Source organism: Marilutibacter maris (assembly GCF_003233695.1).
Taxonomy (GTDB): Bacteria; Pseudomonadota; Gammaproteobacteria; order Xanthomonadales; family Xanthomonadaceae; genus Marilutibacter; species Marilutibacter maris.
In genome coordinates this window covers 2,160,208-2,388,368 of the sequence record NZ_CP029843.1, presented here as the reverse complement: position 1 = coordinate 2,388,368, position 228,161 = coordinate 2,160,208, and the positions used below count along the sequence as shown (strand labels likewise).

Here is a 228,161-nt window from a genome sequence, read left to right as displayed (position 1 = left end):
CCGGCAGCTCGTAGCCCAGCACCGGCAGCCACGCGAACACCTCCACTCCGGCACGGGTGCGCAATTGCCAGGCGACCCGGTTGAACAGATCGGCGCGCATCGGCAGGTGCCGGTTCGGGAAGTACAGCGCATCGGCGGAACCGTTGCCGTCGGGGTCGGCGAAGGCCTGCAGGTACACGTGGCTGGGACCGATCCGCTTGACCCGCTCGATCAGCCGGTCGAGGTTGCGCGCCGACTGCGCGGGGTCGGTGTCGTAGACGTAGTCCAGGTCGATCTGCAGGGCGCGCATGCCCTCCAGCGTCTGGTCGTGGCGCAGCTCGTAGGCGAGGTCGTCGACGCCGGGATTGTCGAACAGCAGCAACCGCGCGAGGCCGTGCAGGCCGTCGCCGTTCATGCCGGCGACGATCGGCTGGTTGCGGCCTTCCAGGTCGAAGGTGACCGTCATCCCGAGCGTGTCGGCGATGCGGTTGACCTGGCTGTTGTAGGCCGCGTAGGGCCACACCATCGCCCGCGGCGCGCGGCCGAGCTCGCGCTCGATCAGCGACACGCTGGTGGCGAGATCGCCGCGCACCCGCGCCAGGTACTCGCGCTCGCTTTCGTAGCGCCCGCTGGCCGGGTCGTGGATGCGGGTGACCGCGGCCGGGGTCGAGTTGCCCTGCGGGTTGGAATTGACGCCGTGATGCAGGTCGTGGCTGTGCGAGGCGATCTCGACCAGGCCGCTGGCCTGCATCTCGCGCAACTGCTCCCAGGTCAGGAAGTCGTCGCGGGAGAACATCCGCGGGCCATAGTCGATCCGGCGCTCCGGCGGCATGTCGATCCAGTCGGTGACCACCGCGACCAGGGCCGGGTAGCCGTAGGCGCGCAGCAACGGGAAGGCATGCGTGTAGACGCTGCGCAGACCGTCGTCGAAGGTCAGCAGGACCGCCTTTTCCGGCAACGGCCGGGTGCCGTCGGCGGCGGCGATGACGTCGCCGAGGCTGACCGGGCGATAGCCGTGGCCGGCGAGCCAGTCCAGGTGCGCGGCGAAGTTCTGGGTGCCGACCGCGTACAGGTCCGGATCGCCCTTGCGGGCGACGTCGTCGCGGATGTCGTGGTAGCTGATGACCAGCAGTTCGTTGGCCGCCGCCGGGCGCAGGCCCAGCAGCAGGAGCAGTGCGGCGGAGACAATCAGGATGAAGACCGGGGCGATACCGCGGGCGAGGGTGTGCGGACGATCCATGTTCATTCTCCCCACCTGAATTCGAGGTCGAAGCCCAGGTGCTCTTCGCGGGTGCCGTCGTAGACCGGTCGCGACCAGTTCACCCCGTACTCCAGCAGGCGGCCGGTGCCGAAACGCCACTCGTGGGCGTAGCGCAGTTGCGGTACCCAGTGGCTGCCGTAGCCTTCCTGCCAGTACGGCCCGATGCCGGCGGTGAGGCGCTGGCGGAAGTGGCGGTCGTAGTCGCGCCAGGTGATGTGATCCAGGCGCGCGCCCAGTTGCAGTGAAGCGTCGCGCGAAGGGTTGAAGTAGGGCGCGTCGTCGCGGCTGCCGCGGCTGGTGTAGCCGCCGAGCAGGCCGTCGATCCACAGGTGAGGCCGCGACAACAAGTGACGCTGGGTGTCAATCGTGAGCGCTTCGCGGCGGTTGCCGTCGTCGTAGCGCAGCTGCTGCAGGCGCGCGTCGATGCGGCCGTGGTCGGACGGTATCCAGCTCACGCCCAGGCTCAGTTCATCGGCGCCGATACCGCTGCGGCGGGCCTGCAGCGAAGCGTTGGGACTGTTGTGGTACCAGCCGCCGCCGATGCGCCAGGCGTCGTCCAGGCGCCAGTCGGCGCTGACGTGGTAGCCGCTGTCGGCATCGGTCCAGTCGTCGAGGATGCGATCGACGCCGGCCGCCGCGCGCAGTCGATCGTGGGCGAAGCGGACGCCGACCCCGGCGCGGCGGTCGTGCACGCGCACGCCCTGGAAGTCGGCCCAGGTGTCGCCGGCCTCGGCGGCGATGCGCCAGCGGTCGCCGAGCAGCGGGCCCTGGACCGCGAACGAGTGGCCGCCGTCGCGGCTGCCCAGCGGCGAGACGCCCGGGGCGCCGTCGCGGCTGTCGCTGCGGCCCGCGGAGGCATTGATCTGCCACTGCCAGCCCAGGCGCTTGTCCCAGTCGCGGGCCATCTGCTTCACCTGCACGTTGCGCGGGTGGCCGGCGAGCAACCGGTCGTGCAGCGGACGGGCCAGGTCGACCCGGTCGAGGTCGAGCAGGGCGCCGACCTGGCCGATGCGGGCACCGATGTGCTCCGGGTCCTGGGTGCCGGCCATGCGGAAGCGCTCCAGCGCCCGCTCGCTCCAGCCGCGCTGGCGGTAGACCTCGCCGACCGCGGTCTGCAGGCTGGCATTGTTGGGACCGATCGCGGCCAGCGACTCCAGCCGCTGTTGCGCACCGGCGGTGTCCTGCCCGTACAGGTGCATCAGGGCGAGGTTGCGATCGGCGTCGTAGTGGCGCGGATTGGAATGCGGCCGGCGCGCGCCCGGGGCGTACAGCCAGGCCGGCTCGGCGGCCTTGAGCTGCTCCAGGTGGGCGTAGGCGGCGTCGAAATCCTCGCTTTCCGAATAGGCGTAACCCAATTGCAGGCGCGGGTCCCAGGCGTCGGGCATCGCGCGTTCGACCTGCCGGTAGAGCGGGATCGCCTCGGCCGGATGGCGTTCGGCCAGCAGCGAACCGGCGATCGAGACCAGCACGTAGGGCGGCGGCTCCACGCCCTCGTCCTGCAGGGCGCGGTAGCGCTCGATCACCTCGGTGTGCCGCTCCAGCAGGTTGAGCAGGGCGATCTCGTCGAAACGGGTGCGCAGGTCGGCCGAGCCCGGTTCCTGCCCCGATTCCTGCAGGGTCCGCAGCGCCTGTCCGGCCAGCGCCAGCTCCTCGTCGCGGGCCTGCTCGGACTCCGCGTACAGGCGTCCCCAGTTGATCAGTCGCGCGGTGCCGGCGCCGCGCAGCCGCCGCGCCTCGTCGGCGTCGAACACTTCCGGCCGCGCCCGGTACAGGCGCCAGGCCCGGTAGCTGCTGCCCAGGTCCAGCAGGGTCAGGGTCTGCAGCCGGTACAGCGCGGGGTCGTCGGGGCGATCGTCCTGGGCGCGACCGATAGCGGACAGGGCGTCCAGCCAGCGGCCCTGATCGCGCAGCTGCTGGATCTCGGTCAGCGGCGTCTCAGGGGTCGATGCGAATGTCGAGAGGGGCCAGGCCAGGGCGGCTAGCGCCACGGAAACGGCTAAGGGTTTGAAATTACTGGAAATAGATCGGTGCATGCTCGGTCCGTGATAGACATTCCATAATGTGACTTGCATCTCATTTCTGGATATTGTGACGCAAGCACCGTGCCACTCTCCCCGGTTCGGTGGTTCGGGGTGGGGTGGATTTACGAAATCTTCATCTACGTGAATGCCGGTAGCTATGCGATCTAAACCGCAGCATGGGGCGACCCTAGCAGGCGGGGTGCCCGGGCCGGTGTGACCGATGGCCGAATGCCGACGGCATCGGTCCGCAAGTCGCCTGTCGGTACCGACAGGTACGCGGCTTCGCACCGGGGTGCCGGCGGGGGCGCGAGCGGCGAGTCGTCGTGTCGGCCGTGCCGGGCGCGGGCATCGATGGCGGACGTCCGGCTTGCCGCGGCCATCCTCAAGTGCGGAGGCGGGCGGAGTGCCGGGCCGGGGCGGTGCGCTCCGGATGCCGGTGCGTCCGGGGCCGGCAACGAACCGGGACGGCGCGCAGCGTGTCCGTGCAGCGATCGGGCAGGGGCAGGGCCGATCGTCTCGTCCCCCGCTTCCGGCATGTCGGGACGGCGCCGGACGGCGGACGGCAAAAAGGCCCTGAAGTCCTGCATTATCTGCAGCTTTCAGAGCCTTTGATGCGTTTCGGCAAGTGGTCGGGGAGACAGGATTTGAACCTGCGACTTCTACGTCCCGAACGTAGCGCTCTACCAGGCTGAGCTACACCCCGATGTGCCGAGCCCGGCATTGTAGTGAGGTGTTCCGGAGCTGGCAATAGCCGGCGAAGAATTTTCCGCATCGCCCACGTCGGCAATGCCGCAGGCGACGGCCGGGCTTGTAGACTGTCGGGCTTGCATGCCCTTGCCGCGCGACCGGGGCGCACCCGCCGCGTACGGCCCGTTCCGACAGGAGTGCCTTTTCTTGTCCAGTTCGTCTTCGTCCACGTCTCCGATCAAGCCACGCACCCCGGCCGGAGTGATGGAACTGCTGCCGCCCGAACAGATCGCTTTCCAGCGCCTGCTCGACACGATCCGCCGCAATTTCGAGCGCTTCGGTTTCCTGCCGGTCGAGACCCCGGTCATGGAGTTGTCCGAGGTGCTGCTGACCAAGTCCGGCGGCGAGACCGAGCGTCAGGTCTACTTCGTGCAGTCGACCGGCGCGCTGGAAAAGGCCCAGTCCAGCGGCGGCGACGCGCTGCCGGAGCTGGCCCTGCGCTTCGACCTGACCGTGCCGCTGGCGCGCTACGTGGCCGAGCACGAACACGAACTGGCGTTCCCGTTCCGCCGCTACCAGATGCAGCGCGTGTATCGCGGCGAGCGCGCCCAGCGCGGCCGCTTCCGCGAGTTCTACCAGTGCGACATCGACGTGATCGGCAAGGACAGCCTGAGCGTGCGCTTCGACGCCGAGATGCCGGCGGCGATCCACGCGGTGTTCTCGGAGATGGCGATCGGCAAGTTCACCATCCAGATGAACAACCGCAAGCTGATGCGCGGCTTCTTCGAGGCCCAGGGCGTCGTCGATCCCGAGCGCCAGGCGCTGGTGCTGCGCGAGGTCGACAAGCTCGACAAGCGCGGCGAGGACCATGTGCGCGAGACCCTGACCGGCGAAGCCTTCGGCATGCCGGCCGCGGCGGTCGCGCGGATCCTGGAGTTCGTGAAGGTGCGCTCGGACTCGCACGCCGACGCGATCGCCCGACTCGACGCGCTGGATACCGCCGATGCGAACCCGGTCCTGCGCGAGGGCGTCGCCGAGTTGCGCGAGGTGCTGGAGCTGGTGCGCGCACTGGGTGTGCCCGAGGATCACTACGCGCTGAACTTCTCGATCGCGCGCGGCCTGGACTACTACACCGGCACGGTCTACGAGACCACGCTGGACGCGTTCCCGCAGATCGGTTCGATCTGCTCCGGCGGCCGCTACGAGAACCTGGCCAGCCACTACACCAAGTCGAAGCTGCCTGGCGTGGGCATCTCGATCGGCCTGACCCGCCTGTTCTGGCAGCTGCGCGACGCCGGCGTGATCGACGTCGCCGACAGCACCGTGCAGGCGATGGTCGCGCTGATGGAGGCCGACGGCCTGGCCGACGCGCTGGACATCGCCCGGCGCCTGCGTGCCGGCGGCATCAACACCGAAGTGCAGATGGAGCCGCGCAAGCTCGGCAAACAGTTCCAGTACGCGTCGCGCGCTGGCATCCGCTTCGTGGTGCTGGCCGGCGAGGACGAGCGCACCCGCGGCGTGGTCGCGGTCAAGGATCTCAAGCGCGAGATGCAGTTCGAGGTCGCCCGCGAGGAGTTGGCCAGCACGCTCAGGGTCGAGCTGGCGCAGTCGCAGGCGCTGGAAGGGCGCTGACCCGCCCGTCGCCGGGCTGCGTGCCCGGCCGCGATTCGAATGGCCGCGCCGAGGTGGCGCGGTGGAAGTCCGGGCCAGCGGGCGCACGCGCGCATCGCCGGCCCGGGTGACATCAAGTCCGAGGACAATCTGGAATGAAACCGATCCTGCTCGACGGCCGCTCGCTGACCCGGGCGCAACTGGTGGATGTCGCCTACGGCGCGCATGTCGAACTGTCGCAGGCGCAACTGCCGGCGGTGGCGCGCGCGGCCGAGTTCCTGGCCGAACAGGTGCGCCGTGAAGAGCCGATCTACGGCGTCTCCACCGGCTTCGGCAGCAACGCCGACCGCCTGCTCGGTGCGCACCGCCTGCGCGAATCGCTGCCCGGCGCCGAAACCAGCGAGGAGACCCTGCACGAGGAGCTGCAGCGCAACCTGATCGTCACCCATGCGGTCTGCGTGGGCGAACCGTTCGCTCCCGAGGTGGTGCGGGCGATGTTGTGCATCCGCATCAATACCCTGTTGCGGGGGCATTCGGGCGTGCGGGTGGAGACCCTGCAGGCGCTGACCGCGATGCTCAACGCCGGCGTGGTGCCGGTGGTGCCGCAACTGGGCTCGGTCGGCGCGTCCGGCGACCTGGCGCCGTTGTCGCATCTGGCGATCGTGTTGCTGGGCGGTGGCGAAGCCTTCCATCAGGGCGAGCGGATGCCCGGCGGCGAGGCGCTGGCGCGCGCCGGCCTGACGCCGGTGACGCTGTCCTACAAAGAAGGGCTGGCGCTGAACAACGGCACCGCGCAGATGCTCGCCTGCGGCGTGCTCGCGCTGCACCGGCTGGAGGAACTGCTCGACACCGCCGACCTGGCCGCGGCGATGACCATTGACGCCTTCGCCGGCCGCCTTGGCGCGTTCGCCGAGGAAGTGCACGCGCTGCGTCCGCATCCGGGCCAGGTCCAGGTCGCGGCCAACCTGCGTCGCCTGCTCGCCGGCTCGACCCTGTCGGACATTCCCTACCACCTGGTGCCGCGTTTCCGGCCGTGGTTGCCGCAGAGCTGGACGCGCATGCCCGAGGCGCAGGCGCTGCGCTTCGACATCGGCTGGGACTGGGTGCCGCTGGACCAGCGCCACGGCCGCGAGAAGTTCTACACCCGCTTCCGCCCGTTCCGCGGCGGCAAGAAGCATCAGCCGCAGGACAGCTACTCGCTGCGTTGCATCCCGCAGGTGCACGGCGCGGTGCGCGACGCCGCCGCGCAGGCGGCGCGGGTGCTGGAGGTCGAGCTCAATGCGCTGACCGACAATCCGGTCGTGTTCCCCGACGCCGACAAGCCGCACGTCGAGGAGCAGGTCATTTCCGCCGGCCACTTCCACGGCATGCCGCTGGCGCTGGCGATGAGCTACGTCAAGGCGGCGATCCCGGTGCTGGCGAGCATTTCCGAGCGCCGTCTCAACAAGCTCGTCGATCCGGCCACCAACGACGGCCTGCCGGCGTTCCTGATCGGCAACGAGGACTCGACCGAGTCCGGCCACATGATCGTGCAGTACACCGCCGCGGCGATCGTCAACGACCTGTCCAGCCGCGCGATGCCGGCTTCGGTCTATTCGATCCCGACCAGCGCCAACGCCGAGGACCACGTGTCGATGGGCGCGAACGAGGCGCGCCACGTGCTGGCGATGGTCGCCGACCTGGGCAAGGTGCTGGCGCTGGAGCTGTACACCGCCGCGCAGGCGCTGGATCTGCGCCGCGACATGATCAACGCCGCCCGCGATCTGTCGCGGCACGCCGACGCCGCGGCGCTGGCGGCCAAGGTCGCCGGCCCCCCGGGCGACGACGCGGCCGGGCGCGATAGGTTCATGGCCGAGGTCGAGGGCCTGCGCGAGGAGCTTGCGCAGTCCGGCGAGTACGGCCCCGGGGCCGCGGTGGCCGCGGCGCATGCGGCGATCCGCGAGGCGATCCCGTTCCTGCAACGCGACCGCGCACTCGATGCCGAGGTCGCCACCGCGGTGCGCCTGGTCGAGGACGGGCGGGTGATCGCCGCGGCCCGTTCGGTGGTGGGCGTCGACTGAACTCAGCTGGTGACGGCGGAGGTCCGCACGCAGTTGCGGCCCTCCGACTTGGCGCGGTAGAGCGCGCGATCGGCCAGTTCCAGGGCGGCGTCGATGCCGCCCGGCAGCCCGGTATCGATCTGGTGCACGCCGATGCTGGTGGTCACCACGGTCTTGCGGTTGAGCGCCTCGCAGGGTGCCGAGTCGAGTTGTCTGCGGATGTTCTCGGCGGCCGCCTCGGCGGCGTCCAGGTCGTGATCGGGCAGGGCGGCGACGAACTCCTCGCCGCCGAAGCGCGCGACCAGGGCGTGATGCCGGCGCAGGGTGTCGCCGATCGCATGCGCGGCCCAGCGCAGGCAGGCGTCGCCGGCGAGGTGGCCGTGGCGATCGTTGATCTGCTTGAAATGGTCGAGGTCGATCATCAGCAGTGACAGCGGTCGTCCGCTGGTCCTTGCCTCCTCCAGCATCGGCGCAAGCTGCTCATGGAAGTGGCGCCGGGTGTGCAGGCCGGTCAGGGCGTCGCGCTGGCTCGATTCGCGCAGTCGGGCGTGGGCGTCGCCAAGCTGCCCCAGCGCGTCGCTCAGTTCGCGGGTGCGGGCTTCGACCTGGTGTTCGAGTTGATGCTTGGCATTGCGCACGATGTGCTCGTTCTCGTTGCGCAGCGCGGCGTAGCGGTGGCCGAGCGCGATCGAAAGCAGCAGCATTTCCAGCGCCGAGCCGATCTGCACACCGTACTCGGTGACGAAGGTTTTCGGCAGCAGCGCGAACGCGACCGACACGAACATCGCGGTGCCGACCAGGAAGGCCGCCCAGGCCAGCAGGAATATCCGCGCGGGCGCATAGCCGCGGCGGATCGCGACGATCGCCTCCACCGCCACCCAGCCGATGCTGATGAACACGCTCGCCGAAGCGAACGGGGTCGATATCCGGTAGGGCAGGAAGGCCGAGGCCACGCCCAGCAGCAGGAAGAACACGATCAGGGCGAGCCCGATCCGGTCGCCGGTCCGCCAGCGGTTGCGCAGGTCGAGGAACCTGCGCGCGAACTGCTGCACCCCGACCTGGGCCAGGCAGATCGACAGCGGCACCGACTTGTCGGCCAGCCATGGCGAGTCCGGCCACAGGTATTCGAAGCCCAGCCCGTTGAGCGTGAACAGGACCAGCCCGAACGCGGTCAGGTGGAACACGTACCAGAAGTAGCTGGAGTCGCGGGTGGTCAGCCACAACACCAGGTTGTAGAAGAACAGCGACAGCAGGATGCCGTAGTACAGGCCGATGCCGAACTGGATGTCGCGCGACATCTCGGCGAAGGCGGTCGGGGTGTACAGCCGCAGCGGCACCTGCATCGAGCTCTCGCTCTGGATGCGGATGAACACGTCCACCGGCTCCCCGGGTGGCAGGTCGAGCCAGAAGTTCGGATGCCGGTAGCGGACGCTGCGCGCCGAGAACGGGCGGTGGTCGCCGCCGCGCAGATGCTCGCTGCGGCCGTCCGGGTGCAGGACGTGGAGATCGATGCTGTCGCTGAGCGGGTACTGCTGGACCAGCAGCCACTGCGGCTCGTCGGGGGCCTGGTTGACGATGCGGGCATGGAACCAGAACGCGCCGTCCTGGAAGCCGAACGAGTTGCTGCCCTCGGGCATCGGCGCGAAGGCGGCGTCCTCCAGGGCGGCGACCGCGTCTTCCAGCCGCATCCCGCCGTCGCCGTCGTGCAGGTAGCTCACATGGGGGGTGAGCAGGAACTCGGACGAATCCTCGGGCAGCCGCGTTGGCGCCGTGTCGGTGGTGTGGCCGGCGGCAGGGGCCGGGTGGGCGTGAAGTCCGGGCGACAGCAGCAGTCCGAGCACGACGCCGGGCCAGAAGCCTCCGATCCGCATCCGCAAATCCTTGAATGACAGTTGTACAGCCCCCTGTTGCATCCCGAGTGTACTTCGGCGGGGGGCTGGCGAAAGAGGGTGACTCCGAAGACAGGGGTTGACCGGATGTCACAGCTTGCATAATGTATTAGCACGTTAATACATTATGCGTCCGATGCCGGACGCCCGCGCGCCACGATGAAACGACGCCAACACGATGAAGAAACCGGGGACGCCGTGGCCGAGCTGGCCGAGGCCCTGGTCGGGTTGCGCACGGCCGAACAGGTGCGTGCGTTCCTGGAGGACCTGTGCACGCCGGCCGAGCTGGAGGCCATGACCGACCGCTGGCGGGTGGTGCCGCTGCTGGCCCGGGGGGTGCCGTATCGCGAGATCCACGACCTGACCCAGGTCAGCGTCACCACGATCGGCCGCGTCGCCCGGACGATGGAACGCGGCGCCGGCGGCTATGGCGAAGCACTGGCGCGGCTGCGCCCGGCAACCCGTTGAGGACACGATGAGCATGAACCCGAAAAGCGGCAATGGCGCGCGCGATCGCCTGCGCATCGCGATCCAGAAATCCGGGCGCCTGGCCGAGCCGGCCCGCGCACTGCTGAACGCCTGCGGGCTGAGCTGGCGCGAGAGCCGCGATCGCCTGTTCTGCTATGGCGAAAGCCTGCCGGTCGATCTGCTGCTGGTCCGCGACGATGACATCCCCGGGCTGATCCGCGACGGCGTCTGCGACCTCGGCGTGGTCGGCCGCAACGTGTTGCTGGAGCAGGACATCGCGCTCAGGAGCGAGGGCGGGACCACGGCCTTCCGCGAATGGCGGGCGTTGGGCTTCGGCGGTTGCCGGCTGGCGCTGGCGGTGCCGGAGGGCTGGGCCTGGCAGTCGCCGGCGCAGTTGGGCTCGACCCGCATCGCGACCAGCTATCCGGCGATCCTGCGGCAGTGGCTGGACGGGCAGGGCATCGCCGCCGAGGTGGTCGAGTTGTCCGGCTCGGTCGAGATCGCGCCGCGACTGGGCCAGGCCGATGCGATCTGCGACCTGGTCTCCAGCGGTGCGACCCTGGCCGCCAACCAGCTCAAGCCGGTGATGACCCTGCTGGAGAGCGAGGCGGTGCTGGCCGGGCCGGCGGCGGAGAACTTCGGCCAGCTCTGGGACGATGCCCGCGGCGAGCTGGCCGAGCTGTTGCTGCGCCGGCTCGACGGTGTGCTGCGGATGCGGCACAGCAAATTGTTGATGTTCCAGGCCTCGCGCGAGGCGATTCCCTCGCTGCTGCCGTTGCTGCCCGATGCCGAGGCGCCGACGGTGATGCAGGTCGACGGTGGCGATGCTCTGGCGTTGCAGGCGCTATGCCATGGCGCGGTGACCTGGCAGCGGCTGGAGGAGCTCAAGCGCGCCGGCGCGCGCGGTCTGCTGGTGCTGCCGGTGGAGGGCATGCTGGCATGAACCGGGTCGACTGGAACGGCCTGGACGCCGCGCAGCGCGAGGCGGTGCTGACCCGCCCATTGGCGGCGCAGGCGCCGGAGGTGACGCGGACGGTGGCGGCGATGTTGGCCGACGTGCGCGCCCGCGGCGGCGAGGCGGTGCGCGAGTACACGCGCCGCTTCGACGGCGTGGACTTCGACGGCGCGGACTTCGATGGCGCGGATGTCGACGGCGCCGGCCCGGGCCGCTTCCGGGTCGGTGCGGACGAGTTCGCCGAGGCCGCCGCCGGTTTGCCCGCGGCGCTGCGCGATGCGATCGACGAGGCGGCCGCGCGGATCGAGCGCTTCCACCGCGACGGCATGGGCACGCCCTATGCGGTCGACACCGCCGACGGCGTGCGCTGCGAGCGCATCCTGCGGCCGATCGGGCAGGTCGGGCTGTACGTGCCGGCCGGAACCGCGCCGTTGCCGTCGACCGCACTGATGCTCGGCGTCCCGGCTCGTCTGGCCGGCTGCCGCGACGTGGTCCTGTGCACGCCGCCGCGCGCCGACGGCAGCGCCGACCCGGCGGTGCTGTACGCGGCGGCGGCCTGCGGGATCGGCACAGGCGCCGACGGTGGCGTGTTCAAGATCGGCGGCGTGCAGGCGATCGCGGCGATGGCCTACGGCGCGGCCGGGCTGCCGGCCTGCGACAAGCTGTTCGGGCCCGGCAACGGCTGGGTCACCGAGGCCAAGCGCCAGGTCTCGGCCGGCGGTGCGGTCGGCATCGACATGCCGGCGGGGCCGTCGGAGGTGCTGGTGATCGCCGATGCCGGCGCCAATCCGGCCTTCGTCGCCGCCGACCTGCTGTCGCAGGCCGAGCACGGTCCGGACTCGCAGGTGCTGTTGCTGAGCGAGGACGCGGCACTGCTGGACCGGGTCGCCGAAGCGCTGGAAGCGCAGTTGCAGTCCCTGCCACGGGCGGCGATCGCGCGCCGGGCGCTGTCGGGCTCGCACCTGGTGCGGGTCGAATCGCTGCGGCAGGCGTTCGAGATCAGCAACCGCTACGCGCCCGAACATCTGATCCTGGCGCTGCGCGATGCGCGCGCGCATCTGCAGCAGGTGCGCGCCGCCGGATCGGTGTTCCTCGGCGACTGGGCGCCCGAAGCCCTCGGCGACTACTGCAGCGGCACCAACCACGTGCTGCCGACCGCCGGTGCGGCGCGCTTTTGCAGCGGCGTCAGCGTGGCCAGTTTCCAGGTCGCGATCACCGTGCAGGAAGTGCAGCCGCGCGGCCTGGTCGCGATCGGGCCGTGCGCGGCCGAACTCGCCGCCGCCGAGGGACTTGAGGCGCATCGGCGCGCTGTGACCCTGCGACTGGAAGCGGCGGCATGAGCGTGACGACCACCGACGGTGTGCTGGCGCTGGTGCGTCCGGATCTGCGCGACTTCGCCGGCTACAGCTCGGCGCGCTCGGAAGGCGGCGACGGCCGGATCTGGCTCAACGCCAACGAGTCCGCCTGGGACAACGATGCGAGCCCGGACTCCGGTCTGCGCCGTTATCCGGAGCCGCAGCCGGCGGCGTTGCGCCAGGCGCTGGCGGACATGTACGGAGTCGCCGCCGCGCAGCTGCTGGTCGGTCGCGGCAGCGACGAGGGCATCGACCTGCTGATCCGCGCATTGTGCCGTCCCGGCGACGACGCGGTGCTGGTCACCTCGCCGACCTTCGGCATGTACGCGGTCTGCGCGCGCCTGCACGGCACCCGCGTGGTCGATGTCCCGCTGACCGACACCGACGACGGCTTCGAGTGCGATTTCGACGCGGTGGCGACCACCGCCGAGAAAGAGGATGCGCGGATCGTGTTTCTGTGCTCGCCGGGCAATCCGTCCGGCACGCTGCTGCCGCGGGATGCGATCCGGCGACTGGCCCGCCGCCTGCACGGGCGCGCGCTGGTCGTCGTCGACGAGGCCTATGTCGAATACGCGCAGGCGCCGTCGGTGGCCAACCTGATCGAAGCCCACGACAACATCGCGGTGCTGCGCACGCTTTCCAAGGCGCACGCGCTGGCGGCCGCGCGAATCGGCTCGGTGCTCGCCCACGAGGCGCTGATCGGGGTTCTGCGCCGTTGCCAGGCGCCGTATCCGGTGCCGGCGCCATCGGCGCAGACCGCGCTGGCGGCGATCTCGCGCACCGCGCGCAACAGTACCGTCGGCCACGTGCAGGCCGGCGTCGACGAGCGCAAGTCGCTGTATGCGGCGCTGCGCGGCCTTGCGGGCGTGCGTCGGGTGTATCCGTCGCGGGCGAACTTCCTGCTGGTGCGCACGGCCGACACCGAGCGCGTCTACCGGCGCCTGCTCGCCGCCGGAGTGGTGGTGCGCGACATGCGCGGCCATGCCGCGCTCGGCGATGCCCTGCGCATCAGCATCGGCACGCCGGAGCAGAACGCCTGCGTGCTGGCGGTGCTGCGCGAAGTGCTGGGCGAGCTTGCCGATGCGCGTAGCGTTGCGCCTGTCCAGGGAGACAATGCATGAGCGCCGCCCTGCAACCGATCCTGTTCGTCGACCGCGACGGTACCCTGATCGCCGAGCCGCCGGACCACCAGATCGACAGCTTCCAGAAGCTGCGCTTCGTCGACGGCGTGGTGCCGGCGCTGCTGCGGCTGCGCGACGCCGGCTACCAGTTCGTGATCGTCAGCAACCAGGACGGGTTGGGCACCGCGGGCTATCCGCGGGAGAGCTTCGAGGGGCCGCACGCGCTGATGATGCAGGTGTTCGAGAGCCAGGGCATCGTGTTCCGCGAGGTGCTGATCGACACCAGCTTGCCCGCGGACGGCGCGCTGACCCGCAAGCCCGGAATCGGCCTGGTGCTGCATTACCTGAAGGACCGCGGCATCGACTGGGCGCGCTCGGCGATGGTCGGCGACCGCGCGACCGACAACGCGTTCGCCCGCAACCTGGGCATCCGCGCCTTCCAGTTGCGCAACGGCGAGTTCGGCGGCGACTGGGACTGGGCCGGGATCGCGCACGCGCTGGTCGATGCGCCGCGTACCGCCCGTGTCGGCCGCAACACCCGCGAGACCCGGATCGAGGTCGAGGTCGACCTCGATCGCAGCGCCGACCCGCAGGTCTCGACCGGGATCGGTTTCTTCGATCACATGCTCGAACAGCTCGGCAAGCACGGCGGGTTCGCGCTGAACCTGCGCTGCGAGGGCGATCTGCACATCGACGAGCACCACACGGTCGAGGACTGCGCGCTGGCGCTGGGACAGGCCCTGCGCGAGGCGCTGGGCGACAAGCGCGGGATCGGCCGCTACGGCTTCACCCTGCCGATGGACGAGGCGCTGGCCAGCGCCGCGCTGGACTTCTCCGGGCGCCCGTACCTGGTCTTCGAAGGGCGCTTCCACGGCGAGCGGATCGGCGCGCTGTCGGCGCAGATGGTGCCGCACTTCTTCCGCTCGCTGTGCGAGAGCGCCGGTCTCAACCTCAATCTCAAGGTCGAGGGCGACAACGACCACCACCAGGTCGAGGCCTGCTTCAAGGCGGTGGCGCGCGCATTGCGGCAGGCGATCCGTCGCGAGGGCCGCGAACTGCCCAGTACCAAGGGGCTGCTGTGATGGCGGCGGTCCGTCCGATGGGAGTGCGGTGATGCGGGTGGTGGTGATCGATTCCGGCGGCGCCAACATCGGCTCGGTGCTCTACGCGCTGGAGCGTCTGGGCGTGAGCGCGACCCTGAGCGCCGATCCCGAGCGGATCCGCGCGGCCGAGCGGGTGATCCTGCCCGGCGTGGGCGCGGCGGCGACCGCGATGGCACGGTTGCGCGCGCTGGACCTGGTCGAGGTGATCCGCGGGCTGCGTCAGCCGCTGCTGGGCATCTGCCTGGGCATGCAGCTGTTGTACGACTCCTCGGAAGAAGGCGGGACCGAGTGCCTCGGACTGTTGCCGGGGCGGGTGTCGCGCCTGCCCGGCGGCACCGGCCTGCGGATCCCGCACATGGGTTGGAACACCCTGCAGATCGAGACCGACAGCATGCTGCTGGCCGGTGTCGCGTCCGGAGCGCATGCCTACTTCGTGCACGGCTACGCCGCGCCGGTGACCGCCGACACCCTGGCCAGCTGCGAGTATGGGAGCCGTTTCACCGCGGTCTGCGGCCGCGGCAACCGCTTCGGTGCGCAGTTCCACCCCGAGCGCTCGGCGACCACCGGCGCCCGGATCCTGGAGAACTTCATCGCCCGCGGCGAGGCGAGGGCGGTGGCATGAGCGGCGCGGCTCCATTCAATGTGCTTCCGGCGATCGACGTGCGCGACGGTCGTGTGGTGCGCCTGTTGCAGGGCGACTACGCGCGCGAGACCCGCTATCGATCGACGCCGCTGGAAACCGCGCAGCGCTATGCCGACGCCGGTGCGCAATGGCTGCACCTGGTCGATCTGGATGCGGCCCGGGTCGGCGGCTACACCCTGCTGCCGCTGCTGCGGGCGATCAAGGCCAGCACCGGGTTGAAGATCCAGACCGGCGGCGGGGTGCGCGACCGCGACGGCGTCGCGGCGATGCTGGACGCCGGCGCCGACCGCGTGGTGGTCGGCTCGCTTGCGGTGCGCGCGCCGGAGCAGGTGATCGACTGGGCCGGGCGGTTCGGCGCCGGGCGCATCACCGTGGCGCTGGATACCCGTCGCGACGACGACGGCCGTTGGCGGCTGCCGGTGGCCGGCTGGACCGCGACCGCCGAGGCCGAACTCGACGCCCTGCTGCGCCGCTATGCCGAGGCTGGCCTGCCTGACCTGCTGTGCACCGACATCGACCGCGACGGCACCCTGACCGGTCCCAACCTGGCGCTGTACCGGCACGTGCTGGAGGTTGCCCCGACGCTGCGTCTGCAGGCCTCCGGCGGCATCCGCGACGCCGACGACGTGGCCGCCGCGCGCGCGGCCGGTTGTGCCGGCGCGGTGCTCGGCAAGGCCCTGCTCGACGGCCGCCTCGATCTGGACGCGGCGCTGGCGCTGGAGGTCGCGCCATGCTGAGCCGGCGGATCATTCCGTGCCTGGACGTGCGCGATGGCCGGGTCGTCAAGGGCGTGCGCTTCCGCGATCACGTCGACATGGGCGACATCGTCGAACTGGCGCTGCGCTACCGCGACGAGGGCGCCGACGAGCTGGTGTTCTACGACATCACCGCCAGCCCCGAAGGGCGCCGGGTCGATCGCGACTGGGTCGAACGGGTCGCGCGTGCGATCGACATTCCGTTCTGCGTCGCCGGTGGCATCCGCAGCGTCGACGATGCGCGCGCGGTGCTGCATGCCGGCGCCGACAAGATCTCGGTCAATACCCCGGCGCTGGAGCGGCCGGCGCTGGTGTCCGAGCTGGCCGAGGCGTTCGGCGTGCAATGCGTGGTGGTCGGGATCGACAGCCTGCGCGACGACGACCGCCAGTGGCGGGTCCGCCAGTACACCGGCGACCCGTCGAAAATGCGCGCGCTGGCCCGAGGCACCCTGGACTGGGTGGTCGAAGCGCAGCGTCTGGGAGCCGGCGAGATCGTGCTCAACTGCATGGGCAGCGACGGCGTCCGCGGCGGTTACGACATCGAACAGTTGCGGGCGGTGCGCGCGATCTGCGAAGTGCCACTGGTCGCGTCCGGCGGGGCCGGCGTGCCGGCGCATTTTGCCGAGGTGTTCGTCGACGCCGACGTCGACGGCGCGCTGGCGGCGAGCGTGTTCCATTCCGGCGCGATCGCGATTCCGGCGTTGAAGCGCAAACTCCGCGGCCAGGGTATCGAGGTGCGTGATGACGATTGATTCGACGACCGCGGCGACACCGGCGCTGGACAGCCGCACCGACTTCAGCATCGACGCGCTGGCCTGGGACAAGCAGGGCGGGTTGTTGCCGGTCGTCGTGCAGGACGCGGCGACCCTGCGGGTGTTGATGCTCGGTTACATGGACCGCGCCGCGTTGCAGGCGACGCTGGCGTCGCGGCGGGTGACCTTCTTCAGCCGCAGCAAGGGACGACTGTGGACCAAGGGCGAGTCGTCCGGCCACTTCCTCGACCTGGTGTCGTTGCAGGCCGATTGCGACGACGACACCCTGCTGGCGCTGGTGCGGCCGAACGGGCCGACCTGCCACCTGGGGCGGGCCAGTTGCTTCGGGCAGGCGCCGGGCGGGTTCCTGGCCGAGCTGGAGGCGTTGATCGAGCGGCGCGAACGCGAACGTCCGGCCGACAGCTACACCACGCGGCTGTTCGACGCCGGCACTCGCGCGATCGCGCAGAAGGTCGGCGAGGAGGGTGTGGAAACCGCGCTGGCCGCGGTCGCGCAGGACCTGCAGGCGGTCCGCAACGAGTCCGCCGACCTGCTCTATCACCTGCTGGTGCTGTTGCGCGCGCGCGGCCTGGCACTGGACGAGGTGGTGGCGGTGTTGCGCGAGCGTCATCGCCCGGGCTGAGCGCGCGGCGCCCACCGCTGTCATGCCGGTATCGGGACGGGCGGGCATAATCGACGCTTCCCGGAACGAGAGTGGATGATGGCGTCGAACCTGCCGCGGGCAACCCGCGCACTGAGCGGACTGGCCGGCCTGACCGTCCTGCTGGCATCGCTGTCGCCGACCGCGTTGCAGGCCAGGGCACACGACTGCGCCGAAGGCTACGTGTACCTGGACGCCGACCGCGACGGTCATCGTGATCCGGGCGAGGCGGGCGTGGCCGGGGTGAAGGTCTCCGATGGCGTCGCGATCGTGGAGACCGATGCCGAGGGGCGTTACCGGCTGCCCGCGGTCGACGGTCGCAGTCGCTTCGTGATCAAGCCGCCGGACCATGCGGTGCCGATGCGGAGCAACGGCCTGCCGGACTACTGGGACAATCTGCAGCGCCGGCCCGGGCCGGCGTTGAAGTACGGCGGCGTGCCGGTTGCCGGCGACGGTTGTCGCGACTTCGCGCTGTGGCCGGCCCGCGACGGCGCGGCGGCGCCCGCGGGTGCGCTCGACGTACTGGTGTTCGGCGACCCGCAGCCCAAGTCGCGTATCGACGTCGATTATTACCGCCGCGACATCGTCGAGCCGTTGCTGGCGGCCTCGACGACTCCGGGCCGGGCCGACGCGGCGCTGGGCATCAGCCTGGGCGACATCGTCAACGACGACCTGTCGCTGTACCCGGCGATGAACGCGGTCACCGCGCGGATGGGCATCCCGTGGCTGCACGTGCCGGGCAATCACGACCTGGACTTCGACGCCGCCGACGATGCCGCCTCGCTGTCGACGTTCCGCCATCACTTCGGCCCCGACAGCTTCGCCTGGGAGGAGCCGCAGGCCTCGTTCGTCGTCCTCGACGACGTGGTCTACCGACCCGGGCAGAGCCCGCGCTACATCGGCGGACTGCGCGAGAGCCAGTTCGAGTTCCTGCGCCAATACCTGGCCGGGGCGCGCCGCGACCGTCTGCTGGTGATCGCCGTGCACATTCCGTTCTTCGACCCGGTGCCGGGGCAGGAGAGCTTCCGCCGCGCCGACCGCGAGCGCCTGTTCGCGATGCTGGAGCCGTTCGCGCAGGTGCTGCTGCTGAGCGCGCACAGCCACATGCAGCAGCACGTCTGGCACGGTCCGGACAGCGGCTGGCACGGCGCGAAGCCGCTGCACGAGTACAACGTCGGCGCGACCTGCGGCTCGTTCTGGTCCGGGGTCAAGGACGCCCAGGGGATTCCGGACACCACCATGCGCGACGGCACCCCCAACGGCTACGCGCGCCTGCGGGTGCCGGCCCACGAGCCTGGCGGGCGGCCGGGCTATGCCTTGCGCTGGAAGGTCGCGCGGTTGCCGGCCGACAGCGAAGGCATGACCGACGCGATCGCCCTGCATGCGCCGAAGGTGCTGCGCCGCGGCGCCTGGCCGGGTTATGGCCTCTACGCCAACGTGTTCATGGGCGATGCCGGGACCCGGGTCGAGTTCCGCATCGATGACGGTGAATGGCAGCCGATGCGACGCGTGCTGCGTCCGGATCCGCGAGTGCTGGCGGAGAATGCCGCCGACGATGCGGCCGAGGCGCTGCGCGGCTACGACCGCCAGAGCGATGCCGAGATATCCAGCCACCTGTGGCGCGCCTCGTTGCCGACCGATCTGGACGCGGGCGAGCATCGCGTCGAGGTGCGCGCATTCGACCGCTGGCAGGGCGAGCAACGCGCCAGCACCGGTTACCGCCTCGACGAGGCGCGGCCATGAGCCGGGGGCATTGAGCATGGCCGCCGCGAAATCGCCGAAGGGCGCCGCCCAGCTGCCCGACGACCTGCCGGTGCGCCGTTTCGCCACCGTCGCGGCCTGGGACAAGTGGCTGGCCGCACATCCGGACGCGGCCGGGATGTGGCTGAAGATCGCCAAGAAGGATTCCCGCGCCAGCAGCATCAGCTATGCCGAGGCGCTCGATGTCGCGTTGTGTCACGGCTGGATCGACGGCCAGAAGCGCGGCCTCGACGCGCAGTTCTTCCTGCAACGCTTCACCCCGCGCCGTTCCGGCAGCGTGTGGTCGAAGATCAACGTCGGCAAGGTCGAGGCGCTGATCCAGGCCGGACGGATGCGCGAAGGCGGCCTGCGCGAGGTCGAGGCGGCCCGGGCCGACGGACGCTGGGACGCCGCCTACGCCCCGGCCAGCCGCATGCAGGTACCGCCGGAACTGGAGGCGGCACTGGCCGGCAGTCCGCGGGCCAGGGCGGCGTTCGAACAGCTCGACCGCAGCAACCGCTACGCGTTCTGCTGGCGCGTGCAGACCGCCAAGAAGCCCGAGACCCGCGTCGCCCGCGCCGAGAAGTTCGTGGCGATGCTGTTGCGCGGCGAGAAGCTGCACGGTTGAGTGGGGATTCCCGGGCGAAGCCCGGGGGTCGCGGTTCACGCAGCTCTTACATAGGAAGGCGACCGCTTCTGTAGGAGCTGCGTGAGCTGCGACCGGGCTTTCCCATGAAAGCCTCATCGGGGCTCACGCCGCTCCTACGAAGAGCGTTTGCCTGCCCCATGACCCCAGCGGGGCGATTCGCGCGTAGCGCGAATGGGGGTGTGGAAGCGCAACGGCGGGCCCAGGGTCCATGCCGCTCCTGGATGAGAAGGCGACCGCTTCTGTAGGAGCTGCGTGAGCTGCGACCGGGCTTTCCCATGAAGGCCTCATCGCGGCTCACGCCGCTCCTACGAAGAGCGTTTGCCTGCCCGATGACCCCAGCGGGGCGATTCGCGCGTAGCGCGAATGGGGGGGGAGCGCAACGGCGGGCCCAGGGTCCATGCCGCTCCTGGATGAGAAGGCGACCGCTTCTGTAGGAACTGCGTGAGCTGCGACCGGATTTTTCAATGAAAGCCTCATCGCGGCTTACGCCGCTCCTACGGGAGTTCCAGCTCAGTCAGACAGGTCGAGCTTCATGCCCTCGTGCGAGGCGACGAAGCCCAGCGACTGGTAGAACCGAAGCGCCTTGGGACGGCGCTTGTCGGTGGTCAGCTGGAGCAGGTGGCAGCCGCGTTCGCGGGCCAGCCCGATGGCGGCGTCGAACAGGCGGCGGCCCAGCCCGCGGCCGCGCATCGAGGCGGCGACCCGCACCCCTTCGATCAGGGCGCGTGGGCGCCCCTGGTAGGTCAGCGAGGGGATCACAGTGAGCTGGAGCACTCCGACCGGCGTGCCGTCGTCGTCGGCCGCGACCAGCAGGGTGTTGTTCGGATCAGCGGCGATCGCCTCGAACGCCACGCGATAACGGTCGGGCAGGGGATCGACATCGCGCTCGCGCGCGCGGCCGAGCGCATCGTCGGCCAGCAAGCGGACGATCGCGCGCAGGTCGTCGGCAGCGGCGGTCCGCAGGACGATGTTCCCGGCCGGGGTCGGCGCGCCGCCGCTCATGCGCCGGCGGCGAGCGCGTCGAAGGTCTGGTGGCGCGGATGGCCGTGGGTCGCCTCGCCTTCGCGCGGTTGCGGATAGTCGTCGCGACGGTCGATCAGCGCGGTCGCCAGGCCGGCCTCGCGGGCGGCGTCGAGTTCCTCGACCACGTCGGACAGGAACAGGATCTCGCCGGCCGGCCGGCCGATCGCGTCGACGATGCGGCGGTAGCTGTCGGCCTCGCGCTTGCCGCCGACCTCGGTGTCGAACCAGCCCGAGAACAGTCCGGTCAGATCGCCGGCGTCGCTGTGGCCGAAGAACAGCCGCTGCGCCGGCACGCTGCCGGAGGAATACACGTACAGCGGCAGGCCTTCGCCGTGCCAGCGCTTGAGCGCCTCGGCCGCGTCCGGGTAGATGTGCGCGCTGAAGTCGGCGCTGCGGTAGCCATCGGCCCAGATCATGCCCTGCAGCGCCTTCAGCGCGGTGTGCTTGCGGTCCTCGTCTATCCAGCCCTGCAGCACCTCGACGATCATGCGGTCGCTGCAGATGCCGCCGTTCTCGGTGGCCACCGTGTCCAGCCACTTGCGCACGCCGGGCTCCTGGCCGCGCGCCTGCACGAAGCCGGGCAGGGCGCGGCGGGCATACGGAAACAGCACGTCCTTGACGAACGAGATGCTGCTGGTGGTGCCTTCGATGTCGGTGAGGATCGCCTGGGGACGGGTCGGGGCGTTGGTGGTCATCAGATCGCCTGCCCCTTCTCGTAGCGCGGGAAGCGGCCGGCGATGTCGGTGCCGGTGAAATGGCCGACCCAGCCGTCGGGCTCGGTGAAGAAGCGGATCGCGACGAAGCTCGGTTCCGGCCCCATGTCGAACCAGTGGGTGGTGCCGTCGGGCACGCCGATCAGATCGCCGGCCTCGCACAGCACCTCGTAGACCTTGTCGTCGACGTGCAGGGTGAACAGTCCGGAGCCGGCGACGAAGAAGCGGACCTCGTCCTCCTTGTGGAAGTGCTCGTCGAGGAACTTCGCGCGCATCGCCTCGCGCTGGTGGTTGTCTGGGGCGATGCTGACCACGTCGACGGTGCGGAAGCCGCGCTCGGCGACCAGGCGGTCGATGTCGGCGCGGTAGGCGTCCATGATCGTCTCCGGCGCGTCGCCGGGCCTGACCGGCTGGGTGGCCTGCCATTGCTCGAAGGCGACCCCGATCCGCGCCAGCTCGCGCGCCATCCCGGCGTGGTCGTCGATGCTCAGCTGCGGGGTGGACGGGTCGTGGTCGGAAAAGATGCGCAGGCGACTCATTGGGGGATTCCTCCAGGGCGGCCGGAGCGGTCCGGCGGCTGGCGCGCCACGGCGGGCGCGCGGTGGGACCGGCGGCGCCGGTCCGGTTGCATGACGGGCAGGCCGGTGGCCGCCGCGCTCAGAATTTTCGCATTTCCAGCTCGCAGGCGAGCAGGAACTCGAACGCCTCCAGATGCCGGCGCGCCTCGGCCATGTCGCGGCCCCAGGCGTACAGGCCGTGGCCGTCGATCAGATAGCCCCACATCGGCTGGACGTCGAGCAGGGCGTCGACCTGGGCGGCCAGGGTCGGCATGTCCTGGCTGTTGGGCAGCACCGGCAGCTCGACCGTGGTCTCGTGGGTGGTGTTGCCGGTGAAGGCCTTCAGCAGCTCGTAGCCTTCCAGGTGGACGTGGCCGTTGCCGGAGAACAGGCGCGAGGCCACGGTCTGGGCCAGCGAGTGCGTGTGCAGGACGCAGCCGATCTCGGGGAAGCGCCGGTACAGCTGGGTGTGCAGCAGGGTCTCGGCGGAGGACTTCTTGTCGGTGGCGACCGGCTGTCCGTCCAGATCGACGACCATGATGTCGGCTTCGGTCAGCCGGCCCTTGTCGCGGCCGGAAACGGTGATCGCGATATGGGCGTCGTCCATCCGTTGCGAGAAGTTGCTGCTGGTCGCGGGGGTCCAGCCGCGCTCGGACAGCTCGCGGATGTTGACGATGAGTTCGCCCGCGCAGTGGGACAGGCGGGCCGGATCGTAGGGGGCGGAAGTCATGCCCCAAGTTTAGGCGCTGTTGGCCCCCGACGAGTAGGCCGGTCGGGTCAATCGGGCCGGATCGGGCGCCGGCGGTTGCCCGGCGCCCGATCGGGGCGTTCAGTCCAGCACGAAGGGGCTGATCAGCACCGCCAGCACCAGCAGCGGGGCGATCACCCGCACCACCCAGCGCCACAGCGCCAGCAGGCCCGGCGGCAGGGTGTTCAGCTCGTCCTTCAGCAGGCTGCGCTTGACCACCCAGCCGGCGAACAGGGCGATCAGCAGCCCGCCCAGCGGCAACATCAGGTTGTTGGCGACGAACTCGATCATGTCCATGATGTTCTTGTTGCCGATCACCCGGACGCCCTCCGGCACCCGCACGCTGGACCAGATGTTGAACGAGAACACCGTGGCCAGGCCGACGATCCAGCAGATCCCGGCGACCACCAGGGCGGCCTTGCGGCGGGTCAGGCCGACCCGCTCGACCAGGTAGGCGGTGGCCGGTTCCATCAGCGAGATCGACGAGGTCCACGCGGCGACCGACAGCAGGGCGAAGAACAGCAGGCCGTAGGCGATGCCGAACGGCATGGTGTTGAACGCGTGCGGCAGCGAAGTGAAGATCAGGCCCGGTCCGCCGCCCTGCGGGTCGATGCCGAACGAGATCACGATCGGGAAGATCGCCAGGCCGGCCATCAGCGCGACGCCGGTGTCGGCCAGCGCCACGGTCACCCCGACCTGCGGGATCGACACGCCCTTGGGCAGGTAGGCGCCGTAGGTCATCATCGTGCACATGCCCAGGCTCAGGGTGAAGAACGCCTGGCCCATCGCGTCGATGAAGGTGCGGCCGCTGATCTGCGACCAGTCGGGCTTGAACAGGAACGCCATCGCCTCGGTCAGGTGGCCGGTGGTCGCGCCGTAGATGACCAGGGTCAGCAGCAGCACGAACAGCGCCGGCATCAGGAAGCGCACCGCGCGCTCCAGGCCCTTCTCCACGCCCAGCGCGACCACGCCCACGGTCAGGACCATGAACACCGCGTGCCAGGCCGACAGTTCCAGCGGGTTGCCGAGCAGGCCGCTGAAGGTCGCGCCCGGGTCGCTGATCGGGGCGGCGCCGAACAACTGCGACAGGTACAGCCAGCTGTAGTGCAGGGTCCAGCCGGCGACCACGCTGTAGAAGCTCAGGATCAGCACGCCGGCGACCATGCCGATCCAGCCGATGCCGATCCAGCCCTTCGAGGCGCCCAGCTCGCGGACCAGGTCGGTCAGCGCGTTGACCGGGCTGCGGCGGCCGTGGCGGCCGAGCAGCACTTCCGACATCAGGATCGGCAGGCCGACCAGGGCGATGCAGGCCAGGTAGACCAGCACGAAGGCGCCGCCGCCGTTGTCGGAGGCCATGTAGGGGAAGCGCCAGATGTTGCCCAGGCCGACGGCCGATCCGGTCGCAGCGAGGACGAAGGCCATCCGGGATGACCACATGCCGTGGATCGAGGTTTTTTCCATAACGGTTCGATATGACTCGGTTTCTAGGGGCGCCGGGGAGCGGCAGTCATGGCTGTGGGGAGGCCGGGTTGGAATGGATCTCGTGGTCGGACACGGTCGCGTCGACCTGCGGGGTCACGTGCAGGATCTTGAAGCCGGCGTAGGCGAGGATCGCCGACACGAACGGACTGACCAGGTTGAAGAAGGCGTAAGGCAGGTAATCGATGGTGGCGACGCCCAGGGTCACCGCCATGTAGGCGCCGCAGGTGTTCCAGGGGATCAGCGGCGAGGTGATCGTGCCGGCGTCCTCGAGCGCGCGCGACAGGTTGACCGGGGCCAGCCCGCGGCGCGCGTACTCGGGGCGGTACAGGCGCCCGGTCAGCACGATCGACATGTACTGGTCGGCGGCGATGGCGTTCGCGCCGACCGCGGTCGCCAGGGTCGCGGCGATCAGCGAGCCGGTGCTCCGGGCCGCCTTCAGCACCGAGCGGATCATCCGTTCCAGCAGGCCGGTCTTCTCCATCACCGCGCCGAAGCCCATCGCGCAGATGATCAGCCAGATGGTGTTGAGCATGCTGCTCATGCCGCCGCGGCTGAGCAGATCGTCGACCGCGGCGTTGCCGGTGCTGGCCTTGTAGCCGTCGGCCAGCGCGCTCCAGACGCCGGCCAGCATCGCCATCGGCTGCGACAGCGCGTCCTTGCCGGCCAGGGCGATGACCCGGTCGGGCTGGAACACCACCGCGAACACGCCACCGAGCAGGGCGCCGATCAGGATCGTCGGATAGGCCGGGAACCGGCGTACCGCCAGCACGAACACCACCAGCAGCGGAATCAGCAGGTGCAGGCCGAGATTGAACTGCGCGCCCAGCACCGCCGGCAGGTCGCCGATCTCGCTGCCGCCCTCGCCGTGCGAGGACGACAGCCCGATCACGGTGAACAGCACCAGCGCGACCAGGATGCTCGGCACCGTGGTCCAGGTCATGTGGCGGATATGCGCGAACAACTCGCTGCCGGCGGCGGCCGGGGCGATGTTGGTGGTGTCCGACAGCGGCGAGATCTTGTCGCCGAAATAGGCGCCGGAGATGACCGCGCCGGCGGTGATCGCCGGCGACATCTCCAGACCCTGGGCGACGCCGATCAGGGCGACGCCGAGGGTGCCGGCGACCGTCCACGAGCTGCCGATCGCCAGCGCCACGATCGCGCAGATCAGGCAGGTCGCGGGGTAGAAGATCGACGGATGCAGCAGCTTGAGGCCGTAGACGATCAGGGTCGGCACGGTACCGCTGAGTATCCAGGTGCCGATCAGCGCGCCGACCGCGAGCAGGATGAAGATCGGCACGATCGCCAGCGAGATGCCGTGGACCAGGTTGTCCTGGATCTCCTGCCAGCGCATGCCGTTGCGCAGGCCGATCAGCGCGGCGACGCCGGCGGCCAGCATCAGCGAGACCTGGTTGGCGCCGTAGGAGGCGTCCGAACCGTAGACATAGACCGCGCCGCCGAGCAGCACGGCGAGGAAGACCAGCGGCGTCAGCGCCTGCAGCAGGCTCGGCTCACGTGAGGCGGCACGGGCGGCCGGCGGGACATTCGCGTTGTCGGACATCTAGCTCCCCGGAGGCGGTCCCGGCTCGTTGGTTTCGGGATACGTTCGATGGCTTCACCGCGTCGCGTCGCCGCAAGGCCGCCAATTGTGACGGTCCGGTGAAGTGGCGGGCCACCATAACCCAGCGATGAAACCGGCAGCAAGGGACCGAAGGGGGGGCGGCGGGCCACCCGCGATCGCGCATACTGACCGTACTTTCCCGTCCGGCGAAGGACGCACGCGCCATTGCGTGACGCGCGTTCACCTGGTCTCCGTCCGCCGCTGTCCGCGGCCGGGGTGACTGCGCCGGCGGGGCGTCTGGCCCGCTTCCGGAACCTGCTTCATGTCCAATGATCCCGTCCCCGCCACGTCTTCGCAGGGCGCGACCGCGCCGCCGTCGAATGCCGATGCCGCCCTGGCCGAGCGCCTGCGCGCGCATGCCCGGCGTTGGCCCGGCGAGGCCGAGGCCGCCGCGCAGTTCCTGGCGCTGCTGGCCGACCCGCTCGACCCGTTCGTGCGTGCGCGGCTGCAGGGCCATTTCACCGCCTCGGCCTGGCTCATCGACCGCTCCGGTTCGCGGGTGCTGCTGACCCACCACCGCAAGCTCGGCCGCTGGCTGCAGCTGGGCGGCCACGCCGACGGCGACCGCGACCTGGCCCGGGTCGCGCTGAAGGAGGCGGAGGAGGAGTCGGGGCTGTCCGGACTGCGGGTGGAGGCCGAACCCTTCGATCTCGACCGCCATTGGATTCCCGAGCGCGGCGAGGTGCCTGGTCATTGGCACTACGACGTCCGCTACGTGGTCCGGACCGGCGACGACGAGGCCTTCGTGGTCAGCGAGGAGTCCCTGGACCTGGCCTGGCGCGAGGTCGATGCGATCGCCGCCGATGCCGATGCCGATCCGTCGTTGCGGCGGATGGCGCACAAATGGCTGCGGCGCGGGTAGGGAGGCGGTGCCGGACCGCGTCGAGGCCGTGACGCGGCCTGCGCCGCTCCCGCGGGAGATTCGAAGCTCGAAAGAATTCCGTAGGAGCGGCGCAAGCCGCGATCGGGCTTTCCCATTGAGGCTTAATCGCGGCTCACGCCGCTCCTACGGGAGATGCGTACGATTGCGGCGCGTCGCTGGCTCGGGCGACTGTAGGAGCGGCGCAAGCCGCGATCGGCGGACGGCCCCGCCTCAGTCGGCGCGGCCGGAGAACTCGCCGGTGCTGGTGTTGACCATCACCCGCTCGCCGTTGCCGACGTACTCCGGCACCATGATTTCCAGACCGGTCGACAGCTTGGCCGGCTTCGGGCGCTTGGTCGCGGTGCCGCCCTTGAGTTCCGGCGGGGTGTCGACGACCTCGATCGCCACCGTCTGCGGCAGTTGCAGGGCGACCGGCTGATCGTCGATCAGCTGGATATAACAACCCGACAGATCGTCGACGATATATCCGGCATCTTCTCCAATCACGTCGGCATCGAGCATGTACGGGGTGTAATCCTCGTCGTCCAGGAAAACGAAGGCCTCGCCGTCGCGGTACGAGTAGGTCGCCTGGCGGCGGCTGAGCTCGACTTCCTTCAGGTCGTCGTCGGCGTCGAAGCTGGCATCGAGCTTGTTGCCGCCGGGCACGCTGTACATGGTGAAGCGGAAGCGGACGTTGCCGCCGCGGCCCTGCGGCGAGCTGCGGTCGATGTCGCGGACCTGGTAGACGCCGTTGTTGTATTCGACGACGTTGCCTTTCTTGATATCGCTGGCTTTCATCGGGTGCCCTTGCTTGCTCCCTCCCCTGAGTCGGGGGAGGGGTGTGGAGGTTTACTTCGGTGCCAGGCGGGTGGCGCCGTCGAGGCGGATGGTCTCGCCGTTGAGGTAGGTGTTGCCGAGGATGTAGGCGACCAGGTCGGCGAACTCCTGCGGCTGGCCCAGGCGCGACGGGAACGGGATCGACGCGGCCAGCGACTGCTGCACGTTTTCCGGCATGCCGTCGACCATCGGGGTCCAGAACACGCCCGGGGCGACGGTCATCACGCGGATGCCGAAACGGGCCAGCTCGCGCGCCATCGGCAGGGTCATGCCGACCACGCCGCCCTTGGATGCGGAATAGGCGGCCTGGCCGATCTGGCCCTCGTAGGCGGCGACCGAGGCGGTGTTGACGATCACCCCGCGCTCGCCGTCGTTGCCCGGTTCGTTGTGCTGCATCAGGTTGGCGGCGGCCTTGGCGACGTTGAAGCTGCCGACCAGGTTGACCATCACCGTGGCCTGGAAGTTGCCCAGCGGCATCGGCGTCTCGCGGCCGAGCACGCGGCCGGCGCCGAGGATGCCGGCGCAGTTGACCAGGGTGTTCAGGCCACCGAGGAAGTCGTGCGCGGCCTGCACGTTGGCGGCGACCCCGTCCTCGGAGGTGACGTCGGTCTTGAAGTAGCGGGCCTTGGCCTCGCCGAGCTCGGCGACCGCGGTCGCGCCCTTGTCGTCGTTGACGTCGAACAGGGCGACCTTGCCGCCGTGGGCGACCAGATGGCGGGCCACCGCCAGGCCGAGGCCGGAAACGCCACCGGTGACGATGGCCAGGGAAGAATCGAGCTGCATGTCGTAAGGCTCCAGAAGCGGGGCGAGCCGAACATTCTAAGGCTTGCCGTGGTCCTGTGAGCGAAGGCGGCCGAGCCGGGCGCAACCGCCCGGTCGTGAGAAGACGCCACCCCGCCGCCGTCGATTGGCGGGGTGGCGTTTCCATGGCCGGTTCAGGCGGACGGATCGGTGCGGGTCAGGTCGGCACTGGCCTCGATGAAATCCGGGTCGGTCAGCAGTTCCCGGATCAGCTTCTGGACCGCTGCGCCGTAGCTGTCCATTGCGGCGGGGATCGCAACGGCTCCGATGAAGGAGGACTCCCACTGGTGCTCGGAGACCAACGTCTTGTCGAAAACCGTCTGGCCGCCGCGGGTCAGCACGAAGCGCGCGCCCACTTTCGCGTTGCCGGTGCCGATTCCTGCGCTCAGATCGTTGGCGACAAGCTCACCGCCGAGCTTCAGTTCGTTATCCGCGCTGTACCCACCCGAGGCTACGAGCTCCGCGATCAGTGCTTCGCGTAGATAGGTCGCGTAGGTACCATCGCTGCCGCCATGCAGGTGCGAGCCGCGCACGTTGAGAGATCTGTTCTCGACATCCTTGGCCGCCGTGAATGCGGCGACATCCATCTGCAGATGTCGTTGCAACAGCAAAGACGTATTATCGATCGATGGTTGGTACTTCGGTGCCGGCACTGAGACGCATGCAGTGAGCGACAGGAAGAGCATCGGCAGCAAAGTTGCCTTCAGAAGATTCATGTGGTGCTACTCCTGCTCAAAAGCGTCTTGCTTGGAGAGATTGTTGAGCGCGTTGAGCACCAACTGGTCGACCACCGTATTTACCGCTTCCTGCATCTGCATGGGCCTTAGACCTTCCGGACCGGAGTGGTTTCCGACCGTCGTGTGCATTGCGTGCCTGACAACGGTCTCGGTCGTTCTGTCGTTCATCGTATATGTGGCCTGGCAGACGTAGCCATCGGAGGCCATCGAGCCGATCAGACCGAAGGTGAGGCCTGTACCGAAACCTTTGGCCGCGGCGTTGTCGGTGATTGGCACGTTGTCGATCACGACCTTGAGCACGCCTGCCTGCATCCCGTCCGGAGTAGTCGAAACGCTGCTGAACATGCCCGACTCGGTGATGGCCGAGAGCACGCGCGGGCGCATGGTTTCGGTAGCCTTCGCGTTGGGGTTGCCCTTGGTGCGGAACTCGAACAGCACCTGGGCCGGTTGGGGGCGTTCTACTGCAGGCAAATCGGCCTTGGTGACGACGGGTAGCGCAGGATCGACATAGGACTTCATGCTCAGACAGCCGGACAGTGCCGTGCAGCTGACAATGGAAAAGAACACCGCGCGCAGTACGCGCAGGCGAAGGGCCTGATGCATTGATTCCCCCTGGAAAAAGTGGTTGCGGCGCGATTGCCGCACGCAATTTATAACGCGGGCGACTGTTTGGGTAAACGCTCGTGACTGGACGGAATGCGGATGTGGCTCAGGACGTCGTCTTGCCGTTGGCGTAGCGCTGCAGCAGCTGCTCCGGCGGCAGGCCGGGGGCGAACAGGAAGCCCTGGCCGATCTCGATTCCCAGTTGCAGCAGGAACTCGCGCTGCTCTTCGTTCTCGACGCCCTCGGCGATCATCTGCAGGCCCAGGCTGTTGGCGATGCCGTTCACCGCCTGGCAGACCGCGACGTCGGACTGGTTGCCGGGCACGCCCTGGATGAACAACTGGCTGAGCTTGAGGCCGTGGATCGGGAGCCGCCGCAGGTAGTTGAGCGCGCTGTAGCCCTCGCCGAAGTCGTCGATCGACAGCGACACCCCCATCGCGCGCAGTTCGTCGAAGGCGTGCCGGGTCTCGGGCGCGTCCTCGATCAGCACCCGCTCGGTGAATTCCAGCTCCAGCATGTGCCCGGGCAGGCCGGACTGGTCCAGCGCCTCGCGCACGCTGAGGATCAGGTCCTCGCTGAGGAACTGGCGGTAGGACACGTTGACCGCGATGCGGTCCAGCGCCAGCCCCTGGTCGCGCCAGTCGCGCAACTGGCGGCAGGCCTCGTGCAGGACCCAGCGGCCGATGCCGACGATGTCGCCGGTCGATTCGGCATGGTCGATGAAGCGATCCGGGCGCATCTCGCCCAGTGAGCGGTTGCGCCAGCGGATCAGTGCCTCGGTGCCGATCAGGAGCCCGCTGCGCATGTCGACCTGCGGCTGGTAGACCAGGTGGAACTCGTCGTTGTAGACCGCGCGGCGCAGGTGGGTCTCCAGTTGCAGCCGCTGCAGCTGGCGCTCGGCCAGCTCGGGGGTGAACGCCTGCCAGCCGTTGCGGCCACGGCGCTTGCTGTCGTACATCGCCACGTCGGCGCACTGGATCAGCTGCTGCGAGGACAGCCCGTCCTGCGGTGCGTGGGCGATGCCGATGCTGGCGGTGATGTTGAATTCCTCGCCGTCCAGGCGGAACGCGCGGTCGAATATCTCCAGGATGGCGTCGGCCAGGCGCTGCGGGCGCGCCGGGTCGTCCTGGGCCATGCAGATCACCAGGAACTCGTCGCCGCCGAAGCGCGCGATCAGGCCTTCCAGTCCGACCACGTGGGCGATCCGCTGCGAGGCGTCGATCAGCAGGCGATCGCCGGCGGCGTGGCCGAGCATGTCGTTGACGATCTTGAAGCGGTCCAGGTCGATGTAGAGCACCGCCAGTTGCGCGTGCTCGGGCTGCTCCAGCCAGCCGTCGAGCTGTTCCAGCACGGCGTCGCGGTTGAGCAGGCCGGTCAGCGGATCGGTGCGGGCCTGGATCCGCAGCATCTCCTCGGCCTGCTTGCGTTCGGTGATGTCCTGCAGGGTGCCGGTCAGGCGCGCACTGTAGGCGGTGCCGACCAGCGGTTCGCCGATGACCCGGATCCAGAACGGTTTGCCGCTGCCGTGGATGCCCTGCAGCTCCAGGTTGAGGCCGTTGCCGGAGGCCATCGCGCGGCTCAGCGCGTCGCGCAGCCGCTGCCGGTCCGGGACCTGCAGGCAGGCCATGAACGCGTCCATGTAGCGCGGCGCCGGATGGCAGCCGACGATCCGCTGCGCCTCGTCGGTCAGGTACAGCTCGTCGCGGCCGGCGTCCCACTCCCAGCCGCCGATGTGCGCCAGCGCCTGGGCGCGGTCGAACAGGGCGCTGTCGCGCTTGAGCGCGGTCACGTCCGAGTACAGCGAGAGGATCTGCCGCGGGCGGTCGCCGCCGGCGGGGTAGTGCGGCACCGAGGTCACCGACAGCCAGCTGAGCTGGCGCCGCTCGCGGTGATAGAAGCCCAGCAGGGTGCTTTCGATCGTGCGCCCCCATTGCAGCGCCCGTTGCGCCGGCCACTGGCCGGGCGGCAGCTCGCGGCCGTGCTCGTCGATCACCAGCCAGTTGTCCGGCCGCATCTCGTCCTCGAGGAACTTGCCCTTGCCGATGCCGAAGATCCGCATTGCCGCGGCATTGGCGAACATGTAGCGGCCGCCGGCGTCCTGCACCAGGATGCCCTGGTCGAGGGTCTCGACCAGTTCGCGGTAGCGCAGTTCGGCGTCGCGGCGGCCGCTGAGGTCGCGCGCGACCGCGACCAGGCATTCGCGGCCGTCGAACTGCAGCGCCGCCGAGTGCACCTCGACCGGGAACCGGGTGCCGTCGGCGCGCATGTTGGTGACTTCGATGACGTAGGTGTCGCCGCGGCGCAGGGTCTCGACCACCGGCGCCATGTGGTCGGCGGGCAGGTCGGGGTTGATCACGTGGATCGGGCGTCCGACCACGTCCTCGCGCGGACGCTTGTAGGCGCTCATGCCGGCGCGGTTGAGGTCGAGCACGATGCCGTCGTAGTCGATGATGCTGACCGGGTCGGGCACCGCGTGGAACAGCGCGTCGTAGCGCCGGCGGGCGTTGTCGGCGTCGGCGTGAGAACGCAGCAGCGCGTCGCGCGCCTCGCGCAGCAGGGCGCGGGTGGCTTCCGGTTGCGCCGGATCGTCGATCGCGCGCTGCAGGCCGGTCAGGAGCCGCTCGTCGGGGGCGCCGTCCGTCGTCGCGCGCTCCACCGGGCCGTCGTCGACGGCGGTGCGGCTGTCGCGCGCGGACGGCGGCAGGGTCATGAGGCCGCCAGCGCCTTCGCGACCCTGGAGCCGCTGTCGCGGCCGAGCAGGGCGGCCAGCCAGCGCCCGGTGTCGGCGAGCGCGTCCAGCTCGATGCCGGTGTCCACGCCCATGCCGTGCAGCATGTAGACGACGTCCTCGGTGGCGACGTTGCCGCTGGCGCCCTTGGCGTAGGGGCAGCCGCCGGTGCCGGAGACCGCCGCGTCGACCACCGCGACGCCCTCCTCCAGGCAGGCGAGGATGTTCGCCAGCGCCTGGCCGTAGGTGTCGTGGAAATGCACCGCCAGCGCCGCCATCGGCACCTCGGCGGCGACCGCGCGCAGCATCGCCCGCGCCTTGCCGGGCGTGCCGACGCCGATGGTGTCGCCCAGCGAGACCTCGTAGCAGCCCATCTCGTGCAGGGCGCCGGCGACCCGCGCCACGTCGGCGAGCGGCACCTCGCCCTGGTACGGGCAGCCGAGCACGGTCGACACGTAGCCGCGCACGCGCACGCCGTCCTCGCGGGCGCGCGCCATCACCGGCGCGAAGCGCTGCAGCGACTCGTCGATGCCGGCGTTGATGTTCTTGCGGTTGAACGCTTCCGAGGCGGCGGTGAACACCGCGATCTCCTCGACCCCGACCTCGCGCGCGCGCTCGTAGCCTTTCTCGTTCGGCACCAGCACCGGGTAGTGCACGCCGGGCCGGCGGGCGATGCCGGCATAGACCTCGGCGGCGTCGGCCAGCTGCGGCACCCACTTGGGGCTGACGAAGCTGGTCGCCTCGATGCTGCGCAGGCCGGTCGCCGACAGCCGGTCGATCAACGCGATCTTGTCGGCGGTCGCGACCAGCGCCTTCTCGTTCTGCAGGCCGTCGCGCGGACCGACCTCGACGATGCGTACCTGGGCGGGTGTCATGGCGCTCATGATGCCAGCGCCACCAGCACCGCGTCTGCATCGACGAAGTCGCCGGCCGCGGCCTGGACCTGGGCGACCTTGCCGTCGCGAGGCGCCTTCAGGCTCAGCTCCATCTTCATCGCCTCGATCACCATCAGTTCCTGGCCCGCCTCGACCTCGTCGCCTTCGCCGACCCGGACCACCACGACCCGTCCCGGCATCGGTGCGATCAGCGCGTCCGCCGCGGCCGCGTCGCCGGCATGGTCGGCCTGGTACATCGCCACCGGATTCAGTTGCAGACGGCGCTCGCCGTCGTGGACGACCTGGGTACGGCCGTCGTCGATCACCGACATGCGCAGCCCCCGATCTCCGATACGGAAGCTGAGTCGCCCCTCGGCCAGGCGCGCGCCGGCGATCGGGTAAGTGTCGCCTGCATATTCGATGCGGTAGTCGCCGCCGCTGCCCTGGGCGTGCAGTTCCAGCCGCTGACCGCGGTGCAGCAGGGCCAGGCTGCGGCGGCTGCCGTGGCCGAGCCGCCAGCCGTCGGCGATCGCCCAGGGCGAATGCGGGTCGGCCGAGGCGCGTGCCTGTTCGCGGGTGAGCTGCTCCTGCTCCAGCAGCACCGCGACCGCGCCGGCCAGCAGCATGTCGGTATCGACGGCCTGGTCGGCGCCGGTGAACTCGTCCAGATGGCGGTCCAGGTAGCCGGTGTCGATGCTGCCGTCGACCACGGCCGGGTGACGGGCGAGCCGCTCCAGGAACGCGATGTTGGACTTCGGACCTTCGATCGCGCACCGCGACAACGCTTCGCGCAGGCGGGCGAGGGCGGTCGCGCGGTCGCGGTCGTGGACGATGAGCTTGGCGATCATCGGGTCGTAGAAGATCGTCACCGTGTCGCCCTCGATCACGCCGGCGTCGATCCGCACATGGGCGTCGGGAGCCGGCAGCCGCAGCCGCTCCAGCCGTCCGGAGCCGGGCAGGAAGCCGGCCTCCGGGTCCTCGGCATAGAGCCGGACCTCGATGGCGTGACCGTCCTGGCGGACCTGCTCCTGGGTCAGCGGCAGCGCTTCGCCGCTGGCGATCCGCAGCTGCCACTCGACCAGGTCCAGCCCGGTGACCTTCTCGGTGACCGGATGCTCGACCTGCAGACGGGTGTTGATCTCCATGAAATAGAAATGCCCGTCCTGGCTGACGATGAACTCGACCGTGCCGGCGTTGACATAGTCGATCGTGCGCGCGGCCAGCACCGCCGCCTCGCCCATCGCCTGGCGCAGTTTGGGACTCAGGAACGGCGACGGCGACTCCTCCAGCACCTTCTGGTAGCGGCGCTGGGCCGAACACTCGCGTTCGTTGAGGTGCATCGCGCCGCCGTGGCTGTCGCCGAACACCTGGATCTCGATGTGGCGCGGCTTCTCGACATAGCGCTCCAGCAGCACGCGATCGCGCCCGAACGCATTGGCGGCCTCGCGCTGGCAGCTCTCCAGGTTGGCGATGAACTCGCCGGCCTCGCGGACGATGCGCATGCCCTTGCCGCCGCCGCCGTGGGCGGCCTTGATCATCAGCGGGTAGCCGATGCGGTCGGCCTCGGCCTGCAGCAGTCCGGGCGACTGGTCCTCGCCGGTGTAGCCGGGCACCACCGGGACCCCGGCCGCCTCCATCAGCTGCTTGGCGCCGGCCTTGCTGCCCATCTTGCGCATCGACGCCGCCTTCGGGCCGATGAACACCAGGCCGGCGGCCTCGACCGCATCGGCGAAGTCGGCGTTCTCGCTGAGGAAGCCGTAGCCGGGATGGATCGCCTGCGCGCCGCTGCGCACCGCCACCTCCAGGATCGCGTCGCCGCGCAGGTAGCTGTCGGCCGGACGCGGGCCGCCGATGCAGTAGGCCTCGTCGGCCTGGCGCACGTGCTGGGCGTCGGCGTCGGCCTCGGAATAGACCGCGACGGTGCGGATGCCCATCTGGCGGCAGCTGCGGATGACCCGGCAGGCGATCTCGCCGCGGTTGGCGATCAGGATCTTGTTGAACATCTTCGATGACGGCGACATCAGGCTGAGCCCTCGGGCAGGTGGCAAACGGCCTCGATGTTGTGGCCATCCGGGTCGATCAGGAACGCGCCGTAATAGTCCGGGTGGTAGATCGTGCGCAGCCCCGGGGCGCCATTGTCGCGGGCGCCGGCGGCCAGGCCGGCGGCGTGGAAGGCATCGACCTGGGCGCGCGAGGACACCGAGAAGGCGACATGGCTGGCCGCCACCGCATCGGCCTCGGAAATCCAGAAGTCGGGCTTGCCGCGGCCGAAGCCGGCGGTCGGCCGTCCGCTTTCGGTGACGCTGGCCGGCACCTCCATCACCAGCGCGGCGCCGATGCTGGCCAGGGTGCTGAGGTAGAACGCCTTGCTGCGGGCGTAGTCCGCAACCGGGATTCCGATGTGGTCGATCATGGCGGTTCTCCTTGTGCCTGCCGCGCCGGATCAGACCCAGGAGGGTCGGCGCTTGTCGAGGAAGGCGGACAGGCCTTCCTGTCCTTCCGGCGATACCCGCAGGCGGGCGATCAGCGCGGCGTTGTCGGTGTCGTGGCGGTCGCGGTCGGCATGGGCGGCGACCTCGCGCACCAGCCGCTTGGCGGTCGCGGTGGCGACCGGGCCGGCCTTGAGCAGCAGCCCGATCTGGCGCTCGACCGCCTCGTCCAGGGCCTCGCCGGCGACGACCTCGTGCAGCAGGCCGATCCGGTGCGCCTGTTCGGCGTCGAAGATCTCGGCGGTGGCGAACAGCCGCCGCGCCTGGCGCGGCCCGATCGCCTCGATCACGTAGGGCGAGATCACCGCCGGCAGCAGGCCCAGCTTGGCCTCGGTCAGACCGAACTTGGCCCCGCTCGCGCCGATCGCGATGTCGCAGCAGGCGATCAGGCCGACGCCGCCGCCGAACGCGGCGCCGTGGACGCGGGCGATGGTCGGCTTCGGCAGCTCGTCGAGGTTCCGCATCAGCCGCGCCAGCGCCAGCGAATCCTCGCGGTTCTCGTCCTCGCTGGCCGCCGCCATCGAGCGCATCCAGTTCAGGTCGGCGCCGGCGGAGAACGAGGCGCCTTCGCCCTCCAGCACCACCACCCGGACGCCGTCGTCGTCGGCCAGCGCCCGCAGGGCGTCGGTCAGTCCGGCGATCAGGGTCGCATCGAAGGCGTTGTGCAGTTCGGGACGGTTGAGCCGCAGACGGGCGACTGCGCCGTCGCGCAGGATCAACAGGGGGACGGTCATCGCGTGCTTTGCCGGATCGGTCGGAACAGCCGTCGATGATAAGGCAACGCCCGATAAATCCGCTGCAGTAGGGTTTCGGGGGGTGTCGCACGGTGGCGCGAATCGGTCGTGGTCGATGCTAGAATGAGAACAATTCCTATTTGCTCAGGTGCGCGACTTGAAGCTGTCAGAACTGCCGCGCCGCGTCGCGGCCATCGTCGAGAGCGTTGAGGATGCGATGCCCAACGACGCCATTGCCCGCCGTCTGCGCGAGCTGGGCTTCGTCGCCGGCGAGCGCGTCGAGCTGATGGCCGCCGGTCCGTTCACCGCCGAACCGCTGCTGGTCCAGGTCGGCTTCACCCGTTTCGCGTTGCGCCGGGTCGAGGCCGCGCGCGTGCGCGTGGCGATGGCGGGAGACCCGGCATGAGCGAGGCACGCGCCCTGCGCCTGGCCCTGGTCGGCAGCCCCAACTGCGGCAAGACCGCGTTGTTCAACCAGCTGACCGGCAGCCGCCAGAAGGTCGCCAACTACGCCGGCGTCACCGTCGAGCGCAAGGAGGGCCGCCTGCACGGCCCGTCCGGCCGCCACTACGCGGTGCTCGACCTGCCCGGCGCCTACAGCTTCCATGCCGCGAGTCTGGACGAGGCGGTGACCCGCGACCTCTGCCGCGGCTTCTATCCGGGCGAGGCGGCGCCGGACGTGATCGTCTGCGTGGTCGACGCGACCAATCTGCGCCTGCACTTGCGCTTCGCGCTGGAAGTGCGCGCGCTGGGCAAGCCGATGGTGCTGGCGGTCAACATGATGGACGCCGCGCACCGGCGCGGGATCGAGGTCGACCTGCAGGCGCTGGAGCGCGAACTCGGGGTGCCGGTGGTGGCGACCGTCGCGGTGCAGCGCCACGGCGCGCGCGACCTGGTCGCCAGGATCGAGGCGCTCGGCACCGAGCCGCACGAGCCGGACCGGCAGATGCCCGAGGGCGCCGCCGAGGATGCCGACGCCCTGCACGCGGAGACGCGGCGGCTGCTGTCGCTGGCGGTGAGCATGCCGCGCCGCACCGCCGCGGTCGACGACGCGCTGGACCGCTGGCTGCTGCACCCGGTGTTCGGACTGGTCGCGCTGGCGACGGTGATGTTCCTGATCTTCCAGGCGGTCTACGCCTGGGCGACGCCGGTGATGGACCTGATCGACGGCGGCACCGGCGCGCTCGGCGAATGGGTCGTCGCGACCCTGCCGGAAGGGCCGCTGACCAGCCTGCTCGCCGACGGCATCATCGCCGGCCTCGGCGGGGTGATCGTGTTCCTGCCGCAGATCCTGATCCTGTTCGCCTTCATCCTTGCGCTGGAGGAGTCCGGCTACCTGCCGCGCGCGGCCTTCCTGCTCGACCGGCTGATGGCCTCGGCGGGACTGTCGGGGCGTTCGTTCATTCCGCTGCTGTCGAGCTTCGCCTGCGCGATTCCCGGGATCATGGCGACGCGCTCGATCCAGGACCCGCGCGACCGCCTGGCGACGATCCTGGTCGCCCCGCTGATGACCTGCTCGGCGCGACTGCCGGTCTATGCGCTCTTGATCGGCGCCTTCATCCCGCAACAGAAGGTCGGCCTGTTCAACCTGCAGGGCCTGGTCCTGTTCGCGCTGTACATGGCCGGCATCCTCAGCGCGCTGGCGGTGTCGTGGGTGATGAAGAAATGGCGCCGCGACAAGGGCGAGCACCCGTTGCTGCTGGAGCTGCCGTCCTACCGCATCCCGCATCCGCGCGATCTGCTGATCGGCCTGTGGGAGCGGGCGTGGATCTTCCTGCGCCGGGTCGGCGGCATCATCCTGTCGCTGACCATCCTGCTGTGGTTCCTGCTGAACTTCCCGGGTGCGCCCGAAGGCGCGACCGGCCCGGCGATCGACTACAGCTTCGCCGGCCGCATCGGCCACGCGATGACCGCGATCTTCGCGCCGCTGGGCTTCAACTGGCAGATCTGCATCGCGCTGATTCCCGGCATGGCCGCGCGCGAGGTGGCGGTGTCGTCGCTGGCCACGGTCTATGCGTTGTCCGCGGCCGACGACGATGCCGCGACCCAGGCGCTGACACCGGTGATCAGCGACGGCTGGTCGCTGGCGACCGCACTGGCGCTGTTGGTGTGGTTCATCTATGCGCCGCAGTGCATCTCGACCCTGGCGACGATCAAGCGCGAGACCGGCTCCTGGAAGCAGGTCGCGATCTCGGCCGGCTACCTGTTCGCGCTGGCCTACCTGGCCGCGATGCTGACCTACCAGGTCGCGGCGGCGCTGGGAGCGGGCTGATGGAGGGCGGGCTGCTGCTGCAGTACCTGCTGATCGCCGTGGCGGTGCTGGCCAGCGCCGGCTACGTGATGCAGCGGCAGATGCCGGCGTTCACCCGCCGGCTGCGGGTCGCCTGCGCGGTGCCGCTGGTGCGCGAGGGCCGACCCGGCTGGATGCGCGCGCTGGGACGCTGGATCGCACCGTCCGGCACCGGGGCCGCCGGCGCCTGTGGCGGCTGCGACGGTTGCGGCCCGGCGGACTGAACGGGCCGCTCCCCGACTCGGGCAATCGCGGCTTACGCCGTTCCTACGAAGCGCCCACGCCCCAACGACACCCGGACCGTAACCCAGCCCCCTGAGTCAGGGGGCGATTCGTGCCGCAGGCACGAATGGGGGTGTGGAAGCGCACCGGCGGGGCCCAAGGTTTGCGCAGCAAACTTTGGGAGATATCCGGGCGCAGCCGGATATCGTTCCCCCCTGACTCAGGGGGCGGACAGACGACCACGACCGCTTTTCGTAGGAGCGGCGTAAGCCGCGAGCCGTTCGTGACGGGAAGGGCGACGGCCACCGGCTGCGGATGGCCGCCCGTCGTGCGGGCGGCGGAGCAGGGGGCCGTGCGCGCGGGCCGCTCAGTGGCGGCTGCGGCCCTTGCCGGCGCGGTAGCCCTTGACCTCGAGCGCCTCCACCGCGAGGGTGAAGCTGCGCTCCTCGCCCGGGTAGAGCGCGCCGACACCGATCACCTGGCGGTCGATCTCCTCGCCGCGCTCGTTGCGGATCGAGACCACCATCGAATACTCCAGCGCGCCGTCGCTGGGCTGCGGGCGGATCGTGCCTTCCACCCGCAACGGCACCGTGCGCTGCGCCTTCGATCCGATCGCGTCGGGATCGAAGCGCAGGTGGTGCTGGCACGCGGGACAGACGTTCGCGCTTTCGAGGATCGTGGTCTTGCAGTGCGGGCAGGTCCGCGTCGCGCCAGGCGTGCCTGGGCGGATCGCGCTCATGCGCCGGCGCCGTTCTCCCCGGCCGATCCCTTGCCGTTGGACTGGCCGTTCGACTTGCCGCCTTCCTTGCCGCTCCAGCCGAACTCGACCTGGCCGCGCATCTTGGAGCCGGCGGCCACGGTGACCGTGCCGGCCTTGATGTCGCCGATCATCGCGCCGCTGTCGAGCAGCTCGACCCGTTCGGCGGCATCGATGTTGCCTTCCAGCTCGCCGGCGATGATCACCTTGCGGGCCTTGACCCCACCGTTGAGCTTGGCGCCGACCTCGATGGTCAGGTCGCCCTGCACATTGACGTCGCCCTTGAACTTGCCGGCCAGGCGCACGTGGCCGGAGCCCTCGATCTTGCCCTCGATGGTCAGGTCGGAAGCGATCACCGATTCCTTCAGCTGCGGCTGCGCGCCGGCCGACGGCGTGGTGCGCGGGCTGGTCGCGGCGGTGTTGTTCTGCGCGGCGAACGACGGCTCGGGACGCGTCTCGACCGCGCGCGGAGCCGGCGTGTCCGACGGCGGCGGCGGGTTGTCGCGTTTCTGGGGGGAGGCGGGGCTGTTGAAGATGGCCATCGTGCGGAACTCCTCTGGCGGGGTTTGGGCGCAAGCCGGAAAGAACGTCAGCGGATTACGCTAGCACGCGTTTTTCAGGCCTTTCCGTGCGAGGGTTCTCAACAACCGCCAACCATCCGACGAGCGGTTGCCGTCGGTTGGCCTGGCTTCATCTGGGCGCGACGGCAGGACCGGCGGACGACATCGCACCGTCACCGGCGCGTCATTGCCATGCCACGAGCGCCGCGACCCGGTCGGCCGCAAGCGCGGACGCGGCTACATCCGGAACACGCCGAAGCGGGTGCCGTCGCGGCCGGGGCCGCTCTCGATCGGTGCGTTGAGGCTGGCCGACAGGCCCAGGCCGAGCACGCGGCGGGTATCGGCGGGGTCGATGATGCCGTCGTCCCACAGCCGCGCGGTCGCGTACCAGGGGCTGCCCTGGGTCTCGTACTGGTCGCGGATCGGCGCCTTGAAGCTTTCTTCCTCGTCCGCGCTCCATTGCCCGCCGCGCGCCTCGATGCCGTCGCGGCGGACCGTCGCCAGCACACTGGCCGCCTGCTCGCCGCCCATGACGCTGATCCGCGCGTTCGGCCACATCCACAGGAAGCGGGAACCGTAGGCGCGACCGCACATCGCGTAGTTGCCGGCGCCGAAGCTGCCGCCGATCACCACGGTGAACTTGGGCACATGCGAGCAGGCCACCGCGGTGACCATCTTGGCCCCGTCCTTGGCGATGCCGGCCTGCTCGTACTTCTTGCCGACCATGAAGCCGGTGATGTTCTGCAGGAACACCAGCGGGATGCCGCGCTGGTTGCACAACTCGATGAAGTGCGCGCCCTTGAGCGCGCTCTCGGCGAACAGGATGCCGTTGTTGGCGACGATGCCGACCGGGTAGCCGTGGATGTGGGCGAAGCCGGTGACCAGGGTCTTGCCGTAGCGGGCCTTGAACTCCTGCAGCTCGCTGCCGTCGGTGACCCGCGCGATCACCTCGCGGATGTCGAACGGGCGGCGGGTGTCCCTGGGCACGATCCCGTACAGCTCCTCGGCCGGGTAGCGCGGCTCGAGCGCGGCGCGGGTCGCCACCGGCACGCGCTTGCGCCGGTTGAAGGTGCCGACGATGTCGCGCGCGATCTGCAGCGCGTGGCGGTCGTCCTCGGCAAAGTGGTCGGCCACGCCGGACACGCTGGTATGGACGTCGGCGCCGCCGAGGGTCTCGGCATCGACGATCTCGCCGGTGGCCGCCTTCACCAGCGGCGGACCGCCGAGGAAGATCGTGCCCTGTTCCTTGACGATCACCGACTCGTCGCACATCGCCGGCACGTAGGCGCCGCCGGCGGTGCAGCTGCCCATCACCACCGCGACCTGGGGAATGTTCTCCCCGCTCATCCGCGCCTGGTTGTAGAAGATGCGGCCGAAGTGCTCCTTGTCCGGGAACACCTGGTCCTGCAATGGCAGGAACGCGCCGCCGGAGTCGACCAGGTACACGCAGGGCAGGTTGTTCTCGCGCGCGATCTCCTGCGCGCGCAGGTGCTTCTTCACCGTCATCGGGAAGTAGGTGCCGCCCTTGACGGTCGCGTCGTTGGCGACGACCACCACTTCCTGGCCCATCACCCGGCCGATGCCGCAGACCATGCCGGCGGCCGGCGCGGCGCCGTCGTACATCTCCTCAGCGGCCAGCGGCGCGATTTCCAGGAATGGCGAGCCGGGATCGAGCAGGGCGGTGATGCGGTCGCGGACCAGCAGCTTGCCGCGCTCGGTGTGCTTGTCGCGCGCCTTGTCGCCGCCGCCCTGGGCGGCGCGGGCGAGGCGGGCGTCGAGTTCGTCGACCAGGGCACGGTGGTAGGCCGCGTTGTCCTGGAAGTCCTGCGAGCGCGGGTCGAGCTGGGAGGTGATCGCGGGCATGGGCGGGGGCATGGCGGAAAGAGGTCGGCATCAAACCACAAAGGCTCCGATGCGACCAGTTCGCCACCGTCCGGAGGGTGGGTGCCGTCGCTACTCCCGGTTGCGGCCGGTGCCGTGCCGACGGCGCAAAAAAGAAAGGGCCCGCGCAGGCGGGCCCTTTCGGAGGCTTGCGTTGGAACGCGGCTCAGTGGCCGGCGTCTTCCTTGGCTTCCTCGGCGGCGGCCTTGGCCTTGTCGGCGATTTCCTGGGCCTTGTCGGCGACCGCGTCGGCGGCGTCGGAGGTCGCGGCGGCGGCATCGGCAGCGGCGGCATCGGCAGCCGCGGCGGCGTCGTCGGCAGCGCCTTCCATCGCGTCGCCGGCCTCGGCGGCGGCTTCGCCGGTCGCGGCAGCGGCGGCGTCGGCACCCTCGGCAACGGCGGTGCCGGCGGCGTCGACCGCTTCGGCGGCGGCGTTGCCGGCGTCCTCGGCAGCGGCCTCGGCTTCGGCGGCGGCGTTCTGGGCGGTGGAGGTCTCGTTCTGGCAAGCCGTCAGAGCCAGCACGGAAGCGATCAGGGCAACATACAGCTTGGTGTTCATGGGATCTCCGGTGTCTGTTGTGGAACGGGGGGCAGCCTAGGCTGCGGGGTGTGCAGGGCGGGCGAAGACATCATGCCATCCGATGTCGGCCGAGTGCCCGGCGATGGCGTCGCTTCGGGTGCGCAACGCCTTCAAGGAAAAAGCCGCCGGCGTGCGCCGGCGGCTTTCGGATACAGCTGGAAGCGGCAGATTACTGCTTGACTTCTTCAGCGGCTTCCTCGGCAGCGTCGGCAGCCTGCTCGGCGGCGTCGGCAGCTTCGCCAGCCATGTCGGCGGCGGCGTCGGCAGCAGCGTCGGTGGTGGCGTCCATCGCGGCGTCGGCCGAGGTGGCGGCGGCGTCAGCGGCCGCGGCAGCCTCGTCGGCGGCAGCCTGGGCAGCGTCGGCAGCGGCGTCGGTGCCGGCTTCGGCAGCGGCGGTCGCGGCGTCGGCGGCCTCGGTGGCGGCCTCGGAAGCCTCGGCAGCAGCGTCCTGAGCCTGCTGCTGGTTGGTGCACGCAGCCAGGGCAAAGCCCAGGGCCAGGGCAAGCAGTGCCTTGTTCATGGTCATGATTCGGAATCCTCGTCGATTTGGTTTGGCAACGCGCAACTGCGCGCCGATAACATGATGACAAGCCGATGACGCGTGTCAAGCGGCCGATTCATTTTTTTCGTCCGGCGATGTTAAGCGGTGGTTATCCGGACTGCAAAAGCGGGGCCGGGCGGCAGGCCCGATCCCCGTCATTGTCGGTCGATCAGGCCAGTTCGACGGCGATCGCGGTGGCCTCGCCGCCGCCGATGCACAGCGATGCGACGCCGCGCTTGCCGCCGCGCACTTTCAGGGCATTCAGCAGGGTGACGATCAGGCGAGCGCCGCTGGCGCCGATCGGGTGGCCCAGTGCGAGCGCGCCGCCGTGCACGTTCAGCTTGTCGTGGGCGATGCCCAGGTCCTTGATCGGGGCCATCGCCACGCAGGCGAAGGCCTCGTTGATCTCGAACACGTCGACGTCCTCGACCTTCCAGCCGGCCTTGTCGAGTACGTTGGCGATCGCCTTGACCGGCGCGGTGGTGAACCATTCCGGCGCCTGCGAATGGGTGGCGTGGGCGACGATGCGGGCAATCGGCTTGAGCCCGCGCTTGTCGGCCTCGGCCGCGCTCATCAGCACGGTCGCCGCGGCGCCGTCGGAGATCTTCGAGGACGAGGCGGCGGTCAGCACGCCGTCCTTGCCGAAGGCCGCGCGCAGGGTCGGGATCCGGGCCGGATCGATCTTGCCCGGCTCCTCGTCGCTGTCGACCACGACCTCGCCCTTGCGGGTCTTGACCGTGACCGGGACGATCTCGTCCTTGAACACGCCGTCGGCCTGGGCCTGCTGGGCGCGGCGCGCGCTCTCGGCGGAGTAGGCGTCGACCGCCTCGCGATCGAGGCCGTACTCGGCGCAGGTGGCGTCGCCGAACACGCCCATCGCCTTGCCGTCGTAGGGGTTGGTCAGACCGTCCCAGGCCATGTGGTCGAGGAAGTCGGCGCTGCCGTAGCGGATGCCGGTGCGCGAGCCGTTGAGCAGGTGCGGGGCATTGGTCATCGACTCCATGCCGCCGGCGACGATCACGTTCGCCGAGCCGGCCTTGATCAGGTCGTGGCCGAACATCACCGCCTTCATGCCCGAGCCGCAGACCTTGTTGATGGTGGTGCAGCCGGCGGAAGCGGGCAGGCCGGCGCCGAGCGCGGCCTGGCGGGCCGGGGCCTGGCCGAGGCCGGCCGGTAGCACGCAGCCCATGATGACCTCGTCGACCTGGTCGGCGGCGACACCGGCCTGCTCCAGCGCGCCATTGATGGCGGCGGTGCCCAGGGCCGGCGTGGGGGTGCCGGTGTACTGGCCGAGGAAGGAACCGATGGCGGTGCGCTTGGCACCGACGATGACGACGTCGCTCATGGAAAACTCCTGCACAGACGGTACGACCGTGGGGGTCGGGAATCCCCGATTATGAGCTGCCATGCCGCAGTGCGGCAAACGTACCTGTGGCCGATGGCGGGGCGATGACGGCCGGGCTCGGAGAGGTCGGTGGGCATGGCCGGGCCCCGACGCGGCGCGTGCGCCCCGCAACGGGTTTCGTAGGAGCTGCGTCAGCTGCGACCGGGGCGTTTCCCGTTAAAGCTCCATCGCGGCTTACGCCGCTCCTACGGGTCCGCTCGCCCCATCACTTACACGCCGGCCCTGGCCAGCCCCCTGAGTCAGGGGGCGATTCGTGCCGCAGGCACGAATGGGGGTGTGGCAGCGCAACGGCGGGGCCCAAGGTTTGCGGAGCAAACTTTGGGAGATATCCGGGCGTAGCCGGATATCGTTCCCCCTGAGTCAGGGGGCGATTCGCATCGCAGATGCGAATGGGGGTGTGGCAGCGCAACGGTGGGGCCCGAGATTTGCGAAGCAAACCTTGGGAGATATCCGCGCGCAGCCGGATATCGTTCCCCCTCACTCAGGGGGCAGACAAATGCTCTTCTGCTCTTCGTAGGAGCGGCGTAAGCCGCGATGGGCCTGCCTCCGGAACCTCCGGGTCGCGGCTTACGCCGCTCCTACAGGGGGCATCGCCAACCGCCGGACGTACCGGCTCAGCTGTTGCCGTTGAAAAGCTCGCGGCCGATCAGCATGCGGCGGATCTCGTTGGTGCCGGCGCCGATCGCGTACAGCTTGGCGTCGCGCAGGATGCGGCCGGTCGCGAACTCGTTGATGTAGCCGTTGCCGCCCAGCGCCTGGATCGCCTCCAGGGCGACGTCCACCGCCGAATCGGAGGCGTGCAGCAGGCAGCTGGCGGCGTCGACCCGGCTCTTGTGGCCGGCGTCGTAGTCGCGCGCGACCTGGTAGGCGAACGCGCGGCTGGACTGCAGCGCGGTGTACATGTCAGCGATCTTGCCCTGCATCAGGCCGAAGGTGCCGATCGCGCAGTCGAACTGCTTGCGCTCGCGCACGTAGGGCAGGGCGATGTCGAGCGCGGCCTGCATCAGCCCCAGCGGACCGCCGCTGAGCACCAGGCGCTCGGTGTTGAGGCCGCTCATCAGCACCTTGACGCCGTGATTGACCTCGCCGAGCACGTTCTCGGCCGGGATCTCGCAGTCCTCGAACACCAGCTCGCAGGTGTTGGAGCCGCGCATGCCGAGCTTGTCGAGCTTCTGCGCGGTCGAGAAGCCCTTCATGCTCTTCTCGACGATGAAGGCGGTCATGCACTTGCTGCCCGCGTCCTTGCCGGCGGTGCGCATGTAGACGATCAGCACGTCGGCCTCGGGGCCGTTGGTGATCCACATCTTGTTGCCGTTGGCGACCCACACGCCGTCGCGCAGTTCGGCGCGGCAGCTCATCGAGCCGACCACGTCGGAGCCGGCGCCGGGCTCGCTCATCGCCAGCGCGCCCTTCCACTCGCCGCTGCACAGCTTGGGCAGGTACCTGGCGCGCTGGGCCTCGTTGCCGTTGGCGTAGAGATTGCTCACGCACAGGTTGGAGTGGGCGCCGTAGCTCAGGCCGACCGAGCCGGAGGCGCGGGAGATTTCCTCCATCGCCACCAGGTGGGCGAGGAAGCCCATCTCGCTGCCGCCGAGCTCGCCGGGAACGGTCATGCCCAGCAGGCCCATTTCGCCCAGCTTCGGCCACAGCTCCTGCGGGAACCAGTTGTCGTGGTCGATGGCCTCGGCGCGCGGGGCGATCTCGGCTTCGGCAAAACGGCGGACCGCGTCGCGCAGCGCGTCAATCTCTTCGCCTAGTGGGAACGGACGCATCTTCTACTCTCCCGGGCCGCTGGCGACCCCTAGCGTGCATGGAAGCCGGCCACCTTCCCTGGCCGACGAAATACCGACAAATGTTGCGCCTCGCGCGGCGGTGCGTCCCTCCTTGAAGGGACGACCGCCAGGGCCGGAACGGCGGATGCATTCCGGCGATGCCCCAGGAATCGATATCGCGATCCCCGGGGCGATCAGGACAGGTCAGTGGCCGCCGCGGATACGGCCCTGGAAGCGCGGGGTGGTGCGACCCATCGGCAGCTTCAGCTTGCCCATGACCTCGATGCGCTCCTCCGCCATGCGGTCGGCCGCCTTGTAGGTCGGGATGCTGTCGCGCTCGGCGATCTCGAAGATGCGGCCGAGGTTGTGATAGATCGTGCGCATCATGCGCATCGCGCGCTCGCGGTTGTAGCCGGTGATCTCCAGCGCGACGTTCATCACGCCGCCGGCGTTGACCGCGTAGTCCGGCGCGTACAGGATGCCGCGCTTGGCCACTTCGTCGCCGATCGCGTTGTTGGCCAGCTGGTTGTTGGCCGCGCCGCAGATCACCTTGGCCTTCAGCCGCGGCAGGGTCTGCTCGTTGACGGTGCCGCCCAGCGCGCACGGCGAGTAGACATCGGCGTTGACGTCGTAGATGTCGTCCAGGCCGACCGCCTCGGCGCCGTACTCGGACACCGCCTTGTCGACCAGGCCCTGGTTGATGTCGGTGACGAAGATCTTCGCGCCGCGCTCCTTGAGCAGCTTCACGAACTCCATGCCGACGTGGCCCAGACCCTGCACCGCGAAGCTGTACTTGCCGACTTCCTCGTCGCCGAAGCGCTTCTGCAGCGAGGCCATCAGGCCCTGCAGGGTGCCGTAGGCGGTGAACGGGGAGGGGTCGCCGGAGCCGCCGTGGACCTGGTGCACGCCGGTCACGTACTCGGTCTCGCGGTACACGTATTCCATGTCGTTGACGTCGATGCCGACGTCCTCGGCGGTGATGTAGCGACCGCCCAGCGAATCGACGAACTTGCCGAACGCGCGGAACAGCGCCTCGGACTTGTCCTTGCTCGGATCGCCGATGATGACCGCCTTGCCGCCGCCGATGTCGAGGCCGGCGACCGCGTTCTTGTAGGTCATGCCGCGCGACAGCCGGAGCACGTCGTTGAGGGCTTCCTGCTCGGTCTTGTACGGCCACATGCGGGTGCCACCCAGGGCCGGACCCAACACGGTGTTGTGGATCGCGATGATGGCCTTCAGGCCCGCATCCTGGTTGTGGCAAAACACGACCTGCTCGTGGCCGTAGCTTTCGAGGGTTTCGAAAATCATCGGGTGCTCCGTGTCGGCGCGTAACTGCGCAGGGCGCGCTACGTCGACAGATTTTTGTAAGTAATTGAATCCAGGGGATTCGTTCTGCCGCGAACGCGGCTGTCGGCCGCCGCGGCGGGCGCTAGTCTAATCCATTAGTTGGATACGGCTAGGTACGGTTTCATGCTGCACTGCCGCAATAAGTGCCTGATTTTCCGGGCCGCAGTGCCGCCCTTGTCCGATCGGCCCGCGGCTTCGGTCGCCATGGGGCGGCGCCCGCGCCGCAGTCCCCGGCCGGAGCGCTAGAACGCGCGGTAATCGCGCTCGCGCAGCCACAGCGTGGCCAGCCACTTTTCGCCCTCGACCACCGGCTCGCCGGCATGCAGCGAGCGCGGCTCGGGGCCGCCGTCGGCATCGAGGTTGTCGAACACCACCGCGCAGCCGGGCTGCGGCGCCACGCTCAGGCCGGCGTCGGGAAAGGCGGTGGCGCCGCCGTCGGCGACCGCGTTCAGGTAGACGCAGATGGTGCGGGCGCGGTTGCCGGCCTCGGGACGGTCGCCGGCCAGGGTCGCCGGCGGCAGGTAGTCGCGGTGCGGGCGGTACTGCTGGCCCGGCGCGTAGCGCAGCACGATCAGCTGTTCGGCGTGGACCAGCTCCATCTGCGCGGCCTGGGCGATACGCAACTGCACGCAGCGCAGCGCGAAGTCCTCGGCCAGCGGATCGAAGCTGGCGTCGCGGCTGGTCCGCAACGGGTTGGCGCGGGCCTCGCCGCTGACCGGGTCGACGGTCATCGAGTCGCGCAGCTGCGGTTGCGCGCAGGCGACCAGCAGCCGGCACTCGTCGGCCGACAGCAGCCGGTCGACCCGGCGCAGCGCCGGCGATTCCGACAACGGCGTCCACGGCGGCGGCCACAGCACGTCCTCCAGGGTCAGCGTGCTGGAACGGCCCTCCTGCTGTGCCGGAAGCGGCGCCTCGATCGCCGGCAACCGCGGCACCCCGGCGCGCTCCAGTTGCGCCCACAGCTCCTCGGCCGCCCGCGGTTGCGGCGGACAGCCTTCGCCGCGCGCCAGCCGCTCGGCCAGCAGTTGCGCGGCGACGACGTCGCCACGGCCGGCGGCGCGCTCCAGCATCTGGATGCAGCGGGTCTGGTCGTCGTCGCCGGGCTTGCGGCCGAAATGGATCGCGACCGCGCGCAGGGCCGGAGCGATATCGTGGCGCACCGCCAGCAGCAGGCGCTCGTTGATGCGCGCATCGCGCGGCAACGCGGTTCCGCCCAGCGCGATCATCGCCAGCAGATAGGACGCGCCCGGATGGCCGCTGGCCTCGGCGCGCTGCAGCCAGTGCACCGCCTCGGCCGGGTCGGCCGGCGCATCGATGCCGTACAGCCGCATCCGCGCCAGCTCCAGCTGGGCGCCCGGGTGACCGATCTGCGCCGCCTCGCGGTAACCGGCCGCGGCCTGCTCCAGCCGCTGCGCGGCGACATCGGCCTGGGCCTGGCGGAAACGGGCCTCGGCGTGGGCGCGCTGTTCGGCGCTCACCGCATGCGGCGGGACGGAGGACGGACCGGCGTGTTCACTCATCCCCCAAGCCTAACCTGCGCGCGCCGATGACGATGCCCCCGCTTCCGTAGGAGAAGCGCAAGCCGCGAGGGCCTGCCTCCGGAACCAGGGATCGCGGCTCACGCCGCTCCTACGAAGAGCGGTGGGGTGGTCGGCTTTCTGTAGGAGCGACGTAAGCCCGTGATTCCCGGGCTGCGCCCGGGAATCCCCAAAGTTTGCATTGCAAACCTTGGGCCCCGCCGTTGCGCTTCCACACCCCCATTCGCGCCTACGGCACGAATCGCCCCCTGACTCAGGGGGGAACGATATCCGGCTGCGCCCGGATATCTCCCAAGGTTCGCTGCGCAAACCTTGGGCCCCGCCGTTGCGCTGCCACACCCCCATTCGTGCCTACGGCACGAATCGCCCCCTGACTCAGGGGGCTGGGCACGAGGCAGACGAGCGCTCTTCGTAGGAGCGGCGTAAGCCGCGAGGGCCTGCCTCCGGATCTCCACCGCGACGGCGTGCCGCTCCTACGGGAGCAAGCCAAGGGAGGCGGCGAATCGTGGGGAGGCGGGGCACGGGAAGCGCGGGTGGTCGGCGCGTTACAATCCGGTTCTTGCCTCAACCGTATTGAGTCGCCCATGAGTACCCCCGCCAGCCACGCTCCCCTCAGCCAAGGTCCGCAGGCCGATGCCGAGAGCACCCCGCTGCGTTTCGTGACCGCCGCCAGCCTGTTCGACGGCCACGACGCCGCGATCAACATCATGCGCCGGCTGATCCAGGGGCAGGGCGCCGAGGTCATCCACCTGGGCCACAACCGCTCGGTCGAGGACGTGGTCCGCGCCGCGCTGCAGGAGGATGCCGACGGCATCGCGCTGTCGTCCTACCAGGGCGGCCACGTCGAGTACTTCAAGTACATGGTCGACATGCTCGCCGAGCGCGGCGCCAGCCATATCAAGGTGTTCGGCGGCGGTGGCGGCACCATCACCCCGGAGGAGATCCGCGAGCTGCAGGCCTACGGCGTCGAGCGCATCTACCACCCCAACGACGGCATGCACATGGGTCTGGTGGCGATGATCGAGGACGTGGTCCGCCGCGCCGCCGACGGCCGCCGCTCGGCCGAGCACCCGGACAAGACCGTCGACATCGACGACGAGATCACCATCGGCCGCATGCTCTCGGCGATCGAGGAAGGCGCGATCGACGAGGCCGAGCTGGCCCACCAGCGCAAGCAGTGGCAGCTGGCCGGCGGCCGCACCCCGGTGGTCGGCATCACCGGCACCGGCGGCGCCGGCAAGTCCTCGGTCACCGACGAGCTGCTCAACCGCTTCCTCGCCAGCTTCCCGCAGATGCGCATCGCGGTGATCTCGGTCGACCCGACCCGCCGCCGCACCGGCGGTGCGCTGCTGGGCGACCGCATCCGCATGAACTCGCTGCGCTCCAAGCGCGTGTACATGCGTTCGATGGCGACCCGCCGCCAGCACGCCGCGACCAACGCGGTGCTGAAGGACTCGATCGCCTTCCTCAAGGGCCTGGGCTACGACCTGGTCATCGTCGAGACCGCCGGCATCGGCCAGAGCGACTCGGAGATCGTCGACCTGGTCGACTTCCCGATGTACGTGATGACCAGCGACTTCGGCGCGCCCAGCCAGCTGGAAAAGATCGACATGCTCGACTTCGCCGAACTGGTCGTGCTCAACAAGTTCGACAAGCGCGGCGCCGAGGACGCGCTGCGCGACGTGCGCAAGCAGTGGAAGCGCAACCGCGTCGCCTTCGACCTGAAGGACGAGGACGTGCCGGTCTACCCGACCATCGCCAGCCAGTTCAACGACCCCGGCATCAGCTGGATGTTCGCCAACCTGTGCCGGCTGCTGAAGGAAAAATGGGGTCAGAGTCATTTTTCGACGGTGGAAGGCAAAACAGACGCGGGCAGAGGGGCGAAAAATGACTCTGACCCCATTTTCTCCCCGCGCTGCGACTTCAATCCCGACATCGACACCTCGCTGAAGGAGCCGCGCGCGACCGTGCTGATCCCCGGCAACCGCGTGCGCTACCTCGCCGAGATCGCCGAGCAGGGCCGTTCGATCAACCGCCAGATCGAGACCGCCGCCGAGATCGCCGACCGCGCGCAGTCGTGCTGGCAGGCGCTGGAAGCGCTGGAGGACGGCAGGCTGCCGAAGGCGCTGGACCTGTACGACGCCGGCGACCTCACCGACGGCGGCGACAACACCCTGCTGACCCTGCGCCAGCGCTACAACGACGCCATCCAGTCGCTGTCGTCGGAGGCGCTGAAGCTGCTGCGCGAATGGCCGGCGCGGCTGAAGTCGATCACCGACGAGGTCAACGAATACCAGGTCCGCGACAAGGTCATCCGGGTCGACAACTACCGCGAGTCGCTCAGCCACCAGCTGGTGCCGAAGATCGCCGCGCCGACCTACAAGTCCTGGGGCGAACTGCTGACCTTCCTGCAGAAGGAAAACCTGCCCGGCGCCTACCCGTACACCGGCGGCGTCTACCCGTACCGCCGCACCGGCGAGGACCCGATCCGCATGTTCGCCGGCGAGGGCACCCCCGAGCGCACCAACCGCCGCTTCCATTACCTGTCGGTCGGCCAGCCGGCCGCGCGCCTGTCGACCGCCTTCGACTCGGTCACCCTGTACGGCGAGGACCCGGCGCCGCGCCCGGACATCTACGGCAAGATCGGCAACTCCGGCGTCAACATCGCCACCCTCGACGACATGAAGAAGCTGTACTCCGGCTTCGACCTGTGCGCGCCGACCACCAGCGTGTCGATGACCATCAACGGCCCGGCGCCGATCATCCTGGCGATGTTCATGAACACCGCCATCGACCAGCAGGTCGAGAAGTACCTGCGCGAGGACCAGGCGCGCTGGGACGCCGCCCACGACACCATCGAGAAGCTGTTCGAAGGAAAGAAGCGCCCCGAATACGGCGGCCCGCTGCCGGAGACCAATGACGGGTTGGGCCTGGGCCTGCTCGGCGTCACCGGCGACCAGGTCGTCGACGCCGAGACCTACGCCCGGATCAAGGCCCAGACCCTCAAGACCGTGCGCGGCACCGTCCAGGCCGACATCCTCAAGGAGGACCAGGCCCAGAACACCTGCATCTTCAGTACCGAGTTCGCGCTGCGGATGATGGGCGACATCCAGCAGTACTTCGTCGACAAGGGCGTGCGCAACTTCTACTCGGTGTCGATCTCCGGCTACCACATCGCCGAGGCCGGCGCGAACCCGATCAGCCAGCTCGCCTTCACCCTGTCGAATGGTTTCACCATCGTCGAGTACTACCTCGCGCGCGGGATGAAGATCGACGACTTCGCGCCCAACCTGTCGTTCTTCTTCTCCAACGGCATGGACCCGGAGTACACCGTCATCGGCCGCGTCGCCCGCCGCATCTGGGCCCGCGCCATGCGCGAGCGCTACGGTGCCAGCGCCCGCAGCCAGATGATGAAGTACCACATCCAGACCAGCGGCCGCTCCCTGCACGCGCAGGAGATCCAGTTCAACGACATCCGCACCACCCTGCAGGCGCTGTACGCACTGTTCGACAACTGCAACAGCCTGCATACCAACGCCTACGACGAGGCCATCACCACGCCGACCGAGGAGAGCGTGCGCCGCGCCGTCGCCATCCAGATGATCATCAACAAGGAGCTGGGGCTGAATTTCTGCGAGAACCCCTGGCAGGGCAGCTTCATCGTCGACAAGCTCACCGACATCGTCGAGGAGGCCGTCTACAAGGAGTTCGAGGCCATCAGCGAGCGCGGCGGCGTGCTCGGCGCCATGGACACCATGTACCAGCGCGGCAAGATCCAGGAAGAGAGCCTCTACTACGAGCACAAGAAGCACGACGGCAGCCTGCCGCTGATCGGCGTCAACACCTTCCTGCCCAAGGACCACGCCGGCGACATCGTCACCGAGATCGAACTGATCCGCTCGACGGAAGGGGAGAAGGGCCAGCAGATCGACAACGTCGGCAACTTCCAGCAGCTGCGCAACGCCGCCGTTCTCAGCTCTCCCGCGAGCGGGCAGGGCGAGGGCGCCTCTGTAGGAGCGGCGTCAGCCGCGAACAGCGGCCCCGGCCTGGCCTATCTCCAATCCGCCGCCCGCGAGCGCCGGAATGTGTTTGAATCGCTGATAGAGGCGGTCAAGACCCACAGCCTGGGCCAGATCAGCCATGCGTTGTATGACGTGGGTGGGGAGTACCGAAGGAATATGTAATGACCGAGCCCTCTCCCGTCCGCGGGAGAGGGGTTGGGGTGAGGGGCGGCCAGGTTTCTGATCGCCGGTCCCGACCCCCGGTCCCGATAGCCAACCGCCCCGGCGTCGCGTAGTTTTCGTTCCAGGGTATCGGCCACAGGGGAAAGGGAATGCAGTGGATTCGCGTCTGCGCAGGCATCGCTGCGCTGGCTTGCGCTTCGGGCGCGTGGGCCGCCGACCAGAAGGCGGAACCGCCGGCGGAATGGGCGGCGTACATAGCGGCCATGCGCGAATACGACGCCATTCCCGACGCCGAGCAGCGATGCCGCCTTCTTCCGGACCTTCCGGGCAACCAATGGGTGCCCGGCGCCGCGAAAGGGCGCTGCGCCATCCTTCGCAAACCGATATTTACGCTGGATGAAATCGACACGCTGCTGGAGACGCAGGGCGGCCGCGCGGAACTCGAGCGGCGCTTCGAGGCCCTGCTGCAGGCCAACTACGACGATCCGGACCAGCACGACCAGATCTCCGTGGCCTTCCAGCCATTCGAGAAGGGTGGGCGCGCCTTCCAGGTGGCCGAACGCTGGAGGAAGGCCTCGCCCGACAGCGCCTTCGCCCACGTAGCGTCGGCGACGTTCCTTGAAACCACCGGCTGGACGGCGCGCGGTCAACGCTACATCGGCGAGACCTCGCGCGACCGGCTGCGGAAGATGGACTGGGCGTTCGAGGCCGCCGTGCCCCTGTATCTCCAGGCACTGGAGATCGAGCCACGCCTCACACCGGCCTGCATCGGCCTGGCGAAGATCGGCCGGCAGAGTGACAACGTGCTCCAGAAGCATGCCTTGCGCGCCTGTCGGGAGGCCGATCCCAACGCCTACTTCGTCGCGCTGGAAAACATCACCGCCGCCGAGCCCCGTTGGGGCGGATCGGACAAGGCACTTGCCGAGGCCGTCGCCGATGCCGCCCAACGCGCCCAGGACAACCCGATGCTCGGGGCGCTATTGGGCGAGGCGGCGGGGTACCGGCCGTCGCTCGCCAGCGACCTCGGCCCCGTGGCCGACCAACTGGCCGAGGCCGCCCGCATGGGGCCCAGCGCCGGGCTGTCCGCCCGCGCCGGGCGCGGCTATCTGCGGCGGCGTGACCCCTGGTCGGCGGTGGTCTACCTGTCGCAGGGGCTGCGCTTTCGGCCCGACGACGCCTACCGCCGCTATGAGCGCGCATGGCAACTGCGCACGCTCGGCGACCTCGCCTGGGCCTATACCGACATGCGGGTCGCGCTCGACATCGAGCCCCACAACGGCAGCTACCACTACCTCATGGGGCTGGTCGAGCGGGAAACGCATGGCGAAGCCACCGCCCGTCCCTACTTCAAACGCGCAATGCAATCCCCGGATGAGCGGGTCCTGGCCACCGGCATGTACTGCCAGGGCTATGTCACCGACGCGATGTGGGACGACGCGGACGCCTGTACGCGCGATTTTGTCGCCGACTTCCCCGACGAGCCCGAGGCCTGGCGCCTGCGCGGCTGGTACCTGGACAAGGTCGACGACCCCGGCGCAACCGATGCCTTCGAACACTATGTGCGCATTGCCGACACCTGCCACCCCTTCCACAAGCAGCAGGTCGAGGCGGTCAAGCGCCTCCTCCAGCGCAGGGCCGGCGCCGATGAATAAGCCAGAGCCGGCGAGGGCGCGCTTGTGCGCCGCGCCACCGGGGCCGGGAAGGGCCGGCAGTCGACAACGTCGGCAACTTCCAGTCACTGTGCAACGGCCACACCACTGGCTCTGACGCCCCTGTAGGCGCGGCGTCAGCCGCGACCAGCACCTACTCCTATCCGCCGCCCTCGATCGCCAAAATGTGATTGAATCGCTGATAGGGGCGGTCAGGACCCATAGCCTGGGGCAGGTCAGTCATGCGCTGTATGACGTGGGGGGCGAATACCACCGCAACATGTAGGCTGGGTTGACGAAAGAAACCCAGCGCCTGGTGCAGTCCACGGCTGGCAATTATGCAGAGGAGCGGAAACGTGGACGATCAGGAAAATTCAGCGTTGAAGCGAATCAGCGCGGGAGATGGCTTAGAGCGGTATTCGTTGCGTTTTGCCATCGACCTGCCACATGGTGCTTCTTTCACTGTGCGCCCGCCTGAGCAGTATCTGGTGTTCGAATTTCTTGGTAGGGCAATCAAGCTGAAACCAACGCTGCATGGCGCAATGGCGTTCGCGTCAGATTTCCCGACTGCAGCCGAAGCCAAGTATTTCGGCGACCGGCTCCGGTTAGCCTGCCAGTTGCTTTCGATCAAGTACTCCATTCCCATGTTCGTCGAACGAGAGCCTTCGCCGATCATACAGACGCCGAACTTACTGGAAAGTCTCGCGCCCGAAGCACGCTTTGTGGACGGTATGGCGCTTCAGGCGAGCTATACGATCATCCCCGAACACCAGTTGGTCCTGAATCTCGGCGAGTTTCGCGGGAACATGTCCGTGGTGCTTCAGCGCCAGCACATCAACGATGCACTTAATGAAGTGGAATGCCGCAACCCCAAGTCCGCGGTCGAGTTCAATGACTCAATCGACACCGCGTGGGGGTTTTGGTCAGTCGCATGTGCTGGCCATGGCGAGATAGTCCGCATCGTGAACATCGTGGCCGCCTTGGAAGTTCTGGCCAGTGCAGCCAAGATCAACCGCAAGCGTGAGGACGCTGTCCGAATGTTTATGGAACTTCGACAAAAAAAATTGCAGCAAGCTGGATTTTTCCAGCAAGGAGATAGTCCAAGAGAGTTCTGTAAAAAGCTTTTCAGACGGCGTGGCGATCTCGTGCACACCGGGAAATCCAATGTGGCCTCACATGGAATATCGGAGACTGCACGAGAGATGTGCCGAACGCTGCTTATTGATGCCATCGACGCCAGCTACTTCTGTAACCAGGAGCCAGAGTAGTCTTCCTCCGACTCAACGTCGATGACTTCTCGGCAAACCCCTCGCATAGATCACCCAGCCCTGAGTCATTGTCTGAACCAGTATTGGCACATGAAGCCGGCGTGTCTTACCGCCCCGGACCGCGAGCGGGGTGAGGAAGCGCGTCTGCGAGCCATGGCTCGCGCGCCGACGAGCGCCCGAGCGCTGCGCGCGAGGGCAGGGGGCTGCTTGGCGAAGCAGACCTGAGCCCCGCTGCGGGCAAGGTGAGAGCGCACCAGGGGGAGCGGCGTCAGCCGCGACCCCAGGCCTCGTCTACCCCCTCCCCCAATTTACCGCCCGAAAGCGCCGGAATGTGGTTGAATCGCTCATCGAAGCTGTCAAGACTTACAGCCTGAGGCAGATCGATCCACTACGCGCTGTATGGCGTGGGTGGAGAGTATCAGCGGAATATGTAATTCTTGCGGAGCTATGACATCTTGTTGTTGTCACCTCTTGTTTTCATTGAGGCATCCAAAATGTTTGACGAGAAGCGACTTGAACTTGCGTTTGAGCGCCTGAAGGCCGAGAACTGGCGGCTCTTTGAGCGCTACGCATCTGCATTCTTCTCTAGCGAGTTTCCAAGCCTTCGAACGATGGCTTCACCGTCAGGTGATGATGGGCGGGATGCCGAAATATTCTCGCCTGACGGACGTCCAGAAATTGCGCTGCAATACTCTGTGGCCTCGGACTGGCGAGCCAAGATTAATAGGACGATCGCGCGGCTGAAAGAGACAAAAAAGTTGGGCCGGATTTTAATATATGCAACGAGTCAGCAAGTTGGTGCTGCAGCAGACGATTTGAAGGCAAAGTTACTTCTAGACGAGTGCGTTGTTCTCGACGTTAGAGATCGCAGCTACTTCTTAGAACGCTTTCGCCAAGACGTGAGTCGAGCAGAAATATCAGAGGCTCTAGCGCGAGAGATGGTAGACCCGCTTTTGCAATCTAAAGGAATCATAGAAAGAAAAGCGCAGGCGCTGTCTGAAGACGAAAGCAGGGCGGCGCTGGTCTTCCTAGAACTTCAGTGGGAGGATGAATCGCGAGATAAAGGGCTTACGAAAATTTCGTTTGAAGCGCTTGTTCGATCCGCTTTGCGAGATACTAGTAGCGAAAACCCGATGGATCTCGCTGAAATCTACAGGCGGGTTTGCGGGATGGTTCCGGAGCACGACACTGAATTTGCTCTTCGTGAGGTCGACAAGGCGCTTCGCCGACTCGACAAAACTGTAATTAGGCATTATCAGAAAGAGGAGAGGTATTGTCTTTCGAATGAGGAGGTGATGCGAATTCGAGATAGACTCGTTGATCTGGAGATTCAGGAAAGTACGCTGAATTCAGAAATACACGAGGTTTTCTCGTCGCTTGCTAATGCGGAAAGCCCTAACGTCAATCCGGATCTTCTCGTTGTGGCGGCTCGTGCCGCGATTGAGCGATTTCTTATGGAGCGCGGTGAGTCGTTCGTGGATGCCACGGCCACTGGTCTCATGGTTACTTTAAGTGCTGAGGATCTTAAGCGGATTTCCAGAGAAGAGGTTGCGAAGACAGGAGTTAACCTGGAGAAAGATTCGGGTGTTCTTGGCTTTTTCATGAGTTGTGTGGAAAGGCTTCTAGAGAATCCAACGCCGGGTGTTTCGAACTATCTTCGTAGGATATCTGACGCCTACACGCTGCGGGCGTTTCTCCGTCAAACTCCTGATGTGCAGGCGGCGGTTCGAAAGATGTTCTCCTTTGGCGAGATATGGTTGGACACCTCCTTCATCCTTCCAATGTTCGGGGAGGCGCTGCTCCCTAGGGCGGATAGGAACTTCATACGGCTTGCGCACGCAGCAGTGAACGCCGGACTCACGTTACGCGTCAGTCCTGGGGTGATTGAAGAAGTTGAGAGGCATATGAATCGCGCGCGGGTGTGCGCTAGTACTCCTTCTGCCACTTGGCAGGGGCAGATTCCGTACTTGCTCTCTATCTACGTCTATCGTGGCTACGATCCTGCGCTTTTCTCAGATTGGCTTAATAAGTTTGCAGGTGAGTACCGCCCGGAGGATGATCTTGCTGAGTACCTCTTAAGAGAGTTCAAGATCAGTCGGACTGAGATAGAAGAAGATGCTCGGCGAGCGTCAAGCGATCTTCGATTGGAGGTTCAACGGATATGGCAGAACGTGCATGAGGAGAGAAGCAAGCGTCAATCTGGTCGCGACCCATTGGTTGCGCTAAGGATGGCGGAGCACGACGTAGAAAATTACGTTGGGGTAATCTATAGGCGTAACAGGGATAGAGATAGTGCGATTGGTTACACGTCTTGGTGGCTAACACTAGATTCGAAAGCTTTTCTGATTGCTCAGCAGCTACCGCAGCATGTGCTTGGTAAGCATCAGTCCCCGGTGATGAGCGCTGATTTTTTAGCGAACTATCTAGCTGTCGGTCCGCTGAGGGCGGCAAATGCTGGCGAGTCTATGCCTCTCGTGATTGATGATCTGACATTGGAGAGCATAGATCGCAGCTTGTTCGATCTCGCAAGCGACATTCGGGCGAAGAATTCTGGTCAGCCAGAAGTCCTAGTTAGAAGGATGGTTAGAGATGCACTAGACAAAGCCAGACGCAGGATAGGTGAAGTTCATAGCCGAGGACTCGAGTTTATTGTGGATTGAATGAGAGCCGAGGTCAGCGAATATGGCGAAATTAAAAACAGGGGTCAGAGTCGGCTTTCTCTAAAGCTGGGGTCAGAGTGGGCTTTCCGCCGGCCCCTATATGGAGAGTAGAACGGATTGCCTCGCACTTGACATATATCTAGTCAGGACGGAGGCGTGACCGATACGGTGGAGCCCTAAGGCCATAATCGTGGCATGATCCAAGCCTGATCCGTTGCTTTACTAGGGGGTATGGCATGGACGAACGGCCTGAGTTTCTTGTTCGGGGTGAGCGCGCTAGCCCGGTTTATCCCGGCGCATCGGGATCTCAAAGCACGAGGCGGAGATTCAGAGAGACTAAGTCTGGTCTCTTGCTGCCAGAAGGCCTTGAAGACCAGCAGACATCCGCGGACTCCCTCGGTGGGAAAGGAGGCGGACGTTCGCAGGCTGGGCGCTGGTCCGGGTACGCCCTAAACCTTTTCTCGGTGCTAATTCAGCTTGTTACGGTGCTTGTGCTTTGGTGGACGTTTCAGAGAACCGTGATTCCTATCCAACAAAAGGAGCTTCTTGCGGAGCAGGCGGCGCGCCTTGAGCGCGAGAACAAAAGGGCCGCTGTTTCCGTGGCAAAGGCGCAAGCAACTCTATCAGCAGTTAATGAAGACTTAGATGCGCAGAGACGAGAGCTTGCTCACCTGAAAAGGGAGCGGCTTCGACTCGAGCAGGAATCGCGCGAGTCCCAGAATGCAGCGGTGCTCGCTCGCAGAGCAGAAGAGCGGGCGAATGCAATGGAGCGTGCTGCTCGAGCAGCAGCAGATAGGGCGAACGTTAGTCTTGAAAGCGCGCAATGGAATATATTTGCTAGTACTGCAATGTGGGTTATTTACGAATTTGATTCGCGCATGGCAAGGATTAATATAGAAAATGCTGGTGCTGATGCCAATTTGTCATATGAGGACCGGGTGAGGGAATCCCTAAAGAAGGCGAGCGAGAGTTGGCTTGACTACGAGGTCGTCGTTAATGAAACGGCCTCAGAGATTCGTCAACTTCGCAGTCCGTACTTCACACCCATGATGGCTGCCGAATTCGCGAGTGTTTTTGAGAGCGAAGGGCGCTCGTTTCGTTGTCAGCGCCCAGATTTTGCCGCGATGGAGGCCCGGTATCTTGCGGATTTGGCGAGCGCTAGGGCTACATCCCATGAGAAAGCGCTTGCAGAAATGCGCGAAGTCACAGCTAAGTACGCTTCAGAAGGGCGTAGGGCCGTCTTTGAGAGTGGCTGGGAAAAGCGGACAGCTGAAATTTACTTCATATCTGACGCGGCGGTGATTAGCTTGGGCCTCGGAGAAGAACTTCGTAATATAACCAAGGAGTGCGAGGATCGTTTTGTAGAAATTGGTAGCGCATTCCTGCGAAGTAAGACGGAAACAGGCGGCGAATAAGCACCCTGCGGAAAAGGGGTCAGGTTGGACTGCCCCGGCTTTCACAGACAGGTGGTCAGGATACAAGCCTGACCGATAGATAGTTCCTCTCCGCCTGCACGGGTGATTGGTAGCCCAGTGCCGAGTGCATGCGGATGCGGTTGTAGAAGAGTTCGACATACTCGAACACTGCCATGCGTGCGGCTTCGCGGCTTTCAAAGGGTCTGTCGTCACCAATCTCGTGCTTGAGGGTGGCGAAGAAACTCTCGGCCATGGCGTTGTCGTAGGGCAACCCCGGCCTGCTCATGCTCAGACGGATTTTCGCTGCCTCCGCTTTGGCCCGGTAACGGGCGCCGGTGTACTGGCTACCGCGGTCATGGTGAAGGATCAGACCCGGCTTGGGGCGACGCTGCTGCAAGGCCATATCGAGGGCGCGCTCGGTGAGATCGAGCCGCTGGTGGTTGTCCATCGCCCAGCCAACAACGCGTCGGCTGCAGGCGTCGATCAGGGCCGCGAAGTGGAGCGGCCCTTCGCGCGTGGGCAACTGCGTGATGTCGCCGACCCACAGCCGGTCCGGCGTCGGTGCGGCAAACGGCCACGAGCATAGCCGTGGTGCCGCTGGCGTGCGCTGATAGGCGGCGCGAGCACGCAAGAAGCGGCGTCGGCGGCGCGTCCACAGGCCGAACTCTCGACGAAGGCGATCCATTCGATGGCGTCCGCAGTCGATGCCACGCCGACGCAACTCACGCCACAGACGACGGCTTCCATAGCTCTCTCGAAGTTCCCGGTGCGTGGCTGCGATAACTGCCGCCAGCTTCACGTCTTCCGTTGCCCTGGTGCTTGGTGGACGCCGCTTCCAGGCGTGATAGCCGCTGAGCGACACCTTCAGCGCCCGGCACAGGTCTGTCAGAGGAAACGTCATCCGTTGTCCGTCGATCCAGGCGTACCGCGCTTGGATGCGCTCGCGAAGTACGCCGTCGCTTTTTTTAAGATCGTGTTTTCCTGCTCTAGCCGAGCGACCTGCCGGCGCAGTTGGGCTAGCTCCTGCTGCTGTGGCGAACGCCGGCCAGAGCCACGGAACGCCTGATCCCCATCAGTGGCAATCGCATCGCGCCATTTGTAGAGCCGGTTACGCGGTACGCCCAACTCCAGCGCCAGCTGGGTAGCCGGCTTGTCGCCGCGCTCCAGCAACCGCACCGCCTCGCGCTTGAACTCTGCGGTGAACTTCTGCCTTACCATCAAACACCTCCGGGGTTGTCCCCATTTTCAGGTGTCTGTGAAAGGCGGGCCAGTCCAGGTTGGACTGCCCCATTTCCTCGGGAAGAATGATGGCAGGATGTGAGCTTCAACGGGCGCACGGCTATGGACGATGCAAGGCCGGCCACTAAGCTGAAGAAGCAGGAGCGAGACGCGCTCGTTGAAGCTCTGCTTTCGAATCGGTCGCGGTGGTCGCTGCAGCCGGTATCCGTGCTTGCTGGCGATCACACGCCACGACAAGAAATCGATGTCGCGATCAGGCAGATGGAGAAGTTGATGCCGCCGGCATTCATCCTCGGCCCGATGCCCATGATCGTGACGCAGTATCGGCTGCTTCGCTTCGCGCAAGGGCCGCGCAACATGGCGGATATGCGGATCACCATCGAAGCCATCCGGCGGCAAATCCGCAAGCTCATCACTGTGGCTAGCAAGCCCGATGATGCAGCGCTTAAGAGCTATCTTGATGTGATGGCGCCGCAGGCCAAGCACTACGTGGCCGTCAGCATGCAGTTGCCAAATATCCGGATCGGCACCTATTACGACGGTGTCTTCGATGGGGTTGCCCAGGAACACTTGCGACTCTCGGCACGACTCGCCCTGGATCATCCGCATCTGGCAAAACGGGCGAGAGGGCGGCGAGCCGACCGCGCGGGAGATGCCCTGATCTGGAGTGCTTATCGGGCTTATCCGCTTTACACCGGGCAGGAGCCGCGGGTGTGGGCGGATGGGCGAGGCTTTAGCGATTTCATTGCGGTCGTGGCGTTGCTGCTTGAGCTGGCCGGCGATCCAAGGCATGAGGCCACACTGCGGGATCGCTGCCGGAAGGCGTTGCGGCAGGAGCCGAAGCCGCCCTACGAGGGCCTGCTTTTCGCCAGGTGTGTCTGAAAATTTCCCCTCCGCCCGGGAGGAGCTGTAGGTGTTTTGATGTGGTTGCCAATTCGGAATCCGCCCATGAAAACACTGATCGATCTTGCGCAGCAGTTGCTGAACCCGTCGCCGCTGGGCGCGGTAACACTGATCGCACTGGCGGCACTGGCCGTTGCCTATCGGGCGTTGGATCGGAGGAAATAGAGTGGACAGTGCATTCAACTGTCGGCCGGAGCAAGCCAAACAAGGGGCACCATTTCGCCGTCGGGGTCAATGGAAAAGGGGGAGGATTCATTTATCCCGTGATCTGGGCCGGCCGCGGGGTCTGACGGCTGCGGACCGCTGAGTCAAGGTTTCGATCTGTTGACGGAAGCGGTCGCTGCACCAGGCTTTCTGCTGCTGGGTGTGGGCGCAAAGGTCGTCCAGGTCGCTTGTGCGCAGCTCCGTTTCGAACTCTATGCATAACCTGAGGCGCATTACTTTGCTTTCGTCGCATACAAGACTATCGCGCGATAGTCAGCGTTGCTGATTGGAACAGGTCCATGAACGCTGGTGATGGGATCTTGCCCAGGGGCGACGATTACATGTGCGCTGCCATGATCTTTGGCGAATTTCTCTAGTTCAGAAATTAGTTGGTTTACTGTCAGGGCTTGTGAACTATTCATGAGCGCTCCTATAAGGCGATGTGAGGGGGCGACGTCCCCCCGTTTTTAGTAGCGGGGCGGTTTAGAGTCCGAGGGTAATGGTAGCCGGTTCGCCGGCCAGTCGTTTCGCGTAGTCGGAAGGTGTCAAAAACAGGGGTCAGAGTCGACTTTCTCGATGAGCTTCGAGAAACGCTACTTTGACCCCTTGTTCTTCGGGTGCGGCATGAGGGCTGGTGGCGAAAACGCAGCCCTCATGTGGCATTGCCGCCCGATGCCGATCTCTGGGTCGAATGGCTGAGGCGGGCAGGAAAAGTTCACTTTGCCCCGGGTTTCCGACCCAGGTTTCCGGTTTCCGTCTAGGTCGACTTCAATCGCCGCTGGTCACGGGCGCGAAGTTGGCGTGTACCAGCATCCACGTGCCGTTTTGCCTGACATAGACGCGCGTCGACTTGGCCAGGACGTTGTCGATCTTGCCGTCCTTGTCCTTGACCATGCCCACGTAGTTGTAGGCCAGAATCGCGGTATCTCCGTAGACCTGCACGTGCGGATTGATCATGTCCGACAGCAGGCCCGTGCTGCCGCCTTGCAACGAGGCATCGAACATGCGGCCCGCCAGTCCCTTGCCCTCGATCAGGGTCGGCACGTCGGGGTTGAACTCGGTGTAGTCGTCGGCCACGGTGGAGAAAGACTGTGCGGCGGGCTTGTTCTGGTCCTGCGCGGCCCACTGGGCCCTGGCCGCGGCCATGACCTCGGCGGCAACCGCCGGATCTTCGGCGGCCGACGCCTGGCCGGCGCAAACCAGCAGCGCCCAGGCAGCGGCAAGCAGTGTCGTGCGGACGGAACGTTGATCGAAGACGGACATGTGAGACTCCTCGTGGTGAGCCAGCGGAAGTGACAAGCCCGAAGCCCTCTAGCGGCTTCCCTGCTGCCTATTCGCGGTGACTGACTGCCCCGAGCCCGATGCCGATACCCGGGATGGACACCCGGGGTGAGATGGATGCCGGATACCCCAGATCAGATGGGCGGCAATCTGCCAAACGCCGGTCCTCGGCAATACCGGCCACCGCGCCCAAAAGCAGGGGTCAGCGTCGGCTTTTTAGGCAAAACCGGGGTCAGAGTCGACTTTCTCAGGGGTTGATTGGACTGACGCGCTTGCGCGGTCGCCCGAGCTTGGCGGGGCCTGTGGCGCGGCCGAGTTGGGCTTCAATTGCGCGGCGGAAGCGATCGGGGGCGTAAAGGTGCTGGCGTTGCAGGTGCAGGCGGATGGCCTCGGTCTCGGCGGGGGCGATGGTCTCCATCACCAGCGCTCGCCAAGCCTGTCGTCGGCTGTCCAGGTCGGAGCCCAGTGCCCGCCACGCGGGATGCGGGTGGATCAGGGGGTCGGGTTCGCCAATGGCATTGTGGCGATGGCTTGACCAGCGGTAGTCGGCGGGATCGGCGACCATGCGCGCCCGCAACGGGTTGAGTTCGATATAGCGCTGGCATTGCAGCAGGTAGCGGTCGTCGGCCACCGGACACGATTTGTAGCGTCCTTCCCAGAGTGTGCCGGTGCGACGGTAGTGCTCATTGATGTAGCGCACGTAGCGACGGCCAAGGGCTTGCATGACCCTGCCGATCTGCCTGGGGGCGGACGGAGTCATCAGCAGATGCACATGGTTCGTCATCAACACATAGGCGTGGACGGCGCATTGTTCTCGTCGGACGATTTCGCGCAGGTCCTGCAAGTAGCGAACGTAGTCGATCCCATCGAAGAAGCACGGTTGGCGGTCATTACCGCGTTGCACGACATGCTGGGCGATGCCGGGCAGGTCGATACGAGGGCGTCGGGGCATGGTCGCGTCCTTGCGGGAAACGTGTTCACGCTAACTTGCGGCATGACGCCGGCTCATAGGCGTGCTTCCCGGCAACGGCTAGGAAAAGTCCACTCTGACCCCGGTTTCTGTTTGGAAACTTTGGCAGAGTCGAGTTCCCTGCCGTCGATTGCCCGGATTCGGCCCGATGAGCCCCCCACCAAAGCCACCCCGTCCAGCACCCGACCCGCCAGCCGGGCCCGAGCTGAGGCGGGAGCTCGTCGAGTCATATAGCGAAGGCCCTGCAACCGACCCGTTCGAGCGCTGGCTGGCGCTGATGGAGGTGATCGAAGCCCTGTGCCCGCGCTGGCCCGAGCGCAGGCCGCGGCCCGGATTCCACGACATGAGGCTGTAACCGTGCCGGCGCAGGAGCGGTTCCTGCGCCGGCGTTTCCAGCGTTGCCCGTCAGGCACTTACCCGTGCGACGGCTTCCAATCCCCCGACGGCACCGTATTCACCATCCACGGGACGCCGAACCTGTCGACCAGGGCGCCGTAGCCGGGCGACCAGAAGGTCTCGGCGAAGGGCATGACGGTCCGGCCGCCTTCGGCCAGCCGGGTGAACCAGCGCTCCGCCTGCGCGATGTCATCGGTATGCAGGGTCACATCGAACCCGTTCTTGGGCTTGTCTACGTTGGGCGCCCACTCCACGTCCATGTCTGCGCCCATCAGCGCCTGGTCGCCGACCTCCAGCCAGCAATGCATCAGCCAGTCCTTGTACTTGTCGTCGGTGATCGGCATGTCCGGCGGCGCCTCGCTGTAGGGGAAGGCGGCGGTGATCTTGCCGCCGAGCACGTCGGCGTAGAACTCGAACGCTTCGCGGCACTGTCCCTGGAAGCTCAGGCTGGTGACGATCTTCATGGCATCTCCAAAAGTGGGGTCAGGTTTGTTTTTCGATGGAGCGCGCACGCCAACCGCGGTTCTCAACCGCGCCGCGCCGCCTCCTTGGTGTTATCGAACCACGGGCAGATGCTGTTCTTGCGGATCATGTCGGTCCTCCTGCCGGGTTCGACAGTACAACGAACGGGCGGGGCGATATTCGACACCTCCGGAGCATCCCGTTCGCGGGCGCCCGCAGGCCGGACGCGTGCGGCGGTAGAGGCGGCCAACGCTAGCAGGCCGAACAGGCCGAACGGGTGCCCGACGCGCTGTCGTCGCCAGCCGTACACGCGCGGCATGCACGGACGGGGTTGAGCCCGGCGTAGCGTCAGCAGGCGAGCAGGTAGCCGTCGCTGTCGACCCGTGCCGATTTGAAGCCAGGAAATGGCGACCCTGTCTTGGCTGCGCTCCGGGCCCGCTTCGCGTTGCGCTCAGTACCACCAGGCCAATGCAGCCAACGCGAGCAGGTTCCAGCCGACGTGGGCCGCGATCGGGGCCGCCAATCGTCCGCCGCACAGCAGGCACAGCAGCGACAGGGTGAGGCCGCCATACAGTGCCGTGTCGACCATGCCGGCCCAGCCCTGATAGCCGTGCACGGCGCCGAACAGCAGCGCGACCAGCGCCACCGCGGCGCCCGTGCGCAGCGGGCCGGGACCGAGTGCGCCGCGCAGGCCATGCAGCAACATCCCGCGGAAATACAGTTCCTCGGCGAAGGCGCCGAGCGCGCCGAGCACGGCCATGCCGGCGACGCCGCCGGGTCCGCGCATCTGCTCGAGGTTGGCGACCACGTCGCTGCGCGCCGCGCCGCCGGTGGCCGGGATGATCACGGCGAACTGCAGCACTGCGAACGCGACGGCCACCGCGAGGCCGATGCCGATGTCGCGCATGAGCCGCTGCCGGACCAGTCCGATGTCGCGCCAGCGCACGCGCACCAACCGGAGCACCAGCGCCAGCGCGGCGACGGTGAACAGCAACTGCAGGACGCCGACGACCGCATGGCCGCTGCCCTGCAAGCGCAGCCCGAGGACCGCCTGCGGCAGGATGAAGGCCGCTGCGATCGCGAGGACCCAGGCGAGCGTTCCTGCAACGAGCGCTGCGATCCAGCGCCGACGCGGGATCGGTGGCGACGTCGTGTCCATGGAGCGTCTCCGGCTTGCGCAGCCCTCAATCTCGTCGATCGCGTGGTGCCGCGCACGGCCCGATGGTCATGGCGTGCCGGGTCAGCAGGTGTCACGCACAAAGCAGTGGTCAGAACAGACTCTTTGCGGCTCCCGCGATCGGACCTTGTCATTCGTGGGGCGTGTCCCCATCGGGTGGGGGAGGAAGAAGGGTAGGTTCATTCATCCCGTCACTTGGGGTGGTCTCGGGGCTTGAGGGCTGCGGAACGTTGGGCCAGGACTTCGATCTGTTGACGGAAGCGGTCGCTATCTTTGCACCCTGACCCCGATTCCCACCCAGGACTCCAGGTCACCTGGCTATTGATGGTGGGCGGATATTGGCTTGTCCGAATGGATCGAGGTCGGAAAGCCCTCTTGCTGATTTACTCTGACCGCGACAATCGGAAGGGTGTGGCCTGATGAATCAAGCCGAGTCTGAGTCGCGGAGCGAGCCCGCCCGCAAGAACAACAAGATGCTATGGGGCCTGATCATTGCAGGCGTTGTCTTGACGCTCTATGGCTTCGCGGAAACCTGGCATCACACAAGCAAGCTTCTCGATATGGGGAACAGAACAGCCGCGGAGTCTGCATGGACCCGGTTCGCGCTTCGGAGCATAGGCGGCTGGGTCGGCGCGGGCGTGGCTCTGTTCGTGCGATCACTTGTTGTCGGGTCGAAGCGATAACGTTCACTCTGACTTGGGCCTGCTCTGGCGGCAGGTTTCGAGCGTACGCGCTGATCGGGCGACGCTCGTAGAGTGATGGGCGACCATCCAGGTTCTGCGATTCAGCGGGCTTGTAGTGACCCTGTGGATGATCCGAAATGGAGTACTTCATGTCCCCTCCACCTCCTCCTGTCCCGTGGCGCTTGCGCGAGATGCTCCAGGGCTATCCGGGGCATATCGAGCGTCTGCAGGAAGTGCTCAGCTACATGCTTGAGGAGCCTGCGCCTGGCGTCGACCCTTTTGAGCGCGCCATCTGGTTGCTTGAAGGCAGGCTTGAAACCTTCATCTTCGAGGCTCGCGAAGAACTCAAGGCCGTCGTGGCCAGTGGCGATGAAAAGGCGGTTGAGCTGGCGAGGGCGAAGGAATCGCTCATGCTTCGCGCCCACTCCAAAAATGGCGGGCTATTCGATCTGAGCGAGCTCCAGTCCTACTTCGGCAGGCCCCAGGCGAGATACAAGGGAAGCCGGAGCCCGACGCTTGATTGGATCCTGGCCGTCATCGTGCTGGCGTCTCTACTGGTGGGGCTACGCGAATACAACCAGTACAGCCAGCAGCAGCGTGCTGCCAGGCTGAGCGCCCATCTGGATGCGTTTCTGGGCCCTGCGGAATCCACTTCAGCAGATGGCGAGTGGACAGAGGCGGCACCGGAAGAGGAGGACCTGGATCCATGACTCTGGGGCGGAGCATGGTTGAGCCGCCCGGTTGGCGACACTGCCGCGTGGGCACGGGGCGAGCGATTTGCGGCAAGGGGGATGGGGGAGATGTGGAGCCTCGTTCACACCGCAGTTGTCTAGAATGGCTCCCAGGTCGTTGGGTACCGCTAGTAGGCAAGGAAGATCAGCATGGCTTTTGTCAACGAGTTCATCCCGGAAGCGGATGTCGAGAAGTACGGTCTGAAGGAGATTGATCAGCATTTCATCATTGGCGGTACGAACGCGCGCGACTGGACGATCGACCGTGAGCGCGACATCTATCTGAGGAATGTTGCCAATGGGAGAGAGGAGTTCCGAAGCCAGACGGAGTGGACCTTCTACTGGCATGGCGCCGAGCTGACGCTGCGCCTGTATCTGCTGGAAGGCAAGGGCGGACGCGGTGAAGCTGGATGGTCGCATTGGAAACTCGCCATGCTCAATGGCACTAACGGCCTTCCCGAACACCTCAAAGCACAGAAAGCTCAAATCCTCCGGGACCTCAAGGATGCGCTGATCGCGTATAGGGGCGCCGGCGTCTATTCAGCGGCCTATAGCGACTACAGCGTGACTCTGGATATCGGTGAGGAGTGCGTGCTGTGAGCACGCCACTGACTTCCGATCAGGCAACTGCATTGCTGCGAGAGAACCCCGACGCCTACCGTACGCCGGAGGCGCTGCGTACCTTGGCAGCCCAAGTGGATGCGGATGCATCCGGCCGTGTCACCGTGCTCTACAGCGGTATGTCTGCCAAGGACGTTTCTTCTTCGCAGATCATCAGGTCAATGGTTACGGCGGGTGAAGACATCCGCGTGATTGACAACAGCGAAGCGGCCAAGCTGTTGCAGTCTCGCGAGTTCTTGCATTCGGTTGCAAGGGCTTTCGACATCGAAGATTCGCGTGCATTGTTCGACGGAACCTATCGTGGCCCTGCCACCGATTGGCTGTATCACCCCACGCAAGGTCCCTGGGCGGACGCTTCCGCCCGTTTTGCCGACGCCACCGTTGGCGAAGTGCGCACCATCGTCGGGGACGCCAGCCCGGATCGCGTTTTCGGGGCAACCGAGGTGCCCCGAATTCTTGCCAACGAGCGGGTGCCGACTGTTGAGGGCATTCCGCACGAGGCGCTGGTTACCCGCCAGTCCTCACACGGTACGCAGGCGGCGTTCGAGATGATCGTGGCGCGCTCCCGCGAGCACGTCGGCCTGCTCAGGACTCCCGTCGACGTACCGCTCAACCATGAAGGAAGGCTGCTGTTCGACGAAGCGAACACGCTAAGACTCGACAGCCGCGAGTACTTCGCAGCGACCCGGCTCGAAGGCAAGGTGCCGGATTTCGCTGGCGAATCGCGTCCGTTGATTGGCAGCATGAATCCACCGACCGAGTACGTACGTGCCGGCCAGGTGCACCTGCAGGAACTGCAACTGCAGAGTGTTCAGCCCCATGGCGCCGGGATGAGTCGGCTTGTGCGGGGCGCCGGGGCTGCCGGCGTCGTATTCACCGCCTACGACATCGCCGACACCGCGCACGATGTGTCGCGTCTGCGCGCACAGGGCAACGACACCGCCGCCGCGGCGCGGATCGAGCGTTTCGCGGTCCAGAACGTCGGTGGCTGGGGCGGTGCGGCGGCGGGCGTGGCGGGTGGTGCGCTGGCCGGTGTCGAAACCGGGCCTGGCCTGCTGGTCACCGGTGCCATCGGCGGCGTCATCGGTGCGGTGGCCGGCGACAAGGTGGGCGACTGGCTCGCCGAACGCAAGGTCAATCGCCAGGAGGATTCGCAGGGGCGGACCTGGACCTTCGATCCGGAGCAGCCGGAGCGGGGGTGGACGCATCAGGCGCGGACGATCGACACCGAGGCGATGCGCTTCCAGACCAGCGACGCGATCCGCTACAAGACCGAAACCCTGACCGCCGATCCGGCGTTGTCCGAACGCCTGAACTTCCAGGCCTCGAGCACCTCGATCGAGCTGGCGCTGGGCGCGCCGCCGCGGTCGCACGACCCGTACTCGCTCCCGGCCGGCGAGCAGGACGCACGCAGCGCCCGTGAGGCGCCGTGGACTCGCGATCCGGACACCTGGCAATGGAGCCGTGAGGTGAGCCGCGTCGTCGACTATCGCCACAACAGCGAGGTCTACGAAAAGCAGACCGTGCAGGCGAGCCCGCAACGTGCGGCGGAGCTGGAGCAGCAATCGCAGGAGCGCATCGCCCGCAACGCCGGCCAGACCCCGGCGGTGATGGCCGCCAGGTTCATGGACGCCTACGAAAGCAGGGGCTGGACGCAGTACGGCCCGCCGCCGGAAGTGGTCGCCGACGCGCTGCGGCACCCCGGTAGAATCGTCGGTTCGGACGGCGACATATACGAACGCAGTGCCCAGGGGCAATGGACGCACAACGGCCTGCTGTGGGACAGCGAGGCCAAGGGCAATCTCCGCGATGAGCTGGAGACCACCTACCGGCGGCAGCAGGCGGACGAGCGTATCCCGACGCTGGAGCCGGTGCGCGTGACCGCGCCACCGACGACCAGCCGCGCACCCATGCCGGCACCGGGCCTGCAACTCCCGGACAGCCTCAAGGACCCCGCCCACCCGGGGCATGGCAGCTTCCTGCAGGCGCGCGACGCCGTCCATCGGATGGAATTCGCCAACAAGATTCCTGCCGGCCCGCATAGCGAGCAGCTGGCCGCCGCGGTGGCGACCCGGGCCGAGACCGAAGGTCTGCGCCTGGGCAGCATCCAGTTGCGGCAGGGCGGTGGAGGCCAGCTGGATATCATCGAGCGCGGCGCCTACGACGCCCCCGAGAGACATGTCGCACTGGATACCCGGCAGGTGCTGGGCCGCTCGGTGGAAGCGCACAGCCACGACTGGTCGGCGGCCCGATCGCCGCACTACGTCAGCCAGGAGCCGGCGGCCGAACGCACCGCGGAACACATGCAGGTCCTGGAGCAGCTGTCCGGCAACGACCGGGCCCTGTTCGACCGCATCCGCGACCGGGTGCCGGCGCATATCGGCGATGACCGTGTGCTGCAGGCGATGACCGAAGCCCGCGACACGGCCGGGGTCGACCGTCCCGAGCGATTGGGCGCGGTCGAGATCCGCGGCGATCAGCTGTCGGTGGTCAGCAACTCGGCAGCGGGGTTCCGGGCGACCGTCGACCTGGCCGGCCCCGCGCTGTCGATGCAGGAGAGCCTCGACAGGAACAACGGTCCGAGTCAGCAGCTGGCCCAGCAACAAGCCATCGATGCCCAGCAACGCGAACAGCAAGGGGCGGCGATGCATCTTGGCTGAGCGCCAGATTCCCGACTGCTGCAGTCAGAGGCGACCCGCATGACAGACGTGACACACGTCCCGGGTCGCAGCAACCGCGATATACCGGGTCCCGCCGCATCCAACGACAGCCGGTTGCCCGCAATATTCGGAGGCGATGGGAACGTCGTCCGAACTGTCGTGATGCGCTCTGCGACGAAGATGTCACGTCACCGACGGGACGAAATTACGGAGCGTTCATGACGATCCCCCTGATGCAGGCTATCCGTCGCCATCGGAAGTCGGCGGCATTGTTGCTTGGAGCTGCGATGTCGCTGGCAAGCTTCTCGGTTGCAGCTATCAGGCCGATGGTTGATCCAGTTGAGCGCGAGGCGCTCTGGGGCTTTGTAGAGGCTTTTGCCAACAGTGCTGACGCAGTGGGCGCGTCCGTGGTTGACTATTGGCCGGGGACTGAACCGCTGGAGCCTGTGAGGGAGTCCGGCCGGATAAGAATCTATGATGGCGGCGCGTTCCCAATAGCCAGCTCACTACGAGCCAGGACATCCGAGGTCCGCGTCCATGAAAGCGGAGCGCTCAACCTGGCTCTTCTGGAGGTCGAGGGCTCATGCGTTCTGCCTGCAGACGTCGAGAAGCGTTTCCAGGACGTTGAGCGCATCGCGTATCCCTCTCCAGGAGATCCGAATCCTCATGTATACCGAAGGATCAGGCGAGGCTCTTTGGCGGTTTCTTTTGGATTCCCGGTCAAAGGTCAGGGGTGCCTGTCAAGAGTCGTATTTGACCCCGATCCAGTGATTCCTTTGTCCCATTAGAGGCCAAGGCCGCAGGCGACACTGGCGGTGTTGAATTCACGTTGCGCGGCCTTTCGCCATGTATGCGCGAACAGGGTTGAGCTCAATGTGGCGATAGCGGGTAAGCAGGCCGTCGGCATCATCGGCGAAGCAGGCTGGTCGGTCGTTGCCACGTTGCACGATGTGTTGGACGATGCCTGGGACGCCGTGGCGGGGATGGGACGTGCGGGGGCGGTGTGGTGATTGTCGCCGTGAGGCTCAGTGAATCGATGGAGATGATTTCGTGCTCAAGACTATTGGCAACTTGATCCTGATAGCGGTTCTGGTGTCCCCGCCGTTTGTGCTCATTGAGGTCGTTGGGCCTGGCTTTTTTACCGGCGATGGCGTCGGCAGGTTTCTGGCTTTTCTTTCTGTATATGTTTCCCTGGTTGGGTTGAGAGTGTTCTTTCCAAGAAAGAGTGCGCAGGCTGGGGACGCAAGCTAGGTCATTGCTCGAGATTGGCGGTAAGGACGCGGGCGCCCGTGCCGTTTGGATGGCCCCGTCTTGTAGCCAAGCAGGCCCCGGCCGCCTCGCTCAATGCGCAACCTGGGAGGCGCATAGCACGTCCCGGTAGGCGCACAGATCGTCCAGCAGCGGTTTTTCCTCGGCCAGGATCGCGGCTTTTTCGGCGGCGCCCACCATCTGGATCATGTAGCTCTGTTCGTCGTTGCCCTGGCGGTCGATGAAGGGACTCATCAGGCTGGCCGGCTCGGCGAGGTCGGGCCGGGCGCCGAGGTCGGCATTGGTCAGGCCCGGGGCGTAGAACATGAAGTGCGGCATGGACATGGTGCGCACCTGCAGGTCCGGTGGCCCGATCGTGCGCATGACCGGCGCGATCATGTAGGACAGGCCCGCCTTCGCCGGCGCCCGATAGACCTTGTCCCGGTAGCGGCGCTCGACCTCGGCTTTCAGCGCCTCGGGCGACATGCCTTGGGCACGCATCGCGGCGGTGTCGAGGATGACCTTGAAATGCGCGCCGATGCCGGCAGCGTCGTAGCACAGCGGGATGTAGATGTCGTCGCGGAAGTCGGACAGTTCCCAGGCGGTGCGTTCGACCAGGCAGGCCACGCCACTGCGGCCTTCGCGCGCCAGTCGATAGCCGCTGTCCGGGTCGAGCAGGTAGACGCTGGCCTCGTCGCGCAGCCTTGCGGGCAGCGCGCTCAGCGCGTAGCGGGTTTCCAGATCGGCGGGCATCGCTTCGACGACGGTGCCGGGGGTGTGGTCGATGGCGGCGTCCTGCGCGGGTGCGGCAGTCACCGCGGCCGATGCCGAGGCCAGGCCGAACGCGGTGAGCGCGGGGAGGGCGAAGGCGTTGAGGGTAAAGGCGCGGAGGCGTTTCATGTTTCGATTCCTTGGCGGTGCTTGCGGGCGCCGCGCACCGATGAGGGCGGTGGCGGCTGCAGGCGGATGAGAGCGGACGGATGAAAGCGCGTTGGCAGTCGGGTCGGCAGGCGTGGTCGGTCGTATTCGCGGGTGAGACAGCTGCCCGCTGTCCCGCAACGGCTCCGCTGCCGTGTGGGCGATGCCGGCGATCGGAGCAGCGGGATGCATGCGCCATGCCGGCGCCGACATCGAGCATGACCTCCATAATTCAACCGTGTGGTTGAATGTATGTGGCCGCTTCGAAAAAATCAACCGACTTGTTGAATGATGGGCCCGTGCGCCGCTGCGAGCCCGGGACTGGACCGCCCAGGGAGCACAGGTGCCCTCTGAACGCGCTGATGCGGGAGACGGATGCCGGGCAGCTCACGGATGGCGACGATGTCTTCGCGGTCCATCCGGGTGGACGCTTCAAGGCGGACAACGGGACAGCACCCGTCGCCGCGACCGTGGCAATGAGTGCGGTGCCGCATGGCAGCCCGATGGCCGGGCCGAGACGCAGGTGGCATCGGGCGCGCTGATGTTTGCGGAGCTACTGATCGATGCTTCGACCAGGGGTGCCGCATCTCTTCGATGTCGTTTGCCGGGATGCCGGGCTGGCCCCGGCCAGGGTCACCGCTCCTTCGCCAGGAGCTTGCGACGGATGAACTCGGAATGCGGAACGGCGAGCAGGTCGGCCACGCGACGGACCATCAGTTCCTCGTGCTTGTCCAGGCGCGCGTCGGCGAACGCGACCCGCCACAGCCATTCGACGAGTTCGGCGCGCTGCTCGGGGGCGAGTCCGGGTCGCAGCCCGCGGGTGAATTCATGCAGTGATATCGATTGACGCCTGGCCTCGTGCGCCTGCTCCATCAGCGATGCGAGCTCGGCCGGCGCCATGCCGAAGACCGTGGCCATCGCCTCGTGGACCACGTCCAGCTCGACCTGGTCGCCCCCTTCGGCGGTGACCGCCATCTCCAGCAGCAGCGCGGCGGCGGCCCTGGGCAGCGCATGCGGGTCGGACGAGGGTTCGTGGCGGTTGACGATGCTCGTGAGAGCCTTGAACCAGTCGCTCAAGACGGTGCCTCCGGTGCGATGGGGCGTGATTCCAGAAGCTGGGGCCTTCCCATGTGATTTCAACCCGACTAAAAAGGGACGGATACGACCGTTGCGCCTCCCCGCCTGGGGGAGACTTCACCCGGACCGGCTTTCGACGACGCGACCCCATGAATCCCCCGTCCAGTGCCCCGACACCCGATGAGGAAGGCCCGGGCCCGCAGTGGGACCGCGTCGCCGCGGGCTGGAAGACGTGGTGGCCCACGATCGAGCGCGCGGCGCAATGCGTCAGCGAACGGATGCTGGACCTGGCGGATGTGGCGACGGGGCAGCGGGTGCTCGACATCGCCACCGGAATCGGCGAGCCCGCCTTGCTCGCGGCGCGCCGTGTCGGCCCCGCGGGGGGCGTCGTCGCGACGGATGTTTCATCGCGGATGCTCGAGATCGCCCGGGAGCGGGCCGCCCTGGCAGGGATGTCGAACGTGGATTTCGGACTGGCCGATGCGGCACAGATGGATTTCCCGGAAGGCGGCTTCGACGCGGTGCTGTGTCGGTGGGGCGTGACCTACCTGCCGGATCCGCCCAATGCGCTGGCGGCGATACGCCGCACCCTGGTTCCCGGCGGCGCGTTCGCCACCGCGGTGTGGGCCGAGGCCGACAGCCGTCCGCTGGCCGACCTCGCGCAGGCGGTCGCCCGGGACATGTTCGATCTGCCGGCACCACAAGCGCAGGCACCCTCGCGGGCTGGATCGGTGGAGGACGCGCTGGCGAAGGCGATGATTCACGCCGGGTTCGCGGATGTCCGCACCGAGCGCCTCGGTCTGACCCTGGAGTGGGCCTGCGCCGATGCCTGCACGCAGTACGTGCTGGACGTGTCCCCGGACCTTGTGGCGCTGTTTCTCGACAGGTCGAGCGCGCAACGCGCGGAGTACCGGCACCGGCTCGCCGACAGGCTTGGGCCGTACCTCGCCGCCGACGGCCGCGTCCGCATCCCGAACCTGACGGTCTGCGCGGCGGGGCGGCGCTGAGTCGCCGCTTCATGCCGCCATGGCCGGGCATTCGTTCGACCGCCGACACATGCCTGATCAAGGCAGGGGCAGGGTCGAGTTTCATGGGGTAAGCGGATCGGCTCGCCTGCGCGGCGGAGGCGATCGGAGTCGTGGAGGCCCGACGCAGGCCGATGGCCTCGGTCCCGGTGAGGTCGAGGGTTTCATCGCCCGTGCTCGCCAGGCCTGTCGGCAAATGACTACGATCAGAGTGAGTTCCCGGGCGGCGATGGAGAGGCATGTCTTCGCGGGCGTGTCAGCGTCGCAGGTCCGCCATGCGAGAAAAAACGCCGTGGAGCCGTGCCGGTTGCAACCTTGGGGTGCTCCCTTGCATCCGTCGTTTGGATACCTCCAGAAAAAGGACCTCCGATGCGCTTGTCTGTCCGGTTCCGAGCCGCCTCCGTCGCCTCGCTGTTGTGCCTGTCCGCCTTTACCGCCGCCTCGGTGACATCGGCGGTCGCACCGGCACGGGTGATGCTGATCGGCATGTTCCATTTCGCCAACCCGGGACGGGACATGGTGAAGAGCGGGGTCATCGACGTGATGACGCCGACGAACCAGGCCTATCTGGATGGCCTGGCCGCCCGGTTGGCCGCCTCGGAGCCGACCGACGTACTTGCCGAGTGCAGTCCGGCAGACCAGGAGAAGTACGACCAGCGGTACGACGACTATCTGGCCGGCCGCTACGAGCTGCCTTCAAACGAGACCTACCAGATCGGTTTCCGGGTGGCGAAGCTCGCCGGCCTGCGGGGCGTGACGTGCTTCGACGAGGACGAGGTCGGCTGGGACGCCCAGCCGATGTTCGATTACATGGACGCGCACGACACGCACGCGAAGCAGGACATCGAGGCGCGGTTCAAGGTGCTGTCCGCGGAACAGGACCGCGAGCAGTCCAGCCTGTCGCTGGCGCAGCTGCTGCATCTGGCCAACGACCCGTCCCGCGATGCGATCAACAAGGGGCTGTACCTGCGCACCAACGCGGTCGGCGCGGGCGATGGGTTCGCCGGCGCGGATGCCTCGGCGAGCTGGTGGCATCGCAACTTCCGCATGTACGCCAACATCCAGAAGGCGGCCGCTCCGGGGCGCCGCGTCATCGTGCTGGCCGGGCAGGGCCACACGGCGATCCTCAGGGACCTGCTGGCCGTGGACGACCGCCGGAGCGCCGACGACGTGAGGGTCTACCTCGACGGTACCGACTGAACAGGCGCGGCGGTACGGGCGAACGGCTGCGGAAGAGGGGCGGGTTCAATCGCCCGCCGGTGCAACGGCCTCAATGCGAGTGCATCGCGGTCAGTGAGGCGTTCAGCTTGTTTTCCTCCAGCAGCCGGCGCAGGCGCCGTTCGACCTCGGGCAGGTCCCGCAACTGGTGCCCGGCATACAGCGAGTACGTCGGCCGTCCGCGGACGAGGTTGCGGGCGACGCTGACCTGCGGCGTCTGGCAGGCGTTGGCCCACAGTGCGTGCAGTTGCGTGGGGCCGATGCTCTGGCTGGGGCTCAGGGTGAAACGGAAGACCGCCATGTAGGATTTCATCTGGGATGCTCGCGCAGGAGGGCTCAGTAGAGGACCAGCGGGATGTCGCGCGTGTGGTGATCGCGGTAGTCCTCGCGGATGGCCTGGCAGTACGGGCCGCCCATGGCGAAGCGACGGCACACCGAGGGGCGGCTCTCGTAGATCGAGCAGCACATGCGCGCGCCGTCCAGCGCGACGCACCAGCCCTCCTTGTCCTTCGCCATCACGTGGAGGCCGGCGGCGGTATGGGTGGTGAGGTGCCCGGCGACCCGGTCTTCGGGCTGCAGGACCACGGTCAGGCGGCAGCACACCGCATCGCAGCGGCTGCACAGCGGGACATCGGCGGCGACGGCGCTCATGCGCGCGGACGACCGCGGACGGGCGGGATCGGAGCGGGGAAGGAATGGCCTGGCATGGGCGCTCCCGGGAAGCGACACCCGAAACGGGTGGTCACGCATGGAGGGAGCGAAACCGGCGACGGCAGTCGGAGGGGACGCGCGAATGCAACGGTGGTACGGCTGCCAGCTTACACAACACGGCCCGGCAGGGGCAGGGCGGGTGTTTCCGGGGGGCGTCCGGCCCCCCGGCCAGTGCGACCGTCCGGGCCAGGCGGGCGGCGGATCAGGTTCCGGAGGTCGGTCGCCGCACTGGCTTTCGCCTCAACGGCACGGCCCTCTGTAGTCGCCATGTCCGAGGTGGGCGCTGATCGCTTCCGGCGGCAGTTCCAGCGTCTTCTTGCCCTTGTGGCAGACCAGCCGCTTGTCGGCGGGGCCGCCGACGTAGTCTCCTGGCAGCATCACGCAGGCGGACAGGGGCAGGACAAGCAGGAGCGCAGCCAGGCATTTCATCGGGGATGTCTCGCGACGGGATGGTGCGCCTAGAGTAATCCCGCGCCGGCCCCGGTGTCGTGACCTGCGGCAGGTCGACGGGCCAACCGCGCCGGGTGGTTCAGTCGCCGGCGCTGCCGAAACGGGAAGCGCAGTGGCCGTCGACGTCCCGCAGCCAGGATTCCCGTGTGTCCCGCGAGCTTCCGACCACCGGCCTGAAGATGACCCGCTTGAAGCTCTCGACGCCGCAATAGGGCAGGACGCAGCGCCCCCAGATCAGTTCCAGCGGATCGCCGAGGTCGCGACGTTCCCGCTCGGGCTCGGTGTCGGAGGTGTTGATGACCAGCGCCGTTCGCATCGCCAGCAGGCCCTCGGGCATGCCATCGGCGGTCTCCAGGCGGTAGGCGACGCCCGGGACCAGGACGCGGTCCATCCAGCCGGCGAGGATGGCCGGCGGCTTGCCCCACCAGTTCGGATGCACGACCAGGAGTCCGCCGGCCTTCGCGACGCCTTCTCGATGCGCTCGCAGCACCGGGTCGACCGCCCGCGCCAGCGCCTGCTCGAGCGTGTCGCCGACGGTATAGGCCTCGTCCTCGCTCAGGCAGGGATCGAAGCGCTCGGCATACAGGTCGTGATGCTCGATCGTATGGCCCGCCGTCAGCAGGGACGCGCGCGCCGTCGCCGAGATGGCGTGGCAGAAGCTGTTGGAGCGCGGGTGGGCGACGATGGAGAAGATGTGCATTGATTGAAGCCTCTCGGGTGATCCGGATGCGCCGCGAACAAGTGAGAGACACTTTCGGTTGCACGTTCATGGGAGACCGCCGCTGGCGCGGTCCGCGGCAACACTAGCAATCCACTGCGCCCACCCGGTCATGTTCCAGCTTGGTGATCGTGGCATGATCCAAGCTTGATCCGTCGCTTGACAAGGGGGTAGGGCATGGATGGTCGGCCTGAATTTCTCGTCCAGGGTGAACGCGCTCGATTGTTTCCGGTACTCGCGGAAACCTCCAAGGAGGGTCGAACTCTCTCGATCGTCCTCGCTTGCATGGAGACCGTGGAGGATTTCGGCAAGGCGCTGCTATCCGACCTCGGTATCAAGGCGGGAGCGCGAATGCGGCTGGAGGCCTATACCGAAGTCGTGCTTCGCAATGGCGGGACTGGCAAGGCGAGACCGGACGGGCTGCTCGTGTTGCGCTCCGGAACCACGAGTTGGACTGCCCTCGTTGAGGCGAAGGTCGGCAACACCGATCTGACACCGGAGCAGCTTGAGTCCTATTTGGAACTGGCCCGACTCAACGGCATTGACGCGCTGCTGACCATTTCAAACCAGTTCGCGCCGTTGCCGAGCCATCATCCCGTGGAGATCGCGGCGGGTTCTTTGAAGAAGGCGAGCCTCTGGCATTGGTCGTGGATGTACGTGCTGACGCAGGCGGCGCTGCACCTGGAAAGCGGCGAGGTCCGGGATCGCGAGCAGCGTGTGATTCTCAACGAGATGGTTCGTTTCCTCAGCCATCCCAGTGCGGGAGTGAAGGGTTTCGACCAGATGCCTGCCTCCTGGAGTACCGTCGCAAATGCGGTGCAGGCAGGGGGGACGCTTTCGCCCAGGGCCAACGAGGTCCAGGAAGTGGTTGGCGCCTGGTATCAGGAAACTCGAGACCTGAGTCTGATCCTGAGTCGGCAACTGGGTGAGGAGGTTTTGGTGAAGGTACCCAGGGCGCACGTGCTCGATCCCGGGCTCAGGATCAAGGAGGATGCGGAACGCTTGGCGCAGGAATGCCGATTGCGCAGCATCTTCTCAGTCCCGAATACCGCAGCGGCCATAGAGGTCGCTGCCGACTTCAACCGACGATCCGTCTATGCCTCCATGCGCGTTGCCGCGCCCGGCGATCGCAAGTCGACCAAGGCGCGATTGACCTGGTTGCTGCGCCAGATGGCGAAATCCAGACCCGACAACGTCCATGTCCGGTTCTACTGGCCGGGCCGGGGGCCTTGCACACAACATCCGTTGTCGGTGCTGCGTGAGCGTCCGGAGGTCGCGGAGGAGAGCGGGAAGGTGGTGTCTTCCTTCGAGGTTGTCTACGCACGGGATCTCGCCGGTCGTTTCGCTCAGCGCCGCAACTTTGTGGCCGATCTGGAGCAGGCGATTCCGGACTTCTATGAGCAGGTCGGGCAGCATCTGAAGGCCTGGCAGCCCCGGGCCCCGAAGATCAAGGAGGATCGTGCGGATCCTGCGGATGTCGGCACAGCGGCTATGCAGAAGGATGCCGAGCTTGTCGTCTCGGAGCGGAACTCGCTTGGCGAGGGGAACGCCGGAGATGCCTAGCTTCTTGTCTCGCTGCTAGAACACGGCAGGGGTCGGCTGCACTCATGTGGCGCATCCTCCATAGCTTTGCACTGATCACGCTCCTGACAGGCTGCAGCAGTGTGCCGGCTCGGATTCCGCTGTTCGAGCCCGTCACGCCGACCTTCGTCCAGGGCCGTGTGATCGAGCTCAGGCCGCAGGCTGCATGGATGGAGTTCGTCGACTACACCTTCGTTTCCTACGACACGGTTGTCATCGAGCTGTCCTCGCCGATGGAGGTTAGCGGAAAACGCGTGTACCTGCAGTATCAAGGTGTTCCCATCGCCTCGGGCAAGACGATTGACGTCGGGCAGACGATCTCCTTCACCCTGCCAGTTGTTGCCGGTGACGGGTGCTGCGAACCCTACCTCGAAGACATCTCCGATCTTGATGTACTGATCGGCGAGTAGTTCGTTCGACTCGCGCTTCGCGGCTGCGGTGGACGCCAATCTCCATCCCGACACGTACAAGCCGGCCCTGTCCCTGCTGCCGCCATCGCCCTAACATGCAGGGCCCGAAGCCAAAACATCGAAGGACGCCGGACCATGACAGGAACGTTGACGCTCTGGACCTACGACTGGGTGCCGCCGGGGCCGCGCGGTTTCGTGCGCGACCTGCGCCTGCGCTGGGCGGCGGAGGAGGCGGGGCTTGCGCATGAGGTGCGGACGGTGCCGTTCGAGGATCGCGAGACCAATCATCTTGAACGCCAACCGTTCGGGCAGGTGCCGTTCCTGAGCGACGGCGACATCTCGATCTTCGAGAGCGGGGCCTGCCTGTTGCACCTGGCGGACAAGAGCGAGGTGCTGATGCCGCGCGATACCGTCGCCGCGGCGCAAACCCGGCAGTGGGTGGTGGCCGCGCTCAACTCGATCGAGATGGTCAGCGTGCCCTGGTGGTTCCTGGCCGTGTCCGGCGATGAGGACAACGCCCTGACCGGTTGGTTGGACGTGCGACTGCAGCAACTGGAAACGGTGTTGAGCGAGCGCGATTGGCTCGCCGCCGATCGCTTCACCGTCGCCGACCTGATCATGGCCGACGTGCTGCGCGTGCCCAGGGTCCGTGCCCACGGCGAACGCCCCGCGACCGAGGCCTATGTCGCCCGCATCACCGACCGCCCCGCCTTCCACAAGGCGCATGCCGCCCAGATCGCCCATTTCGCGGCGGCGGACGCGAAGCGGGCCTAGCGCGACAGGGGGTAGCAGCGAGGCGTTGCCGGGACGCGCTGCGTGCCCGACTGGCCGTATCTACCGTAGCGGCGCCTCCGGCCCCTGCCGCTCGGCGATCCGTCCGATGAGCCAGACGAAGGGTTCGACCTGGCCGCCGAGTACGCAATGGCCCTGGATGACGCTGTCCAGCAAACCCGCTACGTCGGATGCGCACAGGGCGGACACCGCGCGCGCGTCGGACAGCTGCAGCGAACAGGTCGGCACATGCGTGGCGGCTGGTGGTGTCCAGGTCACCGCACGCCCGTCGACCCGCATCGTCACCGGTGCTTCATCGTCCGGAAGTCCGATCGTCACCGCCAGGTCCGGAGTCGGGCCCGGCTGCGTCGCCAGTGCCTGTTGGAGATGGCGGCCGAAGTCTGTCGCCCAGGCTTCCACGGCCACTCGTCGCGGGGGCGCGCCGCGCGGTGCTTCACGCCCACACTGGTTCGCCGCCTCCCGGGTGTCATTGGGGGCTGTCGTCGGCTCCGCCCGCGATCCGTCGCTCCCGTTCGCCGGGCCGTCCGGGGCGCGTTGCGCGGTCCTGGCTTCGCGTTCGACCTCGATCAGGGTCTGCAGCGTCCGGTCCACGTCATCGCGGGTGTGCGAGGCCGAGCAGATCAAGCGCAGGCGGCCGCGTCCACGCTCCACGATCGGGTAGGTGACGGCGGTGGCGTGGATGCCGCGTGCGTGCAGGCCGCGTGCGATCGCGTAGAGCAGATCGCTGTCGGAGAAGTGCGGGGTGACGATGGGGCCGTCGCCGGTGCCCAGGTCGTAGCCGGCCTCGGAGAAACGTTTCCGCATGTAGCGGGTGGTGTCCCAGAGCCGCTCGCGCAGCGCGTCGTCCGAGCGCAGCCGGCGCAGGGCGGCGAGCGCGGCGGCGATGTCGACAGGCGTCGTGGTGGCCTGGAAGACATAGGCCCTGGCCGAGGTCTTGAGCAGGGCGACGTGCTCCTCGCGCGCGGCGATCACGCCGCCGAGGCTGCCGAGCGCCTTGCTGAGCGTGGTCATGATGAAATCGACCTGGTCGGTGACGCCCTGGGCCGCGCAGATGCCGGCGCCGCGTGGGCCGTAGAAGCCGAACGAGTGGGCCTCGTCGACCAGGACGAGCGCGCCGTGCCGCTTCGCCGTACGCACGATCTCGTCGACCGGTGCGGTCCCTTCGCCCATGCTGTAGACGCCTTCGAGCACCACCAGGGTCGTGTGATAGGGCGAGGCTTCGGATTCCAGCACCGACTGCAGGTCGGACGCGTCGTTGTGCCGGAACGTCCGGATCCTGGCGCCGCTGAGGCGGGCGCCGTCGACGATGGAGGCATGGCAGAGCTGGTCCATCACCACCACGTCCCTGTCGCCCACGATGCCCGCGATCACGCCCAGGTTCGCGGTGAATCCGGTCGAGAACAGGCATCCGGCGGGCTTGCCCACCAGCGCCGCGAATTCTCTTTCGAAGTGCAGGTGCAGGTCGGTCATGCCGGATGCGGTCGGGGAGGTGCCCATGCCGGTGCCGAAGCGTTCCAGCGCCGATCGGGCCTCCTGGATCACGCCCGGGTCGCGGTTCAGACCGAGGTACAGATTGGTGCTCCAGATGATGGCCTCGTGCTCCTCGCCGGTATGGACGTCGGCGACCGTGCCCTTGTGACCGCTGCCGGTGCGGACCAGCTTGCTGTAGGGCTCCCGTCCCGAGCGCGTGAGCAGGTGCTTGAGTGCGCGGATCAGCGTGCCCTTGTCGGTCGCCGACCAGGCCGGCGCCCTCGACGCCAGGAACGGCGGGTGCCCGGACTGCAGCTGGCTCTGGAAATGGCCCAGCGTGTCGGAGTTGGCGCCGCTCGACCGGCCAACGTGGCTGTCCGTGCCGCCGTGCTCCAGCGCATCGAGCAGATGGTCGGCAACGGCGTTGGGGGTGGGGTGGGCGATCAGCGTCGACGCGGGCAGCTTCCGGCCTAGTGTCGTGGACAGCCGGTGGCCCAGTTCGACCGCGTCCAGCGAATCCAGGCCCAGGGTTTCGAACGCCTGTTGCGGCGGTACCTGCCCGGGATCGCGCAGGTGGAGGAAGCGGGCGACCTCGGTCCGGACGGTCGTCAGCAGGGCCTCGTGCCGTTCTTGCCTCGACAGCTGGGCCAGGCCTTCCGGCGGGCTCCCTGCCACGTCGGAGACCGTGATGTCGGCGTGCGCGGGCGGCACGTCGGATGCGCCGTGGTCCAGTTCCAGCCCGGGCCGCGGCAGTCGTTTGCGGTCGAGCTTGCCGTTGGGCAGGCGGGGCAGGTCGGCGAGGCGCATCACGGTCCGGGGCACCATGTACCTGGGCAGCCGTTGCGCGAGGTGGGCGCGGGCGGCCTCGCCGGTGACTGTCTCGTCCCGGTTGGCAACGTAGCCGACGAGCATGCCCTTGCCGCCATCGGTGTCGACGACTGCCGCCGCCGCCACGTCCACGCCCGGCATCGACTCCAGCGCCGATTCGATCTCTTCCAGCTCGATCCGGAAGCCGCGGAGTTTGATCTGCTGGTCGACCCGGCCCAGGAATTCGATCTCACCGCCGTCGCTCCAGCGGCAGCGATCGCCAGTCCGGTACAGCCGTTGGTCCGGAATCGCGCCATCGGGGTCCAACTCGATGAAGCGCTCCCGCGTGCGCGCGTCGTCGTGGAGATAGCCGCGTGCGAGCTGGTCGCCGGCGAGGTGCAGTTCTCCCGGCACGCCTATCGGAACCGGCTGCATGGCGTCGTCCAGGATGTAGGCGCGGGTGTTCGGCGTCGGCTTGCCGATGGTGATCGTCTTCGTGCCCGCGGCAATCTCGGTGGCGGTGCAATACACCGTATGCTCGGTTGGCCCGTACACGTTGAGCACGCGCGGCGGTTGCGCCAGCGCATGCAGTTGTTCCACCAGCGGACGCTTGAGCACGTCGCCGCCGAGCACGGTGCAGCGCACGCCCGGCGGCAGCCCGCCGGTCGCCAGCAGTCCCTGCATCGCCGACGGCACCATGATCGTCGTCCGCACGCGCGCCGCCGCCGGCAGCTCCGGCAGCGCCAACGCGTGCTCGGCCAGCACCACCGTGCCGCCAAGCGACAACGTCCCCAGGATCTCCATGACCGAGGTATCGAAACAGATCGAGGCCGCCGCCAGCACACCGGCGAGTTCCGCGTCGTCCAGCAGCTTGCGCATCGAGCGGGTCATCGCGACGACGCTGCGGTGCTCGACGGCGACGCCCTTGGGATGCCCGGTCGATCCCGAGGTGTAGATGACATAGGCGAGGTCCCGCACCGAGGGCGTGGGCATGGCGTCCGGTACCGGTTCGTCCATCGCATCGAGCCGCAGCAGGCCGGCGGTGCCGGCACAGAGTTCGGCGGGCGTGTCGCCGTCCACGACGACGGCCGCCGCGCGGGCGTGTTCCAGCATGTAGCGCACACGCTCGCGCGGGTACTCGGGGTCCAGCGGCACGTAGGCGCAGCCGGCCCGCAGGACCCCCAGCAGGGTCGCCGCCAGCTCCCAGCGGCGGCCCATGCAGACGCCGACCAGGGCCCCCGGTCGCACGCCCCGCGCCGCCAGCGTGGCCGCGATGGCGTTGGCCCGTGCGGTCAGGCGGGCGTAGTCGATCTCGACATGCCCATCGATGATCGCCGTGCGTTGCGGATGCGCCTGCGCCTGTTTCTCGACCAGTCCCCAGACCGTTTCGGTGCGGTCGTATGCCTGCGCGGTGCGGTTCCACTCGATGAGCACGCGGTGCGCCGCGTCTCCGGAGAGGGAGGGAGGGCCTTCGGCAACTGCGATCGTGTCCCGTGTCGCATCCGCCTGCGTGTGAGGTCGTCCGGGCCGATACATCGAGCACTCCTTGCGCAGAAACCGGTTCCGCAGTCTAGTACGAGTGCGACGCGGAAAGGGCCAGGGGGCAAGCCGGCTGTATCGCGCCCGGCCCGGGCCGGGGCGACCCGCTGCGAAGGAGGCGCGCCAACTCTTCGCGCGCAGGCCCGACATCGCGCTTGCCGCTCCGACGGCCTGCCTGGAGCCCTGGACGGAGCCGGCGCCTATCCTGGGCGATGGGGGGGGCGCCGCCGCGCCTCAGACCTTCCGCACCCGGAACTTGCGCCCCTTGATCTTGCCCGCCTGCAGCCGCGACAGCGCCTGGCCGGCCCTGGCGCGGGCGATGGCGACGTAGCTGCGGGTCGGGAAGATGTCGATCTTGCCGAGGGCGTCGGCGGGCAGGCCGGCGTCGCCGGTGAGCGCGCCGACGATATCGCCGGGGCGCAGTTTGTCGCTGCGGCCGGCGTCGATGCGCAGGGTGGTCATGGCCGCGTGCGGGGCGCTGCCGGCGCGCAGTGCGGCCATCGGCGGTTTCCGCCAGGCGAGCGGTGCGCCCTGCAGGGCCTCCAGCGCCTGCGCGCGGGCGAGCTCGCGCGGGGTGCACAGGCTCAGCGCGTGGCCCTTGCGGCCGGCCCGTCCGGTACGGCCGATGCGGTGCACGTAGACGGCCGGGTCGGTCGGCAGCTCGTAGTTGATCACCGCGCCGATGCTGTCCACGTCCAGCCCGCGCGCGGCGACGTCGCTGGCGACCAGCACCTGGCAGCTGCGATTGGCGAAGCGCACCAGCACCTCTTCGCGGTCGCGCTGTTCCATGTCGCCGTGCAGGGCGGCGGCGGAGAACCCCAGGTGGCTCAGCGAGGACACCACTTCCTCGGTGTCGCGGCGCATGTTGCAGAACACCACCGCCGATTCGGGGTTGTATTCCATCAGCAGGCCGGCCAGCGCCGCCGGCTTGCGTGCCGGCTCGACCTCGAAGAAGCGCTGCTCGATGTCGGCATGCGGCTCTCCGGCCTCGACCGCGACCGTCAGCGGGTCGCGCATCACCCGGTCGGCGACCTCGCGGATGCCGTCGGGCCAGGTCGCGGAGAACAGCAGGGTCTGTCGTTGCTTCGGGGTCTTGGCGACGATCTTTCGGATCGGTTCCTCGAAGCCCATGTCGAGCATGCGGTCGGCCTCGTCGAGCACCAGCACGCGGATGTCCCCCAGCGCCAGGGCACGCTTGTCCAGCAGCTCGAGCACGCGCCCCGGGGTGCCGACCACGACATGCGGGATGTGCGTGAGCGAGGCCAGCTGCGGCGCCAGCGGAACCCCGCCGGTCAGGGTCAGCAGTTTGAGGTTGGCGATGCCGGTGGCGAGCCGGCGGATGTGCTTGCTCACCTGGTCGGCCAGTTCGCGGGTCGGGCACAGCACCAGCGCCTGCAGGCGGATCTGCGACGGGTCGAGGTGGTGCAGCAGGGCCAGTCCGAACGCGGCGGTCTTGCCACTGCCGGTCGGCGCCTGCGCGATCAGGTCGCGGCCTTCGAGCAGGGCCGGCAGGCCCTGGGCCTGGATCGGCGTCATCCGTACGTGGCCGAACGCGTCCAGGCCCTGCAGCAGGGCCGGATTGAGCGGGAGGTCGGAGAACTCGGGCAGGCGATCGGTCATGCGCCATGATACGGACTGGCGGCGGGTGTGCGGGGAATATCCGCCGACGCCGGTACGGCCTCGGTCATGACCGGGAGGGTGGGCGCGGCCGCCCGGCCGCCCCTTGTGGGGCGGGGGCGCGGCGACCTGCGACGGCAGGGTGGCTACGGGCCGCCGGTGCCCTTCTCGCGGGCCTCGTTGCTGCCGCCACGGCAGGCGCCGCTCAGGCCGGGGAAGCCGTGCGGCAGACCGTAGTACTTCCAGGCATCGGCCGCGGTCTGGACGATCGACTCGTTCTGTCCCTCGTCCGGGTCGAAGTCGTTGAGTCCGCTGTAGGCGCAGTTGGAGTTGGCGTTGGCCGGCGCACCGGTGGTGCGCGGGTTGTCGCTGCCGGGTGGGCCGGAAACCTCGCCCGCCATCGCTGGCGCGACGGCCACGGCCACGAGGACGGCAAGCACTGCCAGAGGCGGCAATACGGGACGTGCATGCATGTCGATCTCCTCATCGGGGGCGTCTGAGGACGCGCATCTGACAACGCAGGCGGACCGGCGCATCGGTCACCCGGCAGGCGACGAACGGTAGTGCCGCTTCCATTGGTTCCGGCGAGGGCGCTGTGAGCCCCGGTTCATGCGCTTGTCGGGGCCGCTGGCAGGCGGCGCAGCGGCCTTCTGTCACCTCGCTCATGCCTTCCCGGCCGCCTCGGATGACCGATATCCGGACGGCGTCGCGTTCAGTGGTGGCGCGAAGTTCCGCGCGCAGCCCTCTGGAGGTCGCGTCATGAACGTATCGAACCGGATCTGTGCCGCCTTGCTGCTGTCGGGCCTGGTCGGCTGGGCGAGCGGAGCGGCGGTGGCCCAGGAGATGGCGCCGTCGGCCGCCGATTGCTTCCTCCCGGCGTTCAAGTCCGGGGATGCCGACGCGGTGACCGCCTGTTATGCCGAGGACGCGGTGCTGTGGATTCCGGGCGGACCGATGGTCAAGGGCCATGCCGAGATCCGCGACGCTTTCGCCGACTTTTTTGCGGACGTCACGATCAAGGACGTCCAGATCAGCATCATGGGCGATGAGGTGATGGGCGACACACGGGCGTCGTGGGGTACCTATACGGTGATCCGGATCGACAAGGCGACCCAGGCCGAGTCGGTCCAGCGTGGGCGCTACGTCGAAGTCTCGAAGATGATCGGCGGACGCTGGCTGTACATCGTCGACCACCCCGCGGACGACCCGCCTCCGGCTCCGGAGTCCGAGCAGGATATGTGAGCCGAGTCCCGGTCACCTGCCGGGGCACGACGCATCCGCGCATCGACGCGCTGCATCCGGGCGGTGGCGCGGGTCGGGCATGGCCAGGAGCGAGCGCACCGGTTTCCGTGCCTGGAAACGCGGTGCGCTCCGCGCCCGTCAGCCCCGCGCCGCCAGCCAGCGGTCCAGCTGGTTGGCGAAGGCCTGGCGGTCGCGCGCATTGAACGGGGCCGGGCCACCGGTCTGCACGCCGGCGCCGCGCAGTTCGTCCATGAAGTTCCGCATCGACAAGCGTTCGGCGATGTTGTCGGCGGTGTAGCGCTCGCCGCGCGGATTGACCGCGTGGGCGCCGTTGGCGATCACCCGTGCCGCCAGCGGAATGTCCTGGGTGACCACCAGGTCGCCCGCCTGCGCGCGCTCGGCGATCGCATCGTCGGCCACGTCATAGCCGCCCTGGACCTGCAGGGCGCGGATATGGCGGGAGGGCGGTGTGCGCAGCCATTGATTGGCGATCAGGGTGACCTGCACCCCGGCGCGCTCGGCGGCGCGGAACAGGATCTCCCGGATCGGTCCGGGGCATGCGTCGGCGTCGACCCAGATCCGTGCGGACCCGGCGTCGTTCACTCCGATTCGTCGCTGGACGCGGGCGTCTCGCCCTGCGCCGCCTCGCGCTGGGCGCGCTTCTTGGCGTCCTTCTCGTCTTTCTTCTTCTGCTTGGCCAGCTCGCGCTGGCGCTTCTCGAACGAATAGTTGGGCTTCTTGGCCATGGGCTCTCTGTAGGTGGACGAACGCCCAGTGTACGGGACTGGCGGCGGCGAGGCAGGTTCCGCTTCGCAGGGACGCCATGTGGATGCATCATGCTGGAAGCATTCGGACGGCTCGCAGACGAGGCCCAGCAGGTGATGAGGATGACCGAGTTGCTTGCATTGACCGTTGCGGAAGCGTGCATAGGTGCATGTCGGGGCTGTCTGGCCTGGGCGGTGGCGACCATGCTGGCCCTGGGCGTCGCGGAGGCCGCCGAACCGGCCAACTACGTGTTCGCCGGCGGCGACGGTGCCGCCGAGGTGCGCGATCTGCTGCAACGCGACGATGTCGCCGGCGTGCAGGTGGTCTATCCCTGGAAGACGTTGGAGCCGGAGCAGGGGCGCTACGACTTTTCCTCGATCGAGCGCGATCTGGCGGTGGCCGGATCGCTGGACAAACAGTTGTTCGTGCAGGTCCAGGATCGTTTCTTCCGGCCCGAGGCGCGCCTGCTGCCGGGCTATCTGCTGCGCGAGCCGCTGTACGGGGGCGGCCTGGTGGCGCAGACGGACACGCCGGGCGAGGGCGCGCCGCAGGTCCAGGGGTGGGCCACCCTGCAGTGGAATCCGCACGTGCGCGAGCGCTTCCAGGCGCTGCTGCGTGCGCTGGGAGAGCGGTTCGATGGCCGCATCCATGGCATCAATCTGCCCGAGACCGCGATCGACGTGGGCGATGGCGCCAAGGCCGCCGGCTTTACCTGCGATGGCTATTTCGAGGCGCAGATGGAGAACATGAGCGTGGCCCGGCAGGCCTTCGAGGACTCGCACGTCGTCCAGTACGTCAACTTCTGGCCCTGCGAGTGGGACAACGACCACGACTACATGGGGCGGCTGTTCGAGCGGGCGCATGCGCTCGGTATAGGCCTTGGCGGGCCGGACATCGTGCCGTACCGACGCGCGCAGATGCGCAACGCCTATCCGTTCTTCAACCGCTACCGGGAGCGGCTGGCGCTGGTGGCGATGGCGGTGCAGGAGCCGACCCTGACCTATGTCGACCCGGAGGACGGGGAGCGGTTCTCCAGGGAGGATTTCGTCGGCTTCGCCCGCGACTACCTGGGGGTCGACATCATCTTCTGGAGCCCGGCGGCACCGTGGTTGAAGTCGGACGAGCGCGCGCGGCCCGGCGCTCGGGGGCGATAGCGGCCGGACCCGGATGGCGGCGTGGAGGCGCATGCCGCGCCCGCATTTCGTACTATCCCCACCATGAACGATCTAACGCTGCCGGATCCGGGCGTCGAGCACGTCCGCGACGCCCTCGGGGATGCGGGCGTCTACAAGGCCCTGCTGGAGTCGACCAAGGCGATTCCGTGGAAGATCGACTGGGCCAGCAAGCGCTTCGCCTACATCGGCCCGCAGATCGAGGCGCTGCTGGGCTGGCCGCAGGGCAGTTGGCAGACGGTGGAGGACTGGGCCGCGCGCATGCATCCCGAGGACCGCGACCGCGTGGTCGGCTACTGCGTGTCGCAGTCGCAGGCGGGGGTCGACCACGAGGCCGACTACCGTGCGATGACCCGCGACGGGCACTACGTATGGATCCGCGACGTGGTCCACGTGGTGCGCCGGCCCGACGGCGAGGTCGACAGCCTGGTCGGCTTCATGTTCGACATCAGCGAGCGCAAGAAGGCCGAGGAGGAGCTGCTGCGGCTGCACCGGGAACTGGAGCAGCTGTCGATGACCGATGGCCTGACCGGTATCGCGAATCGCCGCATGTTCGACCTGCGCCTGGAGAACGAGTGGGGCGAGGCCCGCCGCAGCGGCAATCCGCTGTCGCTGGTGATCCTCGATATCGACCGTTTCAAACAGTACAACGATGCCCATGGCCATGTCGCCGGCGACGAGTGCCTCAAGCGCATTGCCGGCGTGCTGCGCGGGCTCGCGCAGCGTGCGCGCGACGTGGTGGCGCGGTTCGGCGGCGAGGAGTTCATCCTGCTGCTGCCGGATGCCGACGAGGACGCGGCGGGCCGGATGGCCGCGGCCTGCGTCGACGCGATCGCCGATCTGCGCATCCCGCATGCCGGCGCCGGCGCCGGCATCGGCGGGTTCGTGACCGCCAGCCTTGGGGTGGGCACTGCCCGTCCCGGCCCCGACGCCGCCGCGCGCGCGTTCGTGGCCGCGGTCGACCAGGTGCTGTACGCCGCCAAGAGCGGCGGCAGGAACCGGATCGAGATGCTGGAGCAGGGGTAGCCGGGTACAGCGACGGCCCTGTCTGGGGTGGGGCCCGATCGCCTCGTCCCGTGCTAGCTTCGGGCTGGGCAAGGTCAAGGAGGGGATATGGCCCGGGGACTGAAGGCGGTTCGTCGTCGTCATCACGATGCATTGAGCCGAGTGGGCTGGGAGCGGCTTGAAACCCTGTTGGCCGAGCACTATCGGCGGCAGGGCTACGATGTGGAGCATGTTGGCACCGGCGGCAGCGGGCAGCGTTTCGACGGCGGCATCGACCTGAAGTTGCGCCGCGACGACGCCTATGTCCTGGTCCAGGCCAAGCACTGGAACGCCTTTCAGGTCACCCACAACCCGGTGCACGAACTGCTGGGCGTGATGGTCACCGAGAGCGCCACCGGCGCCATTCTGGTCACCAGCGGCGAGTTCACGCCGCGGGCCATCGAGGCGGCGTCCCGGCAGGGACACGTGCAGCTTGTCGATGGCGACGCCCTGCGCGAAATGCTCGGACCGATCGAGGACGACCCGGAGGTCGGCAGGTCGCCGATGGTGCCGAGGTCCGGGAGGTCGGCCGCCAGAGGCCGTCGCGACTCGGCCGTGGGCGGTCGGAACGGGAACCGTGCCTGGCTTTGGATCGCGGTGGTGGGCGGCATGGTTTCCGTGCTGCTTGCTGGTGGATGGCTGTACCAACGGGCAGGAACTGGCGGCGCCGCTTCCGGCATCGCGGCCGGCGAGACGGCCGGCGAGACGGCGCCCGGTGCGGTCCCGCCAGACGCTGCGGTGCTCGTCCAACCGGCGCGTGCGGCGGAAGCCGCGCCTGTCGCGCACGGCCCGGCCGGCCTACGTCAGGCTTCGCCGCCGACGGATGTGCAGGATCGCGAATCCCGGCGCCGGGCCGACGAGGCCATGGAGGTCATCGGCGCCGACACCCCGGAGATGTAGTCGCCGGTCCGGACTGCGGCCACCTTGGTCCCGGTCGGGGGCGATCTCGGTTCAATCCAGCGACAGCGCCTTGAAGTCGTAATTGGTCCGCAGTTGCTCCTGTATCAGCCATTCGCGCAGTTCGGCATCGCTGAAGCCGCGGTTGGACCGGTTGAAGTAGGCCAGCGCCCGTTCGTAGACCTCCGGGTCGGAGGCGTCGACCTCGAACACCGGCTGCATCCGGTCCATGATCGCCAATCGCTTGGCGAAGGCGATGTCCATGCCCATGCCGACGCGCGTCCACCAGTAGTCGTTCGGCTTTCCGGACCTCAGGAACGGCCCCAGGACCTGGCGGGCGATGCCGACGTTGAGCTCCTCGACGCGCTCCTTGCCCAGATTCTCGACCAGTCCGGGCACGTCGGGGTCGTAGACATAGAGATCGCGGCCGGCATCCCCGACCTGCTTCGATTCCTGCTTGCGCCTGTGGTTGTCGATCAGCACCTGCAGCTCTTCCAGCTGCACCAGTTGCAGGATGCCGCCGAGCTTCTGGAATCGACGGGCCAGGCCGTCGCGGGTTTCGCGGGTGACCCCGGCCCAGTGCTTGATCGGCTGCACGACGATGCACGATGGCTGCTGCGCGAGCTTGAAGTCCAGGCTGTTCAGCACGTACTTCGATTCGCCATACAGGTCGGCGACCAGCCACAACTCGATGCCCTCGTCCCTGAGGATCTGGCACGCCTGCATGTAGCGTTCGTCGACCTTCTTCTGCAGGTCCAATTCGGCATAGGCGTCGGGCTGGCTGCCCTTCACCACCAGGCTGGAGAGCGAGCCGGCTCCGGTCGCGCGCCACAGGTCGATCTTCTGTTTGAGAAAGTACCGGTACTCTTTGTCGGACATCAGCAGGCCTTCGGGGTTGGCCGCGCTGACGATGACGCTCAGCTCCATCTTCTTGCTGAAGAGCTGTTCGCCGTTCATTGCCGCTTCGATCATGCTGTCGGTGCCGCTGATCGTCGATCCGGGCAGGTCCGGCCACGCGAAGCGCAGATCGCTCTCGTCGTAGGATTCGAGCAGTTGTTCCTTGAAGCGGAAGTACCGCGAAACCCTGGTGTTGGGCATCACCGACACCGTGATCCATCGCTTCTGGGTCCGGGTCAGGTTCCAGCGGCCTTGCGCCGGCCAGAATCCGCCACCGCGTATCGACAGGCGGGAAACCCCTGGTCTGGCTACGATCATCGTGTATCTCCTCGAAGGTTTGGTCGTGGCGCCCGGGTATCGGTAGCCCCGGGTTCGCTCAGGCGATCTCCAGCGCGCTTCCGGGGTCGCCGGGCGCGGGGCTGCGGATGCTGGTGACCGGCGTGCCTACGCAGAACGCGAGCACCTTGAAGGTGCGGGTCAGGTCGATCTCGTCGCTGTCCAGCATCAGGGCGATGGGAAAGCTCCGCTTCAACGGGTAGCCGGACAGGTACATGTTGCGGCTGTCGTCATCGGCATTGTTCAGCTGGAGCAGCGCGTGCAGGAGCGTCGGTGCGCCGGGATCGATGTCCTCTGTCGGTACCAGGCTCTCGAAGCGGCAGGTGACTCCGCCGGTGAGCATGTAGTCGCAGATCGAGGCGATATGGGCCTTGTAGTGCTTGTAGTCGGCGTAGAGCACCAGTACCCGCTCGGCGGCGCCGAACAGGGTGCGGGCTTCGGTGGCTTCCGGCGGCAGGCGTGGCTGCAACAGGTTCATTGTGAGGCCCTGGGGGCTGACCCTCAGGCCAAGGGCATCGGTCAGCAACAGCTCGCATTGCGCGTTCTTCCAGATCATGAGGTTTTCCCTTGGTGTGGTCCGTGCCGGGTCCGGGGCGGGCGATCGCGGTGCTCCCAGCAGCAGCTCGAGCAGGCTGGGCGCGCTCATGGCGGGCCCGCGGCGGACACGCCGTGTGGCCAGATGCGCGGACGTTCGCGGGCGCCCGTCCACAGCCGGTCGGACGAAGCGGTGCGGTCGCGTGGGTGTCGCAGGTGCGCGCGGGAGTCATGCATGCCGGTACAAACGCGACGGCGACGCGGTTGTGAAGCCCGGCGTCGCGCTCGGGACGTGCCGGAACCTGGCGCGGTCGGGCGCGCGCCCTCATGCGGTTGCGTGGAGGCCGTCGCGATCGTCTATGGAGAAGCAGGTGCCCGTCAGGCGGTGCCGCTAGCGTTCCGGCGGCTCGGCGTTCCACCAGGCCTGGCCGTCTTCGGCCGCCGGGATGTCGCATTCGCGTGTTTCGATGGCGTCGATGCGGCGCCCGCGCCCGCCATCGATCCACGCTTGCAGCAGCTTTTCGACCGATTCGCGGTCGTGCGCGGCGATGCCCAGGTTGCGCTGTGTTCGCCAGTCGCCGGCGTGGCCGTCGTTCTCGTGGCGGTGCGGCGTGCCATAGCTGCAGCGGATGCAGTAGTGGCGGACGCTGTGCGTCCAGTCTTCGAGGTAGGCGACGCCCGGCGCGCGGGCCTGTTGCAGGGCGAGCAGGTCGTCGCGACTGCCGCAGTCGACGAAGCCGACGAAGGTCTGGAATTCCGATCGTTCGATGCGTTGCAGTTCGTTGAAGACCGGCACTTCGCGCTGGCCGTCGTGCCGGTGCCCGGTCACGGCGCCATCGTGCAGGACGACGTCTCCGAAGCGATGACCGCTTTCAGGAAGCGGTACGTTGAGCAAACGCGCGCGCACCGGGTCGATTCGACGCATGAACAGCGTCTCGCCGCCGCTCCAGGGATTCAGCCTGACGACCGCGACACCATAGTCGGCGTCGATGGGACCTTCGCCCTCGGGGACCTGGATGCCGCAGTCCTGCCACAGCCGTCGTGCCCGTGGCCAGTCGGCGAGCGCGGTGGCGGCGATGGCCGCGTTCCACAGTTCCGCATCGCCGGGCTTCCTGGCCAATGCGATCGCGCGCAGGTTGTGCTGGAGCGACGCCGGCCAGTCGCGCAGGTACTTGTGCGCCAGGCCCAGCATGTAGTGGTAGTAGTGGTTCTCGGGCTTGTGCAGCAGCAGTCGGGCGAATTGGCGCGAGGCCTCGGCCAGCTCGCCGCGCGCCATCGCGTCGTAGGCGGCATCGTGGAGGGTGTCCAGATCGTCCTGTACTGGGTGCATGCGTCGGCCGATGGGTGTCGAATGACTGTCTCGCGTTGGCGCATGATCGCATGAGCGGACGTGTCCGCCCCGCAAGGCCGGCCCGCGACCCGCCGATGGCGCGAAAAAGGGCGCCCCGGTTTTCCGGGGCGCCCGACTCCACGGTGTTGCCTGTAACCCTGGCGTGCTGTTTACGGGCTGGTGCGCAGGGTCAGACCGTAGACGCTGAGGATCGAGTTAATCGGCGTGAAGTAGCTGTTGCCGCCGCCGTTGCGGCCCTGGCGGCCTTTGCAGCTGCCGCTGCCGCCGGACAGCACACCCTGGGCCTGGCCGGCGCCGGTGATGTACGAACCGCCGGAATCGCCGCCCTCGGCGCAGGCCGAAGTCCGGGTCAGGCCGGTGACGGTACCGTCCGGATTGCCCGCATTGTCGACATAGGACACGGTCTGGTTCTTGCTGAGGATGGCGCCACAACGCCAGCCGGTGGTGCGGCCGGAGCGGCACAGCGCCGCGCCGACCGGCGCTTCGGTGCTGCCGTGGACGGTGACATCGCCCTTGCCGTAGCCGTACACGTTGGGTTGCAGGGTATGGGTGTTGTCGACCTGGACCCAGCCGCGGTCCGGACCGGTCTGGTTGCCGTCGGGCATCGTCGAGGCCGCGAACGACCCCAGGCTGACGCCGAGGCTCCACTGCGACAGCTCCTGGTAGACGATCTCGCCGGTGTCGCCGCAGTGGCCAGCGGTGGCGAAGCCCTTGGTCGAACCCTTGGTCACCGGGAAGCCGATCGAGCAGGCGTACAGGTAGCCGTCGCCGGGGTTGCGCAGGATGCCGCGACCGCCCTCGATGTCGATGCGGCGCTGCGGCGCCTCGCGCATCGTCTCGAAGCGCACGGTGTTGGCGTCGAGGCCGCTGCGGGCGATGAAGTCGATCGCCGCGTCCTCGGCGCCCGGTGCGATGCCGACGACCACGCTGTTGCTCGGCAGGTCGACCGCCCAGCTGTACACGCCGCGCGGCGCGCCGGCGCGGCCGTGCTGGCCGTCGAGCTGGGCCTTGGCGGTGTTCAGCGAGGCCAGGCTGTGGCGGGCCTGGCGGGTCTCGACGCCGGCCACGCTCCTGGCGTTCGCCATCGAGGTGGTGCCGACCACGACGCCGAACGAGCCGTCGGCCTTGCGCTCCAGCCAGGTGCCGGCAAAGTTGCGGCCCAACTGCCTGGCAACGACCTTCTCCTGCTGCGAGGCCAGGCGCTCGGCCCGGATGTACTGCGCCAGCTGCGGGCCGGACAGCCCCAGGTCGCGCTGCATGGCCGCCTTCAACGCGGGGGAAAGGTCGTCGGCGGCAACGGCCGCTCCCGACACTGCCATGGCAACGGTGACTGCCAGAACCGACATACTGAACTTGCGCATTCGAACACTCCTGGAAATAGGAAGAGACATGGACATCGGTGACAGCGGGTCGAGTCATGGCCGTTCCGCTTGGGGAACGGTGGGGTGCCAGGTGAACCGCATTGGCTGGAACGCCGCCGGGGCGCTTCCCCCTACCTGGAAAGCGCGACTTTTTTCACGGTTCTGAAACGCGGAAGTGCTTGCGTTCTCAATCGACGGCAATCCGCTTGCGTATGGTCCTGTCGTTGCCGCGCGTTTCCGGTGAGGGCGGCAGTGCGGTGCTCTTGGCGATCAGGACGAGCCGCGGGCGCGCGCCGCCACCGGGTCAAGCACTCGGGTGCGCGACCGGTAACGGCAGGAAGGGCGTGAGGGCGGCAGAAGCCGCGCCCGATCGACGGGTGCGGGAGCGGGCGGCATCTTCGCCGTGGCCGGGTTCGGGTCCTCGCCCCTGACAACATATTAAGGCACCCGGGGCTTGCGGCAAGGCCCGATCGGTGATGCACAGTCGCCGCCCCTGGCCGATGGCCGTTGATGAGGGTGGGCGGATGCAGATGATCGACGCGATCGTGGTCGGCGCCGGGCCGACCGGTTTGATGCTGGCCTGCGAGTTGAGCCTGCAAGGGGTGCAGGTGCTGGTGCTGGAGCGCGAACCGGTACCCAGTCCTGTCGTCCGCGCACTGGGCATACATGCGCGCAGCATCGAGGTGATGGACCAGCGCGGCCTGCTGGAGCGGTTCCTCGCCCACGGCACCCGGCATCCGCTGGCGGGGTTCTTCGCCGGCATCGCCAAACCCGCGCCGCCGTCGCTGGACACCTCGCACCCCTATGTCCTGGGGATCCACCAGCCGATCATCGAGCGCCTGTTGGCCGAGCGCGCGGTCGAACTGGGCGCGTCGATCCGGCGCGGCTGCGAGCTGGTGGGCCTGGAGCAGGACGAGGACGGGGTGAGCGTCGAACTGGCCGATGGCGGCCGGCTGCGCGCGCGCTATCTCGCCGGTTGCGATGGCGGTCGCAGCACGGTGCGCAAACTGTCGGGGGTGGGCTTTCCCGGCGAGCCGAGCCGGGTCGATACGCTATTGGGCGAGATGCGGCTGGAGGGCTCGCGCGATGCCCTGCTTGCGGCCATGTCGGAGGTTCGCAAGTCGCACAAGCGGTTCGGGATCATGCCGCTGGCCGGCGATCTGTACCGGGTCATCGTGCCGGCCGCGCAGGTCGCCAGCGACCGCGCCACGCCGCCGGACCTGGAGACCTTCCGGCAACAGCTGCGGGCGGTGGCCGGCCACGACTTCGGCGCGCATTCGCCGCGTTGGCTGTCGCGCTTCGGCGACGCGACGCGGCAGGCCGAGCGCTACCGGGTCGGGCGCGTATTGTTGGCCGGCGATGCCGCGCACGTGCATCCGCCGGTGGGCGGGCAGGGCTTGAACCTCGGCGTCCAGGACGCCTTCAACCTCGGCTGGAAGCTGGCCGCCGCGATCGCCGGCTGGGCGCCGGCGGGCTTGCTGGACAGCTATCACCTGGAGCGGCACCCGGTCGCCGCCGAGGTGCTGGACAACACCCGCGCGCAGATGCTGTTGATCTCGGACGAGCCAGGGCCGCAATCGGTGCGCAGATTGCTGGCGGAGCTGATGGACATCGAGCCGGCCAACCGCCTGCTGATCGAGAAGGTCATCGCCACCGCGATCCGCTACGACTTCGGCGACGGGCACCCGCTGCTGGGCCGGAGGCTGCACGATATCGCGCTGTCGCAAGGGCGGCTGTATGTGCGCATGCACCGCGGGCGCGGACTGCTGTTGGACCGGACCGGCCGGTTGTCGGTGGCGGGCTGGTCGGACCGGGTCGACCGGCTCGTCGATCGCGACGCCCCACTGGATGCGCCGGCACTGCTGTTGCGGCCCGACGGTCACGTCGCCTGGGTCGGCGAGGACACGCAGGGTCTGCGGGCGCGGCTGCGGCGCTGGTTCGGCGAGCCGCGCGCATCCATGCGCGCGCCGATGGGTTGAGGGCGGCTTATTGGCGCTTGCGGCGGGCGACGACGATGGCGGTGACGATCAGGGCGACGACGAGCGCGGCGCCGCCGAGCAGGACCAGCAGGACCAGGGCATGCCAGACGCTCATCGCGTCGCCTCGGTGCCGTCGCCGGTGCCGGCCGGGGCGGGGGAATCATCGGCGGCCGGCGGCGCGTCGAATCCGATGCCGGGCCGCCAGCCGCTGGCCGCGAAGATCGCCTTCGGGTCCTCCATGCGCAGGATCTCGCGCAGGGCCCGGCGCTTGTCGTCGGCCTGCCGGTAGTAGGCCTTCACGATGCGGTAGCCGACCCAGTAACCGAGATCGCCCGGACTGTCGGTGCTGCTGTTGTCGAGCCAGGCGCCGAGGTCGGTGCTGTCGATGTCGGCCAGGAACGCGGTCTCGATCTCGTGTTCGCGGCCGCGGGTCAGCGCGTCGAAGTGCGCGTAGGCGGTGTGGCCGGAGGTCAGCTCGGCGACGAACTCGGCGCCCCCCTCCATCAGCGAACGCTCGAGCACGGTGGGCCGCTCCAGGTTCGCCATCGCCGGGCTCAGCTGCACATGGGCGTACTCGTGCGCGATCACGTGGACGAAGCGGTCCTCGGGGTCGGGGTTCATCCATTCCACCGCGCACAATGCCTCCAGGCCGATCTGCAGGCCCGTGTCGGGGTAACCGATGCCGACCGGCTTGCCGCGTCCGACCACGATCGTGACAGGTGGCAGATTGGCCTCGGGGTAGAGGGTGGCGAGCGTCGCCAGGGCGCGATCCAGACGCTGCTTGGCCTGCGGCAACACGCGCATGCAGTCGCGGGCCTGCCGGTACAACGCCGGCCGCTCGGCCAGGGTCGCGGCGATCGCCTCGCCGGTGACGCGGCGCAGGCGGGCGAAATGGTGCAGGCCTTCGGAGCCGGGGTCGAGGTAGTCGCGCTGCAGCCGTTCGGCGTCGAGCGTGCCGCCGGCGGCATCGTAGAGGCGGTAGAAGCGTTCCACGTCGTCGATCACCACCGCCGGCGCCGCCGCTCCGTCGGCGGCGGACGGCGGCTGCGCGTGGGTGCGCATCGGCGCCAGCAGGGCGTTGATCGCGATCAGGGCAGATGATGCGCAGACGAGCGTTCGGCGACGCGTGCGGGCGACGGGTGCGGGCACGGCGGTGAGGGTGGGGGCGGCGGGCATCGCGTTCTCCTGTCCTGGGAAGGGCTGCGCATGCAGCCGGTGGGCGCGGCCGATGATAACGGCAGCCGTCCGCCTGCCGGTCGGCGAGGGGCCGGGCGCCTCCCCGCGCCCGGCCCCCGCCGTCCTCCCCTGGTTGAACACGTTGTCGAACACGTTGTCGAACACGTTGTCGAACACGTTGCCGGACAAGCCGCCGTCACGACATCCCACCGTGGCGACGGCCCCCGGGGTCGGCTTCAGGCGGCGTAGCCGACCGGCGCCAGCAGGTCGACGCCGCACTCCAGCTGCGCCAGCCAGTCCAGAAACCGCTCCATCGCCTCGCCGCGCATCGGCAGGCCGTGCTGGGGGACGATCATCGCCGGCGCCACCGAGCGCACCATCTGCACCCACAGGCGGGCGGCCCGATTGGAGGCCATGTAGCGGCGGTGGAAGCCTTCCATCCGTGCCTTGTGCGCCTGGAAGTCGGCGACGAAGGCGTAGGGCGTCTCGCTGGCGATCATCGACGAACCGATGTCGCCGGAAAACAGGATGCGGCTGGTCGGATCGTAGAAACTGAAGTTGCCGACCGAATGCAGGAAATGCGCCGGCAGCGCCTGCACCCAGGTGTCGCCCATCGCGATGCGGCCGCCCTCGTCGGGCAGCAGCATGTAGCGTTCGCTGCCCTTGTTGGGCATGTAGCCGGGCACCAGGTGGGGAACGAAGCGGCCCCAGAGCTTGGAACAGACCACGGTGGTGCGCGAGTACAGCAGCCACTTGTCGACCGAGCCGATGATGTCCGGGTCCTGGTGCGAACACAGCAGCCAGGTCAGCTCCGACGGTTTGATGTAGCTGCCCAGGGCGAGGATCAGCGGGTTGTAGAGCAGCTGTCCGCCCGGATCGAGCAGGGCCGAGTAGCTGCCATGCTGGATCAGGAACTGGTTGGCCTGGATGCCGTCGTCGCCACGGACGAGATCGTTGAAGGCGATGCAGCGATGGTTGTCCTGCTCGAACAGAATCGTCGCCATGATGTTCCCCTGTCCGTGGCATGTTCGGGGCACGACTGTAGGCGGTCGCGACGAAACCGGTTTGCGCTGGATCAAATCCGGACGCCGGGATCCGGGGTACACCGTTGGCATGGCCGGGCCGGCCTTGACCCGGTCGTTCGCCGCGGCGCGGTAGAACGTACGCAAGCGGCGGCCGGGATCGCCGACACAGGAGCTTTCGCGGATGTGGGACACCTTGATCACCCCCCATGAGCTGGGCCGGCTGCAGACGCTGGCATCGATCCTGATCCGCCATGGCTTCGGCGACATGGTGCGACGGCTGGGACTGGCGCGGGCGCTGGCGCGGCTGGGTCGGGCATTGCCCGGAAATCACGCCGAGGCGCCGGTTGAGCTGGCGCCGCAGGTCCGGGTGCGACTGGCGTTGGAGGAAATGGGCCCGTGCTTCGTCAAACTGGGGCAGGTGCTGGCCACCCGCGTCGACCTGTTTCCGCCGGAATGGATCGCCGAGTTCAGCCGTCTGCAGAGTGCGGCCCCGGCGGTGCCGTTCGAGGCCATCCACGCCGAGATGAGCGAGGCGCTGGGGATGGCACCGGAATCGGCCTTCGCCTGGCTGGATCCGCGGCCGCTCGCCGCCGCATCGATCGCGCAGGTGCACCGGGCGCGCCTGCGCGACGGACGCGAGGTGGTGGCTAAGGTACGGCGTCCCGGAATCCGCGCGCTGATCGAAGCCGACCTCGGGCTCCTGCAGCATGCCGCGACCCGGATCGAACGCAAGTTTCCGGAGCTGCGCCGGTTCCACCCCGTCGGCGTGGTGCGGCAATTCCGCGCCTCGCTGATGCGGGAGATGGACCTGGCCGCCGAGTGCCGGCATGCCGAGCGCGTCGCCGGCAGTTTTGCCGACGATGTCCGCGTCGTGGTGCCCACGGTGTACTGGGACTTCACCAGCGAACGCATGAACGTGCAGGACTTCGTCGACGGCATGCCGGTCTCCGACCTTGCGGCGCTGGATGCGGCCGGGGTGGACCGGTGCGCGATCGCCCGGACCGGCGCCCAGGTGGTGTTGAAGATGATGCTGGAGGACGGCTTCTTCCATGCCGACCCGCATCCGGGCAATGTGTTCGTGCTGGAGGACGCTCGCATCGCGGTGATCGACTTCGGCATGGTCGGGCGGTTGTCGCCGACGCGCCGGGCCGAGGTGGTGAGCCTGTTGTTCGGACTGGTCGAGCGCGATTCCCAGCGGGTCACGGACGTGCTGCTGGAGTGGACGCGGCAGTCGGACGTCGATGAGGCGCAACTGGTCATCGACGTCGACGCGTTCGTCGATACCTATCACGGCGTGCCGCTGGGCCAGCTCGACCTGGCCGGGATGTTGCTGGAAGTCACCGTGCTGCTGCGTGCCCACCGCCTCGCGCTGCCGGCCGATCTGGCCCTGCTGATCAAGGTCTGCCTGACCCTGGAGGGACTGGGGCGCAGCCTCGATCCGGACTTCGACATGGCGCGCCAGGCGCAGCCGTTCCTGCGCCGGGCGATGGCCGCGCAACTGGGGCCGACCGCGATCGCGCGGCGCGGCGCGCATGCGCTGGCCGACACCGCGAGCCTGCTGGCGGCGCTGCCGCGCGATCTGCGGCGACTGCTGCGGGCGGTGCGCGGAGGCAATGCGCGGCTGAACCTGCGCATGGAGCACCTGCAGGACCTCAATCGCCAGATCGGCCATTCCGCCAACCGGCTTGCCGGTGGCCTGGTGATCGCGGCGCTGATCATCGGATCGTCGATCGCGATGACGGTGGAGGGCGGGCCGACCCTGCTGGGATTGCCGTTCTTCGGTCTGCTGGGTTTCGTCGGCGCCTCGGTCGCCGGCATCTGGCTGCTGTGGTCGATCTTCCGCAGCGGTGGCGGACGTTAGTGACGCGGTATCGGGTTCGGTGGGGGCGGATTCTGGTAGCTTTCGCGCATGGATACCCCGACCGATGCGATCCGTTTCCAGGCCAGGTTGTTGCGACCGGCCAGCCCCAGGAGTGCGACCTGGTCGTTCTTCGTGTTGCCCAAGGAGGCCAGCGCGCCGCTGCCCAGCCGCGGCATGACCACGGTGGAGGGACGCCTGGGCGGGCATGCGTTCAAGGCCACGCTGGAGCCCGATGGCAGCGGCAGCCATTGGCTCAAGGTGACCCGGGCGATGCGCGAGGCGGCCGGTGTCGGCGTCGGCGACACCGTCGCCGTCGAGGTGTGGCCGGCGCAGGAGCAGCTCGAGGCGAAGGTGCCGCCCGACCTGCGCAAGGCGCTGGCCGCCGATCCGGCGGCGAAGGCGGCCTGGTCGCGGATCACCCTGATCGCGCGGCGCGACTGGGTCCAGTGGATCACCACCGCGAAGAAGGCCGAGACGCGCGAGAAGCGGATCGCCAACGCCTGCTCGATGCTCGCCACCGGCAAGCGCGAGGTCTGCTGCTTCGACCGCTCGGGCATCTACAGCAAGGCCTTCAGCGCACCCGAGGCGGCGGAGTAGGGCCGACGGTCCAGGCGGTGCAGCCGACCGCTGCATGAAGGGATGAAGCGGCGACCGGGTTTCGTGTGACACTCGTCCGCAGTCCCGCACGCGCCGGTTGCATGCTGCCACGCAAAAAGCTCGACATCGGTTGGGCCGATCTGGCCAGTGCGTTGGCGATGAGCCTGCGCCGGGGCGGCGCCGATCGCGCGTCGCGCCTGGAGGCGCTGTGGTCGCCGGAAGGGCGCGCGCTGGCGACGCTGTCGGTGCGCAGCGGCTTCGACCTGGTGCTGCGACAGCTGGCCCTGCCGGCGGGCAGCGAGGTGCTGGTGTCGGCGGTGACCATCCGCGACATGGTTGCGATCATCGAGGCACACGGCCTGCGCGCGGTTCCCGTCGACATCGATCCGGACACCTGTGCCCTGCGCGTCGATCGATTGCGGCAGGCGATCGGCGGCCGTACCCGGGCGCTGCTGGTCGCGCACCTGTTCGGGTCGAGAACGCCGATGGACGCGGTGGCGGCGGTCGCCGATCGCCATGGCCTGTTCCTGTTCGAGGACTGCGCGCAGGCCTTCGCCGCCGACGGCTACACCGGGCATCCGCGAAGCGACGTGACGATGTTCAGCTTCGGCCCGATCAAGACCGCGACCGCGCTGGGAGGCGGGGTGCTGGTGTTTCGCGACCGCGACCGCTGCGAGGACGCACGACGGCGGCAGCGGGCGTACCCGCCGCAGCGGCGCGGCGGCTATGCGCGCCGGGTGCTCAAGTACGGCTTGCTCAAGGCCCTGAGCTGGCGGGCGCCCTACACGGTGTTCGCCACGCTGTGCCGATGGTCGGGAACTTCGCACGACCGGGTGATCGCGAACGCGGTGCGCGGCTTCGGCCCCGGCGCGCTGCTGGTCCAGCTTCGGCGACGACCGGGACCGGCCTTGCTGGGCCTGATGCTCAGGCGCCATCGTCGATACGGCAGCGACGATCTCGCCGATCGTATCGCGGCGGCGACCGCGCTGGCGGCGCGGCTGCCCGCCGACGCGATTCCGGGACGTTGGGCGCAACCGCATTGTCATTGGCTGTTGCCGCTGCAATGCGATGATCCGGACGTGCTGGTGGCGCGGTTGCAGCACGCCGGTTTCGACGCCACCCGCGGCGCGACCAGCCTGCACGCGGTGCCGGCCGGGCGCGATGCCGCCGCCGATGGCGCCGCTCCGATGGCGGCGCAACGGATGATGTCGCGCATGCTCTACCTGCCGGTGGAATCGGCAAGCGGTGCCGAACTGCGGGAGTTGGCACGGATCGTCGGCGACTTTCTCGATCGGCCGCCGCCTGTGCGGGCGGGGCCGTGAGTCCGAACCCGGCGACGGCGACGCGCCGCCGACCGCTACCAGGCGACGCCGCGACCGCAATCGTGGTCGCGGTGGCGGGTCATTCTCCGATCCGCAGCCCGGGGCGTTCGTTGTCCCAGATCATGTTGATGATCCGCCAGCGGCCGTCGGCTTCGCGGTAGAGCTGGATGCTGTTGATGCCGCGGCGCTCGGGCTCGGCGGCGTCGGGCGCGCTGCGTGCCTCGTAGGTGCTCCAGGCGTGGGCGATGTTGCCGAAGATGCGCAGTTCGCGCGCGGTCTCGACCTCGTAGAAGTCCATGCCGGCGAGCAGCCGGTCGGCGTCTTCCCGGTATTCGGCGAGGCCAAAGGCCAGCATCCACGGCATCCCGTCGGCGTCGGCGCCGGTGCGGATCTGCCGGCAGTCGGGGTGGAACAGCTCGTCCTGGCGACTCCAGTCGCGCGGTCCGGCGGGGCCGGAAATCATCGCGTACATCGCATCCAGTACCGCGCCGATCGCGGTGGCTTGGTCTTGCATCGCTGGCTCCATTGATGGGTGAATGACTGGCAATCCAGGCAAGGTCGGGGCGTGGCGCCGTCCCGCCAGGTCCGGCCCTGCCGCCGCGACCCGACCGGACGGCGTGTCCACCGCTACTGCGGATACTCGACGAAGCAGGCGTCCATGGTGGCTTCGACCGATGCGGCGGCCGCCAGTGCCTTGAGCATCCGCGTGCTTTCGGGGCTTGGCGTCGCGCCACTCTTGAGCGCGCTGGAGACCTGGCCGGTGGCTTTGGCCTCTTCGTCGTTGGCGCGGTCGATCGTCTGTTCGATCTCGTCCCGGGTCTTGGGCGTCAGCGGAATGCCGGCCAGGGCGATGCGAAGGTCGTTGCCGAGCTGCCGCAGCGCCCGCCAGGTCAGCTGTGGAATCCGTTCCCGTGCGACCAGGGCGTCGGCCTTCAGTGTCTTGGCGCCGCCGTCGGCCCAGGAATTCAGGGCCGGGTTGTCGGCGGCGCTGGCGGCGGCATCGGCGCCATGCAACTGCATTGCGGTGGCGATGGCCTCGGCGCGGGATTCGTCGGTCAGCGCCTTCAGGGTCCCGACATCGAACACCGCCGGAGTCAGTGCCTGCTCCAGGCAGGCCGCGCGCGCCTCGGCCTTGCGGAACACGACCTGCTGGTCGGCGAGGCGGTATCGACCGGTGTACAGTCCCGACAGGGTGGCCACGCCGGCGCCGGTATTCCTCACCCCGACCTTGTCGATCGATATGCCAAGCGCGGCCAGGAAGGTGCCGTAGAAGGTGGCTTCGGAGGCGACGATCTCGGCCCTCTGGCGGGCATCGGTCTCATCGGCGAGCAGCTTGCGTATGCCCTGGACCCGCGTCAGCGCCTGTTCCGGACTGGTGGCGAGGAACGGGTCCCCGGTGGCCGCCTGGTCGATTTCCTCGGCGCTCCAGGTCGGGACCACCGGATAGATCGCGCACCCGCCAAGGCAGGTCGACAGGAGCGTCACTGCTACGAACGTCTTCATCTTGCTTCCCCCCTGTGGAAGTCGAATTCGCGTCAAGTCCTTGTGTTGCTGTCGATCGGTGCGTTGTCGGGAACCTCCGCCTGTCTGTGCGCTCCAGGGGGCCGGGAACCGTTGTGTCGTGCTTCGGGCATCCGGGGCGCTGGGCCGGCGGAAGCCGGGCGGATCGCGCTTGCAATCGTGGCCTCCGGCTCCCTCCTGAGCCAAAGGATCAGGGCCTTCTAAACGGTCCGATGTGCAGATTCGATGATGGCGGCGGCGCCCGGCTCCGGGTCGCTGTGGGCGGGGTGTCCGCGCGCGGTCGGGCCATCGTCGGATGGTAGACCCGGACGCGGGACGGAACCAGGAGGATAGCCAGGGTCGCTTGGTCTCTGGCGGTGGCGACCGCGCCGCTCCGCGACGGGCTTGCCCCGCGCCGACCCGCTGGGCAAAGTGCCGGCTCCATTTCGTCACGGAAGCACCGCCTTGGGCAGAGCTTTGCGGATCGCGATCGTCGGCTACGGCACCGGCGGACAGGCTTCGGCTCTGATGTTGTCGGCCGACGGCCACCAGATCGAGGTGTTCGAGCGTGCGCCGGTGCTGGGACCGGTCGGTGCGGGCTTCCTGTTGCAGCCGGTCGGGCTGGCGGTGTTGTGGGAGATGGGCCTGCTCGATGCGGTGATCGGGCACGGGGCGGTGGTCTCGCGCTTGTACGGGCAGACCACGCGGGGGCGCCCGGTCATGGACATGCGCTATCGTGAACTCGACCCGCGCCTGTGCGGGCTCGGTCTGCAGCGCGGCGCGTTGTTCGGCCTGCTCGACGCGGCCTGGCAACAGGGCCGGCGCATCCACCGCGGCTGCGAAGTGGTCGCGGTCGATGTCGAGGCCGGCACGCTGACCGATGCGCAGGGCCGGCGCCATGCCGGCTACGACCTGATCGTGGTCGCCGATGGCGCGGCTTCGGCCCTGCGCGGACAGGTGGTGCCGGCGCGACTGGATCGGCCGTATCCGTGGGGCGCGCAGTGGTGCCTGGTCGAGCAGGGCGACTGGCCGTGGATCGACGAACTGCAGCAACGCTACGTCGCCGCGCGGCGGATGGTCGGCATGCTGCCGGTCGGCACCCGTCCCGGCGACCCGGTGCCGCGCCTGAGTTTCTTCTGGAGCCTGCCGGTCGCGGCGCTGGATCGCGGCGTCGGGGACCCGCAGCGCTGGCGCGACGATGTCGCCACGGTCTGGCCGGAGGCCGCCGAGCGCCTGCGCGCGACCGAGGTGCCGACGGGCCTGGCCGTCGCCCGCTATCGCGACGCCATGCATCGGGACTGGTCGCGCGGACGCGCGGTCCTGCTTGGCGATGCCGCGCATGCGATGAGCCCACAGCTGGGGCAGGGCGTCAACATGGCCTTGCTCGACGCGCGCGCACTGCGCGAAGCGTTGCGTGGCGACGGCTCGGTCGCCGATGCGCTGGCCCGCTATCAGCGGCAACGACGCCGGCACGTGGGCATCTATCACTTCTGGAGCCGCTGGCTGACCCCGTTGTTCCAGTCCGGACACGACGTCGCCGCGTGGTGGCGCGACCGTCTGTTCCATCCGTTGTCGCGCGTGCCCGGCGGGCGCGGGCAGATGCTGCGGGTCCTGACCGGCACGCGCAACGGCTGGATGGGGCGGATGGCGCTGGAGGATGCGTTCGTCGAGGCGCTGGCGGCGTTGACCTCCGATTCGCAGGACAGCGTGCCACGGTCGGTGGCGCAGATCGATTGAACGCTTGCGATCGGGTCGTCATTGTCGCGGCGACGCGCTTTCCGCGATCTGCCTCATCGGCTAGTCTGCGGCGACGGTTTTCATCGGAGTCGGGGATGCGGGGCAGGGGGATCAGATCGCTGGCGCTCGTGGTATTGGGCGGCGTCGCGATGATCGTGCAGGCGGGAGAACCGGCCACGGCCGGCAAGGACGCGGTGCTCGACCATGTGCTGCCACCGGATACCGGCATCCCGGGGCGAAGCGTCGCTGAGCTGACCGCCGACTGGTGGCGCTGGGTGCGGGCGCAGCCGTTCAGCCCCTACCTCGATCCGGACGGACGCCTGTGCGACCTCGGGCAGGAGGGGCCGGTGTGGTTCCTGGCCGGCACCGACGGCAGTTTCAATGCACGTCGCGAGTGTAACGTGCCGACGGGCAAGTACCTGTTGCTGCCGGTGATCAACATGCTGCACCGGAACGTGCAGCCCGTCGGCGAGCCGGATACCTACAGTTGCCCCGAACTGGTGGCCGGGGCGGCGGTCAACAACGATCATCTCAACAGCGCGGTGGTGCTGATCGATGGCGTCCCGGTCCCCGAAGTCGCCCGCTACCGGGTGCGCACCGCGGAGTGTTTCGACATCGACGCCGACATCGGCGAGCACAGGGCAGCGGACGGCAATGGGCGCATGGCCGCCGCCGACGGCTACTGGTTGTTGATCGAACCGCTGCCGCCGGGCCGTCATACGATCCATGTCGGCGCCAACTACGGCGCCTCTGACCGTGGCTATGGCGCGATGGTGCAGAACTTCGAGTACGTGCTGGATGTCGGCGGATGGGTCAATACCGCGATGTTGGCGCCGCCGGGTTCGGGCATCGGTGCGGGGCGCGTGGCCTCCAAGCGTCCATGAGCGCGGAGACGGTCGCGACGCAGGGTGTGGGTAAGTGTCCCGCCGCGTCCATCCGCACGCAAAAGTCCGATCGCAAGCCGGGGCTTCCCGCCTGAACACCTCCAAGCCTCCACGCTACGAAGTCATCGATGCGCTCCGGGGCTTTGCCCTGGCCGGCGTCGCCCTGGTCAACCTGCGCTGGCTGTCGCTGTACGAGATGATGCCCAAGGCGACGCGGGAGGCCCTGCCCAGCGCCGGCTTCGACGCCGCCGCCATCTCGGCGATGTCGGTGTTGGCCGACGGCAAGTTCATCACCGTGTTTTCGCTGCTGTTCGGGCTGGGATTCGCATTGCAGCTCGATCGCGACGAGGGCGCCGCGGGCGTGCACCGCTACCTGCGGCGGATGCTGGGCCTGGCCCTGATCGGTCTGCTGCACGGTTACTTCATCTGGTGGGGCGACATCCTGCTGACCTATGCGGTGGTCGGGGTGGTATTGCTGCCACTGCGGCACCTGCCCGATCGCGCCTTGCTGGCGATCGCACTGGCGGTCGCGGTGTTGCCACCGTTGATATCCGCTCCGGTGCGCGCGTGGTTGCCTCCGATACCCGCCGGCAAGGAGGTTTTCGCCCAGGCCTTGCAGGCCTTCTCGATGCCCTCGTGGCGCGAGTTCCTGCACGGCAACATCGCGGTCGCCAACTGGGCGCGGATGGCGAACTGGGCCTTGGTGTGCTTCGTGCTGTCGCGTTTCCTGCTGGGCTACTGGGCGGGACGCAAGGGGCTGCTGCAGGATCCGTGGCGGCATCGCGCACTGCTGGGCGGGTTGTGCGTCGGCGGCGTGGTGCTGGGGCTGGCCTTGATGGGGCTGGCGGAAGTGCAGGCATCGTGGCGGGCATCGCATCCTGATCTGGACACGCGCGCGGTGAAGCTGACACTGCGGATGTTGGCGAGGCTGGAACCGATCGCATTGGGTGTGGCCTACGCCGCGGCCTTCGTACTGGCGTTCTCGCATCCGCGCATGCGGCGTTGGCTGTCCCCCTTCGCGGCGGTCGGGCGCATGGCGTTGACCCACTATCTGCTGCAGAGCGTGGTCGGGGTGGCGCTGTTCTACGCGATCGGTCTGGACCTGGGCGGTGAACGCGGGCTGGCACCGGTGCTGCTGGCCTGGGCATTGCTGTTCGCGGCCCAGGTGCTCGTGAGCCAATGGTGGCTGTCACGCTTCCAGTACGGACCGGTGGAATGGCTGTGGCGCTGGACGACCCGGGGAGCGCGTCCGCCGTTCCGGCGCCTGTCGCCGGAGCCGGCGGCCGCGTGAGTCGGTAGCCGGCGGCATATCAGTCGGCAGTATCGGTTGCTGCCGGCTGCCGGAACCGCTCGGCCAGGAACTCGACGACGGCGCGCACGCCGGGCAGTTGGCCGCGCCGGTGCGGCATCACCAGGGTCGTGGTCACGGTGCCGGCGCGCCATTGCGGAAGCACCCGCACCAGACGTTCGGACGCCAACAGCGCATGGCACATCTGTTCGGGCAGGCAGGTGACGCCCATGCCGCTGGCGGCGGCCTGCAGCAGTACGCTGGACTCGTTGGCGACCATCGCGGCGCTTGGGGCGACCTGGATGCGCGCACCGTGGGTGTCGGTCAGCGTCCACGTGGCCGCCGACGCCGCGGTCAGCAGCGCGTCGTGGTGCTCCAGTCCGGCGGGCGAACCCGGCTCGCCGCGTCGGGCGAGGTAGTCCGGCGACGCCACCAGGATGATGGGCTCGACCTGCAATTGCCGTTGCACCAGTCCGGAATCGGGCAGTGGTGCGAAGTGACTGCGCACGGCGATGTCGAAGCCCTCCTGCTGCACGTCGACGAAGCGGTCGGTCACCTCCAGTTGCAGCAGCAGTTTCGGGTGGCGCTGCGCCAGTCGCGGCAGGGCGTCGGCCAGGTGCAGTTGGGCGACCGGGATCGAGGCGGTGATCCGCACGGTGCCGCTGGGCTCGGCCTGGCGACGGCGGACCACGGCTTCGGCGGCCTCGGCTTCGATCAGCGCGGCGCGGGCGTGCTCGTAGAAGTCGCGGCCCAGCTCGGTCAGGGTGAAGCTGCGCGAGGTGCGGTGGATCAGGCGAACCGACAGCGCTTCCTCGAGCGCGGCCACGCGCTTGCTGATCGTGGACTTGGGCAGGCCCAGCCGGCGTGACGCCGCGGCGAAGCCGCCTTGTTCCACGGCGGCGGCGAAGAAGCCGAGATCGTTGAGATTGATGCCCATGGAAGTCTCTATACGTAGACGATAAGTTCAATTTATCCCGTCTACTCGCTCAAGGTCCACGAATCTATCTTGTCGAGCACGGGCCAGCGACCGCCGGCCTGAAACCCGACCCAAGGAGTTCGTGATGTCCCCGATCCTGTTCTATGGCGTTCCCTCCGGCTGCTCGTTCGGCTCCATCGTCGCCCTGGAGTGGCTGGGCGCGCCCTACCGGCTCAGCCGCATCGAGATGCCCGAAGTGGTGACCGGCGACGCCTACCGCCGGCTCAATCCAGTCGCCGAGACACCGACCCTGCTCACCGCGGACGGCGCGCTGATCAGCGAGAGCATGGCCATCCTCAACCACATCGGTGCGCGTGGCATCGACCGCGGGCTGGGGTTCGCGCAGGGCACGCCGGAGTTCGACCGGCTCAACCAGATGCTGGCCTTCCTCAACACTTCGTTCTTCGGCGCCTACGCGCCGCTGTGGTACGCGCTGGAACATGCCGGTGAGGGCGAGGGCAGGCGGGTGCTGGGCGAGTATGGGCGGGCCCAGGTGCGCAAGGCGCACGAGGACCTGTCGGCGATGCTTGGCGATCAGCCCTGGTTGCTTGGCGCGCAACGCACCCTGGCCGATGCCTACTTCATCGGCATCGCCCGCTGGAACGAGTACCACCAGGCGGTCGACCGTCGCGACTATCCGAATCTGCAGCGGCTGTTCGACACGCTGGAAGCCGATCCGGCGGTGATCTTCGCCCACGCGATCGAAGCGCAGCGGACCGCGGTGAGCGCGGGCGGATTCGCCGGCGAGGTCGCCTTCGACCAGGTGCTGGCCGATCCCCGCCTGGCCGCCTGAGCCGGCGCGGCGGGCGCCCCAGCGGGTGTCTGCCCGCGGTCATGCTGCAGCGCAGCTTGCCCCATCGGCCGATACCGCCGCCGCGGCCGACGTGGCCCACTGGCGCGGTCCGGGGTCAAGGGAGCCGACGATGTCGATCGCAGTGTCCGGTTTTGGGGGAGGGCGCGGCTACCGTGCCCATCGTGGATGGACCGCGCCGCTGCTGTTGCTGGCGATGGCGGCAGCGTCGCCGGCAATGGCGCAGACCGAGGTCGGCGGTTTCGGCAGCAACCCGGGCAATCTGCGCATGTTCAAGCATGTGCCGGCCGGATTGCCGGCGGGGGCGCCGCTGGTGGTCGCTCTGCATGGCTGCTCGCAGAGCGCCGCCAGCTACGACGCCGAAACCGGTTGGCAGATGCTGGCCGAGCGGTGGCGGTTCGCGCTGGTGCTGCCGCAGCAGCAGAGCAGCAACAATTCCAGCGGCTGCTTCAACTGGTTCGTTTCCGGCGATACCGCACGCGGGCAGGGCGAGGCGTTGTCGATCAAGCAGATGGTCGACCGCATGATCGCCGATCATGCGATCGAGCCGTCGCGGGTCTACGTCACCGGGCTGTCGGCCGGCGGCGCGATGACCGCGACGATGCTGGCGACCTATCCGGACGTGTTCGCCGGGGGCGCGATCCTGTCGGGACTGCCGCACCGCTGCGCGACCTCGCAGAGCGCGGCCTTCAGCTGCATGAACCCCGGCAGCGACCTCGGCCCGGCGCAATGGGGCGACAAGGTCCGTGCCGCCCATCCGTCGTGGAGCGGCCCGTGGCCGGTCGTTTCGATCTGGCACGGTGATGCCGACTACGTCGTGCGGCCGATGAACCTGACCGAGAGCATGCAGCAGTGGACCGATGTCCACGGCATCGACCAGATCGCCGACGTGTCCGACAGCGTCGCCGGCTATCCGCACAAGGTCTACAAGGACGCGTCCGGACAGCCACGGGTGGAGACCTACACGATCACCGGCATGGGTCACGGCACCCCGGTCGACCCGGGCAGCGGCGAGACCCAGTGCGGCAGTGCCGGTGCCTACATCCTCGACGCGAACATCTGCTCCAGCTATTACATCGGCCGTTTCTGGGGCCTGGACAACCTCGACGGCGTCGCTCCGGAGGTGACGCTGACCGCGCCGGACGATGGCGCCATCGTCGAGGGCGATGTGACCGTCAGTGCGAGCGCCAGCGACGACGTCGGTGTCGAACGGGTCGAATTCCTGCTCGACGGCGCGTTGTTGGGCAGCGATGCGACCGCGCCGTATTCGATGGTCTGGGACAGCGCCACCTCCGCCAGCGGCGAGCATCAGCTGCAGGCGCGGGCGCTGGACCTGGCCGGCAACGTCGGCACCTCGGCGGCGGTCGTCGTCACTGTCGAAGGAGGCTCCGGCGGCGGTGCGCCGGTCACGGTGAGCTTCGACAACGAGGATGCCAACGACGGTTACGTCAAGGCCGGCAGCGGCGGCAGCGCGCCGGCGGTGGGCACGCTGGAAGCCTACTACGGGCTGGCGATCGGGCGCGGCACCGATGGCAAGTTCAACCGCGCGCTGCTGTCCTTCGACACCTCGGCGATTCCCGATGGCGCCACCATCACCTCGGCGACGCTGGTCGTGGCCTACGGCAGCGCCTATGGCGATCCCTGGGCGGACCCCGCCGGCAACAGACTGGTGATCGACGTGCACCCGGACTGCATCGGCGCCTGCACGATCGAGGCCGCCGACTGGGGGCAGGCCATCGCCGCCGGTGACGTCGCCGAGCTGCCGGCCTTCAGCGGCGGCAACCAGGCCAGTACCCTGTTTTCCGCGGCCGGACTGGCGGCGATCGACAAGGGCGGCCGGACCCAGTTGCGGCTGCGTTTCGATAGCGACCAGAGCGCGACCCGGTACCTGTGGATCGGACATGGCGCGAGCGCCAGGCTGACGGTGACCTACACGCCCTGAACGCTCGCGCCAGGCGCGCGCCGTCCGGAGGGGGCTCCGGACGGTATCGGATGCGGGCGAGGGCGGATGGAGCCTGGAGCCCGACTACTTCGTCAATTCCAGCACCGGCGCAAAGCCGCCATAGATCAGGCGTTTGCCATCGAAGGGCATCGGGTTCTTGGCCGGGTCCATGCGCGGGTCGTCGCTGCTCAACATCTTCTTCATGCCGGCATCGCGGGTCGCCTTGTCCGGCCATTCGATCCACGAGAACACCACGGTCTCGTCGTCCTGGGCCTTCACCGCGCGGCGGAAGTCGGTGTGCTCGCCATCGGGCACATCGTCGCCCCAGCATTCCAGAACGCGCAGCGCGCCGCACTCGATGAAGAACGAGTCGCCGTTGCGGGCATGTTCGATGAACCTGGCCTTGTTGGCGGTGGGTACGGCAATGATGAATCCGTCGACGTAGGACATGATGACCTCCACGGTGGGGCGGAACACGGAATGTGCGCCTTCGGGGAGATGACGAACGTGAAGGGTGCGGATCGACATCGTCATGTGCCCGCGTTTCCATCGCCGTGCGGTCGGGCGCGGGAGTCATGACCAATGGCGGATGGGGCCGGCGGCGACTTGTCGGACCATCGCTGCCGACAGGGCGGCTCGTGCCCGCGCAGGGGTGAACGCATGCGGCAGTTCGATTGCCCGGAAGCTTGCGCTGGCGGTGCGGATACACCGGACCGCGGCATGGGCGCCCAATCTGCAGGCGTGCGGATCGTCGGCGCGAAGGCCGCGTCGGCGTGAGACACGTGTCCATGCGCAGTTCAACACGACCAGGATGATCCGCTCCGGCCATGAAGAAGACCGACTCCACCGTTCCCCGGTTCCTCGGCGCCGCCGCGCTGGCCGGCGTCCTGCTGTTCGCGGCCATCGGCATCGCGGCGCAGTTCCTGCGCCCGGATCTGGACTGGTTGCAGACGCCGCTGAGCTTCTACCTGCTCGATCCCCACGGCCTGTGGGTGCGGGCGGGCTACTTCGCGCTGGCGCTGGCCTTGATCGCGCTGGGCGGCGGCTGGTACCTGGAGCTGTCGCCGCAGGCGCGCAGCGCGGCACCGCTGCTGCTGTTCGTCTGTGCCGGTCTGGCGTTGGCGGTGACCGCAGTGGCGGAAACCGGGCGCCGAGGGCAGCCGGTGACCCTGGAAACGCTGGTGCATGGCCTTGCGGCGCAGACCGCGTTCCTGTGCGTGACGACCGCGATGCTGTTGCAAGCCTGGCGTCTGCGCGCCGATCCGCGCTGGCGGCAGCGCTTCGCGATCGCGTTTGCGGTGGCGGTGGCGGCGTTCGTCGGGCTGTGGGTGCACGCGTTGTGGCGGGAGGCGCCGCGCGGTCTGAGCCAGAAGCTGGAGATCGGCCTGATCCTGCTGTGGCTGGGATCGGCCGCGAACCGGCTGCGAAAAGGGGCGAGCCGGGCGGCTCAGGGCGCACCCGCACTGTCGCAGGCATAGCCCGGCGGACGTCGGCGGTGAGCGGGTCGGACTGCATTGCAATGGCTCCGCGTCACGCTCTCACAACCACGCTTTCACAGCCGCGCTTTTACAACCCGCCTTTCACAACACCCCTTTCACAACACCCCTTTCACAACCAGGCCATGCAGGCGTTCCTAGTCTCGACGGGCAACCCGGCCCGGAATCCAGGAGACCCCCCGATGTCCCGCATTTACCGTGGCCAGGCCCAGATGGAAGCGCTGGACACCTATTTCGTCGACGCCGTCCAGCTTGCGCGAAACGCGGCGCAGTGGTTGCAGCCGCGCAACCGCAATGCCTTGCTCGATCCGGCCAGCATCGAAGCCGGCCAGGCGCGGGCGGCGCTGACGACCTTCTTCGGCGTCCAGTTCGGCGCCGGCCCGGTCCCGGCATTGAGCCAGGACGACACCACCTTCCTGAACACGCTGCAGACGGTGTATGCGGCGATGGCGACGGCGCTGAACACCTGGACGGTCTACATCGAGTACGCGGAGCGGGAGGACCACGATGCCCAGGACTACGCGTCGGCACGGCCGCCGGTGGTGTTCCCGGGCCCCGATGGCGAGGTCAATCCGGCCGATCCCAAGAGCTTCCGGGCGACCTGGCGCGATGTGCGCAACAACATGAACCGCGGTACCCGCAGCTACATCTTCGAGCACAACGGGATGCCGGTGGTCGCGTCGCCGGCGCGCGACCTGGCGTTCCGGATCGAGCTCAACATCCGCTTCCGCGAGGCCGATGCCCAGCTGAAGCAGGAAACCATCCTGCACGAGATGTCGCACGTCCTGGCCGACACCAACGACTACGACAACGTGTACGCGGACACGATCGTGCAGGCGCGCCAGATCTGCGCCGCCCGAGGCGCCGACCTGGCCCGCGATCTTGCCGATTGCTGGGGATTCTTCCCGTTCGATCTGCCGGGTCGCTGACGATCCGATGCGATAGCCGCCTCCCGGCCGGGGGGCCGGTGTTACCCGGCCGGGAGGCGATGGCGTGCGCGGAAGCGGGGAGGCCCGATGCTAGAGTGTCGCGTCCCCACCGCCCCTCCAGGAGCCCGCGACATGAGCAGCGCCAACGCCTTCTATCCGATCGGTACCCCCGGCGTTCCCTGGGGCGAGGCCGAGAAGGCCGAATGGCTGGCGCGGCAGGTGCGCCATCGCAGCTATGCCGAGGACGTGCTGGCCCGGGTCGATGCGCTGCGTCAGCGCTTCGACGTCGAGCAGTACGGCCAGCTCGACTACGCGGGCGAGCGCTACCCCTTGTACGCGATCCGCAACCGCGGCTGGCGCGATGGGTTGCCGACGGTGCTGGTCACCGGCGGCGTGCACGGCTACGAGACCAGCGGCGTGCATGGCGCGCTGCAGTTCGTCGAACGGCACGGCGGCGACTACGAAGGCCGCGCCAACCTGCTGGTCGTGCCCTGCGTCAGCCCATGGGCCTACGAGCGTATCCATCGCTGGAACATGCACGCGATCGATCCCAACCGCTCGTTCCGCGAGAACAGCCCGGCCGGCGAATCCGCCGCGCTGTTGCAGCTGGTGGCGCCGCTGCGCGGACGATTCGTCCTTCACATCGATCTGCACGAGACCACCGACAGCGACGAGAGCGAGTTCCGTCCGGCGTTGGCCGCGCGCGACGGCAAGCCGTTCGAGCCGGGCGAGATTCCGGACGGTTTCTACCTGGTCGACGATAGCGAGAACCCGCAGCCGGCGTTCCAGCAGGCGGTGATCGCGGCGGTCGAGCCGGTCACCCATATCGCGCCGGCCGACGCCAATGGCCAGATCATCGGTTCGGAAGTGGTCGCGCCGGGGGTGATCCGCTACCCGTTGCAGGCGCTGGGCCTGTGCGCCGGCATCACCGGGGCCCGCTACACCACCACCACCGAGGTCTATCCCGACAGCCCGCGGGCGACCCCGCAGCAGTGCAACGACGCCCAGGTCGCGGCGGTGCGCGCGGCGATCGGCTTCGCGCTCGCGCACCCGGCGGGCTAGGGGCCCGCGCCGCCGCCGAGATCAGTCCGGCGGCGGCAACTCGAAGCCCGGCATCGGCCCCTCCAGCGGCAGGGCGCGCATCACCTCGGCGGTGTGCGGGTCGGCCGGGAAGAAGGACTCGATCGCCAGTTCCGACAGGATCACCTCGACCGGAGTGCCGAACACGGTGGTGGTGCTGATGAACGAGAGCTCGCCGAAGTCGCTGCGCAGGCGCAGCGGAATCGCGATGGCGTTGGGCTCGGGGTCCTCTTCCGGGTCGGCGCCGGGGTAGCCGCGCAGTTCCTCCAGCAGCTGTTCCAGCACGCTGTCGCCGGAGCTTTCCAGCTGCTGTTGCAGCCGATGCAGCAGGTGCGCGCGCCACTGGCCGAGATTGGCCACCCGCGGCGCCACGCCCTGCGGGTGCAGGCTCAGCCGCAGTACGTTGATCGGCGGTTGCAGCAGCTCGGGCGCGACCCCGAGCAGGAACGGCGCCAGCGCCCGGTTGGCTGCGTGCATGCGCCAGTGGCGATCGATCGCCAGCGCCGGGAACGGTTCATGGCCGCGCAGGATCCGCTCGATCGTGCGCCGGGCCGTCTCCAGGCCGGCATGGTCGAGCGGGCGTTCGCCGTACAGCGGCGCAAAACCGGCGGCGGTGAACATGCGGTTGCGCTCGCGCAGCGGCACTTCGAGTCGGTCCGTCAGCCGCAACAGCATCGCCCGGCTCGGCGCCGAGCGGCCGGTTTCCAGGAAGCTGAGATGGCGCGAGGAGATATCGGCCAGCCCGGCCAGGTCTTCCTGCGAGAGTCGGCGGCGACGGCGCCAGTGGCGCAACTGCTCGCCGAACGGAGACGGTGTGGAGTCGATGCGGTTCATGAGGGCGGACGATAGCCCAGGTGCGCGCCGCGGAGACATTACCTGGCAGGTAATGGTCCGGCCCCGTGCGCGCCGGCAGCATGGCCGACATCCCAACCACGAGGAGATTCGCGATGTCGAGCAAGCGCCTTTTCGCAAGCCCGGGCTTCCTGCCCCGCCTGTTGTGGATCGACGGCCTGGCCACCGGCGCCACCGCCGTGCTGCTGATCGCCGGAGCCGGGGTGCTGGCGCCGGTACTGCAACTGCCGGCCGGGCTGCTGCGCGGCGCGGGGCTGGTCTGTGTGCCGTTCGTGCTCTGGGTGCTGTCGCTGGCGCGGCGTCCGCGGGTGCCGGGTGGGGCGATGGCTGCGGTGATCGCGATCAACTTCGCCTGGGTCGCCGGCAGTGCCTGGGTGGCGTTCGGTCCGCAATGGCGGCCGGCGGCGATCGGAATCGCCTTCGTCTGCGCGCAGGCGCTGGTGGTGCTGGTGTTCGCCGAACTGGGCTGGGTCGGGCTGCGCGCGAGCGCCAGCGGCCGCCGGGCCGCCGCCTGAGCGCGTCCGTTCGGATACGGAGGGGCCGCCCTCCCTGCGTGACGAGGGCGGTCATTGGCCGGTGCGCGCGGAGCGGTTAGTGTCGTGTCGATTCCGGTGCCCCCGGATCGTCGTTTGATCGAATCCCCACTGCATGGAGTACGACGATGTCGCTGGTCAGACCCATCACCCCGCACCTGTGGTTCGATCGCCAGGCCCGCGAGGCCGCCGGGTTCTACTGCTCGGTATTCCCCGATTCGCAGCTCGAGTCGGTGGTGACGCTGCGCGATACGCCGTCCGGCGACTGCGACGTGGTGTCGTTCGAGCTGTGTGGACAGCCGTTCATGGCGATCAGCGCCGGCCCGCTGTTCCGGCTCAATCCCTCGATCTCGTTCATCGTCAACTTCGACCCGGTCCGCGATCCACGGGCGCGCGAGCGCCTGGATGCGACCTGGGCCGCGTTGATCGAGGGCGGGCAGGCGCTGATGCCGCTGGACGCGTATCCGTTCTGCCCTCGCTACGGCTGGGTGCAGGACCGCTACGGCCTGTCCTGGCAGCTGATCCTGTCCGAACCCGCCGAACAGGCGCCGCCGGCGATCATGCCGTCCTTGCTGTTCGCCGGCGAGGCCTGCGGCCAGGCCGAGGCGGCGGGCGCGTTCTATCGCTCGGTATTCGAGGATTCGCAGCCCGGGCGGCTGATCCGTTACCCGGACGGAATGGCGCCGGATCGCGAGGGTTCGGTGATGTTTTCCGACTTCCGGCTCGGCGACACCTGGTTTGCGGCGATGGACAGTGCCCGCGAGCACGACTTCGGCTTCAATGAAGCAATCTCCTTCGTCGTGACCTGCCGCGACCAGGCCGAGCTCGACCGCTACTGGGCGCAGCTGTCCAGCGTCCCCGAGGCCGAGCAATGCGGCTGGTGCAAGGACCGGTTCGGGGTCTCCTGGCAGGTGACTCCGGCCGTGCTGGGTTCGATCATGGCCTCCGGCGACGAAGCCCGGATCGCGCGGGTGACCCGCGCCTTCCTCGACATGCACAAGCTGGATGTCGCGGCGATCGAGGCCGCGGCCGCCGAGGAGATCGCATCGTGAGCGCCGACAAGCCGGTCAAGGGGCCCGCGTCCTATTTCCCCTCGATCGAGAAGACCTATGGCAAACCGATCCAGCACTGGCTGGACCTGCTCGACGCGATGGGCGACATGCGGCACATGGACAAGGTCGCGGCGTTGAAGTCCCAGCATGGCCTGGGCCATGGTCACGCCAATGCTCTGGTCGCGTACCAGCGTGCGCGGAGCAGCGCGTGACGGCGGTCGTCGCGACCGTGCGGCGGATCATGCGCGGAGGGTGGGCGATACGGTCCGCTGCCCTCGGCGCGACGGTATTGATGGCGGCGCTGGCCGGTGGTGCCCGGGCGGAGGCGCTGGCGATCGTCAACGCGCGCATCTACCCGGATCCGCAGGCGGCGGCGATCGACGCCGGCACCGTGCTGGTGCGCGACGGACGCATCGTCGAGGTCGGGACCTCCGTGACGCTGCCCGACGATGCGCGGGTGGTCGATGCCGATGGCGGCGTGGTCACCGCCGGCTTCTGGAACAGCCATGCGCATGTGCTGCCGCTGCCGTTACGCGAGGCGGAAACGCGCAGTGCCGCCAAGCTGGATTTCGCGCTGCGCCGGATGTTCACGGGAAAGGGATTCACGACGGTGTTCGACATCGCATCCTTCCCCTCGGGCAATGCCGCGGCCCTGCGTCGCCGGATCGAGGACGGCGAGGTGACCGGACCGGCGTTGCTGACCGTCGACGCGCCGTTCTTTCCCGACGGCGGCACGCCGTCCTACGTGCAGGACCTGCTGGATACGCTCCAGGTGCCCAGCGCGGAAGTCGCGACCGCGGAGGCCGCGCGTGCGCGGGCGCGCGACCAGCTCGAACATGGCGCCGACGGCGTCAAACTGTTCATCGGCGCGATCGTCGACGACGGCAAGGGCGTGGTGGTGATGGATGCGACGATCGCGAAGGCGGTCGTGGACGAGGCCCACCGCAGACACAAGCCGGTGTTTGCGCACCCGACCACGCTGGCGGGCGTGGAGGTCGCACTGGAGGCGGGCGTCGACGTGCTCGCGCACACCACACCGACGGGCGGGCCGTGGAACGACGTGCTGGCGAAGCGGCTGGTCGAGGCGGACATCGCGCTGACGCCGACCCTGGCGCTGTTCGAGATCGAAGTGCGCAAGGATCAGGCGCCTGAGTCGGTGGTCGCGCAGGTGGTGTCCGTCGCCCGGCAGCAGTTGCGCGCCTTTCACCAGGCCGGCGGACAGGTGCTGTTCGGCACCGACGTGGGTTATGTGGACCTGTTCGAGACGCGTCGCGAGTTCGAGCTGATGGCCGATGCGGACATGGACTGGCGCGCGATTCTCGCCAGCCTGACCACGACGCCGGCGCGACGCTTCGGCCAGGGCGATCGCAAGGGGCGGGTGTGGGCCGGGATGGATGCCGACCTGGTCGTGCTCGCCAGCGATCCGGCCGATGATCCCACGGCATTCGCCGACGTCCGCCACACCGTCCGCGGCGGCGCCCTGGTCCACTCGGCGCGGATGGCGGCGGTGCCGTCTTCACGGCCCGGAGTCGCCGGCCCCTAGTTGCGGCGACATGGCGCCATCGGAGCACGCCGTCGCAGCGAGCGTTCCAGCGGCCGTGCCGACGGCGCAATGGTGGGCTCGCGGGGCGGCGGAATGCACGGGCTCAGTACACGGAAATCGCGCGGATCGGCGCGATTTTCGTGCGTTTCGAGTTGAATGATCCGGTCGTTGATAATTTGTCGATAGCCCCGCGTGGCGCGGTTTTCCGCTGAAATCATGGGGTTTTTTGCATGCGTTGATTTTGCAGAGTCGGTTTTGAGGCGTTAACCTGTATCGCTTGTCCGCATTTCCGGAGAGCGAGAAGCCTGTGATTTTCCGTGGTTTTTTAAGCATCTGCAGTACCGTTTTGTTGTTGTCGACGTTCGCCGCAAAAGCGCAGGAAAGCGATCGCGAACTCGATCTCGGAGGCGCGGTGCGCTTCAACTACGGATGGCTCGATTACGGCGACAATCCGGGCGCCGATCTGGAGTTGGTCCGCATCGACGCCAAGGGCAACGCAGGCCCGGCCTTCTTCTCTCTGCAGTACCGCTGGTATGACGGCTTCCACGCCGTGCACCATGCCTGGGCGGGCTGGAAAATCGACGAGTCCTCCGATATCCGCGCCGGTATCCAGCAGGTGCCGTTCGGCCTGCTGCCCTATGCCTCGAACAGTTTCTGGTTCGGCTCCGGCTACTACCTCGGCATCGAGGACGACTACGACCTTGGTGTGGTGTGGCGGCGCGACGACGGCGCGCACCGCTTCCACGTCGGCGCGTTTTCCGGCGACGAGTACGGCACCGGCGCGCGCTACGATCGCTATTCGTTCGACGTGGCGACCACCGAGGATCTTCCGTATCGCGAACGCGAGCGCCTGAATCTGCGATACGAGAACGTGCGCGACTGGAACGACGGCGAGCTCGCGCTGGGCGCGTCGCTGTTCACGGGCCGGGTCGAGAATCGCATCGATGGCGAGAAGTACGGTCACGACGGCGCCGCGCTGCACGCGCAGTGGAAGCGCGGCCAGCTGACCATGCAGGCGCAGTGGGCGCGCTACCGCTACCGCATCGACGAATCGCGCATCGCGATGTCGGCGTTCGACTTTCCGTTCGAGATCGCGGCCGAGGCCGACGTGCCGACCTTCAACGTCGCCTATGCGCTGCCGCAGACCGGCTGGTTCGACGGCATCACCTGCTACAACAACCTGAGCATGACCAGCCCGGTCGACGACGATGCGGGTCTGCGCGAGTCGTGGCAGAACGTCACCGGCTGCAGTTTCGCCAAGGGCAAGATGTTCACCTACGTGGACTGGATCGCCGGCAAGAACATGTGGTTCGTGGGCGGCTCGGGCATCGGCGTCGACGAGCCCGGATCCAACCGCTGGCGTTCGCGTCTGAACGTCAACGTCGGTTTCTATTTCTGAGTTTTCCAATCGACATTGGAGAGACCCCGGCGCCGCGGTCGCGGCGCGACGACATGAGCCGGCACCGTCCGGCCGATACAGGCATCAGCGAGGAGTACGCGTCTTGAACGTCCAGCGACAGATCGAAAAGCTCGAAGAGGTATACGAGACCGATTACGAGGTAGGCCAGGACAACATCAAGGCATTCGGCCTGGACCTGCACAATCCGGTGTTCATCATCAGCGCGGTGCTGATCGTGCTGTTCGTGGTGGTCTCGCTGGCGATGCCGGAGAAGGCCGGTGAAGTGCTGCTGGCGACCCGCACCTGGATCCAGAACACCTTCGACTGGGTGTTCCTGACCGCCGGCAACGTGTTCGTGTTGTTCTGCCTGGCGGTGATCGTGCTGCCGGTCGGCAAGATCCGGATCGGCGGCGACGATGCCAGACCCGAGTTCTCGCGGCCGTCCTGGTTCGCGATGCTGTTCGCGGCGGGCATGGGCATCGGCCTGATGTTCTGGAGCGTGGCCGAGCCCGTGGGCTACTTCACCGAATGGTTCGGTTCTCCGCTGGACATCGCCGGCGGTACCGAGACCTCGCGGCGGGCCGCGCTGGGCGCGACCATGTACCACTGGGGCCTGCATCCGTGGGCGATCTACGGCGTGGTCGCGTTGTCGCTGGCCTTCTTCGCCTTCAACAAGGGCCTGCCGCTGACGATCCGTTCGACCTTCTACCCGATCTTCGGCGACCGGGTCTGGGGACCGCTCGGCCATGTGATCGACGTGCTCGCGGTGCTGGCGACGCTGTTCGGCCTGGCGACCTCGCTGGGGCTGGGCGCGAAGCAGGCCGCCGGCGGCATCGAGTTCCTGTTCGGGATCTCCGGCGGGCTGGCGCTGCAGATCGGAATCATCGCCGCGGTCACCACGATCGCGACGATCTCGGTGATCCGCGGCATCGACGGCGGCGTCAAGCTGCTGAGCAACATCAACATGCTGGCGGCGGCCGCGCTGCTGCTGTTCGTGATCATCGCCGGCTCGCTGATGGCCTTCGTCGGCAATGTCGGCACCACGATCGCCTCGTACGCGGAGTACATCCTGCCGCTTAGCAACCCGGTCGGCCGCGAGGACGAGGGCTTCTACCACGGTTGGACGGTGTTCTACTGGGCCTGGTGGATCTCGTGGTCGCCGTTCGTGGGCATGTTCATCGCCCGGGTGTCCAAGGGCCGCACGGTGCGCGAGTTCATGACCGCGGTGCTGCTGGTACCGATGCTGCTGACCATCGTGTGGATGAGCGCGTTCGGCGGCAGCGGACTGGACCAGTCGATGGCCGGGATCGGCGAGCTGGCCGAGGGCATCGGCGACTCCTCGCTGGCCCTGTTCCAGATGCTGCAGCACCTGCCGTGGACCTCGATCACCTCGGCATTGGCGATCGCCCTGGTCCTGCTGTTCTTCATCACCTCGTCCGATTCGGGCTCGCTGGTGATCGACAGCATCACCTCCGGCGGCATGGTCGACGCGCCGGTCGCGCAGCGGATCTTCTGGGCGGTGACCGAAGGCGTGATCGCCGCGGTGCTGCTGGCGATCGGCGGCAAGGCGGCGCTGGACGCGCTGCAGGCCGGCGCGGTCAGCCTGGGCCTGCCGTTCACCTTCGTGCTGCTGCTGATGTGCGTCAGCCTCGCCAAGGGCCTGCACCACGAGCAGAAGCTGAACCGGCTCGCGGGCTAGCTGTACGCAGCCAGCGACCGGCAGGCGTCCGGTGCCCGTGACGGGCACCGGGCAGCGGATACCGGCGGCTGTCGATCCGGTCGGTGCCGGTTCGTCGTAGGGGCAGGAGGGCAGGCAACCGCCGGCCCGTCGACCTCGGAGAGCCGTCATGAATACCCGTCGCCATCTTTCCACGCCGCTGGCCCGCACGCTGCCGGCCGGCGCGCTGCTGGCCGGCGCGCTTCTGACCGGTGCGTTCGCCGTCACGGCGTCGTTCCCGGCCGCCGCCGATCCGGCGGTCTACGAAATCGAACCCGATCACACCTATCCCAGCTTCGAGGCCGACCACATGGGAGTCTCGGTCTGGCGCGGCAAGTTCAATCGCAGCACCGGCGAGGTGACCCTGGACAAGCAGGCGGGCAGTGGCTCGCTGAGGGTCGAGATCGACATCTCCAGTATCGACTTCGGCCATGACGTGCTCAACGGCGAGATGGTCGGTGCGGAATACTTCGATGCCGCCGCGTATCCGACCGCGATCTACAGCGGCAGTCTGGCGGGCTTCGCCGACGGCGTGCCGACCCGGGTCGACGGCGAACTGACCCTGCGCGGCGTCACCCGTCCGGTGACGCTGGAGATCAAGTCCTTCAAGTGCATGCCGCATCCGATGTTCAAGCGCGACTGGTGCGGCGCCGACGCCTACGCCACGATCGATCGCGCGGCATTCGGGATCGACGCCGGCAAGGACTGGGGCTTCGACATGGACGTGACGCTGCGGATCCAGGTCGAAGCGATCCGCAAGGAGTAGAGGAAGAAGCCGACCGCCACGGAGGTTGCGTGGCGGCCGCGGCGGGTCGGGGCGGGGTGAGAAGCAGCGCATCCGTCCCACGGATGCGACGGTTGCGGGCGGCCCGGCCGTCGGCCGCGGCGCGGGGCGCGGAAATCGATCCGCATTGGGCGTTGATAATGAGAATGCTTCTTGATTACAATTGAGAAATGTTCTCATTGCCGGATCGCGGCAGGCCATTCCCGGCTTGCGGCCGCCGCACTCGCTCCAGGAACGCCCCGATGACCGCCTCCGCTTCGCCCCTGAATCCCTCCATCGCCTTCTCGCGCGTCGGCGCTCGCCGACTGCTGTCGCTGTGCGTTGCCGCGGGGCTGTGGTCGCCGCTCGCGTCGGCGGGAGGCAGCGGTCACAGCGCCGACGCGACCGACCTGGACACGGTGAGGGTGACCGGGCAACGCCTGGACCGCTATGGCATCGATCAGAGCTCGACCGCCACCCGACTGGCGTTGACCCCACGGGAGACGCCGCAGTCGGTCAGCGCGGTCAACCGCGAGCAGATGGACGACTTCGGCCTGACCCGCATCAACGACGTGCTCGGCGCCACCACCGGCGTCACCGTCGAGTCGGTCGAGACCAGTCGCACCTACTACACCTCGCGCGGATTCGACGTCACCAACTTCCAGCGCGACGGGCTGGGTCTGCCATTGCCTTACGGGATCCAGGACGGCGATCTGGACACCGCGCTCTACGAGCGCATCGAGGTGCTGCGCGGCGCCAACGGGCTGATGTCCTCGACCGGCAATCCGTCGGCGACGGTGAACTTCGTGCGCAAGCGTCCCACCGCCGACCTGCGCGGCCAGGCGCAACTCACCATCGGCAGCTGGGACCGGCGGCGCATCGACATCGACGTCTCCGGCCCGCTGGCCGCCGATGGCGGCGTGCGCGGTCGCGCGGTGGCGGCCTGGGAGGAGGGCGACAGTCACCTGGACCGCTACTCGCTGGAGAAGCAGGTCTATTACGGGGTCGTCGAAGCCGACCTCGGCGCGGCCACGACCCTGGCCGCCGGCGCCTCCTACCAGCGCAACAATCCCAACAGCCCGCTGTGGGGCGCGTTGCCGCTGTACTACAGCGACGGCAGCCCGACCGACTACGACGTCTCCACCAGCACCGCCTCGGACTGGTCGTTCTGGGACCAGGAGGACACCCGCGCCTTCGTCGAGCTGGACCAGGCGATCGGTGGCTGGAACCTGCGCGCCTCGCTCAACTACCAGAACACCCGTAGCGACACCGAACTGTTCTATGTCTACGGCACGCCGGACCGCGATACCGGTCTGGGCCTGTTCTCGTACCCGTCCGACTACGATGGCGAGTTCAGCGCGCTGCATGCGGATGTCTATGCGACCGGGCCGATCATGCTGGGCGGTCGCGAGCACGAGGTGGTGATCGGCGGCAACTGGGCCGATGGCGAGAACGAGGAGGTCTCCTGGTACAGCACCGACATCGGCACGCCGCTGCCGCCGCTGCAGGACTGGGGCGGGCGTTATCCCAAGCCTGCGTTCGACGCCTATTCCGACGGTTCGCGGTTCGACTACCGCCGCGACAGCCTCTACGCGACCGTGCGCTGGGACCTGGCCGACGGCTTCAAGCTGATCACCGGCGTCAATCGCGCCCGTGCCCGGACCCGCGGCCACAGTTATGGCGAGGCGACCACGGTCGATGAGACCCGCACCACACCCTTCGCCGGCGCGGTCTGGGACCTGGGCGAGCACTACTCGGCCTATGCCAGCTACGGTGAGATCTTCAACCAGCAGGCCGAGGTCGACGAGAACAACCGCCTGCTCGGCGCCCTGACCGGCAGCAACCGCGAGATCGGGCTGAAGGGCGAGTGGTTCGACGGCGGGCTCAACGCTTCGCTGGCGGTGTTCCGCACGCGCCAGGACAATCTCGCCGAATCGGCCGGCTTCAACACCGACACCGGGCAGACCTACTACCGCGGCATCGATGCCGAATCTCAGGGCTTCGAGATCGACATCGCCGGACGCATCGGCGACCACTGGCAACTGGCCGGTGGCTTCACCCGCCTGCAGATCGACGACGCCGGCGGCCACGCCGCGCGCACCTACGTGCCGCGTGAGCTGCTGCGCCTGTCGGCGACCTGGCAGGTGCCGCAGGTGCAGGGCCTGCGCGTCGGCGCGCGGGTGAACTGGCAGGGCGACATCCATCGCGACACCGCGATCGTCGGCGCCGACGGCCGGCCTGCGCGGATCCGCCAGGATGCCTACGCGCTGCTGGGCCTGATGGCGCGCTACGACTTCGCCCGTCGCTGGAGCGCGACCCTGAACCTGGACAACGTCAGCGACGAGAAGTACATCCCCAGCCTGTACTGGGAGCAGGGCTACTACGGCGCGCCGCGGCACGCATCGCTGACGATCGGCTATCGGTTCTGAGCGGATGTCGACGATGCGCACAGCGACGACATCCGCCGCCGCCGTGGCGCGGCGCGCGCGCCCCGGGGGCTGGCGCTACCGCGGGGCGGTGATCGCGCGGGTGCTGGCGGCGATGGCCGGCGGCTACTACCTGGCGCATGCGACGACCGCCTTCCTGACCCTGGTCCTGCCTTTCGCGCGGGTCGACCGGGTGATCGCCGCCAGCCTGCTTTCGTTCGCGGTCTGGTGCGCGGCCGCGATCCACGCCTTCGCCGCGCGTTCGGCCTGGCGCGCATGGTGGCTGCCGACGCTGGTCGCGACCGTGCTGCTGGGCGTTTCGATGCTGTTCCACGACGCCGCTCGGCGGCCCTGAGCCGGGCACCGGTACAGACGGACGGATACGATGAAGAACTCCTTCGTGCAATCGATGGCCTGGCTGCATACCTGGGCCGGACTGGTGGTCGGCTGGCTGCTGTTCGCGATCTTCGTCGGCGGCACCCTGGCGTGCTTCGACAAGGAACTGGACGACTGGATGCGGCCGGCGCTGCATGGCGTGCAGGCGCCGGAACGCCCCGCCTTCGACGCCGCGCTCGCGCTGTCGCGAGAACGCGCCCCGGAGGCGCATGCGTGGTACGTCACCGCCGGCAACGATCGCGAGCGGGCGATGGAGTCGTATGTCTATTTCGACGACGGCAACCACACCCGTCAGGCGCTCGATCCGCTCAGCGGAGCGCCGGTGCCGGACACCGCCGGTGGCGACTTCTTCTTCACCCTGCACTACAACCTGCACGCCGGTACGGTCGGCATGTACATCGTCGGCCTGGCCGGCATGTTGATGCTGGTGGCCCTGGTCGCCGGTGTGCTGATCCACAAGCGGATCTTCAAGGACTTCTTCACCTTCAGGCCGAAGTCGGGCGGGCAGCGCGCCTGGCTCGACGGCCACAACGTCACCGGCGTGCTCGGATTGCCGTTCCACCTGATGATCGCCTATACCGGAGTCGCGATCTTCGTTGCCAACTACATGTTCGCCGGCGTCAATGCCGCCTACGACGGCGACATCCCGAAGTTCTACGAGGAGGCGGGCGACCTGTACGAGCGCCCGGAGGTCGGCGAGCCCCTGGCCCGCCTGCACTCGGTCGATGCCCTGGTCGAGGATGCGCAGCGCCGCCTCGGGGCGCCGGTCACCTGGGCCAGCGTGCATCATCCCGACGACGCCAGCGCGACCATCTCCTTCGGCGGCGACCACAGCCGCGCGGTGGCCTGGAACCTGCGACAGGTCTTCTACGACGCCACCGACGGCCGCTTCCTGCACCAGACCGGCGCGCCGGGCGGTGGATACGCCAGCTACAGCTATCTGGGGGGCATGCACATGGCGCAGTTCGGCGGCGCCGCGCTGCGCTGGCTGTATTTCCTGATGGGCGTGGCCGGCTGCGTGATGATCGCCAGCGGCATGCAGGTCTGGGTCAACAAACGCGCCAGGCGGGTGGCGGCGGCCGGCGTGTTGTCCGGCTACGGACTGGTGCGCGGACTCAACGTCGGTGTGGTCGCCGGGATGCCGCTGGCCTGCGTGTCGATGCTGTTGGCCAATCGGCTGTTGCCGGCCGACCTCGGCGATCGCGCCGCCGCCGAGATCGCGGTGTTCTGCGCGGTGTGGGTGCTGGCGGCGGTGTGGGGCACCTGGCGCGACCGCCTCGGACGCGGCTGGCGCGACCTGTTCGCGGCCACCGCGGCGGCCCTGCTGGCGGTGCCGCTGGTCAACGCGGCCGCGACTCCGGACAGTCAGTTGCTGGCGACCCTGGGGCGCGGCGAGTACGCGTTGGCCGCGGTCGACCTGGGCGCACTCGCGTTCGCGATCGGCTATGCCGCGCTGGCCTGGCGACAGACCCGGTCGCAACCGTCGGGCCTGGCGGCGCGGCCGCAGCGGTCGGAGCGCGAACAGGCCGCCTCCGCGGCCGTGGAGGCGGGTTGATGTTCGGCGTCGTGCTGGCGCTGTCGATCGGCGCGTGGATGCTGTTGGCCCTGGGGCTGCCCAGGCATCGTCAGGCGGTGTTCGGAGCGGCGGCGAGCGACCGCGGCGGGCACCTGCTGCGAGTGGCCGGCTGGAGCCTGTTGCCGCTGGCCTTCGCGATCGCGGTCGAAGATCGCGGTTGGGGACAGGGGCCGATCTTCTGGGCCGCGGCGTTGGTGATCGCGGCCCTGGCCTGGGTGCTGTTGATGGCGCTGTGGCCGCGACGCAGCGGGTGTCTGGCGACCGCCCTGGCGCTGTTGTCGGCGGGAGCCGGGCTGGCCTGAGCGGCGCCGTCTTGGAGCGCCCCCGGTCCGGCGCTACCCTCGCAGGGGTTACGGACTGCCGTGGACCAGGGGGAACGCAATGCAGCATCGGATCGAAGGCGGGCGGCGTGATGCCCTGTGCAGAGGCGTGAATGGCGTGGCCGCAATGCTGGCGATGCTGTGCCTGCTGGCGGTGGCCGATGCCGCCGCCGCGATGCGCAGGATCGATCCCGGCGAGGACCCCGGACTGAAGCCCGACGAGGGGCTGGTGGTGCTCGCGGTCGATGCCAACGCGCAGATCAGCAGTATCCGTGTCGACCACGCCGGCGGTGGCAACGCCGAAGTGCTGAACTACCTGGGGCAGGGGCGCACGCTGGGCCTGTATGCGGCGGCCGCGGGCGAGTACGAATGGGCGCGCATCAATGTCACCGGCTGGAACGTACGCACCCGTTTCGATCTCAAGGGCGAGAACTACCGCTTCGAGGTGATCGCCGGACAGATCAGCTATCCCGGCGAACTGGTGATGCGACCGCTGGGCTGGACCTCGGCCAGGATCCATGTCGCCAACCACGGCCTGCCGGCGATCGACTGGCTGGAACGCAATCATCCCGGTCCCTATCGGCAGTACCGGTTCGCCTATGCCGGCCACTATCCGGACCCGTTCCCCGAGTTCTACCGGGCCGCCAGGGCCGACGACGAGCGTCCGCCGGCGGAGCTGGACAGCGGCCGCGAGCCGCCCAAGCCGGCGTCGTTGCCGGTCGACGCGGAAACCATGTGGCGCCCTGGCCGTATCGGCGACTATTCGCTGAGTCCGTCGGGACGGTTGTTTGCCGAGGCGGTGCGCGACGACGACGGCGACTGGAGCCTGCGCCTGCTCGACCTGCAGACCGGCGGCGAGCAGACCCTGCTGACCCGGCGCCGCGCCCCCGGCATGGTGGTGTGGAAGGACGACTTCACCCTGGTGGTGGAGGAGCCCGGCAACAGCTACAGCCATGTCGTCTATCGGGTCGCCCTCGGCGGCGCGGACGGCGCGCACCGGGTCCAGCGGGTTCCGATCATCGGCAAGGGCCGGGTGGTCGACCTGTTGCCGGACGATCCCGAGGCGATCCTGTTCGAGGGCTACGACAGCCATCGGCAACTGGCGGTGCACCGGGTGGTGTTGCGCGGCGATCGCGACATTCGCGGATTCGCCACCGCCAAGACCCGCGACCGCCTCAACAAGGGCGTGGAGCGCGACATCGCGTGGTTCGCCGACGGCCATGGCCGGCTGCGCGCCGCGGTCGCCCTGCGCGACGAGGAGGCGGTGCTGCTGTACGGTCGCGACGGGGTCTACGAGGAAGTCCTGCGGCCGCGGCCGGAAGGCGGCTTCGAGCCGGCCGGGCTGTCGTTCGACGGTGCGACCATCTACGGCTTCAGCGACGAGGGGCGTCCCCAGCGCGAGCTGGTCGCATTCGATCCGGTCCGGCGGCAGGTGGTCCGCACGCTGTTTTCCAAGGAGGGCATCGACATCGTCGGCCTGGTGGTGGACGAGCGGCGCGAGCCGGTCGCCGCGCGCTACTACCTGTCCGGGCAACTGGTGACCGAGTACTTCGCCGAGTCCGGCCAGGCGCTGGAGCGGCAGTTGCGGGAGGCTTTCCCCGGCCAGACCGTCGCCGTGGTCGACCGCAGCGACGACGGCCGCCAGCTGATCCTGTGGGTCGACGGCAGCGACCGCCCGGCGCGGCTCTATCACCTCGATGTCGCCGCCGGGCGCGCCGCCCTGCTGGAGGAGAGCGCGCCCTGGCTGGACGGCCTGGCGTTCGCGCCGACCCGGGTCCTCCGCGTGGACAGCACGGACGGCCTGCCGGTCGAGGCCTTCCTGACCCTGCCGGCCGGCGCCGGCGACAAGCCGCTGGTGGTGTTCCCGCACGGCGGCCCCATCGGCGTCAGCGACCGCCGTCATTTCGATCGCGAGGTGCAGTTCCTGGCCTTGCAGGGCTTCGCGGTGCTGCAGGTCAACTTCCGCGGCTCGGAGGGCTACGGGCGGGCGTTCCGCGAAGCCGGCATGGGCAGCTACGGCACCCGCATCGAGGACGACATCGAGGCGGCCCTGCAGGCGGCGCTGGCCGCGCATCCGGTCGATGGCAAGCGCGTGTGCATGCTCGGCAGCAGCTATGGCGGCTACTCGGCGCTGATTTCGGCGATCCGCTGGCCGGACCGGTTCCGTTGCGCGGTCTCGATCTCCGGCGTCAGCGATCGGCCGCTGTTCTTCACCGCCAGCGACAGCGTCCGCGACGCGTCGCTGCGACCGCTGATGGAGCGGATGATGGGCGACCCGCGGACCCAGCTGGAGCAGATGAAGGCGGCCTCGCCGCTGTACCGCGTGGACGAACTGAGGGTGCCGTTGATGCTGGTGCACGGACGCGAGGACGACCGTGTCGACTTCGAGCACACCCGGCGCCTGGTCCGCATGTTGAACCTGCGCGGACGGCCGCCGGTGGTGCTGGCCTTTCCGCGCATGGGTCACGGTTTCACGGATCCGGTCGCCATCGACATCGCCTGGACCGGGATCGCCGGCTTCCTGCAGCAGCACCTGGGACCGGCGACCGCGGCGGCCGGGGCCGGTGGAGGGCGTGACGATATGGCTACGGACGCCGGCGCCGGCGAGGGTAGTATCGGGAAACCTTGAACCGGGAGAGGATATCGATGGAAGCGTCCTGCGCCGTACACGGAAACGTATCGCCCCGCTCGCGCCGCACGCGCCTGCGGGTTCTCGCAGCGGCCATCCTGGCCCTGGCCAGCGCGGGAAGCTGGGCGGCGACGCCGGACATCGAGGCGATCCAGGCCAAGGTGGCCGAACAGCACGAAACCTCGGTGAAGCGCCTGCAGGACTGGATCGCGCTGCCGTCGATCGCCGCCGAGGACCTGAACTCGCGCGTCGGCGCGCAGTACATGGCCGACATGGCGCGCGAAGCAGGCTTCGGGCAGGTCGAGATCATCGAGACCGATGGCAAGCCCGGCGTGTTCGCGGTGCTCGACGCGGGCGCGCCGACCACCGTCGGCGTCTACTTCATGTACGACGTCAAACAGTTCGACCCGGCCGAATGGAGCTCGCCGCCGCTGGAGGCGAAGCTGATCGAGCGCCCGGGCGTCGGCACGGTGATGATGGGCCGTGGCGCGGTCAACCAGAAGGGCCCGCAGTCGGCGATGCTGGCCGCGCTGCACGCGATCCGCGATGCCGGCCAGCCGATGCCGGTCAATCTGGTCCTGGTCGCCGAGGGCGAGGAGGAGATCGGCTCGCCGCACATCGGCCAGTTCGTCCACCATCCGAAGGTGCGGGCCGCGTTGGCCGACAGCATCGGCGTGTTCATGCCGATGGCCCTGCAGGGCCTGGACGGGGAGGTCACCGTCAGCCTCGGCGCCAAGGGCGTGGTCGAGCTGGAGCTGGTCGCCAGCGGCGAGAAGTGGGGACGCGGACCGGCGAAGGACATCCATTCCTCGCTCAAGGCGATGGTCGACAGTCCCGCCTGGCGTCTGGTCAAGGCGCTGGACACCCTGGTTTCCGACGACGGCAACACGATCACCATCGACGGCTATCCGACCGCGCCGCCGCTGAGCGAGGCGCATCGCCGGATGATCGCCGCGGCGACTTCGCGGCGCGACGAGGCGGACATGAAGAAGCTGTTCGGCGTGCCGCACTGGATCGACGACCTGCCGTGGCAGCAGGCCAACGAGCGCCTGGTCTCGCAGCCGACCGTCAACATCCAGGGCCTGGTGGGCGGTTATACCGGTCCCGGCGGCAAGACCGTGCTGCCGCATCGCGCCGCGGCCAAGATCGACCTGCGACTGGTGCCGGGCATGACCCGGGACGCCGCGGTCGCGGCGCTGAAGTCGCACCTGGCCGCGCGCGGCTACGGCGACATCGAGGTCAACGTCACCGGCGGCTACGACCCGACCAGCACCGATGCCGATGCCCGGCTGATCCAGGCCCAGTTGTCGGTGCTGCGCGACAACGGACTCGATCCGCTGCTGTGGCCGCGCGGCGCCGGCTCCTATCCCGGCTTCGTGTTCACCGATCCGCCGCTGAGCCTGCCGGCCGGCCATTTCGGCCTGGGGCACGGCAGCGGCGCGCATGCGCCCGACGAGTATTTCCTGATCGAGTCCGCGAACCCCAGGGTTGCCGGCTACGACGGCGCGGTGATGTCCTACGTCGAGTATCTCTACGAACTGGCCCGCTGAGGGGCTTCCACGCCCGCCTCGCGCGACGGCGATGGCCGCTCGCGACTGGGGCGGGATTGGCTCTGGCGGGCGCCCCTCATGCGCGCCAGTCTCGATGCCGCCCGCATGCAACGAAAAGGAGAATCGCCTTGCAGGACATGATCCCCCGCCGTCTCCCTTCCGCCCGTCGCCGTGTTCCGGCATTGCGGGCGCTGACCTGTGCCTGCTCGCTGGCGTTCGCGTTGCCGGTCGCGGCGGCCGGGGGCGTCGATGCACGGATGAGCGAGCTCGCCGCACGCGCGGTCGCGCTCGGCCTGGAGGAGCAGCCGCTGGCCGGCTACGTGCTCGGCTTGCCGCTGCCCGACCATGCGCACTGGTCGCCGCGGGCGCCGCAGGACATCGCCCGCATCGACGCCGCCGAGGACGCGCTCCAGGCCGGGTTGGACGCGATCGATCCCGATGCCCTGGGCAGTGCGGCGCTGAAGCTCGACCACGCCCTGCTCAGCGAGCGCCTGCAATCGCAGAAGGCGCTGCGCGTGTGCCGCTTCGAGTTGTGGGACGTGAACCACATGAGCGGGTGGCCGGTGATGCTGGCCCGCTACGCGCGCTTCCAGCCGGTTTCGACCGCGGCCGAGCGCGAGCAGGCGCTGCAGCGGTGGTCGGCGCTGCCGGCCTTCGTCGATCAGGAGATCGCCAACCTGCGCGAAGGCCTGAAGCAGGGCTACTCGGCGCCGCGCAGCGTGGTCGACCGGGTGATCGGGCAGGTCGACGGTCTGGCCAGCGCCCGCGTGGCCGACTCGCCGCTGGCCGGGCCCGCCACCCGCAGTGAGGACGCGGCGTTCAAGAGCGCGTTCGAGGAGGTGATCGGCGACAAGGTCAATCCGGCGCTGGCCCGGTATCGCGACTTCCTGCGCGAGGAGTACCGGGCGCAGGCGCGCACCGCGCTCGGGGTCTCGGCCAATCCGCAGGGCGAGGCCTGCTACGACGCTTCGCTGCGCAGCTACACCACGCTGGAGCGCAGCGCCCGCGAGGTCCACGACCTGGGCGCGAAGGCGGTCGCCGCCAACGTGGCCGAGATCTCCGCGATGGGCGAGAAGCTGTATGGCAACGGCGATTTTTCCGAGATCCTCACCCGGATACGCGAGGCGCCGGACAACCAGTTCGCCAGCGAGGCCGAACTGATCGACTATTCGCGGACGGTGGTCGAGCAGTCGCGCAAGGCCAGCGAGAAGCTGTTCCTGGCCCTGCCCGAGCAGGAAATGAAGGTCGAGCCGTTCCCCGATTTCATGCGCGGCTCCGGCGCCAGCGCGCACTACGAACCGGCGGCCGATCCGACCCGGCCGGCCTATTACCGCATCGACAGCGAGGGCTGGGCCAACGAGACCCGCGGCGGCGCCGAGATCACCGCGGTGCACGAGGGTTTCCCGGGCCATCACATGCAACTGGCGTTCGCCTTCACCCAGGACAAGACGCCGTTGGCACAGCTGAGCTTCAACTCGGCCTACGCCGAAGGCTGGGGCCGCTATGCCGAGCGCCTGGCCGAGGAGGCCGGGATCTACAGCAACGACTACGCGAAGGTCCAGCGCCGCGCCTGGCCGGCGCGCGGCATGGTCGCCGACACCGGTCTGCACGTGCTGGGCTGGAGCCGCGAGAAGACCGTCGAATACCTGAAGGAAACCGGCCGTTTCGGTCCCGCGGAGACCGAGGCGCTGGCCGATCGGATGGCGATGCTGCCGGGACAGCTGACCGCCTACGACTCCGGCGCGCTCGAGATCGTGGCGCTGCGCGAGGAGGCCGAGGCGGCGCTGGGCGAGCGCTTCGAGCTGCGCCGGTTCCACGACGAGGTGCTGCGCCACGGCAACGTGCCGATGTCGGTGCTGCGCGCCAATATCGAAGGCTGGATCGCGGAAACCGCAGCCGCGGGCACGACGCGCAGCGCGCCGGACACCTGATTGCCCCGGGGCCTGCCCGCATGCGCGCAGCGTGCGGGCAGGCCTGACCTGTCGTCGGGGCCGGTGGCGTTGTCGTGAATGGGGCGCCGGCGGCGGCCTGCGGAGCGGCCGCGGCCGCTCGCGAACATCGAGCGTCGATTCGGGAGAGGGGTCATGTCCGATCATTCCGGCAAGGATCTTCCGTTCTACGACGGCAGGCCGGTGGCGATCGGCGCGTCGGGCTGGCTGCTGGTGATGGTCGGCGTGGCATTTGGGTTTGCGGTGCTGATCGCGCCGCTGCCGCCGTTCTCCAGCGCTGTCGGTCAGTTCGTTCCGGCGATCGCGTTCTTCGCGATTCCGCTGGCGGCGCTCGCGATCGTCGCCCGCGGGCACTGGACCGTGTTGTTCGGCAAGGTGGGCGGCCGCGAGATTGCCTGGATGTTCGCCTTCGCCGGCCTGAACCTGGTGGTGTCGCTGGCGGTGGGGGCGCTGGTCAGCCGCATGTTCGGGGCGGCGGCCAATCCGGCGTTCGGAGCGCTGGCGGAGCAGGCCGGAGGAGATCGTCTGCTGTTCTTCCTCAAGACCCTGCCGCAGCTGTTCGGCGAGGAGCTGGTGACGATCCTGCCGCTGCTGGCGCTGGCCTGGTGGTTCCATTCGGTGCTTAAGCTGGGCCGGACCGCGGCGATCGCATTGTCCTGGTTGCTGTCCGCGCTGTTGTTCGGCGCCATGCACCTGCCGACCTACGACTGGAACTTCGTGCAGTGCTTCGTGGTCATCGGCGCGGCCCGGCTGGTGCTGAGCCTGGCCTATCTGAAGACCGGCAACATCTGGGTCTCGACCGGCGCGCATGTGATCAACGACTGGGTGTTGTTCGGCGCGGCGCTGCTGCTTGGGGGACTGGCCCGCTAGGCGCTTGGCGTGGCCCGATTGGAATGAGGCCGGTGGAGGCGGGGTGGGGCGACGCAGGCCTGGTTGACGGGTGCTTGACGCGGGCTTTCTCCGGGTGGACGCATACTCGGCAGGTTGCCGGTCCCTCCGGCCGGCCGGGCCTGATCCCGGGAGGTGTTCCGATGCGGTATCCGATACTGGCGACGGTGGTCGCCGCGATCTTGGCGGGCTGCAGCGCCCCGCAATCCGAAACCGGCCAGGCCGCGTCGGCCGACGGCGAGCGATCGGCCATGGAGGCGGCCACGGAAACGGCTGCTCCGGAGCGGACCGCCGCGGGCGATGCCGCGGATGCATCGCCGCAGGCGCAGGGCTTTGCCCAACACTACGAACTGCAGGGCATCGCATTCGACGTCCGCGCCGGTGGCGGCACCCTGACCGTCACCCCGCGTGGGTTGGAAGCGAGCAACGAAGCGATGGTCACCGAGATCGAAGGCACGGTAAGCGCCGCCGAGGTGGCCGACGTCAACGCCGACGGCTCGCCGGAGATCTACGTGTTCGTGCAACCGCCGGGCGGGAAGGCGACGGCGCGACTGGTCGCGTACTCGACCAACAACCTCAAGAGCATGAGCGAGATCTACCTGGCGCCCTTGTCCGAGGATGCCGAGAACGGGCCGGCCTTCGGTGGCGGCAACGAGTTCGCGGTGATCGAGAACTTCATCGGCCAGCGCTTTCCGGTGATCGGCGACGACGGCAAGCCGACCGGAAAGACCCGCCAGCTGCTGTATCGCCTGGAGCCTGGCGAGGCCGGTTGGGTGCTGGTGCTGGACCAGGTCCAGGAATACTGAAACCGGCAGCGGCCATGGCGGTCGCCGTCGGGCTCAGCCGCCGCTGCGGATGACTTCCAGCTCTTCGTTGAAGCGCTGGTACAGGCGGTAGTCGTTTTCGCTGAGCTTGAATCGCTGCAGCGATTCGGCCGCGTAGTGGCGGATCTCCCACAGTTCGTCGGGGTTGGACATCATCTGCAGCAGTTGCCGGCGCAGGCCGTCGTCCACCACCTGGCTGTTGCGGATCGCCATTGCCGCGCTGATGCGTTCGTCGATGTGGCGGTCGGCCGCGAGCGCGTCGATCAACGGTCGCAGGTCGCCGGCGTCCTTGGCCAGGGCGCCGAGCTTGAACAGGCTTTCCGAACGCACGCCGATGTCCGGGTGGGTGGAGGCCAGCGCGCCAAGCCGGGCGATGGTGCCGTTGGCCTCGCTGGCCGGCAGCGGGATGTCCGGCAGTGCGTGGATCGCCGAGCGCAGCACCTCCGGATCGCGGTTGGGATCGGCCAGCAGTTGCCGGGTCAGGTCGTAGGTGTCCTGACCGGCGATGCCCAGTCGCGACAGCAGGTCCAGGCCGACCGCCTGCATCTGGCTGTCGTCGGAAATCGCCATCTCAAGGCCCAGCTGCTCCACCGCCGGGGCGCGCACCTCGCCGAGTATCGACAGCAGGTGCTCGGCGGTCGCCGAGGTCGGATCCAGCCGCAGCGCATCGATCAATCCGCGCAGGGCCTGGTCGTCGCCCTCGGCGTTGTCCAGCAGCGCCTGCTTGAGTTCCAGCAGCTCGGTCTGCTGCTCGGCGCTCAGCTGCGGGCTCTCGGCCAGACGGCGCAGCTCCGCGACCGAGGCTACGCTGTCGCGATAGGGCGCGGTCTCGGCGGCGGGGTCGTGACTGGCCTCGCCCGCTATCGGCGCCGGCGAGGCCGCCGCGGCACCGGCGACGGCGGCACTGCCTGCCGCCGCCGGGGACACCGCGGGCTCGCCGTGCCCGCGGACCAAGAAGATGCCGATCGCGACCGCCGCGACCGCGCCGATACCGCACAGCACGAGTGTTTTCTGCTTCATCGCGTTCTGCTTCATCGCGGCATCCGGGCAATCACAGCTTCTGGGTCGAGCGTTCCATGATGTCCTGGAACTTGGTCGCGTAGCCGGCCAGCAGGCTGGCGCGGTCGGTGCCGTTCACCACCCGGCGCGCGTTGTAGTAGTCGGTGTGTCCGGCGTAGACGTAGTCGCCCAGCTTGCGGCCGGTGAAGCTGCCGTAGTGCATGCCGTAGGACATCACCGTGTAGGCGACGTTCGGCCACAGCGCGCGTTCGGGGTAGGTCACCAGGTCCTGGCCGGTGATCGGCGACATCTTCCGGTAGTTGTACAGATGGGTGAGCTGGACGTAGCCGCGTCCCTTGTAGCGGCAGCCGCCGTCGTAGTTCACGCAGTGGGTGTTGCTGTACTCGGTGATCGGCTGGTAGGTGTTGGCCACCTCGTGCTTGGTGGTCGCCCACATGTAGGCGATCTGGCGCATCCACACGGTCTGGTTGGCGATCGCCGGACGGGTGTCCTTCTCGATGTTGTTGAGCAGGTAGTTGATGCCGTCGACCTGGCTCTGGTTGAGCGAGCCGAAGTGGTAGCGCAGGCGGCTGAAGAACGCGTCGCGGTTGATCCGGTAGCCGCTGGCGGTGGTGGACGGGTTGTAGGTGATGGTGTCGGAGGTGACGTTGGACAGGCGACCGGCGCTGTTCTTGAGCTGCATGTAGACGCGCTTGGAGCCGCCGCCGCTGGACAGGGTGAAGTCGACCGTGGTGCCGGAATAGCTCTTCCAGCTGGCGCCGGAGAATGTCGAGCTGTGGCTGATCCGGTAGTGGGTCGGGGTCGAGGTGTTGTATCCGAACTTGACCCTGACATAGCGGCTGGTGGTCGAGGCGGCGCCGCCGTTGATGGTGACCCCGCTCAGGCCGATCGACGGCGCGGTGCCGTTCTGGTCGAGGTAGCTGCCGTGCATCCAGCGCGCCTGGCTGGCGTACCAGACCTTGCGCCAGCTGCCGGAACTGCCGATCACCGACCACGTCGAGCCGGAGGGGGCTGTGCCGACGATGCCGTAGCCGGTGCCGGGACCGGAGCGCACGTTGAGGGTCGAGGCGGTGACCTTGCCGCAGCTGACGTTGACCGCCTGGGTGTAGGAGCTGGCATGGATCCAGCGCGCGTAGTTGTTGAACCAGATCTTTTTCCAGGCGCCGGAGGTGCTGCCGGTGGTGATGTAGGTCTCGCCGGAATTGACGGTGCCGACGACGGCATAGCCGGTGCCGGCGCCGGAGCGCACATTGAGGGCCGAGGCGGTGACCTTCAGGCCCGCGCAGGTGCCGGCGACGGCCGGGACGGAGGCGGCGAGCAGGATGGCCAGGGCGGCGCCGGAAAGCAGTACCCGCCTTGCGGTCGCGGGCGTGGGGTGCAGTGGCTTGATCATCAGTGCTAGTCCTTCAGGGGCTGATGGGGCAGGGGCTGATGGGGCAGGGGTTGATGGGGTGATTGAAGCGGGTGGCGAAGCCGGGGCCGCGCGGCCGATGGCGAGCGGGCGGTCAGAAGCGGGGTTCCTCCAGGGCGGGGTCGGCGCGGCAGCGCGACAGCGGCAGCGCGCGGGCATCGTCGATGCGCAGGACATGGCCGTTGTCGGCATCGGCGCGCACCGACATGCAGGCGCAGCCATAGCCGTAGCTGGAACCGTTGGTCACGATCCACTGGTCGTCGCCGAAGGCCGGCCAGTCGCCGTCGGCCTGGTGGCCGCCCTGGGTGCCGACGATCCAGGTGCGGTCGCGGTCGCTCAGCCAGGCATTGCCGGGAGTCGGATTCTCGAACCAGCCGCAGCGGGTCGCGGACGATGCGGTCGCGTCGGAGGTCTCGCCGCCGTTGGCTGGCGGGGAGGTGGTGGGCGAGGCAGATGCAGGCGCCGGTTGCGACACGGGTTGTGGCGCGCCGGACTCGCCTTCCGCCGGCGCGCTGCAGGCCGTGCTGGCGATCAGTGCGCCCAGCACAAGGGCGACGGGCTTCCTGCGCATGATCATGGCTCCCTCCGTCCCGGCATGCCGGCCGTCCCGCACGGCGGCCGGTTGCCATTCTGAGCGCCGATTGTTGCAGGCGGGGCAGGTCGCGACGGTGATCGGGGTTGCAGAATGGCGCCCGATCGTGCCGGCGCCCTTCTCAGGGGATCGCGGGAATCTCCAGCGGTCGCGGCCGGTCCCCGTCCGACTGCCCATCGGCACGCTCCGCACCGGCACGCTCCGGATTGGCATGAAGCTGGCGCAGGCGCCGGCCCAGGGTGTCGACGTTGGCCTGGATACCGTCCAGCGTCTCCCGCCGCGCCGCCGGCAGCCAGCGGCGGGCGGCGGCGACCAGAGTCTCGCGTTGTCGCCACCAGCGTGCGGCATGTCCGTTGCCGACCGCTTCGATGGCGCTGCGCTCGTCGGCCTGGGGCAGGCCATAGCCGGTGTCCGGCAGCAGCGCGGCCGGCCGGCTGAGATGGCCTTCGGACTGCAGCATCTGTTCCAGCATCGCCCGGGCGTCGCCGCTGCCCGGGCCGCTGTTCGACAGGGGGGCGGAGCCATCGTCCGGGCCGGGACCGGCATGCGGTTTGGCCGGCGTCCGCGCCAGCAGTTGCCGCTTGAGATCCTCGCGTGCGCGCAGTTCCTCGCGGCGCAGCGCGGCCTGTTCGAGCAGCAGCAACGCCGCGCTGGTGCGCAGGTCGGCCGAATCCAGCCAGCGGGCCCGCTCGCTGGCGGGCGCGTCCAGCCAGGCCTCTACCGTGGATTGCGGCAATGGCAGCGCGCGGCGGGCGATCTCGAACATCGCCTGGTAGTGCGAGCTGAGCGCCTCGAAGCGGTAGCCGAGCCGGACCGCCCGCTCGGGATCGTCGAACATGCTGTCGTCGGCGACCCCGGTCTCGCGCAGCCGGCGCAACAGGCCGGTCGGAGTGATGCTCGCCAGCGACTTGCCGGCGAGCCGGGGCACGCCGTCGTGGAGCAGTTTGAAGGTCTCGGTCGCGCAATTGTTGGACAGGAAGTAGTAGCGGCCGTCGTAACTCCAGTGCAGACGGGCGGCGCGTTCGAGCAGGCCGGCGATCTCGTCCCGCTGCAGTCGCAGCGGTGTCGACCGAAGGCCACGCAGTTCGGTGCGGGTGTACTCGTCGATCACCTGCTCCAGCGGCAGCACGAACAGGCGCGAGGGATACGAGCCGGTCAGGCCGCGCCACCCTGAAACCTGCACGTCGTCGACGAAGGCGCGGAACGACAGCACCCGGTGGTGCTGCAGGTCCAGTCCGCAGTCGGGCCCGCGCGGACGTCCGGGCGCGCAGATCACCAGCCGCAGCATGCTGTGGCCCCAGCGACTCATCATCTGCTGGTTCGGTTCGGCGAGCAGGTAGTCGATCCGGTAGACCCGGTCGACGTCGATCCGCTGCAGCGGCGAGGCTTCGGCGCCGTCCGGCGTGCTCATGAACGCGAATCCTGGCGCACAGTCGACCGGCGTCGTCTCCACCTCCAGCTGCGAGGCGAAGTAGCGGTGCAGGGCGGGGCGGCGACAGGCGTATTCGGGGTCGAGCAGGAAGTACTCGAGGTTGACCGCGACGAACTCGGCCGGGTCCTCCAGTTCATAGAGGTCGGGACTGCGGTCGCTGAACGCGTTGCGGCCACTGCGCAGGCCCAGGCGCAGGGTGCCGACCTGCCACCCGGCCAGGTCGAGCAGGCGCGGGTCGCGCGACAGTCCGCCGTCGGGAGAGCGGTCGTAGACGTGGGCCAGCTCGTGGATCAGGGTCGCCAGCGCCGCCCGTCGCGCCGGCCCGCTCCCGTCGGCGGCCACCCAGTCGTCCAGCAGGTCGCGGTCGAGCCAGAGTCTGCGCCCGCGCACGCGTCCGTGGACGTGTTCGGGCAGATCGTCGCGCCATCCCAGCTCGATGCGCGGATCCAGCGCCTGCCGCCACTTCGGGGGCAAGGCCGTCCATGCCGCCGAGACCAGTTCGGTGGTGGCGCCGGTTTCCTCGGCGCCGAGCGTGCTCGTCGGTATCCGCATTGGCGGCGACGCAGCCGCCAGCGGGGCGAGGATCAACAAGGCCAGTCCCGCCAGCCGCGGGACCGGCGCCGGCGGCCAGGGCCGGCGGAGTTTCACCGCCTCAGAGCGCGAGGATGGCCTTCGCCAGCGCCATGTCGCTGGCGTCGCGCGCGTCCGCATCCTGCTCGCGCAGGTGCATCAGCGCCGCTTCCAGCTGGGCGCCGCGGATATGGCCGTCGCTGGCGACGAAGGCGGCCGCGTCTTCGCGCGCCTGCATCACCACCTTGTCGTTGCCCGAGGAGCTGTCGGAGGACGCCGAGGAGCCGGCCGATGAGGCGCCGGCCGAGGTGCCGGCGAAGCTGCTGGCCCGGACCGGGGCCGTGGACAGCACGAGAACGGACACGGCGGTGGCGAGGCTGGCGATGAGGAGGCGGTTCATTCCGGAAGCATCCTGTCGGAGAGTGGGGGACCGGCGAGAGGATACCCGCAATCGATTGCGCGGGGATGCGACGAGGTTGACCGAATCCCGCCGGATGCGACGCGCACCGACAGGTGATCCGCGTTCGCTTGGGGACGCCCGTTGCCCTTTGTGATCCGCACTTTCACGGTGTTGACGGATGGCTGAATCCCACCCTTGCAGGTTCACGTCATGGCGACCGCGTGGGGAGGACGCTGGGATCGGGCCGCGATCCGCGGCGACGCTGCAGAACCCAGGCGATGGCGCTGTCCCATGCCTTCTCCGGCGAGCTTCACTCGACCAAGGTGGCCGCCATCTTCGACGACGACGCGCGGGCGCGGGAGGTGGCGCGGCGGCTGCGGTTGGAGCTGGCCCTGGGACACGGTCAGGTCCGGGTGATCCATCCACGCGACCCGGTCCCGGGACGAAAGCTGGAGCCGGAGGTGTCCGGGATCCGCCGGACCCTGGTCCGCTCGCACCTGACGATGGGCGTTGGCGGCGCGCTGATCGGCGCGGCGTTGTTCGTGTTGCTGCGCGTGACCGGGGTGACGATGATCGTCAGCTCGGTCACGATCTCGTTGCTGGTCCTGATGTTCTACGGCGCGGTCTCGGGGTTGCTGATCGGTGGGCTGGTCGGCCTGCGGCCCGATCACGACGCCTATGTGCATACCGTGCTGAGCGAGGTGCGTCACGGCCGCGCCGCGGTGGTCGTCCACGCCCGCAACGGCGAAGAGCGCGATCGTGCCGACGCGATGCTGTCGGCGGCGGGGGCGACGACGGTGACCACGTTGTAGCGGCTCGTGGCGCTACGTGAATACAGGTGTCTGAAGGGGACAGCCGTTACCTGCGGTCACTGATTCGTCACGTGGCCGTTCCGTGGCCGGGGCTACAGTCGCCCGTTGCAGGGGGACCATCCGCTCCATTGCCAAAACGGAGGCGAGGATATGAGTCAGGGGATTCGCACTTCGATCTGTTGGACCTTGGGCATCGCCGCGCTGGCCTGGTCGACCGCGGCCCTGGCCGACTACCGGGTGACCTGCGAGAGCCGCGACAACCGCTATCAGCGATGTCCGTTGAACCAGCCCGGCTACGTGACCATGCACCGTCAGCTCTCCAATGCCCGCTGCCGCAAGGGACGCGACTGGGACTACGACCGTCGCGAGATCTGGGTGGACGATGGCTGTCGTGCCGAGTTCAACGTGGCGACCTACGGCCACGAGCATCATCGCGGCTCATCGCACGGCGGCTCCTCCCGTCACGACGACCACAAGGACGCCAAGGTCGCCGCCGGCGTGCTGGTCGGTGCGGCGGTGTTGGGCGCGCTGATCCACAACGCCAACAAGCATGACGCCAAGTACGACGACGAGGGCTACCAGGGCGCGCGCCACAACTCCTACGTACCTGCCTGGATGGTCGGCACCTTCACCGGCTACAACCCGATCCACAACGCCAGCATCCGCATGACGATCAGCCGCGACGGCGAGATGACCGCGGTGGCCGATGGACAGACCCTGCGCGGCTGGGTCAACGGCGGCGAGCTGCATGTCGGCAGCGAGGTGTTCACCATCAGCCAGAGCCGCGACGGCTTCGTGACCTCGCAGGTCGGCGACCGGCACAACCAGGTGCACTACCACCGCACCCGCTGACGACGCAGCGGCGACCGCGTCTTTTCGGCGCGCTAACGCGGTGACGGATACCTTGCCGGTTCCGTCACCGTCCGGGGCTCTGCCATGTCGAACCGAGGCCGGCCACGCGCCAGCGACTTCGATCCGGAACTGTTGCGCTTGTTCGACCAGTACGTGCACGGGGCGATCGATCGTCGCGGCTTCCTCGGCGGCGCCGCGCGGTTTGCGGTCGGCGGCGCCGGCGCGGCTGGATTGCTGGCCGCGTTGACGCCCGATTTCGCCGCCGCCCGCCAGGTCGATCCCGACGACCCGCGCCTGCGGACCGGCTACCGCGAGTATGCCTCGCCGAAGGGATACGGCCGCGCCCGCGGATACCTGGCACGACCGGCGAAGGCCGGGGGCGCGCTGCCGACGGTGCTGGTGGTTCACGAGAACCGCGGCCTGAACCCGCATATCGAGGACGTGACCCGGCGTCTTGCGCTGGAGGACTTCATCGCCTTCGCCCCCGACGCGCTGTTCCCGCTGGGCGGCTATCCCGGCGACGAGGACGCCGCGCGCGCCCTGTTTCCGCAGCTCGACCAGGCCCGGACGCGCGAGGATTTCCTCGCCGCGGCGGCGTGGCTGCAGACGATCGAAGGCGGCAACGGGCGCCTGGGCGTGGTCGGGTTCTGCTATGGCGGCTCGATGGCCAACCATCTGGCCACCCGCCTGCCCGGCCTCGCCGCGGCGGCGCCGTTCTATGGCAGCGCCCCGCCGCTGGACGAGGTGCCGCGGATCAGGGCCGAGCTGCTGGTGGTGCTGGCCGCCGACGACCCGCGGGTCAACCGCGGCTGGCCCGACTACGAGGCGGCGCTGAAGTCGGTCGGGGTGCGCCATGAACTGTTCCAGCCCGAGGGCACATTGCACGGCTTCAACAACGACACCACGCCGCGCCATCACGAGGTCGCCGCGGCGCAGGCGTGGACGAAGCTGTTGGCGCTGTTCGAGCGACGCCTGCGCGATCCGGCCCCGACGGCGTCGCCCGCCTGAGGGAAGCCGCGGCCGCCGCTCCGTCGCCTGGTTGGCGGGCTCTCGGCGGGCTCTCGGTGGGCTCAGGAGGAAAAGGCGGCGATCTCGGACTCGGTCAGCGCCGGCGCGACCGCATGGCCGCTTTCAGCCGATACGATCGCCGCTTCCATCACCGCCATCACCGCGATCGCCTGGGCCGGCGGCACCGGGTTCGCGCCGCGGCCGCGCACCGCGCGGGCGACGGCGGCGTAGAAGCAGGATTGGTCGCCGGTCGGCGCCGGGACCGGTCGCGGCGCGGACGCGCCGTCGTACACCAGCAGCGGGTCCGGGTCGTGTCCCCAGTCGGGGTCGCCAGGGCGTGTTCCGGCCAGCAACTGGGCTTCCTGCGGGTCGGCGGCCGGCTTCGACGCGCTGCCGCCGCTGCCGTGCAGCAGGAAGCGGGCATGGCCGCCGGCGGCGAGCATGCCGGCGTGCAGCACGCTGCGACGCGCGCCGTGTTCCAGTACCACGTGGGCCCAGTCCGGGGTGCTGGCGCCCTCGCGCTGCAGTGCGAACGAGGCCATCACCCGGTCGGGCAGGCCGAACAACTGCAGCGCCTGATCGACCAGATGCGGGCCCAGGTCCCACCACAGCCCGCTGCCGGGACCGGCCTGTTCGCGCCAGCGCAGCCGTACATGCGGACGGAAGCGTTCCAGCCGCGACTCGAGATGCATGGGCTCGCCGACCATGCCCTTGTCGATGGCATTGCGGATCGCGAGAAAGTCGCTGTCCCAGCGCCGGTTCTGGAACACCGAGAGCACCCTGCCGCGCGCCTCGGCCAGCGAGGCCAGCTCGCGCGCGTCGTCGAGCGAAAGGGTGAATGGCTTGTCCACCACCACGTGGCGGCCGGCCGACAGCGCCGCCTGCGCCAGCGGCACGTGGCTGTCGTTGGGTGAGGCGATCACCACCAGTTCGATCCCCGGCGCGGTGATCGCGCGCAGCGGGTCGGCGATCACCTCGACCTGCGGCAGCTCGGCATTGACCTTGGACGCATCGCCGGAGGCGACCACGCTCAGTGCCAGCTCCGGCACCGCCCGGATCAGCGGCGTGTGGAAGGTCCGGCCGGCGAATCCGTATCCGATCAGGGCCACCTTGACCGGTTCGGCTGAAGCTGGGGCGACGGGCATGGGCAGCGACTCCGCGGGGCAAAACGCACAGACTGACACGGTGCGTGACAACGGCGCGTGCAGGCGGCCGGGTCGGGGCACGCGCCGGCGACGCGCCCGGCTTGGCCGGCGAATTGCGTTCTACTCAGGAGCCAGGCCGCGACAGGCCGGTGCGGCGACGCCCGCGCCCGGCCGGTGTCCCTCCCGAACGTATCGGAGTCCGCGATGTCAAAGAGTTCCGAACCCCGAATCCTGGCCGAAGCCCGCCTGGGGTCGCTGGACCGGAACATGGATGCGATGGAGGCGGAAATGAGGCGGCTGATCCGTGCCCAGGGCGAGGGGCCGACCCACGCCCGCTGGCGCGGTGCGGCGTCCGAGCGCTTCTGCCGGCAGGTACTGGATGCGCTGGACTGCTTCCCCGAGGTCCTGCCCGAACCGCTGGACGCCGCCGACGTGCGCAAGATCATCGAGGCCGAGCTGCAGTCGATCGAACGCCTGCGCCTGCGTCGCGACCGTCTGCACCGGCTGGCCGAGCATGCCGACGCGGTGCTGGCGGCGGCCGGCGGCAACGTGATGGAAACCACGATGGAGGCCTACATGCTGCTGGCCCGCGCCAACCGTGCGCGCGGCATCACCGTGTTGTCGGGCTGGGACGACCTGCTGCCCTGAACCGTCTCCGCCGGACCGCCACGGCCGCGTTCAGCGGCGTCGACGGATCGCGCGGAACGTGGTGCCCAGCCGGGCGGCGGCGTAGGCGGGGTGGCTGTCGCGCAACGAGGGCTCGCGGTCGTCGGAGGGGGCCGGATCGCCCAGCCGCTTCTGTTTGCGTTCGGACATCTCGATCAGCGCCAGGGTGTTGCGGTAGTGGACGCGGGCCCGGCCCCTGTCCGGGCACAGGGTGCGGATGCGATCGCGCAGATCGGAGCCGCGGGTGCGCCGCCAGTGGCGGGGCCAGTCCAGCACCTTGCCGCCGAAATCGCGCGCAAGCCCCGGTTTGAGGTGGCGGTCGAAGTCCAGCACGAAACGCTCGGGAATCGTCTGGTCCATGAACGAGTCGCACAGGCTGGCGCCGATCAGGGTCTGCTCCCGCTCCAGTGTCGCCGCCTGGATCAGCGGCGGCCCCAGAAACAGGCTGCGGGTGGTGTCGAGCAGAGCCGGCCCCATCGCCAGCGCGCCGCGCAACGGCAGGCCCACCTCGATACTGCGGCAGACCAGTTCGTTGCAGACGCTGAGCAGGTTGTCGCAGGGGACGGTGGTGTGCTGCCAGCCCGACTCGGGGTCGCGCGCCAGCCCGGCGCGCGCGGCCGGATCGAGGTCGCGCGACTCCGGCCACCAGCGCGCCGTCCACACCACCACCGAATCGCTGGCGTAGGCGCCGTCGATGCGGTTGAGGATGAAGATGTCGCCATCCTCGGTCCAGTACGCCGACTCGCGGAAACTCAATTGTCCGAACAGGCTGGCGGAGTTGGCGTTGAAGCGGTCGACCGCTTCGATCAGCCTGCGGTAGCGGTGTTCGATCGCGTCCAGCCCGAGGCGCTCGGACGCCTGCTTGAAGCCGAGAATGTCGAAGAACGCGACGGTGTATTCAGGATGCACCTGGCTGCCCGCTGTCGATCGCTGCCGCCCGACCGGAGCTTCCTTGATACCCCAGGCGTCTAGAGCAGGGCCTCGAATCGGCGCGGGCGCGGCGGGGTTCAGCGCTCGCCGGGAGCGCCCAGCTGTCGCGACAGATCCAGCGTGCCGCTGTCGCCGAAGCGGCGGGTGCCGAACAGACCGCCCTCCAGCTTGCCTTCGACGCGGTAGCGCCAGTCCGGCCGACCCTCGCCTAGGAGTGCGATCTGGCGGGCCATGTCCAGCGCCGATACCGTGACCGGAATGGTCACCACGCTCTCGCCGTAGCGGGGCACGGTGCCGGCCACGTCGCTGACCCCGCTGGCCAGGCGGCGCCCGTTGAGCTCCAGTTGCAGGGCCGCGCCCCGGTAGTCGATCGCGCTGTCGTTGGGGTTCTGGATGCGCAGCTTCACCGCCAGGCGCAGCTCCATGCCTTCGCCGGGCAGGGCCTCGATGCCGGCGACGTCGATGTCCAGCGGGTCGCGGTAGGGCAGGCTGGCGCAGCCGGCCATCAGTGCCAGCGCCATCGCGATCACCGCCATCGCCGCCCGGGCGATCGCGGACCGGTGCCGGGATCGGCGAGGGCGCCGGCAAGCGTGGACGATGGCTTCGGTTTCGCGCATGCGCATCTGCTGCCTCCGCTGTGGCCGCTGGGGCCGTTGTGTGCAGTCTGCCACGCGGTGGCGATACGCGTGCCGCGATTCGCGGGATCGGACAGCCCCGGTGATTCCATGTCGACGCCGGCGGGTGTAGCGTTCGAACCACCGGTCGAACGGACCGCCCACGTCGAGGCCCGTCATGCGAATGTCCCACCGAATCGTCCGCTTCACCCTGGCCTGCGTCGCGATCGCGTTGCTGGCGTCCTGCGCGACCGGACCGCGGGTGCGCACCGAACTCGATCCCGAGGCGGACTTCGCGCGCTACCGCAGCTATGCCTTCTACCAGCCGCTGGCGATGGAGGAGTCCGGCTACACCACCTATCTGACCGAGCGGATCAGGGCCTCGGTCCGCCGCGAGATGGACGCGCGCGGCTATGTGTTCGACGAGCAGTCGCCGGACCTGAGGGTGAACTTCCAGGCGGTCGTGCAGGAGAAGACCGATGTCTACAGCATCCCGCGCACCGACATGCAGTATTTCTACAGCTACCGCCATCGCCACTACGTCGCGGTGCCGGTCTGGTACGACCAGGCCCAGGTCAGCCAGTACACCGAGGGCACGCTGACGATCGACCTGGTCGATGCCCGCCGCAACCGGCTGGTGTGGACCGGCGATGCGATCGGACGGGTGGTCCAGCGCAGCCCGCAGGAGCGTTCGGCCGCGGCCGACCAGGCGGTCACCGCGATCTTCGCGCAGTTCCCGTTCGCGTCCGGGACGAGTCCGGGCGCGCCGTAACCGTCACCCGGACCGGGCCACACGCTGCCCGGCCGCCGGCTGCATGGGCGCCCGATTCGGCGCCGGTTGGGGCCGGGCCTGATTCCTAGCGGGCCCGGTCCTGGTCGGGGCTGGCGCTGCCGGCGTGGCGCAGACGGGTGCCGCGCGCCTTGGTCACCGCCAGCACGCCGAAATAGAACACGCCGAACGCGATCACCGTCTGCGGCTTGCTCACCCACAGGCCGCCGCCGGGCAGGGCGGCCTCGGCGACGATCGACGGGGTCATGCCCAGCCGCGGTATCGGCAGGAACACGGTGGCGAAGGCGCCGGCCAGATAGGCCATCACCCCGACTGCCCATTCCGAGTGCATCTGCTGGCGGCGTTGCTCCGGCGGCAATGGCTGGAATGCCAGCCAGGCCTTGCCCAGCACCAGCCAGCCGAATGCCAGCAACGGCCACCAGGCCCGGAACTGCCACGTCCATGCGGCGATGAACAGCAGGTACATGGCGGCGAAACCGCCGACCGCGGCGAGTTTCTTGCGGCGACTGGAGGCGGCGTTCAGCGCGATCGAGCCGATCATCGCCGACGCGTGCAACAGCACGAACTCGACCATCATCATCAACATGCCGGTGCGGATCGCGCCGGCCCCCGGCAGTTGCGGCGCGATCCACACCAGGGCGAAGAATCCGGCGGTGAGCGCGTCGGGCAGGGCGCCGATCCAGCGCCCGAGGCGGGCGGTCGGCGGGACGGTATTGGTTGACGGCAACGTGAGCCTCCCCGGTCGCACGATACCCGCGATCCTAGCGTCCCCGGCCGCCGGATGTCCGATCGCGAGGGACCGGACTTGCCGGACCGCCGCGTTCGGGCGAGGATGCGGCGCAACCCGAACACAGGCGCGCGCATGACCGCACCCGACAAGCTCTCACCCCAGCGCATCGCTCCGGACAATCCGGTGCTGCGCTTCCTGTTCGGAACCAGCCTGGTCGTACAGATCCTGGTCGGACTTCTCGTCGGCATCGCCCTGGCATGGTGGTGGCCGACGGCCGCGAAGTCGGTCGGCCTGCTCGGGACGGTGTTCGTCTCGGCGCTGAAGGCGGTCGCACCGGTGCTGGTCCTGGTGCTGGTCACTGCGGCGATCGCCAACCACCAGAAAGGCAAGTCGACCCACATCCGTCCGATCCTCGGCCTGTACCTGGCCGGTACCCTGATCGCGGCGCTGGTTGCGGTGAGCGCCAGTTTCCTGTTTCCGTCATCGCTGAAGCTGGTCGAGTCCGGCGTCGAGATGGCGCCGCCTTCGGGCATCGTCGAGGTGCTGCGCACGCTGCTGCTGAAGATCGTCGACAACCCGGTCAACGCGCTGCGCGACGGCAACTTCGTCGGCATCCTGGCGTGGGCGGTGGGGCTGGGCATCGCCCTGCGCCACGCCGGCGACGGCACCCGGGCGATGGTCACCGACCTGGCCGGCGCGGTGACCTTCATCGTGCGGCTGGTGATCCGCTTCGCGCCGCTGGGCATCCTGGGACTGGTCGCGGCGACCCTGGCCGAGTCCGGCTTCGGCGCCTTGTTGGACTACCTGCGCCTGCTGGCGGTGCTGGTCGGCAGCATGCTGTTCGTCGCGCTGGTGGCGAATCCGCTGATCGTGCTGGCGATGACCCGGCGCAATCCCTACCCGCTGGTGCTGACCTGCCTGCGCGACAGCGGCATCACCGCGTTCTTCACCCGCAGCTCGGCGGCCAACATCCCGGTCAATCTCGACCTGTGCCGGCGCCTGGAGTTGCCCGAGGACACCTATTCGGTATCGATCCCGCTCGGCGCGACGATCAACATGGCCGGCGCGGCAATCACGATCACGGTGCTGGCGCTGGCCGCCGTGCATACCCTGAACATCGAGGTCGACCTGGCGACCGCACTGCTGCTGAGCGTGGTCGCGGCGGTGGCGGCCTGCGGCGCTTCCGGCGTGGCCGGCGGCTCGCTGTTGCTGGTGCCGCTGGCCTGCGGCATGTTCGGCATTTCCAACGATGTGGCGATGCAGGTGGTCGCGATCGGCTTCATCATCGGCGTGGTGCAGGACTCCTGCGAGACCGCGCTCAATTCCTCGACCGACGTGCTGTTCACCGCGGCCGCGTGCCGCTCGGTGCGCGCGGACTGAGCGGAAGCGGTATCGCCGAACCAGGCGACAATGAGGCGGGAGAGCTCCCGCAGGTCCCTCTCCCGGGGCGGTTTCAACGCCGGGAGAGGGGCGCGTGCATTCCTAGTTGCTGGCGAACTGGCCGATACCGGTGTCGACCCGGGCGGCGGGATCCACAGCGACGATGTCCATGCGATTGAAGTTCTTCGCGTCCGGGCCCTGCCAGGCGCAGGTGGACAGGGTCGGCGTGGTCGCCATGAAGCACACCGGCAGCACCACGGTGCTGGCGATGGCGGTGCCGTTCACGGTCTCGGGCTTGAAGCGCCAGTCGCGGGCGGCATCGCGGGCGGCGTTGGCGAGGGTGCGCGAGGCGCGTTGGCGTTCGCCGTAGAACGCAACATCGGTGACCTCGCCGCGGGCGTCGACCGCCAGTTGCAGGACCACGATGCCGCCTTCGCCACGGCGCAGCTCGCTGGTCGGGTAGGCCGGGTTGCTGAGACTGGCGACGCCCGGGCCGGTGGTGGCGGAAAGTACCTTCAGCATCCCGTCGGGACCGCGATTGCCGGCGGTGGTGATGCGCAGATAGGTGCGGGTGGCGGCCGGCTGGCCGTCGAACGTGGCAGGGGTGAACGCCCATTGCCCGATGCGTGCTTCCAGTTCCTTGCGCAGTTCCGCGGGCATGGTTTCGGTCGGCTCGATGGCGGTGACCTGGCCGCGGGCGTCGAGGTCCAGCGCGAAGGTGTGGGCGGCCGGCTGGCCGGCGTCGGCCGCCTGAGCGAAGAGCGTGGCGCCGGCGGCCAGCAGGGATGCGAACAGAATGGCGTGCTTCATCGAAATCCTCCCAGGCCGCGCGGCCTAACATAAGTGCGTTACGCATGAATGACAGCGCGTTGGGGCGCCGCGTGGGTTACAGGGTTATTTCAATCCAGGCTTTTATTGATCAGCGGTCTGCTTATGCCGACAAACGGTTGTTGATGCGGCCATGTGCCGATCGCGTGGCGGCGCCCGCCGCGGTCGGGGGCGGGCATGGCTATGCTGTGCTCCGGTCGAAACGACAAAGAAAGCGGACGCCGCATGTCATCGCTACAACTGCCTCCGGCCCAGCGGGCGCGACTGGAGGCCGCCTACGCCGAGCCGCCGCGTGCCTACCACCACTTCGGCCACGTGCAGGAAGTGCTCGGGCATTGCCGTGAGGTCGCCGCCGGTCCCGGCTGGCGACAGCCGCGCGAGGTCGAGCTGGCGGTGCTGTATCACGATGCGATCTACGTGCCGGGACGCAGCGACAACGAATCGCGCTCGGCGGCCTTCGCGGTCGAGGAGATCGGACGCTGGCTGCCTGACGCCGGGATCGACGCCGATCGGGTGGCGGCCCTGATCGAGCTGACCGCACGGCACGGCCAGTTCGTGGCGTCGGATTTCGATTCCGACCCGGCGCCGGACGACGTGCGCCACTTCCTCGACTGCGACATGGCGATCCTGGGGGCCGATCCGGCACGGTTCGACGCCTACGACCGCGGCATCGCCAGCGAGTACCGCGGGCGTGTTCCGGCCTGGCTGTTCCGCCTCAACCGCCGCCGCTTCGTCAAGGCCCTGTTGCAACGCGAGCGGATCTACCTCAGCGAGTTCTTCCACCAGCGCCTGGAGGCGCGCGCGCGCGCCAACCTGCGACGGCTGATCACCCACAAACGCTAGCGGTATCGCGGCTCACGCCGCTCCTACGAGATAGGTATGGATGGCCCAGCCCCCTGAGTCAGGGGGCGATTCGCGCCGCAGGCGCGAGTGGGGGTGTGGCAACGCAACGGTGGGGCCCAAGGTTTGCCCAGCAAACTTTGGGAGATATCCGGGCGCAGCCCGGGAATCGCGGCTCACGCCGCTACTACGGAGCCCGTCCTGCTTCCGAATTTCCCGCAGGAGCGGCGTAGGCCGCGATGGGATTTCATGGGACGGCTATCGCGCCTTATGCCTCTCCTACGGCATGACGGACAATGACGGGCCCGCACGGGGCGATGTCGATCCCGGCGTACCCCGGGTGGATGCGGGCACCGCCACAGTCCCTACAATCGGGGCTGGAACCTCCAACATGCTTCGGGGAAGGGCGCGGATGAACGACGTGGTGATGAGCGACAAAGCGGTCGGGCTGTCGGGCGCCAATTCGAAGTGGCGGGTACTGTTCGCCAGCCTGATCGGCACCACGATCGAGTTCTTCGACTTCTACATCTACGCGACCGCCGCGGTGCTGGTGTTTCCGGCGCTGTTCTTTCCCGCCGGCGATCCGGCTTCCTCGACCCTGCAGTCGTTGGCGACCTTCGCGCTGGCGTTCCTGGCGCGGCCGATCGGCTCGGCGGTGTTCGGCCATTTCGGTGATCGCATCGGGCGCAAGGCGACCCTGGTCGCCGCGCTGCTGACGATGGGGTTGTCGACGGTCGCGATCGGCCTGCTGCCGACCTATGCGCAATGGGGCGTGACCGCGCCCGCGCTGCTGGCGTTGTGCCGTTTCGGCCAGGGGCTGGGATTGGGCGGCGAGTGGGGTGGGGCGGTGTTGCTGGCGACCGAGAACGCGCCGCCGGGCAAGCGCGCCTGGTACGGGATGTTTCCGCAGCTGGGGGCGCCGTTGGGGTTCTTCCTCGCCACCGGCACCTTCCTGCTGCTGACCGCGTCGATGGACGATGCGGCGTTCTTCGCCTGGGGCTGGCGGGTACCGTTCATCGGCAGCGCCGTGCTGGTCTTTCTCGGCCTGTGGATCCGTCTGCGGATCAGCGAGACGCCGGCGTTCCAGCGCGTGCTGGAACGGCAGGAGCGGGTGAGGATGCCGATGCTGGAAGTGCTGGTCCGGCATCCGCGCGCGTTGCTGATCGGCACCGCCTCGGCGCTGGCGACCTTCGTGCTGTTCTATCTGATGACGGTGTTCGCGCTGAGCTGGGGCACGTCGCAGCTGGGCTACAGCCGCGAGCAGTTCCTGTGGATGCAGATGGCCGGCGTGGTCTGCTTCGGGCTGAGCATTCCACTGGCCGCGCACTATGCCGACCGGGTCGGACGCCGGCGGATGATGCTGCTGGCGACGCTGGCGATCATGCTGTTCGGCCTGGCGTTCGCGCCGTTGTTCGTCGCCGGCAGCGGCGTCGGCGTCATGCTGTTCCTGGCCCTGGGGCTGGGCATCATGGGCCTGACCTACGGACCACTGGGGACGATCCTGGCCGAACTGTTCCCGGCCGAGGTGCGCTACAGCGGCGCTTCGCTGGCGTTCAACCTGTCGGGCATCTTCGGCGCCTCGCTGGCGCCGTACGCGGCGACCTGGCTGGCCGCTCACCACGGACTGGGCGCGGTCGGCGCTTACCTGGTCGTGGCCGCGGTGCTGACCCTGCTGGCCCTGTTGGCGGTGCCGCGTCGGCTGCACGACTAGGCGCGGCACGGGCGGTCGACGGTATCGCCGGCGCATGTGTCAGGCGTGTGACCGTATTCATCCGCCGGTGCCGTCAGCGCCGGGCGTCATGGCCGGCATGCAACCTGTCTGTCATCGCATCGACATAGCCTTCCGGGATGAACATCCTGATGCTGTCGGACGTCTATTTCCCCCGTGTGAACGGGGTGTCCACCTCGATCCGTACATTCGCCCAGGCGTTGCTGCGGATGGGGCACAAGGTGACCCTGGTCGCGCCGGACTACGGTAGCCACGACAGCGACGGGGAAGGCGGCGATGACCCGGCGCAGGCTCCGGCCGTCAATGACGACCTGGCGGGGCTGGAATTGATCCGGCTGCCGTCCAGCGTGATCTTCTTCGACCCCGAGGACCGCCTGATCCGGGCGTCGGCATTGCGGCGGATCCTGCCCAGGCTGGCGGCGCGCAGCTGGGACGTGGTGCACATCCACACCCCGTTCCGCGCGCATCGGCTCGGCGTGCAGCTGTCGGAGCTGACCGGGGTGCCAACGGTCGAGACCTACCACACCTATTTCGAGGAGTACGTCGCCCACTACCTGCCGTGGCTGCCGGGCGCGCTGCTGCGGATGGGCGCGCGTCGCGCGTCGCGCATGCTCTGCCACGGTGTCGATCACCTGATCGTGCCGAGCCGGCAGATGGTCGAGGTGCTCGATCGCTACGGCATCCAGACGCCGTCGACGGTGATCCCGACCGGCATCGACCTGGACGAGTTCAAGGGTGGCGACGGCGAGGAGTTCCGGCAGCGCTACGGGATCGATCCGGCGCGACCGACCCTGGTGACGGTCAGCCGGCTGGCGGTGGAAAAGAACATCGGCTTCCTGATCGACGTGGTCAAGCGGCTGGTGCCGGAGTTTCCGCAGCTGCTCTTCATCATTGCCGGAGAAGGGCCGGACGCGCCGCGGCTCAAGCAACTGGTCCAGCGTCAGGGACTGGGCGACAACGTGCGCTTCTTCGGCAATCTCGATCGACGCGGGGCGCTGCTGGATGCCTATCGCGCCGGCGACGTGTTCGTGTTCGCCTCGCCGACGGAAACCCAGGGGCTGGTGCTGACCGAGGCGATGGCGCTGGGCGTGCCGGTCGTCTCCACCGCGGTGATGGGGACCGCGACGGTGTTGCGCGATACCCGCAGCGCGGTGATCAGCGGCGAGGACGTGGGCGAGTTCGCCACCCACGTGGCCGGCTTGCTGCGCTCGGAGCAGCGCCGCGCCGAGCTGTCGGCGCTGGGCCCCGGCGATGCCGCCGCCTGGAGCACGACCACCTTGATGGGGCGCGTGGTCGGCCTCTATCAACAGCTGATCGACGAGGTCTGAGCGGCCGCGTGGGCTTGCGGTCGCGCGCATGCGGCGCGACCATGAATCCTCGATATTGCTTGAGGTTCAATGCGGGCGATGGGCATGCAATCGGAACTGAGCGTCGGCGAACTCGCCGAACGCAGCGGGGTCGCGGTGTCGGCGCTGCACTTTTACGAGACCAAGGGGCTGATCCACAGCCGCCGCACGGCGGGCAATCAACGCCGCTACGGTCGCGACACCCTGAGACGGCTGGCGGTGATCCGGGTCGCGCAGAGGGTCGGCATCCCGCTGGCGACGATCCGCGACGCGCTGGCGACCCTTCCGGACAATCGCACGCCGACCCGCAAGGACTGGATGCGCCTGTCGACGCGCTGGCGCGACGAACTGGACGAGCGCATCCATCGGCTGACCCAGCTGCGCGACAGCCTCGGCGGTTGCATCGGCTGCGGTTGCCTGTCGCTGGACCGGTGCCGGCTGGCCAATCCCGGCGACCGCCTGCATGAGAACGGTGCCGGCGCGCGACGCTGGGAGGAGGACTGAGGCGCGATAGACCATTGCCGATTCGGCACTCAGGCGGTCAGGAGACGGAGGGGGCGTCGAGACCGGGGCGATCCGGATTTTGCAGGAGCGGCGTAAGCCGCGATGAGGCTGTCATGGGAAAGCTCCATCGCGGCTCACGCCGCTCCTACGGGAGGATGCGCATGGGGGGCGCATCGGCAGGGTCCAGGGTTTGCGCTGCAGACTTTGGGGATTCCCGGGCGCCGCCCGGGAATCGTGACTGCGCCGCTCCCGCGGATGGGCTCAGTGGGTGAGCCGGCCCAGGGCGTGATCGAGGACCCGCTGCAGCTTGCGGGCGGCACCGGATACCGCGGAGGCGACGCTGTCGGCATCCTCGGAGGCGGTCATTGGCGGCAGGCCCTCCAGGCGCGCCTCCATCATGCAGTGCTTGTCGTTGCCCCCGGTCTTGCCACCGTTCTTGTCCCGCACGTGGACCTCGACCCGGGTGACCTGGTCGCCGAAGCGGTCGAGCGCGCTGGCGACCGCGGATTCGACGTGACGGGTCAGCGACTCGTCGTGCTGGACATGATTGTCGGTATTGATCTGTACCTTCATTGCGCCTCCATCTTCTTGTTGTCGGCTTGCGATTGGCGACGGGGCGAACCGTTTCGCACCCGTGCCGCACCACCTTGGCAGTGCCCACATTCAGACAACGCGAAGAGCGCCCGGTTCCGGCGCCGGCACCGGCGACGTTCAGCGCCCGGGACGTGCCGGCGGCGTAGAATCGGCCGATGTTCGTCAATATCGCCGCCTACCATTTCACCCCGATCGACGACCCGGGCGCACTGTCCGGGCACCTGCACGGCCTGGCCGAGGCCGGCGGGCTGCGCGGCACCGTGCTGGTCGCCGCCGAGGGCATCAACCTGTTCCTGGCCGGCACCGCGGCGGCGATCGACGGTTTTCTGGATGGCCTGCGCGCGGACCCGCGTTTCGCCGCAATCGGGGTCAAGTACAGCCACAGCCGCACGCAGCCGTTCGCCAGGCTGAAGGTCAAGCTCAAGCGCGAGATCATCGCGTTCCGGCGCGAGGATGCCTCGCCGCTGGAGGGGCGCGCGCCGACGGTGGCGCCGGCCGAGTTGGCGCGCTGGCTCGACCAGGGCCACGACGACCGCGGCCGGCCGGTGGTGATGCTCGATACCCGCAACCGCGAGGAGGTCGGCCACGGCAGTTTCGCCAATGCGCTGACCCTGCCGATCGACAATTTCACCGACCTGCCGCAGGCACTGGCGCCGCACCGGGACGCGCTGGCCGACGCCACCGTGGTCAGCTTCTGCACCGGAGGCATCCGCTGCGAGAAGGCGGCGCTGTGGATGCGCGCGACCGGGATGGACAACGTGCTGCAGCTCGACGGCGGCATCCTCGGGTACTTCGAGCAGGTCGGCGGAACGCACTACGACGGCCGCTGTTTCGTGTTCGACGAGCGGGTCGCGTTGGACCCGGCGCTGCGACCGCTGGTCGACGGCGCGATGGATGCCCGCGCCGACGACGGCGCCCGCGACGCGGCCTGAGCCGGCGTCGCGCGGCCGGCGCGCTCCGGGGCCTATTCGGCGACCGCCATCACCGCCTCGACCTCCACCTTGAGGGCGGGGGCGAACAGGCCCGCGACCCGGATCAGCGAACTGGCGGGATAGTGGCCCCCGTAGTGCTTCTCCAGGGTCCGGCGAATGCCCTCGAGGTCGTCGCAGTCGGTGACAAGGACGGTGACCTTGACCAGTTCCGCCAGGCCGATGCCTTCGTTCTCCGCGATCCTGGCCAGTTGCGAATACACGTGGTCCAGTTGTTCGACGGTCGAGCCGTTCTCGGCCGGGGAGCCGAACGCGGTCAGCCCGGAGACGAACAGGTGACCGCCGGATCGGACCGCATGCACATAGGGGCCCGCCGGCGGCGGAAGGTCGGGATAGGTCTTTCGTTCGAGCATCTGATCGGATCTCCTGTTGTTGGGCCCCGCGCTGACCGGGGCCGGTGCCCGTCGGGGGCGTGAGGCGGCAGCGGAGTCCAGGCACCGCCGCCGGGGGATTGCGCCGCCGGTTACAGCAGTTGCGCGGTCGGCCGCACCACGATCTGGTTGACGTCGACGTCGGCCGGTTGCCCGATCGCGAAGGCGATCGCGCGGGCGATGGCCGCGGCCGGAATCGGCTCGGGGAGCGTCGCGTCCAGATGCTCGCGGGTCGTGGCGTCGGTGATGCTGTCGAACAGTTCCGATGCGGTCGCGCCCGGGGCGATCGTGGTCACCCGGATGTCGGCCCCGGCCTCCTGGCGCAGGCCTTCGGAGATCGCGTTGACCGCGAACTTGGTGCCGCAATAGACCGCGCCGCCGGGGAACACGACCTGGCCGGCCACCGAGGACAGATTGACGAAGTGGCCGGAGCGCTGCGAACGCATCACCGGCAGCGCGGCGGCGATGCCGTACAGCACGCCCTTGATGTTGACGTCGATCATCCGGTCTCACTCGTCGACGCGGCCGGCATCGAGCGGGGACAACGGCATCACGCCGGCATTGCCGACCATCACGTCGAGACGGCCGAAGTGAGCGACCGCGGCGCCAACGAAGGCCTCGACCTGGTCGTGCCGGGTCACGTCGACGGTCTGCGCGACGGCTTCGCCACCCTGTTCGCGGATGCGCGCGACCAGGGCATCGAGGCGTTCGCGGCGACGGGCGCCGAGCAACAGGCGGGCACCGTGCGCGGCCAGGTGCAGGGCGGTGGCTTCGCCGATGCCGCTGCTGGCGCCGGTGATCGCGACGACCTTGCCGTGGACCGGGTCCTGGTGAAGAGGCGATTGGGGTATGGAGGGGGTGGACATGGGAACTCCTGCGGACAGGCGCGCGCCGTCCGTCGCCGAGCGAGGCGCGCCGCGATGGGGAAGGATTGGGTGGGGCGCGCGGGTGCCGACCGGGGTCCGGTGCGACGCCCGCGCGGTGTCGCTGTTCAGGCGTTGACGGTCTGCATGAAGGCCTCCGGATAGCGGGTGCCGGCGACTTCGTGGCTGGCGAGCACTTCATCCAGCCTGGCCAGCGCATCGGCATCCAGCGCCAGCGCGGTGGCCGCCGCGTTCTCGTCCAGGCGGCCGATCTTGCGGGTGCCGGGGATCGGCACGATGTCCGGGCCGCGGTGCAGCAGCCAGGCCAGCGCCAGTTGCGCCGGCGTGCAGCCACGTGCCTGGGCCAGTGCGGTCACCGCTTCGACCAGGGCACGGTTGACGTCGATGTTGCCGTCCTGGAAGCGCGGGTTCTGCCGTCGCCAGTCGTTGTCGGACAAGGTGGCGGTGGAATCGATCGCGCCGGTCAGGAAGCCGCGGCCGAGCGGACTGTAGGGCACGAAGCCGATGCCCAGCTCGCGGCAGACCGGCAGGGCGTCGTGTTCGACATCGCGCGTCCACAGCGAGTACTCGCTCTGCAGCGCGGCGATCGGATGCACCGCGGCGGCGCGCCGTACGGTTTCTCCTGAAGCCTCGGACAGTCCCAGATGGCGCACCTTGCCGGCATCCACCAGGCGCGCCATCGCGCCGACGGTGTCCTCGATCGGCACTTTCGGATCGACCCGGTGCTGGTAGTACAGGTCGATGTGGTCGACGCCGAGCCGTTTCAGGCTGGCATCGCAGGCGGCGGCGACGTACCCGGGCGAACCGTCGATGCCGAGGAAGCTGCCGTCGGGCGCACGCACATTGCCGAACTTGGTCGCCAGCACGATCTTGTCGCGGCGCCGCGCCAGTACCTTCGACAGCAGGATCTCGTTGCGGCCGACGCCGTACATGTCGGCGGTATCGAGGAAGTCGACGCCGATGTCGAGGGCGTGGTCGAGCACGGCGAGGTTGGTCTGCTCGTCGGACGGTCCGTAGAAGTCGGACATGCCCATGCAGCCCAGACCGATCGCGGACACCTCCAGCGCGGCGCCGAGGCGGCGGCGGGGGACGGGGCGGGGAAGGGGAGTGGTCATCGCATCGCTCCAGTGGTGGGGTGCGGACAGCCTAGGTTCGGCGGCACCGGAGCCGGTAGACGGTTATCGCAGGATTCTTGCCCGATCCTGCATGACGCGTGGCGAGCCGCGGTTTCGCCCGCGCGGGCGGCGTATGCTGGGCCGCACTTGGAACTGCCATGAAAATCATGCAATTGCATACCGATCATCCGCGCGAGGCGCGCGCCGTCGACGACCCGCGTCAGCAGGAGCTGGCGGAGCGGGTTGCCCGATTGGTGCCGGCCGACGGTGTCCACCCCAGCGCCTGGGCGCCGCTGACCCTGATCCGCGCCAGCGCCCCGAACCAGGGCCTGCCGTCGGTGTACGAACCGAGCCTGTGCGTGGTCGTGCAGGGCAGCAAGCGCACCCTGATCGGCGACCGGGTGTTCCACTACGACCCGCTCAACTATCTGGTCGTGTCGGTGACCCTGCCGGCGGTCGGGCAGATCCTGGAGGCCAGCCCGGAGCAGCCCTACCTGTGCCTGCGGCTGGCGATCGACACCGAGGAGGTGGCCCGGCTGATGCTGGAACTGGGGCAGGACGGCGGCGGCGAAAGCCGCGACGGCGAGTTGGGCATGTGCGTGGCGTCGATGTCGGGCGAGCTGCTGGACGCCCTGCTGAGGCTGGTGTGCCTGCTCGACACCCCGCGCGACCTGCCGGTGCTGGCACCGGCGGCCAGCCGCGAGATCCAGTACCGGGTGCTGATGGGCGGGTTGGGTCACCAGCTGCGGCATCTGGCCGTGCACGACGGCCGCACCCATCGCGTCGCCCGTGCGATCGACTGGATCCGCTCGAATTACGACCGGACCCTGCGCGTGGACTCGTTGGCGGAGGCGATGCACATGAGCCCGTCTTCGCTGCATCACCAGTTCAAGGCGGTGACCGCGATGTCGCCGCTGCAGTTCCAGAAGCAGCTGCGCCTGCACGAGGCGCGGCGACTGATGTTCAGTGAGGGCATGGAAGCGGCCGTCGCCGCGCACCGGGTCGGCTACGAGAGCCCGTCGCAGTTCAGCCGCGAGTACCGGCGCCTGTTCGGCGCGCCGCCGCGGCGCGAGGTCAAGGCGATGCAGGGCAGCGCCGACGTGGGCGCTGTTTAGGCCGCGATCCCCAGGGCCATCCCATGAACGCCCATCGCGGCTTACGCCGCTCCTACGAAGAGCGCTCGTCTGCCTCGTGATCCAGCCCCCTGAGTCAGGGGGCGATTCGTGCCACAGGCACGAATCAGAAGTAGGCACGTGGTGCCGCAGGCACGAATGGGGGTGTGGCGGCGCATCGGCGGGGCCCGAGGTTTGCGCAGCCAACCTTGGGAGATATCCGGGCGCAGCCGGATATCGTTCCCCTGTAGGAGCGGCGCAAGCCGCGAGGGGCCCTGGCGGGCGAGCCTCGTCGCGGCTCAGGACGCTCCTGCGGGACGAGTAGTCGCGCGCATGGGGGCGTGGCGCCCCCATGTGTCGCGTCAGCCGGCCAGTTCGATCAGCAGCTTGTTGAGGCGGCCGACGTAGCCGGCCGGATCCTTGAGGCCATGACCGGCGGCCAGCGACGCCTGCTCGAACAGGATGTGGCTGAGCGCGTCGAAACGTTCGCCCGCCGCCTCCCGGTCCAGGCGCTGGATCAGCGGGTGCTCGGGGTTGAACTCGAATACCGGCTTCGACTCCGGCACCGCCTGGCCGCTGGCCTCCAGCAGATGGCGCATCTGCGCGCCGATGTCGTGTTCGCCCACCGCCAGCACCGCCGGCGACTCGGTCAGCCGATGCGACACGCGCACCTGCGAAACCTGCTCGCCGAGCGCGCCCTTGATCCGTTCGACCAGGCCTTCGCTGGCCTTGGCGATCTCTTCCTGGCGGGCCTTGTCCTCGCTGCTGTCGAGCTTGCCCAGGTCGAGATCGCCGCGGCCGACGTCGACAAAGCCCTTGCCGTCGAACTCCTGCAGATATCCCATCATCCATTCGTCGATGCGGTCGCTGAGCAGCAGCACCTCGACGCCCTTCTTGCGGAACACCTCCAGGTGCGGGTTGTTGCGCAACTGGGTATGGCTCTCGCCGACCAGGTAGTAGATCTTGTCCTGGCCGTCCTGCATGCGGCCGAGGTAGTCGGCCAGCGACACCGAGGGCTTGCCGCTGTCGTCGTGGGTGGAGGCGAAGCGGAACAGCGCGGCGATCTTCTCGCGGTTGCCGGCGTCCTCGGCCGGGCCTTCCTTCAGCACCTCGCCGAACTGTGCCCAGAACTTCGCGTACTTGTCGGTGTCGTCGGTGGCCAGTTTCGCGAGCATGTCGAGCACGCGCCGGGTCAGGGCGGTCTTCATCGAAGCGACCGCCGGGCTGTTCTGCAGGATCTCGCGCGAAACGTTCAGCGACAGGTCGCCGGAATCGACGACGCCACGGACGAAGCGCAGGTAGTTGGGCAGGAACTGGTCGGCGCGGTCGGTGATGAAGACGCGCTGCACGTACAGTTTGAGGCCGTGGTTGGCGTCACGGTGGTAGAGGTCGAAACCGGCGCGGCCGGGCACGTACAGCAGCGAGGTGTACTCGAGATTGCCCTCGACCTTGTTGTGGCTCCAGGCCAGCGGGTCCTCGAAGTCGTGGGCGATGTGCTGGTAGAAGGCGCGGTACTCGTCGTCGCCGATCTCGTTGCGCGGCCGGGTCCACAGCGCGCTGGCGTCGTTGACGCTTTCCCATCCGGTGCCGGCGTTGTCGTCTTCGCCGGCCTCGTCGGCGGCCTGCCTGGGCATCTCGATCGCGGCGCCGATATGGTCGGCGTAGCGCTTGATGATGCCGCGCAGGCGCCAGTCGTCGGCGAACTCGCCCGCGCCTTCCTTCAGATGCAGGACGATGCGGGTGCCCGGCTCGGCCTTGTCGATGCTGGCGACCTCGAACTCGCCCTCGCCGGTCGAGCTCCAGTGCACGCCCTCGCCGGCGGCCAGGCCGGCGCGGCGGGTGAACACCTCGACCCGGTCGGCGACGATGAACGAGGAATAGAAGCCGACGCCGAACTGGCCGATCAGCTGCGAGTCCTTCTTCTGCTCGCCGGTCATCCCGCGCAGCAGCTCGGCGGTGCCGGAGCGGGCGATGGTGCCGAGGTTGGCGACGACCTCGTCGCGGCTCATGCCGATGCCGTTGTCCTCGATGGTGACGGTGCCGGCGTCCTTGTCGGTGCTGATGCGGATGCGTGGCTCGCCCTGGCCCTCCAGCAGCTCGGGCCTGGCAATTGCCTGGAAGCGCAGGTTGTCGATCGCATCGGAGGCGTTGGAGACCAGTTCGCGCAGGAAGATTTCCTGGTTCGAGTACAGCGAATGGATCATCAGCTGCAGCAGCTGCTTGACCTCGGTCTGGAATCCAAGGGTTTCCTTGTGGGTTTCGATGCTCATCGCGGGGCTCTCTCCTGTGCACGATATTGCGCGGACAGGTCGGTAGATGGGCCCGCGGCCGGACCTTTCAAGCCCGCACGGTGCCGCTGGCCGCGCTCAGCGGGCGCCGGCCTCGTGCTCGCGCACGTCCAGCAGCTCGACCTCGAACACCAGCGAGCCGTTGGGCGGGATCACCCCGCCGGCGCCGCGGCTGCCGTAGGCCAGGTTCGACGGAATCCGCAATTCGCGCTTGCCGCCCACGCGCATGCCGGCCACGCCCTCGTCCCAGCCGCGGATCACCCGTCCGGCATCGAGCAGGAAGGTGAACGGCTCATCGCGGTCCAGCGAGCTGTCGAACTTCTCGCCGCGCAGGTCCGGCCGGCTCTGGTCGTAGTTCCAACCGCTGTAGTGGACAGTGACGTCCATGCCGGACTTGGCCACGGCGCCGTCGCCCTCGCGGATGTCGATGCGCTGCAGCTCGGCGACCGAGCCGCCGGCAGGCGGGCCGGGATCGCGGCAGGCGGCGAGGGACAGCAGCAGGCAGGCGAGGAGGGCGGAGCGCAGCATGGGCACGACTCGTCACGGCGGGCCGGCCAGTATCGCATCGCCGCGCGCGCGCAGGTCGGGGTTGCCCGGACCTGCGCGACGACGGTGTCCGGATTCAGGCCGCGGCCTTCGGTATCAGGCGCTCGTACTCGGCTTCGAGTTGATTGAAGCTGGCCCACAGCCCGGGCGGCGTCTGCTCGCCAAGACGTGCGATCAGCACCCGCAGGTGGGCGTGCCAGCCGCTGGCGACGCTGAGCATGGCGTCGCGGCCCGGCAGGCGGCGATGGGTCAGGACCAGTTCGACCTCGCTGCCGCGCGGCTCCAGTTCGAAGGCGACCTCGGAGCCCAGACCGGCGTCGTCCTCGTCCCAACTGATGACCAGCCGCTCGGGCGGCCGGCATTCGATCACGCGACCGCGACTGCGGGCCTCGTCGGCGATGCCGGCGTACTTGGCCGGCGGCGCGGCGTCGTTTTCGGTCAGCGTGTTGTTGCGGAACACCAGTTCATGGCGATCGCCGGGCGCGCCGAACGCGCCGTCGGCCAGCCATTGCCTGCGCAGCTCCGGCTCGGTCAGGTAGCGCCAGACCCGCTCGATCGGGCCGGGCAGGGTGCGTTGCAGGCGGATGGTGTCGGCCGCGACCAGGGTGCCGAGGGCGTCGTTGTCGGTGTGCATGGACTCACTCCTTGTTCTTGCGCTTGCGCCGTTTGGGAGAGGCGGGCGGGGTGGGGGTGGGGGGGGCGATGGAGGGGGCGGCATCGTCCGCCTCGAGCAGGGCTTCCAGGGCATCCAGGCGGCTGTTCCAGAAGCGTTCGTAGTGGCGGATCCATTCCAGGCCGGCGTGCATGGGCGCCGCCTTGAGATGGCAGGTGTGGGTGCGTCCCTCGACCTCGCGGCGGATCAGGCCGGCCCCTTCGAGCACCTTGATGTGCTTGGAGGCGGCGGCCAGCGACATCCGGAACGGCGCCGCCAGTTCGCCGACCTTGAGCGGTTGCCGCGCCAGCGCCTGCAGCATCGATCGCCGGGTCGGGTCGGACAGCGCCTGGAACAGGGCATCCAGTTGGGGGGAGTTGTTGTTAACCATGTGGTTGACGATATTCGCGTGCCCGGCGAATGTCAACCATCAGGTGAAATATCGGCGGCGCGCCCGACCCGCGGTCGCCGGCGGGGGGCGGTCAGCGCCGACGGAGCCAGTCGCGGGCGCCGCGTCCGGCGCGCAGGCCGCTGGCGAAGCAGGCCTGCAGCAGGTAGCCGCCGGTCGGCGCTTCCCAGTCGAGCATCTCGCCGGCGCAGAACACGCCGGGCAGGTCGCGCAGCATCAGCGCCTCGTCCAGCGCCTGCAGGCGCACGCCGCCGGCACTGCTGATCGCCTCGGCGATCGGACGCGGACGCAGCAGCCGCAGCGGCAGGCGCTTGATCGTTGTCGCGACCTGCGCGGCAACGTCGAGCGCGTTGGGACCGAGATGCTCGATCACCAGCGCCGCCTTGGCCGCCGACAGCCCGCTGGCGCGGCGCAGGTGTTCGCCGCGGCTGCGCTTGCCACGGGGGCGGGCGAGGTCGTCGCGCAGCCGGTCGCGGCTGCGGCCGGGGGCGAGGTCGAGTTCGAGCAGGGCCTGGCCGTCGCGGACGATGGCCTGTCGCAGCCCGGCCGACAGCGCATAGATCAGGCTGCCTTCGATGCCGGTCGCGGTGAGCACGCATTCGCCTTGCAGGGCGTGTTCGCCGTCGGCGTCGCGCCAGTGCGCGATCACCGGTTTCAGCGGTGCGCCGGCGTGGCGGGCCAGGTGCGCGCTCCAGCCGATGTCGAAGCCGCAGTTGGCCGGTTCCAGCGTGGCGATGTCGATGCCGCGCGCACGCAGCACGTCGACCCAGGCCCCGTCCGCACCCAGTTGCGGCCAACTGCCGCCGCCCAGCGCGAGCACGGTCGCACGCGCGTGGGTGGCGATCGCGCCATCGGGGGTGTCGAACCGCAGTGCGCCGGCCTCGTCCCAGCCCCGCCAGCGGTGCTGGACATGGAAGCGCACCCCCTGTTCGCGCAGCCGCCGGACCCAGCCGCGCAGCAGCGGCGCGGCCTTGCGGTCGTCCGGGAACACCCGTCCGGAGCTGCCGACATAGGTGTCCACGCCCAGCTCGCGCGCCCAGGCGCGCAGCGCGTCGGCATCGAAATCGTCGAGCCAGTGGCCGACCGCGGCCGCGCGTTCGCGATAGCGCGCATCGAAGCCGGGGCGTGGCTCGCCGTGGGTCAGGTTCAGGCCGCCCTTGCCGGCGATCAGGAACTTGCGTCCGACCGATCCCTTGGCTTCGAACAGATCGACCTCCAGGCCGGCCGCGCGCGCGACTTCGGCCGCCATCAGGCCGGCGGGGCCGCCGCCGATCACGGCGAGACCGGGCAGGGAGGTCGGGACGACGGACATCGGGCGGGCGCGTGCGGTGATCGCCGGGTGAGAGGCGGGCGCACATGATGCCACGCGACTTCCGGCCCTCCGGCGTGCGCGCGGACTTGCGGTATCGTCGGCGGCTTGTGCATTCGAACGAGGTGGAGCGTGGACCCAGCAGGTAATCGCAATCGTGCCGCCACTGACCCTGCCGCCGTGAGTCCTGCCGCCATGAGCTCCGCAGCCGTGGACCGGACCGCAGGCTGGTCGCGAGGCGCGCTGCTGGTGCTCGCACTCGCCTCGACCGGCATGCTCGCGGCGGCGCCGTCCGCGCGGGCACAGGAGGCCATGCAGGCGGCGGCCGCGGCCGAGCCCGCGGAGCTGGCCGGTTTCGACGCCTTCGTCGAAACCACCCGGGAGACCTTCGACGTGCCCGGCATCGCGGTGGCGATCGTCAGGGACGGCGAGGTGGTGCTGGAGCGCGGCTATGGCCTGCGCGACCTGCAGACCCGCGCGCCGGTGGGGCCGCGCACCCTGTTCGCGATCGCCTCCAACACCAAGGCCTTCACCAGCGCCTCGTTGTCGATCCTGGCTGACGAGGGCAGGCTCTCGCTCGACGACCGGGTGATCGACCACCTGCCGTGGTTCCGGATGTCCGACGACTACATCACCGGCGAGATGCGCATACGTGACCTGCTCGTGCACCGCAGCGGCCTGGGACTCGGCGCCGGCGACCTGCTGTACTGGCCGACCACCGACTACAGCACCGAGGAGGTCGCGCGACGCCTGCGCCACGTGCCGATCGACGGCAGCTTCCGCGGCCAGTACGCCTACGACAACATCCTCTACGGCGTCGCCCAACTGGTGATCGAGGCGGCCAGCGGTCAGTCCTACGCGCAGTTCCTGCAGCAGCGCATCCTCGATCCGCTGGGCATGGCGTCGACCCGGTTCAACAGCGACACGCTGCGCGCCGACGACGAGATCGCCACCGGCTACGCCAAGGCCGACTTCAAGGACCTGCAGCCGGCACCGCGAATGGCCTGGGCGAACGTCTCCGGCGCCGGCGGCCTGTATTCCAGCGTCCACGACATGACCCGCTGGATGCGGATGCAACTGGCCGGCGGCAGCTACCACGACGCCGCCGGCGAGACCCGGCGCCTGTTCAGCGAGAAGCGCCAGCAGGCGATGTGGACGGTGGTGACGCCGCGCGCGGTCGGCAAGGCGCCGGTACCGGAGCTTGCGCCGGCGATGCCGAACTTCTCCGGCTATGGCGAGGGCTGGAACCTCAGCGACTACCGCGGCGAGAAACTGGTCTGGCATACCGGCGGCTGGCCCGGCATGGTCTCGCGACTGACCCTGGTGCCCGAACGCGGGATCGGCATCGTCGTGCTGACCAATGCCGAGGTCGGCGGCGCCTTCCAGGCGGTCACCCTGCGGGCGCTGGACGCGATGCTGGGCGCGCCGGCGGAGGGCCCGACGGAGCATGACTGGAACGCGGCCTTCGCCGCCGCGCTGGCCGCCAGCCGCGGCAAGGCCGACGAGGACTGGGACAAGCACGTCGCCGCGCGCGACGCCCGCTCGAAGCCGTCATTGCCAGTGGCGGACTATGCCGCGACCTACCGCGACCCCTGGTACGGCGATGTCGCGATCGAACGCGACGGCGAGCGGTTGCGGATGCGCTTCACCCGCACCCCGGCCCTGCGCGGCACCCTCGAACACTGGCAGCACGACACCTTCATCGTGCGCTGGGACGAGCGCTGGCTGAACGCCGACGCCTTCGTCAGTTTCGTGCTGGACCCGGACGGCAAGGTCCGCGAGGCGAGGATGGAGGCGGTGTCGCCGCTGACCGATTTCAGTTTCGATTTCCAGCACCTGCGACTGGCGCCGGTCGAGACGGCGCAGGACGAGACCACGGCCGATCGCGGCTAGTGCGGCGCTCCCGTCGATGTGCGTGTTTGTGACCGTGGTCGCGCCGTCGCGGCGATGTTTTGACATGGTGTAACGGGCGTGGCGGGCACCATGGCAGACGTAACCGTCGCGCCTGCGTGACAACCGTGGCCTCTCCGATTCCGGAACTTCCGCGGGCGAAATCGGTCAACGGAGCGAGGCTGTCATGGACCATCCAATGACACGGAAGGCGTTCTGGCTGGACCATCCGCTGTTGGCGCTGCTGGTTGGCGCGAGCGCGTGGTTGTCGCTGACCCTGGTGCGCGCGCCCGGCGAGCTGTCGGTGGTCTGGATCGGCAACGGCATCCTGACCGGTTGGCTGTTGTCCAGGCCGACGCGGCAGTGGCCGGGCTACGTGCTGACCGGGTTCGCGGCCGGTGTCGTGGCCCATGTGTTGTGCGGGGACGCGGTCGCGTACGCCGCGGCCATCGGCGCGTGCGGCCTCGTCGAGGTGCTGATCGTGGCCGGCTTCGTCAGGCGGCTGGTGCCCGATGTCGGCGATCCCAGGAACTGGCTCAGGCTCGGCGGCATCGCCACCGGCAGCACCCTGCTGGCCTGCGCGGTGTCCGGGCTGCCGGCCGCCACGATCGCGATCATGGCCCATGGCGGTTCGTTCATGGGCGAGCTGTTCAGCTGGTACGCGGCGCACGTGCTCGGGATGGTGATCTTCGCCACCACGACGGTCGTGGTCCAACGCGAAGGGCTGCGCCTGGCGACCTTGTCCGGCAGGCGTCGCGGCTTCCTTGGCAGCATGGCGTTGCTGGCCTTGGTGGTCATCGCGGTGTTCCTGCTGGAGTATCCGCTGCTGTTCCTCGCCTATCCGCCGCTGTTGCAGGGAGCGTTCCGGCATGGTTTCGCCGGCCTCGCCGTGGGCGTGGCCCTGCTGGCGGTGATCTCCAGCGTCGCCACGGCGATGGGATACGGGCCGCTGTGGGCGCTGGAGGGCATCGACACCGCCGGGCGCATCGCGCTGTTGCAGCTGTATGTCGCCAGTGGCTGCCTGATGACCATTCCGGTGGTCCTGGCAATGGGCGAGCGCAAGCGCCTGACCTCGCGCCTGCGCGACAGCGAGCACCGCTACCGGCTGCTGGCGGAGTTCTCGCACGATCTCGTGGTCAGGATGCGCACCGACGGCGAGCGGTTGTATGTCTCGCCGTCGGCGCGGGACATGCTCGGCTGGGAGCCGGCCGACATGCTCGGATCGCGCTGGAGCCTGATCCATCCGGACGACCGGCAATACCAGGCCGAGGCGATGGCCAGCGTCATCGCCACCGGCCGGGCGAGGACGGACACCTACCGCGTGCGTCACAAGGACGGTCACTACATCTGGGTCGAAGCGGTGACGCAGCCGATTCCCAGCCCGGATCGAGAGGGGGGATGCGAGATCATTTCCGCCGCCCGCGACGTCACCGGCCGGGTCACCGCGGAACTGGCACTGGAAGAGAGCCGGCGCGAGCTGGAACGCCTCGCCCGGGTCGATACCCTGACCGGTCTCGCCAATCGGCGCCAGTTCGACGAGCGCATGTCGCTGGCGCTGGAACGTCTGCGGCGGCACGGGCAGCCGCTGGCCCTGATCTATCTCGATGTCGACCACTTCAAGGGCATCAACGACACCCACGGCCACGAGGTCGGCGACCGGGTCCTGTGCGAATTCGCCCGGCGCCTGCAGGACAACGTGCGCGCGGTCGACCTCCCGGCGCGGCTCGGCGGCGACGAGTTCGTGGTCGTGATTGAGGATGCCGACGTTCCGGGCGCGGCGGTGGCGATCGCGCACAAGCTGGTCGAGGTGATGGGGCGGCCGGTCGAGGTCGACGGTACGAGCCTGAACATCTCCACCAGCATCGGCATCGCCTATGCCTACGGTGCGATCGACGCCAAGACCCTGATGTCGTCCGCCGATGCCGCCCTGTACAGCGCCAAGAAGACCGGGCGCAACCGCTACTGCATCCGGCCGCCGGCGGAATGCTGACGCGGCGGCGCGTCGGTCATGCGGCCAGGCCGGCGGCGTGACCGGAGGCCCAGGCCCACTGGAAGTTGTAGCCGCCCAGCCAGCCGGTGACATCGACGACCTCGCCGATGAAGTGCAGTCCCGGCACCTGCCGCGACTCCATCGTCTGCGAGGACAGGCCGTCGGTGTCGACCCCGCCCAGGGTCACCTCGGCGGTGCGGTAGCCCTCGGTACCGCTGGCGACCAGCGGCCAGGCCGACAGCACCGCGGCGATCGCCTTCAGTTGCGGCGGGTCGAGTTGGCGCATCGGCCGATGCCCGCTGCGGCCCGGCAGCCAGACCTCGCACAGGCGCTGGGCGAAGCGTCTGGGCATCGCGTCCGACAGCACGGTCTGGAGTTCGGCGGCGGGGCGCGCGGCCTGCTGCCGCTGCAGCCAGTCCAGCGCGTCCTCGCCCGGCAGCAGGTCCAGGTGCAGGGCATCGCCGGGCTGCCAGTACGAGGAGATCTGCAGGATCGCCGGCCCGCTGATGCCGCGATGGGTCACCAGCATCGCATTGCTGAACGACTGGCCGTTGCAGCTGGCGGTCACCGGCAGCGACAGCCCGCTGAGTCCGTGCATGCGTTCGAGGTGCTTGCCGCTGAGGGTCAGCGGCACCAGGCCGGCGCGGGTCGGCAGCACCTCGTGGCCGAACTGGCGGGCCAGCTCGTAGCCGAAGCCGGTCGCGCCCATGCTCGGGATCGACAGGCCGCCGCAGGCGACCACCAGCCGCGGCGCGCGCAGGACGCCCTGCGAGGTGGCCAGCCGGTAGCGGCCGTCGTCGTCGAGTCCGATCCGCTCGACCGCGCAGGAGGTCAGGATGCGGACGCCGACGGCCTCGCATTCGTCGACCAGCATCTTCACGATCAGCTTGCTCGACACATCGCAGAACAGCTGGCCCAGCTCCTTCTCGTGCCAGGCGATGCGATGGCGGTCGACCATCTCGATGAAGTGCCAGGGGGTGTAGCGGGCCAGCGCCGACTTGCAGTAGTGCGGGTTGGCCGACAGGTAGTTGGCCGGGGTGGTGCCGGTGTTGGTGAAGTTGCAGCGGCCGCCGCCGGACATCAGGATCTTCTTGCCGACCCGGTTGGCGTGCTCGACGACCGCCACCCGCCGCCCGCGCCCGCCCGCGGTCAATGCGCACATCAGACCGGCGGCGCCGCCGCCGACGATCAACAGGTCGTAGTGGTCGTGGGCGCGCGCGCTCATGCGCTCACTGGGAGGCGAGGCGGACGTCCGGTCGCAGCGCGACGCTGCCCTGGTCGCTCATCAACTGCAGCTCGCCGTCCTGGATCAGTGCCTGCAGGCGCATGCCGCGCTTGCCGATCGCCGCCAGCGCGTCGACCGTGTCCGGGCGCAGGTCGAGCACGGTGAGGTTCTTCAGCCGGGTCAGCGAATTGGCGATCTTGTTCCACCAGATGTCGGCCGCGTTTCCGCTGTAGTTGACCACCACCACCTGGCGCGCCCGCGCGCAGGCCTTCTTGATCCGCGATTCGTCGGGCTGGCCGAGGTCGATCCACAGATCGATGTCGCCGGTGTAGTCGCGCTGCCACAGGTCGGCGTCGTCCTCGTTGCTCAGGCCGCGGCCGAACTCCAGCCGGTCGTTCGCGTAGAGCGCGAACGCGACCACCCGCACCATCAATCGCTGGTCGGTCTCCGAAGGGTGCTGGGCGAGGGTGAGGTCGTGGGTGGCGTAGTGGTGCCGATCCATGTCGCTGATCTGCAGCTCCGCCTTCACCACGGTGGAATTCAGGGCCATGTCCGGCTCGATGCGCAAAGGAGCGCCATTCTAGCCGCCGCGGACGCGATCGGCGGTGCCGGAGCGGGAAACCGGTTCCGCGCGCCCGGGCCGGCGGGGCGAAGAGCCGGGCCAGGAGGGCGCGCGTCGACGCGGCCGGTCGCGGATAATGGCGCGATCGTGAGCGCGACGCCTCCGCCCCTTCCCAGCCGCCTGCAACTGCCGCCAGGGCCGTGGCCGACCCTGCTCGACGGCGTCTGCGCGCGTTTCCCGCGGATCCCGCGCGAGGTCTGGCAGTCGCGTTTCGCCCGCGGACGGGTGCTGGATGCGCAAGGGCGGGCCCTGTCCGCCGATGCCCGCTACCGGGTCGGGATGGAGATCCGCTATTTCCGCGAAGTGGCCGACGAGACGCCGATTCCCTTCGCCGAAAGCGTGGTCCACCTCGACGAGCACCTGCTGATCGCCGACAAGCCGCACTTCCTGCCGGTCACCCCGGCCGGCGGATTCGTCGAGCAGACCCTGTTGTCGCGGCTGCGACGGCGGACCGGGATCGACACCCTGGTACCGCTGCACCGGATCGATCGCGGCACCGCGGGGCTGGTGATGTTCTCGGTCGAGCCGGCGACGCGGGCGCGCTATCAGGCGTTGTTCCCGCAGCGCCGCATCGACAAGGTCTATGAGGCGCTGGCGCCGTGCCTGGGCGGGGACTTCCCGCGCCTGCACCGTTCGCGGATCGAGCGTGGCGAGCCGTTCTTCCGCATGACCGAAACGCCCGGCGAGCCCAATAGCGAGACCCGCATCGAAGTGCTGGACCGCGGCGACGGCGGCATCTGGCGCTACCGCCTGCGCCCGGTGACCGGGCGCAAGCACCAGTTGCGCGTGCACATGGCGGCGCTGGGGGCGCCGATCCTCAACGATCCGTTGTATCCGCAATTGCGGGCGCCGGCGGAGGACGACTTCGGACGACCGTTGCAGTTGCTGGCGCGGTCGCTGCGGTTCGAGGACCCGCTGGACGGGCGCGAGCGTCGCTTCGAAAGCCGGCTCGGACTCGGCTGAGCGAGGCTCCGGGCCGGCTCAACCGAACTCGCGCGAGGGCAGGGTGATCCGCCGCTGCGGGCGTCCGACCAGATCGAGGAAGCGGTTGAACACCGCCTCCGACTGCGCCTTCATCGTCGCGATGTGCTGGCGGGTCTGCGCGCGGATCGTCTCGATATCGGTCGGATGGCCGTCGGCGGCGAGCTCGGCGAGATAGCGCGGGTTCGCCAGCCAGCGCTCGATCAGGGCCTCGTCCATCTCCAGGTGGAACTGGAAGCCGTAGGCGTTGTCGCCGAAGCGGAAGGCCTGCGGCTCGCACAGCGGCGAGCGGGCCAGGTGCACGGCCTCGCGCGGCACCTCGAAGCTGTAGCGGTGCCACTGGAATACCGGCGCGGCGTCGCCGAGCGGGGCCAGCACCGGGTCGCCGCGGCCGGCATCGGTGGTCGCCAGCGGATGCCAGCCGACCTCCGGGGCCGGGTGGCGACGGACCGGTGCGCCGAGCACGTGGGCGAGCAGTTGCGCACCCAGGCAGATGCCCAGCACCGGCCTGCCGAGCTCGAGCATCCGTTCGATCGCGCGCAGCTCGGTGCGCAGGTGCGCGCGGCGGTCGCACTCGTCGACGTTCATCGGCCCGCCCAGCACCACCAGGCCGCGGTAGCGGTCCATGTTCGGCGCGGCGTCGGGGTCGCGCTCGAAGTTGGTGAAGCGGATCCGGTGCCCGCGTCGGCGGATCAGCGGGTCGAGCGTGCCCAGGGGCTCGGCGGCGACATGCTGGAAGACCTGGATGCGGGGCATGGGGAGCGGTGGCGGAGGATGCGGCGGGACGGTCCGGCCACTATGCCAAAACCGGCGCCGGCGCAGATGACGACTGCCCAGGTCGTCATGAGCGAATGGAACCAGCGGCCAGCCGGGCGCAAGCCGCGGTCCGTGGCCATTCCATGAAAGCCCGTCGCGGCTCACGCCGCTCCTACGGGAGCTCCACGGATGTCGGCAGTGCATCGGCGATGTCGACCATCGTCGGCGCCCGGCGTACAGGATGTGGCCGAGACTGAGGACCGGCCTGCCTTTCGTAGGAGCGGCGTAAGCCGCGATCCGGGTATTCCATGGAAGCCCCATCGCGGCTTACGCCGCTCCTACGGCATCAAGGCAGGCTCCCCCCCTGAGTCAGGGGGGCGATTCGCATCGCAGATGCGAGCCGCCGCTCCAACGCCGAAAGCAGCAGGTTCGGCTCAGCGTCCGCGATGCGGCTTCTTGGGGCCGCGCGGGCCGGGCTTGCCGCGCGGCTTGCCGGGGTGCGGGCGTCCGCCGTGCGGGCGCCGCGGCGGGCGGCCGTCGTCCTCCGGGATGCTGCCCGGGCGGCTGATCCGCAGCGGCTGGCCGGCGACCCGGACCTTCTTCAGGTGTTCCATCAGTTCGCGCGGCATGCCCTCGGGCAGGTCGACGTAGCTGTGGTCCTGGCGGATGTCGATGCGGCCGATGTAGCGGCTTTCCAGCTCGGCCTCGTTGGCGATCGCGCCGACGATGTTGCCCGGCTTGACCCCATGGGTGTGGCCGACCTCGATGCGGAAGGTCTCCATTCCGGCATCGGGCACGTGGGGACCACGTTCGTGCGGGCCACGCTCGCGCGGGCGCGCGTCGTCGAACATCGCCTCGCCGCGGTTGCGCGGGCCGCGCTCGCCGTGGCGGTCGGAGCCGGGACGTGGGTGCTCGGGGCGCGGCTTGTCCTTGGGCTTGTCCAGCAGCAGCGGCTGTTCGCCCTGGACCAGGCCGGCGAGGGCGGCGGCGATCTCGGCCATCGGCACGTTGCGCTCGCGTTCGTAGCGTTCGACCAGCTCGCGGAACATCGCCAGGTCGGCGCGCTCCAGCGATTCGCCGATACGGCCGAGGAACTTGTTGACGCGCTGCTCGTTGACGGTGTCGATGCTCGGCAGCTCCATCGCCTCGATCGCCTGGCGGGTCGCGCGCTCGATCGCCCGCAGCATGCCGCGTTCGCGGGGGGTCACGAACAGGATCGCCTCGCCGCTGCGGCCGGCGCGGCCGGTGCGGCCGATACGGTGGACGTAGCTCTCGGTGTCGTAGGGAATGTCGTAGTTCAGCACGTGGCTGATCCGTTCCACGTCGAGGCCGCGGGCGGCGACATCGGTGGCGACCAGCACGTCGATGCGCCCGTCGCGCAGCTGCTGGACGGTGCGTTCGCGTTGCTGCTGCTGGACGTCGCCGTTGATCGCGGCGGCGGCGAAGCCACGCGCGGTCAGCTTCTCGGCCAGTTCCTCGGTGGCCTGCTTGGTCCGCGTGAAGATGATCATCGCGTCGAACGGCTCGGCCTCCAGGATCCGGGTCAGCGCGTCGAGCTTGTGCACGCCGCTGACCCACCAGTAGCGCTGGCGGACGTTGTCGGAGGTGGTGGTGCGGGCCTTGATCGCGATCTCGACCGGTTCGCGCAGGTAGGTCTGGGCGATGCGCTTGATCGGCGCCGGCATCGTCGCCGAGAACAGCGCGACCTGGCGCGTCTCCGGGGTCTTCTTCAGCACCGCCTCGACATCGTCGATGAAGCCCATCCGCAGCATCTCGTCGGCCTCGTCCAGGACCAGGCACTCGAGCTGGGACAGGTCGAGCGAGCCGCGCTCGAGATGATCGATGATCCGGCCCGGGGTGCCGACCACGACATCGACCCCGCGGCGCAGGGCGGCCAGCTGCGGGCCGTAGCTCTGGCCGCCGTAGATCGGCAGGACCTGGAAGCCGGGCAGGTGGTGGGCGTACTTGTGGAAGGCCTCGGCGACCTGGATCGCCAGCTCGCGGGTCGGTGCCAGGACCAGGGCGCGTGGCTTGCGCTGGCCGGCGGGCGCGCCGGCGCGGGCGACCCGGGCCAGGATCGGCAGCGCGAACGCGGCGGTCTTGCCGGTGCCGGTCTGGGCCTGGCCCAGCAGGTCGCGGCCCTCCAGCAGCGGCGGGATGGTCGCCGCCTGGATCGGCGAGGGCGACTCGTAGCCGACCTCGCTCAGGGCCTTGAGCAGGGGCTCGGGAAGCGAGAGATCGCCGAAGCCCAGGGGGCTGCTGTCGTCGTTCGCGCTATCGTTGTTCATTGGAGGGCTCCCTCGGACTGCCCGCGAGGGCCAATCGCCCATTCTACGCTCCGACGGTGGCATCCCGTGCGTCGCGCGGTTCGCGGGTCAGCGTGGATTGGGGCGGCGGGCCCGCTCCGGAACGGCCCGGCGGAGCCCGTCCAGGGGCGGATTCAGGCCTGCTCGACCCGATCCCGTCCCAGGCGCTTGGCGGCCAGCAGGGCGGCATCGGCGCGGTCGGTGGTGGTTTCCAGGGGCTCGCCGTCGCGGACCTGGGTCACTCCGGCGCTGATCGTGACCGACGCGGGGGTGTCGATCGCGGCGACCGCCCGGCGGATGCGTTCGGCGACCCCGGTCGCGGCCGCCGCGTCCAGGTCCGGCAGCAGGGCGACGAACTCCTCGCCGCCGATCCGCGCCAGCAGGTCGTACTTTCTCAGTTGTGCACGCATCACCGTGGATACTTCCTGCAGCAGGGCGTCGCCGCGGGCATGGCCGTAGCGGTCGTTGATCGACTTGAAGTGGTCGAGATCGAAATACACCACCGACAGTGGCGTGCCGGCGCGCTGATGGGTGCGGCGCATGAGCTCGGCGCGCGCTTCCCAGCCGTCGCGGTTGGCGGTGCCGGTGAGCGAGTCGCGATGCAGTCGTTCCAGCAATCGTTGCCGGTGCATGAAGATGTCCGCCGACGCGCCCAGATGGGCCGCGCGCTGGGTCAGGCCGATCGCGCAACCGGCGCCGAAGAACAGGCCGTAGGCGCCCCACAGCGCCAGCGGCGTGCCGAGGTGCCACAGCAGCCCGCACATCGGCAGGGCCAGCGCCGCGATGATCCCGGTCGCGGCCAGCCGCGACAGCGCGAACGGCAGCAGGATGACCGCCATCAGCATGACCGCCACGTGGGTCAGGCTCAGTCGGGCGGGTTCGATCGCGGTGGTGGCCGCGATCGCGACGCTGAACACCAGGGTGTAGAGGATTCCGAACACCACCGTGCGGCGGCTGAAGCCGGAAGCGCGGATCAGCCAGGCCGCGATCAGCAGGGCCAGCACCAGCGCCAGACGCAACAGCAGGGTCCAGCGCGCCGACGCGCCGAGCACCACCAGGTCGCGCAGCCAGCCCACCGCGAACAGCAGCGGCATGGTGAAGGTCAGCAGGGTCAGTCCGGCGCGCGATTTGGCGAATGTGAACCTGAGCAGCCGAACGCGTTCCGAGGCCGGCAATTGCCGGTGCCGTGGCCGACGCCACCTGCGTCCACGCCATGCGGAGATCAGACCCATCGACCGTGGCCCCCTGGTTCGAAGCTGTGTTACCCGGCGTCCTGTCGTGCGGCTCCCTGTTGTTGTCGGCGATGCGAATTCGGGCCTGCCGGTTCGGGGGGGCGTCAGATCCGGCGCAGAGCGCGTGCGATCATGGTCGGGCTCCCCTTCGAACCGAACGCGTTGCCGGCGCGTCCCCGAATGCCCATCTCCTCGCCACCGATACTACGCTTCGACAACGCCTTTGTCCGCGAGATGCCGGGCGATCCCGACCAGGGGCCCGGCACCCGCCAGGTCGAAGGCGCCGCCTGGTCCGCGGTGCGGCCGACCCCGGTGCCGGCGCCGCGGATGCTGGCCTGGTCGGCGGAGATGGCCGAGCGGCTGGGCCTGGACGCGGCCTTCATGGACGGCCCGCTGGCGGCGGCGGTGCTGGCCGGCAATCGCCTGCTGGACGGTATGGCGCCGTTCGCCGCCAACTACGGCGGCCACCAGTTCGGCCACTGGGCCGGCCAGCTCGGCGACGGCCGCGCGATCGGACTGGGCGAGGTGCTCGATGCCGCCGGCGAGCGCTGGGAGCTGCAGCTCAAGGGCGCCGGCCCGACCCCGTATTCGCGCAGCGCCGACGGCCGCGCGGTATTGCGCTCCTCGATCCGCGAGTTCCTGTGCAGCGAGGCGATGCATCACCTCGGGGTGCCGACCACGCGCGCGCTGAGCCTGGTCGCGACCGGCGAGACGGTGGTGCGCGACATGTTCTACGACGGCCATCCGGAGGCCGAACCGGGCGCGATCGTGTGCCGGGTGGCGCCCTCGTTCCTGCGCTTCGGCAACTTCGAGCTGCCGTCCGCGCGCGGCGACCAGGCGCTGTTGCGCCAGCTGGTCGACTTCTGCATCCGCCGCGATTTCGCGCATCTGTCCGAACGGCACCGGTCCGGCGCGGGCGAGGCCTTGTACGGCGACTGGTTCGGCGAGGTCTGCGAGCGCACCGCGGCGATGGTCGCCGACTGGATGCGGGTGGGGTTCGTGCACGGGGTGATGAACACCGACAACATGTCGATCCTCGGCCTGACCATCGACTACGGGCCCTACGGATGGATCGACGACTACGACCCGGACTGGACCCCGAACACCACCGACGCGACGCATCGCCGCTACCGCTTCGGCCAGCAGCCGCAGGTCGCCTACTGGAACCTCGGCCGTCTCGCCGGCGCATTGGCGCCGTTGTTCGACGGTGTCGAGGCGTTGCAGGACGGGCTGCGCCGCTACGTGGACGCATTCAACCGCGCCGAACGCGGCAATACCGCGGCCAAGCTGGGACTGGAGGCCTGCCGCGACGACGACATCGCCCTGATGCAGTCCCTGCGCGAGCTGCTGAAGGCCGGCGAGATCGACATGACCCTGTTCTTCCGCGGGTTGCCCGGAGTGGACCTGTCGGCGCCGTCGCTGGACGCGCTGGATGCGGCGTTCTACGACGCCGACAAGCGCGAGGCGGTGGCGCCGGCGCTGCTGCAGTGGCTGGCCGCCTACGCGAAGCGCGTCGACGAGGACCCGCTTCCCGACGAGCACCGCTGCGCTTTGATGAAGGCGACCAACCCCCGCTACGTGTTGCGCAACTATCTCGCCCAGCAGGCGATCGACCGTGCCCACCAGGGCGATATCGCGGGCGTGACCGAGCTGCTGGAGGTGATGCGCCGGCCCTACGACGAACAGCCCGGCCGCGAGGCCTTCGCCGCCCGCCGTCCGGACTGGGCCCGCGATCGCGCCGGCTGCTCGATGCTGTCCTGCAGCTCCTGAGCCGCGAAGCGGCGCGCCGGCCCGCTAGAATGGGCGGATGTCCCTGATCAATCTCATCGACGTCGACTACAGCGTCGGCGGCCCGCTGCTGCTGGAGCGCGTCGATCTCTCGATCGAAGCCGGCGAGCGCATCGCCCTGATCGGCCGCAACGGCGCCGGAAAGTCGACCCTGCTGCGCCTGATCGACGGCGCCCTGCAGCCGGACGACGGCGAAGTGCGGCGTAGCGAGGGTGTCCGTGTCGCCCGCCTCGAACAGGAGGTGCCGGCCGGCGCCGAGGGCGACGTCTGGGACGTGGTCGCCGCCGGCTTGGGCGAACTGGGCGCGTGGCTGGCCGAGTTCCACCACCTCAGCCATGCCGATCCGGTCGACACCGAGGCGCTGGCGCGGGTGCAGGCGCGGATCGAGGCCGCCGACGGCTGGGCGCTGGACCAGCGCGTGACCGAGACGCTCGAGCGGCTGGAACTGGACGGCGATGCGGTGTTCGCGCGCCTGTCCGGCGGCATGAAACGGCGGGTGCTGCTGGCCCGGGCGCTGGTGTCCTCGCCGGACGTGCTGTTGCTGGACGAGCCGACCAACCACCTCGACATCGAGGCGATCGACTGGTTGGAGGGGTTCCTCAAGAACTGGCCGGGCGCGCTGGTGTTCATCACCCATGACCGCCGCTTCCTGCGCGCGCTGGCGACCCGGATCGTCGAGATCGACCGTGGCGCGCTGACCAGCTGGCCCGGCGACTGGAACAACTACCTGCGCCGCCGCGAGGAGCGCTTGAACGCCGAGGCGCAGGAGAACGCCCGCTTCGACAAGCTGCTGGCGCAGGAAGAGGCCTGGATCCGGCAGGGCATCAAGGCGCGCCGCACCCGCGACGAGGGGCGGGTGCGCCGGCTCAAGCAGATGCGGGTCGAGCGCGCCGGGCGGCGCGAGCTGCAGGGCAGCGTGAAGATGTCGATGGCCCAGGGCGAGTCGTCCGGGCGCAAGGTGATCGAGGCCCGCGGGCTGGGTTTCGCCTTCGCCGAACGGCCGCTGGTCCAGGGCCTGGACACCGCGGTGATGCGCGGCGACCGGATCGGCCTGATCGGGCCCAACGGCAGCGGCAAGACCACCCTGCTGAAGCTGCTGCTGGGCCAGCTCGAGCCCGCCCGCGGCGAGGTGCGACTGGGCAGCAACCTGCAGGTCGCCTATTTCGACCAGTACCGCGCGACCCTGCGCGAGGACTGGAGCGCGCTGGAGAACGTCGCCGAGGGCCGCGACCACGTCGAGATCGGCGGCAAGTCCAAGCATGTGATCGGCTATCTGCAGGACTTCCTGTTCACTCCGGAGCGGGCGCGGGCCCCGATCACCCGGCTGTCCGGCGGCGAGCGCAACCGGCTGTTGCTGGCCAAGCTGTTCGCGCAGCCCTCGAACCTGCTGGTGATGGACGAGCCGACCAACGACCTCGACGTCGAGACCCTGGAACTGCTGGAGGAATTGCTGGCCGATTACCCGGGCACCCTGCTGCTGGTCAGCCACGACCGCGACTTCCTCGACAACGTGGTGACCTCGACCCTGGTGATGGAGGGCGAGGGGCGGGTCGGCGAATATGTGGGCGGTTACAGCGACTGGCTGCGGCAGCGGCGGCCGTCGCCAACGCACCCGCGCACGGCGGAGCCGGCGGACGCCACCGGCGGGGCCGCGAAACCGGCCGCCGCCACGCCGGCGCCGCCCGCGCGCCGCAAGCTCAGCTACAAGGACGCGCGCGAACTGGAGCAATTGCCGGCGCGGATCGAACAACTGGAGACGCGCCTGGCCGAGCTGAGCGAGGCGATGAACGACCCGGCCTTCTTCCAGCGCGATCAGGCCCGGGTCGCCGAGCATACCGACGAGGTCGCCCGGACCCAGGCCGAGCTCGATGCCGCCTATGCGCGTTGGGGCGAGCTGGAGGGCGCCACCGGCTGAGGCGCCGCGTCGCCGTCGGACGGGCGCTGGCGTACCCTAACCGTATCGCCATTGGAGGTCCGTGCATGAAGCTGCGTATCCGTGTCGCAACACTGTTGCTGCTCTGCCTGGGCGGCACCGCCACGGCCGAGGTCAAGGACTCGGCCGCGGATGGCTTCACCCTGGAGAACAGCGTCGAGGTCGCGGTCGACGCCGACACCGCGTGGCGGGCCCTGGTCGGCGAGGTCGATCGCTGGTGGCCGAAGGGCCACACCTGGTGGGGCGCGCAATCGCGGTTGCGGATCGAGCCGCGTGCCGGCGGCTGCTTCTGCGAGATCGCCGGCGACCGCCAGGCCCGGCACATGCAGGTGGTGTTCGTCGAGCCCGGCAAGCTATTGCGGATGACCGGCGGTCTGGGCCCGCTGCAGGGCATGGGCGTGGATGGCGTGCTGGAGTTCCGCCTGGCCGAGGCGGGCGAGGGCGCGACCCGGATCACCCTGTTCTACCGGGCCGGCGGTTATGCGCCGGACGACCTGGCCGGCTTCGCCCCGGTCGTCGACAAGGTCCAGGCCATGCAACTGGGCGGGCTGGCCGATCACCTGCGCGCGGAGGGCGGGGCCGCCGGCGGCGGCGATCGATGAGCGTGCAGCCGCAACTGGCCGGTTTCGAGACGCCGGATCCGACCCCGCGTTACAGCCTGTTCTTCGCGCTGTGGCCGGACGACGCGACCCGCGCCCGGATCGAGCGCGCCGCGGATGCGGCCGAGTCGACGCAGCCGCATGACGGCCGCCGGCTGCGTCCGCACCGCTTCCACCTGACCTTGCGCTGGCTGGGCGAGTGGCCGCGGCAACACGCACGCGAACTGGACGCCGCCAGCGCCGCCGCCGAGGCGGCCTGCGCCGCCACGGACGCGTTCGAAATGTCGCTGGACATCGCCGGTGGGTTCGCGCCGGCGCGGGTCTGCTGGCTGGGCTGCGACACCGCACCGACGCCCCTGCATGCCTTGCGCGGGGCGCTGGACCGGGCGCTGCTGCACAGCGGGGTGAAGTTCCGCAAGGGGCAGGCGCTGGTGCCCCACGTCACCGTCGCCCGCGATTGCCGCAGGCCCTGGGACACCTCCGCGATCGACCCGCCGATCCACTGGCAGGTCGACCGCATCGTGCTGATCCGCAGCGACATCCAGCACAACCACGCCTACACGATCGCCGGTGAGTGGCCGCTGTCGCGTTGACGGCGGCGGTTGACCGCCAGGCCCCGGAGGAGCGAAGCCGTGGCAAGCCACGACGCGCACGGCCTTGCCCGTGTGCCGGCGACGCTCAGTCGAACAGGAAGGCGCCGCAACCCCGGTAGCCCTTGCCGCCCACCTGGAGCCTGGCGCCGGCCTCGAAGGCCTCGCCGCTCATGCCGTCGGTGCAGGGGCGGCGGTCGATCTCCAGTCTGAGTTCGACGCCGTCGGCCGTGGTTCCGGTGTAGCCGGCGCCGTCGGGGCGGGCGTGGGCGATCTCCAGGACCCGCTCGCCGTAGTCCAGGGTCGCGGTGACCGCGGGCGACTCGCCCATGCCGACCTCGATCCACCAGCCCGGTTCGTTGCCGGCGGCGCGGAAGCCGATCCCGCGATCGGCGGCCTGGGTCCACGGCGACGGCGTGTCGGACAAGGTGCATTCGAGCTGCGGCCGGCCGGCCAGGGTCAGCACCGCGTTCTCGTCCTTGCTGCGGAACTCGTTGCCGGCATCGTCGGCATGGCGGGTGCCGGACGCGGCCGGCGTCTGCGCCAGTACCAGTCGGCGGCCGGAGAAGGACAGCGTGGTACTGCCGGTGGTGGCGTCGAGATCGGCATCCACCCGCAGTTCGCCGCATTGCCAGTGACGGCGCTGCCCGGCGTCGGCGGCGACAGCAGCGTTGGTGAGAGCCCCGTTGGCGACAGCCGCGGTGGCGTCGGTGCCGCTGCCGGCGGCCACGTGCCGGAGCAGCAGCTCGACCGGCGCTTCGCTGCCGGGCTGGAGCGCGTGGCGGACGTCGGTGACGAACAACAGGCTCTCGTCGGGGCCGTACAGCGACGCGTGCAGGCCGTACTGGCCATCGCCGCGGAGGCTGGCCGGGTCGTAGTCCAGCTCGAAACCGATCGGCGGCGGGCCGATGTTCTCGACCCGGGTTTCGGCCAGGACCGCCTTGGGCGTGTCGGCCAGCAGGTTGTCGATCAGTTGCACCCGCAGATAGGCCCCGGGCGGCGTCGCGATCCGCTCGCGGTAGAGCGCGCTGCCCACGATGCGGGACCGGGCCGGGGCCGCCTGGCTTGCGTTGTCGCTGTCGCCGGCCGTCGAGGGCGCCGGCGCGCCCGGATCCGGCTGGCAGCCGGCCACGGCGAGGCTCGTGGCCAGTGCGAGGATGGACAGGATCGGGGGAGAACGGCGAAACGACGGCATGGATACTCCTGGGGACGGCCCGGAGGGGCCGGGCGCGCCAGTATCGAGGCCGTGACGTGGTGGCGATGTCATCGCCACCGTCGCCGCGCCGGCTGAAGCCACGGCGACGATGGCGGGTGCCGTCAGTGGGCGCCGGCCGGCACCCGTGCGGTACGCATCACCGGGTACAGCCCGTGGCGGTCGTCCCAGGAGGCGTGGCGGCGGTAGAAGAAGTCCAGCCGTGCGCGCGGATCGGCGGCGAACGCTTCGTCCTCGCGCAGCCGGCGCTCGAATTCCGCCTTCACCGCCGGGTCGCTGGCCAGCATCTGCCGGGCGACCTCCTCGGCGACGTAGTCCTCCATGTACTCCTTGCGCTCGAAGGCGTTGTTGAACTCACCCCAGGCCGCCAGCGCGTCCGGGGCGCGCGGCTCCAGCAGGGCCATCGCCAGGCGGATGCCGGGCTGGGCCGAGGGCACGAACAGGGCGCCGGCGCGGATGTCGCGGGTGGCCGGCGTCCAGTCGCCGTCAATGCTCACGCGCTGATGGCCCTCCAGCGGCTGGGCCGCGAACTCGCTGCTGGTGGCGCGGAACACTTCGACCGGGGCCCGCGACAGTGGGGCGTCCAGGCGGACATGGCGCAGTCCGTGCACCTCGAGCAGGGCCGCGACCATCGCCGCGTGCTCGACCGGCACGATATAGCCGCCGGCCGGCACCGTCGCGACCTTGTCGGGCACGATCCGGTCGCGCAGCGGGATCTTCCAGACCTGCGGCGTGGTCTCGTCGTAGCGGGTCATCAGCGCGCCGGAGACCTCGGACGGCGTGCGGGTATAGGCGTAGCCGCGGAATTCGATCGTGCGCGCCTGCTCGGTGGCCTTGTAGTCCAGCGGGACCTCGCGGCCGGCCAGCCGGCTGGCGCGCGCATCGGCCGCGCGCGCGACCGCCTGCCACTGCCGGCCGTGCGCGGCCAGCAGCTGCAGCGAGGCGATGATGGTGTCGTGGGTGGCGCGCACGCGCTCGGGGTAGGTGCGCCAGGAGTGGGTCTCGACCAGCATCCCCAGGCGATTGCGCAGCAGGGTGTAGCCGTGCGAGAAGCGCGGCGGCGCGACGCCGTCGGCGAAACCGGAGGCCGGGTTGTCGTATTCCACGAACGAGGGGTAGAACGGCAGCGGCAGCGAGCCCTGTTCGGCCAGCCGTGCGATCACCCCGTCGCGGAACGCCAGACCGACCTCGCGCAGGGGCTCGTCGCCAGCGTGGACGGGCTCGACCATGATCGAGATGTCGTGCTCGAACTGCGCGCCGTCGGTGACGTGCAGGTCGATGTAGGCCAGCGGGTCCCACTTGCCGTACAGCGCCAGCATCGCCCGCATTTCCGGCGTGTCGGCCTTGGCGTAGTCGCGGTTGAGGTTGTAGTTCTGCGCGGTGGTGCGCCAGCCCATCTCCTCGGGGCCGCGCTGGTTGGGGCGGTTCCAGGCCTTGAAGCGCTCGTGGCCGTCGACGTTGAACACCGGCACGAACAGCAGCACCTGCTCACGCAGGACATCGGACGCGATCTCGCCGTCGAGCATCTCGCGCAGGGCCAGGAAGCCGGCGTCCTTGCCGTCGATCTCGCCGGAGTGGATGCCGCCCTGGATCAGGGTCACCGGCAGCCCCTGGGCGCGCGCCTGTTCCGGGGTGAACGCGCCCGACTGGGAGACGACCAACAACTTCATCGGCCGCCCCTCGGGGCTGGTGCCGAAACTCTGGCAGCGCACCGCGTCCGGATAGCGGACGGCGAAGGCCTCGCACAGCGCGATGACCTCGTCGTAGCGGCCGGTCCTGACGAAACCGCTGCGTTCGGCGACGGTGGTCAGCGCGGTGTCGCCGGGGGCGGTCGCGGCCGCGGCGGCGGGGGACAGGGCGGACAGCGCCAGGGCGAGGACGGCGGGCAGGGTGCGGATCATCATCGGCGGGCCTTGTGGAGGACCGGCGTATGGTAGCGGAGCGTTGCCGCGTCACCAGGGCGATGGGGAAGGGCTACCGACAGCGGGTGTCAGCAGTGTTGACCGAACCCGCGGCGGCACGGCGTGGCCAAGGAAGCGACAGGAGGTGGGCGCCTGTCGGTACCGGCGGTTTTTCGGCACCATCGACAATGACGGTCGAAGGGCTCTTCATCCTGTCCCGGGAGGTTTGCCTCTCGGCCTGACCTGACGCCTTCGCGTCGATGTTTCGGATCTGATGGAATGGCGGGAGACGGCCATGCGATTTTCGGTCTTGATGTCACTGGTCTTGCCATTGACGATAGCGGCCTGCGCTTCGATCGCCACGATCGACCTCGAAGTATCGGGTGACTGTGAAGTACCAGGTGACATGCCGGTTTCAGTGGAAGTGTCCGGTTCGAGGTATCTCACCGAGTACGATCATTTCATGGACGGATCCTATGAAGTCCGGACCTTCACCAAGGTCCTGGTCACCGAGCCGGGGAAGTACGATGGTGCCAAGTTGTTGATTCTTCATCCTCAATCGGCGCCTGGCGATTCGGTATGGCTCGACGATGGAAGAGCCTTGAGAATCTGCATCAGCAAATGGTCGCTGGAGCACGAGGGCGCCCAGACTCCCGTGGACTCCATTCGAATTCTGGATCAGCAACGATCCATCAGCCATCAGCCATCAGGCTTCAATCCATGCGGGCCTCAAGCCATACGGCCCATACGCCGCATGAGCAAGTATTGGCCTCCTGTCGTGTTTGAAGTGGGTCGGTGGCAGCCATGACCTTCGGGTTCGCATGGCCTCGATCCGTGCCGAATGTGCTGCGTGGCATGAGGCGGAGGCAGCTTTCATGAAGTTCGATCGTGTAGGTTGGTTTGCGCGCCTTCTGGTTCTTCTGCTTTCTCCCCTCTCGGCGGCGGGTGAGGACGGGTTCCAGGTCTCGGTGACCATCACCCCGGTGTCGGATGGCTATGTCCTGGGTCTGGAGAACAATCATTCCGAGCCGTTGACGATCGCGCCCTTTCAGTTGGGGGAGGCGAGCGGCTTTCTGCTTTATGCGTACGATCCAGAAACCCGTGAGCTGCTACAGGCATTCTCCGTCGGGTTCCCGCCAGGTGGGCGGGGCGGTGTGGATGAGGAGAGGCAGGGGATTAACCGCGTTCAGCCGGCTGTTTCCCTATCCAGGCGCTTTTCGAAGCAAAGGATTCAGGACCACTTTTTTCGCCTGCCGAAATGCTACTTCCTCGTACTTGTCTACCGGGATGAAACGGATGGCGTTCTGGTGCGTTCGCGGCCCAGCGAGCCCGTTTGGGTTTGCGACATGGCAACGTAGTTCCATGGGGCAAGTGGCCGGGATCTGAGCCATGGCTTGGGGCCATCCGGGTGGCGTGGTTGGTTCCGATATGCTGCGACGACTCGAGTTTGCAAGCCGGGTGTTCCATTGCCGGAATGAGAAATGATCGGGTCGGCTCTTCTGGACGTATTGCTGTTCTGGCGGCTCCTGTTGTGCTTTACGGGTCTAAGGGATTGGAGTGTGGGGAGTATGGGTGATTCATGGATGAATCAGAGGTTGGAGTGAACTTGGGGTGGCAACTGACTTTAAGCTGAGTGAGTGGAGTTTCTTCTTTTGGAGGGCTTTCTTTCGCCATTCCGGGTGGCATCAGTGAGGTGTTTGTATGGGGTCCCGTAAAGTTATGCTGTTGGCGCTGCTGAGTGTGGCTGCTTGTTCGGCAAACAATGTCGATATATACCGGGTTTCACCATCTTGTAACTTGGTGCCTGGTTCTGGCATGGCGTCAGAAGTGGGGGAGAGTGAAGGCGCGACCGCTTTCTTCGATGAGTTGAGCGGGCTGACGGTGATTGTGCTTCCTGCTGCTCGGGTTGGTATGCTAAAGCCGGAAAGTGATGGTGTTTTTAGTAGCAAAGAACTGTCTTCTGGCACCTATCATGACTTGGTTTTTCGTGAATATGAAGTTGCTCGGGTGTCGGATGGCTCTTCGATGATCAGGGTGGTTGTGTACGGAGAGTCAAGGGCAATAATTATGTCTGGCCGCGATAGAAGTGTGGTCGGCGCTGGGAGAGGCATGATTGTGTGTGGTGATGACAGGGGCTGATGCATGTCGGCATCGGGTTGCCAAGGCCGACGTCGTGCTCCTCCGGTCATTGTCTCTTCGGTCTGCTGTGGTTTTCTGGACTACTCGCCGGAGAGCAGTCGCGGGAGTGCTGGGTCTACACTGAATGATCGTGCTGCCTGGTCGCTGGGCAACCAGCGTTCGCGGTTGAGGCGGCGTGGCGCGGGCAGAATGATTGACGGCATATATTATTGAGGTGCTTCAGATGGGCCGTTGTTTTTCTCCCTTCTCTCTATGCGTCCTTGCGCTGACTTTGGCATGCTCGGCGCCGGTTCATGCCGATCAGGATCAGGGTCGGGAATGCGATAGTGAGCAATGTCTGATTGTTGACTTTCTGGAGAATAGAAATAGAGGTGTGCGCGATCTTGAGGATGCGGCAGCGATATTTGGCGAGTTTCTCAAGCAGGAAGACTATGCGGGCTTTATTTCCGTGGCGGACCCGTGCGGGTATGTTCCTTCGCTCAGCTGTTTTTCTCGCGTCGTAACGATTAGGCAGAAGACTTATCGATCTGTCGACACGGATGAAATGATTGGGTGTTTGATTGTCGGCGGGATATCGAAGAGTGATCGCCTGTATCGAAGTTTTGGTGTCGTATATCGAAACTCCGTAGATCGGTGGCAGCCGGTAGGGATCAATTATTATCAGTCATTGAATGATGTTCCCTCGATGTCGGACCTGTTGAATGATCCTTGCCTGCCTCGGGAATAATCGCGATTTTCTGAGGTCGATTGGCTGGGTGGAGGCGTTGGCGCCATCTGTAAGTACTGGCGGTGATGCTCTGTGCGCGGCTGTATTCAAGTCATTGTTCTTGGGTCCTCTCCATTGCGGCGAGGATCTGTTGCGCTTGCGCTCATCCGCAAGTGAATGTAGAAAGCGTCCGAGCCTTGGGGCTGAATCTCTGAGGGAGATCAATGGCGCGATAGGCCAAGCTGGATATCCCAAAGGTCGGGCGCTCTGGGGTAGTCTTGGCCCTTCGTGCCAGTACCCGGAACCACTTGATGTCGAACACCACCGCCGCGAGCGCCGGCGCCGGGCAGTTGCCCCGGCAGATTCCCTACATCATCGGCAACGAGGCCTGCGAGCGCTTCAGCTTCTACGGGATGCGCAACATCCTGGTGCCGTTCCTGGTCAGCAGCATCCTGCTGGCCTACCTGCCGGAAGCGGACCGCGAGGGCGCGGCCAAGGACATCTTCCACACCTTCGTCATCGGCGTGTACTTCTTCCCGCTGCTGGGCGGCTGGCTGTCCGACCGCTTCTTCGGCAAGTACAACACGGTGCTGTGGCTGTCGCTGGTGTACTGCGCCGGCCATGCCTGCCTGGCGCTGTTCGAGGAGAACCGCACCGGCTTCTACACCGGTCTGTTCCTGATCGCGCTGGGCTCGGGCGGCATCAAGCCGCTGGTCTCGGCCTTCGTCGGCGACCAGTTCGACCAGAGCAACAAGTCGCTGGCGAAGATCGTCTACGACGCGTTCTACTGGACGATCAATTTCGGCAGCTTCTTCGCCTCGCTGCTGATGCCGATCTTCCTGCGCAACTACGGGCCGAGCGTGGCGTTCGGCATCCCGGGGCTGTTGATGTTCATCGCCACGGTGATCTTCTGGGCCGGGCGCCGCAAGTACGTGCACGTGCCGCCGTCGCCGCCGGACCCGGACTCCTTCCTCAACGTGGTGCGCAGCGCGCTGTTCGGACCGGCGCCGGGCAAGGGCGCCGGCACCTTCGTCGCGATCGCCGGCGTGGTGCTGGCGCTCGCCTCGCTGGCGCTGATTCCGCCGATGGGCTTCGTCAAGGCGGTGCTGATCGGCCTGGGGCTGCTGATCGCCCTGGTCGGCACCGGCGCGTCGATGCAGCTCGGGCGCGCGACCGACCGGCACCCGGCCAGCGCGATCGAGGGCGTGCGCGCGGTGCTGCGGATCCTGATCGTGTTCGCCCTGGTCACCCCGTTCTGGTCGCTGTTCGACCAGAAGGCCTCGACCTGGGTGCTGCAGGGCCAGACCATGCACATCCCGCACGAGTTGTGGTGGTGGCCGAGCTGGCTGGTGGTGACCGCCGGGCAGATGCAGGCGCTGAACCCGATCATGGTCATCCTGCTGATCCCGTTCAACAACCTGGTGCTGTATCCGCTGCTGCGCCGCATGGGCTTCGCGCCGACCGCGCTGCGGCGGATGGGCTTCGGCATCGCGTTCTCGGGCCTGGCCTGGATCGTCGCCGGCCTGATCCAGTTGTATATCGACGGCGGCGACCCGGTCTCGCTGGCCTGGCAGATCCTGCCTTACCTGCTGCTGACCTTCGGCGAGGTGCTGGTGTCGGCGACCGGTCTGGAGTTCGCCTACAGCCAGGCGCCGCGCTCGATGAAGGGCACGATCATGAGCTTCTGGCTGTTGTCGGTGTCCTACGGCAACCTGTGGGTGCTGATGACCAATGCCGCGGTCCGCAACGACTCGGTGACCGCGCAGATCGCCAGCACCGGCCTGAGCGAGAACGCGTTCCTGATGTTCTTCTTCGCCGGGTTCGCCTTCGTCGCGGCGGCGGCGTTCGGGCTGTATGCGCGCCGCTACCCGATGCAGGACCATTACCGCAGCGCCTGATCACAATCCCGGAACCGCCGGACGCGATTCCGGCGCCGATAACCGAAGCGGATAGACGATGTCGACCCTGATCCTGATCGCGATCACCGTGCTGGTGAGCTGGCAGGCCTTCGAGAAGCCGCGGCTGATCGAACGGCTGATCCTGTGGCCGCCGGCGATCGAGCGCAAACACCAGTACGACCGCCTGATCACGCATGGCTTCATCCATGCCGACTGGCAGCACCTGCTGTTCAACATGATCACGCTGTTCTTCTTCGGCCGCGCGATCGAGCCGTTCTTCCTGCCGCGGATCGGCTACCCGGGCTTCGTGCTGTTCTACCTGTCGGCGATCGTGATCGCGATCCTGCCGACCTGGATCCGCCACCGCCGCGACCCGCACTACCGCAGCCTCGGCGCCTCGGGGGCGGTGTCGGCGGTGCTGTTCGCCTACATCCTGCTGGCGCCGTGGTCGCTGATCTTCGTGTTCTTCCTGCCGGTGCCGGCGATCCTGTACGCGGTCGCCTATGTCGCCTATTCGTTCTGGATGGACCGCAACGGCGGCGACAACATCAATCACAGCGCGCACCTGTCGGGCGCGATCTACGGGGTGCTGTTCATGCTGTTCATGGAACCGCGGGTCGGCGAGCACTTCCTGAACCAGTTGACCCGGCCCTCGTTCATGTAGGGCCGGGCCGGGCCGGGTGCCCCGCATGGGCGCCGCGGCAGCTTCGGGACTGTCGCGGGGGCGCCGTTGCGCGCAGCCTGCGCGCGATGCGGCCGGGTCAGGCCGCGAGCGGGTGATCCTCGCGGATCAGCTCATCCGGGGACTGGCCGTAGGAGCGGGCGAGGCGCTCGTAGACCTCGACATCGATGACGTCGAATTCATCGCCAGCCTCGCCGTTGCGCGCGAGTGCGAACAGCCGGTCGATCAGGACCGAATCGCTGGCGGACTGGATCATAGCGATCTGGTTGCCGGTCATTGCCTTGCTCCCCCTGTGTGTCGCCCTGCTGAGGCTGACGCACATACCGTGCCAATCCTTGATCACGTCCGCACAGGCGGATTCCGGCCAAAAATGTGACGCAGTACGTCAAAGCTGGCCGCTGTTCGGGGCGATCCGACCTGAAACGCAACCAAATCCCGACACATCCGGCGTGCAGGCAGCGGCGGCCGCTCGTGTTAATACTTGGGGGGCGGCCGGCCCCCGATGGGCGGGGTGCGATGGGTCGGGGCGGTCCCGGCTCCGGCGGCCGCCCAAGCCAAAGTCGACCCCTGGAGCAGTTGCATGACCGAACAGACCCCCGCCGACGCGCCGACGATCCATCACGACACCGGCGTCCACCGGTTCGCCACCACCATCGACGGGACCAAGGCCTATCTGGACTACCGCATGGACGGGCGGACCCTGGTGGTGACCCACACCTGGGTGCCGGAGGCGATCGGTGGTCGCGGCATCGCCAGCCACCTGGTCCGGGCCGCTTTTGACTATGCGCGCCAGGCGCAGTTGAAGGTGGTGACGCAGTGTTCCTATGCCGAGGCCTGGGTGAAGCGGCGGCCGGAGTACCAGACCCTGCTGGCCTGAGCCGCCGTCGCGCCCGCACACCCACGCCGTGCCGCAAGCGATGCGGCACGGTTCCGCTGGTTTCGTGACCGCTGCATCACATCGGGAACGTTAACGTGGCCGCATTGCCTCCCAGGACGGAGTTTATGCGTCGCGTTTCTTCCCCCCCGATCGTTGTTCCCGCGTTGATCCTTTCCAGCCTCGTTGTCCTGTCCGCCTGCGATCGCGGCCAGGCGCCGGCGGCCGATGCGCCGTCGAGCCAGGCCGCCGGCGGGACGCCCGAACCCGGAACGCCGGAGCCTGCGCCCGCGCCCGAGCCGGTCGAGCTCAAGGACGTGTCCGAGGTCACCTCCGACTACGTGGTCGGCATCACCTATCCGCCTTCGGCGATGAAGTACCCGGGACTGGCGGCCGAACTCAAGCGCTATGCCGACGATGCCCGCGAGGACCTGATGCAGGCGGTCGCCGCGCGCACCGAGGGCGAGGCGGCGACCCTGTACGACCTGTCGCTGACCTTCACCGAGGTCGCCAATACACCGCAGTTGTTCGCGATCGCCGCCGACGGCAGCAGCTACACCGGCGGCGCCCACAGCTCGCCGCTGCTGGCCCGCTTCGTGTGGCTGCCCGAGCAGCAGCAGCGGCTGCGGATCACCGACCTGTTTCCCGCCGACGGCGACGGCTGGGCCGAGATCGCCTCGCAGGTCAGGGAGTCGCTGCACACCGCGCTGTCGCAGCGCCTGGATGCCGACGAACTGTCGCCGGGCGAGCGCGAGCGGATGATGCGCGATGCGCGCCGGATGATCGAGGACGGCACCGGCCCGGAGGCGGAGAACTACAGCGAGTTCGAGCCTGTCGTCGGGCGCGACGGGCGTATCGAGGCGATCCGCTTCGTGTTCCCGCCGTACCAGGTGGGGCCGTACTCGGATGGCGAGCAGGTGGTGCAGTTGCCGGCATCGGCGCTGCTGCCGTACGTCGCCGAGCAGTACCGGAAACTGTTCTCGACCCGATAGCGCGGGGCGGGCGCTCGCGCGGCGCCGTCTTGACGCCGGCGTCAGTGCCCGGACAGTAGGGTCGAGCCCGAATTGTCGCGACGCGATGGTGCCATGGCCGGAACGCATTCTCCGATCAAGCGCAGGGTGGATCGACTGTTGGCCGAAGCCGGCGTGCGCGTCGGCGGCGGCGGCGAGTGCGACCCGCGGATTCTCGACGACCGCTTCTATGCGCGCGTGATCGCGCAGGGCTCGCTCGGGCTGGGCGAGTCCTACATGGACCACTGGTGGGAGGTCGCGTCGCTGGACGGCATGCTGGCGCGGCTGATGCGGGCCCGGCTCGACCGGCGGGTGATGGGCTGGCAGGCCGCCCTCGACCGCTGGCGCGGACGCTGGTTCAACCAGCAGACCCGGCGCCGCAGCCGCGAGGTCGGGCGCCGCCACTACGACCTGGGCAACGACCTGTATCGGGCGATGCTCGGCAAGCGCCTGGTCTACAGCTGCGGCTACTGGCGCGGCGTCGGCGATCTCGACAGCGCCCAGGTGGCCAAGCTCGACCTGGTCTGCCGCAAACTGGGACTGGCGCCGGGCATGCGCGTGCTCGACATCGGCTGCGGCTGGGGCGAGATGCTGAAGTTCGCGGTCGAGCGTCATGGCGTCGAGGGGGTGGGCATCACGATCTCGCAGGAGCAGGCCGCGTTCGCCCGCGAGCTATGCGCGGGACTGCCGATCGAGATCCGCCTGCAGGACTATCGCGATGTCGACGAGCGTTTCGACCGGGTGATCTCGATCGGCATGTTCGAGCACGTCGGCCACGCCAACTACCCGACCTTCATGGACAGGGTGCGGCGCTGCCTGCGCGACGACGGCCTGTGCCTGCTGCACACCATCGGCGGCAATCTCACCCGCCACGTCACCGACCCGTGGATCGCGCGCTACATCTTCCCCAACTCGATGCTGCCGTCGCCGTCGCAGGTCGCGGCGGCGGTGGAGGGGCGGCTGGTGATCGAGGACTGGCACAACTTCGGCGCCGACTACGACCGCACCCTGCAGGCGTGGCGCGACAACGTCGAGCGCGCCTGGGACCGGTTGCCGGCACGCTACGACGAGCGCTTCAGACGCATGTGGCGGTTCTACCTGGCTGGTTCGATGGCGACCTTCCGCACCCGCAACGCCCAGCTGTGGCAACTGGTGTTGTCGCCGCACGGGGTGCCCGGAGGCTATGTCGCGCCGCGCTGAGAGCCTGTTCACGATCTCCACGCCGCCCGCGCCGCGTGCCCGGGATCACAGGGTCATCGGCATGCCGCGCGGCGGTCATCGCAACGCAATCGGCGCTGGCGAGGCTGGAACGGTCGGCTGGCAGGGGGAGTCGGCATCCCGAGATCCCGCGTCCCCGCGGCCTGCCATTGGAGGCACCGATGCACCCACCCGTCGAAACCCCGGCCGCGCCGCCCGCGCGCCGCCGTTCCCATCGCCGCCTGTCCGCCCGCGCGACGCTCGCGGCGATGGCCTTCGTGGTCTACTCGATCACGGCCTGTTCCCTGGTCGCCACCGCGCCGGCGCGTGCCGGCGAACCCCGGATGTCCGATCCCGCCTCCCTCGACCGCGCCGGCACCGGCGCCGAAGCCGCCGGGCACCGGCGTCCCCGCGCCGACAACGGCGGCCTGATCGTGATCGCCCACCGCGGCGCCAGCGGCTACCGTCCCGAACACACCCTGGAGGCCTACCGGCTGGCGATCCGCCAGGGCGCGGACTTCATCGAGCCGGATCTGGTCGCGACCCGCGACGGGGTGCTGATCGCCCGCCACGAGAACGAGATCTCCGGCACCACCGACGTCGCCAGCCGTCCCGAGTTCGCCAACCGCCGGACCACCAAGCTGATTGACGGCAGGCCGTTGACCGGATGGTTCAGCGAGGACTTCACCCTGGCCGAGATCAAGACCCTGCGGGCGCGCGAGCGGATTCCCGAGGTGCGTCCGGGCAACACCCGCTACGACGGCCGCTACACCATCCCGACCTTCGCCGAGGTATTGCGGCTGATCAAGCGCGAGAGCCGCGGCGGGCGTCGCATCGGCGTCTATCCGGAGACCAAGCACCCGACCTATTTCGCCCACGAGGGGCGGCGCCTGGACGGCGCCGCGATCGACGTTTCGCTGGGCGCGAAACTGGTCGAGACCCTGGTCGCCGAGGGCTTCACCGACCCGCGCCGGGTGTTCATCCAGAGCTTCGAATTCGAGAACCTGATCGAGCTGGAGAAGGCAATCATGCCGGCGGCCGGCGTCGACCTGCCGCTGGTCCAGCTCTACGACGACCTCTACGACGCGGTTCCCTACGACGTCCGCTACAACGTCGCCCACGGCCGCGACCTGGCCGCGCTGTACGGCGACCTCGGCGATGTCGTCGACGGTGGCCTGGCTGCGGACACCCGCTATGGCGCACTCGCGAGCGAACCGGTACTGGCCTGGATGAAGGCCCACTACGCCTCGGGCGTCGGGCCGTGGAAGGGCAACCTGCTGCCGCGGCTGGCGCTGGATCCGCCGCTGGATGGCAACGGCGACGGCCGCGCCGAGGTCGCGACCCGCAGCACCGGGATCGTGCATCCGATGCTCGCGCATGCGCTCGGCCAGGGCCTGTTGGTGCATCCCTACACCTTGCGCGCCGAGGAGCGCTACCTGGCGCAGTCGCCCAATGGCCAGGTGCAGTCGGCGATGGCCGAGGCGCTGCAGCTGTACGGCCTGGGCGTCAACGGTTTCTTCATCGACCAGCCGGACATCGGAGTGATGGCGCGCGATCTGTTCCTTGATGTGAATGCCCTCGATGTGAACGCGCGGGACTGAGACGCGAGCGACACGGATTGAGACGCCTTCGGGACCGGGCGGGAGCGAGGCAGGGAAGCTGACGGGCCCGGGCAGCATGCGGGGCGGCGGCGCGGCAGGGAGGTCGCGCCACCGCCGGGCGGCGGAGCGCCCGCGATGCTCAGGGCCGCAGCCGCGCGAGCGCCGCCGGCAGGACCGTGCCGGCATCGGCTTCCAGTTTCAGCGTCGCCAGCGGATCGGCGCGGGTGATCCCGCGGGTCAGGATCGCCAGCGGCAGGCCGGCTTCGCGCGCGGCGCGGGCGAAGCGGTAGCCGGAATAGACCATCAGCGAGGAACCGACCACCAGCATCGCGTCGGCGCGGGCCAGCGCGCTGGACGCGTCGGCGACGCGCTCGCGCGGCACGTTCTCGCCGAAGAACACCACGTCGGGCTTGATCAGGCCGCCGCAGTCGCCGCATCCCGGCACCCGATAACGGCCGAAGTCGTGGCCGTCGAGGTCGGCGTCGCCGTCCGGCGCCGACGCTGCCTGCAGTCCGATCCAGTCGGGATTGGCCGCTTCCAGCAGGTCCTGGACCCGGTCGCGCGGCAACCGGCGTCCGCAGCCCAGGCACACGGTCATGTCGATGCGCCCGTGCAGGTCGATCACCGCCGCGCTGCCGGCGCGCTGGTGCAGGCCGTCGACGTTCTGGGTCACCAGCCGTTCGACCCGGCCCAGCGCCTGCAGGCGGGCGAGGGCGTGATGGGCCGGATTGGGGCGGGCCGCCGCGACCCGCGGCCAGCCGACCTGGCTGCGGGCCCAGTAGCGGGCGCGTGCAAGCGGATCGCTGCCGAAGGCCTGCCAGGTGATCGGTGCGCTGCGTTTCCAGCCGCCATCGCTGTCGCGGTAGTCGGGAATGCCCGAGGCGGTGCTGCAGCCGGCGCCGGTCAGCACGAACAGGCGCCGGTGGGGCGCGAGCCAGTCGGCCAGGGCCTGGCTGGCATCCTCGGCGTCGACGGGCGGGGCGATGGCCATGCCGAGAATGCTAGCAGTCGTCGCCGCTGGCACCGGCGGCCTCGCGGCGCAGCCAGGCGCAGAACGCGTCCAGCGCCGGATGGACGACGGCCTCGCGCGGACGCACCAGCCAGAACGCATAGGCGTTGTCGGCGCGATGATCGAACGGGCGCCGCAGGCGACCGCGCTGCAGGTCCTCCTCGACCAGCGGCGCCAGCCCCAGGGCGACGCCATGGCCGGCGATCGCCGCTTCCTGGGCCAGATAGATGCTGGCGAAGACCGGGCCCGGCAACGGATTCACCCGGGTCGCACCGCTGCCGGCCAGCCACGCCGGCCAGTCGGGCACGCCGGGACGATCGGCGGCGCTGTCGTCATGCAGCAGGGTGTGGTGGCGCAGGTCGTCGGGTTCGGCCAGCGGGTGCGACGCGTGCTCGGCCAGCGCGGGCGCGCAGACCGGGAACGCCGGCGCCTCCAGCAGCCGTTCGGCATCCACGCCGGGGTAGCCGCCGGGTCCGTAGCGGATCGCGACATCGACGCCGTCGCGGGCGAAGTCGACATGGCCGTCGCCGGTCTCGATCCGCACCCTGAGCTCGGGGAAGTCGTGGTGGAAACGGTACAGGCGCGGCGCCAGCCACTTGGCGGCGAACGACTCCATCGTGCTGACCCGCAGGTCGGCGTGGGCGGCGGCGGTGGCGCGGTCCAGGGCCAGGTCGAGTTGCGCGAACAGCTCGCCCAGGGTGGTGGCCAGGGCTTCGCCCTCGGCGGTCAGCTCGACCGTGCGATGGCCGCGGTGGAACAGCCTGACGCCGAGATGGGCCTCCAGCCGCTTGACCTGCTGACTGACCGCGGCCGGGGTGACGAACAGCCGCGCCGCCGCGGTCTGGAAGCTGAGGCAGCGCGCGGCGGTCTCGAAGGCCCTGAGCGCATTGAGCGGGGCGGGGTGGCGGGGTTTCACGGTCGCCTCGGGCGCGGCAGCGATGCCGCATCGTATCAAGTTATTTTTTCTAATGTGATGGCGGGAATTTGTCGTTTGTCGCGCCGCGGACCGCTGGCGAGGATGAGCCCATCGCAACGACATGCGTTCTTCCGAGGTACCCGCGATGAAGCATGAAACACTCCGCCACGAAGCCCTGGCCCCCGACGTGCTGATGTTCGTCGGCAACGACCACCAGTCGGTCGCCACCGCCTTCCTCGACGGCGACGATGCGTTGCTGGTCGATTCGCTGGGCAGCAGCGAGGACGCCCACGCGCTGCGCCGGATCCTGTGCGGGGAGATGGGCAAGACCGTGCGCGCGGTCGCCGCGACTCATTTCATGAGCGACCACATCGCCGGCATGCGCCTGTTCCCGGACGCGCTGACCATCGCGCACCGGCACTACCGGCACACCTTCCTGGCGCAGAACCGACGGGTCGACGCGTTCTATCGCGAGCCGCAATTGCTGTTCGACACCGCGCTGAGCCTGCGCTGGGGCCGCCACCGGCTGCGCTTCGTGCACAACCCGGGCAAGACCATGGACCACGTCAGCGTGGACGCGCCCGAGGCCGACCTGGTCTGCGTCGGCGACGCCATCGTCGGCAATATCGTCTACCTGTCCCGCGCCGATCCGGAACTGATCCATGGTGCGATCGGGCGGATCCGCCGATTCGGTCGCGGCCGGGTCGTCGGCGGCCATGTCGGCCACTTTCCGGCGGCCGTGCTCGACAACGCGATCCACTATCTGCAGCAACTGCGCGCGCGGGTCATCCGGATCCGTGCCGGGACCGCGCCGGTGGCGGTCGCGGATCTGATCGCGGCGATCCCGATCGAGGACTGCCTGGCGCCGGGGGTCGAGGCGAGTGCCTTCGAGCGCCGGTGGCATCGCCACAACCTGGAACTGATCCCCGCGCAGTCGGTGTTCGAGCTCGACACGTCGCTCGAGGAGATGGCGGCCGCGGAGGTGGCGGCATGAGCGGCGCAGGCGGCGGGGGTGGAGGAGGAAGTGGTGGTGAAGCCGGTCGCGGGCCCTGGTTGCGACGTCGGCGGTTCCTGGCCGGCACGGCCGGGTTGCTGGCCTTGAACCTGCTCCCGGGCGGGCGTGTCCGTGCCGCGACCACGGGCGAAGGCCTGCGGGTGCAGCGGCTGGCCTGGGCCGGCATCCGTCTGCGGCTGCCGCAGGCGAGCCTGCTGATCGATCCGCTGGCCAGTACCGGGGCCTGGGGCGACAAGCTCGCCGACCCGCTGATCCCGGTGGGCGCGATCGAGGGCAATGCCTACGTCCTGGTCACCCATGCGCACGGCGATCACTTCGACGCCGCCGCGGTCGCCGACGCGCTGGGCCAGGGTGGGGTGTTGCTGCATCCGGTGGGCAGCAATCCGCGTCCGCTGCCCGAGGCGGCGCGGGCGTGGCCGGCGCCGGCGTGGGAGCCGCAATTGCTGGGCGACTTCACCGCCACCGCGGTGCCGGCTTCGGACGGCTATGGCGATCCGCAGATGTCCTGGGTGGTGTCGGCCGGCGGGCGTCGCGTCTTCCATGGCGGCGACACCCTGTGGCACGGCCACTGGTGGCGCATCGGTCGCCAGTACGGCCCCTTCGATGCCGCCTTCCTGCCGGTCAACGGCGCGCGCTTCGGATGGCGCAAGCCGGCCGGCGGACAGCCGGGGGTGCTGACGCCCGAGCAGGCGGTGGCGGCGGCGACCATCCTCGGTGCACGGCGATTGGTGCCGATCCACTACGGGGTGAGCGGGATGGACGAGTACGTCGAGGTCGAGGACCCGATCGGCCGCCTGCGCGAGGCCGCGCGCGGCACGGCGCTCACGGTGCTGCCGCTGGCCCCCGGCGACTGGCTGGACTGGGATGCCGGGGTGGATGCGGCGAGCTGACCACCGTCGACGACGCGGCAACGAAAAACGCCGCCCGGATCGCTCCGGGCGGCGTCGTGGCCTGGCTTGGGGCCGGGTGGCGCTTACTGGCCGGAAGCGGCCGCGCCGGTGGCGGTGCTCAGCCCGCGCTTCTCCAGCAGCGGCTCGATCTTCGGATCGTGGCCGGCGAAGTCGCGGAACAGCTTCATCGCATCCTGGCTGCCGCCCTGCGAGAGCAGGGTCTTGCGGAAGTGGTCGCCGTTGGCGCGGGTCAGGCCGCCGTTGTCCTTGAACCACTGCACGCTGTTGGCATCCAGCACCTCGGACCAGATGTAGGCGTAGTAGCCGGCCGAATAGCCGCCCATGATGTGGCTGAAGTACGGGGTCTTGTAGCGCGGCGGCACCGGCTTGTAGTCGATGCCGTCGGCGGCCAGCGCGTTGGCTTCGAATGCCATCACCCCGGCGGCGTCGGGCACCTGGTCGGCGCCGATCTGGTGCCAGCGCTGGTCGAGCATGGCAGCGCCGAGGTACTCGGTGGTGGCGAAGCCCTGGTTGAACTTGGACGCGGCGATCACCTTGTCCAGCAGCGCCTGCGGCATCGGCGCGCCGGTCTGATGGTGCTTGGCGTAGTTGGCCAGGATCTCCGGCCAGTCGGCCCACATCTCGTTGACCTGCGAGGGGTACTCGACGAAGTCGCGCGGGACGCTGGTGCCGCTGAAGAACGGATACTCCACGTCGGAGAACATGCCGTGCAGGGCGTGGCCGAACTCGTGGAAGGTGGTGGTCACCTCGTCCCAGGTCATCAGGGTCGGCTCGCCGGCCGGCGGCTTGGGAATGTTGAGGTGGTTGGCGACCACCGGCTGGTCGCCGCTGAGCCCGGACTGCGAGACATAGGAGTTCATCCAGGCGCCGCCACGCTTGGAGTCGCGCGCGTACGGGTCGAAGATGAAGATCGCCAGCTGCGAGCCGTCCTCGTTGAAGACGTCGTAGGTCCAGGTGTCGGGGTGGTACTTCGGCAGGTCGGTGCGCTCCTTGAACTTCAGGCCGTAGAGCTTGCCGGCGGCGAAGAACACGCCGTTCTCGAGCACGTTCTTCATCTCGAAGTAGGGCTTGAGCTGCGACTCGTCGAAGTTGTACTTCTCCGCGCGCACCTTCTCGGTGTAGAAGGCCCAGTCCCACGGCTCCAGCTTGAAACTCGGCTCGCCCTTGGCGGCCTGTTCCTTGTCGATCATCGCCTGCAGGTCGGCGGCTTCGAGCCGGGCGTTGGCGACCGCGGCCGGGGCCAGCTGGCCGAGCATCGCGTTCACCGCCTCCGGGGTCTTGGCGGTCTGGTCCTCCAGGCCGTAGGCGGCGTGGTTCGGGTAGCCCAGCAGCTTGGCGCGCTCGGCGCGCAGCTTCATCACCTTGGAGATGATCTGGCGGTTGTCGAAGTCGCCGCCGTGGCTGCCGCGGGCGACCGAGGCTTCATGGATGCGCTGGCGCAGGGCACGGTTGGTCAGCTGCGACTCCGGCGGCTGGCCGGTGGTGTTGAGCAGGGTGATCACGTACTTGCCGTCCATCCCGCGCTCCTTGGCGATGCGCGCGGCGGTGGCGATCTGGGCCTCGGTCAGGCCGTCGAGCTCGGCGACGTCGTCGACGATCACGGCCGAGGCGTTGACTTCCTTCAGCACGTTGTCGCTGAACTGGGTGCCCAGCGCGGCCAGCTCGGCGTTCATTTCCTTCAGCCGGGTCTTGTCGGCCTCGCCGAGCTTGGCGCCGGCGCGCACGAAATTGGTGTGATAGCGCTCGACCAGGCGCACGCCCTCGGCGTCCAGGCCCAGCGAGTCGCGGGTGTTGTAGAGCGCGTCGACGCGCTCGAACAGCTTGCCGTTGAGCGCCACCGCGTCCTGGTGGGCGGCGAGCTTGGTCGCGTATTCGCTGCGCAGCTTGTTGCGGGTGTCGTTGGTGTCGGTGCCGACCAGGTTGAAGAACACGGTCAGCGCGCGGTCCAGCACCTGGCCGCCTTTCTCCATCGCGATGATGGTGTTCTCGAAGGTCGGCGCCTCGGGATTGTTGGCGATCGCCTCGATTTCCTTCAGGTGCTGCGCCATGCCGTAGTCGAACGCCGGCGCGAAGTCGCTGTCCTTGATCTTGTCGAACTGCGGGTAGTGCAGCGGCAGCGGGCTTTCTTGCATGAACGGGTTGGCGGCGAGGGCAGGGGACACGGCGGCGGCACCATCGGAGGACTGGGCATGGGAGGGCAGGGCGACGACGCCAAGGGCCATGGCCAGGGCCAGCGCAAGCGGGTGTTTCATCAGGCGAACCTCGTCATAAGGAATCCCGAAGCCTAACGGATGGGGCCGGGAGCGGCCCCTGACGAAAGCCATGTTCGGGCCGGAGGGCGGCCGTCCGGGGTAACCCTGCCGGGCCGGCATACGTACCGTATCGGGTGATTGGTTCTGTCGGGTCGGGGCCGATCGGGGCTTTATTGGCCCGCTGCGGCGCGCTTCCATGGCGATCATGGCCCGCGCCGGCAACCGCCGCGGTGGCAGCGGTCGCGAATCGCTTTTCCGGGCAGTCGTCGAAGTTGAGTGCTGTTTCGACGTAGATGGCTGCATTTTGTGGGCCTACCCCCTCGTTTTGTCGATGGTTCGATGGAGGCAGTCGATGCGCGACCGGATGCACAGGAACTTGCCACGAGGCCTGCCGGGTATCGCTCTGGCGCTGCTGGCCGGGTTGTCGTTACCGGGCGTTGCTGCGGCCGAGGCGGCCATCGCCTGCGATGTCGGCAGCGAAGCGAAGATGACCCCACTGGTCGAGCTGTACACCTCCGAGGGGTGCAGCGACTGCCCGCCGGCGGACGAGTGGCTGTCGACCCTGTCGCGGGAGGAGGACCCCGCACGCACCTCGCTGCTGGCCTTCCATGTCGATTACTGGGACGAGATCGGGTGGATCGACCGCTTCGCCGATCCCGCCTACAGCCAGCGCCAGCGCGTGCGGATCAAGCTCGACAACGGGCGTACCGTCTATACCCCGCAGGTGATGGTCGGCGACAAGACCATGCTCGACTGGCGCGACGATCGCCGCGCGCGTGGGGCATTGCGGGCGGTCCGCGAACGTACCGCGCCGGTCTCGCTGCTGCTGCGGGTCGTGGTCGAGGACGCCCGGTTGCGGGTCGGGGTCAGGGCCGAACCGGTCGCGGGACAGGCGCCCGGCGAGGGCATGTTGTGGCTGGCGCTGTACCAGGACGGGCTCAGCACCCAGGTCAGGGCCGGCGAGAACGATGGGCTGACCCTGCGCCATGATCGTGTGGTGCGGGCCTTGAAGGGGCCGTGGGCGGTCGGCCGGGCGCCGGTGGTCGGCGAGACCGCGATCGAGTTGCCCGAGGGTGCCGATCCGCGCCGACTGGGCCTGGTCCTGTTCGCCGAGTCGACCCGCGACGGTTCGGCCTGGCAGTCGCTGAACATGCCCCTGGCCGACTGCGTCCGCTAGCGCGACGCGATTCGCGCCCCGGCGGTACGCCGCCGCATCCGCGGCGATGCCGCGACACTGTGACCCCGGCGACTTGTCCGTCGGCAGCGCATGCTGCATGGTGCGCGGGCGGGCAGGGTCTTACCCGTGTCCGCGACAGCATCCGATCCACGTCAACGCCATCCGCCGCAATCCGTCCAGGGGCCGATCCGCTGGCCGGCAGGGGCGCAGCGGTCGCGGTGGCGCCGCCATGATTTCCTGGTCCAGCACGAGCCGGGCTGCGCGACCGGTTCCATGCGACTGCCCGCGCGGGCAGGGCCGGGCATCCGACAGGAGTGTCCACGATGCATCGCAACCGCTTGCTCCCTTTCGCACACGTCGCACACGATCGCCGCAGCCCTCTGGCGCTGCTTGCCCTGATGCTGCTGGCTCCGCTGTTGTCGGTGGGTTTCGCCGCATCGGCCCAGGCCGCCGAGACCATCCGCTATGTGGCCCTCGTCGACGGCGGTCGCCAGGCCGGCCAGCAGTTGGTGACCCGCCACGACGACGGCAGTGTCGAGGTCGATTTCGTGTTCAAGGACAACGGTCGCGGGCCGGAACTGAAGGAGCGCTTCAGCCTCGCCGACGACGGCACCTTCCGCGACTACCAGGTCAGCGGCAGTTCGACCTTCGGTGCTCCGGTCGATGAAACCTTCAAGATCGCCGATGGCGTCGCGCGCTGGAAGTCGGCCTCCGACGAGGGCGAGCAGGCGGCCATGGACGGCGCGCAGTACTCGCCGCTGGGCGGCACCCCCGAGTCGCTCTCGGTCGCCCTGGGCGCGCTGGCGCGCCGCGCCGACGGCAAGCTGCCGCTGATTCCCGGCGGCACCCTGACCATGCGGACGGTGGAGACGGTCGACATCGCCAACCGCCAGGGCCCGCAGCGGGTGCAGCTGCTGGCGCTGACCGGGGTCGGCCTGACCCCGACCTTCGTCTGGGCGACCACCGACGAGGTGCCGCGGCTGTTCGCCTTCATCGTCCCCGGCTGGCTGCAGTTGATCGAGGACGGTTGGCAGGCAAGCGCGGCCGACCTGGAGCAGCGCCAGGTCGCGGCCGAGGCCAAGGTGCTGGCCGATCTGCGGGACCGGCTGGCGCATCCGCTCGCGGGAAGCCTGCTGATCCGCAACGCCCGGGTGTTCGACAGCGAGCACGCACGCCTGGGCGAGGCCGCCGATGTCCTGGTCCGCGACGGTCGCATCGCTTCGATCAGCGACGCCGGTGATGAAGACATCGACGCCGACCAGGTGCTCGACGCCGGCGGCCGGGTCCTGCTGCCGGGCCTGTTCGACAGCCACGGCCATGTCGGCCGCTGGGACGGCGGCCTCAACCTCGCCTCGGGGGTGACCACCGTGCGCGACATGGGCAACGACAACGCGACCCTGCAGCAGCTGATCCGCGATGCCGAGGCCGGCAAGCTGATGATGCCGCGGATCGTCGCCGCCGGCTTCCTGGAGGGCGAGAGCGACTTCTCGGCGCGCAACGGCTTCGTCGTCAGCGACCTGGACGGGGCCAGGGAGGCAATCGACTGGTACGCCGCGCACGGCTATCCGCAGTTGAAGATCTACAACTCGTTCCCGAAGGCGATCCTGAAGGACACCGTCGCCTACGCCCATCGGCGCGGCCTGCGGGTCAGCGGCCACGTGCCGGCATTCCTGCGCGCGCAGGACGCGATCGACGCCGGCTACGACGAGATCCAGCACATCAACCAGTTGCTGCTGAACTTCTTCGTCGACGAGGACACCGACACCCGCACCCTGGCGCGCTTCTACCTGGTCGCCGACAAGACCGTGGGGCTCGACCTGGACAGCGCACCGGTGCAGGACTTCATCGCCAGCCTGGTCTCGCACCGGGTGGTGATCGACCCGACCCTGGCGACCTTCGAGTTCCTGCACCAGCGCGACGGGCAGATATCGCCGATCGTCGCCGATGTCGCCGAACACCTGCCGCCGGACATCCAGCGCGGCCGTCGCGCCGCCGAGATGAACATTCCCGACGACGAGACCGGCGAGCGCTACGACCGCAGCTTCGCCAAGCTGGTCGAGTTCGTCGGCCGCGCCCATGCGGCCGGCGTGCCGGTGGTGGCGGGCACCGACGAGATGGTCGGCTTCACCCTGCAGCGCGAGCTGGCGCTGTACGTGCAGGCGGGCATGACTCCGGGCGAGGCGCTGCAGACCGCGACCTGGAATGCGGCGGAGGTCGCGCGCGTGCTCGACGACCGCGGTTCGATCGCGGTCGGCAAGCGCGCCGACCTGGTGCTGTTCGACGGCGACCCCAGTGCCGACATCGCCGACGTGCGCAAGGTCGCCTTCGTCCTGCAGGGCGATCGCGCCTACTACCCCAGCGAGATCCATGAGGCGTTGGGGATCAAGCCGTTCGTGGCGCCGGTGCGGCTGCAGGCCGGCGGCCGTTGAGCCGGCGCCGGTCCGGCGTTGCGGGTACGCCCCTGCCGCGGGGGCAAGGGGGGAGGAGCAGTGCAAGCGGCGATCCCCGGGCTGCGCCCGGGAATCCCCAAAGTTGGCCGCGCAAACCATGGGCCCCGCCGTTGCGCTGCCACACCCCCATTCGCGCTACGCGCGAATCGCCCCCTGAGTCAGGGGGAACGATATCCGGCTGCGCGCGGATATCTCCCAAAGTTTGCTTCGCAAACCTTGGGCCCCACCGTTGCGCTGCCACACCCCCATTCGCGCTACGCGCGAATCGCCCCCTGACTCAGGGGGCTGGGGTCATGGAGCAGGCAAGCGCGCTTCGTAGGAGCGGCGTCAGCCGCGATGGGGCTTGCAGCATGGGCCGCACCGCCCCCGCGACCGCCGCCAGGCCGACCGGCGGCGTACGCCGGGGTACGCTGGGCTTAACGATGTTGTAACATTCGCCTGCCACGCGATCCTCCGGGGCGCGCAATGCCGCGCCCGGGCCGTCAAGGGACGGTCCAGTCCGACCCGGACATGTCCGCGCCACCCGTGCGGCCTGTCCGTCTGTCCAGCAATGCCGGCACGTCCGTGCCGATCCGGCGTACCCCAGGGTGCGCTCCATTCGTTTCGACAGTTCGTCCAGACAGCCCTTTCCGACAGCTTCTTGCCGAGAACCCAGATGACCGCCAAGCACGTCCTCGTCCGCCACGCCCTGGCCGCCGCCATCACCACCTCGCTCGCGATCGGCCTCGCGCCGGCCGCGATCGCCCAGGAGGCCGCGACCGCCACCGACGACACCGTCACCAGCAGCGATGCCAAGACCCTCGATACGTTGATGGTCACCGCCCAGCGCAAGATCGAGAACGCGCAGGAAGTGCCGATGTCGATCACCGCGATCAACACCGAGAGCCTCGATGTGCTCGGCTCCAACGGCGGCGACGTGCGCGTACTGTCCGGCCGGGTGCCGAGCCTGAACATCGAGTCCTCGTTCGGTCGCGCCTTCCCGCGTTTCTACATCCGCGGCTACGGCAACACCGACTTCCGCCTCAACACCTCGCAGCCGGTGTCGCTGGTCTACGACGACGTCGTCCAGGAGAACCCGATCCTGAAGGGCTTCCCGATCTTCGACCTGGCCCAGGTCGAGGTCCTGCGCGGCCCGCAGGGGTCGCTGTTCGGCCGCAACAGCCCGGCCGGCGTGGTCAAGTTCGACTCGGTGCGCCCGTCGCAGGAGCTCAGCGGCTACGGCAAGCTCGGCTACGGCAGCGACGACATGATCAACTTCGAGGGCGCCGTCGGCGGCGGCCTCAGCGATCGCTGGTCGGCGCGCGCCTCGGCGATGTTCCAGCGCCGCGACGACTGGGTCGAGAACACCTATCCCGGCCCGAACGACGGCTTCGAGGGCTACGACGAGTCCGCCGCGCGCGTGCAGTTCCTGTACGAGGGCGACGGCTTCGAGGCGCTGCTCAACGCCCACGCGCGCCATCTCAACGGCACCGCGCGCCTGTTCCGCGCCAATATCTTCAAGCCCGGCAGCAACGACCTGGTCGACGGCTTCGACGAGGACAAGGTCGCGCTGGACGGCCTCAACCATTCCGAGCTCGACAGCCGCGGCGCCAGCGCCCGCCTGCGCTGGGAGCTGGGCAGCTACACCCTGCATTCGATCACCGGCTACGAGTCGGTGGAAACCTACAGCCGCGGCGACATCGACGGCGGCTACGGCGCCTCGTTCCTGCCGGACTCCGGCCCGGGCGTGATTCCGTTCGCGTCGGAAACCGCCGACGGCATCCCCGACCACTCGCAGTGGACCCAGGAGTTCCGCATCGAGTCGAACACCGGCACCGCGTTCGACTGGCAGGCCGGCCTGTTCTACTTCAAGGAAGACTACGACGTCGAAAGCTTCAGCTACGACTCGCTGGCCGGCGGTGCGCAGGACGGCTACGAGCGGGTGCGCCAGACCAACGACTCCTGGGCGCTGTTCGCCGCCGGCACCTGGCAGGTCAGCGACCGCTTCGAACTGCGCGGCGGCATGCGCTACACCGTCGACGAGAAGGAGCTGACCGTCGAGGAGTACTGGAACACCGGCTTCGTGCCCTGCGTGCTGGAGGGCAAGTGCACCCTCGACCAGCTCGCCGCGCTGGAGCCCGACGGCGACCTGTCGGCCTCGCCTGAGGACAAGAAGTTCAGCTGGGACCTGTCGGGCACCTATGCGCTCAGCGAGGACGTCAACCTGTACGCCCGCATCGCCACCGGCTATCGCGGCAGCAGCATCCAGGCCGCCGGCGCGTTCAACGCCAAGTCGGTCGCCGAGCCGGAGACCTCGACCGCGTTCGACATCGGCATCAAGGCCGACCTGTGGGACCGCCGCGCGCGCCTGAACGCCAGCGTCTTCTACTACGAGGTCAAGGACCAGCAGCTGACCGCGGTCGGCGGCTCGTCCAACGCCAACATCCTGCTCAATGCCGACAAGAGCGTGGGCAAGGGCTTCGAGGTCGACTTCCAGGCCTGGCTGACCGACAACCTGATGCTGAGCCTGGGCAGCAGCTACAACGACACCGAGATCAAGGACGACGACCTGGCGGTATCGGTCTGTGCCGCCTGCACCGTCACCGACCCCATGGTCGGCGGCAAGGCGATGATCGACGGCAACCCGCTGCCGCAGGCGCCGAAGTGGAGCCACAACCTGACCGCGCGCTGGGGCCTGCCGATGGACAACGGCGGCGAGTTCTACGTGCTGACCGACTGGTCCTACCGCAGCGAGCTGAACTACTTCCTCTACGAGTCGAAGGAGTTCACCGGCAAGTCGCTGGTCGAGGGCGGCCTGCGGGTGGGCTACAACTGGGACTACGGCAGGTACGACGTCGCCCTGTTCGGCCGCAACATCCTCGACGAGGTGCAGGCGGTCGGCGGCATCGACTTCAACAACCTGACCGGCTTCATCAACGAGCCGCGCGTGGTCGGTGTGGAGTTCAAGGCTTCGTTCTGACGTCACCGTCGGCGGCCCGGACCGCCGCGCCGCGACAACGCCGGGCATGTCCCGGCGTTGTCGTTCATGGAGCGCCGGGGGCGGGCGGGGCGTGGAGTCCGCGACCGGCGGCGCGGTCGGACTTTGCCGGAACGGCTATCCTGTCAGGCTATCCCCATCGACTAAAGGATCCGGTCATGACCACCGCCTACGATTTTTCCGCCACCGGCATCGACGGCCAGGACGTCGCACTCGACGACTACCGCGGCAAGGTCTTGCTGGTGGTCAACGTCGCCTCGAAATGCGGCTTCACCCCGCAGTACGAAGGGCTGGAGGCGCTGTCGCGCAAGTACGCGGAGCGCGGCCTGGTGGTGCTGGGCTTTCCCTGCGACCAGTTCGGTCACCAGGAGCCGGGCGACGAGGCCGAGATCAAGAACTTCTGCTCGCTGAACTACGACGTGACCTTCCCGATGTTCGCCAAGGTCGACGTCAACGGCGACGCCGCCCATCCGCTGTGGAAGTGGCTGAAGAACGAGAAGGGCGGCTTCCTCGGCATCGACGCGATCAAGTGGAACTTCAGCAAGTTCCTGGTCGGCCGGGACGGTCGCGTGATCAAGCGTTACGCGCCGACCGAGAAGCCGGAGGCGCTGGGTGGCGACATCGAGGCCGCGCTGGGCTGAGCGTGGCGGCGGCCGCGAACGGCGGCCGCCTTCGCCGTCGATTGCGGGCGCGCCTCAGCGCACGATCGATACCGGCACCTTGCCCTGGGCGATCACCTTGCTGGAGACCGAGCCCAGCAGCAGGCCCTTGACCGCGCCGCGCCCGTGCGAACCCATCACGATCAGGTCGCTGCGCTCCTTGCCGGCGACCGCCAGGATCACCTCGGCGGCATCGCCGATCTCGCAGCGCTCATGCACGTCCAGTCCGCTCTGGGCCAGCACCTTGCGCGTGGCCGACAGCATCTGCTCGTGATCCTCGGCGTGGTGGCGGCGCGCGGCGGTGACGCCGATCTTGCGCTCGACGCCCGGGAACAGCGGCGGGCTGACCGCCAGCAGGGTGAGGGTGGCCGGCTTGTCCATCTTCTGGGCGAGCTTGATCGCGAAGCGCGCGGCGCGCGTGCTGATCGGACTGCCGTCGACCGGAACCAGGATCTTCATCGTCGTTTCTCCAGCGGAATCCCGACGATTCTACGCGGCAGCCGCGCCGATGGCGCGGTCCGGATACGGCGGCAGCGGCGCGGATCTCCGCCACCGCGCAGGGGACGCGAATGCCGCGCGGCCGTCTACTTCTCGACGAAGGCGCGCTCGAACACGTACTGGCCGGCCGTGCCGATCCGCGGTGCGGCGGTGAAGCCGCGCTCGTCCAGCAGGGCGCGGAAGTCGGCCAGCATCGCCGGGCTGCCGCAGACCATCGCGCGGTCGTGCTCGGGGTCGAGCGCTTCGATGCCCAGCTGTTCCATCATCCGCCCGCTGGCCATCAGCTCGGTCATGCGGCCGCGGTGGTCGTTGCCCTCGAACTGGAACGGCTCGCGGGTCACCGCCGGGTAGTAGCGCAGCTTCTGGCTGATGACCTCGCCGAGGAACTCGTGCCGCGGCAGCTCGTTGAGGATGTAGTCGCGGTAGGCCAGGTCCTGCGCGGCGCGCACGCCGTGGCACAGGATCACCCGCTCGAAGCGTTCGTAGGTTTCCGGGTCCTTGACGATCGACAGCCACGGCGCGAAGCCGGTGCCGGTGCCCAGCAGGTACAGGTTGCGCCCCGGGTGCAGGTCGCTGATCAGCAGGGTACCGGTGGGCTTGCGCCCGATCAGCAGGGTGTCGCCGGGCTTGATGTGCTGCAGGCGCGAGGTCAGCGGACCGTCGGGCACCTTGATGCTGAAGAACTCCAGCTGCTCCTCCCAGTTCGCGCTGGCGATCGAGTACGCGCGCAGCAGCGGCTTGCTGGAGCCGTCCGCCTGCGGAACCTGCAGGCCGATCATCACGAACTGGCCGTTGTCGAAACGGAAGCCGTCGTCGCGGGTGGTGGTGAAGCTGAAGTAGTCGTCCGTCCAGTGACGGACGTCCAGCACGGTCTCGGTGCCGAAGGCTGCGGACATGGGGGAGTGGGGGTCTGGAAATGGAACGAATCCGCCAATTTTACGTGAATGCGGCCGCCGCCGCTGTACCGCCGCTGTCGGCCGCTTGCGCCTCGTCGATGGACCCGCCCGTAGGCGCGGGCGCAAGCCGCGATTCCCGGGCCTTCTCGCGGCTGACGCCGCTGCTACATGAGGAGGCTACCGCTTCTGTAGGAGCTGCGTGAGCTGCGACCGGGCTTTCCCATGAAAGCCCCATCGCGGCTGACGCCGCTCCTACGATGCCTTCGGGGGGCCGTGCTTATCGGTAGCCGGCCGCTTGCAGCTCGAACAGCTCGGCGTAGCGGCCGCCGGCGGCCATCAAGGCGTCGTGGGTACCGCTGGCCTCCAGCCGGCCGTCGGCCAGCACCAGGATCCGGTCGGCCATGCGCACGCTGCTGAAGCGGTGGCTGATCAGTACCGCGGTGCGGCGGTCGGACAGCTCCTTGAAGCGCTGGAACACCTCGAATTCGGCACGCGCGTCCAGCGCCGCGGTCGGCTCGTCGAGGATCATCACCTGGGCGTCGCGCATGTAGGCGCGGGCGATCGCGATCTTCTGCCACTGGCCGCCGGAGAGGTCGACGCCGGTCTTGAAGCGGCGGCCGATGACTTGGTCGTAGCCCTGCGGCAACGCCTGGATCACCTCGTCCGCCAGCGCCCGCCGCGCCGCTTCGCGGATCCGCGCGTCGTCGTCCATCGCCTCGATCCGGCCGACCCCGATGTTCTCGCCCGCGGTCAGGTGGTAGCGCACGAAGTCCTGGAAGATCACCCCGATGTTGGCGCGCAACTGGTCCAGGTCGTACTCGCGCAGGTCGCGGCCATCGAGCAGGATGCGGCCCTCGTCGGGGTCGTACAGCCGCGCCAGCAGTTTGACCAGGGTGGTCTTGCCGGCGCCGTTCTCGCCGACCAGGGCCAACACCTCGCCGGCGCGCAACTGGAAGTCCAGTCCGCGCAGCGCCCAGTGGTCGGCGCCGGGATAGCGGAAGCCGACGTTCTCGAACACGAAGCCCTCGCGGATCGGCAGCGGCACCGGCTGCGGGTCGGGCGGGCTGGCGATTTCCGGTTCGATCCTGAAGAACGAGAACAGGTCGTCCAGGTACAGCGCCTGCCCGGCCACCTGCGAGAAGCCGATCAGCAGTCCTTCCAGCAGTTGGCGCAGGCGCAGGAAGCTGCCGGCGAGGAAGGTCAGGTCGCCGATGCTGAAGTCGCCGCGCACGGTGCGCCAGGCGATGTAGGCGTAGGCGACGTAGTAGCCGAGGGTGCCGAATGCCGCCAGCAGGCTGCCCCAGAACGCGCGCCGGCGGGCCAGCGAGCGGTTGGCGCGGAAGAAACGATCGGCCAGATCGCGGTAGCGGGCGATCAGGAAGGTGTGGAGATTGAAGATCTTCACTTCCTTGGCGGTCTCGACGCTGGCACCCATCTGCCGCACGTACTCGAGCTGGCGCCGCTCCGGCGTCCAGGCGAAGTTCAACGAGTAGCCCAGAGCATTGAAGTGCGATTCGCCGACGAAGGCCGGCACCAGCGCGATCGCCAGCAGAACGATCAGCCACGGCGCGTAGATCAGCAGGCCGGCGGCGAAACTGATCACGGTGATCGCGTCCTGGACCTGGCCGAACAGCTGGCTCATCAGGTTCATGCGTCCCATCGTCTGGCGACGTGCGCGATCGAGCTTGTCCTGCAGGTCCGGATCCTCGAAGTCCTCCAGGTCGAGGGTCGCGGCATGTTCCATCAGACGGATGCTGGTGGCGTTGGTGAACAGCTCCGACAGCAGCGCGTCGCCATAGCCGATCATCCGGCCGATCAGATCGGAGGCGATCGCCAGCGCGAACTCGGCGCCCAGCAGCCAGGCGAGGTGCTGCAGTTCGCCGCTGTGCCAGGCCGGGGCGAGGCCATCGAACGCGGTGCCGGCGCCGACCAGGCGCACCGCTTCGTCGATGATCAGTTTGCCGACGTAGAGCATCGCCACCGGCATCAGCGCGCGGACCAGGCGCAGGCCCAGGGTCATCAGGGTCAGCCCCGGGCTGGTGCTCCAGATCTGGCGCAGGAACGGCGGCAGGTTGCGCAGCGCATCGAAGCGCTCGCGCAGACTCGGCCGGGGCGACGGTGGGGACGATGCGGAGGCGGGCATGGATGCTGCCGTGAGCGGGGTCGCGGCAGTGTATCCGTAGACGCCGCAACGGCCCGCGATGCGCGCGGACCGTTGCCGGGGGCGGGGGGCGGCTCAGGCCGCGGCGGCGACGTAGGGCGTTTCCGGCAGTGGCTTGCGCAGGCCGACGTTGAGCACGTTCCAGGCGCGGATCGCGGCCACCGCGAAGCTCAGCTCGCTGATCTCGCGTTCGTCGAACTGCTCGCGCAGGGCCTCCAGCGCATCGTCGGGCACCGGCGCATGGCCCAGCGCGTTCAAGGCCTCCGCCCAGTCCAGTGCGGCGCGCTCGCGGGCGTCGAACAGCGGGCTCTCGCGCCAGGCGGCGACGGTGTCGAGCTTGCGCTGGGCGACGCCGGCGCGGCGCAGCGCTTCGGCGTGCATGTCCAGGCAGAACACGCAGCCGTTGAGCTGGGAGATGCGCAGGGAGACCAGCTCGACCAGTTGCCCACCCAATGGTCCCTTGTACAACTGGCCGCTGAGCTGGGCCAGCAACTGGAATGGGCGCGGGGCGAGGGTGGAGTAGTCGATATGCGATGCATTCATGGCGTCTGTTTCCTTCTCATGGCGGCCACCATGGCCGATTCATCAGGTAGACGGCCCAGCGCGCCGTGGCGTGACACATCTGTAGGAGCGGCGTAAGCCGCGATCCCCGGGCTGCGCCCGGGAATCCCCAAAGTTTGCTGCGCAAACCTTGGGCCCCGCCGATGCGCTGCCACACCCCCATTCGCGCCGATGGCGCGAATCGCCCCCTGACTCAGGGGGGAACGATATCCGGCTGCGCGCGGATATCTCCCAAAGTTTGCTGCGCAAACCTTGGGCCCCACCGTTGCGCTGCCACACCCCCATTCGTGCCTGCGGCACGAATCGCCCCCTAACTCAGGGGGGAACGATATCCGGCTGCGCGCGGATATCTCCCAAAGTTTGCTGCGCAAACCTTGGGCCCCGCCGGTGCGCTGCCACACCCCCATTCGCATCTGCGATGCGAATCGCCCCCTGACTCAGGGGGGAACGATATCCGGCTGCGCGCGGATATCTCCCAAAGTTTGCTTCGCAAACCTTGGGCCCCGCCGTTGCGCTGCCACACCCCCATTCGCATCTGCGATGCGAATCGCCCCCTGACTCAGGGGGGAACGATATCCGGCTGCGCGCGGATATCTCCCAAAGTTTGCTTCGCAAACCTTGGGCCCCGCCGTTGCGCTGCCACACCCCCATTCGCATCTGCGATGCGAATCGCCCCCTGACTCAGGGGGGAACGATATCCGGCTGCGCGCGGATATCTCCCAAAGTTTGCTCCGCAAACCTTGGGCCCCGCCGATGCGCTGCCACACCCCCATTCGTGCCTGCGGCACGAATCGCCCCCTGACTCAGGGGGCTGGCCCGGAGCCCTTGTACCGTAGGAGCGGCGTAAGCCGCGATGAGGCTTTCATGGACAAACCCGATCGCGGCTTACGCCGCGCCTGCGAATACCGGCTGGCGGCGGGCCTCAATGCTCGACAGGCTGCCAGCGCCGCAGCTTGTCCGGATTCATCACCGTCAGTACTTCGCTGATGCGGTCGCCGTCGATCGAGACCGTGGTGATGGAATGCAGCCGCCCCTCGCGCCAGCGCAACAGCGCCGGTTCGCCATTGGCGGAGCCGATGCGGGCCTCGATGCCGGCGCCAACGCGTCGCGCCACCGCCGCGTACAGGCGGGCGATGCGCTCGGCGCCCAGCAACGGGCGGATCACCGCGGTGACCTTGCCGCCGCCGTCGGAGACCAACCGCGCATTGGCGGTCAGCAGCCCGGTGATCGCGGCCTGGTCGCCGGACTGCGAGGCGTGCATGAAGCGCACGAGCAGCTCGCGATGGCGGTCGCCGCTCACCTCGAAGCGCGGACGGTCCGCCTGCAGGCGGGCGCGGGCGCGATGCACCATCTGCCGGCAGTTGGCCACGCTGTGGCCGAGCAGCGGCGCGATCTGCGCGTAGTCGTAATCGAACGCCTCCTTCAGCAGGAACGCCGCACGCTCCTCGGGACCGAGCCGCTCGAGCAGGGTCAGGAACGCCAACGACACCTGGTCGGCCACCTCGGCGCCGTGCTCGGGCGTCGGCGCGCTGTCGACCTGCAGGGGTTCGGGCAGCCACGGGCCGGGATAGCGCTCGCGTTCGTGGCGCAACTGGCGCAGACGGTCGATGCCGAGCCGGGTGGCGCTGGTGACCAGCCAGGCCTCGGGGTCGCGGATGGCGGCCCGGTCGGCCTGCGACCAGCGCAGCCAGGCGTCCTGGACCACGTCCTCGGCGTCGCTGCGGCTGCCCAGCAGCTTGTAGGCCAGCGCGAACAGACGCGCACGGTGAGTTTCGAAGATTTCGATGGTCATGGTGGCCAGGACGGAGCAGGGGGCGGCGGCGTGACAGTCCGGTCGCGGGCGACACGGAATCCGATGACGGTCATCCGGAGCCGTCTCCGGGCGGCGCCTGCAATGCCTTGGGCAGGTGCCAGCCGTAGCGCAGCGCGGCCAGGCGCAGGAAGAAGCACAGTGCCGCGCCGACCACCGTCACCGGTACCGCGGGCAGTTGCAGCACATTGCCGATCGCGACCACGCTGGCGCCGGCCAGGGCGGCGATCGCGTACAGCTCGGCGTGCAGCACCAGCGGCACCCGCGCCAGCAGCACGTCGCGGAGCATGCCGCCGCCGATGCCGCTGAGCATGCCCAGGCACGGCGCCATCAGCGGGCCGATCCCGGCGCCGAGCGCCTTGTCGGTGCCGGCGACCGCGAACACCGCCAGGCCGAGCGCATCGAACACCCGCACCGGGTGGTCCAGACGTTCGATCCAGGGGCTCCAGGCGAAGGCGATCAGTCCGGCGCTGATCCAGATCGCCGGGTAGCGCCAGTCGTGCAGCGCCGCCGGCGGGGTCGCGCCGATCAGCAGGTCGCGCAGGATGCCGCCGGCGCTGGCGGTGGCGAAGGCCAGCACCAATACACCGAACAGGTCGAGCCGGCGACGCACCGCCATCATCGCGCCGCTGAGCGCGAACACGAAGGTGCCGACCAGGTCGAGGGCAAGGATCAGGGTGTCCATGCCGGTGATTCTGGCGGTTGGCCACGAAAACGCGAAACCCGGGCGAGGCCCGAGCCGCCGCGGCCGCGGCGGATGGAGCGCGGGGCCGGCGCCGCGTCAGTAGTTCCAGTACTCGCGTATCCGCGAGACCTTGCCGTCGCGGAATTCGAACACGGCCATGCGCGGCGGCTGGCCCTCCATCTGCGCGTTGCTGCGCAGGACGGCGACGGCGTCGTCGCCGTGCATCATGCCGACGATCCGGTAGCCGTACGCCTCGGCGGAGAACCGCTCGTAGCGGCCCTCGTCCACCCCGGCGAGATGGTTCTCCAGCAACTGCTGCCGGGTGTAGCTGTCGTCCATCATCGGATGCTCGTAGACGAAGTCGGCGCTGTACATCGTATACAGCCGTTCGACGTCGTCGCGGTCGGCGCCGCGGGTGGTCGCCCGGTTCTGCGCGGCCGTCACCTCCCGCACCCGTCGTTCGACCGCGGCCCGGGTCGATTCTCCAGCGTGCGCGTCTCCCGCGTGCGCGAGCACGGCTGGGAACAGCGACAGCGTGCCGAGGACAAGCCCGACGACGAGAGGCCCGACCACGAGACGGGTGGCGGTGGCGTGTCGGGTCATCGCGCCGTCCCCGCGTAGTGGCGGCCTGAGCCGGCCTGTACGGCGACCGCCTCGGTCGCCTCGATCCGTACCGGTTGCCCCGGTTCGAGACGCTCGCCACCGAGCACCACCAGCAGGTCGCCGGCGCTGAGCGGGCCGTCGACCTCGACCAGTTCGTCGAGTTCGTCGCCCAGCTCGACCGCGACCCGTTGCGCGCGCTCGCCGTCGTCGACCCGGATCACGTAGTTGCCGTCGCGCCGCAACAGCACCGCATCGCGCGGCACCGCGACGACCTGGCGGGGCCGGTCGGCGGGGATCGCCAGTTCGACCGCGCTGCCGACCGGAAGCCGGGTCTCGTCGAGGGCGACGCGGATCTCCAGCTGTCGCGACGCCTCGTCGCCGACCGGGACCACGGCGCTGATGCGATGGTCGCCGGAGGCATCGCCGGCCAGCACCCGCACCGGGCCGCCGACCGTCAGATGCGCGGCCAGCGACACCGGTGCGCGCGCCTGGATCTCCAGTCCGTCGGTGTCGACAAGGCGCGCGACCGTCGCGCCACGGGCGAGGAACTCGCCGAGCTCGGCCTGGTGCTCGACGACCATGCCGTCGAACGGCGCACGGATCACCATCCGCTCACGCTGGTGACGGGTCTGCGCCAGCAACGCGGCGGCGCGGGCGTGCTCCTGCGCGAGCACGTCGCGGTCGGCCTGCACCTGCTCGTACTGGGCGCGGGCGATGTTCTGCGCGTCGGCCAGCTGCGCGTAACGGCGCTCCTGCCGGCGCGCCTGGCCGAGCTGGGTCTGGATCCTGGCCAGCTCGGCCGAGGCTTCGCGTTCGCGCAGGCGCAGCGCGGTGTCGTCGAGCGCCGCCAGCGGCTCGCCGGTGCGCAGGTAGGTGCCTACCTCGGCGATACGGACGATGCGGCCGTCCTGTTCGCTGGCGATGCGCGCGTCGTGGCGGCTGATGACGCTGCCGGAGGCGTGGTGCAGGGGCGCGAACTCGGTCTCGACGGCGGGGGCGACCCGGACCACCGCGGGTGCGCGTTCGGCGGCGGCCGCGCCCGGGACGCCGTCGCTGGCGTCGCTGCTCGCGCGGGTGTCCGCGGGAGCGCTGCGCAACTGGTAGAGCAGCACCGCCGACGCCAGTACGGCGAGCGCAATCAGGATTTTCTTGGGGGTGGACATGGGGGGCTCCATACGCGGTGGGACCAGGGAGGGGCGGTCGGGAAAGGATCAGGCGGAACCGACGGCGTCGGCGGCGCTCATCGCTGCCGCCGGCACCCGCGCGCGGCGCGCCTCGAGCAGGCGCAGCAGCGCCGGGATCAGCAGCACCGTGAACACCAGGCTGAGCGCGATGCCGCCGACCGTGACCACGGCCATGCCGCGATAGATCTCGGCGCCGGGGCCGGGATTGACCGCCATCGGCAGCGCGCCCATCACTCCGGTCAGCGCGGCGATCAGGATCGGCCGCAGGCGCCGGCTCAGCGCTTCGTGCAAGGCGCCGTCCAGGTCGAGCCCCTCGGCCTGCGCTTCGCGGGTCTGCGCGACCAGCAGGATCGCGTTGTTGATCACCATGCCCAGCAGCATGATGAAACCGATCATCGACAGCAGGTCCAGGCTCTGGCCGGAAACCAGGTTCAGCACCTGCAGCCCGAGCACACCGCCCAGCAACGCCATCGGCAGGGTCGCCATCACGTAGGCGCTGTCGCGCAGCGAGCGGAACATAGCCGCCATCAGCATGAACAGCACCAGCAGGGCCATCGCGAAGTTGCCGCCCATGGTGCGGACCACCTCGTCGAGACGGTCGGCGCTGCCGGACACCCGCACCTCGGCGTCGGACGGAAGCTCGCCGCGCAGGGCCGGCACGATCTCCCGGTCGACGACTTCCAATGCCTCCTGCAACGACATCGAGGCGGGCGGATCGATGGTCAGGCTGACGGTACGGCGGCCGTCGAGCCGGCGCAGCTGGCTGGGCGCGAGCACGGTGTCGATGCGGGCGAGGTCGGCCAATTGGGTGATGCCGCCGTAAGGCGTCGCCAGTGGCGCGCCGCGCAGGCCGGTCAGGCTGGGCTCGTCGGCACCGCGCAGGATGATCGGCATGCGGCTGTCGCCGTCGAACTGCTCGCCCAGCCAGTGGCCGTCGCCGAGTGTGCGCACCACCGTGGCCAGGTCGCTGCGCCGCCAGCCGACCTCGGCCAGACGCCGGTCGTCCGGCGCGATCCGCAGCTCGGGTGTCGCCGCGGCGACGTTCGGCCAGGTCCGCACGGTGCCCTCGGGAAAGCGTTCGGTCAGCCGTTGCCGGCCCAGTTCGGCGGCCTCGATCAGGGCGTCCGCATCGGGATGCTGCAGATGGATGGCGATCGCCCGCGCCGATCCGCCGAAGCCGCCGAACAAGGGCCCGCGGTAGACCGAACTCATGGTGTCGGGCAGGTCGGCGGTGATTTCCTCGCGCAGGATCCGCAGGAAGTCGTCGGTCCGACCCGGGTCCTCGGTGCGCGCGCCGAGTGCGGCCGAGCCCGAGCCCCAGATGTTCAGGTACCAGTTGCGCAGCTTCGGCTGCTTGTCGCCGTCCATGTACGGACGCATCCGCTCCAGCAGGATCGGCGCGATCTCGCGATCGGCGCGCTGGATGCTCATGCCCGGCGGCAGGTCGATATTGGCGTCGGCGGCGGCGCGCTGCACCGGCGGCAGGTAGTCGATGCGCGGCATCAGCGCGACGGTCAGCAGGATCGGCGCGGCGACCAGGCCGGCGATCCAGGCCAACTGGCGCGGCCGGCTGGCGGTCGCCGCCAGTGCGCGGCGGCTGACCCTGACCCAGGGACCGTCGCCTTCGCGCGAGCCGCGGCTGCCCAGCCAGCGCCCGGCCGCGGCCGGCAGCACGGTGATCGCGACCAGCAACGACATGCCGACCGCGATCGCGATGGTCAGCGCCAGGTCCGAGAACAGCTGGCCCTCGACGTCCTCCATGAAGATCACCGGCAGGAATACCGCGACCGTGGTCAGGGTCGAGGCCAGCAACGCGCCGCCGACCTGGCGCGTGCCTTGCAACGCGGCCTGCAGCGCAGGCATTCCGGATTCGCGCAGGCGCACGATGTTCTCGGCCACCACCACCGCCGCGTCCATCACCATGCCGACCGCGAACGCCAGGCCGGCCAGCGAGATCACGTTGAGGCTGCGCCCGCTGAGCTTGAGCACGATGAAGGTCGCCAGGATCGATATCGGGATCGCGCAGGCGATCAGCCCGGTGGCGCGGACATCGCGCAGGAACCACCACAGGCAGGCGACCGCCAGCACCAGACCGGCCACCAGACTGCCGGACAGCAGCCCGATCGCGCGGCGAATGAAGATGCCCGAGTCGAAGCTCTGGGCGATGTCCAGGCCCTGCGGACGCAGCTCGCTCTCGCGAAGCTCGTCGACCGTCGCGACCACGTTCTCCAGCGTCGCCAGCACGTTGGCGCCGTTGGCGCGCAGCACCCGCAGGCCGAACGCGCGGTTGCCGTTCTGGTAGGCGACGGCCCCGTCCGGCGGCGGCCGCAGGTCGATGCTGGCGACATCGGCCAGGCGTACCGGGCGGCCGTCGCGCCAGGCCAGGATCAGGCCGCCCAGCGCCTCGGGCGAGTAGCGGCCGGCGAAACGCATCACGTACTCGCGCCGGCCGACCTCGACCGAGCCGCCGGAGACGTCGGTGGCGCGAGCCGCCAGGGCGGCGATCTCGGGAAGCTGGATACCCAGCGCCGCGGCGCGCTGCGGATCCACCGAGATCGCCAGTTCGTCGGTGTCGTTGCCGTAGACCTCGACCCCGGCCACGCCATCGATCGCGGTCAGCCGCGGCACGATCCGGTCCTCGATCAGCTTGCGGTAGTCGTCGACGTTGCCCGGGGTCTGCGCCAGCTTCTGCACGAAGAAGTAGGTCAGGGTGTCGCCGGCGCTGAAACCGCCGGAGCGCACCACCGGCGGATTGGCGTCGCGCGGCAGCGGCGGCAGCCGGTTCATCCGCGACAGCACCTCGACCAGGGTCGCGTCCATGTCGCTGCCGACCGCGAAGGTCATGTTCAACCAGCTGTTGCCGGCGCTGATGTTGGAAGAGATCTCCTCCAGCCCCGGCAGCCCCTGCATCACCGTTTCGATCGGCTCGACGATCTCCGATTCGATTTCCTGCGGCGAGGCCGAGCGCCACGAGGTCTGGATCGACATCTGCGGACGCTCGATGTCCGGGAACAGCTGCAAGGGCAGGTCCAGCAGGCTGATCAGTCCGAACACGCAGACCATGCACACGGCGACGGCAACCGCGGCGGGGTTGGCGAGAGAGGCTTGGGTGAGTTTCATCGGCGGGTCCGCGTCGGCTTGAGGGCACGATGCGTGCGCGCGGCGGAACGGCTATGGCCCTTTGGTCATGCTCTGCGGCGAAGCGAGCGGGGGCCGCGACGAAGCGTTGCCGTCGCGGACGCGGCGGGCTACTGAAGCAGCGGCAGGCGGTCGCGGTAGCTGCGCGAGAGCTTCAGCTCCTGGCCGCAGTCCAGGCGCAGGTAGCTTTCGCCGTTGTTGTGCGGACGGGTCTCGGTGACCCGGCGCGCGTTCACGATCGTCGAACGGTGAATGCGCGGGAACCGGCGCGGATCCAGTTGCCGTTCCAGTTCGCGCATGGTGGCCCGCAGCACCAGGGTGTCGTCGTCGGTGTGGATGCACATGTAGTCGCCGGCGGCGTCGATCCAGCGGATGCTGTGCAGCGGTACCCGGACCACGCGGCCGCTGTCGCGGACCGAGAGCCGGTCGTCGCTCTGCAGTTGTTCCAGCGCGTCCGGCTGCAGGGCTTCGTCCAGTTCCAGAGGAGCGCGCCCGCTCAGCTCGCCGAGCAGTCCGAGCAACTGCGAACAGTGGCCGAGCGCGGCACGGGACTCGCGGTTCTGGCGGACCCGCTCCAGAGACTGCGCCAGGCGTTGTTCGTCGACCGGCTTGAGCAGATAGTCGACCGCCGAGGCCTCGAATGCCTGGATCGCGTAGTGGTCGTAGGCGGTGACGAACACCACCATCGGCATCTCGTTGGCGGGAATCTGGCCGAGGGTGGTGAAGCCGTCCGCGCCCGGCATCTGCACGTCGAGGAACATCAATTCCGGCTGCAGGCGATGGACCTGGGCGATCGCGCTGGCGCCGTCGCCGCACTCGCCGACGATCTCGATGTCGGGGTGGGCCGCCAGCCGCAGCACCAGCCCGCGTCGCGCCAGCGGCTCGTCGTCGACGATCAGGGTGCGGATCGGGGGCGCGTGGGTCGGGGAAGGAGCCGGGGGCTCGGCCGGTGTCCGCGCCGGCTTGCGGTCATCGGGCATCGTCGCGTCCCGGGCGGCGCTCGGCGGCGCTGGTGGAGGTCTCGTAGGGCAGTTGCAGGCGGATCTGCAGTCCGCGTACCAGGTTGCGCGCGCACAGGCTGCCGGCGTCGCCGTAGAGCACCTGCAGCCGCTCGCGGGTATTGCGCAGCCCGACGCCGTTGCCGGCGGGCAGGGTGTCGCCTTCCAGGGCCATGCAGCCGGGACCGTCGTCGGTCACCGTCACGATCAGATGGTCGCCGTCGCGGTGCGCCTGGATCCGCAGCAGGCCGCCCTCGATCTGGCGCGCGACCGCGTACTTGATCGCGTTCTCGACCAGCGGCTGCAACAGCAGGCTCGGCAGCAGGGCACGCCAGCAATCCTCCTCGATCGCGGTCTCCACCCGCAGCCGCTCGGCGAAGCGGACCTTCTCGATGTCCAGGTACAGGGTCAGCGCATCGAGCTCCTGGCGCAGGGTCACCCGCTGCATCGGGTCGCTGTCCAGCGAGTGGCGCAGGAACGCCGACAGGCTCTGGACCATGCGGTTGGCGGTCGCGTTGTCGCGGTCCAGCACCAGGGTCGAGATCGCGTTGAGGGTGTTGAACAGGAAATGCGGGTTCAGCTGGTAGCGCAGCATCTTCAGCTGCGCCTGGTGGGCCATGGTGCGGGCGGCGAGGGCCCGCCGGGTCTCGTCCTGGGATTTGCGGTAGTAGGTGATACCCAGGTACAGGCCGACCCAGGCCAGCACCACGTAGATGTTGCCCAGCGCGTAGGCGAACACCATCAGGGCGTTCTCCGGCTGGCAATCGGGACAGAACTGCAGTTTGAGGTGGCGGCCGGCCCGTTCCATCAACGCCGAGCTGGCCAGGATCGGCAGCACCATCACCGCCAGTTGCAGCGCCGGTGGCCGGCCGCGGCAGGCGCGCAGCAGGTAGCGAAGCCCTAGGGTGGTCGCCGCACCGGTCGCGCCGGTGGCCAGGTAGACCATCGCGTAGCCGCCGGGCTTGCCGTAGGCCAGCGTGCTCAGGGAGCCCAGGCCGACGTAGGCCAGCCAGCCGCCCAGGTGCAGGACCCAGAACAGCTGCTTGTGGGTGAGCCCCAGAGGATGGGGAACGGCGATGGCCATGGGTGTTGGACGCGGGTCGGACGCAGGTGCCCCATGCTAGCGCGGCGGTGGCGTCGTCGTCGGATCGCTTCGTCGCGGCAGGCGCTCGCTTCGTCGCATCGACGGCGGCGCGCCGATGGGGCATGCGCGGCCGTGGGCCGCTAGAATATGCGCCCCAGCCGCCAGCCAGCCCGCCGATCCCGTGACCGCCAGCCAGCCCGCTTCCTCCGTGTCCAGTTCGCCCGTCTCGATCCGCCAGGACGACCTGATCGAGTCGGTCGCCGATGCCCTGCAGTACATCAGCTACTACCACCCGGTCGACTACATCAAGAACCTCGCCGCCGCCTATGAGCGCGAGGCGTCGCCGGCGGCCAAGGACGCGATGGCGCAGATCCTGATCAATTCGCGGATGTGCGCCGAGGGCCATCGCCCGATCTGCCAGGACACCGGCATCGTGACCGTGTTCCTGGAGATCGGCATGGGCGTGCGCTGGGACGACGCCACGATGGGCGTGGAGGACATGGTCAACGAGGGCGTGCGCCGCGCCTACAACCATCCGGACAACAAGCTGCGCGCGTCGGTGCTGGCCGACCCGGCCGGACGCCGCCGGAACACCCGCGACAACACCCCCGCGGTGGTCAACGTGAAGGTCGTGCCGGGCAACACCGTCGATGTGATCGTCGCCGCCAAGGGCGGCGGTTCGGAGGCCAAGAGCAAGTTCGCGATGCTCAACCCGTCCGACTCGATCGTCGACTGGGTGCTGAAGACGGTGCCGACCATGGGCGCCGGCTGGTGCCCGCCGGGCATGCTCGGTATCGGCATCGGCGGCACCGCCGAGAAGGCGATGCTGCTGGCCAAGGAATCGCTGATGGAGCCGATCGACATCCAGGACCTGATCGCGCGCGGCCCGTCCAACCGCGCCGAAGAGCTGCGCCTGGAGTTGTACGAGAAGGTCAACGCGCTGGGCATCGGCGCGCAGGGCCTGGGCGGGCTGACCACCGTGCTGGACATCAAGGTCAAGGACTATCCGACCCACGCCGCCAACCTGCCGGTCGCGCTCATTCCCAACTGCGCGGCGACCCGACACGCGCACTTCACCCTCGATGGCAGCGGTCCGGTGGCGCTGGAACCGCCGTCGCTGGAGGACTGGCCCCGGCTGACCTACGATCCGCAGAACGCGCGCCGGGTCGATCTGGACACGATCACCCGGGAGCAGGTCGCCCAGTTCAAGCCCGGCGAGGTGCTGCTGCTCAACGGCAAGCTGCTGACCGGTCGCGATGCCGCCCACAAGCGCATGATCGACATGCTCGACAAGGGCGAGACGCTGCCGGTCGACTTCACCAACCGCTTCATCTACTACGTCGGTCCGGTCGATCCGGTGCGCGACGAGGTGGTCGGTCCCGCCGGTCCCACCACCGCGACCCGGATGGACAAGTTCACCCGCCAGATGCTCGAACAGACCGGGCTGCTGGGCATGGTCGGCAAGGCCGAGCGCGGCGATGCGGCGATCGACGCGATCCGCGACAACAAGGCGGTCTACCTGATGGCGGTCGGCGGTTCGGCCTACCTGGTGTCGAAGGCGATCAAGGCCAGCCGGGTGCTGGCGTTCGAGGACCTGGGCATGGAGGCGATCTACGAATTCGAGGTCCGCGACATGCCGGTCACCGTCGCGGTCGACTCGACCGGCGAGTCGGTGCACCGCACCGGCCCGCGCCAGTGGCAGGCGCGGATCTCCAGTGGAACGATCGGCAAGATCCCGGTGGTGGTCGAATGAGCGCGCAGTCCCCGATGGGCACGGTCCTGTACGGTTCGCCCAGCACCGCTTCGCTGGTCGTCCATTGGCTGCTGATCGAGTTGGGCATCGAGCATGAGCTGGTGATGCTCGACTTCGGCAAGCGCGAGCAGAAGTCGCCCGAGTACCTGAAGCTCAATCCGCAGGGGCGGGTGCCGACCCTGCTGATCGACGGCCAGGTCCTGACCGAGTCGACCGCGATCGCGATGCATCTGGCCGATCTGTATCCACAGGCGGGTCTGGCGCCGGCGCCGGGCAGCGCGGCGCGCGCGGCCTATTACCGCTGGATGCTGTTCGCCGCCTATACCCTGATGCCGGCCTTCCGGGCCTGGTTCTACTCCGACGAGGTGGCCGGCGAGGAACACGCCGAGGCGGTGCGGACACGGGCGCGAGCCGCGATCGAGTCGGCCTGGGAGCAGGTCGATGCGCACCTGGCCGCGAACGGGCCGTACCTGCTCGGCGAATCGATGTCGGCGGTCGACTTCGTGTTCACCATGCTGATGCGCTGGTCGCGCAACATGCCGCGTCCGGGCGACAGTTGGCCGGCGCTGTCGGCGCTGGCCGCGCGCACGAAGGCGTTGCCGTCGTTCCGCGAGGCCTACGCCCGCGAGGGCATCGAGGACTGGACCTAGATCCAGTCCTCGTCTCCGGCCGCCGTCGGCGACCGGTTCACAGCCGTGCCGTCAGCCTCTCCAGCATCTGCCGGGTCTGGGCGCGTGCGAGGTAGTGGGCGGCCATCGATTCCAGCCCGGCCAGGTTGGTCTCGCTGACGTCGTCCAGGTCGTCCAGTCCCGGCATCAGCTCGGCCTGCATCCGGAAATAGCCGTCGCCGACGATGTGGCGGGCGATGTAGTCGACCGAGTCGGTGTTGCCGTCGAACAGCACGTCGATGATCGGCACCGCCCATTCCAGCGCGCCCCATTCGCGCGCGGACTTGAGCGCGATCGGGCGGTTGCGCTCGCCGGTGCCGACCGACAGCACCAGCAGGTCGTGGACATTGTCGACGCGCCGGTCCTTGCGCATCGCCTCGGCGATCGCGCAGGCGGTCGGGTTGTTGGCGACGATGCCGCCGTCGATCAGCGAGCACTTGCGGCCCTCGACCGTCATTCCGTGGGCGGGAAAGTAGGTCGGCGCGGCGACCGAGGCGCGGCAGACTTCCCACATCGGCAGGCCGGCGTGCTCGGGCTTGAAGCTCTTGAACACCACCGGCGTGCGCGACACCGTGTCGTAGCTGGTGATCAGCAGTGGCTTCTTCGCCTCACCAAGAGTGGCGTTGCCGAAGGCCTTCTTCAACACCTTTTCCAGGCCCTTGCCGTCGTAGCGGGGCGCCGACGGGCCCTGGGTGAACAGCCGCCCCGCGCGCGACCACAGCCGCTCGGCCATGCCCGGGAAGATTTCGTGGCGTTGCCTGCGGTAGAGCTCGGCGAGATCGGCAGGACCGCGCCCTATCGCCAGTCCGCAGGCCACCAGGGCGCCGGTCGAGCTGCCGGCGAGCAGGTCGAAGCGCCTCAGCAACCCGGGCTTGCCGGCCTGCCGCAGGGCCTCCTCGACCCCTTGCAGCCACACACAGCTGACCAGGCCGCGGATGCCGCCGCCGTCGAGTGACAGGATGCGTCGCATCTTCATCGGGTGTTCTCCTTGCGCATGTCGTCGCCGGCGGCGGTCGACCATGATCGCCCGAAGGCGTCTCCGTGACTGCGACCGCGCGCCTGGCTCAGTACCACTCCAGCATCGAAACGCCCAGGCCGATATAGGTCGCGCGGTGGTTGTAGTCGATCATGCTCTCGCCGTAGCCGTCGAACACCTGCAGGTGGCCGCGCAAGGCGTTGTGGATCGGGAAGCCCCAGTCGAACTGCAACGAACCGTGCGAGCGATCGCCGCCGCGCAACGAGTGCCGGCCGGTCAGCGAGAACTGATGGCCGCCTCGGACATAGACCAGGGTCGCGTCGCCGCGGCCGACGTAATCCTCGATGTCGGCGTTGTTGTCGTCGGCCGCATCCTCGGAGACCCGCCACCACGGACGCACCACCAGCGACCAGTTGTCGCGGTCCACGCCGACCATGCCGATCACCCGGTTCCAGCTGCGCGACAGCGGGTCGGCACGTCCGTTGGACTGGTGGTTGAAGCCGATGCCGGCCATGCGTCCGTTCCAGCCGAGCAGGTGGTAGTTGTTGCGGAACACCAGCATCGCTTCGGGTTCGTAGTTGGTCTCGCGGAACGGTCGCGAGATATCGGCGTTGTAGACCTGCCAGCGCGAGCTCTGGGTATAGCCCAGCCAGAGGTCGCCGTTGTCGCCGAAGATGTTCTCCCAGGC

Annotated in this window: 197 protein-coding genes, 1 tRNA gene and 1 pseudogene (2 of these 199 only partly in view); 100 read left to right on the top strand and 99 right to left on the bottom strand. The window is 68.7% G+C overall.

Translation table 11 applies throughout. From position 1 onward, the window contains the following. The 3 genes from pgaB to C9I47_RS10510 form a co-directional block, all read right to left on the bottom strand. A protein-coding gene (gene pgaB / locus C9I47_RS10520) for a poly-beta-1,6-N-acetyl-D-glucosamine N-deacetylase PgaB (protein WP_111266698.1) crosses the window boundary here: on the bottom strand, window positions 1–1,219 show its 5' portion. It extends 689 nt beyond the left edge of the window; the window shows 1,219 of its 1,908 coding nt (coding positions 1–1,219); it begins with the start codon at window positions 1,217–1,219; its stop codon lies off the left edge, out of view. A 2-nt stretch (window positions 1,220–1,221) separates the two neighbouring features. Further along, on the bottom strand, window positions 1,222–3,228 hold the full coding sequence (gene pgaA, locus C9I47_RS10515) for a poly-beta-1,6 N-acetyl-D-glucosamine export porin PgaA (protein WP_190238477.1): 2,007 nt from the start codon (window positions 3,226–3,228) through the stop codon (window positions 1,222–1,224). A 659-nt stretch (window positions 3,229–3,887) separates the two neighbouring features. Next, window positions 3,888–3,964 (bottom strand) — tRNA-Pro (locus C9I47_RS10510). Window positions 3,965–4,185: 221 nt separating this feature from the next. Here C9I47_RS10510 and hisS point away from each other — a divergent pair. After that, complete coding sequence (hisS, locus tag C9I47_RS10505; RefSeq protein ID WP_262982926.1) at window positions 4,186–5,580, top strand: histidine--tRNA ligase; 1,395 nt, start codon at window positions 4,186–4,188, stop codon at window positions 5,578–5,580. A 134-nt stretch (window positions 5,581–5,714) separates the two neighbouring features. Continuing rightward, window positions 5,715–7,619 carry an HAL/PAL/TAL family ammonia-lyase gene (locus tag C9I47_RS10500; RefSeq protein ID WP_111266695.1) on the top strand — a complete coding sequence of 635 codons (1,905 nt, stop codon included), beginning with the start codon at window positions 5,715–5,717 and terminating at the stop codon, window positions 7,617–7,619. Between the two features lie 2 nt (window positions 7,620–7,621). On the opposite strand, the gene C9I47_RS10495 is transcribed toward C9I47_RS10500, so the two are convergent. Continuing rightward, window positions 7,622–9,469, bottom strand: a complete 1,848-nt coding sequence (locus tag C9I47_RS10495; RefSeq protein WP_190238476.1) for a sensor domain-containing diguanylate cyclase — start codon at window positions 9,467–9,469, stop codon at window positions 7,622–7,624. A 177-nt stretch (window positions 9,470–9,646) separates the two neighbouring features. Here C9I47_RS10495 and C9I47_RS10490 point away from each other — a divergent pair, with 177 nt between their 5' ends. The 11 genes from C9I47_RS10490 (at window position 9,647) to C9I47_RS10440 (ending at window position 19,668) form a co-directional block, all read left to right on the top strand. Next, entirely contained in the window at window positions 9,647–9,955 is a 309-nt protein-coding gene (locus tag C9I47_RS10490; protein WP_111266693.1) for a YerC/YecD family TrpR-related protein, read from the top strand. Between the two features lie 13 nt (window positions 9,956–9,968). After that, window positions 9,969–10,898 (top strand): ATP phosphoribosyltransferase, encoded by a 930-nt coding sequence (gene hisG, locus C9I47_RS10485; protein WP_111268087.1) that lies wholly within the window; start codon window positions 9,969–9,971, stop codon window positions 10,896–10,898. Further along, the gene (hisD, locus tag C9I47_RS10480) at window positions 10,895–12,250 is read left to right on the top strand and encodes a histidinol dehydrogenase (RefSeq protein ID WP_111266692.1); all 1,356 of its coding nucleotides are present in this window, start codon (window positions 10,895–10,897) and stop codon (window positions 12,248–12,250) included. Before hisG ends, hisD begins: the two co-directional genes overlap by 4 nt. Next, entirely contained in the window at window positions 12,247–13,386 is a 1,140-nt protein-coding gene (gene hisC / locus C9I47_RS10475; RefSeq protein WP_111266691.1) for a histidinol-phosphate transaminase, read from the top strand. The genes hisD and hisC overlap by 4 nt, the downstream gene beginning before the upstream one ends. 8 nt (window positions 13,387–13,394) lie before the next feature. Further along, on the top strand, window positions 13,395–14,468 hold the full coding sequence (gene hisB / locus C9I47_RS10470) for a bifunctional histidinol-phosphatase/imidazoleglycerol-phosphate dehydratase HisB (protein ID WP_111268086.1): 1,074 nt from the start codon (window positions 13,395–13,397) through the stop codon (window positions 14,466–14,468). A 28-nt stretch (window positions 14,469–14,496) separates the two neighbouring features. After that, a complete protein-coding gene (gene hisH / locus C9I47_RS10465; protein WP_111266690.1) occupies window positions 14,497–15,111 on the top strand; it encodes an imidazole glycerol phosphate synthase subunit HisH in 615 nt (204 codons plus the stop codon). After that, window positions 15,108–15,869 (top strand): 1-(5-phosphoribosyl)-5-[(5-phosphoribosylamino)methylideneamino]imidazole-4-carboxamide isomerase, encoded by a 762-nt coding sequence (gene hisA, locus C9I47_RS10460; RefSeq protein WP_111266689.1) that lies wholly within the window; start codon window positions 15,108–15,110, stop codon window positions 15,867–15,869. Before hisH ends, hisA begins: the two co-directional genes overlap by 4 nt. Next, a complete protein-coding gene (hisF, locus tag C9I47_RS10455) occupies window positions 15,863–16,639 on the top strand; it encodes an imidazole glycerol phosphate synthase subunit HisF (RefSeq protein ID WP_111266688.1) in 777 nt (258 codons plus the stop codon). The genes hisA and hisF overlap by 7 nt, the downstream gene beginning before the upstream one ends. Continuing rightward, entirely contained in the window at window positions 16,629–17,282 is a 654-nt protein-coding gene (hisIE, locus tag C9I47_RS10450; protein ID WP_111266687.1) for a bifunctional phosphoribosyl-AMP cyclohydrolase/phosphoribosyl-ATP diphosphatase HisIE, read from the top strand. The genes hisF and hisIE overlap by 11 nt, the downstream gene beginning before the upstream one ends. Window positions 17,283–17,357: 75 nt before the next feature. Continuing rightward, the gene (locus C9I47_RS10445; protein ID WP_223250096.1) at window positions 17,358–19,043 is read left to right on the top strand and encodes a calcineurin-like phosphoesterase C-terminal domain-containing protein; all 1,686 of its coding nucleotides are present in this window, start codon (window positions 17,358–17,360) and stop codon (window positions 19,041–19,043) included. A 16-nt stretch (window positions 19,044–19,059) separates the two neighbouring features. Next, on the top strand, window positions 19,060–19,668 hold the full coding sequence (locus C9I47_RS10440; protein WP_111266686.1) for a YdeI/OmpD-associated family protein: 609 nt from the start codon (window positions 19,060–19,062) through the stop codon (window positions 19,666–19,668). A 531-nt stretch (window positions 19,669–20,199) separates the two neighbouring features. On the opposite strand, the gene C9I47_RS10435 is transcribed toward C9I47_RS10440, so the two are convergent. From C9I47_RS10435 to nhaC, 6 genes are all read right to left on the bottom strand, one after another. Next, window positions 20,200–20,691, bottom strand: coding sequence for a GNAT family N-acetyltransferase (locus C9I47_RS10435; RefSeq protein WP_111266685.1), 492 nt, complete (start codon window positions 20,689–20,691; stop codon window positions 20,200–20,202). Next, complete coding sequence (mtnC, locus tag C9I47_RS10430; RefSeq protein ID WP_111266684.1) at window positions 20,688–21,407, bottom strand: acireductone synthase; 720 nt, start codon at window positions 21,405–21,407, stop codon at window positions 20,688–20,690. The genes C9I47_RS10435 and mtnC overlap by 4 nt, the downstream gene beginning before the upstream one ends. Beyond that, complete coding sequence (locus tag C9I47_RS10425; protein ID WP_111266683.1) at window positions 21,407–21,964, bottom strand: 1,2-dihydroxy-3-keto-5-methylthiopentene dioxygenase; 558 nt, start codon at window positions 21,962–21,964, stop codon at window positions 21,407–21,409. Before C9I47_RS10425 ends, mtnC begins: the two co-directional genes overlap by 1 nt. Before the next feature lie 118 nt (window positions 21,965–22,082). Then, window positions 22,083–22,712 (bottom strand): methylthioribulose 1-phosphate dehydratase, encoded by a 630-nt coding sequence (locus C9I47_RS10420; RefSeq protein WP_111266682.1) that lies wholly within the window; start codon window positions 22,710–22,712, stop codon window positions 22,083–22,085. A gap of 99 nt (window positions 22,713–22,811) precedes the next feature. Continuing rightward, on the bottom strand, window positions 22,812–24,167 hold the full coding sequence (locus tag C9I47_RS10415; RefSeq protein WP_223250095.1) for a sodium-dependent transporter: 1,356 nt from the start codon (window positions 24,165–24,167) through the stop codon (window positions 22,812–22,814). 70 nt (window positions 24,168–24,237) lie between these two features. Then, window positions 24,238–25,770: a Na+/H+ antiporter NhaC gene (gene nhaC, locus C9I47_RS10410; protein ID WP_111266680.1), complete on the bottom strand. Its 1,533-nt coding sequence runs from the start codon at window positions 25,768–25,770 to the stop codon at window positions 24,238–24,240. Window positions 25,771–26,092: 322 nt separating this feature from the next. On the opposite strand from nhaC, the gene C9I47_RS10405 reads away from it, so the two are divergent. Beyond that, entirely contained in the window at window positions 26,093–26,692 is a 600-nt protein-coding gene (locus C9I47_RS10405; protein ID WP_111266679.1) for an NUDIX hydrolase, read from the top strand. Window positions 26,693–26,923: 231 nt separating this feature from the next. On the opposite strand, the gene yeiP is transcribed toward C9I47_RS10405, so the two are convergent. The 9 genes from yeiP to C9I47_RS10360 all read right to left on the bottom strand — a co-directional run bounded on the left by yeiP (window position 26,924) and on the right by C9I47_RS10360 (window position 36,496). Then, complete coding sequence (gene yeiP / locus C9I47_RS10400; protein ID WP_111266678.1) at window positions 26,924–27,490, bottom strand: elongation factor P-like protein YeiP; 567 nt, start codon at window positions 27,488–27,490, stop codon at window positions 26,924–26,926. A gap of 51 nt (window positions 27,491–27,541) precedes the next feature. Continuing rightward, window positions 27,542–28,312: an SDR family NAD(P)-dependent oxidoreductase gene (locus C9I47_RS10395; protein WP_111266677.1), complete on the bottom strand. Its 771-nt coding sequence runs from the start codon at window positions 28,310–28,312 to the stop codon at window positions 27,542–27,544. A gap of 152 nt (window positions 28,313–28,464) precedes the next feature. Next, window positions 28,465–29,046 (bottom strand): hypothetical protein, encoded by a 582-nt coding sequence (locus C9I47_RS10390; protein ID WP_145985494.1) that lies wholly within the window; start codon window positions 29,044–29,046, stop codon window positions 28,465–28,467. Window positions 29,047–29,052: 6 nt separating this feature from the next. Next, on the bottom strand, window positions 29,053–29,670 hold the full coding sequence (locus tag C9I47_RS10385) for a hypothetical protein (protein ID WP_111266675.1): 618 nt from the start codon (window positions 29,668–29,670) through the stop codon (window positions 29,053–29,055). Window positions 29,671–29,776: 106 nt separating this feature from the next. Further along, entirely contained in the window at window positions 29,777–32,380 is a 2,604-nt protein-coding gene (locus tag C9I47_RS10380) for a sensor domain-containing protein (protein ID WP_111266674.1), read from the bottom strand. Beyond that, complete coding sequence (locus C9I47_RS10375; RefSeq protein WP_111268084.1) at window positions 32,377–33,273, bottom strand: hydroxymethylglutaryl-CoA lyase; 897 nt, start codon at window positions 33,271–33,273, stop codon at window positions 32,377–32,379. Before C9I47_RS10375 ends, C9I47_RS10380 begins: the two co-directional genes overlap by 4 nt. 5 nt (window positions 33,274–33,278) lie before the next feature. After that, the gene (locus C9I47_RS10370) at window positions 33,279–35,276 is read right to left on the bottom strand and encodes an acetyl-CoA carboxylase biotin carboxylase subunit (RefSeq protein ID WP_111268083.1); all 1,998 of its coding nucleotides are present in this window, start codon (window positions 35,274–35,276) and stop codon (window positions 33,279–33,281) included. Between the two features lie 17 nt (window positions 35,277–35,293). Next, on the bottom strand, window positions 35,294–35,686 hold the full coding sequence (locus C9I47_RS10365) for a VOC family protein (protein WP_111266673.1): 393 nt from the start codon (window positions 35,684–35,686) through the stop codon (window positions 35,294–35,296). Window positions 35,687–35,716: 30 nt separating this feature from the next. After that, on the bottom strand, window positions 35,717–36,496 hold the full coding sequence (locus tag C9I47_RS10360; RefSeq protein WP_111266672.1) for an enoyl-CoA hydratase/isomerase family protein: 780 nt from the start codon (window positions 36,494–36,496) through the stop codon (window positions 35,717–35,719). 157 nt (window positions 36,497–36,653) lie between these two features. On the opposite strand from C9I47_RS10360, the gene C9I47_RS10355 reads away from it, so the two are divergent. Genes C9I47_RS10355 through C9I47_RS10345 form a run of 3 tightly spaced genes read left to right on the top strand, consistent with a single transcriptional unit; the run spans window position 36,654 to window position 39,009 of the window. Further along, window positions 36,654–36,902 (top strand): FeoA family protein, encoded by a 249-nt coding sequence (locus C9I47_RS10355; RefSeq protein ID WP_111268082.1) that lies wholly within the window; start codon window positions 36,654–36,656, stop codon window positions 36,900–36,902. After that, window positions 36,899–38,767, top strand: a complete 1,869-nt coding sequence (feoB, locus tag C9I47_RS10350; protein WP_111266671.1) for a ferrous iron transport protein B — start codon at window positions 36,899–36,901, stop codon at window positions 38,765–38,767. The genes C9I47_RS10355 and feoB overlap by 4 nt, the downstream gene beginning before the upstream one ends. Next, window positions 38,767–39,009 carry a DUF6587 family protein gene (locus C9I47_RS10345; protein ID WP_111266670.1) on the top strand — a complete coding sequence of 81 codons (243 nt, stop codon included), beginning with the start codon at window positions 38,767–38,769 and terminating at the stop codon, window positions 39,007–39,009. Before feoB ends, C9I47_RS10345 begins: the two co-directional genes overlap by 1 nt. A 365-nt stretch (window positions 39,010–39,374) precedes the next feature. Here C9I47_RS10345 and C9I47_RS10340 read toward each other — a convergent pair whose 3' ends face one another. From C9I47_RS10340 to C9I47_RS10305, 9 genes are all read right to left on the bottom strand, one after another. Continuing rightward, window positions 39,375–39,746, bottom strand: coding sequence for a hypothetical protein (locus C9I47_RS10340; RefSeq protein ID WP_111266669.1), 372 nt, complete (start codon window positions 39,744–39,746; stop codon window positions 39,375–39,377). Beyond that, window positions 39,743–40,306 carry a bactofilin family protein gene (locus C9I47_RS10335; RefSeq protein ID WP_111266668.1) on the bottom strand — a complete coding sequence of 188 codons (564 nt, stop codon included), beginning with the start codon at window positions 40,304–40,306 and terminating at the stop codon, window positions 39,743–39,745. Before C9I47_RS10335 ends, C9I47_RS10340 begins: the two co-directional genes overlap by 4 nt. Window positions 40,307–40,561: 255 nt before the next feature. Then, complete coding sequence (locus C9I47_RS10330; protein ID WP_111266667.1) at window positions 40,562–42,187, bottom strand: carboxyl transferase domain-containing protein; 1,626 nt, start codon at window positions 42,185–42,187, stop codon at window positions 40,562–40,564. Window positions 42,188–42,371: 184 nt separating this feature from the next. Beyond that, a complete protein-coding gene (locus C9I47_RS10325) occupies window positions 42,372–42,764 on the bottom strand; it encodes a hypothetical protein (RefSeq protein WP_111266666.1) in 393 nt (130 codons plus the stop codon). A gap of 190 nt (window positions 42,765–42,954) precedes the next feature. Next, on the bottom strand, window positions 42,955–43,311 hold the full coding sequence (locus C9I47_RS17595) for a hypothetical protein (RefSeq protein ID WP_145985493.1): 357 nt from the start codon (window positions 43,309–43,311) through the stop codon (window positions 42,955–42,957). 184 nt (window positions 43,312–43,495) lie between these two features. Beyond that, complete coding sequence (locus C9I47_RS10320; protein ID WP_111266665.1) at window positions 43,496–44,671, bottom strand: thiolase family protein; 1,176 nt, start codon at window positions 44,669–44,671, stop codon at window positions 43,496–43,498. Between the two features lie 674 nt (window positions 44,672–45,345). After that, on the bottom strand, window positions 45,346–46,503 hold the full coding sequence (locus tag C9I47_RS10315; protein ID WP_111266664.1) for an isovaleryl-CoA dehydrogenase: 1,158 nt from the start codon (window positions 46,501–46,503) through the stop codon (window positions 45,346–45,348). A gap of 204 nt (window positions 46,504–46,707) precedes the next feature. Next, window positions 46,708–47,811: a Glu/Leu/Phe/Val dehydrogenase dimerization domain-containing protein gene (locus tag C9I47_RS10310; protein ID WP_111266663.1), complete on the bottom strand. Its 1,104-nt coding sequence runs from the start codon at window positions 47,809–47,811 to the stop codon at window positions 46,708–46,710. Between the two features lie 281 nt (window positions 47,812–48,092). Continuing rightward, complete coding sequence (locus C9I47_RS10305) at window positions 48,093–49,370, bottom strand: 2OG-Fe(II) oxygenase (RefSeq protein ID WP_111266662.1); 1,278 nt, start codon at window positions 49,368–49,370, stop codon at window positions 48,093–48,095. Window positions 49,371–49,972: 602 nt separating this feature from the next. On the opposite strand from C9I47_RS10305, the gene C9I47_RS10300 reads away from it, so the two are divergent. The 5 genes from C9I47_RS10300 to C9I47_RS17585 all read left to right on the top strand — a co-directional run bounded on the left by C9I47_RS10300 (window position 49,973) and on the right by C9I47_RS17585 (window position 60,564). Continuing rightward, entirely contained in the window at window positions 49,973–53,572 is a 3,600-nt protein-coding gene (locus tag C9I47_RS10300) for a methylmalonyl-CoA mutase family protein (protein ID WP_111266661.1), read from the top strand. A 149-nt stretch (window positions 53,573–53,721) separates the two neighbouring features. Then, window positions 53,722–55,224 (top strand): DUF4034 domain-containing protein, encoded by a 1,503-nt coding sequence (locus C9I47_RS10295; protein ID WP_111266660.1) that lies wholly within the window; start codon window positions 53,722–53,724, stop codon window positions 55,222–55,224. Between the two features lie 353 nt (window positions 55,225–55,577). Beyond that, entirely contained in the window at window positions 55,578–56,489 is a 912-nt protein-coding gene (locus tag C9I47_RS10290) for a hypothetical protein (protein WP_145985492.1), read from the top strand. 494 nt (window positions 56,490–56,983) lie between these two features. After that, window positions 56,984–59,149, top strand: a complete 2,166-nt coding sequence (locus C9I47_RS17590) for a hypothetical protein (protein ID WP_145985491.1) — start codon at window positions 56,984–56,986, stop codon at window positions 59,147–59,149. 464 nt (window positions 59,150–59,613) lie between these two features. Then, entirely contained in the window at window positions 59,614–60,564 is a 951-nt protein-coding gene (locus C9I47_RS17585) for a hypothetical protein (protein WP_145985490.1), read from the top strand. Between the two features lie 55 nt (window positions 60,565–60,619). On the opposite strand, the gene C9I47_RS10285 is transcribed toward C9I47_RS17585, so the two are convergent. Next, the gene (locus C9I47_RS10285) at window positions 60,620–61,480 is read right to left on the bottom strand and encodes an IS3 family transposase (protein WP_262982925.1); all 861 of its coding nucleotides are present in this window, start codon (window positions 61,478–61,480) and stop codon (window positions 60,620–60,622) included. Further along, window positions 61,462–61,782, bottom strand: coding sequence for a transposase (locus C9I47_RS10280; RefSeq protein WP_111264920.1), 321 nt, complete (start codon window positions 61,780–61,782; stop codon window positions 61,462–61,464). Before C9I47_RS10280 ends, C9I47_RS10285 begins: the two co-directional genes overlap by 19 nt. 99 nt (window positions 61,783–61,881) lie before the next feature. Here C9I47_RS10280 and C9I47_RS10275 point away from each other — a divergent pair, with 99 nt between their 5' ends. Beyond that, complete coding sequence (locus C9I47_RS10275; RefSeq protein ID WP_145985489.1) at window positions 61,882–62,685, top strand: hypothetical protein; 804 nt, start codon at window positions 61,882–61,884, stop codon at window positions 62,683–62,685. A gap of 993 nt (window positions 62,686–63,678) precedes the next feature. Here C9I47_RS10275 and C9I47_RS10265 read toward each other — a convergent pair. The 4 genes from C9I47_RS10265 to C9I47_RS17915 form a co-directional block, all read right to left on the bottom strand. Continuing rightward, entirely contained in the window at window positions 63,679–64,173 is a 495-nt protein-coding gene (locus C9I47_RS10265; RefSeq protein WP_111266657.1) for a DUF4440 domain-containing protein, read from the bottom strand. 265 nt (window positions 64,174–64,438) lie between these two features. Then, on the bottom strand, window positions 64,439–65,143 hold the full coding sequence (locus tag C9I47_RS10260) for a transposase (RefSeq protein WP_111266656.1): 705 nt from the start codon (window positions 65,141–65,143) through the stop codon (window positions 64,439–64,441). 431 nt (window positions 65,144–65,574) lie between these two features. Then, window positions 65,575–66,021: a VOC family protein gene (locus C9I47_RS10255; RefSeq protein ID WP_111266655.1), complete on the bottom strand. Its 447-nt coding sequence runs from the start codon at window positions 66,019–66,021 to the stop codon at window positions 65,575–65,577. Window positions 66,022–66,470: 449 nt separating this feature from the next. Next, window positions 66,471–67,178, bottom strand: a complete 708-nt coding sequence (locus C9I47_RS17915) for a CPBP family intramembrane glutamic endopeptidase (RefSeq protein ID WP_223250094.1) — start codon at window positions 67,176–67,178, stop codon at window positions 66,471–66,473. An 838-nt stretch (window positions 67,179–68,016) separates the two neighbouring features. On the opposite strand from C9I47_RS17915, the gene C9I47_RS17710 reads away from it, so the two are divergent. The 4 genes from C9I47_RS17710 (at window position 68,017) to C9I47_RS17580 (ending at window position 72,679) form a co-directional block, all read left to right on the top strand. Further along, entirely contained in the window at window positions 68,017–68,589 is a 573-nt protein-coding gene (locus C9I47_RS17710) for a hypothetical protein (protein ID WP_190238475.1), read from the top strand. A gap of 171 nt (window positions 68,590–68,760) precedes the next feature. Next, a complete protein-coding gene (locus tag C9I47_RS10240; protein WP_223250093.1) occupies window positions 68,761–69,210 on the top strand; it encodes a hypothetical protein in 450 nt (149 codons plus the stop codon). Then, window positions 69,207–71,891 (top strand): XVIPCD domain-containing protein, encoded by a 2,685-nt coding sequence (locus C9I47_RS10235; RefSeq protein ID WP_145985488.1) that lies wholly within the window; start codon window positions 69,207–69,209, stop codon window positions 71,889–71,891. Before C9I47_RS10240 ends, C9I47_RS10235 begins: the two co-directional genes overlap by 4 nt. Window positions 71,892–72,109: 218 nt before the next feature. Beyond that, window positions 72,110–72,679, top strand: coding sequence for a hypothetical protein (locus tag C9I47_RS17580; protein WP_145985487.1), 570 nt, complete (start codon window positions 72,110–72,112; stop codon window positions 72,677–72,679). Between the two features lie 553 nt (window positions 72,680–73,232). Here C9I47_RS17580 and C9I47_RS10230 read toward each other — a convergent pair. Together C9I47_RS10230 and C9I47_RS10225 are read right to left on the bottom strand one after the other, a co-directional pair. Further along, window positions 73,233–74,270 carry a hypothetical protein gene (locus tag C9I47_RS10230; protein ID WP_145985486.1) on the bottom strand — a complete coding sequence of 346 codons (1,038 nt, stop codon included), beginning with the start codon at window positions 74,268–74,270 and terminating at the stop codon, window positions 73,233–73,235. Between the two features lie 420 nt (window positions 74,271–74,690). Then, complete coding sequence (locus C9I47_RS10225) at window positions 74,691–75,134, bottom strand: tellurite resistance TerB family protein (protein ID WP_111266651.1); 444 nt, start codon at window positions 75,132–75,134, stop codon at window positions 74,691–74,693. A 149-nt stretch (window positions 75,135–75,283) separates the two neighbouring features. On the opposite strand from C9I47_RS10225, the gene C9I47_RS10220 reads away from it, so the two are divergent. Together C9I47_RS10220 and C9I47_RS10215 are read left to right on the top strand one after the other, a co-directional pair. Further along, a complete protein-coding gene (locus C9I47_RS10220) occupies window positions 75,284–76,141 on the top strand; it encodes a class I SAM-dependent methyltransferase (protein WP_111266650.1) in 858 nt (285 codons plus the stop codon). Window positions 76,142–76,528: 387 nt separating this feature from the next. Then, window positions 76,529–77,359 (top strand): DUF5694 domain-containing protein, encoded by an 831-nt coding sequence (locus tag C9I47_RS10215; protein WP_145985485.1) that lies wholly within the window; start codon window positions 76,529–76,531, stop codon window positions 77,357–77,359. Window positions 77,360–77,429: 70 nt separating this feature from the next. Here the strand turns inward: C9I47_RS10215 and C9I47_RS10210 are convergent, their stop codons facing one another. The 4 genes from C9I47_RS10210 to C9I47_RS10195 form a co-directional block, all read right to left on the bottom strand. Next, a complete protein-coding gene (locus tag C9I47_RS10210) occupies window positions 77,430–77,690 on the bottom strand; it encodes a hypothetical protein (RefSeq protein ID WP_111266648.1) in 261 nt (86 codons plus the stop codon). Between the two features lie 23 nt (window positions 77,691–77,713). After that, window positions 77,714–78,028, bottom strand: coding sequence for a YkgJ family cysteine cluster protein (locus C9I47_RS10205; RefSeq protein ID WP_111266647.1), 315 nt, complete (start codon window positions 78,026–78,028; stop codon window positions 77,714–77,716). A gap of 300 nt (window positions 78,029–78,328) precedes the next feature. After that, the gene (locus C9I47_RS10200) at window positions 78,329–78,517 is read right to left on the bottom strand and encodes a hypothetical protein (RefSeq protein WP_111266646.1); all 189 of its coding nucleotides are present in this window, start codon (window positions 78,515–78,517) and stop codon (window positions 78,329–78,331) included. A 100-nt stretch (window positions 78,518–78,617) separates the two neighbouring features. After that, the gene (locus tag C9I47_RS10195; RefSeq protein ID WP_111266645.1) at window positions 78,618–79,238 is read right to left on the bottom strand and encodes an NAD(P)H-dependent oxidoreductase; all 621 of its coding nucleotides are present in this window, start codon (window positions 79,236–79,238) and stop codon (window positions 78,618–78,620) included. Window positions 79,239–79,541: 303 nt separating this feature from the next. Here C9I47_RS10195 and C9I47_RS10190 point away from each other — a divergent pair, with 303 nt between their 5' ends. The 3 genes from C9I47_RS10190 (at window position 79,542) to C9I47_RS10180 (ending at window position 82,021) form a co-directional block, all read left to right on the top strand. Further along, a complete protein-coding gene (locus tag C9I47_RS10190; RefSeq protein WP_145985484.1) occupies window positions 79,542–80,819 on the top strand; it encodes a hypothetical protein in 1,278 nt (425 codons plus the stop codon). Between the two features lie 44 nt (window positions 80,820–80,863). Next, the gene (locus C9I47_RS10185; protein WP_111266643.1) at window positions 80,864–81,247 is read left to right on the top strand and encodes a hypothetical protein; all 384 of its coding nucleotides are present in this window, start codon (window positions 80,864–80,866) and stop codon (window positions 81,245–81,247) included. 135 nt (window positions 81,248–81,382) lie between these two features. Beyond that, window positions 81,383–82,021: a glutathione S-transferase family protein gene (locus tag C9I47_RS10180; RefSeq protein ID WP_111266642.1), complete on the top strand. Its 639-nt coding sequence runs from the start codon at window positions 81,383–81,385 to the stop codon at window positions 82,019–82,021. Between the two features lie 60 nt (window positions 82,022–82,081). Here C9I47_RS10180 and C9I47_RS10175 read toward each other — a convergent pair whose 3' ends face one another. From C9I47_RS10175 to C9I47_RS10165, 3 genes are all read right to left on the bottom strand, one after another. Then, window positions 82,082–86,005, bottom strand: coding sequence for an amino acid adenylation domain-containing protein (locus C9I47_RS10175; RefSeq protein ID WP_223250092.1), 3,924 nt, complete (start codon window positions 86,003–86,005; stop codon window positions 82,082–82,084). 84 nt (window positions 86,006–86,089) lie between these two features. After that, window positions 86,090–87,463, bottom strand: a complete 1,374-nt coding sequence (gene dbpA, locus C9I47_RS10170; RefSeq protein WP_111268080.1) for an ATP-dependent RNA helicase DbpA — start codon at window positions 87,461–87,463, stop codon at window positions 86,090–86,092. A gap of 155 nt (window positions 87,464–87,618) precedes the next feature. Next, window positions 87,619–87,945, bottom strand: a complete 327-nt coding sequence (locus C9I47_RS10165) for a hypothetical protein (RefSeq protein ID WP_145985483.1) — start codon at window positions 87,943–87,945, stop codon at window positions 87,619–87,621. Window positions 87,946–88,231: 286 nt separating this feature from the next. On the opposite strand from C9I47_RS10165, the gene C9I47_RS10160 reads away from it, so the two are divergent. Beyond that, complete coding sequence (locus C9I47_RS10160; protein WP_190238473.1) at window positions 88,232–88,714, top strand: YybH family protein; 483 nt, start codon at window positions 88,232–88,234, stop codon at window positions 88,712–88,714. Between the two features lie 138 nt (window positions 88,715–88,852). Here the strand turns inward: C9I47_RS10160 and C9I47_RS10155 are convergent, their stop codons facing one another. Beyond that, window positions 88,853–89,317: a YaiI/YqxD family protein gene (locus C9I47_RS10155; protein ID WP_111266638.1), complete on the bottom strand. Its 465-nt coding sequence runs from the start codon at window positions 89,315–89,317 to the stop codon at window positions 88,853–88,855. Continuing rightward, window positions 89,314–89,460, bottom strand: coding sequence for a hypothetical protein (locus C9I47_RS17705; protein ID WP_190238472.1), 147 nt, complete (start codon window positions 89,458–89,460; stop codon window positions 89,314–89,316). Before C9I47_RS17705 ends, C9I47_RS10155 begins: the two co-directional genes overlap by 4 nt. Window positions 89,461–89,550: 90 nt before the next feature. Between C9I47_RS17705 and C9I47_RS10150 the strand changes: the two genes are divergently transcribed. From C9I47_RS10150 to C9I47_RS10140, 3 genes are all read left to right on the top strand, one after another. Further along, window positions 89,551–90,633, top strand: a complete 1,083-nt coding sequence (locus tag C9I47_RS10150) for a hypothetical protein (protein ID WP_223250091.1) — start codon at window positions 89,551–89,553, stop codon at window positions 90,631–90,633. Window positions 90,634–90,696: 63 nt separating this feature from the next. After that, window positions 90,697–91,677: a GGDEF domain-containing protein gene (locus tag C9I47_RS10145; RefSeq protein ID WP_111266637.1), complete on the top strand. Its 981-nt coding sequence runs from the start codon at window positions 90,697–90,699 to the stop codon at window positions 91,675–91,677. A gap of 87 nt (window positions 91,678–91,764) precedes the next feature. Then, window positions 91,765–92,595, top strand: coding sequence for a restriction endonuclease (locus tag C9I47_RS10140; RefSeq protein ID WP_111266636.1), 831 nt, complete (start codon window positions 91,765–91,767; stop codon window positions 92,593–92,595). 51 nt (window positions 92,596–92,646) lie between these two features. On the opposite strand, the gene C9I47_RS10135 is transcribed toward C9I47_RS10140, so the two are convergent. The 4 genes from C9I47_RS10135 to C9I47_RS10120 form a co-directional block, all read right to left on the bottom strand. Then, window positions 92,647–93,807, bottom strand: a complete 1,161-nt coding sequence (locus C9I47_RS10135; RefSeq protein ID WP_141481767.1) for a hypothetical protein — start codon at window positions 93,805–93,807, stop codon at window positions 92,647–92,649. Between the two features lie 58 nt (window positions 93,808–93,865). Further along, complete coding sequence (locus C9I47_RS10130; RefSeq protein ID WP_111266634.1) at window positions 93,866–94,381, bottom strand: hypothetical protein; 516 nt, start codon at window positions 94,379–94,381, stop codon at window positions 93,866–93,868. Window positions 94,382–94,750: 369 nt separating this feature from the next. Then, window positions 94,751–95,689 (bottom strand): hypothetical protein, encoded by a 939-nt coding sequence (locus C9I47_RS10125; RefSeq protein ID WP_111266633.1) that lies wholly within the window; start codon window positions 95,687–95,689, stop codon window positions 94,751–94,753. Between the two features lie 170 nt (window positions 95,690–95,859). After that, entirely contained in the window at window positions 95,860–97,071 is a 1,212-nt protein-coding gene (locus C9I47_RS10120) for a S1 family peptidase (RefSeq protein WP_190238471.1), read from the bottom strand. 524 nt (window positions 97,072–97,595) lie between these two features. On the opposite strand from C9I47_RS10120, the gene rox reads away from it, so the two are divergent. After that, entirely contained in the window at window positions 97,596–99,050 is a 1,455-nt protein-coding gene (rox, locus tag C9I47_RS10115; RefSeq protein WP_223250090.1) for a rifampin monooxygenase, read from the top strand. Window positions 99,051–99,161: 111 nt separating this feature from the next. Here rox and C9I47_RS10110 read toward each other — a convergent pair whose 3' ends face one another. Further along, on the bottom strand, window positions 99,162–100,226 hold the full coding sequence (locus tag C9I47_RS10110) for a gliding motility protein GldB-related protein (RefSeq protein ID WP_145985482.1): 1,065 nt from the start codon (window positions 100,224–100,226) through the stop codon (window positions 99,162–99,164). A 236-nt stretch (window positions 100,227–100,462) separates the two neighbouring features. Beyond that, window positions 100,463–101,230, bottom strand: a complete 768-nt coding sequence (locus tag C9I47_RS10105) for an oxygen-binding di-iron domain-containing protein (protein ID WP_111266630.1) — start codon at window positions 101,228–101,230, stop codon at window positions 100,463–100,465. Between the two features lie 202 nt (window positions 101,231–101,432). On the opposite strand from C9I47_RS10105, the gene C9I47_RS10100 reads away from it, so the two are divergent. The 3 genes from C9I47_RS10100 (at window position 101,433) to C9I47_RS10090 (ending at window position 105,031) form a co-directional block, all read left to right on the top strand. After that, window positions 101,433–103,112, top strand: coding sequence for an ABC1 kinase family protein (locus C9I47_RS10100; RefSeq protein WP_111266629.1), 1,680 nt, complete (start codon window positions 101,433–101,435; stop codon window positions 103,110–103,112). Window positions 103,113–103,160: 48 nt separating this feature from the next. After that, the gene (locus tag C9I47_RS10095) at window positions 103,161–103,709 is read left to right on the top strand and encodes a YdeI/OmpD-associated family protein (RefSeq protein ID WP_111266628.1); all 549 of its coding nucleotides are present in this window, start codon (window positions 103,161–103,163) and stop codon (window positions 103,707–103,709) included. 101 nt (window positions 103,710–103,810) lie between these two features. Continuing rightward, window positions 103,811–105,031, top strand: a complete 1,221-nt coding sequence (locus tag C9I47_RS10090; protein ID WP_111266627.1) for a DegT/DnrJ/EryC1/StrS family aminotransferase — start codon at window positions 103,811–103,813, stop codon at window positions 105,029–105,031. A gap of 79 nt (window positions 105,032–105,110) precedes the next feature. Here C9I47_RS10090 and C9I47_RS10085 read toward each other — a convergent pair whose 3' ends face one another. Continuing rightward, a complete protein-coding gene (locus C9I47_RS10085) occupies window positions 105,111–105,545 on the bottom strand; it encodes a nuclear transport factor 2 family protein (protein ID WP_111266626.1) in 435 nt (144 codons plus the stop codon). A gap of 113 nt (window positions 105,546–105,658) precedes the next feature. Then, window positions 105,659–106,534 carry a hypothetical protein gene (locus C9I47_RS10080; RefSeq protein WP_145985481.1) on the bottom strand — a complete coding sequence of 292 codons (876 nt, stop codon included), beginning with the start codon at window positions 106,532–106,534 and terminating at the stop codon, window positions 105,659–105,661. Between the two features lie 462 nt (window positions 106,535–106,996). On the opposite strand from C9I47_RS10080, the gene C9I47_RS10075 reads away from it, so the two are divergent. The 3 genes from C9I47_RS10075 to C9I47_RS10065 all read left to right on the top strand — a co-directional run bounded on the left by C9I47_RS10075 (window position 106,997) and on the right by C9I47_RS10065 (window position 110,443). Then, complete coding sequence (locus tag C9I47_RS10075) at window positions 106,997–108,268, top strand: FAD-dependent oxidoreductase (protein ID WP_111266624.1); 1,272 nt, start codon at window positions 106,997–106,999, stop codon at window positions 108,266–108,268. Between the two features lie 149 nt (window positions 108,269–108,417). Continuing rightward, window positions 108,418–109,152, top strand: coding sequence for a hypothetical protein (locus C9I47_RS10070; RefSeq protein WP_145985480.1), 735 nt, complete (start codon window positions 108,418–108,420; stop codon window positions 109,150–109,152). 34 nt (window positions 109,153–109,186) lie between these two features. After that, window positions 109,187–110,443, top strand: a complete 1,257-nt coding sequence (locus C9I47_RS10065; protein WP_111266622.1) for a DUF418 domain-containing protein — start codon at window positions 109,187–109,189, stop codon at window positions 110,441–110,443. A 19-nt stretch (window positions 110,444–110,462) separates the two neighbouring features. Here C9I47_RS10065 and C9I47_RS10060 read toward each other — a convergent pair whose 3' ends face one another. Further along, window positions 110,463–111,377, bottom strand: a complete 915-nt coding sequence (locus tag C9I47_RS10060; protein ID WP_111266621.1) for a LysR substrate-binding domain-containing protein — start codon at window positions 111,375–111,377, stop codon at window positions 110,463–110,465. A gap of 124 nt (window positions 111,378–111,501) precedes the next feature. Between C9I47_RS10060 and C9I47_RS10055 the strand changes: the two genes are divergently transcribed. Both C9I47_RS10055 and C9I47_RS10050 read left to right on the top strand, forming a co-directional pair. Then, entirely contained in the window at window positions 111,502–112,209 is a 708-nt protein-coding gene (locus C9I47_RS10055) for a glutathione S-transferase family protein (protein WP_111266620.1), read from the top strand. A gap of 130 nt (window positions 112,210–112,339) precedes the next feature. Further along, window positions 112,340–114,169, top strand: coding sequence for an extracellular catalytic domain type 1 short-chain-length polyhydroxyalkanoate depolymerase (locus C9I47_RS10050; protein WP_223250089.1), 1,830 nt, complete (start codon window positions 112,340–112,342; stop codon window positions 114,167–114,169). Between the two features lie 84 nt (window positions 114,170–114,253). Here C9I47_RS10050 and C9I47_RS10045 read toward each other — a convergent pair whose 3' ends face one another. Beyond that, the gene (locus C9I47_RS10045) at window positions 114,254–114,619 is read right to left on the bottom strand and encodes a DUF1428 domain-containing protein (protein WP_111268076.1); all 366 of its coding nucleotides are present in this window, start codon (window positions 114,617–114,619) and stop codon (window positions 114,254–114,256) included. Between the two features lie 377 nt (window positions 114,620–114,996). Here C9I47_RS10045 and C9I47_RS10040 point away from each other — a divergent pair, with 377 nt between their 5' ends. From C9I47_RS10040 to C9I47_RS10030, 3 genes are all read left to right on the top strand, one after another. After that, window positions 114,997–115,647 carry a DUF998 domain-containing protein gene (locus C9I47_RS10040; RefSeq protein ID WP_111266619.1) on the top strand — a complete coding sequence of 217 codons (651 nt, stop codon included), beginning with the start codon at window positions 114,997–114,999 and terminating at the stop codon, window positions 115,645–115,647. A 200-nt stretch (window positions 115,648–115,847) separates the two neighbouring features. Then, window positions 115,848–116,594 carry a hypothetical protein gene (locus C9I47_RS10035; RefSeq protein ID WP_111266618.1) on the top strand — a complete coding sequence of 249 codons (747 nt, stop codon included), beginning with the start codon at window positions 115,848–115,850 and terminating at the stop codon, window positions 116,592–116,594. A 132-nt stretch (window positions 116,595–116,726) separates the two neighbouring features. Continuing rightward, the gene (locus tag C9I47_RS10030) at window positions 116,727–117,656 is read left to right on the top strand and encodes a M14 family metallopeptidase (RefSeq protein WP_111266617.1); all 930 of its coding nucleotides are present in this window, start codon (window positions 116,727–116,729) and stop codon (window positions 117,654–117,656) included. A gap of 21 nt (window positions 117,657–117,677) precedes the next feature. Here the strand turns inward: C9I47_RS10030 and C9I47_RS10025 are convergent, their stop codons facing one another. Further along, window positions 117,678–118,508 (bottom strand): helix-turn-helix domain-containing protein, encoded by an 831-nt coding sequence (locus C9I47_RS10025; protein WP_111266616.1) that lies wholly within the window; start codon window positions 118,506–118,508, stop codon window positions 117,678–117,680. Window positions 118,509–118,621: 113 nt separating this feature from the next. Here C9I47_RS10025 and C9I47_RS10020 point away from each other — a divergent pair, with 113 nt between their 5' ends. The 16 genes from C9I47_RS10020 to C9I47_RS09945 all read left to right on the top strand — a co-directional run bounded on the left by C9I47_RS10020 (window position 118,622) and on the right by C9I47_RS09945 (window position 138,073). Beyond that, window positions 118,622–119,041: a hypothetical protein gene (locus C9I47_RS10020; protein ID WP_111266615.1), complete on the top strand. Its 420-nt coding sequence runs from the start codon at window positions 118,622–118,624 to the stop codon at window positions 119,039–119,041. A gap of 146 nt (window positions 119,042–119,187) precedes the next feature. Next, on the top strand, window positions 119,188–120,111 hold the full coding sequence (locus C9I47_RS10015; protein ID WP_111266614.1) for a VOC family protein: 924 nt from the start codon (window positions 119,188–119,190) through the stop codon (window positions 120,109–120,111). Next, a complete protein-coding gene (locus C9I47_RS10010) occupies window positions 120,108–120,323 on the top strand; it encodes a DUF4287 domain-containing protein (RefSeq protein ID WP_111266613.1) in 216 nt (71 codons plus the stop codon). The genes C9I47_RS10015 and C9I47_RS10010 overlap by 4 nt, the downstream gene beginning before the upstream one ends. Further along, window positions 120,320–121,654: an amidohydrolase family protein gene (locus C9I47_RS10005; protein WP_223250088.1), complete on the top strand. Its 1,335-nt coding sequence runs from the start codon at window positions 120,320–120,322 to the stop codon at window positions 121,652–121,654. Before C9I47_RS10010 ends, C9I47_RS10005 begins: the two co-directional genes overlap by 4 nt. Window positions 121,655–121,931: 277 nt before the next feature. Then, the gene (locus C9I47_RS10000) at window positions 121,932–123,053 is read left to right on the top strand and encodes a hypothetical protein (protein WP_223250087.1); all 1,122 of its coding nucleotides are present in this window, start codon (window positions 121,932–121,934) and stop codon (window positions 123,051–123,053) included. A 103-nt stretch (window positions 123,054–123,156) separates the two neighbouring features. Then, window positions 123,157–124,752, top strand: a complete 1,596-nt coding sequence (locus C9I47_RS09995; protein ID WP_111266611.1) for a BCCT family transporter — start codon at window positions 123,157–123,159, stop codon at window positions 124,750–124,752. Window positions 124,753–124,900: 148 nt separating this feature from the next. Then, on the top strand, window positions 124,901–125,536 hold the full coding sequence (locus C9I47_RS09990; protein WP_111266610.1) for a YceI family protein: 636 nt from the start codon (window positions 124,901–124,903) through the stop codon (window positions 125,534–125,536). Between the two features lie 260 nt (window positions 125,537–125,796). Next, the gene (locus tag C9I47_RS09985; RefSeq protein ID WP_111266609.1) at window positions 125,797–127,962 is read left to right on the top strand and encodes a TonB-dependent siderophore receptor; all 2,166 of its coding nucleotides are present in this window, start codon (window positions 125,797–125,799) and stop codon (window positions 127,960–127,962) included. 13 nt (window positions 127,963–127,975) lie between these two features. Beyond that, window positions 127,976–128,314 carry a hypothetical protein gene (locus C9I47_RS09980; RefSeq protein ID WP_223250086.1) on the top strand — a complete coding sequence of 113 codons (339 nt, stop codon included), beginning with the start codon at window positions 127,976–127,978 and terminating at the stop codon, window positions 128,312–128,314. 30 nt (window positions 128,315–128,344) lie between these two features. Next, window positions 128,345–129,910, top strand: coding sequence for a PepSY-associated TM helix domain-containing protein (locus C9I47_RS09975; RefSeq protein WP_111266608.1), 1,566 nt, complete (start codon window positions 128,345–128,347; stop codon window positions 129,908–129,910). Continuing rightward, window positions 129,910–130,233 carry a DUF3325 domain-containing protein gene (locus C9I47_RS09970; RefSeq protein WP_111266607.1) on the top strand — a complete coding sequence of 108 codons (324 nt, stop codon included), beginning with the start codon at window positions 129,910–129,912 and terminating at the stop codon, window positions 130,231–130,233. The genes C9I47_RS09975 and C9I47_RS09970 overlap by 1 nt, the downstream gene beginning before the upstream one ends. Before the next feature lie 145 nt (window positions 130,234–130,378). Beyond that, window positions 130,379–132,880, top strand: a complete 2,502-nt coding sequence (locus C9I47_RS09965; protein ID WP_223250365.1) for an alpha/beta hydrolase family protein — start codon at window positions 130,379–130,381, stop codon at window positions 132,878–132,880. A gap of 17 nt (window positions 132,881–132,897) precedes the next feature. Next, the gene (locus C9I47_RS09960) at window positions 132,898–134,430 is read left to right on the top strand and encodes a M20/M25/M40 family metallo-hydrolase (RefSeq protein WP_111266605.1); all 1,533 of its coding nucleotides are present in this window, start codon (window positions 132,898–132,900) and stop codon (window positions 134,428–134,430) included. A gap of 137 nt (window positions 134,431–134,567) precedes the next feature. After that, entirely contained in the window at window positions 134,568–136,361 is a 1,794-nt protein-coding gene (locus tag C9I47_RS09955) for a DUF885 domain-containing protein (RefSeq protein WP_111266604.1), read from the top strand. A 153-nt stretch (window positions 136,362–136,514) separates the two neighbouring features. Continuing rightward, window positions 136,515–137,249, top strand: coding sequence for a CPBP family intramembrane glutamic endopeptidase (locus C9I47_RS09950; RefSeq protein ID WP_111266603.1), 735 nt, complete (start codon window positions 136,515–136,517; stop codon window positions 137,247–137,249). Between the two features lie 161 nt (window positions 137,250–137,410). Next, window positions 137,411–138,073 carry a hypothetical protein gene (locus C9I47_RS09945; RefSeq protein WP_111266602.1) on the top strand — a complete coding sequence of 221 codons (663 nt, stop codon included), beginning with the start codon at window positions 137,411–137,413 and terminating at the stop codon, window positions 138,071–138,073. Between the two features lie 33 nt (window positions 138,074–138,106). On the opposite strand, the gene C9I47_RS09940 is transcribed toward C9I47_RS09945, so the two are convergent. From C9I47_RS09940 to C9I47_RS09920, 5 genes are all read right to left on the bottom strand, one after another. Further along, window positions 138,107–139,126, bottom strand: a complete 1,020-nt coding sequence (locus tag C9I47_RS09940) for a hypothetical protein (protein WP_111266601.1) — start codon at window positions 139,124–139,126, stop codon at window positions 138,107–138,109. A 16-nt stretch (window positions 139,127–139,142) separates the two neighbouring features. Beyond that, window positions 139,143–140,504, bottom strand: a complete 1,362-nt coding sequence (locus tag C9I47_RS09935) for an SH3 domain-containing protein (protein ID WP_190238469.1) — start codon at window positions 140,502–140,504, stop codon at window positions 139,143–139,145. Window positions 140,505–140,616: 112 nt separating this feature from the next. Continuing rightward, window positions 140,617–141,093, bottom strand: coding sequence for a DUF4087 domain-containing protein (locus C9I47_RS09930; RefSeq protein WP_111268073.1), 477 nt, complete (start codon window positions 141,091–141,093; stop codon window positions 140,617–140,619). 142 nt (window positions 141,094–141,235) lie between these two features. Continuing rightward, entirely contained in the window at window positions 141,236–143,098 is a 1,863-nt protein-coding gene (locus C9I47_RS09925) for a DUF7844 domain-containing protein (RefSeq protein ID WP_190238656.1), read from the bottom strand. 100 nt (window positions 143,099–143,198) lie between these two features. Next, a complete protein-coding gene (locus C9I47_RS09920) occupies window positions 143,199–143,516 on the bottom strand; it encodes a DUF2388 domain-containing protein (protein WP_111266598.1) in 318 nt (105 codons plus the stop codon). Window positions 143,517–143,794: 278 nt separating this feature from the next. On the opposite strand from C9I47_RS09920, the gene C9I47_RS09915 reads away from it, so the two are divergent. The 3 genes from C9I47_RS09915 (at window position 143,795) to C9I47_RS09905 (ending at window position 146,188) form a co-directional block, all read left to right on the top strand. Then, window positions 143,795–144,328, top strand: a complete 534-nt coding sequence (locus C9I47_RS09915; RefSeq protein WP_111266597.1) for a riboflavin biosynthesis protein RibA — start codon at window positions 143,795–143,797, stop codon at window positions 144,326–144,328. A 150-nt stretch (window positions 144,329–144,478) separates the two neighbouring features. Further along, a complete protein-coding gene (locus C9I47_RS09910) occupies window positions 144,479–145,180 on the top strand; it encodes a DUF3011 domain-containing protein (protein ID WP_111266596.1) in 702 nt (233 codons plus the stop codon). A gap of 84 nt (window positions 145,181–145,264) precedes the next feature. Next, window positions 145,265–146,188 carry a dienelactone hydrolase family protein gene (locus C9I47_RS09905; protein WP_111266595.1) on the top strand — a complete coding sequence of 308 codons (924 nt, stop codon included), beginning with the start codon at window positions 145,265–145,267 and terminating at the stop codon, window positions 146,186–146,188. Window positions 146,189–146,250: 62 nt separating this feature from the next. Here C9I47_RS09905 and C9I47_RS09900 read toward each other — a convergent pair whose 3' ends face one another. Beyond that, window positions 146,251–147,333: an oxidoreductase gene (locus C9I47_RS09900; protein WP_111266594.1), complete on the bottom strand. Its 1,083-nt coding sequence runs from the start codon at window positions 147,331–147,333 to the stop codon at window positions 146,251–146,253. 204 nt (window positions 147,334–147,537) lie between these two features. On the opposite strand from C9I47_RS09900, the gene C9I47_RS09895 reads away from it, so the two are divergent. Further along, on the top strand, window positions 147,538–147,981 hold the full coding sequence (locus C9I47_RS09895; protein WP_145985477.1) for a hypothetical protein: 444 nt from the start codon (window positions 147,538–147,540) through the stop codon (window positions 147,979–147,981). 30 nt (window positions 147,982–148,011) lie between these two features. Here C9I47_RS09895 and C9I47_RS09890 read toward each other — a convergent pair whose 3' ends face one another. Further along, window positions 148,012–148,908: a hypothetical protein gene (locus C9I47_RS09890; RefSeq protein WP_111266592.1), complete on the bottom strand. Its 897-nt coding sequence runs from the start codon at window positions 148,906–148,908 to the stop codon at window positions 148,012–148,014. 98 nt (window positions 148,909–149,006) lie between these two features. Beyond that, entirely contained in the window at window positions 149,007–149,546 is a 540-nt protein-coding gene (locus C9I47_RS09885; RefSeq protein WP_223250084.1) for an LEA type 2 family protein, read from the bottom strand. A 175-nt stretch (window positions 149,547–149,721) separates the two neighbouring features. On the opposite strand from C9I47_RS09885, the gene C9I47_RS09880 reads away from it, so the two are divergent. Next, window positions 149,722–150,315 carry a DUF4136 domain-containing protein gene (locus tag C9I47_RS09880; RefSeq protein WP_111266590.1) on the top strand — a complete coding sequence of 198 codons (594 nt, stop codon included), beginning with the start codon at window positions 149,722–149,724 and terminating at the stop codon, window positions 150,313–150,315. A gap of 85 nt (window positions 150,316–150,400) precedes the next feature. Here the strand turns inward: C9I47_RS09880 and C9I47_RS09875 are convergent, their stop codons facing one another. Further along, entirely contained in the window at window positions 150,401–151,060 is a 660-nt protein-coding gene (locus tag C9I47_RS09875; RefSeq protein ID WP_111266589.1) for a hypothetical protein, read from the bottom strand. Window positions 151,061–151,195: 135 nt separating this feature from the next. Here C9I47_RS09875 and sstT point away from each other — a divergent pair, with 135 nt between their 5' ends. Next, the gene (sstT, locus tag C9I47_RS09870) at window positions 151,196–152,443 is read left to right on the top strand and encodes a serine/threonine transporter SstT (protein ID WP_111266588.1); all 1,248 of its coding nucleotides are present in this window, start codon (window positions 151,196–151,198) and stop codon (window positions 152,441–152,443) included. Window positions 152,444–152,545: 102 nt separating this feature from the next. Here sstT and C9I47_RS09865 read toward each other — a convergent pair whose 3' ends face one another. After that, window positions 152,546–153,253: a TonB family protein gene (locus C9I47_RS09865; protein ID WP_111266587.1), complete on the bottom strand. Its 708-nt coding sequence runs from the start codon at window positions 153,251–153,253 to the stop codon at window positions 152,546–152,548. 243 nt (window positions 153,254–153,496) lie between these two features. On the opposite strand from C9I47_RS09865, the gene C9I47_RS09860 reads away from it, so the two are divergent. From C9I47_RS09860 to soxR, 4 genes are all read left to right on the top strand, one after another. Further along, the gene (locus C9I47_RS09860) at window positions 153,497–154,114 is read left to right on the top strand and encodes an HD domain-containing protein (protein WP_111266586.1); all 618 of its coding nucleotides are present in this window, start codon (window positions 153,497–153,499) and stop codon (window positions 154,112–154,114) included. A 424-nt stretch (window positions 154,115–154,538) separates the two neighbouring features. Beyond that, on the top strand, window positions 154,539–155,822 hold the full coding sequence (locus C9I47_RS09855; RefSeq protein WP_111268072.1) for an MFS transporter: 1,284 nt from the start codon (window positions 154,539–154,541) through the stop codon (window positions 155,820–155,822). A 137-nt stretch (window positions 155,823–155,959) separates the two neighbouring features. Beyond that, complete coding sequence (locus C9I47_RS09850; protein ID WP_111266585.1) at window positions 155,960–157,168, top strand: glycosyltransferase; 1,209 nt, start codon at window positions 155,960–155,962, stop codon at window positions 157,166–157,168. Window positions 157,169–157,252: 84 nt separating this feature from the next. Beyond that, a complete protein-coding gene (soxR, locus tag C9I47_RS09845) occupies window positions 157,253–157,690 on the top strand; it encodes a redox-sensitive transcriptional activator SoxR (RefSeq protein ID WP_111268071.1) in 438 nt (145 codons plus the stop codon). 261 nt (window positions 157,691–157,951) lie between these two features. Here soxR and C9I47_RS09840 read toward each other — a convergent pair whose 3' ends face one another. Next, on the bottom strand, window positions 157,952–158,263 hold the full coding sequence (locus C9I47_RS09840) for an HPF/RaiA family ribosome-associated protein (protein WP_111266584.1): 312 nt from the start codon (window positions 158,261–158,263) through the stop codon (window positions 157,952–157,954). A 176-nt stretch (window positions 158,264–158,439) separates the two neighbouring features. Here C9I47_RS09840 and C9I47_RS09835 point away from each other — a divergent pair, with 176 nt between their 5' ends. Further along, window positions 158,440–159,216, top strand: a complete 777-nt coding sequence (locus C9I47_RS09835) for a sulfurtransferase (RefSeq protein ID WP_111266583.1) — start codon at window positions 158,440–158,442, stop codon at window positions 159,214–159,216. A gap of 32 nt (window positions 159,217–159,248) precedes the next feature. Here the strand turns inward: C9I47_RS09835 and C9I47_RS09830 are convergent, their stop codons facing one another. The 3 genes and pseudogenes from C9I47_RS09830 to C9I47_RS09820 all read right to left on the bottom strand — a co-directional run bounded on the left by C9I47_RS09830 (window position 159,249) and on the right by C9I47_RS09820 (window position 161,643). Continuing rightward, window positions 159,249–159,626: a RidA family protein gene (locus C9I47_RS09830; RefSeq protein WP_111266582.1), complete on the bottom strand. Its 378-nt coding sequence runs from the start codon at window positions 159,624–159,626 to the stop codon at window positions 159,249–159,251. A 110-nt stretch (window positions 159,627–159,736) separates the two neighbouring features. Then, a pseudogene (locus tag C9I47_RS09825) lies at window positions 159,737–160,510 on the bottom strand (SDR family oxidoreductase). Window positions 160,511–160,635: 125 nt separating this feature from the next. Further along, window positions 160,636–161,643 (bottom strand): aldo/keto reductase, encoded by a 1,008-nt coding sequence (locus tag C9I47_RS09820; protein WP_111266581.1) that lies wholly within the window; start codon window positions 161,641–161,643, stop codon window positions 160,636–160,638. Window positions 161,644–161,801: 158 nt separating this feature from the next. Between C9I47_RS09820 and C9I47_RS09815 the strand changes: the two genes are divergently transcribed. After that, window positions 161,802–162,758, top strand: a complete 957-nt coding sequence (locus C9I47_RS09815; protein ID WP_223250083.1) for an AraC family transcriptional regulator — start codon at window positions 161,802–161,804, stop codon at window positions 162,756–162,758. Between the two features lie 359 nt (window positions 162,759–163,117). Here the strand turns inward: C9I47_RS09815 and htpG are convergent, their stop codons facing one another. The 5 genes from htpG to C9I47_RS09790 all read right to left on the bottom strand — a co-directional run bounded on the left by htpG (window position 163,118) and on the right by C9I47_RS09790 (window position 167,962). Beyond that, complete coding sequence (htpG, locus tag C9I47_RS09810) at window positions 163,118–165,025, bottom strand: molecular chaperone HtpG (protein ID WP_111266579.1); 1,908 nt, start codon at window positions 165,023–165,025, stop codon at window positions 163,118–163,120. 96 nt (window positions 165,026–165,121) lie between these two features. Further along, window positions 165,122–165,571: an FKBP-type peptidyl-prolyl cis-trans isomerase gene (locus C9I47_RS09805; protein ID WP_111266578.1), complete on the bottom strand. Its 450-nt coding sequence runs from the start codon at window positions 165,569–165,571 to the stop codon at window positions 165,122–165,124. A 94-nt stretch (window positions 165,572–165,665) separates the two neighbouring features. Then, window positions 165,666–166,223, bottom strand: coding sequence for an SRPBCC family protein (locus C9I47_RS09800; RefSeq protein WP_111266577.1), 558 nt, complete (start codon window positions 166,221–166,223; stop codon window positions 165,666–165,668). Between the two features lie 4 nt (window positions 166,224–166,227). Next, window positions 166,228–166,632, bottom strand: coding sequence for an ArsR/SmtB family transcription factor (locus tag C9I47_RS09795; protein ID WP_111266576.1), 405 nt, complete (start codon window positions 166,630–166,632; stop codon window positions 166,228–166,230). A 91-nt stretch (window positions 166,633–166,723) separates the two neighbouring features. Then, the gene (locus C9I47_RS09790) at window positions 166,724–167,962 is read right to left on the bottom strand and encodes a TIGR03862 family flavoprotein (RefSeq protein WP_111266575.1); all 1,239 of its coding nucleotides are present in this window, start codon (window positions 167,960–167,962) and stop codon (window positions 166,724–166,726) included. Between the two features lie 192 nt (window positions 167,963–168,154). Between C9I47_RS09790 and C9I47_RS09785 the strand changes: the two genes are divergently transcribed. Together C9I47_RS09785 and C9I47_RS09780 are read left to right on the top strand one after the other, a co-directional pair. Further along, window positions 168,155–169,852, top strand: a complete 1,698-nt coding sequence (locus tag C9I47_RS09785) for a serine hydrolase (protein ID WP_111266574.1) — start codon at window positions 168,155–168,157, stop codon at window positions 169,850–169,852. A 196-nt stretch (window positions 169,853–170,048) separates the two neighbouring features. Further along, window positions 170,049–171,839 carry a diguanylate cyclase domain-containing protein gene (locus C9I47_RS09780; RefSeq protein ID WP_190238468.1) on the top strand — a complete coding sequence of 597 codons (1,791 nt, stop codon included), beginning with the start codon at window positions 170,049–170,051 and terminating at the stop codon, window positions 171,837–171,839. 16 nt (window positions 171,840–171,855) lie between these two features. On the opposite strand, the gene C9I47_RS09775 is transcribed toward C9I47_RS09780, so the two are convergent. Then, a complete protein-coding gene (locus tag C9I47_RS09775) occupies window positions 171,856–173,064 on the bottom strand; it encodes a BaiN/RdsA family NAD(P)/FAD-dependent oxidoreductase (protein WP_111266572.1) in 1,209 nt (402 codons plus the stop codon). Window positions 173,065–173,068: 4 nt separating this feature from the next. Further along, window positions 173,069–173,614, bottom strand: coding sequence for a YaeQ family protein (locus C9I47_RS09770; protein WP_111268070.1), 546 nt, complete (start codon window positions 173,612–173,614; stop codon window positions 173,069–173,071). A gap of 159 nt (window positions 173,615–173,773) precedes the next feature. Here C9I47_RS09770 and C9I47_RS09765 point away from each other — a divergent pair, with 159 nt between their 5' ends. After that, complete coding sequence (locus tag C9I47_RS09765) at window positions 173,774–174,649, top strand: pseudouridine synthase (RefSeq protein WP_111266571.1); 876 nt, start codon at window positions 173,774–173,776, stop codon at window positions 174,647–174,649. Window positions 174,650–174,667: 18 nt separating this feature from the next. Here C9I47_RS09765 and C9I47_RS09760 read toward each other — a convergent pair whose 3' ends face one another. From C9I47_RS09760 to C9I47_RS09750, 3 genes are all read right to left on the bottom strand, one after another. Beyond that, entirely contained in the window at window positions 174,668–175,423 is a 756-nt protein-coding gene (locus tag C9I47_RS09760) for a glutamine amidotransferase-related protein (protein ID WP_190238467.1), read from the bottom strand. Window positions 175,424–175,857: 434 nt separating this feature from the next. Beyond that, entirely contained in the window at window positions 175,858–177,711 is a 1,854-nt protein-coding gene (locus C9I47_RS09755) for a DEAD/DEAH box helicase (RefSeq protein WP_111266569.1), read from the bottom strand. Between the two features lie 152 nt (window positions 177,712–177,863). Next, entirely contained in the window at window positions 177,864–178,823 is a 960-nt protein-coding gene (locus C9I47_RS09750; RefSeq protein WP_190238466.1) for a GGDEF domain-containing protein, read from the bottom strand. A gap of 318 nt (window positions 178,824–179,141) precedes the next feature. Between C9I47_RS09750 and C9I47_RS09745 the strand changes: the two genes are divergently transcribed. The 4 genes from C9I47_RS09745 to thpR all read left to right on the top strand — a co-directional run bounded on the left by C9I47_RS09745 (window position 179,142) and on the right by thpR (window position 183,874). Further along, window positions 179,142–180,731 carry a protein adenylyltransferase SelO gene (locus C9I47_RS09745; RefSeq protein ID WP_111268069.1) on the top strand — a complete coding sequence of 530 codons (1,590 nt, stop codon included), beginning with the start codon at window positions 179,142–179,144 and terminating at the stop codon, window positions 180,729–180,731. 37 nt (window positions 180,732–180,768) lie between these two features. Beyond that, window positions 180,769–182,664 carry an ATP-binding cassette domain-containing protein gene (locus C9I47_RS09740; protein WP_111266567.1) on the top strand — a complete coding sequence of 632 codons (1,896 nt, stop codon included), beginning with the start codon at window positions 180,769–180,771 and terminating at the stop codon, window positions 182,662–182,664. Between the two features lie 65 nt (window positions 182,665–182,729). Next, window positions 182,730–183,284 (top strand): SRPBCC family protein, encoded by a 555-nt coding sequence (locus tag C9I47_RS09735; protein ID WP_111266566.1) that lies wholly within the window; start codon window positions 182,730–182,732, stop codon window positions 183,282–183,284. Further along, the gene (thpR, locus tag C9I47_RS09730) at window positions 183,281–183,874 is read left to right on the top strand and encodes an RNA 2',3'-cyclic phosphodiesterase (protein WP_111266565.1); all 594 of its coding nucleotides are present in this window, start codon (window positions 183,281–183,283) and stop codon (window positions 183,872–183,874) included. Before C9I47_RS09735 ends, thpR begins: the two co-directional genes overlap by 4 nt. Window positions 183,875–183,959: 85 nt before the next feature. Here thpR and C9I47_RS09725 read toward each other — a convergent pair whose 3' ends face one another. Both C9I47_RS09725 and C9I47_RS09720 read right to left on the bottom strand, forming a co-directional pair. After that, window positions 183,960–185,066: a YbaY family lipoprotein gene (locus C9I47_RS09725; RefSeq protein WP_190238464.1), complete on the bottom strand. Its 1,107-nt coding sequence runs from the start codon at window positions 185,064–185,066 to the stop codon at window positions 183,960–183,962. A gap of 122 nt (window positions 185,067–185,188) precedes the next feature. Next, window positions 185,189–186,973, bottom strand: coding sequence for a M14 family metallopeptidase (locus C9I47_RS09720; protein WP_407067520.1), 1,785 nt, complete (start codon window positions 186,971–186,973; stop codon window positions 185,189–185,191). A 307-nt stretch (window positions 186,974–187,280) separates the two neighbouring features. Between C9I47_RS09720 and C9I47_RS17575 the strand changes: the two genes are divergently transcribed. From C9I47_RS17575 to C9I47_RS09705, 5 genes are all read left to right on the top strand, one after another. Further along, window positions 187,281–187,793 (top strand): hypothetical protein, encoded by a 513-nt coding sequence (locus tag C9I47_RS17575; RefSeq protein ID WP_145985476.1) that lies wholly within the window; start codon window positions 187,281–187,283, stop codon window positions 187,791–187,793. Window positions 187,794–187,860: 67 nt separating this feature from the next. Next, window positions 187,861–188,343, top strand: a complete 483-nt coding sequence (locus C9I47_RS09715; protein WP_145985475.1) for a hypothetical protein — start codon at window positions 187,861–187,863, stop codon at window positions 188,341–188,343. 361 nt (window positions 188,344–188,704) lie between these two features. After that, window positions 188,705–189,124, top strand: a complete 420-nt coding sequence (locus C9I47_RS17570; RefSeq protein ID WP_145985474.1) for a hypothetical protein — start codon at window positions 188,705–188,707, stop codon at window positions 189,122–189,124. Window positions 189,125–190,141: 1,017 nt separating this feature from the next. Then, complete coding sequence (locus tag C9I47_RS09710; protein ID WP_111266562.1) at window positions 190,142–191,728, top strand: POT-type proton-dependent oligopeptide transporter; 1,587 nt, start codon at window positions 190,142–190,144, stop codon at window positions 191,726–191,728. A gap of 58 nt (window positions 191,729–191,786) precedes the next feature. Beyond that, window positions 191,787–192,392: a rhomboid family intramembrane serine protease gene (locus tag C9I47_RS09705; protein ID WP_111266561.1), complete on the top strand. Its 606-nt coding sequence runs from the start codon at window positions 191,787–191,789 to the stop codon at window positions 192,390–192,392. Window positions 192,393–192,489: 97 nt separating this feature from the next. On the opposite strand, the gene C9I47_RS09700 is transcribed toward C9I47_RS09705, so the two are convergent. Then, on the bottom strand, window positions 192,490–192,687 hold the full coding sequence (locus C9I47_RS09700) for a hypothetical protein (RefSeq protein WP_111266560.1): 198 nt from the start codon (window positions 192,685–192,687) through the stop codon (window positions 192,490–192,492). A 303-nt stretch (window positions 192,688–192,990) separates the two neighbouring features. Between C9I47_RS09700 and C9I47_RS09695 the strand changes: the two genes are divergently transcribed. The 4 genes from C9I47_RS09695 to C9I47_RS09680 all read left to right on the top strand — a co-directional run bounded on the left by C9I47_RS09695 (window position 192,991) and on the right by C9I47_RS09680 (window position 197,092). Continuing rightward, window positions 192,991–193,287: a GNAT family N-acetyltransferase gene (locus tag C9I47_RS09695; protein WP_111266559.1), complete on the top strand. Its 297-nt coding sequence runs from the start codon at window positions 192,991–192,993 to the stop codon at window positions 193,285–193,287. Between the two features lie 164 nt (window positions 193,288–193,451). Then, a complete protein-coding gene (locus tag C9I47_RS09690) occupies window positions 193,452–194,276 on the top strand; it encodes a DUF3298 and DUF4163 domain-containing protein (protein ID WP_223250082.1) in 825 nt (274 codons plus the stop codon). 93 nt (window positions 194,277–194,369) lie between these two features. Beyond that, window positions 194,370–195,494, top strand: a complete 1,125-nt coding sequence (cfa, locus tag C9I47_RS09685) for a cyclopropane fatty acyl phospholipid synthase (protein WP_111266557.1) — start codon at window positions 194,370–194,372, stop codon at window positions 195,492–195,494. A gap of 179 nt (window positions 195,495–195,673) precedes the next feature. Further along, on the top strand, window positions 195,674–197,092 hold the full coding sequence (locus tag C9I47_RS09680; RefSeq protein ID WP_223250081.1) for a glycerophosphodiester phosphodiesterase family protein: 1,419 nt from the start codon (window positions 195,674–195,676) through the stop codon (window positions 197,090–197,092). Between the two features lie 139 nt (window positions 197,093–197,231). On the opposite strand, the gene C9I47_RS09675 is transcribed toward C9I47_RS09680, so the two are convergent. Together C9I47_RS09675 and gcvA are read right to left on the bottom strand one after the other, a co-directional pair. Then, window positions 197,232–198,083 carry an NAD-dependent protein deacetylase gene (locus C9I47_RS09675; RefSeq protein ID WP_111266556.1) on the bottom strand — a complete coding sequence of 284 codons (852 nt, stop codon included), beginning with the start codon at window positions 198,081–198,083 and terminating at the stop codon, window positions 197,232–197,234. 10 nt (window positions 198,084–198,093) lie between these two features. Next, the gene (gcvA, locus tag C9I47_RS09670; RefSeq protein WP_190238463.1) at window positions 198,094–199,017 is read right to left on the bottom strand and encodes a transcriptional regulator GcvA; all 924 of its coding nucleotides are present in this window, start codon (window positions 199,015–199,017) and stop codon (window positions 198,094–198,096) included. 145 nt (window positions 199,018–199,162) lie between these two features. Between gcvA and C9I47_RS09665 the strand changes: the two genes are divergently transcribed. After that, a complete protein-coding gene (locus C9I47_RS09665; RefSeq protein ID WP_190238462.1) occupies window positions 199,163–200,011 on the top strand; it encodes an MBL fold metallo-hydrolase in 849 nt (282 codons plus the stop codon). 104 nt (window positions 200,012–200,115) lie between these two features. Further along, on the top strand, window positions 200,116–200,922 hold the full coding sequence (locus C9I47_RS09660; RefSeq protein WP_223250080.1) for an MBL fold metallo-hydrolase: 807 nt from the start codon (window positions 200,116–200,118) through the stop codon (window positions 200,920–200,922). An 83-nt stretch (window positions 200,923–201,005) separates the two neighbouring features. Here the strand turns inward: C9I47_RS09660 and C9I47_RS09655 are convergent, their stop codons facing one another. Then, complete coding sequence (locus C9I47_RS09655; protein ID WP_407067519.1) at window positions 201,006–203,165, bottom strand: M3 family metallopeptidase; 2,160 nt, start codon at window positions 203,163–203,165, stop codon at window positions 201,006–201,008. Window positions 203,166–203,571: 406 nt separating this feature from the next. On the opposite strand from C9I47_RS09655, the gene C9I47_RS09650 reads away from it, so the two are divergent. From C9I47_RS09650 to C9I47_RS09635, 4 genes are all read left to right on the top strand, one after another. After that, window positions 203,572–204,372: a DUF1223 domain-containing protein gene (locus C9I47_RS09650; protein WP_170288169.1), complete on the top strand. Its 801-nt coding sequence runs from the start codon at window positions 203,572–203,574 to the stop codon at window positions 204,370–204,372. A 323-nt stretch (window positions 204,373–204,695) separates the two neighbouring features. Beyond that, window positions 204,696–206,801 (top strand): amidohydrolase family protein, encoded by a 2,106-nt coding sequence (locus C9I47_RS09645; RefSeq protein ID WP_223250079.1) that lies wholly within the window; start codon window positions 204,696–204,698, stop codon window positions 206,799–206,801. A gap of 676 nt (window positions 206,802–207,477) precedes the next feature. Then, complete coding sequence (locus C9I47_RS09640) at window positions 207,478–209,781, top strand: TonB-dependent receptor (RefSeq protein ID WP_111266550.1); 2,304 nt, start codon at window positions 207,478–207,480, stop codon at window positions 209,779–209,781. Between the two features lie 176 nt (window positions 209,782–209,957). After that, window positions 209,958–210,440, top strand: coding sequence for a glutathione peroxidase (locus C9I47_RS09635; RefSeq protein ID WP_111266549.1), 483 nt, complete (start codon window positions 209,958–209,960; stop codon window positions 210,438–210,440). A 54-nt stretch (window positions 210,441–210,494) separates the two neighbouring features. Here C9I47_RS09635 and C9I47_RS09630 read toward each other — a convergent pair whose 3' ends face one another. From C9I47_RS09630 to C9I47_RS09580, 11 genes are all read right to left on the bottom strand, one after another. Then, the gene (locus tag C9I47_RS09630) at window positions 210,495–210,917 is read right to left on the bottom strand and encodes a universal stress protein (protein WP_111266548.1); all 423 of its coding nucleotides are present in this window, start codon (window positions 210,915–210,917) and stop codon (window positions 210,495–210,497) included. Window positions 210,918–211,042: 125 nt separating this feature from the next. After that, window positions 211,043–211,852: a ferredoxin--NADP reductase gene (locus C9I47_RS09625; RefSeq protein WP_111266547.1), complete on the bottom strand. Its 810-nt coding sequence runs from the start codon at window positions 211,850–211,852 to the stop codon at window positions 211,043–211,045. Window positions 211,853–212,129: 277 nt separating this feature from the next. Next, window positions 212,130–213,995, bottom strand: a complete 1,866-nt coding sequence (locus C9I47_RS09620; protein WP_111266546.1) for an ABC transporter ATP-binding protein — start codon at window positions 213,993–213,995, stop codon at window positions 212,130–212,132. Between the two features lie 93 nt (window positions 213,996–214,088). Beyond that, a complete protein-coding gene (locus C9I47_RS09615; protein ID WP_111266545.1) occupies window positions 214,089–214,556 on the bottom strand; it encodes a carboxymuconolactone decarboxylase family protein in 468 nt (155 codons plus the stop codon). A gap of 940 nt (window positions 214,557–215,496) precedes the next feature. Further along, entirely contained in the window at window positions 215,497–216,366 is an 870-nt protein-coding gene (locus C9I47_RS09610) for an RNA polymerase sigma-70 factor (RefSeq protein WP_111266544.1), read from the bottom strand. A gap of 70 nt (window positions 216,367–216,436) precedes the next feature. Next, window positions 216,437–217,069 (bottom strand): trimeric intracellular cation channel family protein, encoded by a 633-nt coding sequence (locus tag C9I47_RS09605; RefSeq protein ID WP_111266543.1) that lies wholly within the window; start codon window positions 217,067–217,069, stop codon window positions 216,437–216,439. A 96-nt stretch (window positions 217,070–217,165) separates the two neighbouring features. After that, window positions 217,166–217,672: a nuclear transport factor 2-like protein gene (locus C9I47_RS09600; protein ID WP_145985473.1), complete on the bottom strand. Its 507-nt coding sequence runs from the start codon at window positions 217,670–217,672 to the stop codon at window positions 217,166–217,168. Next, window positions 217,669–218,835 (bottom strand): efflux RND transporter periplasmic adaptor subunit, encoded by a 1,167-nt coding sequence (locus tag C9I47_RS09595; RefSeq protein ID WP_190238461.1) that lies wholly within the window; start codon window positions 218,833–218,835, stop codon window positions 217,669–217,671. Before C9I47_RS09595 ends, C9I47_RS09600 begins: the two co-directional genes overlap by 4 nt. Before the next feature lie 48 nt (window positions 218,836–218,883). Continuing rightward, the gene (locus C9I47_RS09590; RefSeq protein ID WP_111266540.1) at window positions 218,884–221,976 is read right to left on the bottom strand and encodes an efflux RND transporter permease subunit; all 3,093 of its coding nucleotides are present in this window, start codon (window positions 221,974–221,976) and stop codon (window positions 218,884–218,886) included. 128 nt (window positions 221,977–222,104) lie between these two features. After that, on the bottom strand, window positions 222,105–222,974 hold the full coding sequence (locus tag C9I47_RS09585; RefSeq protein ID WP_111266539.1) for a LytR/AlgR family response regulator transcription factor: 870 nt from the start codon (window positions 222,972–222,974) through the stop codon (window positions 222,105–222,107). After that, entirely contained in the window at window positions 222,964–224,076 is a 1,113-nt protein-coding gene (locus tag C9I47_RS09580; protein WP_111266538.1) for a sensor histidine kinase, read from the bottom strand. The genes C9I47_RS09585 and C9I47_RS09580 overlap by 11 nt, the downstream gene beginning before the upstream one ends. 208 nt (window positions 224,077–224,284) lie before the next feature. On the opposite strand from C9I47_RS09580, the gene C9I47_RS09575 reads away from it, so the two are divergent. Together C9I47_RS09575 and C9I47_RS09570 are read left to right on the top strand one after the other, a co-directional pair. Further along, a complete protein-coding gene (locus tag C9I47_RS09575) occupies window positions 224,285–225,829 on the top strand; it encodes a fumarate hydratase (RefSeq protein ID WP_111266537.1) in 1,545 nt (514 codons plus the stop codon). A gap of 14 nt (window positions 225,830–225,843) precedes the next feature. Then, a complete protein-coding gene (locus C9I47_RS09570; RefSeq protein ID WP_111266536.1) occupies window positions 225,844–226,479 on the top strand; it encodes a glutathione S-transferase family protein in 636 nt (211 codons plus the stop codon). A 37-nt stretch (window positions 226,480–226,516) separates the two neighbouring features. Here C9I47_RS09570 and C9I47_RS09565 read toward each other — a convergent pair whose 3' ends face one another. Next, window positions 226,517–227,473, bottom strand: coding sequence for a patatin-like phospholipase family protein (locus tag C9I47_RS09565; protein ID WP_190238460.1), 957 nt, complete (start codon window positions 227,471–227,473; stop codon window positions 226,517–226,519). Between the two features lie 88 nt (window positions 227,474–227,561). Then, on the bottom strand, window positions 227,562–228,161 hold the 3' portion of the coding sequence (locus tag C9I47_RS09560) for a phospholipase A (protein ID WP_111266534.1). The gene runs 573 nt beyond the window's last position; 600 of the gene's 1,173 nt are visible here — the last part of the coding sequence; its start codon lies off the right edge, out of view; the stop codon is at window positions 227,562–227,564.

Excerpts from the sequence above, each read along its gene's own strand:
- C9I47_RS09695 (WP_111266559.1), top strand. The coding sequence starts at position 192,991 with ATGACCGAACAGACCCCCGCCGACGCGCCGACGATCCATCACGACACC.
- C9I47_RS09570 (WP_111266536.1), top strand. The coding sequence starts at position 225,844 with ATGGGCACGGTCCTGTACGGTTCGCCCAGCACCGCTTCGCTGGTCGTC.
- C9I47_RS10145 (WP_111266637.1), top strand. The coding sequence starts at position 90,697 with ATGAACGATCTAACGCTGCCGGATCCGGGCGTCGAGCACGTCCGCGAC.
- feoB (WP_111266671.1), top strand. The coding sequence starts at position 36,899 with ATGAGCGAGGCACGCGCCCTGCGCCTGGCCCTGGTCGGCAGCCCCAAC.
- C9I47_RS09710 (WP_111266562.1), top strand. The coding sequence starts at position 190,142 with ATGTCGAACACCACCGCCGCGAGCGCCGGCGCCGGGCAGTTGCCCCGG.
- C9I47_RS10260 (WP_111266656.1), bottom strand. The coding sequence starts at position 65,143 with ATGCCCCGACGCCCTCGTATCGACCTGCCCGGCATCGCCCAGCATGTC.
- C9I47_RS09750 (WP_190238466.1), bottom strand. The coding sequence starts at position 178,823 with ATGCCGCTGCTGTTCGCGGTGGGCTGGCTGCGCGACCTGGTGGTGCTC.
- C9I47_RS09925 (WP_190238656.1), bottom strand. The coding sequence starts at position 143,098 with ATGCGGATACCGACGAGCACGCTCGGCGCCGAGGAAACCGGCGCCACC.
- C9I47_RS10185 (WP_111266643.1), top strand. The coding sequence starts at position 80,864 with ATGTGGCGCATCCTCCATAGCTTTGCACTGATCACGCTCCTGACAGGC.
- C9I47_RS09635 (WP_111266549.1), top strand. The coding sequence starts at position 209,958 with ATGACCACCGCCTACGATTTTTCCGCCACCGGCATCGACGGCCAGGAC.
- C9I47_RS10190 (WP_145985484.1), top strand. The coding sequence starts at position 79,542 with ATGGAGACCGTGGAGGATTTCGGCAAGGCGCTGCTATCCGACCTCGGT.
- C9I47_RS09700 (WP_111266560.1), bottom strand. The coding sequence starts at position 192,687 with ATGACCGGCAACCAGATCGCTATGATCCAGTCCGCCAGCGATTCGGTC.
- C9I47_RS10210 (WP_111266648.1), bottom strand. The coding sequence starts at position 77,690 with ATGAAATCCTACATGGCGGTCTTCCGTTTCACCCTGAGCCCCAGCCAG.
- C9I47_RS09910 (WP_111266596.1), top strand. The coding sequence starts at position 144,479 with ATGAGTCAGGGGATTCGCACTTCGATCTGTTGGACCTTGGGCATCGCC.
- C9I47_RS09755 (WP_111266569.1), bottom strand. The coding sequence starts at position 177,711 with ATGAACAACGATAGCGCGAACGACGACAGCAGCCCCCTGGGCTTCGGC.
- C9I47_RS10200 (WP_111266646.1), bottom strand. The coding sequence starts at position 78,517 with ATGAAATGCCTGGCTGCGCTCCTGCTTGTCCTGCCCCTGTCCGCCTGC.
- C9I47_RS10345 (WP_111266670.1), top strand. The coding sequence starts at position 38,767 with ATGGAGGGCGGGCTGCTGCTGCAGTACCTGCTGATCGCCGTGGCGGTG.
- C9I47_RS10385 (WP_111266675.1), bottom strand. The coding sequence starts at position 29,670 with ATGCATCAGGCCCTTCGCCTGCGCGTACTGCGCGCGGTGTTCTTTTCC.
- C9I47_RS09760 (WP_190238467.1), bottom strand. The coding sequence starts at position 175,423 with ATGCCCCGCATCCAGGTCTTCCAGCATGTCGCCGCCGAGCCCCTGGGC.
- C9I47_RS10045 (WP_111268076.1), bottom strand. The coding sequence starts at position 114,619 with ATGTCCTACGTCGACGGATTCATCATTGCCGTACCCACCGCCAACAAG.
- C9I47_RS09745 (WP_111268069.1), top strand. The coding sequence starts at position 179,142 with ATGCCCATCTCCTCGCCACCGATACTACGCTTCGACAACGCCTTTGTC.
- C9I47_RS10365 (WP_111266673.1), bottom strand. The coding sequence starts at position 35,686 with ATGATCGACCACATCGGAATCCCGGTTGCGGACTACGCCCGCAGCAAG.
- C9I47_RS09590 (WP_111266540.1), bottom strand. The coding sequence starts at position 221,976 with ATGAAACTCACCCAAGCCTCTCTCGCCAACCCCGCCGCGGTTGCCGTC.
- C9I47_RS09800 (WP_111266577.1), bottom strand. The coding sequence starts at position 166,223 with ATGCACACCGACAACGACGCCCTCGGCACCCTGGTCGCGGCCGACACC.
- C9I47_RS09955 (WP_111266604.1), top strand. The coding sequence starts at position 134,568 with ATGATCCCCCGCCGTCTCCCTTCCGCCCGTCGCCGTGTTCCGGCATTG.
- C9I47_RS17580 (WP_145985487.1), top strand. The coding sequence starts at position 72,110 with ATGACGATCCCCCTGATGCAGGCTATCCGTCGCCATCGGAAGTCGGCG.
- C9I47_RS10060 (WP_111266621.1), bottom strand. The coding sequence starts at position 111,377 with ATGGGCATCAATCTCAACGATCTCGGCTTCTTCGCCGCCGCCGTGGAA.
- C9I47_RS09865 (WP_111266587.1), bottom strand. The coding sequence starts at position 153,253 with ATGAAGCACGCCATTCTGTTCGCATCCCTGCTGGCCGCCGGCGCCACG.
- C9I47_RS09960 (WP_111266605.1), top strand. The coding sequence starts at position 132,898 with ATGGAAGCGTCCTGCGCCGTACACGGAAACGTATCGCCCCGCTCGCGC.
- C9I47_RS09625 (WP_111266547.1), bottom strand. The coding sequence starts at position 211,852 with ATGTCCGCAGCCTTCGGCACCGAGACCGTGCTGGACGTCCGTCACTGG.
- C9I47_RS10120 (WP_190238471.1), bottom strand. The coding sequence starts at position 97,071 with ATGCGCAAGTTCAGTATGTCGGTTCTGGCAGTCACCGTTGCCATGGCA.
- C9I47_RS09940 (WP_111266601.1), bottom strand. The coding sequence starts at position 139,126 with ATGAAGCAGAACGCGATGAAGCAGAAAACACTCGTGCTGTGCGGTATC.
- C9I47_RS10415 (WP_223250095.1), bottom strand. The coding sequence starts at position 24,167 with ATGTGGTCATCCCGGATGGCCTTCGTCCTCGCTGCGACCGGATCGGCC.
- C9I47_RS09595 (WP_190238461.1), bottom strand. The coding sequence starts at position 218,835 with ATGTCCACCCCCAAGAAAATCCTGATTGCGCTCGCCGTACTGGCGTCG.
- C9I47_RS10440 (WP_111266686.1), top strand. The coding sequence starts at position 19,060 with ATGGCCGCCGCGAAATCGCCGAAGGGCGCCGCCCAGCTGCCCGACGAC.
- C9I47_RS10165 (WP_145985483.1), bottom strand. The coding sequence starts at position 87,945 with ATGCATGCACGTCCCGTATTGCCGCCTCTGGCAGTGCTTGCCGTCCTC.
- C9I47_RS09620 (WP_111266546.1), bottom strand. The coding sequence starts at position 213,995 with ATGCCCGCCTCCGCATCGTCCCCACCGTCGCCCCGGCCGAGTCTGCGC.
- C9I47_RS10325 (WP_111266666.1), bottom strand. The coding sequence starts at position 42,764 with ATGAACACCAAGCTGTATGTTGCCCTGATCGCTTCCGTGCTGGCTCTG.
- C9I47_RS10330 (WP_111266667.1), bottom strand. The coding sequence starts at position 42,187 with ATGCCCGCGATCACCTCCCAGCTCGACCCGCGCTCGCAGGACTTCCAG.
- C9I47_RS10240 (WP_223250093.1), top strand. The coding sequence starts at position 68,761 with ATGGCTTTTGTCAACGAGTTCATCCCGGAAGCGGATGTCGAGAAGTAC.
- hisD (WP_111266692.1), top strand. The coding sequence starts at position 10,895 with ATGAACCGGGTCGACTGGAACGGCCTGGACGCCGCGCAGCGCGAGGCG.
- C9I47_RS10255 (WP_111266655.1), bottom strand. The coding sequence starts at position 66,021 with ATGAAGATCGTCACCAGCCTGAGCTTCCAGGGACAGTGCCGCGAAGCG.
- C9I47_RS09820 (WP_111266581.1), bottom strand. The coding sequence starts at position 161,643 with ATGACCACTCCCCTTCCCCGCCCCGTCCCCCGCCGCCGCCTCGGCGCC.
- C9I47_RS10280 (WP_111264920.1), bottom strand. The coding sequence starts at position 61,782 with ATGGTAAGGCAGAAGTTCACCGCAGAGTTCAAGCGCGAGGCGGTGCGG.
- C9I47_RS10195 (WP_111266645.1), bottom strand. The coding sequence starts at position 79,238 with ATGCACATCTTCTCCATCGTCGCCCACCCGCGCTCCAACAGCTTCTGC.
- C9I47_RS09715 (WP_145985475.1), top strand. The coding sequence starts at position 187,861 with ATGAAGTTCGATCGTGTAGGTTGGTTTGCGCGCCTTCTGGTTCTTCTG.
- C9I47_RS09630 (WP_111266548.1), bottom strand. The coding sequence starts at position 210,917 with ATGAAGATCCTGGTTCCGGTCGACGGCAGTCCGATCAGCACGCGCGCC.
- C9I47_RS09735 (WP_111266566.1), top strand. The coding sequence starts at position 182,730 with ATGAAGCTGCGTATCCGTGTCGCAACACTGTTGCTGCTCTGCCTGGGC.
- C9I47_RS10135 (WP_141481767.1), bottom strand. The coding sequence starts at position 93,807 with ATGATCGTAGCCAGACCAGGGGTTTCCCGCCTGTCGATACGCGGTGGC.
- C9I47_RS10025 (WP_111266616.1), bottom strand. The coding sequence starts at position 118,508 with ATGAACCGCATCGACTCCACACCGTCTCCGTTCGGCGAGCAGTTGCGC.
- C9I47_RS17590 (WP_145985491.1), top strand. The coding sequence starts at position 56,984 with ATGTTTGACGAGAAGCGACTTGAACTTGCGTTTGAGCGCCTGAAGGCC.
- C9I47_RS09790 (WP_111266575.1), bottom strand. The coding sequence starts at position 167,962 with ATGTCCGTCGTCCCGACCTCCCTGCCCGGTCTCGCCGTGATCGGCGGC.
- cfa (WP_111266557.1), top strand. The coding sequence starts at position 194,370 with ATGGCCGGAACGCATTCTCCGATCAAGCGCAGGGTGGATCGACTGTTG.
- C9I47_RS17595 (WP_145985493.1), bottom strand. The coding sequence starts at position 43,311 with ATGACCATGAACAAGGCACTGCTTGCCCTGGCCCTGGGCTTTGCCCTG.
- C9I47_RS10205 (WP_111266647.1), bottom strand. The coding sequence starts at position 78,028 with ATGAGCGCCGTCGCCGCCGATGTCCCGCTGTGCAGCCGCTGCGATGCG.
- hisF (WP_111266688.1), top strand. The coding sequence starts at position 15,863 with ATGCTGAGCCGGCGGATCATTCCGTGCCTGGACGTGCGCGATGGCCGG.
- C9I47_RS09990 (WP_111266610.1), top strand. The coding sequence starts at position 124,901 with ATGAATACCCGTCGCCATCTTTCCACGCCGCTGGCCCGCACGCTGCCG.
- C9I47_RS09805 (WP_111266578.1), bottom strand. The coding sequence starts at position 165,571 with ATGCTGCGCTCCGCCCTCCTCGCCTGCCTGCTGCTGTCCCTCGCCGCC.
- C9I47_RS09615 (WP_111266545.1), bottom strand. The coding sequence starts at position 214,556 with ATGAATGCATCGCATATCGACTACTCCACCCTCGCCCCGCGCCCATTC.
- C9I47_RS17705 (WP_190238472.1), bottom strand. The coding sequence starts at position 89,460 with ATGGCCAAGAAGCCCAACTATTCGTTCGAGAAGCGCCAGCGCGAGCTG.
- C9I47_RS10160 (WP_190238473.1), top strand. The coding sequence starts at position 88,232 with ATGAACGTATCGAACCGGATCTGTGCCGCCTTGCTGCTGTCGGGCCTG.
- C9I47_RS09740 (WP_111266567.1), top strand. The coding sequence starts at position 180,769 with ATGTCCCTGATCAATCTCATCGACGTCGACTACAGCGTCGGCGGCCCG.
- C9I47_RS10020 (WP_111266615.1), top strand. The coding sequence starts at position 118,622 with ATGTCGAGCAAGCGCCTTTTCGCAAGCCCGGGCTTCCTGCCCCGCCTG.
- C9I47_RS10130 (WP_111266634.1), bottom strand. The coding sequence starts at position 94,381 with ATGATCTGGAAGAACGCGCAATGCGAGCTGTTGCTGACCGATGCCCTT.
- C9I47_RS09880 (WP_111266590.1), top strand. The coding sequence starts at position 149,722 with ATGCGAATGTCCCACCGAATCGTCCGCTTCACCCTGGCCTGCGTCGCG.
- C9I47_RS10380 (WP_111266674.1), bottom strand. The coding sequence starts at position 32,380 with ATGACCCTGCCGCCGTCCGCGCGCGACAGCCGCACCGCCGTCGACGAC.
- thpR (WP_111266565.1), top strand. The coding sequence starts at position 183,281 with ATGAGCGTGCAGCCGCAACTGGCCGGTTTCGAGACGCCGGATCCGACC.
- C9I47_RS10100 (WP_111266629.1), top strand. The coding sequence starts at position 101,433 with ATGTGGGACACCTTGATCACCCCCCATGAGCTGGGCCGGCTGCAGACG.
- C9I47_RS09970 (WP_111266607.1), top strand. The coding sequence starts at position 129,910 with ATGTTCGGCGTCGTGCTGGCGCTGTCGATCGGCGCGTGGATGCTGTTG.
- C9I47_RS09725 (WP_190238464.1), bottom strand. The coding sequence starts at position 185,066 with ATGCCGTCGTTTCGCCGTTCTCCCCCGATCCTGTCCATCCTCGCACTG.
- rox (WP_223250090.1), top strand. The coding sequence starts at position 97,596 with ATGCAGATGATCGACGCGATCGTGGTCGGCGCCGGGCCGACCGGTTTG.
- C9I47_RS17575 (WP_145985476.1), top strand. The coding sequence starts at position 187,281 with ATGCGATTTTCGGTCTTGATGTCACTGGTCTTGCCATTGACGATAGCG.
- C9I47_RS10295 (WP_111266660.1), top strand. The coding sequence starts at position 53,722 with ATGCAGTGGATTCGCGTCTGCGCAGGCATCGCTGCGCTGGCTTGCGCT.
- C9I47_RS09860 (WP_111266586.1), top strand. The coding sequence starts at position 153,497 with ATGTCATCGCTACAACTGCCTCCGGCCCAGCGGGCGCGACTGGAGGCC.
- C9I47_RS09605 (WP_111266543.1), bottom strand. The coding sequence starts at position 217,069 with ATGGACACCCTGATCCTTGCCCTCGACCTGGTCGGCACCTTCGTGTTC.
- sstT (WP_111266588.1), top strand. The coding sequence starts at position 151,196 with ATGACCGCACCCGACAAGCTCTCACCCCAGCGCATCGCTCCGGACAAT.
- C9I47_RS09610 (WP_111266544.1), bottom strand. The coding sequence starts at position 216,366 with ATGACCATCGAAATCTTCGAAACTCACCGTGCGCGTCTGTTCGCGCTG.
- C9I47_RS09915 (WP_111266597.1), top strand. The coding sequence starts at position 143,795 with ATGGCGCTGTCCCATGCCTTCTCCGGCGAGCTTCACTCGACCAAGGTG.
- C9I47_RS10215 (WP_145985485.1), top strand. The coding sequence starts at position 76,529 with ATGCGCTTGTCTGTCCGGTTCCGAGCCGCCTCCGTCGCCTCGCTGTTG.
- C9I47_RS09640 (WP_111266550.1), top strand. The coding sequence starts at position 207,478 with ATGACCGCCAAGCACGTCCTCGTCCGCCACGCCCTGGCCGCCGCCATC.
- C9I47_RS09770 (WP_111268070.1), bottom strand. The coding sequence starts at position 173,614 with ATGGCCCTGAATTCCACCGTGGTGAAGGCGGAGCTGCAGATCAGCGAC.
- C9I47_RS09780 (WP_190238468.1), top strand. The coding sequence starts at position 170,049 with ATGACACGGAAGGCGTTCTGGCTGGACCATCCGCTGTTGGCGCTGCTG.
- C9I47_RS10085 (WP_111266626.1), bottom strand. The coding sequence starts at position 105,545 with ATGCAAGACCAAGCCACCGCGATCGGCGCGGTACTGGATGCGATGTAC.
- C9I47_RS10500 (WP_111266695.1), top strand. The coding sequence starts at position 5,715 with ATGAAACCGATCCTGCTCGACGGCCGCTCGCTGACCCGGGCGCAACTG.
- C9I47_RS17710 (WP_190238475.1), top strand. The coding sequence starts at position 68,017 with ATGGAGTACTTCATGTCCCCTCCACCTCCTCCTGTCCCGTGGCGCTTG.
- C9I47_RS10420 (WP_111266682.1), bottom strand. The coding sequence starts at position 22,712 with ATGACTTCCGCCCCCTACGATCCGGCCCGCCTGTCCCACTGCGCGGGC.
- C9I47_RS10435 (WP_111266685.1), bottom strand. The coding sequence starts at position 20,691 with ATGAGCGGCGGCGCGCCGACCCCGGCCGGGAACATCGTCCTGCGGACC.
- hisA (WP_111266689.1), top strand. The coding sequence starts at position 15,108 with ATGAGCGGCGCGGCTCCATTCAATGTGCTTCCGGCGATCGACGTGCGC.
- htpG (WP_111266579.1), bottom strand. The coding sequence starts at position 165,025 with ATGAGCATCGAAACCCACAAGGAAACCCTTGGATTCCAGACCGAGGTC.
- C9I47_RS17915 (WP_223250094.1), bottom strand. The coding sequence starts at position 67,178 with ATGGACACGACGTCGCCACCGATCCCGCGTCGGCGCTGGATCGCAGCG.
- C9I47_RS10405 (WP_111266679.1), top strand. The coding sequence starts at position 26,093 with ATGTCCAATGATCCCGTCCCCGCCACGTCTTCGCAGGGCGCGACCGCG.
- C9I47_RS09585 (WP_111266539.1), bottom strand. The coding sequence starts at position 222,974 with ATGCCCGATGACCGCAAGCCGGCGCGGACACCGGCCGAGCCCCCGGCT.
- C9I47_RS09900 (WP_111266594.1), bottom strand. The coding sequence starts at position 147,333 with ATGCCCGTCGCCCCAGCTTCAGCCGAACCGGTCAAGGTGGCCCTGATC.
- C9I47_RS10310 (WP_111266663.1), bottom strand. The coding sequence starts at position 47,811 with ATGATTTTCGAAACCCTCGAAAGCTACGGCCACGAGCAGGTCGTGTTT.
- C9I47_RS10265 (WP_111266657.1), bottom strand. The coding sequence starts at position 64,173 with ATGTCCGTCTTCGATCAACGTTCCGTCCGCACGACACTGCTTGCCGCT.
- C9I47_RS09775 (WP_111266572.1), bottom strand. The coding sequence starts at position 173,064 with ATGAGCGCGCGCGCCCACGACCACTACGACCTGTTGATCGTCGGCGGC.
- mtnC (WP_111266684.1), bottom strand. The coding sequence starts at position 21,407 with ATGACCACCAACGCCCCGACCCGTCCCCAGGCGATCCTCACCGACATC.
- C9I47_RS10070 (WP_145985480.1), top strand. The coding sequence starts at position 108,418 with ATGATCGTGCAGGCGGGAGAACCGGCCACGGCCGGCAAGGACGCGGTG.
- C9I47_RS10360 (WP_111266672.1), bottom strand. The coding sequence starts at position 36,496 with ATGACCGTCCCCCTGTTGATCCTGCGCGACGGCGCAGTCGCCCGTCTG.
- C9I47_RS09855 (WP_111268072.1), top strand. The coding sequence starts at position 154,539 with ATGAGCGACAAAGCGGTCGGGCTGTCGGGCGCCAATTCGAAGTGGCGG.
- C9I47_RS10015 (WP_111266614.1), top strand. The coding sequence starts at position 119,188 with ATGTCGCTGGTCAGACCCATCACCCCGCACCTGTGGTTCGATCGCCAG.
- hisG (WP_111268087.1), top strand. The coding sequence starts at position 9,969 with ATGAACCCGAAAAGCGGCAATGGCGCGCGCGATCGCCTGCGCATCGCG.
- C9I47_RS09665 (WP_190238462.1), top strand. The coding sequence starts at position 199,163 with ATGAAGCATGAAACACTCCGCCACGAAGCCCTGGCCCCCGACGTGCTG.
- C9I47_RS09850 (WP_111266585.1), top strand. The coding sequence starts at position 155,960 with ATGAACATCCTGATGCTGTCGGACGTCTATTTCCCCCGTGTGAACGGG.
- C9I47_RS09795 (WP_111266576.1), bottom strand. The coding sequence starts at position 166,632 with ATGGTTAACAACAACTCCCCCCAACTGGATGCCCTGTTCCAGGCGCTG.
- C9I47_RS09705 (WP_111266561.1), top strand. The coding sequence starts at position 191,787 with ATGTCGACCCTGATCCTGATCGCGATCACCGTGCTGGTGAGCTGGCAG.
- C9I47_RS10305 (WP_111266662.1), bottom strand. The coding sequence starts at position 49,370 with ATGAGTGAACACGCCGGTCCGTCCTCCGTCCCGCCGCATGCGGTGAGC.
- C9I47_RS10495 (WP_190238476.1), bottom strand. The coding sequence starts at position 9,469 with ATGCGGATCGGAGGCTTCTGGCCCGGCGTCGTGCTCGGACTGCTGCTG.
- C9I47_RS09840 (WP_111266584.1), bottom strand. The coding sequence starts at position 158,263 with ATGAAGGTACAGATCAATACCGACAATCATGTCCAGCACGACGAGTCG.
- C9I47_RS10445 (WP_223250096.1), top strand. The coding sequence starts at position 17,358 with ATGATGGCGTCGAACCTGCCGCGGGCAACCCGCGCACTGAGCGGACTG.
- C9I47_RS10030 (WP_111266617.1), top strand. The coding sequence starts at position 116,727 with ATGAGCAGCGCCAACGCCTTCTATCCGATCGGTACCCCCGGCGTTCCC.
- C9I47_RS09975 (WP_111266608.1), top strand. The coding sequence starts at position 128,345 with ATGAAGAACTCCTTCGTGCAATCGATGGCCTGGCTGCATACCTGGGCC.
- C9I47_RS10050 (WP_223250089.1), top strand. The coding sequence starts at position 112,340 with ATGTCGATCGCAGTGTCCGGTTTTGGGGGAGGGCGCGGCTACCGTGCC.
- C9I47_RS09600 (WP_145985473.1), bottom strand. The coding sequence starts at position 217,672 with ATGACCCGACACGCCACCGCCACCCGTCTCGTGGTCGGGCCTCTCGTC.
- C9I47_RS10035 (WP_111266618.1), top strand. The coding sequence starts at position 115,848 with ATGTCCCGCATTTACCGTGGCCAGGCCCAGATGGAAGCGCTGGACACC.
- C9I47_RS09935 (WP_190238469.1), bottom strand. The coding sequence starts at position 140,504 with ATGATCAAGCCACTGCACCCCACGCCCGCGACCGCAAGGCGGGTACTG.
- nhaC (WP_111266680.1), bottom strand. The coding sequence starts at position 25,770 with ATGTCCGACAACGCGAATGTCCCGCCGGCCGCCCGTGCCGCCTCACGT.
- C9I47_RS10180 (WP_111266642.1), top strand. The coding sequence starts at position 81,383 with ATGACAGGAACGTTGACGCTCTGGACCTACGACTGGGTGCCGCCGGGG.
- C9I47_RS09565 (WP_190238460.1), bottom strand. The coding sequence starts at position 227,473 with ATGAAGATGCGACGCATCCTGTCACTCGACGGCGGCGGCATCCGCGGC.
- C9I47_RS10230 (WP_145985486.1), bottom strand. The coding sequence starts at position 74,270 with ATGTCGGCGCCGGCATGGCGCATGCATCCCGCTGCTCCGATCGCCGGC.
- C9I47_RS09980 (WP_223250086.1), top strand. The coding sequence starts at position 127,976 with ATGCGCACAGCGACGACATCCGCCGCCGCCGTGGCGCGGCGCGCGCGC.
- C9I47_RS09965 (WP_223250365.1), top strand. The coding sequence starts at position 130,379 with ATGCTGGCGATGCTGTGCCTGCTGGCGGTGGCCGATGCCGCCGCCGCG.
- C9I47_RS10090 (WP_111266627.1), top strand. The coding sequence starts at position 103,811 with ATGCTGCCACGCAAAAAGCTCGACATCGGTTGGGCCGATCTGGCCAGT.
- C9I47_RS10080 (WP_145985481.1), bottom strand. The coding sequence starts at position 106,534 with ATGAAGACGTTCGTAGCAGTGACGCTCCTGTCGACCTGCCTTGGCGGG.
- C9I47_RS09815 (WP_223250083.1), top strand. The coding sequence starts at position 161,802 with ATGAAAATCATGCAATTGCATACCGATCATCCGCGCGAGGCGCGCGCC.
- C9I47_RS10105 (WP_111266630.1), bottom strand. The coding sequence starts at position 101,230 with ATGGCGACGATTCTGTTCGAGCAGGACAACCATCGCTGCATCGCCTTC.
- C9I47_RS17570 (WP_145985474.1), top strand. The coding sequence starts at position 188,705 with ATGCTGTTGGCGCTGCTGAGTGTGGCTGCTTGTTCGGCAAACAATGTC.
- C9I47_RS10220 (WP_111266650.1), top strand. The coding sequence starts at position 75,284 with ATGAATCCCCCGTCCAGTGCCCCGACACCCGATGAGGAAGGCCCGGGC.
- C9I47_RS10395 (WP_111266677.1), bottom strand. The coding sequence starts at position 28,312 with ATGCAGCTCGATTCTTCCCTGGCCATCGTCACCGGTGGCGTTTCCGGC.
- C9I47_RS09835 (WP_111266583.1), top strand. The coding sequence starts at position 158,440 with ATGTTCGTCAATATCGCCGCCTACCATTTCACCCCGATCGACGACCCG.
- C9I47_RS10320 (WP_111266665.1), bottom strand. The coding sequence starts at position 44,671 with ATGAGCGACGTCGTCATCGTCGGTGCCAAGCGCACCGCCATCGGTTCC.
- C9I47_RS09830 (WP_111266582.1), bottom strand. The coding sequence starts at position 159,626 with ATGCTCGAACGAAAGACCTATCCCGACCTTCCGCCGCCGGCGGGCCCC.
- C9I47_RS10370 (WP_111268083.1), bottom strand. The coding sequence starts at position 35,276 with ATGTTCAACAAGATCCTGATCGCCAACCGCGGCGAGATCGCCTGCCGG.
- C9I47_RS10150 (WP_223250091.1), top strand. The coding sequence starts at position 89,551 with ATGCTGGAAGCATTCGGACGGCTCGCAGACGAGGCCCAGCAGGTGATG.
- C9I47_RS09930 (WP_111268073.1), bottom strand. The coding sequence starts at position 141,093 with ATGCGCAGGAAGCCCGTCGCCCTTGTGCTGGGCGCACTGATCGCCAGC.
- C9I47_RS10390 (WP_145985494.1), bottom strand. The coding sequence starts at position 29,046 with ATGAATCTTCTGAAGGCAACTTTGCTGCCGATGCTCTTCCTGTCGCTC.
- C9I47_RS10490 (WP_111266693.1), top strand. The coding sequence starts at position 9,647 with ATGAAACGACGCCAACACGATGAAGAAACCGGGGACGCCGTGGCCGAG.
- C9I47_RS10300 (WP_111266661.1), top strand. The coding sequence starts at position 49,973 with ATGAGTACCCCCGCCAGCCACGCTCCCCTCAGCCAAGGTCCGCAGGCC.
- C9I47_RS09905 (WP_111266595.1), top strand. The coding sequence starts at position 145,265 with ATGTCGAACCGAGGCCGGCCACGCGCCAGCGACTTCGATCCGGAACTG.
- C9I47_RS09920 (WP_111266598.1), bottom strand. The coding sequence starts at position 143,516 with ATGAACCGCCTCCTCATCGCCAGCCTCGCCACCGCCGTGTCCGTTCTC.
- hisC (WP_111266691.1), top strand. The coding sequence starts at position 12,247 with ATGAGCGTGACGACCACCGACGGTGTGCTGGCGCTGGTGCGTCCGGAT.
- C9I47_RS09675 (WP_111266556.1), bottom strand. The coding sequence starts at position 198,083 with ATGGCCATCGCCCCGCCCGTCGACGCCGAGGATGCCAGCCAGGCCCTG.
- C9I47_RS10425 (WP_111266683.1), bottom strand. The coding sequence starts at position 21,964 with ATGAGTCGCCTGCGCATCTTTTCCGACCACGACCCGTCCACCCCGCAG.
- C9I47_RS09645 (WP_223250079.1), top strand. The coding sequence starts at position 204,696 with ATGCATCGCAACCGCTTGCTCCCTTTCGCACACGTCGCACACGATCGC.
- C9I47_RS10140 (WP_111266636.1), top strand. The coding sequence starts at position 91,765 with ATGGCCCGGGGACTGAAGGCGGTTCGTCGTCGTCATCACGATGCATTG.
- C9I47_RS09580 (WP_111266538.1), bottom strand. The coding sequence starts at position 224,076 with ATGGCCATCGCCGTTCCCCATCCTCTGGGGCTCACCCACAAGCAGCTG.
- C9I47_RS09655 (WP_407067519.1), bottom strand. The coding sequence starts at position 203,165 with ATGGCCCTTGGCGTCGTCGCCCTGCCCTCCCATGCCCAGTCCTCCGAT.
- C9I47_RS10110 (WP_145985482.1), bottom strand. The coding sequence starts at position 100,226 with ATGCCCGCCGCCCCCACCCTCACCGCCGTGCCCGCACCCGTCGCCCGC.
- C9I47_RS10375 (WP_111268084.1), bottom strand. The coding sequence starts at position 33,273 with ATGACACCCGCCCAGGTACGCATCGTCGAGGTCGGTCCGCGCGACGGC.
- C9I47_RS09945 (WP_111266602.1), top strand. The coding sequence starts at position 137,411 with ATGCGGTATCCGATACTGGCGACGGTGGTCGCCGCGATCTTGGCGGGC.
- C9I47_RS10175 (WP_223250092.1), bottom strand. The coding sequence starts at position 86,005 with ATGTCGGGCCTGCGCGCGAAGAGTTGGCGCGCCTCCTTCGCAGCGGGT.
- hisIE (WP_111266687.1), top strand. The coding sequence starts at position 16,629 with ATGACGATTGATTCGACGACCGCGGCGACACCGGCGCTGGACAGCCGC.
- yeiP (WP_111266678.1), bottom strand. The coding sequence starts at position 27,490 with ATGAAAGCCAGCGATATCAAGAAAGGCAACGTCGTCGAATACAACAAC.
- C9I47_RS10340 (WP_111266669.1), bottom strand. The coding sequence starts at position 39,746 with ATGAGCGCGATCCGCCCAGGCACGCCTGGCGCGACGCGGACCTGCCCG.
- C9I47_RS10095 (WP_111266628.1), top strand. The coding sequence starts at position 103,161 with ATGGATACCCCGACCGATGCGATCCGTTTCCAGGCCAGGTTGTTGCGA.
- C9I47_RS09895 (WP_145985477.1), top strand. The coding sequence starts at position 147,538 with ATGTCAAAGAGTTCCGAACCCCGAATCCTGGCCGAAGCCCGCCTGGGG.
- C9I47_RS09950 (WP_111266603.1), top strand. The coding sequence starts at position 136,515 with ATGTCCGATCATTCCGGCAAGGATCTTCCGTTCTACGACGGCAGGCCG.
- C9I47_RS10315 (WP_111266664.1), bottom strand. The coding sequence starts at position 46,503 with ATGCGTCCGTTCCCACTAGGCGAAGAGATTGACGCGCTGCGCGACGCG.
- C9I47_RS09785 (WP_111266574.1), top strand. The coding sequence starts at position 168,155 with ATGAGCTCCGCAGCCGTGGACCGGACCGCAGGCTGGTCGCGAGGCGCG.
- soxR (WP_111268071.1), top strand. The coding sequence starts at position 157,253 with ATGCAATCGGAACTGAGCGTCGGCGAACTCGCCGAACGCAGCGGGGTC.
- C9I47_RS09680 (WP_223250081.1), top strand. The coding sequence starts at position 195,674 with ATGCACCCACCCGTCGAAACCCCGGCCGCGCCGCCCGCGCGCCGCCGT.
- C9I47_RS10335 (WP_111266668.1), bottom strand. The coding sequence starts at position 40,306 with ATGGCCATCTTCAACAGCCCCGCCTCCCCCCAGAAACGCGACAACCCG.
- C9I47_RS10055 (WP_111266620.1), top strand. The coding sequence starts at position 111,502 with ATGTCCCCGATCCTGTTCTATGGCGTTCCCTCCGGCTGCTCGTTCGGC.
- C9I47_RS09885 (WP_223250084.1), bottom strand. The coding sequence starts at position 149,546 with ATGCGCGAAACCGAAGCCATCGTCCACGCTTGCCGGCGCCCTCGCCGA.
- C9I47_RS10040 (WP_111266619.1), top strand. The coding sequence starts at position 114,997 with ATGAAGAAGACCGACTCCACCGTTCCCCGGTTCCTCGGCGCCGCCGCG.
- C9I47_RS10125 (WP_111266633.1), bottom strand. The coding sequence starts at position 95,689 with ATGCACCCAGTACAGGACGATCTGGACACCCTCCACGATGCCGCCTAC.
- C9I47_RS09985 (WP_111266609.1), top strand. The coding sequence starts at position 125,797 with ATGACCGCCTCCGCTTCGCCCCTGAATCCCTCCATCGCCTTCTCGCGC.